At 56.1% G+C, this 230,686-nt stretch carries 200 protein-coding genes and 2 pseudogenes (2 of these 202 running past the window's edge); 94 read left to right on the top strand and 108 right to left on the bottom strand.

Annotated features, from left to right (window positions below):
* The 9 genes from FFS28_RS21910 to FFS28_RS21775 all read left to right on the top strand — a co-directional run.
* A protein-coding gene (locus tag FFS28_RS21910; protein ID WP_137848661.1) for an LLM class flavin-dependent oxidoreductase crosses the window boundary here: on the top strand, positions 1-1,309 show its 3' portion. It extends 8 nt beyond the left edge of the window; the window shows 1,309 of its 1,317 coding nt (coding positions 9-1,317); the start codon falls outside the window, past its left edge; its stop codon occupies positions 1,307-1,309.
* Between the two features lie 12 nt (positions 1,310-1,321).
* The gene (locus tag FFS28_RS21905) at positions 1,322-2,254 is read left to right on the top strand and encodes an ABC transporter substrate-binding protein (protein WP_137848660.1); all 933 of its coding nucleotides are present in this window, start codon (positions 1,322-1,324) and stop codon (positions 2,252-2,254) included.
* Positions 2,255-2,263: 9 nt separating this feature from the next.
* Positions 2,264-2,773 (top strand): GNAT family N-acetyltransferase, encoded by a 510-nt coding sequence (locus FFS28_RS02400; RefSeq protein WP_137848659.1) that lies wholly within the window; start codon positions 2,264-2,266, stop codon positions 2,771-2,773.
* 9 nt (positions 2,774-2,782) lie between these two features.
* Complete coding sequence (locus tag FFS28_RS02395) at positions 2,783-3,706, top strand: amino acid ABC transporter permease (RefSeq protein ID WP_137848658.1); 924 nt, start codon at positions 2,783-2,785, stop codon at positions 3,704-3,706.
* Positions 3,690-4,463 carry an amino acid ABC transporter ATP-binding protein gene (locus FFS28_RS02390; RefSeq protein WP_006175420.1) on the top strand — a complete coding sequence of 258 codons (774 nt, stop codon included), beginning with the start codon at positions 3,690-3,692 and terminating at the stop codon, positions 4,461-4,463. Before FFS28_RS02395 ends, FFS28_RS02390 begins: the two co-directional genes overlap by 17 nt.
* A 9-nt stretch (positions 4,464-4,472) precedes the next feature.
* Positions 4,473-5,360, top strand: coding sequence for a transporter substrate-binding domain-containing protein (locus tag FFS28_RS02385; RefSeq protein ID WP_137848657.1), 888 nt, complete (start codon positions 4,473-4,475; stop codon positions 5,358-5,360).
* 41 nt (positions 5,361-5,401) lie between these two features.
* Positions 5,402-6,019: a glutathione S-transferase family protein gene (locus FFS28_RS02380; RefSeq protein WP_137848656.1), complete on the top strand. Its 618-nt coding sequence runs from the start codon at positions 5,402-5,404 to the stop codon at positions 6,017-6,019.
* 37 nt (positions 6,020-6,056) lie between these two features.
* Entirely contained in the window at positions 6,057-6,287 is a 231-nt protein-coding gene (gene pptA / locus FFS28_RS02375) for a tautomerase PptA (protein WP_088209151.1), read from the top strand.
* A gap of 146 nt (positions 6,288-6,433) precedes the next feature.
* Positions 6,434-6,604, top strand: a complete 171-nt coding sequence (locus FFS28_RS21775) for a YnfU family zinc-binding protein (protein ID WP_306417979.1) — start codon at positions 6,434-6,436, stop codon at positions 6,602-6,604.
* A 128-nt stretch (positions 6,605-6,732) separates the two neighbouring features.
* Here the strand turns inward: FFS28_RS21775 and FFS28_RS02370 are convergent, their stop codons facing one another.
* Entirely contained in the window at positions 6,733-7,032 is a 300-nt protein-coding gene (locus tag FFS28_RS02370; protein WP_006175413.1) for an ArsR/SmtB family transcription factor, read from the bottom strand.
* Between the two features lie 160 nt (positions 7,033-7,192).
* Here FFS28_RS02370 and fusA point away from each other — a divergent pair, with 160 nt between their 5' ends.
* Positions 7,193-9,295, top strand: coding sequence for an elongation factor G (gene fusA / locus FFS28_RS02365; protein WP_137848655.1), 2,103 nt, complete (start codon positions 7,193-7,195; stop codon positions 9,293-9,295).
* A 67-nt stretch (positions 9,296-9,362) separates the two neighbouring features.
* On the opposite strand, the gene FFS28_RS02360 is transcribed toward fusA, so the two are convergent.
* A complete protein-coding gene (locus tag FFS28_RS02360) occupies positions 9,363-9,788 on the bottom strand; it encodes a DUF3828 domain-containing protein (RefSeq protein ID WP_137848654.1) in 426 nt (141 codons plus the stop codon).
* Between the two features lie 251 nt (positions 9,789-10,039).
* On the bottom strand, positions 10,040-10,612 hold the full coding sequence (locus FFS28_RS02355; RefSeq protein ID WP_101737683.1) for a flavin reductase family protein: 573 nt from the start codon (positions 10,610-10,612) through the stop codon (positions 10,040-10,042).
* A gap of 136 nt (positions 10,613-10,748) precedes the next feature.
* Here FFS28_RS02355 and FFS28_RS02350 point away from each other — a divergent pair, with 136 nt between their 5' ends.
* From FFS28_RS02350 to yidI, 5 genes are all read left to right on the top strand, one after another.
* Positions 10,749-11,441, top strand: coding sequence for an ABC transporter ATP-binding protein (locus tag FFS28_RS02350; RefSeq protein ID WP_137848653.1), 693 nt, complete (start codon positions 10,749-10,751; stop codon positions 11,439-11,441).
* A complete protein-coding gene (locus FFS28_RS02345; protein WP_137848652.1) occupies positions 11,438-12,406 on the top strand; it encodes an ABC transporter substrate-binding protein in 969 nt (322 codons plus the stop codon). The genes FFS28_RS02350 and FFS28_RS02345 overlap by 4 nt, the downstream gene beginning before the upstream one ends.
* A gap of 39 nt (positions 12,407-12,445) precedes the next feature.
* A complete protein-coding gene (locus FFS28_RS02340; protein WP_137848651.1) occupies positions 12,446-14,101 on the top strand; it encodes an ABC transporter permease in 1,656 nt (551 codons plus the stop codon).
* A gap of 72 nt (positions 14,102-14,173) precedes the next feature.
* Positions 14,174-15,019 (top strand): N-hydroxyarylamine O-acetyltransferase, encoded by an 846-nt coding sequence (nhoA, locus tag FFS28_RS02335; protein ID WP_137848650.1) that lies wholly within the window; start codon positions 14,174-14,176, stop codon positions 15,017-15,019.
* 95 nt (positions 15,020-15,114) lie between these two features.
* Positions 15,115-15,564, top strand: a complete 450-nt coding sequence (gene yidI / locus FFS28_RS02330) for an inner membrane protein YidI (RefSeq protein ID WP_137848649.1) — start codon at positions 15,115-15,117, stop codon at positions 15,562-15,564.
* Positions 15,565-15,651: 87 nt separating this feature from the next.
* Here the strand turns inward: yidI and narI are convergent, their stop codons facing one another.
* The 6 genes from narI to FFS28_RS02300 form a co-directional block, all read right to left on the bottom strand.
* A complete protein-coding gene (gene narI / locus FFS28_RS02325; protein ID WP_137848648.1) occupies positions 15,652-16,332 on the bottom strand; it encodes a respiratory nitrate reductase subunit gamma in 681 nt (226 codons plus the stop codon).
* Positions 16,329-17,024 carry a nitrate reductase molybdenum cofactor assembly chaperone gene (gene narW / locus FFS28_RS02320; RefSeq protein WP_101737686.1) on the bottom strand — a complete coding sequence of 232 codons (696 nt, stop codon included), beginning with the start codon at positions 17,022-17,024 and terminating at the stop codon, positions 16,329-16,331. Before narW ends, narI begins: the two co-directional genes overlap by 4 nt.
* Positions 17,024-18,568 carry a nitrate reductase subunit beta gene (gene narH / locus FFS28_RS02315; protein ID WP_006175398.1) on the bottom strand — a complete coding sequence of 515 codons (1,545 nt, stop codon included), beginning with the start codon at positions 18,566-18,568 and terminating at the stop codon, positions 17,024-17,026. Before narH ends, narW begins: the two co-directional genes overlap by 1 nt.
* The gene (locus FFS28_RS02310) at positions 18,565-22,305 is read right to left on the bottom strand and encodes a nitrate reductase subunit alpha (protein WP_137848647.1); all 3,741 of its coding nucleotides are present in this window, start codon (positions 22,303-22,305) and stop codon (positions 18,565-18,567) included. Before FFS28_RS02310 ends, narH begins: the two co-directional genes overlap by 4 nt.
* Before the next feature lie 68 nt (positions 22,306-22,373).
* Entirely contained in the window at positions 22,374-23,759 is a 1,386-nt protein-coding gene (locus FFS28_RS02305) for a NarK family nitrate/nitrite MFS transporter (protein ID WP_137848646.1), read from the bottom strand.
* Between the two features lie 209 nt (positions 23,760-23,968).
* Complete coding sequence (locus tag FFS28_RS02300; RefSeq protein ID WP_137848645.1) at positions 23,969-24,544, bottom strand: TetR family transcriptional regulator; 576 nt, start codon at positions 24,542-24,544, stop codon at positions 23,969-23,971.
* A gap of 117 nt (positions 24,545-24,661) precedes the next feature.
* On the opposite strand from FFS28_RS02300, the gene FFS28_RS02295 reads away from it, so the two are divergent.
* Positions 24,662-26,149, top strand: a complete 1,488-nt coding sequence (locus FFS28_RS02295) for an MFS transporter (RefSeq protein WP_137848644.1) — start codon at positions 24,662-24,664, stop codon at positions 26,147-26,149.
* A gap of 76 nt (positions 26,150-26,225) precedes the next feature.
* Here the strand turns inward: FFS28_RS02295 and FFS28_RS02290 are convergent, their stop codons facing one another.
* Genes FFS28_RS02290 through FFS28_RS02260 form a run of 7 tightly spaced genes read right to left on the bottom strand, consistent with a single transcriptional unit; the run spans position 26,226 to position 32,676 of the window.
* Positions 26,226-27,452, bottom strand: coding sequence for a Zn-dependent hydrolase (locus FFS28_RS02290; protein WP_088209139.1), 1,227 nt, complete (start codon positions 27,450-27,452; stop codon positions 26,226-26,228).
* Positions 27,449-27,931, bottom strand: a complete 483-nt coding sequence (locus tag FFS28_RS02285) for an L-2-amino-thiazoline-4-carboxylic acid hydrolase (RefSeq protein WP_088209138.1) — start codon at positions 27,929-27,931, stop codon at positions 27,449-27,451. Before FFS28_RS02285 ends, FFS28_RS02290 begins: the two co-directional genes overlap by 4 nt.
* Before the next feature lie 18 nt (positions 27,932-27,949).
* A complete protein-coding gene (locus tag FFS28_RS02280; RefSeq protein ID WP_137848643.1) occupies positions 27,950-29,107 on the bottom strand; it encodes a branched-chain amino acid ABC transporter substrate-binding protein in 1,158 nt (385 codons plus the stop codon).
* A gap of 27 nt (positions 29,108-29,134) precedes the next feature.
* On the bottom strand, positions 29,135-29,854 hold the full coding sequence (locus tag FFS28_RS02275) for an ABC transporter ATP-binding protein (protein ID WP_137273152.1): 720 nt from the start codon (positions 29,852-29,854) through the stop codon (positions 29,135-29,137).
* A complete protein-coding gene (locus FFS28_RS02270; protein ID WP_102890898.1) occupies positions 29,847-30,614 on the bottom strand; it encodes an ABC transporter ATP-binding protein in 768 nt (255 codons plus the stop codon). Before FFS28_RS02270 ends, FFS28_RS02275 begins: the two co-directional genes overlap by 8 nt.
* Positions 30,611-31,717, bottom strand: coding sequence for a branched-chain amino acid ABC transporter permease (locus FFS28_RS02265; protein ID WP_137848642.1), 1,107 nt, complete (start codon positions 31,715-31,717; stop codon positions 30,611-30,613). The genes FFS28_RS02270 and FFS28_RS02265 overlap by 4 nt, the downstream gene beginning before the upstream one ends.
* An 8-nt stretch (positions 31,718-31,725) precedes the next feature.
* Positions 31,726-32,676: a branched-chain amino acid ABC transporter permease gene (locus tag FFS28_RS02260; RefSeq protein ID WP_137848641.1), complete on the bottom strand. Its 951-nt coding sequence runs from the start codon at positions 32,674-32,676 to the stop codon at positions 31,726-31,728.
* A gap of 171 nt (positions 32,677-32,847) precedes the next feature.
* Here FFS28_RS02260 and FFS28_RS02255 point away from each other — a divergent pair, with 171 nt between their 5' ends.
* Positions 32,848-33,792, top strand: coding sequence for a LysR substrate-binding domain-containing protein (locus FFS28_RS02255; protein ID WP_137848640.1), 945 nt, complete (start codon positions 32,848-32,850; stop codon positions 33,790-33,792).
* A gap of 58 nt (positions 33,793-33,850) precedes the next feature.
* Here the strand turns inward: FFS28_RS02255 and yddG are convergent, their stop codons facing one another.
* Entirely contained in the window at positions 33,851-34,738 is an 888-nt protein-coding gene (gene yddG / locus FFS28_RS02250; RefSeq protein ID WP_137848639.1) for an aromatic amino acid DMT transporter YddG, read from the bottom strand.
* A gap of 220 nt (positions 34,739-34,958) precedes the next feature.
* Here yddG and fdnG point away from each other — a divergent pair, with 220 nt between their 5' ends.
* Genes fdnG through fdnI form a run of 3 tightly spaced genes read left to right on the top strand, consistent with a single transcriptional unit; the run spans position 34,959 to position 39,551 of the window.
* Positions 34,959-38,006 (top strand): formate dehydrogenase-N subunit alpha, encoded by a 3,048-nt coding sequence (gene fdnG, locus FFS28_RS02245; RefSeq protein ID WP_137848638.1) that lies wholly within the window; start codon positions 34,959-34,961, stop codon positions 38,004-38,006.
* Positions 38,007-38,017: 11 nt separating this feature from the next.
* Positions 38,018-38,902, top strand: a complete 885-nt coding sequence (fdxH, locus tag FFS28_RS02240) for a formate dehydrogenase subunit beta (protein WP_006175370.1) — start codon at positions 38,018-38,020, stop codon at positions 38,900-38,902.
* Positions 38,895-39,551 carry a formate dehydrogenase-N subunit gamma gene (fdnI, locus tag FFS28_RS02235; RefSeq protein ID WP_006175368.1) on the top strand — a complete coding sequence of 219 codons (657 nt, stop codon included), beginning with the start codon at positions 38,895-38,897 and terminating at the stop codon, positions 39,549-39,551. The genes fdxH and fdnI overlap by 8 nt, the downstream gene beginning before the upstream one ends.
* Before the next feature lie 50 nt (positions 39,552-39,601).
* On the opposite strand, the gene ppk2 is transcribed toward fdnI, so the two are convergent.
* Positions 39,602-40,420, bottom strand: coding sequence for a polyphosphate kinase 2 (gene ppk2 / locus FFS28_RS02230; RefSeq protein ID WP_006175363.1), 819 nt, complete (start codon positions 40,418-40,420; stop codon positions 39,602-39,604).
* Between the two features lie 143 nt (positions 40,421-40,563).
* Here ppk2 and araJ point away from each other — a divergent pair, with 143 nt between their 5' ends.
* On the top strand, positions 40,564-41,739 hold the full coding sequence (gene araJ, locus FFS28_RS02225; protein ID WP_058608758.1) for an MFS transporter AraJ: 1,176 nt from the start codon (positions 40,564-40,566) through the stop codon (positions 41,737-41,739).
* Positions 41,740-41,750: 11 nt separating this feature from the next.
* Here the strand turns inward: araJ and FFS28_RS02220 are convergent, their stop codons facing one another.
* Complete coding sequence (locus FFS28_RS02220) at positions 41,751-42,953, bottom strand: NAD(P)/FAD-dependent oxidoreductase (protein ID WP_137848637.1); 1,203 nt, start codon at positions 42,951-42,953, stop codon at positions 41,751-41,753.
* A gap of 200 nt (positions 42,954-43,153) precedes the next feature.
* Between FFS28_RS02220 and FFS28_RS02215 the strand changes: the two genes are divergently transcribed.
* Positions 43,154-43,660: an RrF2 family transcriptional regulator gene (locus tag FFS28_RS02215; protein WP_058608824.1), complete on the top strand. Its 507-nt coding sequence runs from the start codon at positions 43,154-43,156 to the stop codon at positions 43,658-43,660.
* 39 nt (positions 43,661-43,699) lie between these two features.
* On the opposite strand, the gene adhP is transcribed toward FFS28_RS02215, so the two are convergent.
* Positions 43,700-44,710: an alcohol dehydrogenase AdhP gene (gene adhP, locus FFS28_RS02210; protein WP_137848636.1), complete on the bottom strand. Its 1,011-nt coding sequence runs from the start codon at positions 44,708-44,710 to the stop codon at positions 43,700-43,702.
* 244 nt (positions 44,711-44,954) lie between these two features.
* On the opposite strand from adhP, the gene FFS28_RS02205 reads away from it, so the two are divergent.
* Complete coding sequence (locus FFS28_RS02205) at positions 44,955-45,554, top strand: inorganic diphosphatase (protein ID WP_137848635.1); 600 nt, start codon at positions 44,955-44,957, stop codon at positions 45,552-45,554.
* Between the two features lie 36 nt (positions 45,555-45,590).
* Here the strand turns inward: FFS28_RS02205 and FFS28_RS02200 are convergent, their stop codons facing one another.
* The 6 genes from FFS28_RS02200 to FFS28_RS02175 all read right to left on the bottom strand — a co-directional run bounded on the left by FFS28_RS02200 (position 45,591) and on the right by FFS28_RS02175 (position 51,595).
* Positions 45,591-47,300, bottom strand: a complete 1,710-nt coding sequence (locus FFS28_RS02200; protein WP_137848634.1) for an ABC-F family ATP-binding cassette domain-containing protein — start codon at positions 47,298-47,300, stop codon at positions 45,591-45,593.
* Positions 47,301-47,710: 410 nt separating this feature from the next.
* Positions 47,711-49,408, bottom strand: a complete 1,698-nt coding sequence (locus FFS28_RS02195; protein WP_088209124.1) for an NAD-dependent malic enzyme — start codon at positions 49,406-49,408, stop codon at positions 47,711-47,713.
* 173 nt (positions 49,409-49,581) lie between these two features.
* Positions 49,582-49,719 carry a stationary-phase-induced ribosome-associated protein gene (sra, locus tag FFS28_RS02190; RefSeq protein ID WP_006175351.1) on the bottom strand — a complete coding sequence of 46 codons (138 nt, stop codon included), beginning with the start codon at positions 49,717-49,719 and terminating at the stop codon, positions 49,582-49,584.
* Between the two features lie 95 nt (positions 49,720-49,814).
* Positions 49,815-50,030 (bottom strand): biofilm-dependent modulation protein, encoded by a 216-nt coding sequence (bdm, locus tag FFS28_RS02185; RefSeq protein WP_042319838.1) that lies wholly within the window; start codon positions 50,028-50,030, stop codon positions 49,815-49,817.
* 141 nt (positions 50,031-50,171) lie between these two features.
* Positions 50,172-50,693 (bottom strand): VOC family protein, encoded by a 522-nt coding sequence (locus FFS28_RS02180; protein WP_101737698.1) that lies wholly within the window; start codon positions 50,691-50,693, stop codon positions 50,172-50,174.
* 50 nt (positions 50,694-50,743) lie between these two features.
* A complete protein-coding gene (locus tag FFS28_RS02175; protein WP_137848895.1) occupies positions 50,744-51,595 on the bottom strand; it encodes a Vmh family MBL fold metallo-hydrolase in 852 nt (283 codons plus the stop codon).
* A 110-nt stretch (positions 51,596-51,705) separates the two neighbouring features.
* On the opposite strand from FFS28_RS02175, the gene FFS28_RS02170 reads away from it, so the two are divergent.
* The 8 genes from FFS28_RS02170 to dsbG all read left to right on the top strand — a co-directional run bounded on the left by FFS28_RS02170 (position 51,706) and on the right by dsbG (position 59,935).
* Positions 51,706-52,620 carry a LysR family transcriptional regulator gene (locus FFS28_RS02170; protein WP_233500331.1) on the top strand — a complete coding sequence of 305 codons (915 nt, stop codon included), beginning with the start codon at positions 51,706-51,708 and terminating at the stop codon, positions 52,618-52,620.
* 42 nt (positions 52,621-52,662) lie between these two features.
* Positions 52,663-53,091: an OsmC family protein gene (locus FFS28_RS02165; protein WP_006175342.1), complete on the top strand. Its 429-nt coding sequence runs from the start codon at positions 52,663-52,665 to the stop codon at positions 53,089-53,091.
* Between the two features lie 126 nt (positions 53,092-53,217).
* Complete coding sequence (locus FFS28_RS02160; protein WP_137848633.1) at positions 53,218-54,699, top strand: alpha/beta hydrolase; 1,482 nt, start codon at positions 53,218-53,220, stop codon at positions 54,697-54,699.
* Between the two features lie 95 nt (positions 54,700-54,794).
* Positions 54,795-56,006: a diguanylate phosphodiesterase gene (locus FFS28_RS02155; RefSeq protein ID WP_137848632.1), complete on the top strand. Its 1,212-nt coding sequence runs from the start codon at positions 54,795-54,797 to the stop codon at positions 56,004-56,006.
* Between the two features lie 100 nt (positions 56,007-56,106).
* Positions 56,107-56,484, top strand: a complete 378-nt coding sequence (locus tag FFS28_RS02150) for a hypothetical protein (RefSeq protein WP_137848631.1) — start codon at positions 56,107-56,109, stop codon at positions 56,482-56,484.
* Between the two features lie 46 nt (positions 56,485-56,530).
* Positions 56,531-58,555 (top strand): protein-disulfide reductase DsbD family protein, encoded by a 2,025-nt coding sequence (locus FFS28_RS02145; RefSeq protein ID WP_137848630.1) that lies wholly within the window; start codon positions 56,531-56,533, stop codon positions 58,553-58,555.
* Between the two features lie 4 nt (positions 58,556-58,559).
* Positions 58,560-59,180, top strand: coding sequence for a DsbA family protein (locus tag FFS28_RS02140; protein ID WP_137848894.1), 621 nt, complete (start codon positions 58,560-58,562; stop codon positions 59,178-59,180).
* Complete coding sequence (gene dsbG, locus FFS28_RS02135) at positions 59,177-59,935, top strand: thiol:disulfide interchange protein DsbG (RefSeq protein ID WP_137848629.1); 759 nt, start codon at positions 59,177-59,179, stop codon at positions 59,933-59,935. Before FFS28_RS02140 ends, dsbG begins: the two co-directional genes overlap by 4 nt.
* 55 nt (positions 59,936-59,990) lie before the next feature.
* Here the strand turns inward: dsbG and FFS28_RS02130 are convergent, their stop codons facing one another.
* The 3 genes from FFS28_RS02130 to FFS28_RS02120 all read right to left on the bottom strand — a co-directional run bounded on the left by FFS28_RS02130 (position 59,991) and on the right by FFS28_RS02120 (position 63,184).
* Positions 59,991-61,283 carry a glycoside hydrolase family 10-like protein gene (locus FFS28_RS02130; RefSeq protein WP_137848628.1) on the bottom strand — a complete coding sequence of 431 codons (1,293 nt, stop codon included), beginning with the start codon at positions 61,281-61,283 and terminating at the stop codon, positions 59,991-59,993.
* A gap of 7 nt (positions 61,284-61,290) precedes the next feature.
* Complete coding sequence (locus tag FFS28_RS02125) at positions 61,291-61,578, bottom strand: VF530 family protein (RefSeq protein WP_101737706.1); 288 nt, start codon at positions 61,576-61,578, stop codon at positions 61,291-61,293.
* 124 nt (positions 61,579-61,702) lie between these two features.
* On the bottom strand, positions 61,703-63,184 hold the full coding sequence (locus FFS28_RS02120; RefSeq protein ID WP_137848627.1) for a UbiD family decarboxylase: 1,482 nt from the start codon (positions 63,182-63,184) through the stop codon (positions 61,703-61,705).
* Between the two features lie 117 nt (positions 63,185-63,301).
* On the opposite strand from FFS28_RS02120, the gene FFS28_RS02115 reads away from it, so the two are divergent.
* Complete coding sequence (locus tag FFS28_RS02115; RefSeq protein WP_006175323.1) at positions 63,302-64,186, top strand: LysR substrate-binding domain-containing protein; 885 nt, start codon at positions 63,302-63,304, stop codon at positions 64,184-64,186.
* On the opposite strand, the gene FFS28_RS02110 is transcribed toward FFS28_RS02115, so the two are convergent.
* On the bottom strand, positions 64,187-65,071 hold the full coding sequence (locus FFS28_RS02110; RefSeq protein ID WP_042319827.1) for an SDR family oxidoreductase: 885 nt from the start codon (positions 65,069-65,071) through the stop codon (positions 64,187-64,189).
* A gap of 211 nt (positions 65,072-65,282) precedes the next feature.
* Between FFS28_RS02110 and treZ the strand changes: the two genes are divergently transcribed.
* The 3 genes from treZ to glgX are packed head-to-tail and all read left to right on the top strand — an operon-like array spanning position 65,283 to position 71,627.
* Positions 65,283-67,070: a malto-oligosyltrehalose trehalohydrolase gene (gene treZ / locus FFS28_RS02105; RefSeq protein ID WP_137848626.1), complete on the top strand. Its 1,788-nt coding sequence runs from the start codon at positions 65,283-65,285 to the stop codon at positions 67,068-67,070.
* Positions 67,067-69,535: a malto-oligosyltrehalose synthase gene (gene treY, locus FFS28_RS02100; protein ID WP_102890878.1), complete on the top strand. Its 2,469-nt coding sequence runs from the start codon at positions 67,067-67,069 to the stop codon at positions 69,533-69,535. Before treZ ends, treY begins: the two co-directional genes overlap by 4 nt.
* 16 nt (positions 69,536-69,551) lie before the next feature.
* A complete protein-coding gene (gene glgX / locus FFS28_RS02095) occupies positions 69,552-71,627 on the top strand; it encodes a glycogen debranching protein GlgX (RefSeq protein WP_137848625.1) in 2,076 nt (691 codons plus the stop codon).
* A 1-nt stretch (position 71,628) separates the two neighbouring features.
* Here the strand turns inward: glgX and FFS28_RS02090 are convergent, their stop codons facing one another.
* On the bottom strand, positions 71,629-72,177 hold the full coding sequence (locus FFS28_RS02090) for a winged helix DNA-binding protein (protein ID WP_006175310.1): 549 nt from the start codon (positions 72,175-72,177) through the stop codon (positions 71,629-71,631).
* Between the two features lie 244 nt (positions 72,178-72,421).
* Between FFS28_RS02090 and FFS28_RS02085 the strand changes: the two genes are divergently transcribed.
* Genes FFS28_RS02085 through FFS28_RS02075 form a run of 3 tightly spaced genes read left to right on the top strand, consistent with a single transcriptional unit; the run spans position 72,422 to position 75,132 of the window.
* Positions 72,422-73,144 (top strand): DUF969 domain-containing protein, encoded by a 723-nt coding sequence (locus FFS28_RS02085; protein WP_006175309.1) that lies wholly within the window; start codon positions 72,422-72,424, stop codon positions 73,142-73,144.
* Complete coding sequence (locus FFS28_RS02080; RefSeq protein ID WP_006175307.1) at positions 73,141-74,127, top strand: DUF979 domain-containing protein; 987 nt, start codon at positions 73,141-73,143, stop codon at positions 74,125-74,127. The genes FFS28_RS02085 and FFS28_RS02080 overlap by 4 nt, the downstream gene beginning before the upstream one ends.
* A gap of 9 nt (positions 74,128-74,136) precedes the next feature.
* On the top strand, positions 74,137-75,132 hold the full coding sequence (locus tag FFS28_RS02075; protein ID WP_137848624.1) for a DUF2891 domain-containing protein: 996 nt from the start codon (positions 74,137-74,139) through the stop codon (positions 75,130-75,132).
* Positions 75,133-75,150: 18 nt separating this feature from the next.
* On the opposite strand, the gene FFS28_RS02070 is transcribed toward FFS28_RS02075, so the two are convergent.
* Positions 75,151-76,581: an MFS transporter gene (locus FFS28_RS02070; protein ID WP_137848623.1), complete on the bottom strand. Its 1,431-nt coding sequence runs from the start codon at positions 76,579-76,581 to the stop codon at positions 75,151-75,153.
* Between the two features lie 125 nt (positions 76,582-76,706).
* On the opposite strand from FFS28_RS02070, the gene FFS28_RS02065 reads away from it, so the two are divergent.
* From FFS28_RS02065 to FFS28_RS02055, 3 genes are all read left to right on the top strand, one after another.
* A complete protein-coding gene (locus tag FFS28_RS02065; RefSeq protein ID WP_137848622.1) occupies positions 76,707-77,612 on the top strand; it encodes a LysR family transcriptional regulator in 906 nt (301 codons plus the stop codon).
* A 236-nt stretch (positions 77,613-77,848) separates the two neighbouring features.
* A complete protein-coding gene (locus FFS28_RS02060) occupies positions 77,849-78,214 on the top strand; it encodes a hypothetical protein (RefSeq protein WP_137848621.1) in 366 nt (121 codons plus the stop codon).
* A gap of 10 nt (positions 78,215-78,224) precedes the next feature.
* Positions 78,225-80,318 carry a pyrroloquinoline quinone-dependent dehydrogenase gene (locus FFS28_RS02055; RefSeq protein ID WP_102890873.1) on the top strand — a complete coding sequence of 698 codons (2,094 nt, stop codon included), beginning with the start codon at positions 78,225-78,227 and terminating at the stop codon, positions 80,316-80,318.
* A gap of 310 nt (positions 80,319-80,628) precedes the next feature.
* On the opposite strand, the gene FFS28_RS02050 is transcribed toward FFS28_RS02055, so the two are convergent.
* The 3 genes from FFS28_RS02050 to FFS28_RS02040 form a co-directional block, all read right to left on the bottom strand.
* Entirely contained in the window at positions 80,629-81,948 is a 1,320-nt protein-coding gene (locus FFS28_RS02050; protein ID WP_137848620.1) for a type II toxin-antitoxin system HipA family toxin, read from the bottom strand.
* Positions 81,948-82,205 (bottom strand): type II toxin-antitoxin system antitoxin HipB, encoded by a 258-nt coding sequence (gene hipB, locus FFS28_RS02045; protein ID WP_101737717.1) that lies wholly within the window; start codon positions 82,203-82,205, stop codon positions 81,948-81,950. Before hipB ends, FFS28_RS02050 begins: the two co-directional genes overlap by 1 nt.
* Positions 82,206-82,322: 117 nt before the next feature.
* Positions 82,323-83,081, bottom strand: a complete 759-nt coding sequence (locus FFS28_RS02040; protein ID WP_137848893.1) for a DeoR/GlpR family DNA-binding transcription regulator — start codon at positions 83,079-83,081, stop codon at positions 82,323-82,325.
* 86 nt (positions 83,082-83,167) lie between these two features.
* On the opposite strand from FFS28_RS02040, the gene FFS28_RS02035 reads away from it, so the two are divergent.
* Together FFS28_RS02035 and tam are read left to right on the top strand one after the other, a co-directional pair.
* Positions 83,168-83,752, top strand: a complete 585-nt coding sequence (locus FFS28_RS02035) for an NUDIX hydrolase (RefSeq protein ID WP_006175284.1) — start codon at positions 83,168-83,170, stop codon at positions 83,750-83,752.
* Positions 83,753-83,837: 85 nt separating this feature from the next.
* Positions 83,838-84,596, top strand: coding sequence for a trans-aconitate 2-methyltransferase (gene tam, locus FFS28_RS02030; protein WP_137848619.1), 759 nt, complete (start codon positions 83,838-83,840; stop codon positions 84,594-84,596).
* 8 nt (positions 84,597-84,604) lie between these two features.
* Here the strand turns inward: tam and FFS28_RS02025 are convergent, their stop codons facing one another.
* The 5 genes from FFS28_RS02025 to FFS28_RS02005 all read right to left on the bottom strand — a co-directional run bounded on the left by FFS28_RS02025 (position 84,605) and on the right by FFS28_RS02005 (position 89,593).
* The gene (locus FFS28_RS02025) at positions 84,605-85,795 is read right to left on the bottom strand and encodes a cytochrome c biogenesis protein/redoxin (RefSeq protein WP_137848618.1); all 1,191 of its coding nucleotides are present in this window, start codon (positions 85,793-85,795) and stop codon (positions 84,605-84,607) included.
* Positions 85,796-85,932: 137 nt separating this feature from the next.
* A complete protein-coding gene (locus FFS28_RS02020) occupies positions 85,933-87,231 on the bottom strand; it encodes an ATP-binding protein (protein ID WP_137848617.1) in 1,299 nt (432 codons plus the stop codon).
* Positions 87,228-87,968, bottom strand: a complete 741-nt coding sequence (locus tag FFS28_RS02015; protein WP_137848616.1) for a response regulator — start codon at positions 87,966-87,968, stop codon at positions 87,228-87,230. Before FFS28_RS02015 ends, FFS28_RS02020 begins: the two co-directional genes overlap by 4 nt.
* A gap of 44 nt (positions 87,969-88,012) precedes the next feature.
* Positions 88,013-89,008, bottom strand: coding sequence for an alpha/beta fold hydrolase (locus FFS28_RS02010; protein ID WP_006175273.1), 996 nt, complete (start codon positions 89,006-89,008; stop codon positions 88,013-88,015).
* Between the two features lie 144 nt (positions 89,009-89,152).
* Positions 89,153-89,593, bottom strand: a complete 441-nt coding sequence (locus FFS28_RS02005) for a GNAT family N-acetyltransferase (RefSeq protein ID WP_137848615.1) — start codon at positions 89,591-89,593, stop codon at positions 89,153-89,155.
* A gap of 114 nt (positions 89,594-89,707) precedes the next feature.
* Between FFS28_RS02005 and FFS28_RS02000 the strand changes: the two genes are divergently transcribed.
* Positions 89,708-90,256 (top strand): GNAT family N-acetyltransferase, encoded by a 549-nt coding sequence (locus FFS28_RS02000; RefSeq protein ID WP_006175269.1) that lies wholly within the window; start codon positions 89,708-89,710, stop codon positions 90,254-90,256.
* Here FFS28_RS02000 and FFS28_RS01995 read toward each other — a convergent pair.
* From FFS28_RS01995 to sad, 10 genes and pseudogenes are all read right to left on the bottom strand, one after another.
* Positions 90,244-91,158: a bestrophin family protein gene (locus FFS28_RS01995; protein ID WP_006175268.1), complete on the bottom strand. Its 915-nt coding sequence runs from the start codon at positions 91,156-91,158 to the stop codon at positions 90,244-90,246. The two genes, FFS28_RS02000 and FFS28_RS01995, sit on opposite strands and share 13 nt — an antisense overlap.
* 199 nt (positions 91,159-91,357) lie before the next feature.
* The gene (locus FFS28_RS01990) at positions 91,358-92,809 is read right to left on the bottom strand and encodes a tagaturonate reductase (RefSeq protein WP_137848614.1); all 1,452 of its coding nucleotides are present in this window, start codon (positions 92,807-92,809) and stop codon (positions 91,358-91,360) included.
* A gap of 118 nt (positions 92,810-92,927) precedes the next feature.
* On the bottom strand, positions 92,928-93,455 hold the full coding sequence (locus tag FFS28_RS01985; protein WP_137848613.1) for a GNAT family N-acetyltransferase: 528 nt from the start codon (positions 93,453-93,455) through the stop codon (positions 92,928-92,930).
* 84 nt (positions 93,456-93,539) lie between these two features.
* Entirely contained in the window at positions 93,540-94,505 is a 966-nt protein-coding gene (locus FFS28_RS01980; RefSeq protein ID WP_058608782.1) for a sensor domain-containing diguanylate cyclase, read from the bottom strand.
* A 53-nt stretch (positions 94,506-94,558) separates the two neighbouring features.
* Positions 94,559-95,551: a sensor domain-containing diguanylate cyclase gene (locus FFS28_RS01975; RefSeq protein ID WP_137848892.1), complete on the bottom strand. Its 993-nt coding sequence runs from the start codon at positions 95,549-95,551 to the stop codon at positions 94,559-94,561.
* A gap of 180 nt (positions 95,552-95,731) precedes the next feature.
* On the bottom strand, positions 95,732-97,180 hold the full coding sequence (locus tag FFS28_RS01970) for a GGDEF domain-containing protein (RefSeq protein WP_137848612.1): 1,449 nt from the start codon (positions 97,178-97,180) through the stop codon (positions 95,732-95,734).
* A 114-nt stretch (positions 97,181-97,294) separates the two neighbouring features.
* Positions 97,295-97,651 carry a DUF4186 domain-containing protein gene (locus tag FFS28_RS01965; RefSeq protein WP_137848611.1) on the bottom strand — a complete coding sequence of 119 codons (357 nt, stop codon included), beginning with the start codon at positions 97,649-97,651 and terminating at the stop codon, positions 97,295-97,297.
* Complete coding sequence (gene glsB / locus FFS28_RS01960) at positions 97,651-98,577, bottom strand: glutaminase B (protein ID WP_137848610.1); 927 nt, start codon at positions 98,575-98,577, stop codon at positions 97,651-97,653. The genes FFS28_RS01965 and glsB overlap by 1 nt, the downstream gene beginning before the upstream one ends.
* A 62-nt stretch (positions 98,578-98,639) precedes the next feature.
* Positions 98,640-100,229: pseudogene (locus FFS28_RS01955) on the bottom strand (methyl-accepting chemotaxis protein).
* A 110-nt stretch (positions 100,230-100,339) separates the two neighbouring features.
* Positions 100,340-101,728, bottom strand: coding sequence for a succinate-semialdehyde dehydrogenase (sad, locus tag FFS28_RS01950; RefSeq protein ID WP_137848609.1), 1,389 nt, complete (start codon positions 101,726-101,728; stop codon positions 100,340-100,342).
* Between the two features lie 101 nt (positions 101,729-101,829).
* On the opposite strand from sad, the gene ptrR reads away from it, so the two are divergent.
* Positions 101,830-102,708: a putrescine utilization regulator PtrR gene (gene ptrR, locus FFS28_RS01945; RefSeq protein WP_006175252.1), complete on the top strand. Its 879-nt coding sequence runs from the start codon at positions 101,830-101,832 to the stop codon at positions 102,706-102,708.
* 2 nt (positions 102,709-102,710) lie between these two features.
* On the opposite strand, the gene FFS28_RS01940 is transcribed toward ptrR, so the two are convergent.
* Complete coding sequence (locus FFS28_RS01940) at positions 102,711-103,508, bottom strand: PhzF family phenazine biosynthesis protein (RefSeq protein ID WP_137848608.1); 798 nt, start codon at positions 103,506-103,508, stop codon at positions 102,711-102,713.
* Positions 103,509-103,683: 175 nt separating this feature from the next.
* Here FFS28_RS01940 and FFS28_RS01935 point away from each other — a divergent pair, with 175 nt between their 5' ends.
* Positions 103,684-104,880: a sugar transporter gene (locus tag FFS28_RS01935; RefSeq protein WP_137848607.1), complete on the top strand. Its 1,197-nt coding sequence runs from the start codon at positions 103,684-103,686 to the stop codon at positions 104,878-104,880.
* Positions 104,881-104,950: 70 nt separating this feature from the next.
* On the opposite strand, the gene FFS28_RS01930 is transcribed toward FFS28_RS01935, so the two are convergent.
* On the bottom strand, positions 104,951-105,616 hold the full coding sequence (locus tag FFS28_RS01930) for a MarC family NAAT transporter (RefSeq protein ID WP_006175246.1): 666 nt from the start codon (positions 105,614-105,616) through the stop codon (positions 104,951-104,953).
* A gap of 255 nt (positions 105,617-105,871) precedes the next feature.
* On the opposite strand from FFS28_RS01930, the gene marR reads away from it, so the two are divergent.
* The 3 genes from marR to marB are packed head-to-tail and all read left to right on the top strand — an operon-like array spanning position 105,872 to position 106,955.
* Positions 105,872-106,306: a multiple antibiotic resistance transcriptional regulator MarR gene (gene marR / locus FFS28_RS01925; RefSeq protein ID WP_042319808.1), complete on the top strand. Its 435-nt coding sequence runs from the start codon at positions 105,872-105,874 to the stop codon at positions 106,304-106,306.
* A 20-nt stretch (positions 106,307-106,326) separates the two neighbouring features.
* Positions 106,327-106,707 (top strand): MDR efflux pump AcrAB transcriptional activator MarA, encoded by a 381-nt coding sequence (gene marA / locus FFS28_RS01920; RefSeq protein WP_001303241.1) that lies wholly within the window; start codon positions 106,327-106,329, stop codon positions 106,705-106,707.
* 32 nt (positions 106,708-106,739) lie between these two features.
* Positions 106,740-106,955, top strand: a complete 216-nt coding sequence (marB, locus tag FFS28_RS01915; RefSeq protein ID WP_058608790.1) for a multiple antibiotic resistance protein MarB — start codon at positions 106,740-106,742, stop codon at positions 106,953-106,955.
* Between the two features lie 36 nt (positions 106,956-106,991).
* Here marB and eamA read toward each other — a convergent pair whose 3' ends face one another.
* The gene (eamA, locus tag FFS28_RS01910; RefSeq protein ID WP_137848606.1) at positions 106,992-107,891 is read right to left on the bottom strand and encodes an O-acetylserine/cysteine exporter; all 900 of its coding nucleotides are present in this window, start codon (positions 107,889-107,891) and stop codon (positions 106,992-106,994) included.
* 189 nt (positions 107,892-108,080) lie between these two features.
* Between eamA and ydeE the strand changes: the two genes are divergently transcribed.
* Positions 108,081-109,274: an efflux MFS transporter YdeE gene (gene ydeE / locus FFS28_RS01905; protein WP_137848605.1), complete on the top strand. Its 1,194-nt coding sequence runs from the start codon at positions 108,081-108,083 to the stop codon at positions 109,272-109,274.
* A gap of 97 nt (positions 109,275-109,371) precedes the next feature.
* Here the strand turns inward: ydeE and zinT are convergent, their stop codons facing one another.
* The 3 genes from zinT to FFS28_RS01890 all read right to left on the bottom strand — a co-directional run bounded on the left by zinT (position 109,372) and on the right by FFS28_RS01890 (position 111,747).
* Positions 109,372-110,013 carry a metal-binding protein ZinT gene (gene zinT / locus FFS28_RS01900; RefSeq protein ID WP_058608793.1) on the bottom strand — a complete coding sequence of 214 codons (642 nt, stop codon included), beginning with the start codon at positions 110,011-110,013 and terminating at the stop codon, positions 109,372-109,374.
* 43 nt (positions 110,014-110,056) lie between these two features.
* A complete protein-coding gene (locus FFS28_RS01895; RefSeq protein ID WP_137848604.1) occupies positions 110,057-111,178 on the bottom strand; it encodes a cobalamin-independent methionine synthase II family protein in 1,122 nt (373 codons plus the stop codon).
* A gap of 155 nt (positions 111,179-111,333) precedes the next feature.
* The gene (locus tag FFS28_RS01890; RefSeq protein ID WP_137848603.1) at positions 111,334-111,747 is read right to left on the bottom strand and encodes a rhodanese-like domain-containing protein; all 414 of its coding nucleotides are present in this window, start codon (positions 111,745-111,747) and stop codon (positions 111,334-111,336) included.
* 73 nt (positions 111,748-111,820) lie between these two features.
* On the opposite strand from FFS28_RS01890, the gene ftrA reads away from it, so the two are divergent.
* Entirely contained in the window at positions 111,821-112,822 is a 1,002-nt protein-coding gene (ftrA, locus tag FFS28_RS01885) for a transcriptional regulator FtrA (protein WP_137848602.1), read from the top strand.
* A gap of 146 nt (positions 112,823-112,968) precedes the next feature.
* Here ftrA and FFS28_RS01880 read toward each other — a convergent pair whose 3' ends face one another.
* Positions 112,969-113,331, bottom strand: a complete 363-nt coding sequence (locus FFS28_RS01880) for a hypothetical protein (RefSeq protein WP_006175230.1) — start codon at positions 113,329-113,331, stop codon at positions 112,969-112,971.
* 220 nt (positions 113,332-113,551) lie between these two features.
* Here FFS28_RS01880 and FFS28_RS01875 point away from each other — a divergent pair, with 220 nt between their 5' ends.
* Positions 113,552-113,782 (top strand): DUF2554 family protein, encoded by a 231-nt coding sequence (locus tag FFS28_RS01875; RefSeq protein ID WP_042320546.1) that lies wholly within the window; start codon positions 113,552-113,554, stop codon positions 113,780-113,782.
* Here the strand turns inward: FFS28_RS01875 and FFS28_RS01870 are convergent, their stop codons facing one another.
* Complete coding sequence (locus FFS28_RS01870; protein WP_137848601.1) at positions 113,783-115,744, bottom strand: peptidase U32 family protein; 1,962 nt, start codon at positions 115,742-115,744, stop codon at positions 113,783-113,785. It lies immediately after the preceding gene.
* An 80-nt stretch (positions 115,745-115,824) separates the two neighbouring features.
* Complete coding sequence (locus tag FFS28_RS01865) at positions 115,825-116,352, bottom strand: helix-turn-helix domain-containing protein (protein ID WP_137848600.1); 528 nt, start codon at positions 116,350-116,352, stop codon at positions 115,825-115,827.
* 92 nt (positions 116,353-116,444) lie between these two features.
* On the opposite strand from FFS28_RS01865, the gene FFS28_RS01860 reads away from it, so the two are divergent.
* A complete protein-coding gene (locus tag FFS28_RS01860) occupies positions 116,445-117,611 on the top strand; it encodes a benzoate/H(+) symporter BenE family transporter (protein ID WP_137848599.1) in 1,167 nt (388 codons plus the stop codon).
* On the opposite strand, the gene FFS28_RS01855 is transcribed toward FFS28_RS01860, so the two are convergent.
* Positions 117,591-118,463, bottom strand: a complete 873-nt coding sequence (locus tag FFS28_RS01855) for an AraC family transcriptional regulator (RefSeq protein WP_006175222.1) — start codon at positions 118,461-118,463, stop codon at positions 117,591-117,593. The two genes, FFS28_RS01860 and FFS28_RS01855, sit on opposite strands and share 21 nt — an antisense overlap.
* A 173-nt stretch (positions 118,464-118,636) precedes the next feature.
* Between FFS28_RS01855 and FFS28_RS01850 the strand changes: the two genes are divergently transcribed.
* Positions 118,637-119,533, top strand: a complete 897-nt coding sequence (locus tag FFS28_RS01850) for a DMT family transporter (RefSeq protein WP_006175217.1) — start codon at positions 118,637-118,639, stop codon at positions 119,531-119,533.
* A gap of 33 nt (positions 119,534-119,566) precedes the next feature.
* Here FFS28_RS01850 and FFS28_RS01845 read toward each other — a convergent pair whose 3' ends face one another.
* Together FFS28_RS01845 and FFS28_RS01840 are read right to left on the bottom strand one after the other, a co-directional pair.
* A complete protein-coding gene (locus FFS28_RS01845; protein WP_102890852.1) occupies positions 119,567-120,241 on the bottom strand; it encodes a DUF3313 domain-containing protein in 675 nt (224 codons plus the stop codon).
* Positions 120,242-120,374: 133 nt separating this feature from the next.
* Positions 120,375-121,970 carry an ABC transporter substrate-binding protein gene (locus FFS28_RS01840; protein WP_137848598.1) on the bottom strand — a complete coding sequence of 532 codons (1,596 nt, stop codon included), beginning with the start codon at positions 121,968-121,970 and terminating at the stop codon, positions 120,375-120,377.
* A 111-nt stretch (positions 121,971-122,081) separates the two neighbouring features.
* Between FFS28_RS01840 and pepT the strand changes: the two genes are divergently transcribed.
* Positions 122,082-123,311: a peptidase T gene (gene pepT / locus FFS28_RS01835; RefSeq protein ID WP_137848597.1), complete on the top strand. Its 1,230-nt coding sequence runs from the start codon at positions 122,082-122,084 to the stop codon at positions 123,309-123,311.
* Here the strand turns inward: pepT and tehB are convergent.
* Together tehB and tehA are read right to left on the bottom strand one after the other, a co-directional pair.
* Positions 123,308-123,901 carry a tellurite resistance methyltransferase TehB gene (gene tehB / locus FFS28_RS01830; RefSeq protein ID WP_006175209.1) on the bottom strand — a complete coding sequence of 198 codons (594 nt, stop codon included), beginning with the start codon at positions 123,899-123,901 and terminating at the stop codon, positions 123,308-123,310. The genes pepT and tehB overlap by 4 nt on opposite strands.
* Complete coding sequence (gene tehA / locus FFS28_RS01825; RefSeq protein WP_006175207.1) at positions 123,898-124,902, bottom strand: dicarboxylate transporter/tellurite-resistance protein TehA; 1,005 nt, start codon at positions 124,900-124,902, stop codon at positions 123,898-123,900. The genes tehB and tehA overlap by 4 nt, the downstream gene beginning before the upstream one ends.
* Before the next feature lie 122 nt (positions 124,903-125,024).
* Here tehA and ydcK point away from each other — a divergent pair, with 122 nt between their 5' ends.
* Positions 125,025-126,005 (top strand): YdcK family protein, encoded by a 981-nt coding sequence (gene ydcK / locus FFS28_RS01820; protein ID WP_101737738.1) that lies wholly within the window; start codon positions 125,025-125,027, stop codon positions 126,003-126,005.
* Here the strand turns inward: ydcK and rimL are convergent.
* The 4 genes from rimL to FFS28_RS01800 all read right to left on the bottom strand — a co-directional run bounded on the left by rimL (position 126,000) and on the right by FFS28_RS01800 (position 130,478).
* Positions 126,000-126,539, bottom strand: coding sequence for a 50S ribosomal protein L7/L12-serine acetyltransferase (gene rimL, locus FFS28_RS01815; RefSeq protein ID WP_137848596.1), 540 nt, complete (start codon positions 126,537-126,539; stop codon positions 126,000-126,002). The two genes, ydcK and rimL, sit on opposite strands and share 6 nt — an antisense overlap.
* An 87-nt stretch (positions 126,540-126,626) precedes the next feature.
* Entirely contained in the window at positions 126,627-128,282 is a 1,656-nt protein-coding gene (locus FFS28_RS01810; protein ID WP_137848595.1) for a glucan biosynthesis protein D, read from the bottom strand.
* Between the two features lie 242 nt (positions 128,283-128,524).
* Positions 128,525-129,298: a transporter substrate-binding domain-containing protein gene (locus tag FFS28_RS01805; RefSeq protein WP_058608806.1), complete on the bottom strand. Its 774-nt coding sequence runs from the start codon at positions 129,296-129,298 to the stop codon at positions 128,525-128,527.
* A gap of 10 nt (positions 129,299-129,308) precedes the next feature.
* Positions 129,309-130,478 (bottom strand): pyridoxal phosphate-dependent aminotransferase, encoded by a 1,170-nt coding sequence (locus FFS28_RS01800; RefSeq protein ID WP_137848594.1) that lies wholly within the window; start codon positions 130,476-130,478, stop codon positions 129,309-129,311.
* A 113-nt stretch (positions 130,479-130,591) separates the two neighbouring features.
* On the opposite strand from FFS28_RS01800, the gene FFS28_RS01795 reads away from it, so the two are divergent.
* Positions 130,592-131,434, top strand: coding sequence for a LysR family transcriptional regulator (locus FFS28_RS01795; RefSeq protein WP_137848593.1), 843 nt, complete (start codon positions 130,592-130,594; stop codon positions 131,432-131,434).
* Here the strand turns inward: FFS28_RS01795 and FFS28_RS01790 are convergent.
* Together FFS28_RS01790 and hglS are read right to left on the bottom strand one after the other, a co-directional pair.
* A complete protein-coding gene (locus FFS28_RS01790) occupies positions 131,421-132,926 on the bottom strand; it encodes a carboxylesterase/lipase family protein (protein WP_137848592.1) in 1,506 nt (501 codons plus the stop codon). The genes FFS28_RS01795 and FFS28_RS01790 overlap by 14 nt on opposite strands.
* Before the next feature lie 42 nt (positions 132,927-132,968).
* The gene (gene hglS, locus FFS28_RS01785) at positions 132,969-134,312 is read right to left on the bottom strand and encodes a 2-oxoadipate dioxygenase/decarboxylase HglS (protein WP_006175195.1); all 1,344 of its coding nucleotides are present in this window, start codon (positions 134,310-134,312) and stop codon (positions 132,969-132,971) included.
* A gap of 503 nt (positions 134,313-134,815) precedes the next feature.
* On the opposite strand from hglS, the gene FFS28_RS01780 reads away from it, so the two are divergent.
* From FFS28_RS01780 to FFS28_RS01750, 7 genes are all read left to right on the top strand, one after another.
* The gene (locus FFS28_RS01780) at positions 134,816-135,001 is read left to right on the top strand and encodes a con-10 family general stress protein (protein ID WP_042319775.1); all 186 of its coding nucleotides are present in this window, start codon (positions 134,816-134,818) and stop codon (positions 134,999-135,001) included.
* A gap of 94 nt (positions 135,002-135,095) precedes the next feature.
* Positions 135,096-135,584: a YciE/YciF ferroxidase family protein gene (locus tag FFS28_RS01775; protein ID WP_137848591.1), complete on the top strand. Its 489-nt coding sequence runs from the start codon at positions 135,096-135,098 to the stop codon at positions 135,582-135,584.
* A gap of 192 nt (positions 135,585-135,776) precedes the next feature.
* Complete coding sequence (locus tag FFS28_RS01770; RefSeq protein ID WP_006175186.1) at positions 135,777-136,283, top strand: ferritin-like domain-containing protein; 507 nt, start codon at positions 135,777-135,779, stop codon at positions 136,281-136,283.
* An 87-nt stretch (positions 136,284-136,370) separates the two neighbouring features.
* Positions 136,371-137,774 (top strand): cytochrome ubiquinol oxidase subunit I, encoded by a 1,404-nt coding sequence (locus FFS28_RS01765; protein WP_137848590.1) that lies wholly within the window; start codon positions 136,371-136,373, stop codon positions 137,772-137,774.
* Positions 137,774-138,784 carry a cytochrome d ubiquinol oxidase subunit II gene (gene cydB / locus FFS28_RS01760; protein WP_137848589.1) on the top strand — a complete coding sequence of 337 codons (1,011 nt, stop codon included), beginning with the start codon at positions 137,774-137,776 and terminating at the stop codon, positions 138,782-138,784. The genes FFS28_RS01765 and cydB overlap by 1 nt, the downstream gene beginning before the upstream one ends.
* A 152-nt stretch (positions 138,785-138,936) precedes the next feature.
* The gene (locus FFS28_RS01755; RefSeq protein ID WP_137848588.1) at positions 138,937-139,860 is read left to right on the top strand and encodes a LysR substrate-binding domain-containing protein; all 924 of its coding nucleotides are present in this window, start codon (positions 138,937-138,939) and stop codon (positions 139,858-139,860) included.
* Positions 139,861-140,145: 285 nt separating this feature from the next.
* Positions 140,146-142,530, top strand: coding sequence for a glucose/quinate/shikimate family membrane-bound PQQ-dependent dehydrogenase (locus FFS28_RS01750; RefSeq protein ID WP_137848587.1), 2,385 nt, complete (start codon positions 140,146-140,148; stop codon positions 142,528-142,530).
* An 85-nt stretch (positions 142,531-142,615) separates the two neighbouring features.
* Here FFS28_RS01750 and FFS28_RS01745 read toward each other — a convergent pair whose 3' ends face one another.
* From FFS28_RS01745 to FFS28_RS01735, 3 genes are all read right to left on the bottom strand, one after another.
* Positions 142,616-144,307, bottom strand: a complete 1,692-nt coding sequence (locus FFS28_RS01745; RefSeq protein WP_137848586.1) for a methyl-accepting chemotaxis protein — start codon at positions 144,305-144,307, stop codon at positions 142,616-142,618.
* Between the two features lie 159 nt (positions 144,308-144,466).
* On the bottom strand, positions 144,467-145,585 hold the full coding sequence (locus FFS28_RS01740) for an S-(hydroxymethyl)glutathione dehydrogenase/class III alcohol dehydrogenase (RefSeq protein WP_137848585.1): 1,119 nt from the start codon (positions 145,583-145,585) through the stop codon (positions 144,467-144,469).
* A 33-nt stretch (positions 145,586-145,618) separates the two neighbouring features.
* Positions 145,619-145,894, bottom strand: a complete 276-nt coding sequence (locus FFS28_RS01735) for a metal/formaldehyde-sensitive transcriptional repressor (RefSeq protein WP_006175178.1) — start codon at positions 145,892-145,894, stop codon at positions 145,619-145,621.
* Between the two features lie 235 nt (positions 145,895-146,129).
* On the opposite strand from FFS28_RS01735, the gene FFS28_RS01730 reads away from it, so the two are divergent.
* Positions 146,130-146,612 (top strand): Hcp family type VI secretion system effector, encoded by a 483-nt coding sequence (locus tag FFS28_RS01730; RefSeq protein WP_137848584.1) that lies wholly within the window; start codon positions 146,130-146,132, stop codon positions 146,610-146,612.
* Positions 146,609-147,085 (top strand): DUF2778 domain-containing protein, encoded by a 477-nt coding sequence (locus FFS28_RS01725; protein ID WP_137848583.1) that lies wholly within the window; start codon positions 146,609-146,611, stop codon positions 147,083-147,085. The genes FFS28_RS01730 and FFS28_RS01725 overlap by 4 nt, the downstream gene beginning before the upstream one ends.
* Positions 147,086-147,380: 295 nt before the next feature.
* Here the strand turns inward: FFS28_RS01725 and FFS28_RS01720 are convergent, their stop codons facing one another.
* Complete coding sequence (locus FFS28_RS01720) at positions 147,381-147,920, bottom strand: hypothetical protein (RefSeq protein ID WP_137848582.1); 540 nt, start codon at positions 147,918-147,920, stop codon at positions 147,381-147,383.
* A gap of 231 nt (positions 147,921-148,151) precedes the next feature.
* Between FFS28_RS01720 and FFS28_RS01715 the strand changes: the two genes are divergently transcribed.
* From FFS28_RS01715 to FFS28_RS01705, 3 genes are all read left to right on the top strand, one after another.
* Positions 148,152-148,634, top strand: a complete 483-nt coding sequence (locus FFS28_RS01715) for an Hcp family type VI secretion system effector (RefSeq protein ID WP_137848581.1) — start codon at positions 148,152-148,154, stop codon at positions 148,632-148,634.
* Positions 148,631-149,110, top strand: a complete 480-nt coding sequence (locus FFS28_RS01710; RefSeq protein WP_137848580.1) for a DUF2778 domain-containing protein — start codon at positions 148,631-148,633, stop codon at positions 149,108-149,110. Before FFS28_RS01715 ends, FFS28_RS01710 begins: the two co-directional genes overlap by 4 nt.
* A gap of 379 nt (positions 149,111-149,489) precedes the next feature.
* Positions 149,490-149,762 (top strand): CsbD family protein, encoded by a 273-nt coding sequence (locus tag FFS28_RS01705; RefSeq protein WP_006175168.1) that lies wholly within the window; start codon positions 149,490-149,492, stop codon positions 149,760-149,762.
* A 41-nt stretch (positions 149,763-149,803) separates the two neighbouring features.
* Here FFS28_RS01705 and FFS28_RS01700 read toward each other — a convergent pair whose 3' ends face one another.
* On the bottom strand, positions 149,804-150,007 hold the full coding sequence (locus FFS28_RS01700) for a hypothetical protein (protein WP_137848579.1): 204 nt from the start codon (positions 150,005-150,007) through the stop codon (positions 149,804-149,806).
* A gap of 180 nt (positions 150,008-150,187) precedes the next feature.
* Between FFS28_RS01700 and ycgZ the strand changes: the two genes are divergently transcribed.
* The 3 genes from ycgZ to FFS28_RS01685 all read left to right on the top strand — a co-directional run bounded on the left by ycgZ (position 150,188) and on the right by FFS28_RS01685 (position 151,154).
* The gene (gene ycgZ / locus FFS28_RS21770) at positions 150,188-150,430 is read left to right on the top strand and encodes a regulatory protein YcgZ (RefSeq protein ID WP_006175164.1); all 243 of its coding nucleotides are present in this window, start codon (positions 150,188-150,190) and stop codon (positions 150,428-150,430) included.
* 121 nt (positions 150,431-150,551) lie between these two features.
* Positions 150,552-150,851 carry a hypothetical protein gene (locus FFS28_RS01690; RefSeq protein ID WP_006175163.1) on the top strand — a complete coding sequence of 100 codons (300 nt, stop codon included), beginning with the start codon at positions 150,552-150,554 and terminating at the stop codon, positions 150,849-150,851.
* A 24-nt stretch (positions 150,852-150,875) separates the two neighbouring features.
* Positions 150,876-151,154: a biofilm development regulator YmgB/AriR family protein gene (locus FFS28_RS01685; RefSeq protein ID WP_137848578.1), complete on the top strand. Its 279-nt coding sequence runs from the start codon at positions 150,876-150,878 to the stop codon at positions 151,152-151,154.
* Between the two features lie 81 nt (positions 151,155-151,235).
* On the opposite strand, the gene FFS28_RS01680 is transcribed toward FFS28_RS01685, so the two are convergent.
* On the bottom strand, positions 151,236-152,699 hold the full coding sequence (locus tag FFS28_RS01680; protein ID WP_137848577.1) for an EAL domain-containing protein: 1,464 nt from the start codon (positions 152,697-152,699) through the stop codon (positions 151,236-151,238).
* Positions 152,700-153,025: 326 nt separating this feature from the next.
* Between FFS28_RS01680 and FFS28_RS01675 the strand changes: the two genes are divergently transcribed.
* Entirely contained in the window at positions 153,026-153,910 is an 885-nt protein-coding gene (locus FFS28_RS01675) for a MarR family transcriptional regulator (RefSeq protein WP_137848576.1), read from the top strand.
* Positions 153,911-153,946: 36 nt separating this feature from the next.
* Here FFS28_RS01675 and FFS28_RS01670 read toward each other — a convergent pair whose 3' ends face one another.
* The 5 genes and pseudogenes from FFS28_RS01670 to FFS28_RS01655 all read right to left on the bottom strand — a co-directional run bounded on the left by FFS28_RS01670 (position 153,947) and on the right by FFS28_RS01655 (position 176,961).
* Positions 153,947-155,122 carry an HlyD family type I secretion periplasmic adaptor subunit gene (locus tag FFS28_RS01670; protein ID WP_137848575.1) on the bottom strand — a complete coding sequence of 392 codons (1,176 nt, stop codon included), beginning with the start codon at positions 155,120-155,122 and terminating at the stop codon, positions 153,947-153,949.
* A complete protein-coding gene (locus FFS28_RS01665) occupies positions 155,119-157,299 on the bottom strand; it encodes a type I secretion system permease/ATPase (RefSeq protein ID WP_137848574.1) in 2,181 nt (726 codons plus the stop codon). The genes FFS28_RS01670 and FFS28_RS01665 overlap by 4 nt, the downstream gene beginning before the upstream one ends.
* Positions 157,300-157,448: 149 nt before the next feature.
* The gene (locus FFS28_RS01660) at positions 157,449-172,907 is read right to left on the bottom strand and encodes a beta strand repeat-containing protein (RefSeq protein WP_502704961.1); all 15,459 of its coding nucleotides are present in this window, start codon (positions 172,905-172,907) and stop codon (positions 157,449-157,451) included.
* Positions 172,908-172,991: 84 nt separating this feature from the next.
* Positions 172,992-175,427: pseudogene (locus FFS28_RS21900) on the bottom strand (Ig-like domain-containing protein); the annotation flags it as partial.
* 196 nt (positions 175,428-175,623) lie between these two features.
* Complete coding sequence (locus tag FFS28_RS01655; protein WP_137848572.1) at positions 175,624-176,961, bottom strand: TolC family outer membrane protein; 1,338 nt, start codon at positions 176,959-176,961, stop codon at positions 175,624-175,626.
* Between the two features lie 763 nt (positions 176,962-177,724).
* Between FFS28_RS01655 and FFS28_RS01650 the strand changes: the two genes are divergently transcribed.
* Both FFS28_RS01650 and FFS28_RS01645 read left to right on the top strand, forming a co-directional pair.
* On the top strand, positions 177,725-178,471 hold the full coding sequence (locus FFS28_RS01650; RefSeq protein ID WP_042319757.1) for a DeoR/GlpR family DNA-binding transcription regulator: 747 nt from the start codon (positions 177,725-177,727) through the stop codon (positions 178,469-178,471).
* A 12-nt stretch (positions 178,472-178,483) separates the two neighbouring features.
* Positions 178,484-179,557 (top strand): oxidoreductase, encoded by a 1,074-nt coding sequence (locus FFS28_RS01645; protein WP_137848571.1) that lies wholly within the window; start codon positions 178,484-178,486, stop codon positions 179,555-179,557.
* Positions 179,558-179,594: 37 nt separating this feature from the next.
* Here FFS28_RS01645 and cybB read toward each other — a convergent pair whose 3' ends face one another.
* Positions 179,595-180,125, bottom strand: coding sequence for a cytochrome b561 (gene cybB, locus FFS28_RS01640; protein ID WP_137848570.1), 531 nt, complete (start codon positions 180,123-180,125; stop codon positions 179,595-179,597).
* 190 nt (positions 180,126-180,315) lie between these two features.
* Between cybB and gap the strand changes: the two genes are divergently transcribed.
* Entirely contained in the window at positions 180,316-181,317 is a 1,002-nt protein-coding gene (gap, locus tag FFS28_RS01635) for a type I glyceraldehyde-3-phosphate dehydrogenase (protein WP_006175144.1), read from the top strand.
* A gap of 37 nt (positions 181,318-181,354) precedes the next feature.
* Here gap and aldA read toward each other — a convergent pair whose 3' ends face one another.
* Together aldA and FFS28_RS01625 are read right to left on the bottom strand one after the other, a co-directional pair.
* The gene (gene aldA / locus FFS28_RS01630; RefSeq protein ID WP_101737754.1) at positions 181,355-182,794 is read right to left on the bottom strand and encodes an aldehyde dehydrogenase; all 1,440 of its coding nucleotides are present in this window, start codon (positions 182,792-182,794) and stop codon (positions 181,355-181,357) included.
* A 198-nt stretch (positions 182,795-182,992) separates the two neighbouring features.
* On the bottom strand, positions 182,993-183,787 hold the full coding sequence (locus tag FFS28_RS01625; protein WP_137848569.1) for a YdcF family protein: 795 nt from the start codon (positions 183,785-183,787) through the stop codon (positions 182,993-182,995).
* A gap of 217 nt (positions 183,788-184,004) precedes the next feature.
* Between FFS28_RS01625 and FFS28_RS01620 the strand changes: the two genes are divergently transcribed.
* The 4 genes from FFS28_RS01620 (at position 184,005) to FFS28_RS01605 (ending at position 188,873) form a co-directional block, all read left to right on the top strand.
* Positions 184,005-185,657: an MFS transporter gene (locus FFS28_RS01620; RefSeq protein WP_404599743.1), complete on the top strand. Its 1,653-nt coding sequence runs from the start codon at positions 184,005-184,007 to the stop codon at positions 185,655-185,657.
* A 33-nt stretch (positions 185,658-185,690) separates the two neighbouring features.
* Positions 185,691-186,773 carry an HlyD family secretion protein gene (locus tag FFS28_RS01615; RefSeq protein ID WP_137848568.1) on the top strand — a complete coding sequence of 361 codons (1,083 nt, stop codon included), beginning with the start codon at positions 185,691-185,693 and terminating at the stop codon, positions 186,771-186,773.
* On the top strand, positions 186,770-188,149 hold the full coding sequence (locus tag FFS28_RS01610) for an efflux transporter outer membrane subunit (RefSeq protein ID WP_137848567.1): 1,380 nt from the start codon (positions 186,770-186,772) through the stop codon (positions 188,147-188,149). Before FFS28_RS01615 ends, FFS28_RS01610 begins: the two co-directional genes overlap by 4 nt.
* A 64-nt stretch (positions 188,150-188,213) precedes the next feature.
* Complete coding sequence (locus FFS28_RS01605) at positions 188,214-188,873, top strand: O-methyltransferase (protein WP_137848566.1); 660 nt, start codon at positions 188,214-188,216, stop codon at positions 188,871-188,873.
* A gap of 145 nt (positions 188,874-189,018) precedes the next feature.
* Here the strand turns inward: FFS28_RS01605 and hrpA are convergent, their stop codons facing one another.
* A complete protein-coding gene (gene hrpA, locus FFS28_RS01600) occupies positions 189,019-192,921 on the bottom strand; it encodes an ATP-dependent RNA helicase HrpA (protein ID WP_137848565.1) in 3,903 nt (1,300 codons plus the stop codon).
* 204 nt (positions 192,922-193,125) lie between these two features.
* On the opposite strand from hrpA, the gene azoR reads away from it, so the two are divergent.
* Together azoR and FFS28_RS01590 are read left to right on the top strand one after the other, a co-directional pair.
* Positions 193,126-193,731: an FMN-dependent NADH-azoreductase gene (gene azoR / locus FFS28_RS01595; RefSeq protein WP_006175119.1), complete on the top strand. Its 606-nt coding sequence runs from the start codon at positions 193,126-193,128 to the stop codon at positions 193,729-193,731.
* Positions 193,732-193,821: 90 nt separating this feature from the next.
* Positions 193,822-194,508: an RluA family pseudouridine synthase gene (locus tag FFS28_RS01590; protein WP_137848564.1), complete on the top strand. Its 687-nt coding sequence runs from the start codon at positions 193,822-193,824 to the stop codon at positions 194,506-194,508.
* Positions 194,509-194,515: 7 nt separating this feature from the next.
* On the opposite strand, the gene FFS28_RS01585 is transcribed toward FFS28_RS01590, so the two are convergent.
* Positions 194,516-195,055, bottom strand: a complete 540-nt coding sequence (locus tag FFS28_RS01585) for a DUF2058 domain-containing protein (protein WP_137848563.1) — start codon at positions 195,053-195,055, stop codon at positions 194,516-194,518.
* A gap of 197 nt (positions 195,056-195,252) precedes the next feature.
* Here FFS28_RS01585 and FFS28_RS01580 point away from each other — a divergent pair, with 197 nt between their 5' ends.
* Together FFS28_RS01580 and FFS28_RS01575 are read left to right on the top strand one after the other, a co-directional pair.
* Positions 195,253-196,236, top strand: coding sequence for a DUF1852 domain-containing protein (locus FFS28_RS01580; RefSeq protein ID WP_137848562.1), 984 nt, complete (start codon positions 195,253-195,255; stop codon positions 196,234-196,236).
* A 26-nt stretch (positions 196,237-196,262) separates the two neighbouring features.
* Positions 196,263-197,294 carry a methionine synthase gene (locus FFS28_RS01575; RefSeq protein WP_058608840.1) on the top strand — a complete coding sequence of 344 codons (1,032 nt, stop codon included), beginning with the start codon at positions 196,263-196,265 and terminating at the stop codon, positions 197,292-197,294.
* A gap of 50 nt (positions 197,295-197,344) precedes the next feature.
* Here the strand turns inward: FFS28_RS01575 and FFS28_RS01570 are convergent, their stop codons facing one another.
* The 6 genes from FFS28_RS01570 to FFS28_RS01540 all read right to left on the bottom strand — a co-directional run bounded on the left by FFS28_RS01570 (position 197,345) and on the right by FFS28_RS01540 (position 205,738).
* Positions 197,345-198,619 (bottom strand): phosphatidylserine decarboxylase family protein, encoded by a 1,275-nt coding sequence (locus FFS28_RS01570; RefSeq protein ID WP_137848561.1) that lies wholly within the window; start codon positions 198,617-198,619, stop codon positions 197,345-197,347.
* 28 nt (positions 198,620-198,647) lie between these two features.
* On the bottom strand, positions 198,648-200,135 hold the full coding sequence (locus FFS28_RS01565) for a basic amino acid/polyamine antiporter (protein ID WP_137848560.1): 1,488 nt from the start codon (positions 200,133-200,135) through the stop codon (positions 198,648-198,650).
* Positions 200,136-200,396: 261 nt separating this feature from the next.
* The gene (locus FFS28_RS01560; protein WP_137848559.1) at positions 200,397-201,506 is read right to left on the bottom strand and encodes an SDR family oxidoreductase; all 1,110 of its coding nucleotides are present in this window, start codon (positions 201,504-201,506) and stop codon (positions 200,397-200,399) included.
* A gap of 690 nt (positions 201,507-202,196) precedes the next feature.
* On the bottom strand, positions 202,197-202,778 hold the full coding sequence (locus FFS28_RS01550; RefSeq protein ID WP_158300375.1) for a Slp family lipoprotein: 582 nt from the start codon (positions 202,776-202,778) through the stop codon (positions 202,197-202,199).
* Positions 202,779-203,021: 243 nt separating this feature from the next.
* Positions 203,022-204,575, bottom strand: coding sequence for a DHA2 family efflux MFS transporter permease subunit (locus tag FFS28_RS01545; RefSeq protein WP_137848556.1), 1,554 nt, complete (start codon positions 204,573-204,575; stop codon positions 203,022-203,024).
* The gene (locus FFS28_RS01540) at positions 204,575-205,738 is read right to left on the bottom strand and encodes an EmrA/EmrK family multidrug efflux transporter periplasmic adaptor subunit (protein WP_137848555.1); all 1,164 of its coding nucleotides are present in this window, start codon (positions 205,736-205,738) and stop codon (positions 204,575-204,577) included. Before FFS28_RS01540 ends, FFS28_RS01545 begins: the two co-directional genes overlap by 1 nt.
* 409 nt (positions 205,739-206,147) lie before the next feature.
* Between FFS28_RS01540 and evgA the strand changes: the two genes are divergently transcribed.
* Together evgA and FFS28_RS01530 are read left to right on the top strand one after the other, a co-directional pair.
* Positions 206,148-206,762, top strand: coding sequence for an acid-sensing system DNA-binding response regulator EvgA (gene evgA, locus FFS28_RS01535; protein ID WP_058608847.1), 615 nt, complete (start codon positions 206,148-206,150; stop codon positions 206,760-206,762).
* A gap of 4 nt (positions 206,763-206,766) precedes the next feature.
* Entirely contained in the window at positions 206,767-210,360 is a 3,594-nt protein-coding gene (locus FFS28_RS01530; RefSeq protein WP_137848554.1) for a response regulator, read from the top strand.
* Between the two features lie 49 nt (positions 210,361-210,409).
* Here the strand turns inward: FFS28_RS01530 and yfdE are convergent, their stop codons facing one another.
* From yfdE to FFS28_RS01505, 5 genes are all read right to left on the bottom strand, one after another.
* Positions 210,410-211,552, bottom strand: coding sequence for a CoA:oxalate CoA-transferase (gene yfdE / locus FFS28_RS01525; protein WP_137848553.1), 1,143 nt, complete (start codon positions 211,550-211,552; stop codon positions 210,410-210,412).
* Between the two features lie 69 nt (positions 211,553-211,621).
* Positions 211,622-212,566, bottom strand: coding sequence for a transporter YfdV (gene yfdV, locus FFS28_RS01520; RefSeq protein ID WP_088207324.1), 945 nt, complete (start codon positions 212,564-212,566; stop codon positions 211,622-211,624).
* A gap of 63 nt (positions 212,567-212,629) precedes the next feature.
* Complete coding sequence (gene oxc, locus FFS28_RS01515) at positions 212,630-214,324, bottom strand: oxalyl-CoA decarboxylase (protein WP_137848552.1); 1,695 nt, start codon at positions 214,322-214,324, stop codon at positions 212,630-212,632.
* 51 nt (positions 214,325-214,375) lie between these two features.
* Positions 214,376-215,626 (bottom strand): formyl-CoA transferase, encoded by a 1,251-nt coding sequence (gene frc / locus FFS28_RS01510; protein WP_137848551.1) that lies wholly within the window; start codon positions 215,624-215,626, stop codon positions 214,376-214,378.
* Between the two features lie 115 nt (positions 215,627-215,741).
* Entirely contained in the window at positions 215,742-216,371 is a 630-nt protein-coding gene (locus FFS28_RS01505; protein ID WP_137848550.1) for a YfdX family protein, read from the bottom strand.
* A 231-nt stretch (positions 216,372-216,602) separates the two neighbouring features.
* Here FFS28_RS01505 and FFS28_RS01500 point away from each other — a divergent pair, with 231 nt between their 5' ends.
* The 3 genes from FFS28_RS01500 to FFS28_RS21650 all read left to right on the top strand — a co-directional run bounded on the left by FFS28_RS01500 (position 216,603) and on the right by FFS28_RS21650 (position 217,828).
* A complete protein-coding gene (locus tag FFS28_RS01500; protein ID WP_088207328.1) occupies positions 216,603-217,199 on the top strand; it encodes a DUF308 domain-containing protein in 597 nt (198 codons plus the stop codon).
* A 44-nt stretch (positions 217,200-217,243) separates the two neighbouring features.
* Complete coding sequence (gene hdeB, locus FFS28_RS21850) at positions 217,244-217,546, top strand: acid-activated periplasmic chaperone HdeB (RefSeq protein WP_102890816.1); 303 nt, start codon at positions 217,244-217,246, stop codon at positions 217,544-217,546.
* Between the two features lie 141 nt (positions 217,547-217,687).
* Complete coding sequence (locus FFS28_RS21650; protein WP_153681594.1) at positions 217,688-217,828, top strand: hypothetical protein; 141 nt, start codon at positions 217,688-217,690, stop codon at positions 217,826-217,828.
* Positions 217,829-217,907: 79 nt separating this feature from the next.
* Here the strand turns inward: FFS28_RS21650 and FFS28_RS01490 are convergent, their stop codons facing one another.
* From FFS28_RS01490 to FFS28_RS01465, 6 genes are read right to left on the bottom strand one after another with little or no spacing between them, the layout of a single operon-like run.
* Positions 217,908-218,408: a DUF2878 domain-containing protein gene (locus FFS28_RS01490; protein WP_137848549.1), complete on the bottom strand. Its 501-nt coding sequence runs from the start codon at positions 218,406-218,408 to the stop codon at positions 217,908-217,910.
* Positions 218,405-219,625, bottom strand: a complete 1,221-nt coding sequence (locus FFS28_RS01485) for an SAM-dependent methyltransferase (RefSeq protein WP_006175092.1) — start codon at positions 219,623-219,625, stop codon at positions 218,405-218,407. Before FFS28_RS01485 ends, FFS28_RS01490 begins: the two co-directional genes overlap by 4 nt.
* Entirely contained in the window at positions 219,625-220,344 is a 720-nt protein-coding gene (locus FFS28_RS01480; protein ID WP_137848548.1) for a DUF1365 domain-containing protein, read from the bottom strand. The genes FFS28_RS01485 and FFS28_RS01480 overlap by 1 nt, the downstream gene beginning before the upstream one ends.
* Position 220,345: 1 nt before the next feature.
* On the bottom strand, positions 220,346-221,602 hold the full coding sequence (locus FFS28_RS01475; protein WP_137848547.1) for an NAD(P)/FAD-dependent oxidoreductase: 1,257 nt from the start codon (positions 221,600-221,602) through the stop codon (positions 220,346-220,348).
* Positions 221,599-222,318, bottom strand: a complete 720-nt coding sequence (locus FFS28_RS01470) for an SDR family NAD(P)-dependent oxidoreductase (protein WP_137848546.1) — start codon at positions 222,316-222,318, stop codon at positions 221,599-221,601. Before FFS28_RS01470 ends, FFS28_RS01475 begins: the two co-directional genes overlap by 4 nt.
* The gene (locus FFS28_RS01465) at positions 222,315-222,749 is read right to left on the bottom strand and encodes a nuclear transport factor 2 family protein (protein WP_137848545.1); all 435 of its coding nucleotides are present in this window, start codon (positions 222,747-222,749) and stop codon (positions 222,315-222,317) included. Before FFS28_RS01465 ends, FFS28_RS01470 begins: the two co-directional genes overlap by 4 nt.
* A gap of 258 nt (positions 222,750-223,007) precedes the next feature.
* Between FFS28_RS01465 and FFS28_RS01460 the strand changes: the two genes are divergently transcribed.
* From FFS28_RS01460 to FFS28_RS01445, 4 genes are all read left to right on the top strand, one after another.
* Positions 223,008-223,205 carry a hypothetical protein gene (locus tag FFS28_RS01460; RefSeq protein ID WP_006175081.1) on the top strand — a complete coding sequence of 66 codons (198 nt, stop codon included), beginning with the start codon at positions 223,008-223,010 and terminating at the stop codon, positions 223,203-223,205.
* 1 nt (position 223,206) lies between these two features.
* Positions 223,207-223,977: a hypothetical protein gene (locus FFS28_RS01455; RefSeq protein ID WP_137848544.1), complete on the top strand. Its 771-nt coding sequence runs from the start codon at positions 223,207-223,209 to the stop codon at positions 223,975-223,977.
* 89 nt (positions 223,978-224,066) lie between these two features.
* A complete protein-coding gene (locus FFS28_RS01450) occupies positions 224,067-224,660 on the top strand; it encodes a TetR/AcrR family transcriptional regulator (RefSeq protein ID WP_137848543.1) in 594 nt (197 codons plus the stop codon).
* A gap of 74 nt (positions 224,661-224,734) precedes the next feature.
* A complete protein-coding gene (locus tag FFS28_RS01445; protein WP_137848542.1) occupies positions 224,735-225,334 on the top strand; it encodes an NAD(P)H-dependent oxidoreductase in 600 nt (199 codons plus the stop codon).
* Between the two features lie 46 nt (positions 225,335-225,380).
* Here the strand turns inward: FFS28_RS01445 and FFS28_RS01440 are convergent, their stop codons facing one another.
* The gene (locus FFS28_RS01440; RefSeq protein ID WP_137848541.1) at positions 225,381-225,977 is read right to left on the bottom strand and encodes a TetR/AcrR family transcriptional regulator; all 597 of its coding nucleotides are present in this window, start codon (positions 225,975-225,977) and stop codon (positions 225,381-225,383) included.
* Positions 225,978-226,079: 102 nt separating this feature from the next.
* Between FFS28_RS01440 and FFS28_RS01435 the strand changes: the two genes are divergently transcribed.
* Positions 226,080-226,547, top strand: a complete 468-nt coding sequence (locus tag FFS28_RS01435) for a nuclear transport factor 2 family protein (protein WP_072208737.1) — start codon at positions 226,080-226,082, stop codon at positions 226,545-226,547.
* 66 nt (positions 226,548-226,613) lie between these two features.
* Here the strand turns inward: FFS28_RS01435 and paaY are convergent, their stop codons facing one another.
* The 4 genes from paaY to pcaF form a co-directional block, all read right to left on the bottom strand.
* Positions 226,614-227,210, bottom strand: a complete 597-nt coding sequence (paaY, locus tag FFS28_RS01430; protein WP_137848540.1) for a phenylacetic acid degradation protein PaaY — start codon at positions 227,208-227,210, stop codon at positions 226,614-226,616.
* A 9-nt stretch (positions 227,211-227,219) separates the two neighbouring features.
* The gene (gene paaX / locus FFS28_RS01425) at positions 227,220-228,155 is read right to left on the bottom strand and encodes a phenylacetic acid degradation operon negative regulatory protein PaaX (protein ID WP_137848539.1); all 936 of its coding nucleotides are present in this window, start codon (positions 228,153-228,155) and stop codon (positions 227,220-227,222) included.
* A 140-nt stretch (positions 228,156-228,295) separates the two neighbouring features.
* Complete coding sequence (gene paaK, locus FFS28_RS01420) at positions 228,296-229,612, bottom strand: phenylacetate--CoA ligase PaaK (protein WP_042319744.1); 1,317 nt, start codon at positions 229,610-229,612, stop codon at positions 228,296-228,298.
* 25 nt (positions 229,613-229,637) lie between these two features.
* Positions 229,638-230,686 carry the 3' portion of a 3-oxoadipyl-CoA thiolase gene (gene pcaF, locus FFS28_RS01415; protein WP_088207338.1) on the bottom strand. Its footprint extends 157 nt past the window's final position, so only the last 1,049 of its 1,206 coding nucleotides appear in the window; the start codon falls outside the window, past its right edge; it ends in the stop codon at positions 229,638-229,640.

Genomic DNA, 230,686 nt, shown 5'->3' with positions numbered 1-230,686 from the left:
AACTCGTCAGCTGCGGCTGGGCACTATTTTGCACGGCGCATCAGGGAATATGTCTGCATGGCGACATCCGGCGGCCGTCGCCGATGCCAGCATTAATTTTGATTTTGTTAAAAAGACGGCGCTAAAAGCGGAAGAGGGCAAACTGGATTTTCTTTTTGTCGCCGACGGACTTTATATTAACGAGAAATCCATTCCGCACTTTTTAAATCGCTTTGAACCGCTGACGGTATTATCGGCGCTGGCAAGTCTTACTTCCCGACTGGGATTAGTGGGCACCTTGTCAACCTCCTACAGTGAGCCGTTTACCGTGGCGCGCCAGTTTGCCAGCCTCGATCACCTGAGCCATGGCCGCGCGGGATGGAACGTAGTGACCTCTCCGCTGGAAGGTTCAGCCAAAAACTTCTCCCGTGAGAAACACCCGGAACACGCGCTGCGCTATCGCATCGCTGATGAATATCTCGACGTGGTGAAAGGGTTATGGGACTCCTGGGAAGGCGATGCCTTTATCCGTGATAAAGCGAGCGGACGCTTTTTTGACCCGGATAAACTGCATACTCTTGATCATCACGGTGATTTCTTTCAGGTTGCCGGACCGCTGAATATTGGCCGCACGCCGCAAGGACGCCCGATTCTATTTCAGGCGGGCGCGTCGGATGACGGTAAAAAGCTGGCAGCGAAACACGCTGATGCCATATTTACCCACCACGAAACGCTAGACGAAGCGCAAGCATTTTATCGCGACGTGAAGCAACAACTGGAAAATAACGGTCGTCGCGCGTCGGATTTACATATTTTCCAGGGCGTGAGCGTGATTGTCGGCAAAGATGCTGAAGACGTGGAAAACCAGTATCAAACCACGGCGGCGCTGGTGTCCATTACCGACGCGCTGAATTACCTCGGACGTTATTTTGAACACCACGATTTTAGCCAGTATCCCCTGGACGCGCCGTTCCCGGACGTGGGCGATTTAGGTAAAAACAGCTTTCGCAGCACCACCGATGAGATCAAGCGTAATGCCGCTGAGCGCCAGTTAACGTTGCGTCAGGTAGCGCTGGAAGCAGCATCCCCGCGCCCGCGCTTTTCCGGCACGCCGGAGCAGGTGGCGGATGGCCTTCAGGCGTGGTTCGAGGGCTATGCAGCCGACGGTTTTATCATTCAGGGCGGCACGCCGGACACCTTCCCGCGCTTTGTTGACCATGTCGTGCCGGTATTACAGGCGCGCGGCCTGTTTCGTACTGACTACCCCGGCACCACGCTGCGCGACAGTCTGGGTTTAGACGAACCCACAAATCAGTTCACACAACAATAAGAGAACGCCGCTATGCAGAAAACATCGCTTATTCTGGCGCTTGCGCTGGCCATTACTCCTGCAGTCTGGGCTGAGAATGTCACTATCAATGGCACCGGCGTAAGCCTGGAAGCCAACAAAACACCAATTAACACTGCCAAAAACAGCGCGGCGGTGGCGCAGCTGCCGAAAGACTATCACTTTGCCGTCACTGGAAAATTTACCGTCGCCGTGGCAGGGCTGAACCAGCCGCCGCTGACGGTGTTTGCCGACGATAACAAAACGCTGCTTGGCAGCGAGGTGGATATTGCTCGTCTGGTGGCGGATAGCCTGGGGCTTGAGCTGAACGTGGTGCCGACCTCCTGGGAGGACTGGCCGCTCGGCGTGGCGTCCGGGAAATATGACGCGGCTATTAGCAATATTACCGTCACCAAAGCGCGTAAAGAGAAGTTTGATTTTGCCACCTACCGCAAGGATTCCCTGGGCTTCTACGTGAAATCGACCAGCCCGATAAAAACGCTTGAGAAGGCGGAAGATATCGCCGGTCTGCGCATCATCGTTGGCTCCGGCACCAATCAGGAAGCCATCCTGCTGGCGTGGAATGCTGAAAACCTGAAAAAAGGGCTTAAGCCGTTCACCCCGGTCTACACCAAAGACGATGCTGCGCAAACCCTGGCGCTGCAATCCGGGCGCGCGGACGCCTGGTTTGGCCCAAACGTTATTGGCGCGTGGAAAGCGGCGTTGAGCGGCAAAACCGGGCTGGTCGGCAGCGTCGACGGCGGCTGGCCGAAGGCGGCACACATCGCGGTAACGCTGAAAAAAGGCAGCGGCCTGGTTGAGCCGGTGCAGACTGCGCTAAACGGCGTGATTACAAACGGTGATTACGACAAAGTCCTCAACCGTTGGGGGGAAGGCGTTGAACGTATCCCGAATTCTGAAGTTAACCCGGCAGGTCTGGGCGATTAAGGGGGGATTATGCGCGAGCAATTTCGTGATGTATCGCCGGAAGATGCCGAACTTCAGCCCATCATCAAGGGGTTATTCGGCGAATACGCTGCCCGATACGGGGACTACTTTTCGAAAGACGCCGAGGTGGAATTGACCGAATGGTATCTCGCACCGCAGGGGCTGTTTATCGTGCTGGAACGCGACGGGAAAATTATCGCTACCGGGGCCTACAAACCCTTTGATGAACGCACCGCGGAGATCAAGCGCATCTGGACCGACAAAACGCTGCGCCAGCAGGGGCTGGCGGGCCGGGTAGTGCAGGAGCTGGAGCGGCGGGCGGCACTGGCGGGCTACAGTCAGATTTACCTCACCACCGGTTTTCGCCAGCCGGAAGCGGTACGGCTTTATCTTAGCCAGGGATATCAGCCGCAGTTCGATCTTCACCGCGATCCGGAAGAGTACAGCCAGCCGCCGTTCGATGGCCGGCTGCGTTTCACCAAAACGCTGATCCGCGAAGCGCTCAGCAAATCCGCATGAGGAACGACGATGAGCAACGTTGAAACCATTAAAGTGGTCCCGGCGCGCTATCCGCTGCGCACCGTTGGCGCGGTGGCCGCGCTGTTTATCCTGGCCGTGGTGATCCAGTCCGTGGCCTTTAACCCGCGCTGGGAGTGGGCGGTCTTCGCCCGCTGGTTCTTCGATCCGGTTATTCTGGAGGGCGTCGGCCAGACGCTGCTGTTGACGCTCATTGGCACCGTGCTGAGCGTATTCCTCGGCGGGATGCTGGCGCTGGCGAGACTCTCTTCCAGCTGGCTGTTGAGCAGCATGGCGTGGGCCTACATCTGGCTGTTTCGTTCGCTGCCGCTGATCGTGGTGCTGATTATTCTCTATAACTTCTCCTATCTGTACGACACCCTTTCGCTGGGCGTGCCGTTTACCGATATTCTCTGGGGGCGCTTTGAGACCATCAACGTGCTGGGGCAGTTTTCTACCGCCGTGGTGGGGCTGACGCTGGTGCAGAGCGCCTATACCGCCGAGATCGTTCGCGGAGGCTTCCTCGGGGTCGATCACGGTCAGTATGAAGCCGCCGCCGCGCTCGGCCTGCCGGCCTGGCGGCGCACCGTGCGCATTATCCTGCCGCAGGCGCTGCGCACCATACTGCCGTCCGGCTTTAACGAGATCATCAGCCTCGCCAAAGGCACGGCAATGGTATACGTCCTGGCAATGCCGGAGTTGTTCTACACCATTCAGATGATCTACAACCGCACGCAGGAGGTCATTCCGCTGCTGATGGTCGGGGCCGTCTGGTATCTGGTGATAACCACCGTCCTGTCAGCGATCCAGCATGTCGTGGAACGCGGGCTTGCCCGCAGCGAACGCCGCTCCGCCGTAAATCATCACCGCGCATCCCGCCGTACCCGTTCCGTCAACACCCCAGTACAGGAGCCCGTCCATGCAAGCCTCTCCTGAAGGACATATTTCCATCACCGGCGTCAGCAAATTCTTTGGCCGCCATAAGGCACTGGATAACGTCTCGCTTGAGATCCCGCCCGGTTCCGTCACAGTGATCCTCGGGCCGTCCGGTTCGGGCAAATCGACGCTGCTGCGCACCATTAACCACCTGGAGCGCGTCGATGAAGGCTTTATTCAGATAGACGGGGAGTACGTTGGCTATCGTCGTCAGGGCGACAAACTCTACGAGCTGAAGGAGAACGCGATACTGAAACAGCGCGTCAACGTGGGGTATGTGTTCCAGAACTTTAATCTTTTCCCGCACCTCACGGTGCTGGAAAACCTGATTGAAGCGCCCATCGCGCACAAAAAACTCAGCCGCAAAGAGGCTATCGACAGCGCATACAGCCTGCTGGACGTGGTGGGACTGCGCGACAAGGCCGATGCCTGGTCACGCCATCTCTCCGGCGGGCAACAGCAGCGGATTGCCATCGCGCGCGCGCTGGCGTTGCGCCCTCGGGTGATGCTGTTTGATGAACCAACGTCAGCGCTCGATCCGGAGCTGGTGGGTGAGGTGCTGGACGTGATCAAAAAACTCGCGCGCTCCGGTACGACGCTGGTGGTGGTGACGCACGAGATCGGGTTTGCCCGTGAAGTGGCGGATCAGGTGGTGTTTATGGTCGACGGTAAAATTGTGGAGCAGGGCAGCAGCGACGAAGTGTTAAACCATCCGTCGCACCCGCGCACCCGCCAGTTCCTGTCAAAAGTGTTGTAAGGAGAGCGAATGAAATATGGACTTCTGCTGGGGCTGATTTTCACCACGGCGGCCGATGCCAGCATTGACTTGAACGCCAACCAGCAACCGCTGCCGGTGGCGGTTGACCCGCAGGCGGTGGCGAAGATCCCGGCAACGTATTCTTTTGTTGAACCCGGCACGCTTACCGTCGCCATTTCGGCACTTAACTCGCCACCGCTGGCGCTGCTTGCCAGCGATAACCGCACGCGCATCGGCAGCGACCCGGACATCGCCCGGCTGCTGGCGGGAAGTCTGGGGTTGAAACTCAAACTGGTGCCGACGGCATGGGAGGACTGGCCGCTCGGGATTGTCTCCGGGCGCTATGACGTGGCGCTGGTGAACATTGCGGTGACCGAGCAGCGCAAAGAGAAGTTTGATTTTGCGACCTACCGCGTCGATTCCCTGGCCTTTTCGGTGAAATCCAACAGCAGCATTCAGTCTATCAAAGGCGCAGGAGATTTGTCGGGCAAGAAAGTGATCGTTGGCTCCGGCACCAATCAGGAACGCATTCTGCTCGGCTGGAACGACGAGAACAGGCGAGCCGGACGCGCACCAGCGCTGCCGCTTTATCTGACGGATGACGCCTCGGCCAATCTCTATATTCAGTCCGGCAGGGCGGACGTTTTCTTCGGGCCGCAGTCTGTCTCGGCCTATAAAGCGGCGCTCACGGGTAAAACCCGCGTTGTAGGCCTGGGCCCCAAAAAAGCTTACGTCGCCACCACCACCAAAAAAGGCAACGGGCTGGTATATGCCCTGCAGGCCGCGCTGGATGGGGCAATTACGCGAGGGGAATATCAGAAGGTGCTGGCACGCTGGGGTGAGGAGGGCGAAGCGGTGGACCATTCACAGGTCAATCCGCCAGGGATAACCTACTGAGCATGCTCTACACTTAGGGTTTTGAACCCTGAGGGGGCAACATGATCACGCTTTATGGTGTACCCGGCTGGGGGTCGGCGATCGGTGAAATCATGCTGACGCTGGCCGACATTCCCTACCAATTGATCAACGTGGACGGATTCGATCGGCCCGGCCCACAGCGCGACCTGCTGCAAAAGCGTAACCCGCTGTGCCAGGTCCCGACGCTGGAGCTGGAAAATGGCACGATCCTGACCGAAACGGCGGCGATAGCGCTGATGGTGCTCGACAAATGCCCCGATCTTGCGCCACCCGTCGGGCACGCCGATCGCCCGCAGTTTCAGCGTCTGCTGATCTGGCTGGTCGCCAATGTCTATCCCACTTTTACCTTTGCCGATTATCCTGAACGCTGGGCGCCGGACGCCCCTGAACAGCTGAAGGACAATTGTATCGCGTACCGCAAAACGCTGTACGCGTGGCTGGATAATCACCTGAAAGCCACGCCGTATGCCTTTGGCGAGCAGCTGACCCTGATTGACGCCTATATTGTGGTGATGCGCACCTGGGGGCCGCGTCATGACTGGTTTGCAGCCAATACGCCAAAGATCACGGCCATTGCTGACGCGATGTGTCAGCGTCCTGAACTGCACAAGGTGTTAAAGGCTAATGAAATTATCTGATAACGTGGAATACTCACTCACAACAGGAAGTCAGCCCATGCCACACGTTGATATTAAATGTTTTCCCCGCGAGCTAAATGACGAGCAAAAAACCGCGCTGGCAGCGGATATTGCCGACGTGATTATTCGCCATCTGAACAGCAAAGACGGCTCTATATCGGTTGCGCTTAATCAGGTGCAGCAGGATGACTGGAAGGCGCAGGTCTGGGATACCGAGATTGGCCCGAAGCTGGATGAACTGATTAAAAAACCGGGCTACTCGATGTAATTATTTTGCCGGGCAGTGGTGGGATCCCGCCCGGCAATATTCATTAACGCTGTCGTCCGGTTTGTCCGAAACGGCAAGTCACTGGAAAATAAAAGCAAGCAACGGGTGGCGTAAACGTGTATGGTGGCAGTCCCTTAAATCAGGAGATGCCTATGTCTGGACGTAAAAACACGCTAGCTCGTCGTAATTATTTAGTTAAATGCCCATGCCCAAATTGTTCAAAAGATTCTGAACACAGCTTTAGCCGAGTACAAAAAGGTGCCCAACTTGTTTGCCCGCACTGCAGCACGTTATTTAAATCAACGCAGCGACTCTAAACGCCCGCACCTGCCAGATGATCAGCAACGACAGTAAAGCCTGACTCATTTGGCAACGTAATTTCCCCACACGGTAGTTCTGCAAAACGTCTGTTTTGGCTTTCGACATTGCTGATAAAATAATAACGTCAGTTTTTCTTCAGCAATATCGCCATCAGCCCTGGAAAACGGGCGTCAAGATCCTCTCGTCGCAGTGAAATCATATTTTCTCGTCCCTGTGCCCGCTGCCAGATAACGCCGCTATCGCGTAATACGCGCCAGTGGTGGGTCATGGTGGATTTCACCACATCCGCCGGGCGCAGCGCGTTACAGCTCAGTTCGCTGCCGTCGGCGAGGCGGCGAACGATCGCCAGGCGTAGCGGATTGCCAAGGGCGAAGAGCACATTTTCCAGCTGTATTTGTTCAGGTTCCGGGTGGTTTGGGATCATCGTTTTCCTGCATCTGATGTCAGATTGAGCTATATGAACAATAGGTGAACCGTTAAAAAATAGTTCGATAATACTCGTACAATAGGACTATTATAACAAACGAAATTACCTACGACCATCCTGGTCGTCTCATAAACGTCTTAATGACTAAGGATTTATCATGCCCCGACCCATCCCTTTCGAACGTTATCGCAACATCGGTATCTCCGCGCATATCGATGCCGGCAAAACGACCACCACCGAGCGCATCCTGTTTTACACGGGGATGAGCCACAAGCTGGGCGAAGTACACGATGGCGCGGCAACAACCGACTGGATGGCGCAGGAGCAGGAACGCGGGATAACCATTACCTCCGCAGCCGTGAGCTGCTTCTGGCCGGGTATGGACCGTGGGTTTGAACCGCACCGGATCAACATCATCGACACCCCCGGGCACGTTGACTTCACCATTGAGGTTGAGCGTTCCATGCGCGTGCTCGACGGCGCGGTGATGGTGTATGACTCGGTGGGCGGCGTGCAGCCGCAGTCGGAAACCGTCTGGCGTCAGGCCAACAAATATCACGTTCCGCGCCTGGCGTTCGTCAATAAGATGGATCGCCCGGGGGCCGATTTCTTCCGCGTGGTGCGAATGATGCAGGAGCGCCTGAAGGCCAACCCGGTGCCGATCGTTATTCCGGTGGGTGCCGAGGAGCATTTCAGCGGCGTGGTCGATCTCATCAAGATGCGTACCATCGTGTGGGACGATGCCACCCAGGGGATGGCATTTAGCTACGCGCCCGTTCCTGACGATCTACTCAACACCGCGAAGACGTGGCGGGATAACATGGTCTCTGCGGCGGCGGAAGCGAACGACGCGCTGATGGATAAGTACCTCGAAACGGGCGATCTGGACGAAGCTGACATTATCCGGGGGCTGCGTAACCGGACGATTGCCGGTGAAATCCAGCCGATGCTGTGCGGCAGCGCCTTTAAAAATAAAGGGGTGCAGCGCATGCTGGACGCGGTGATCGAACTGATGCCGTCTCCGCTGGACGTGCCCGCCATCGATGGTATTGATGAAAAAGGGCAGCACGCCGAGCGTCATCCGAGCGATGAAGAACCGTTCTCAGCGCTGGCGTTCAAGCTGATGAGTGACCCGTACGTGGGCCAGCTGACCTTTATACGCGTTTACTCCGGTGTGCTGAGAAAAGGCGACGCGGTGTATAACCCGGTTAAAGGTAAAAAAGAGCGCATCGGGCGTATTGTGCTGATGCATGCCAACGACCGTCATGAAGTGGACGAACTGCGTACCGGGGATATTGCCGCCTGCGTGGGGCTAAAAGATGTCACCACGGGTGACACTCTGACCGATCCCGATGCGGTGATCACCCTTGAGCGGATGGAGTTCCCGGACCCGGTGATTTCGCTGGCGATCGAGCCGAAGACCAAGGCCGATCAGGAAAAAATGGGGCTGGCGCTGCAGCGTCTGGCTGCGGAAGACCCCTCGTTCCGCCTGCACACGGACGAAGAGTCCGGGCAGACGATTATTTCCGGGATGGGCGAGCTGCATCTGGAGATTATCGTTGACCGCATGAAGCGCGAGTTTGGCGTAGAAGCCAACATCGGGCGTCCGCAGGTCACCTACCGTGAGACTCTGCGTAAAGCGGTGAAGGATATTGAAGGTAAGTTTGTCCGGCAGTCCGGCGGGAAAGGGCAGTATGGCCATGTTGTGCTGAGCCTTGAGCCGTCTGAACCCGGAAGTGGTTTCACCTTTGAAGATGCCACCAAGGGCGGCGTGGTGCCACGTGAGTACATCCCTTCTGTTGAAAAAGGGCTGCGTGAAGCCATGAACAGCGGCGTGCTGGCCGGTTATCCGGTTGTCGACGTGAAGGCGACCCTGACGTTTGGTTCGTATCACGACGTGGACTCCTCGGAGATGGCGTTCCGCATGGCGGCGATCCTCGGGTTCAAAGAGGGCGCACGCAGGGCGGACCCGGCTATTCTTGAGCCGGTGATGCATGTCGAGGTGGAAACGCCGGAAGAGTACGCCGGAAATATCATGGGCGATCTCTCGTCTCGTCGCGGTATGGTGCAGGGAATGGCCGAGCAGTACGGCAGCCAAATCATTCGTGCTGATGTGCCGCTGGCAGAGATGTTTGGCTACGCCACCACGCTGCGTTCGATGTCCCAGGGACGCGCGACCTATACGATGGAATTCGACCATTTCGCCGAAGCGCCGCGAAATGTAGCGGATGAAATCATTGCACGGCGTGCGAAGAGTTAGGTCATTGCATGGTAGCCTTGAGGCTACCATGCGTTTTTTCTTGCCAGGATGGGTTCGACGCATCGTATTACTTAATCAGGGTTGCCGATCGGACTTTCCATTTCCCATTTTCCTGAACGAGACAATCTGCGACAACGTGATTCTGTTTCTTGCCAAATGCGACATACACGTTTGTGCACACAGCATCAAAATCAGAATACAGGACCTTTATCTGATCCCAGTCCTCATCCCAGTCCTGCGATTTAAGGAACATATCCGCATCGGGCATGTCTTTTTCGTTACTGTCTCCTGAATACAATTCTTTAATGGCTGCAATAGTCCCGGACGCAACGTAATCATGCAGACTATCTGGATCAAGGACGGGTGGGTTATTCAGGTTCATCTGCGCGATATACCACTGATTAAATTTGAGCGCCGTCACGTCGGGTTGGTAGAGAGTCTCTGCGAAAGACAACGGGGACAACAGGATAAGAAAAAGTAAGCCTGTTTTCATTAGTCATGCCTGAAGAGTTCGTAATGGGGCTGGATGGTTCGGTAACTTTGTCCCGTAATGAGCGTGCTCTTAGATTGGGCGTGTGATTTCGCATATGAGATTGCGCCATCTTTATTCCATGACATCGATATTTCCTTATTGAGAGGCTGTTATAACAACAGCCCCGGAAATATCCTCTGTTTTAAACTCTGTCGGTAAACATAAAATGCCATAGAAAATAGTTATATTTCAGGCTGATATATTCCACGCGCTCACTCCGGTGCCTTCACCATTTTACCGCTCGCCACGAAGGTTCCGGCCCCCAGATGGTGCAGGGTATTCAGCTTATCCCCGTCAAATTGCCAGCGCCCGGCGACAAAGGCGCGTGCATCCGCTGCAGCGGATACCACCTCGCCGAACAGCGTGTCATATTTCTCGGCTGCGGCGGTGGCGGGCAATAACCGGCACTCCATCCACGCCAGGCATTTTTCTTCTATTACCGGCAGGCCCAGCACCGGGCCGTTGATGACCGGAATGCCGTAGCAGTTGAACTTGTCTTCGTCGCGTCCGCTGACGCTGCCCACGGCCCAGGTCCAGTTGGCGGCCGCCACGCCCGGAATGACGATGCCGAATGTCCCGCTGCGCTCAATCAGCTCCCGTGACCAGGCGCTTTTGTCGACAACAATCGCGATGCGGGGCGGATCAAATTCGACAGGCATCGACCAGGCGGCGGCCATAACGTTGCGGCGGTCAATGGTTTCATCGCGGCTGGTAATCAGTACGGTAGGACCGTGGTTCAGCAGGCGGCTGGCGTGTTTTAACTCGACGGGGCGAAACGGGCTCATGGGATTTCCTCTGCGCAGGCTTTCCGGCATTAAACGACTGAAAGGTGGTCGAAATCAAGCCGCAACGCCACCGTCATGCGTTCGTCATACTCGTACCCTACAGTGGCGGCCAGTAAATCCCAAAGAGGATCACACTATGCTCACCTCCATCACGCTCAACCGCGTCTCGTACGCGTTTGGTGCGCACACCGTTTTGAATCAAATCGATCTGCATATCGAGGCTGGCAGCGTCGTTGCGCTACTGGGGCCATCAGGCTGCGGAAAAAGCACGTTACTCCGGCTGCTGGCGGGATTAACCCAGCCTGCTGGCGGCGATATCCATTTTGGCGATCGTCAGGTTGCGAAAGCGGGCTGGTCGCTGCCGCCCGAGGCGCGGGATATCGGCATGGTTTTCCAGGATTATGCCCTGTGGCCGCACATGTCGGTGGCGCAGAACGTCGCGTTCCCGTTAAAAATGCGCCATGTCTCGCGTCAGGAACGTGAGGATCGCGTCGCGCAGGCGCTCTCCCGCGTCGGGTTAGCGGCCTTTGCTGACCGCAAACCTGCCGGGCTATCGGGCGGGCAGCAGCAGCGCGTGGCGCTGGCCCGGGCGATAGTCGCTGAACCTCGCGTCCTGCTCTTTGACGAGCCGCTCTCTAACCTCGACAGCGAACTGCGTGGATCGTTGTGTCAGGAGATGGCCACGCTGCTGCGCCAGCTCGGGACCACCGCCGTGTATGTCACTCACGACCGCCGGGAGGCTGAAATTCTCGCCGATCGCATCGTGCATCTATCTGCTGGCAGCGTGGCTGCCGATCGTTTGATTTCAACCTCAGGGGAGTTTGCATGAAAGCCACCATGTCTGTGAAAAAAGGAGTCCTGCTCGCAATGGCGCTATCTACTGTCACGTTTTCCAGCGCCCATGCGCTGACGGTCTACACCGCGGGGCCGGGTTCCCTCGCGAAAAATCTGGCTAACGGGTTTGAACAGAAAACCGGGGTGAAAGTCGATATCTTCCAGGCGACCACCGGAAAAGTCATGGCGCGCCTGGAGGCAGAGCAGGCCAACCCGCAGGCGGATATCCTGATCTCCGCCTCCTGGGACACGGCGGAAGACCTCCACGACCGCGGCTGGCTGCTGCCTTATCAAAGCGTCAATGCGCAACACGTTCCGGCGGATCTGAAATCGGCGGATTACGTGGCGCAGGGCGTCTCGGCGTTAGGGATTGTCTGGAATACTAAAAGCGGTACGCCGGAGCCGAAGGAGTGGCGGGATCTCACCACCGACGCCTTCAGGGACAAGGTCACCACCCCGGACCCGGCGCTCTCCGGCGCGTCGCTGGATTTGCTGATCGGGCTACAAAACGGCATGGGCGACAATGCCTGGGCGCTGTTCGATGCGCTGAAAAAGAACGGCATGGTAGTCAGCGGCCCGAACGCGCAGGCGGTAACGCCCGTGATGCAGGGGGCAAAAGCGGCGGTGTTTGGTGCGGTGGATTATGTCTCCTATGGCAACATCAGCCAGGGGGAGTCGCTTAAGGTGATCTTCCCGGCCAGCGGCACAGTGATTGCGCCGCGTCCGATGATGATCCTTAAATCGACCCGGCACGCCGACGAGGCTAAGGCTTTTGTCGATTACGTCCTCTCCCCGGAAGGCCAGGCGATGGTCGCCGATGCGTGGCTGATGCCCGCGCGCGAAGACGTCAAGGCGAAACGTCCGCTATTGAACGAGCTGACGGTGCTGCCCACGAAAAGCGAGTCCTCGGGCTCACGAAGCGACATCCTCAAGCGCTTTACGACGCTGTTCTCTCTGTAATGCAAGTGACGGGGGCAACCCCGTCTTCAGGAAGCTCCTGTGAATCAACGAATGTTATCGGCCATGACGCTGACGCTGCTGGTTGTCCTCGTGGCGTCTCCGCTGTTGTTCATCGCCTTGCAGGCGATATTTCCTCACTTCAGCGCTGGCAATTTCAGCGGCGCGTTTAGCGGTGTACAGGCGCTGCTGGCAGAGCCGCAGTTGCCCCGCATGTTGGGCGGAACGCTGCAGGTCGGGTTAGGCGTTGCGCTGGTCAGCGCGCTGATCGGCTTTCCGCTGGGCGTGGCGCGGGGGGTGTTCAACCTGCCGTGGCCGCGTCTGTGGGATCTGCTTTTCCTGATCCCGTTTTTGACGCCGCCCTATATCGCGGCTCTCTCATGGATGCTGGTGCTGCAAACCAACGGATATCTGCAACAGATGACCGGGATAAACCTCAACGATCTGCTGTTCAGCAAAACCGGGATCGTGCTGGTGATGGCGCTGAATATTTTCCCGGTGGTCTATTTTGCCGTATCGCGTAGCCTGCTGGCGAGCGGTCAGCGACTGGCGCAGGTTGCCCGGGTGCACGGCGCAAGCGCGGGCAGGGCGTTCTGGCACATCACGCTGCCAATGCTCTCCCCGTCGCTGGCGGCGGGAATGCTGCTGGCGTTTACCCTCGCAATTGAGGAGTTTGGCGTTCCGGCGGCGCTGGGGGCGCGAGCGGGCGTGCTGATGTTAACCACCGATATCGAGAAGAAGCTGGCCGACTGGCCGGTGGATCTGTCCGGGGCGGCGATGCTCTCGGTAGTGCTTGTGGTCATTGCCCTTGGTGCCTGGGCGATGCAGAAAAAACTGACCGGACAACATGACGTCACCAGCATAACCGGCAAGCCGACCGAAAACAGTGGGGCAAACGCCGGTCTCTACACGCTGCCGATGGTTGTGCTGATGATGGTGGTGAGTGCGGTCGCGGTGCTGTTACCCGGCGTATCGATGGCGCTCTCCGGCGTGCTCGGTACATTATCTGGAGGTGTGACGCTTGATAATGTGACAACGTCACATTATGCGGCACTGTTCAGCCAGCAGGGAGAGGCTTTGCCGGCGCTGGGAACCAGCCTGTCGCTGGCGCTCGGGACGGCGTGCATTACCGGGCTGCTGGGGCTGTTGGCATCGTGGCTGGTGGTAATGCAAAAGATAAAAGGGCGCGCAATGCTTGATGCGCTCTCGCTGATGCCCGCCGCGCTGCCCGGCATTGTCGTGGGCGTCGGTTTGATTCTGCTCTGGAACCGGTCCTTTTGGCCGGTCTCGCCGTATAACAGCTGGGCGATTTTGCTGCTGTCGTATTGCTGCCTGTTGCTGCCGTGGCCCGTGCGCTACGTTGGCAGCGCGCTGCGTCAATTGGGCGGGAGTCTGGAGCCTGCGGCGCGGGTTCACGGGGCCTCGGCGTTTCAGGCACTGCGCTATATCGTGATGCCGCTCGTCTCTCCCGCGCTGCTGGCGGCGATGCTGATGGTGTTTGCGATTGCCTCGCGTGAGCTGGTGACATCACTACTGCTTGCCCCGGCGGGCACACAGACGGTCTCGGTGTTTATCTGGCGGCAGTTCGAGCAAGGCTCCGTAGGGCAAGGCATGGCAATGGCGACGCTGACGCTGGTGACGGGGCTTCTCCTGATGCTCAGCGCGCTGGCTATTATGCAGCGCGCTAAGCAGCGCTAAAAAGCACATTTGCGCATATGGGGCGGGTAAAATAGTTTATAAACAAGGAATATCACATCAAGGAAGCCAACCATGCCCCCATTTCTGAGTGCTTATTTTGCCCGCACGGGCTGGCAACAGCCCGCGCAGGTTGATAACGACACCCTTCGTGCGCTGCATTTACATCACAACTGCGCGATCCCGTTTGAGAATATCGATGTGGTATTGCCGCGTGAGATCCATCTTGACGATCAAAGCCTGGTCGACAAGCTGGTCACCGCGCGCCGCGGCGGTTACTGCTTTGAGCAAAATGGCCTGTTCGAGCGCGTATTGCGCGAAGTGGGGTTTACGGTGCGTAGCGTGCTGGGGCGGGTGGTGCTGGCGAATCCGCCGCAGATGCCGCCGCGTACCCACCGTTTATTGCTGGTCGAGTTGAACGGCGAACGCTGGATAGCGGATGTCGGGTTTGGCGGACAAACGCTCACGGCACCCATGCGCTTACTCGCCAACGAGGAGCAGAGTACGCCGCACGGCCTGTACCGCCTGCTAAGCGAAGGTAACGACTGGGTGCTTCAGTTCCGCCATCATGACCACTGGCAATCGATGTACCACTTTGACCTGGCGACGCAGTACTTTAACGATTACGTGATGGGTAACTTCTGGTCCGCGCACTGGCCGCAATCGCACTTCCGTCATCATCTGTTGATGTGTCGCCATCTCCCGGACGGCGGCAAGCTGACGCTGACTAATTTTAACTTCACGCACTGGCACAACGGCCATGTGGAGGAGCAGATCCATTTGCCGGACGCGCAGGCGCTTTATCAGCTGATGCAGTCACGGTTTGGTCTCGGGGTTGACGATCCGAAGCACGGCTTTACACTAGCAGAATTGTCTGCGGTGATGGCGGGGTTTGATACGCATCCGCAGGCAGGAAAATAGCCCGGTGGCGGCTACGCCTTACCGGGCCTACAAAGGCTCGAACGTAGGTCGGGTAAGGCGTAGCCGCCACCCGACAATGTCAAAGGCGTACTGATATGGAAATCTTGATTCGGAATAAATTCAGTTCAGTGGGGATGTTGCTCGGCGTTATTGCACTGCTTCTCTCAGTAGTTCAGTTCACCCTCGGTCCGTTTTCCACGAAGTCGACAGCGCTTGAAGTTGTTGTGGCTGAAAAGGTTACGGCGGTAAAAAAAGGAATAATGGCTGGTCTAAAAGGAGAGCAGCCGACCGTTGAGACGAAAAAGAAACCGGTAGATATTGACCGGTTACTGATCGCTAGCGGAATACTGTTATCTGTCATGGCTCTTGGACTTGCTTTCATTAGTGGCCTTCGTAAAGAGAACAAATGGACCGTGAGTGGGGCACTCTTTTTTTCCGGGGCCACGATCGCTTTTCATGCGGCGTTACTGGCTTTTGGTCTCATCGTGGCGGTTTTAGTTCTGATGTTAGTTGTTTCAATCATAAGCGGAAGCACGCCGTTCTGACCTGATAGCCCGGGGGCGGCTACGCCTTACCGGGCCTACAAGGGTTCGAACGTAGGTCGGGTAAGGCGTAGCCGCCACCCGACACACTTAGCGGCGCGAGCGCACCACCTGGTAGCGACGGGTGAAATACTCGAACGGCGCGCTCCAGACGTGCACCAGACGGGTGAATGGGAAGATCAGGAAGATGGTCATGCCCAGCACGAGGTGGATGCGGAAAATGGGCGCAACGCCGCTCAGCATTTCCGACGATCCGCCTTTGAAGGTTACAATTCCCTGCGCCCATCCCACCAGTTTCATCATCTCGCTGCCGTCTGGATACTGCGCCGAGAACGGAATCGTCGTCAGCCCGAGAATGCACTGAATCAACAGGATACTCATGATAATGATATCCGGCGTGGTCGAGGTGGCGCGCACGCGCTGGTTAAACAGCCGGCGGATCAGCAGCATGGAGCCGCCGATCAGCGTCAGCACGCCGCAAATCCCCCCGGCGATCATCGCCAGCTGCTGCTTAACGGCCACCGGCAAAAACCAGGCGTACATCCAGTGCGGGGTTAACATCCCGAACAGATGCCCGAAGAAAATCCCGAGGATACCGATGTGAAACAGGTTCGACGCCCAGTTCATGCCGCGCTTGCTGAGCAACTGGCTCGACGAGGCGCGCCAGGTGTACTGTCCGTAGTCGTAGCGCAACCAGCTGCCAATGAAAAAGACGGTGGCGCAGATGTAGGGGTAAATGTCATAGAAAAACACGTTGAGGTAGTGCGTCATTTTGGGCCTCCGGCGCCGACGTCCACATACTGCGGTGCAACGTCCTGGCTAAAGCGTCGTTGATATTGCTGCATCGGCGAACTGTCGCACGATGTGGCGTTGTCCTCGATAAACTTCACCTGTTCCTCTTCCCAGACGGCGTCCAGCGCCTGGCGGGTATCATCCCTTTTTTCACCGGAAACCTGCTGCGCCACGCTGTCGCTGGAGAGACGACTGTCGGCAAAACGCAGTAGCGCATCAAACAGCTGATAATGCGCTACGCCGCGCTGCTTCAGGCGTCCGCCAATCAGCGCCAGGATCGGCGCGACGTTTTGCAACCCTTCGCGTGCCTCCGCGTCGCTGACAATGCTGAGATACTCCAGATAGAGCGGCAGATAGTCCGGCAGCTCGCGGCAGTCCAGCTCAAGCCCGGCTTTCTCATACTGGCCCATCAGATCGACCATCGCCTGCCCGCGATCGCGGGACTCGGCGTGCACATGTTCGAACAGCAGCAGCGAGGTGGCGCGACCCCGCTCAAACACCTCACACCACTCGGCCTGCTTATCCAGCAGAGTAGCCCCAAGGTGCTGCCGGGCAAACGGCAGCAGCGCGGGGGCATCCTGTTCGATAAGGGAAAGCGCCTCCTCGCGGCTTTCCCACAGCACCTCATCGGGATACTCAATCAGTAGCGCGATGATTTTCAGGATCTGCATTATTCTCCCTCCCCGTGTTCGCGCACCTCGGTGATGTTGATGGCATCAATGCGGCTGCTGTTGAAGAGGTTGAATTTGGTGTCGGAGCCGTGGCAGCCGTCGCCAAAGGTAAATCCGCAGCCGTTTTTCTCCGGGAAGGCGTCACGCGCCATTTCGCGGTGGCTGGTCGGGATCACAAAGCGGTCTTCGTAGTTGGCAATAGCCAGATAGCGGTACATCTCCTCAACCTGCGCTTCGGTCAGCCCCACCTCTTCAATGGCGCGGGTATCGGTCACGCCTTCCACGGTCTGGGAGCGTTTATAGTGACGCATTGCCATCATGCGCTTCAGGGCGCGCAGTACGGGAGCCGGGTCACCGGCGCTCAGCATGTTTGCCAGGTACTGCACCGGAATGCGCAGGCTTTCCACCGCCGGCAGAACGCCGTCGCTTTGCGGCAGACCGCCCGCATCGGCATAAGACTGAATAGGTGACAGCGGCGGAACGTACCAGACCATCGGCAGGGTACGGTATTCCGGGTGCAGCGGCAGGGCCAGCTTCCAGTCCATCGCCAGTTTGTAGACCGGCGAACGCTGCGCGGCGTCGATTGTGTTTTGAGGAATACCCTGTTTCAGCGCTTCTTCAATGATCGCCGGGTCGTGCGGGTCAAGGAAAACATCGCACTGACGCTCGTACAGATCGGTTTCGTGCTCGGTGCTGGCCGCTTCTTCAATCCGATCCGCGTCGTACAGTAGCACGCCAAGATAGCGGATTCGTCCCACGCAGGTTTCCGAACAGACCGTTGGCTGGCCGGACTCAATGCGCGGATAGCAGAAGATGCATTTCTCGGACTTACCGCTTTTCCAGTTGAAATAGATTTTCTTGTACGGGCAGCCGCTGATGCACAGACGCCAGCCGCGGCATTTGTCCTGGTCGATCAGGACAATCCCGTCTTCCTCACGTTTGTAGATCGCGCCGCTTGGGCAGGTGGCCGCACAGCTTGGGTTCAGGCAGTGCTCGCACAGGCGCGGGAGGTACATCATGAAGGTGTTTTCAAACTGGCCGTACATCTCTTTCTGGATCTTCTGGAAGTTGCGGTCGCGAGCGCGCTTCTCGAACTCGCCGCCGAGCAGTTCTTCCCAGTTTGGCCCCCAGACGATTTTATCCATTCGCTTGCCGTCGATAAGCGAGCGAGGGCGCGCAGTAGGGAGGTGATCGCCCTCCGGCGCGCGGTGCAGATCCTGATAATCAAAAGTGAACGGTTCATAATAATCATCAATCTGCGGCATGACCGGGTTCGAAAAGATTTTCGACAGGACGCCGAGCTTGCTGCCGAGGCGCGGGGTCAGCTTGCCGTGAATGCCGCGGATCCAGCCGCCTTGCCACTCGTCCTGGTCTTCCCAGTTTTTCGGGTAACCTATACCCGGTTTGGTTTCAACGTTGTTAAACCACGCATATTCCATCCCTTCGCGCCCGGTCCAGACGTTTTTGCAGGTGACCGAGCAGGTGTGACAGCCGATGCACTTATCGAGATTCAGTACCATTCCAACCTGTGAGCGTATTTTCATTTTTTCGCCTCCTGAACCTGATCCCGACCTTCGCCGTCCAGCCAGTTAATGTTTTTCATTTTGCGGATCATGATGAACTCGTCGCGGTTGGAGCCAACGGTTCCGTAATAGTTAAAGCCGTAGGCCAGCTGCGCGTATCCGCCAATCATGTGCGTCGGTTTTGGACAGATGCGCGTCACCGAGTTGTGGATCCCGCCGCGCCGCCCGGTCACTTCAGAGCCTGGAATGTTCAGGATGCGCTCCTGGGCGTGGTACATCATGGTCATGCCCGGCGGCACGCGCTGGCTGACCACCGCTCGGGCGGTTAACGCGCCGTTGGCGTTGAAGGCTTCGATCCAGTCGTTATCCTCAATGCCCAGTTCACGGGCGTCGGTTTCGCTTATCCAGACAATCGGGCCACCGCGAGACAGCGTCTGCATCAGCAGGTTTTCACTGTAGGTGGAGTGAATGCCCCATTTCTGGTGCGGCGTCAGGAAGTTCAGCGCTTTCTCCGGGAAGCCGTTCGGCGGGATTTCGCGCATGTGGGTGACGCTGCGGGTGTCTATCGGCGGGCGATAGGCCACCAGGCTTTCACCAAAGGCGCGCATCCAGACATGGTCCTGATACAGCTGTTGACGGCCAGACAGCGTGCGCCACGGGATCAGCTCGTGAACGTTGGTGTACCCGGCGTTATAGGAGACGTGTTCGCTCTCAAGCCCGGACCAGGTTGGGCTGGAGATGATTTTGCGCGGCTGAGCCTGAATATCGCGGAAGCGAATCTTCTCGTCTTCTTTGTTCAACGCCAGATGAGTGTGGTCGCGTCCGGTCATCTCCCCGAGCGCTTCCCAGGCTTTCACCGCCACCTGACCGTTAGTTTCCGGGGCGAGGGCGAGGATCACTTCCGAGGCGTCAATTGCCGTTTCAATACGTGGGCGGCCTTTGGCCGGGCCGTCGAGCTTGACGTAGTTGAGCTTGCCAAGGAATTCGACCTCCTTCTGGGTATTCCACGAGATGCCTTTCCCGCCGTTGCCGAGTTTATCCAGTAGCGGACCGAGGGCGGTAAAGCGCTCGTAGGTTTCCGGATAGTTACGTTCGACAACGGCGATGCCCGGCGCGGTTTTACCCGGGATCAGATCGCATTCACCCTTGCGCCAGTCCTGAATATCAAACGGCTGCGACAGCTCGCCGGGGGAGTCGTGCTGCAAAGGCTGCAACACCACGTCGGTTTCGGTACCCAGATGGCCGACGCAGACCTCCGAGAACACTTTGGCAATGCCTTTGTAGATCTCCCAGTCGCTGCGTGATTCCCAGGCAGGGTCAACGGCGGCGGAGAGCGGGTGAATAAACGGATGCATATCCGAGGTATTCATGTCGTCTTTTTCATACCAGGTGGCGGTCGGCAGGACGATATCGGAGAAGAGGCAGGTGCTGGACATACGGAAATCGAGCGTGACCAGCAGATCCAGCTTCCCTTCGATGGCAGCGGTTTGCCACTCCACCTCTTCCGGCTTCACATCGTCGGTCGAGCCTAAATCTTCCCCCTGAATGCCGCTTTCGGTACCCAGCAGGTACTTGAGCATGTACTCGTGGCCCTTACCGGACGAGCCGAGGAGGTTCGAGCGCCAGACGAACAGGTTACGCGGATGGTTTTTGCCGTTGTCGGGCTGTTCGCAGGCGAGGCGGACGTCGCCCGATTTCAGCCCCTGAACGGTATACTCCTGCGGCGTCATTCCGGCCGCGTCGGCGCGGGCCTTGATGTGTAGCGGGTTGAGGTTCAGCTGCGGCGACGACGGAAGCCAGCCCATGCGCTCGGCGCGGACGTTGAAGTCAATCAGGTGGCCGGTGAATTTGGTGGCGTCCGCCAGCGGCGAGAGCAACTCCTGCGCGGTCAGCTTTTCGTAACGCCACTGGCTGGCATGGTTGTAGAAGAACGAGGTGCTGTTCATCTGGCGCGGCGGGCGGTTCCAGTCCAGCGCGAAGGCGAGGGGGAGCCAGCCGGTCTGCGGCCGCAGTTTTTCCTGGCCGACATAGTGCGACCAGCCGCCGCCGCTTTGCCCGACGCAACCGCAAAAGACCAGCATGTTGATCATCCCGCGGTAGTTCATGTCCATGTGGTACCAGTGGTTCACACCGGCCCCAAGGATGATCATCGAGCGTCCGTGAGTTTTGTGCGCCGTGTCGGCAAACTCGCGGGCGATTTTTTCAATCAGCCAGGCGGGTACGCCGGTAATTTGCTCGCCCCATGCCGGGGTATAGGCTTTGATGTCGGCGTAATTTACCGCCGCGTTGCTGTCCTCCAGACCGCGATCGAGGCCGTAGTTCGCCAGCACGAGATCGTACACGCTGACGACGCGTTTCTGGCTGCCGTCAGCAAGCGTCAGGGTTTTGCTCGGCACGCGGCGCAAGAGCACCGGCTCCTGCTTCACGCTGCGAAAGTGCGGGTTTTCATTGCCGCCGAAATAGGGGAAGGCTACGTCCGCAATGCTGTCATGGCTGTCGAGCAGAGAGAGCGTCAGCTCGGTCTCCTGACCGGCAGACAGCGACTCAAGGTTCCATTTGCCTTTTTCACCCCAGCGGAAACCGATCGATCCGTTCGGTACAACCAGATCCCCGGCGGCGTCAAAGGCGATGGTTTTCCACTCGGGGTTATTGGCTTCACCCAGGCCGTCGGCCAGGTCGGAGGCGCGAAGCATTCTGCCCGGCACCACGCGGCCATCTGCCTGCTCGTCCAGCAGCACCAGCATCGGCATGTCGGTGTAGCGACGGCAGTAGTTGAGGAAGTAGTCGCTCGGGTTATCGAGGTGAAACTCTTTGAGGATCACGTGGCCCATCGCCATGGCGAGCGCGCTGTCGGTGCCCTGTTTCGGGGCCAGCCACTGATCGCTGAGCTTCGCCACCTCGGAGAAGTCCGGCGTGATGGCGACGGTTTTAGTGCCCTTGTAGCGCACTTCGGTAAAGAAGTGGGCATCCGGGGTGCGCGTCTGCGGCACGTTGGAGCCCCAGGCGATGATGTAGCTGGAGTTGTACCAGTCGGCGGATTCCGGCACGTCGGTCTGCTCGCCCCAGGTCATCGGCGAGGCGGGCGGTAAATCGCAGTACCAGTCATAAAAACTCAGGCAGGTGCCGCCCAGCAGGGAGAGGTAGCGCGTCCCCGCCGCGTAAGAGACCATCGACATCGCCGGGATCGGCGAGAAGCCCGCTACGCGATCGGGGCCGTAATTTTTGATGGTCCAGACGTTGGCGGCAGCAATCAGCTGGTTCAGCTCTTTCCAGTTCGAGCGGATAAACCCGCCGCGTCCGCGCGCCTGGCGGTAGCTCTGCGCTTTCTGCGGATCGCTCTGGATGGCATCCCAGGCGAGCACCGGGTCGATATGCTGGGCGAGCGCCTCGCGCCACAGCTCAATCAGTTTGCGGCGCACCAGCGGATACTTCAGGCGGTTAGCGCTGTAGAGATACCAGGAGTAGCTTGCGCCACGCGGGCAGCCGCGCGGCTCATGATTAGGCAGGTCGGGGCGGGTGCGGGGGTAGTCGGTTTGCTGCGTCTCCCAGGTCACCAGGCCGTTTTTCACGTAAATCTTCCAGCTACAGGAGCCGGTACAGTTCACGCCGTGGGTGGATCGCACGATTTTATCGAACTGCCAGCGCTGGCGATAGCTGTCCTCCCAGTCGCGGTTGGTGTGATACACCTGACCGTGACCATCGGCGAAACTGTCGCCTTTGGTTTTGAAGTAACGGAAGCGATCCAACAGTTTACTCATGACATTTCTCCTGCTCCGATAACATTGCCGGACAGCACTGCACCGCCCTCCGGCAAAAGACTATTTTGTTATTTTTGTGAGGATTTACGGCCATAAACCAGCCAGGTGACAAAGACACAAACGATGTAAAACACGAGGAACACTTTCATGGCGCCCACTGGCGAACCGGTCATCGCCAGCGAGGTACCGAAGGCCTTGGGAATGAAGAACCCGCCCACCGCGCCAATCGCGGAGATAAAGCCCAGCGCCGCGGCCGTTTCGGTTACCGCTTCGTGCTGCGCCTGTTCGTCCGTTCCGCCTTCCTGCTTAACGCGGTTTAGGGTGATTTGGCGGAAAATAACCGCAATCATCTGGAACGTCGAGCCGCTGCCGAGGCCTGCGGTGAGGAACAGCCCCATAAAGACCAGGTAGAACGCGATGAAGCTGCCGGACCCGCTACCGGGCAGCGTCAGGAAGATCAGCGCGCTAAACACGGCCATAAAGATAAAATTAATCAGCGTCACGCGTACGCCGCCCAGCCTGTCGGAGATCATGCCGCCCGCCGAGCGCGCCAGAGCGCCAATCAGCGGGCCAAAGAAGGCGAGGTGCAGGATATTGACGTCCGGGAACTGGGTTTTCGACAACATGGCAAAACCCGCCGAAAAACCGATAAACGAGCCGAAGGTCGCGAGATACAGCAGGCTCAGCAGCCAGAGGTGAAAACGCTTCAGAACCGGAAGCTGACTGGCAATCGAGGCCTTAGAGCTGGCGATATCGTTCATGCCGAAGAACGCGGCAATAGTGGCCAGCAGCAGTAGCGGCGCCCAAATCCAGGCGGCATTCGCCAGCCACAGGGTTGAGCCGTCTTCCTGGGGCACGCCGTGAACCCCAAGGAAAGTGAACATTGGCAGGAAGATAACCAGCGGGGCGAGTAACTGCATGACGCTCACGCCGAGATTGCCCAGCCCACCGTTGATGCCGAGCGCGCTACCCTGGCGGGATTTCGGGAAGAAGAAGCTGATGTTGCCCATGCTGGAGGCAAAGTTTGCGCCCGCAAAACCGCACAACAGGGCGATCACGATAAACACCCAGTAGGGCGTGGCGGTGTTCTGAATCGCAATGCCTAGCCACACGCAGGGAATTATCAGAATAACGGTGCTGAAGACGGTCCAGTAACGCCCGCCAAATATCGGCACCATAAAGGAATAGGGGACGCGCAATATTGCCCCGGAAAGAGAGGGTAACGCGGTTAACATAAACAGCTGATCGGTAGTGAAATTAAATCCGACTTTATTAAGATTTACCGCAATGGCGCTAAATAACATCCATACGCAAAAGGCGAGTAGCAGACAGGCCACGGAGATAATCAAATTTCGTCGCGCAATATGTTTTCCCTTATTCTCCCAAAACTGCGCATTTTCCGGTTTCCAGTTACTTAAAAGATAATGATTATTTTTCTCACTTTGTTGTGACATAGCGCCCTCTTGCTTAATTAAATGAAGAAAAAATTAAGTGAAAACAGTCAAATGCCTGAAGGGTGTTAAATATATTTTTTGGATGTTTTGGGATACTTCTGAAAGGATAGATAAAAAAGCGACCCCGGGAGAAGGAGATGGGAAAGCAGGGTCGCTTTATGTGTTACCAATTGTAACTTTTTGTGGGAATTACTACCACCGAGGGAGTATTAAAACAATTCCAGCGAAATCATTTTATCCAGATGTTTATTAAAGGCGGCGTCGTCTATTTCAGGCATATTTAAAACATAAATGCCGTCAAGACCACAGACCAGGCCGATCAAGCGCCAGGCGACGTCTTCGGCGCGGTCGGTCAGGGTAAAGTCTCCGGCGTTTGCACCTGCATTAATAATGGCGACCGTCTCCTGGTGCCACATCTCCATCGTCAGCACGTACGCGCCTTTGATATCGCTGTCGCGGCTCGCCAGAATCTGCGCTTCGCGCCACAGGCGGATATAGGGTTCAAAACCACCTTCATCGCTGCCGAGCATGGCGCGCAGCCGTTCGCGCCAGCTTGCGTCTTCACCGACCACTTCCGCGTCCAGCAGTTCGCGGATAAGCCGAACGAACGCCAGCGATTTGAGTTCGCCACCGGAGGTGAAATGGTGATGCACCTGTCCCGTGGCGACCCCGGCCTCCGCTGCAATCCTCCGTACCGTCATGGCCGCCAGTCCTTCGCTCAGCGCGACGCGCATGGCTGCCAGTAAAATCTCTTCCCGTCGCTCATCCTTGCTCAGATAACGCATTTTTTCTCACTCTCAATGGGGATGAAACAAGTGTAACAAAGCACTGGACAAGTGTTCAACTTTACGTAGGATCGCAGCCTGGACATGTGTCCAGTTTTCAAAATAAAAAGGATATTTATGTTTCGTCAGTGGTTAGCGTTAGTGATTATCGTGCTGGTGTATATCCCGGTAGCGATTGACGCGACGGTGCTGCACGTGGCGGCGCCGACATTGAGCATGACGCTGGGTGCCAGCGGCAATGAATTGCTGTGGATTATTGATATTTACTCGCTGGTGATGGCGGGGATGGTGTTGCCCATGGGCGCGCTGGGGGATCGCATCGGCTTTAAGCGACTGCTGATGATCGGCAGTACCTTGTTTGGCCTGTCATCCCTGGCGGCGGCCTTTGCGCCGACGGCAGGGTGGTTGATTGCTGCTCGTGCCTCGCTGGCCATCGGTGCGGCGATGATCATTCCGGCAACGCTTGCCGGGATCCGCACGCTGTTTACCGATGCCCGTCACCGCAACATTGCGCTTGGCGTCTGGGCGGCAGTTGGGTCCGGCGGCGCGGCTTTTGGCCCGCTGATTGGCGGCATCTTGCTTGAGCACTTCTACTGGGGTTCGGTCTTTTTGATCAACGTGCCGATCGTGCTGGTGGTGGTTTCCCTCGCCGCCCGGTTTGTGCCTGCCCAGCAGGGGCGGCCCGAGCAGCCGCTGAATATCGGCCATGCGATCATGTTGATTGTGGCGATTTTACTCCTGGTCTATAGCGCGAAAACGGCGCTGAAAGGCGATCTCTCTCCGTGGCTGGTGGCCTCTGTGCTGGTTGTCGGGGCGGTGATGCTCTTTATCTTCGTGCGTATCCAGTTGCGCGCCCGCGTGCCGATGATCGATATGCGGCTGTTCTGCCATCGCATCATCCTGAGCGGGGTAGTGATGGCGATGACCGCCATGATCGCCCTGGTCGGCTTCGAACTGCTGATGGCGCAGGAGTTGCAGTTTGTTCACGGTTTCACGCCGTTTGACGCCGGTATGTTTATGCTGCCGGTGATGGTTGCCAGCGGATTCAGCGGCCCGATTGCCGGTGTGCTGGTGGGGCGTCTGGGGCTGCGCATTGTGGCGGCTGGCGGTATGGGGCTGAGCGCGGTGAGCTTTATCGGGCTGTCGATGCTCGATTTCAGTACCCAGCAGTGGCAGGCGTGGTGCCTGATGGTGCTGTTAGGCTTTAGCGCGGCGAGCGCGCTGCTGGCCTCCACTTCGGCGATTATGGCGGCGGCACCGAAAGAGAAAGCGGCGGCGGCGGGCGCTATCGAGACCATGTCCTACGAGCTGGGCGCGGGTCTCGGGATCGCTATTTTTGGCCTGCTGTTGACCCGCAGCTTCTCGGCGTCGATTGTCCTGCCGCAGGGGCTGAACGCATCCCTGGCGGATAAAGCGTCCTCATCTATCGGCGAAGCGGTGAAGGCGGCGCAGGATCTGTCGCCTGCGTTAGCGGAGTCGGTCATCGAGGCGGCGAAGACGGCATTTATCACCTCGCACAGCGTGGCGCTCGGCAGCGCGGGGGGCATGCTGTTGCTTCTGGCGGTGGGGATTTGGTTTAGCCTGGCGAAGGTGCCGAAGGCGTAAAACAAGCCCGGTGGCGCTGCGTTTACCGGGCCTGACGTGTGGATGCAGGCCCGGTAAGGTTAAGCCGTCACCCGGCTTATTTTTCCAGCGCGGCGGCCAACACGCTGTGCAACAGCACGTTGGCCCCTTTCTCTGACCACGTCGGCAGGATCTTTTCTGCTTCGTTATGGCTGATGCCTTTCACGCACGGAATGAAGATCATGCTGGCGGGGGCCACCTTGCTGACGTAGCAGGTGTCGTGTCCGGCGCCGGAGACCATCGACTTTGACGAATAGCCCAGCGCGGCGACGGCATTTTCCGTACGGGCCAGGCAGGCTTCGTTAAAGGCGATGGGCGCATAGTCGAAGATGCGCTCGACGTTGGCCGTCACGCCGCGTGCGGCCAGGTTTTTCGTCGCCTCATACAGCCCGGCTTCCATAGAGTCGAGCGCGTCCTGTGAAGGGTGGCGAAACTCCACGCTGCACTCCACTCGTGAAGGGACAACGTTACGCGAGTTCGGCGTGACCTGCACCATGCCGATGGTGGCGCGTCCGTCCGGTGCAAATTGATACCCGATCTCCTCCACGTTCAGCGCCAGCCCGGCGAAGGCGATGACCGCATCGCGGCGGCTGTGCATCGGCGTCGTTCCCGCATGGGCGGCAAAACCGTCGAGCGTTACCGTAAACCAGCGCTGACCCATGGCCGCCCGCACCAGGCCGATGTCGATCTCTTCCTCTTCGAGAATCGGCCCCTGTTCAATATGCAGCTCATAGCAGGCGTGAACCGGAAACGCGCGGGCAGGGCGTTCGCCACGATAGCCAATCGCTTCCAGCGCCTCGCGAACGGTGACCCGCTGGTTGTCCATCCTGGCGTAAGCAAAGTCTTCCGAGAGCTGGCCTGCCCAGACGCCGGAGGCCAGCATCGCCGGGGCGAAGCGCGCGCCTTCTTCGTTGGTCCAGTTCACCAGCACGATGTCGCGCTCGGTTTCAATCGCGTTATCGTTCAGGGTGCGCAGCAGTTCCAGCCCGGCCAGCACGCCGTAAATACCGTCGTAATTGCCGCCGAGCGGCTGCGAATCCACATGCGATCCGGTCATGACCGGGGCAAGCGCCGGGTTTTTACCCGCGCGACGGATAAACATGTTGCCCATGCTGTCAACGTCACAGGTGAAGCCCGCCTCCAGCGCCCAGTCGCGCAGCAGGTTGCGCGCAATGCGATCTTCCTCGCTTAACGCCAGGCGGGTGACGCCTCCGGCGGGAGTGCCGCCGATCTGCGCCATCATCTCCAGCGTCGACCAGAGTCGTTCGGCGTTAACCCTGATCATGCGTTGTCCTTTTTGCTGCGGTAGCGGAAGTCACAGCACGAGCCGCCCTGCATGATGGTGGTGGTGCGGGTCAGTTCCACATCCGGCGCATAGCCGACGATAAACTTCTCATCGCGCGCGCAGGAGAGCAGATGACCAATCTCTCCCAGCCCCATCTCGTGATACATCTCGGCGTAACGGCAGCGGGTGACGTTATAGTTGTACTGCGTGTCGTCGGCGTCGAGGACCTTCACGTCCAGCGCGTTGTCCTTCTCCCACAGATACTGCAGGGCGATAAAGCTTTTCACATCTGCGCCGTGCGGTTCCTTGCTGGCAAATTCTTTGCCCGCGTTGATGGCGGCCTGCTCAATGGCCTCGCCAATGACGGCCTGCGCGCGGGTTTTACCAATCTCGCGCACGAGGATTTCATAAATTGGCTTAATAATTTCTGCTTCAATTTTGCGGCGGGCAAGAATGCCCAGCTCATTATTATCACTCATCACATTGCCTCACTGCGGTTATCTGGATTTCGCGCCGCCGAGCACGGTTTGCGGCTGCCATTTCCCATCGACAACTTTGTAAACGGTGAATGACGGCGAGGTCAGATTGCCTTCTTTATCAAACGCGATTTGTCCGGTTACGCCGGAATAGCTGATGGCGCGCAGGGCAGGCAGATAGTCGGCAGGATCGACCGAGTCCGCTTTTTCCATGGCGGCAACCAGCACGCGGGTGGCGTCATAGGCAAACGGCGCATGCAGTTCAATATGGGTGTGATAGCGGGACTGGTACGCCTGCTCGAAGGCTTTACCGCCCGGCATCTGCTCGACCGGCAGGCCCGGCTCCAGCGCCACAACGCCTTCACCCTCTTTTTGCGCCAGCTGCAGGAAGGTCTGGCTGACGAAGCCGCCCGCGCCCATCAGGGTGGCCTTCATGCCCAGCTGTTTGATGCGTCGCGCCAGCGGGGCGGCCTGGCTGTCCACGCCGCCGAAGAAGATCAGGTCGGCATTTTTACTGCGAATGGCGGTCAGCACGGCGCTGAAATCGACGGTTTTATCGTCGACATACTGGCGGTCAACGATCTTCACGCCCTGTGCATCCAGCGATTTAATGAATTCGTCCGCCAGACCCTGACCAAAGGCGGTACGGTCGTCGATCACCGCAATGCGTTTCGCTTTCAGGGTATTGACTGCGTATTGACCGGCAAACTGGCCGCCGTCATCGTCGTGACCCATCACGCGGAAGCTGGTGTCAAAGCCCTGTTTGGTATAGGCATGACCGGTTGCGACCGGGGCAACCTGCGCGATACCCGCGTCGTGATAGACCCGCGCTGCCGGAATGCTGGTGCCGGTATTCCAGTGGCCGACCACGCCCGCCACGCCGCTGTCGACCAGACGCTGCGCCACGGCAACGGCGGTACGCGGGTCGGACTGGTCATCTTCGGACTGCAGCTTAAAGGTCACGGCTTTGCCGCCGATGGTCGGGTGCTGTTTGTTGATATCATCAATAGCCAGCTGCGCGCCGTTTTCGAGATCTTTCCCGATACGGGCAGACGGCCCGGTTAACGGCCCCGCCAGGCCAATGACCACGGTTTCGCTGTTTGCTGCCCATCCGCCGGTAGAGGCAAAACCGCTGAGCAGAATAGCGGCGCTAAGCGCACTGATTTTTACTGTTTTCATTGTTTTCCCTGATGTTGGTTGGTGTTGTTAAACGGGCATTTCGCCCAAATAAATGTGTGCAATCTGGTCATCATTGAGCAGCGCGTGAGACTCACCGCGATGCACAATGCTGCCGCTGTCCATCACCCATGCGCTGTCCGTGACCTCAAGCGCCAGACGGGCATTCTGTTCGATAAGCAGCAGTGCAACGCCGCGTTCGCGCAGCCCGGCGATGACGGCAAAAATGTGTTCAACCATCTTCGGCGCAAGCCCCATTGACGGCTCGTCGAGGATCAGCAGCCGCGGGCGGCTGAGCAGGGCGCGGTTCAGTGCCAGCAGCTGTTGCTCCCCGCCGGAGAGCAGGCCCGCCAGCTGGTGCTGGCGTTCACCGAGACGCGGGAAACGGTCAAAAATCTCGTTCATTTCGCGCTTAACGGTGACGCTGTCACTTCTCAGCCAGGCACCCATCTGCAAATTTTCCAGTACCGTCATTCGGGCGAAGATGCCGCGCCCTTCGGGAACCATCACCAGGCCGTCGCGCAGCAGGGCTTCGGGTTTCTGTTTGCGGACATTTTTGCCATTAAAGGTGATGGTGCCGGTAAAGCGTTCCAGCCCGGTAATGGCGCGAACGGTGGAACTTTTACCGGCGCCATTTGCGCCGATAAGCGTGGCCTGCTCACCGTCGTGCAAGGTGAAGGAGACATCGCGTACTGCCTGAATGCCGCCGTAATGCACGTCGAGGCGTTCGACCTTAAGAAGTTCAGACATGGGCGTTGCCTCCAAGCCAGGCCGCAATAACTGCCGGATCGCGTCGCACGCTTTCCGGCGTACCGCTGGCGAGCGTTTTGCCATAGTCGAGGACCGTCAGGCGGTCGCAGATGCCCATGACCAGCTTGACGTCGTGTTCAATCATCAGCAGCGTTTTGCCGTCGTCGCGGATGCGGATTAACAGCTCGCCCAGAGCGACTTTTTCCGTCGCATTCATTCCGGCGGCGGGTTCATCCAGCGCCAGCAACTGCGGGTCTGTTGCCATGGCGCGTGCGATTTCGAGTCGACGCTGGTGTCCATAGGCCAGATCGCAGGCGCGGTAGTGGGCATACTTCGCAATACCGGTGTATTCCAGCCAGTGCCAGGCCTGTTCACGAGTTTGTGCTTCTTCCGCGCGGGCGCGTTTGTGACGGCTCAGCGCCGCCCATAGTCCGTTGCGGGTGCGCACATGCCGCCCGACCATCACGTTTTCAAGCACCGACATGTCGTTAAACAGGCGCACGTTCTGGAAGGTTCTGGCGATCCCTGCGGCGGTCACTTTCTCGATCTGTTTCGGGTAATAGGGTTTGTCCGCAATGAAAAATTCACCGCTGTCGGCCGGGTAAAGCCCGGTGATCAGGTTGAAGCAGGTGGTTTTTCCCGCGCCGTTAGGGCCAATCAGGCCGTAGATCTCGCCCCGGTTAATAGAGAGCGAGACGTTATCGACCGCGGTCAGACCGCCAAAACGTTTGGACATGTTGCGCACGGTTAACAGGCTCATGCTTTCACCTCCTTATGACGTACCGGCCAGATGCCGGACGGACGAACGAGCATGACCAGCACCAGCGCCAGTCCGTAAAACAGCTGGCGTAACACTTCGGGATCGATGAGTACCGTTCCGAACAGCGCCTGTTGCACGGGTGCCGCCTGGCTGCGCAGCAGCTCCGGCAGGGCGGTTAACAGTACCGCGCCGAGGATCACGCCCGGGATGTGTCCCATCCCGCCGAGCACCACCATCGCCAGCACGGCAATGGACTCCTGAAGGGTGAAGGATTCCGGTGAGACGAATCCCTGAAACGCGCCAAACAACGCGCCCGCTACGCCGCCAAACGAGGCACCCATCGCAAAGGCCAGCAGCTTGTAGTTGCGCACGTTAATGCCCATCGCCCGGGCGACGTCCTCGTCTTCACGGATGGCGTGCCAGGCGCGGCCAATGCGCGAATGCTGCAGACGCAGGCAGACGAAGATAATCCCCACGATCACCAGCATCAGCAGGTAGTACCACAGCCACAGGGCAGGCACCTTCACGCCGAACCAGTGGTATACGCCGCTAAACTTCAGGCCAAACAGGTTCAGGGTATCAACGCCGGTAATGCCCTTAGCGCCGTTGGTGATGTTCACCGGGCGGTCAAGGTTGCGCATCAGGATACGGATGATCTCCCCGAAGCCGAGGGTCACAATGGCCAGATAGTCGCCGCGCAGCTTCAGCGTCGGCGCGCCGAGAACGATGCCGCACACCGCCGCAACCAGTGCGGCGATGGGGATGATCAGCAGATAGGATGTGTGCAGTCCGTCGGGGAACCAGACGGCGAGGATCGGGAACACCTCCAGCAGATGCGGAGAAGCCAACAGCGCGGCGAGATACGCCCCGACCGCGTAAAAGGCAATAAAGCCCATATCCAGCAGGCCGGTGTAGCCGACGACGATATTCAGCCCCAGCGCCAGCATGATGTAGAGCAGCGCGAAATCGATCACGCGCACCCAGTAGTTACCGCCGAGTTGGGTGGCAACGACGGGCGCTACCAGCAGAGCAAGGCAGAACAGCGTCATGCCGGACCAGAATTTACGCGTCGCGGCGGGTGTAGGTAGTGGTATGGTTGTCATCGTTTCCCTTACGCTCTGTGCGCCACGCGCTCACCAAGTAAACCAGCCGGGCGGAAGACCAGCACCAGAATCAGCACGATGAAGGCAAACACGTCCTGATAATTACTGCCGAACACGCCGTCAGTGAGTTCACCGAGGTAGCCTGCACCCAGCGCTTCGATGACGCCGAGCAAGATCCCGCCGATCATCGCGCCGCGTATATTGCCAATCCCGCCGAGTACCGCCGCGGTAAAGGCTTTAATGCCCGGCAAAAAGCCCATCGAGAAGCTGGCGTTGCCGTAGTTGCTGGCCATCATCACGCCCGCCAGTGCGGCAAACATCCCGCCGATGGCAAAGGTCAGCGTAATAATGGCGTTCGGATTGACCCCCATCAGCGTGGCGACGCGTGGGTTTTCAGCAACCGCCCGCATGCCGCGCCCGAGCCGGGTGTATTCCACCAGCAGCCACAGCCCGATCATCACGATCAGCGCCAGCGCGACGGTGACAATCCCCGTTACGGTGATAATGGCAGGGGGATGCGCTTCGCTACCGGCGGTGATGGCAATGGGGTCCATAGGCAGGATCTGCGGGAACATCAGCGGATTACGCGTCCAGATAATCATCGCCACCGTTTGCAGTAATACGGAGACGCCAATCCCGGAGATCAGCGGCGCCAGGCGCGGCGCGTTGCGCAGGCGGCGATAGGCGAAGCGTTCTACCGCCATGGCCAGCACGGCGCAAACCGCCATGGCAATCGACAGGGCAAAGCCGAGCTGCAGCAGCTGCGGCATGTGCGGGAAGGTTGTGTTCAGGGCGTTGAGGGCGGAGAGCGTGGTAAGCGCGCCAACCATCAGAATATCGCCGTGGGCAAAGTTAATAATGCGCAAAATGCCATACACCATGGTATAGCCCAGCGCGATCAGCGCGTAGATGCTTCCCAGCATCACACCGTTGATCAGTTGTTGTATGAGTGTGTCCAACGTTCGTACCCGACAAATTGCTCTTTCAGCGGCTACCATCCAACAAATGAATAAAATTGTAAAATACAGATAAATTATTTCTTATGATAAACCGGTATTGTTTTATCTTTATGATTTGCATGACTATATTGAAAGCCCATGACGGGGTAAAAAGCCTAAAGAAATCAATATATGAATAAAACAGAACAATCGAACGCTGCGCCCGCCGATGGTGAAAGCCGTCTGGCAAACGATCCGCCGCTGCGTGCCGTTCGTGCCTTTGAAGCCATTGCCCGGCTGGGAAGCGTAACGCAGGCCGCGCAGGAGCTGGATATTTCGCCCTCCGCCGTGAGCCATCAGTTGAAGGTACTGGAAGGGTATCTCCAGATGCCCCTGACCGAGCGCCAGGGAAGGAAGCTGGTGCTGAGCCAGCAGGGACGCGATTACTACCGTTCCATCCGCGCGGCCTTTAACGTGCTGCGTCAGGCGACGGAACACCTGGTTGAACAGTCGCAAACGCGTCAGGTCACCATCAGCCTGATCCCGCTGTTCGGCATGGGCTGGTTTATTCCACGCCTGCCGGCATTTATGCGGGCGAATCCCCAAACCGAAATCAACGTGGTGTATGCCAACCATCGCAACTACCTGAGCGATGCCTCGGATATGTCGATCCGCTTCGGCAACGGGCAGTGGGCGGGCTATCAAAGTGAAAAGTTGATTTCAGGACAAATGGTCCCGGTGTGCAGCCGCGCATTTTTACGCATTCACGGGCATATCGACACCCCAGAGCAGCTTCTGCAAATGCCGTTGCTGCACGATGAGGAGCGATCCACCTGGCAGCAGTGGTTTGTTCAGCAGGGCGTAAAGCGTCCCCCACGCCGCAGCGGCCCGATGTTTGAGGATGGCTTGCTGACGCTCGCGGGTGTGCAGGCCGGGCTGGGCTGTGCGCTGATGCGCGAGCCGCTGATTGCGCCTTATCTTGAGAGCGGTGAGCTGGTGAAAATTTTCAATGCGCCGATCGACGACGGGCGAGATTACTACCTGTGTGTGCGGTCTGACACGGACATGACCGAAGACGGCAAGCTGCTGCAAAACTGGCTGCGCCGTGCCGCAGGGAGCGAACAGCCCGGGGTATAGCAGTTCAAAAAGCCAGCTTGATAAGCTGGCTTGGAGGGCAAATATCGAAACGGGTGGGTCAGACTTTTGCTTTTCGCGTGGCGTGCCAGCACAACAATGACCCGACGCACACCATCACCGCGCCCTGCCAAAAGGCGAAGGAGAGCGGTGCGCTTAACAGGGCAGCCGCCAGCGCGGAGGACAATACCGGCGTAAAATAGGAGGCGGCGGCGAGCAGGGTCACATTACCGTGCAGAATACCGACATTCCAGGCAGCGTAGCCAAAACCCAGCGCGACGCCACAGAGTAATAACTTCACCACTACCGGCACGCTGAACATCATTTCTGGCTGATCGCTGAGGGCATATTTGATCCACAAACTGAGCGCCGTCAGCAACACGAAAAGGGTAATACCGTTTTTCCCGCCGGCATATTTGCTGGTTACGGTGCAGTAAGCCGCCCAGATAAATGCCCCGGAGAAGGCCAGGGCATAACTCAGCGGGCTGGAGGTAATATTGCGGAGGATTTCATCAACCTGTAATCCCTGTTCGCCGCCTAATACCCAGCTCACGCCCAGCAGGGAGAGGGCCAGGCCGGGGATCACCCACAGAGTCGATTTTTGGCCGTTGAACAAAATCGCAAACACAATCGTCAGGCTCGGCCACAGATAATTGACCATCCCCACTTCGATGGCCTGCGAACGCGTGGCGGCGTAACCCAGCGACAGGGCCAGGCAAATTTCATAGCTGACGAACAGCACGCTCCCGGCAATAAGATAGCGCGGGGAAAAGCGTCTTACATCGGGAAAACCCACCGTGACCAGACATAACAGACCGCTCACGGTGTAAATCATTGCCGCGCCGCCCACCGGCCCCAGCGCTTCGCTTACGCTGCGAATCAGCCCGACCATGGTGCTCCATAACAGTATTGCCGCCAGTCCTGTGAGCGTCGCTCTCTTTCTGTCCATTTCTTCGCCAGTGTTCTTATATTCAAAGGGAAAAGTTATAACATCGATTCCATTCACCTTGCGAATAATGTGCGCGCAAAGTAGCCCCTAAGGAGTACATAAACTCAACGACCATGACTATTTAGGGGGCTAAATAAGGTGTACTTGATTTGACGCAAAAAAAACAGGGACTTTGCTGTTAGCTTGCGGCGCGAATTCTCAAAAGTAAACGAGGACAGCAATGGACGTCAGCCGCAGACAATTTTTCAAAATCTGCGCGGGCGGTATGGCCGGGACAACAGTCGCTGCGCTGGGATTCGCTCCCAAAATGGCACTGGCTCAGGCGCGCAACTTTAAACTGCTGCGCGCCAAAGAGATCCGCAACACCTGCACATACTGCTCCGTGGGTTGTGGGCTATTGATGTATAGCCTGGGTGATGGCGCAAAAAACGCCAAAGAAGCGATTTATCATATTGAAGGGGATCCGGATCATCCGGTGAGCCGTGGGGCACTTTGCCCGAAAGGCGCGGGGCTGCTGGACTACGTTCACAGCGAAAACCGTCTGCGCTATCCGGAGTACCGCGCGCCAGGTTCTGACAAATGGCAGCGTATCTCCTGGGATGACGCGTTCACCCGCATTGCAAAATTAATGAAAGCCGACCGCGACGCCAATTTTATTGAAAAGAACGAGCAGGGCGTCACGGTTAACCGCTGGCTTTCTACCGGGATGCTTTGTGCATCCGCGGCAAGCAATGAAACCGGCATGCTGACGCAAAAATTTGTGCGCTCCCTTGGCATGCTGGCAGTAGACAACCAGGCGCGCGTCTGACACGGACCAACGGTAGCAAGTCTTGCTCCAACATTTGGTCGCGGTGCGATGACCAACCACTGGGTTGATATCAAAAACGCCAACGTCGTCGTGGTCATGGGCGGTAACGCCGCTGAGGCCCATCCGGTGGGATTCCGCTGGGCGATGGAAGCGAAAAACAACAACGATGCGACGCTTATCGTCGTCGATCCGCGCTTTACGCGTACGGCATCGGTGGCCGATATTTATGCGCCAATCCGCTCCGGTACGGACATTACGTTCCTGTCTGGCGTGCTGTTGTACCTGATCGAAAACAACAAAATTAACGCTGAATACGTTAAGCATTACACCAACGCCGGCCTGCTGGTGCGGGAAGATTTTGCCTTCGAAGACGGCCTGTTCAGCGGCTATGACGCGGAAAAACGCCAGTACGATAAGTCTTCCTGGAACTACCAGTTCGACGAAAACGGCTATGCGAAACGCGACGACACCCTGACCGATCCGCGCTGCGTGTGGAATATGCTGAAACAGCACGTGTCCCGCTACACGCCGGATGTGGTTGAAAACATCTGCGGTACGCCAAAAGCAGATTTCCTGAAAGTGTGTGAAGTGCTGGCGTCTACCAGTGCAGCAGACAGAACCACCACGTTCCTGTATGCGCTTGGCTGGACACAGCACACCGTGGGCGCGCAGAACATCCGCACCATGGCGATGATCCAGCTGCTGCTCGGCAACATGGGGATGGCCGGTGGCGGCGTGAACGCGCTGCGTGGTCACTCCAACATTCAGGGCCTGACCGATCTTGGCCTGCTGTCGACCAGCCTGCCGGGCTATCTGACGCTGCCGTCAGAAAAACAGACTGATTTCCAGACCTGGCTCACGGCGAATACGCCAAAAGCCACGCTGCCGGATCAGGTGAACTACTGGAGTAACTATCCGAAGTTCGCCGTCAGCCTGATGAAATCCTTCTACGGCGATGCGGCGCAGAAAGAGAACGACTGGGGCTTTGAGTGGCTGCCGAAATGGGACCAGGCCTACGACGTCATCAGGTATTTCAACATGATGGATAAAGGCAACGTCACGGGCTACATCTGCCAGGGCTTTAACCCTGTTGCGTCGTTCCCGGACAAAAACAAAGTGGTTCGCAGCCTGAGCAAGCTGAAGTACATGGTGGTTATCGATCCGCTGGTGACCGAAACCTCGACCTTCTGGCAGAACCACGGGGAATCCAACGACGTCGATCCGGCCTCGATTCAGACCGAAGTGTTCCGCCTGCCGTCCACCTGCTTCGCGGAAGAGGATGGCTCTATTGCCAACTCTGGTCGCTGGTTGCAGTGGCACTGGAAAGGCCAGGATGCACCGGGTGAAGCACGTAACGACGGCGAAATTCTGGCGGGCATTTACCATCGTCTGCGCGAAATGTATCGCACGGAAGGCGGCAAAGGCGCTGAGCCGCTGCTGAAGATGAGCTGGAGCTATAAGCAGCCGGACCATCCTGAGTCAGAGGAAGTGGCCAAAGAGAACAACGGCGTTGCGCTGGCGGATCTCTATGACGCTAACGGCAACCTGCTGGCGAAGAAAGGCCAGTTGCTGAACAGCTTCGCGCTGCTACGTGATGACGGCACCACGGCCTCTTCGTGCTGGATTTATGCCGGCAGCTGGACCGAACAGGGTAACCAGATGGCTAACCGGGATAACGCCGACCCGTCAGGCCTCGGCAATACGCTGGGCTGGGCATGGGCGTGGCCGCTTAACCGTCGCGTGCTCTACAACCGTGCGTCTGCGGACATCAACGGCAAGCCGTGGGATCCAAAACGTATGCTGATCGAGTGGAACGGTTCGAAGTGGACGGGGAACGATATCCCGGACTTCAACACCGCCGCGCCGGGCAGCAAAACCGGGCCGTTCATCATGCAGCCGGAAGGGCTGGGGCGTCTGTTTGCCCTCGACAAGCTGGCTGAAGGGCCGTTCCCGGAACACTACGAGCCGATGGAAACGCCGCTGGGCACCAACCCGCTGCACCCGAACGTGGTGTCCAGCCCGGTGGTGCGTATCTACGAAGACGACGTGCTGCGTTTAGGCAAGAAGGACAAGTTCCCGTACGTGGGGACTACCTACCGCCTGACCGAGCATTTCCACACCTGGACCAAGCACGCGCGGCTTAACGCCATCGCGCAGCCGGAACAGTTTGTGGAGATCAGCGAGACGCTGGCGAAAGCGAAGGGGATTGCCAACGGCGATCGCGTGAAGGTCAGCAGCAAGCGCGGCTTTATTCGCGCCGTTGCGGTGGTGACCCGCCGTCTGCAGAGCCTGAACGTGCATGGCCAGCAGGTGGAAACCGTCGGTATTCCGCTGCACTGGGGCTTTGAAGGCGTAGCGCAGAAGGGCTATATCGCCAATACCCTGACGCCTAACGTCGGCGATTCCAACTCGCAAACGCCGGAGTACAAAGCGTTTCTGGTTAACATCGAGAAAGCGTAAGGAGCGATTAAATGGCGATGGAAACACAAGACATTATCAAACGCTCCGCGACTAACCCTATCACGCCCGCGCCTCGCGGGCGGGATTACAAGGCTGAAGTTGCCAAGCTTATCGATGTCTCCTCCTGCGTGGGCTGTAAAGCCTGCCAGGTAGCATGTTCAGAGTGGAACGACATTCGTGATGAAGTGGGTCACTGCGTTGGGGTCTACGATAACCCGGCCGATCTGAGCGCCAAATCCTGGACGGTGATGCGCTTTAGCGAAACCGAACAGAACGGCAAGCTGGAGTGGCTGATCCGTAAAGACGGCTGTATGCACTGTGAAGATCCGGGCTGCCTTAAGGCCTGCCCGTCTGCCGGTGCGATTATTCAGTACGCCAACGGCATCGTGGATTTCCAGCAGGACAACTGTATCGGCTGCGGCTACTGCATCGCGGGCTGTCCGTTTAACGTCCCGCGCCTCAATAAAGAGGATAACCGGGTCTATAAATGTACCCTGTGCGTGGATCGCGTCAGCGTCGGGCAGGAGCCTGCCTGCGTGAAGACCTGCCCGACCGGGGCCATTCACTTCGGGACCAAAACCGAGATGCTGGAAGTGGCGCAGCAGCGCGTCGATAAGTTAAAAGCACGCGGCTACGAAAACGCAGGCGTGTATAACCCGCAGGGCGTAGGCGGAACGCACGTGATGTATGTACTGCACCACAACGACCAGCCGGAGCTGTACCACAATCTGCCGAAAGATCCGGCGATCGACACCTCGATCAACCTGTGGAAAGGGGCGCTCAAGCCGCTCTCCGCGGCGGGCTTTATCGCCACCTTTGCCGGACTGATTTATCACTATATCGGCATTGGTCCGAATAAAGAGGTGGATGACGACGAGGAGGAGCATCATGAGTAAGTCAAAGATGATTGTGCGCACGAAATTTATCGACCGCGCCTGTCACTGGACGGTGGTGATCTGCTTCTTCCTGGTGGCAGTATCGGGGATTTCGTTCTTCTTCCCGACGCTGCAGTGGCTGACGGAAACCTTTGGTACACCGCAGATGGGGCGCATTCTGCACCCGTTCTTTGGCGTGCTGATTTTCGTGGTGCTGATGTTTATGTTCGTACGCTTCGTACACCACAACATCCCGGACAAGCAGGACATTCCGTGGGTGAAGGGGATTATCGAAGTTCTGAAAGGCAACGAGCATAAAGTCGCCAAAGTCGGCAAATATAACGCCGGACAAAAGATGATGTTCTGGACCATCATGAGCATGATTTTCGTGCTGCTGGTGACCGGCGTGATCATCTGGCGTCCGTACTTTGCGCCTTATTTCCCGATCCAGTGGGTTCGCTATGCGCTGCTGATCCACGCGACCTCGGCCATCATCCTGATCCACGCCATCCTGATCCATATGTATATGGCTTTCTGGGTGAAAGGGTCGATTAAGGGGATGATTGAAGGGAAGGTGAGTCGCCGCTGGGCGCAGAAACACCACCCGCGCTGGTACCGCGACGTTGAACGTCAGGAAGCGAAAGAAGAGAGCACGAAAGGGCTCAAATAGTATTAAACGCCGCCGGTTTCGACCGGCGGCGTTTTGCTTTCAGACCGCGGTTAAAATCGTTCTTCTACATACCTGAACGGGTATTTTGTCGGCTTTACCTTACCTATTTTACGCTTCGGTAAATCCAGCGTTTCGATATGCAGGTCTTTATAGGGGATCTGGGAAAGCAGATGCGAAATAATATTTAACCGCACGCGTTTTTTATCCTCCGACCGGGCGACAAACCACGGTGCCCAGGCGGTGTCGGTGGCTTTGAACATCTCGTCGCGCGCGACCGTATACTCATCCCATAGATTGAACGATTTAATGTCCATCGGCGACAGTTTCCAGGTTTTCCGTCCGTCGTTAATACGGTCGCGCAGGCGGCGCTCCTGCTCTTTTGGCGTCACTTCAAGCCAGTATTTCAGTAAGATGATCCCCGCATCAACCATCGCTTTTTCCATAACCGGCGTGCCATCAAGAAACTTTTCCACCTGTTCCGGGGTGCAAAAACCCATCACGCGCTCAACGCCCGCGCGGTTATACCAGCTGCGATCGAAGATGACGATTTCACCCGCCGAAGGCAGGTGGGAGACGTAACGCTGCAAGTAGAGCTGGCTCTTCTCCTTTTCTGTGGGAGCCGGCAGGGCGACAACCCGGAATACCCGGGGGCTAACGCGCTCGGTGATGGCCTTGATTGTTCCCCCTTTGCCTGCGCCGTCTCGCCCCTCAAACACGATACAGACTTTCAACCCTTTGCTCACCACCCACTGCTGAAGCTTCACCAGCTCTACGTGCAGACGGCGCAGCTCTTTTTCATACTCTTTCGTTTTAAGCGGTGTTTTCGTCGCGTCATCAACCACTTTGCTCGCGTTCTTTTTGCTGACCATACTTGTCATCCTCTTGCGGACCCACCTGAAGTGTAATCGACCTGAATAAATGGATTAACGTGTCAGAGATCGGTTTTGAACTGGCTCACCATACCAGTTTGGTCAATAATGCCCGTTGCCTCTCATTTATTTGCGGTTGCGGTATGAAAAAAACAATATTTTCGCTGGCACTGGGTACGTTTGGCCTGGGGATGGCCGAGTTTGGCATTATGGGCGTGCTCACCGAACTGGCGCACGACACCGGGATATCCATTCCGTCCGCCGGAAACATGATCTCGTTTTACGCCTTCGGCGTGGTGATTGGCGCACCGATTGTGGCGCTCTTTTCCAGCAAGTTTTCGCTGAAATCCACGCTGCTGTTTCTGGTGGCGATGTGTGCAATCGGCAACGCCATTTTTGCGTTCTCATCCTCCTGGTATGGTCTGGCGATGGGACGTTTGATTTCCGGTTTCCCTCATGGTGCCATCTTTGGCGTGGGGGCGATTGTGCTGTCGAAAATCGCGCCGCCGGGGAAGGTAACGGTCGCGGTCGCGGGGATGATTGCCGGGATGACCGTTGCCAACCTGGTGGGTGTACCGCTGGGAACCTGGCTCGGACATGCATTCAGCTGGCGTTATACCTTCTTCCTGATTGCCTTGTTCGATGCGCTGGTTATTCTCTCCGTGCTGCTGTGGGTGCCCACTATCCACGATAAAACCGCTGCCCGGTTGACCGAACAGTTTCATTTTTTGAAGCGCCCGGAACCCTGGCTGATTTTTGCCGCCACCATGTTTGGCAACGCCGGGGTGTTTGCCTGGTTTAGCTTCGTGAAGCCTTTTATGCTCAACGTTTCCGGTTTCTCCGAAGGGGGAATGACGGCGATTATGATGCTGATGGGGCTTGGGATGGTGCTGGGCAACCTGATGAGCGGGAAACTCTCCGGCCGCTTTAGCCCGTTACGGATTGCCGCTACAACCGATCTGGTGATAGTCGCCTCGCTGCTACTGCTCTTCGCGTTTGGCGAGCACCAGACCGCTTCGCTGACGATGGGGTTCATCTGCTGTGCCGGTTTGTTTGCGCTCTCTGCGCCACTGCAGATCCTGCTGCTGCAAAATGCGAAGGGGGGCGAACTGCTCGGGGCGGCGGGAGGCCAGATGGCGTTTAATCTGGGCAGCGCAATTGGCGCATATTTTGGCGGGATGATGATCACGCTCGGCTTTAGCTGGAGCTACGTTACGCTACCTGCGGCGCTGCTGTCGTTCTCCGCGATGGTGTCGCTGTTGCTCTACGGCTATCAGAAGGCCAAACGTACGCAGGCTAACGCGCGAGCGCTAGCCTGACGGGATACTCCCTACACAAATTTCGCCAGCGGATCGGCCGCCGCAAACGCGACGCTGCGGTCTGCCGCAGGCGGATAAATCAGCTCGTTAGTGATAGCCATTTTGATCTTCTTCGCCTCATCACGCACGGATTTTACCTCCTGCTCCCAGCCTTCGGTGTAGACCGCGCCCCAGCCCCCTAAATCAAGACAGGTCACATAGTTCACCTGACGGTAAGGCAGCGGCGGCTGATTAAGCAGGCTGGCCGCGGCGTTATGGCCCGCAAACTTGCCGAGCTGAATGGCGTGCTGGCAGGTCATCAGCGCCGTGTTGCCCACGTCGTCGGTTTTGGCATGCGCCATATCGCCCGTGGCGTAAATATCCGGGTGGGTGGGAACCTGAAGGTTTTCGTTAACGACAAGACGCCCCTGGCTGTCGCGCTCGCCGTCAATCTGCTGGCTAAGGGTGTTTGCCTCTACACCTGCCGTCCAGACAACAGTAGCAGATGCGATACGCTCGCCGTTTTTCAGCGTGACGCCACCGGCGTCGATGGCTTCAATCTCACTGTTCAAACGCCACTCAATGCCCAGCTCCTCGCTGGCGGCTTCGATGGTATTGCGCAGGGCTTCGCTGTAGCGCCCGCCGATCGCCGCGCCGCGTTCAACTACGATAACTTTAGTCGTTGTCTCGTTACCGAAACGAGCGCGAAGACGGGCAGGCAGTTCGGTTGCCAGTTCGATACCGGTAAAACCACCGCCGCAGACCACAACGGTGTTACGCTCGGGCGTCGAAGGGCGCGCAACCAGCGAATCAAGGTGCTGCTCAAAAAACTGAGCGGATTCCAGCTGGTCGATATCAAACGCATATTCAGCCAGCCCGGCAATCGGTGGACGTTTGGTCTGGCTACCCGTTGCCAGCACCAGGCGCTCATAGCTCAGGGTCATTTCCTGGCCATTCGCATCGCGCCAGACAACGCTTTTATCATTTGCATCAATACGTTCTGCGCTACTCGCAATGAATTCAATGTCCAGTTCGGCAAAGAGATCGCTCAGCGGCGCAACCAGCGTGGCGACCTTTTCTTCATAAAAGCGGGGACGAACGCGCAACTCCGCGACGGGCGCCAGAACGGCAATCGACAGAGTGTTATTCCCCGTCAGCGCGGACAGGCGAGCGGCACTGACCGCAGCCCACATACCGGAAAAACCACTACCCACAATTAAAATCTGCTTTTTCATCTTCGATCCTTTTGGTCGTCAGGCTGGGTGTCTGACATAACTGCAACTATACTTGTCGGAGTTAACTGCGACAACTTCTTTCTGAGTTAAATTTAAATGGTGCCTAAAATCAGCAGGTTAATCAGATGCGGTGACGATGGCGGTGTTTATCATGTGTAACGCCGCTATAATGACCCGGATAAATGACTTCGGAGTTAATCATGGCGTTTTACAGTTCCGGTGTGGAATACGGCATTCACAGCCTGATGTGTATGGTGGATGCGAAAGGGTGCGAGCGAGAGATGAGCGTCCGGGAGATGGCGGCCCTGCAGGGCGTTCCTTATGACTATCTCGGTAAAATCTTTACGCGCCTGTCGCGCGCCGGGCTGGTGATCAGTACGGAAGGCAAGGGCGGGGGATTTAAGCTGGCGCGGCCGGCAGAGCTGATCTCCGTCCTGGATGTGGCGCACGCCATCGATGGTGAAAAAAACATGTTTGAGTGCCGCGAAGTACGCCAGCGGCTGGCCGTGTTTGACGAAACGCCGCCCGCGTGGGTGTGCGACGGTCCTTGCGGCGTACGTTCTGTGATGGACAGCGCGCAGCAGAGGATGGAAGAGGAGTTATCGCGCCACACCATTCTGGATCTTGCGCGCAAGATGTACCGCAAAGCGCCGGACACGTTTCAGATTGAAGTGCAGGAGTGGATTTCCGACAGACGGTCTTCATAACAGGCCGGGCAGGCGAGGCCGCCGCCCGGCATCAGACGCTTACGCGCGTAAATCAATTACCATACGGCCACGGATCTGGCCTTGCTCCATCTCTTTGAAGATGGCATTGATATCTTCCAGCGGACGCATCGTCACTTTTGGCACCACTTTACCTTCTGCCGCGAACTGGAAGGCTTCAACCAGGTCCTGACGGGTGCCAACCAGCGAGCCCACGACCTGAATGCCGTCGAGCACCAGGCGAGGAATATCAAGGCTCATCGCTTCTGGCGGCAGGCCAACGGCCACCACGCGGCCACCGGCACGCACGGCGTCAACCGCAGAGTTAAACGCCGCTTTCGCGACCGCCGTCACCACCGCAGCATGTGCGCCGCCGGTTTTCTCCTGAATCACTTTTGCCGCGTCTTCGTTACGCGAGTTGATGGTCAGGTCTGCACCCATGCTGGCAGCCAGCTTCAGCTGCTCGTCATTCACATCAATGGCGATCACCTTCGCGTTGAAGACGTTTTTAGCATACTGCAGCGCAAGGTTGCCCAGACCGCCCAGGCCGTAAATCGCAATCCACTGGCCGGGTTTGATTGTCGACATTTTCACGGCTTTATAGGTAGTGACGCCCGCGCAGGTGATGCTGCTGGCCGCAGCGGAATCCAGTCCGTCCGGGACTTTGACCGCGTAATCCGCCGTGACGATGCACTCTTCTGCCATACCGCCATCAACCGAGTAACCGGCATTTTTCACGCTGCGGCACAAGGTCTCGTTGCCGGCGTTACAGTATTCGCAGTGCCCGCAGCCTTCGAAGAACCATGCCACGCTCGCGCGGTCGCCAACCTTAAGCGAGTTCACGCCCGGACCAATCTCTTTGACGATACCAATTCCTTCATGGCCGAGAATGACGCCGGTCTTATCGCCAAAATCACCGTTCTTAACGTGAAGATCGGTATGGCACACTCCACAGCATTCCATTTTCAGCAGCGCTTCGCCGTGCTTGAGAGGGCGTAAGGTTTTTTCGGTGACGTTTACCTGATGATCCTGAGTTACGACAGCAGCTTTCATCTGTTTCTCCTTGTTCATGATGTGCATCTGCATTGCAGGTGTGATACCCATTAAGGATTAAGAGTTTAGTGCGGTAATGCAAGGCGGCCGCAACAGATTGTCATACTTTCATCCGATTTCAGATTAAGAATACAGCGATCCACCCATAATCAGGGGGCCAAAAAAGTGCCAAAAAAACGTCATGGTTCTGTCATGTACCAAACGTAACGTGTTGTCTTCTTGATAACCGAAGAGTTAAAAGACAATGCATCTGGTGAAAAAACTTATCGCAATCAGCGTTCTTCTGTCTGCCTCCGTTCATGCACAAAATATTCTCGAATTTCCTCAGCCGGAAAACGCCCCCGAAGAATTCTACGCCGTGACCGAAATTCCGGCGGGCGGGATCGTTAAATATGAAACCGACGCTAAAACCGGCTTTATCGTGGCCGATCGTTTTCAGTCGATGCCTGTGGCCTATCCGGCAAACTACGGCTCGCTGACCCAGTCTCTGGCGGGGGATGGCGATCCGCTGGACGTCATTTTCTATACCCGTGCGCCAATGGCACCGGGCACGCTGATCAAGCTGCGGGCGATTGGCGTGCTGAAGATGGTGGATGGCGGAGACAAGGATGACAAAATCGTTGCGGTACCGGCGAGCAAAATTGACCCTACCTACGACGATATTCAGGCGCTAAGCGATCTGCCAAAAATCGAGGTACAGCGCCTTGAGGCCTTTTTCAGGGTCTACAAGCAATTACCGGAAGGGCGTAAAAAGGTGGAGCTGAGCGGTTTCAACGATGCCGCCACCGCGAAGCAGGAGATCAAACAGGCGTGGGATGCCTGGAAAGCGAAAAACCCGCAGTAAAAAATGGGCCCGGCGAGGCTACCGCCGGGCGCAGTCTTACAGCTGTGCTTCTATCACCTCAATTTCTTTACGCCACTGTGCCTGTAGCTGCGGCTTTTGATGCTTTGGCTTACGGGCCAGATCCTCTTCAAGCAGCGTCTCCAGCGTAACCAGCCGTTCAAACAAATCGTCTGCTGATGAAAGCGTCTGTTCCGCAGGCCGGGACGACGCCGCCTGAGGCGCGATACCCGACGCTTCACGCAGACGCGCAAACACCGCGTCGGCATCGTGCCATTCGGTCAGCATACCGTCCTCAATCAGCCAGAACCGGTTGCAGCTTTGACTGATTAACTGACGATCGTGGCTGACTAACAGCACGCCGCCTGCAAACTGTTGCAGGGTGTCGGCAAGCGCCTCTTTGCCTTCCATGTCCAGGTGGTTGGTCGGCTCATCCAGCATCAGCAGGCTATAGCGGGCAAGCGTCAGGCCAACGAACAACAGGCGAGAACGCTCGCCGCCGCTCAGCGTACTGACTTTCTGCCCGTGACGCGCCCACGGGAACCCGGCGCTGATAAGCGCCATTTTGCGGTTGTGGGGATCGGGCGCAAACGGCTCCAGCGCATCCAGCAGAGATGCCGCGTCCGGCAGCTGATGCAGCGTCTGGTCGTAGTAACCTGGCGATACGCGGGGATGAAGTTTCAGCCTCGCGTCCGTCAGTTCACCGCGAAAATGTCGCCAGATAAGCTTCATCAGCGATGATTTACCGCAGCCGTTACGTCCCACAATCGCCACCCGGTCGCCGCTTTTAAGCCTGGCCGCCTCGACGCTGAACAGCGCCGGAAGCCCCGGTGCAGGCGGTACCTCAAGGTTTTCCATCTCCAGCAGACGGTCAGCCCGCAGCGCGTCGCCGCGCAGGGTCAAGGTCCACTGGCTGCCCGCCGTGACCTCCGTCTGGCTCTCTTTCAGCCGCTCGACCTGTTTTTCCATCTGTTTCGCTTTACGGGCCAGATCCTCGTTGTCGTACACCTTGCCCCAGGTCGCCAGCCGTTTAGCGCTGGCGGCGACGCGGTCGATCTCCTTTTGTTCCGCCTTAAAACGCTGTGCATCGCTTTCGTCTTTTGTTACCAGCGCCCGACGCGCGGCGGTGCAGGGAAGCGCGAAATGGTGGAGCGTTTTATCCCGCAGGATCCAGCTGCCGTTCGTGACGGCATCCAGCAGTTGTCTGTCGTGGGAGACCAGCACAAAGCTGCCGGACCAGTTTTGCAGGAACTGTTCAAGCCACAGCATGGTGGGCAGATCGAGGTGGTTACTCGGCTCGTCCAGGAGCAGCAGGTCCGGCTCGCGTATCAACGCCCGCGCCAGCAGCAGGCGGGTATGCTGCCCGCCACTCAGCGTGGCGGATTGCAAGGCCATATCCTGCGCAGAGAAGCCCATGCTGGCCAGCAGCGTTTCGGCCCTCCAGCGCAGGCTTTCGCGCTCGCTCTGCGCAAGCTGCGCCAGAACCGCGTCCAGCATGGTCAGCGGAAACAGGCTCTCTGGAAGATGTTGCTCGATGCGCGCCACCAGGCAATGCCCGGCGAGAGAGACGCTGCCAGCGGCAGGGGAATCCGTGCCGTCGAGGATCTTCAAAAGCGTGCTTTTGCCGCAGCCGTTATCGCCCAGCAGACCAATGCGGTCGCCTTTTTTCAGCGTAAAGGAGAGTGCGTCGAAGAGCGTGCCAAACGCCGTATCAACACGTAAAGATTGTGCAGTGAGTAGTGTGCTCATTGTTGCTTACCCAGGAGTTACAGGCATGTTTATGCCTCGTCAAACATCGCTGACGATAACTCAGTAAGCCCGAGAGAAGGGATTCAGGGGGGTAGTGTCTTCGCTCAAGCCGAAGTTATCGCAGCACGATATCGATAACGCCTGAGCAAATGCGATCACCAAGAGTATGTGAAAAATTGAAAATTTCACAGTACAGCATAACAGGCCTCCTTATATATTCAGTTAGTTAATGGATGAGAGGAGTGTAGCGGGGGAACGCACGTTTGGCTAGTGGGGATCTCTGCCACAGGGGAAGGGAGAACATCTGGCCCGTAGGCCCGGTAAGCGAAGCGCCACCGGGCGATTAGGCTGCACTGCGATCGGGTGCCCTGATCCTCTCCCACAGGGAGAGGGCCAGGTCGGAGCGCAGATCAAATTGAAGTACGACGATAGCTGCGGTATTCCGGCTTCCAGTAATTATCGTCGATGGCCTGCTGCAGCGCATCGGCAGAGGTATTCACCGCCACACCCTGCTGCTGCGCCATTTTGCCTACCGCGAATGCGATGGCACGTGACACAGTCTGAATGTCCTTCAGCTCCGGCAGAACCAGACCTTCGCCGTTGTTCACCAGCGGAGAGTGCTTCGCCAGCGTTTCGCTCGCCGACATTAGCATCTCGTCGGTGATGCGCGACGCGCCAGAGGCGATAACGCCAAGGCCAATCCCCGGGAAGATATAGGAGTTGTTGCACTGGGCGATAGGGTAAAGTTTGTCTTTCCACAGCACCGGCTCGAACGGGCTGCCGGTGGCAACCAGCGCATTGCCTTCGGTCCATGCGATGATGTCCTGCGGGGTGGCCTCCACACGGGATGTCGGGTTGGACAGCGGCATGACGATAGGACGTTCGCAGTGTTTATGCATCTCGCGAATGATCTCCTCCGTGAAGAGACCCGTCTGACCGGACACGCCGATCAAAATATCCGGCTTAACGTTGCGCACCACGTCCAGCAGGGAAAGCACTTCATTGTCCGTATCCCAGTTTTTCAGCGCGTCTTTTTTCTGTACCAGTTTGGTCTGGAACGGCAGCAGGTTTGGCATGCCGTCGGTCAACAGGCCAAAGCGGTCGACCATAAAGACGCGCGAGCGGGCCAGCTCTTCGCTTAAGCCTTCGCGCTGCGTCTGGGCGATGATCTGCTCGGCGATACCACAGCCCGCAGAACCCGCGCCGAGGAAGACGATTTTTTGATAGCTCAGCTGGCTGCCTGCCGCGCGGCTGGCGGCGATCAGCGTGCCGACGGTGACCGCCGCCGTGCCCTGAATGTCGTCGTTGAACGAGCAGATTTCATCGCGGTAGCGGTTGAGCAACGGCATGGCGTTTTTCTGCGCAAAGTCTTCGAACTGCAGCAACACGTCCGGCCAGCGTTGCTTCACGGCCTGAATGAAATCGTCAACAAACTGATAATACTCATCATCCGTAATGCGCGGATGACGCCAGCCCATATACAGCGGGTCGCTCAGCAGCTGCTGGTTATTCGTGCCGACATCCAGTACGACCGGCAGGGTATACGCCGGGCTGATGCCCCCGCAGGCGGTATATAACGAAAGTTTCCCGATAGGGATCCCCATTCCGCCGATGCCCTGGTCGCCAAGGCCCAGAATACGTTCGCCGTCGGTCACCACAATCACTTTGATGTTGTGGTTCGGCACGTTCTGCAGAATGTCGTCCATATTGTGACGGTTAGGCCAGGAGATGAAGACGCCACGCGAGCGGCGGTAGATCTCGGAGAAGCGTTCACACGCCGCGCCCACCGTTGGGGTGTAGATCACCGGCATCATCTCTTCGAGATGGTTCTGTACCAGACGGTAGAAAAGGGTTTCGTTGGTGTCCTGGATATTACGCAGGTAGATATGTTTGTCGATTTCCGTTTTGAAACCCTGGTACTGGATCCAGGCGCGATCCGCCTGTTCTTCAATGGTTTCTACCACTTCCGGAAGCAGACCGAGCAGGTTAAAGCTGCTGCGCTCTTCCATGCTGAAAGCGCTGCCTTTGTTCAGCAGGGGGAATTCCAGTAAAACCGGTCCGGCATAAGGGATATATAAGGAACGATGTTTTTTCAGTTTGTTGTCCATGTCACTCACTCTTTTTTGAAGATCCGTCCCTGACACTGCTGTTTGTCATCTTTCTGGCCTGTGCTGCGGGGTGGGGTCGGGCGGTATTATAAAGGAGGTAAATGGTAATTACCGCAAACCATAAAAAAAACACCACCGGGGTGACCGATGGTGTTGTGGATCCTTAACGGGACTTACTTACCTGCGTGGCGTTTTCTGCCGGTAGCGTGGGTGACTTGCTTCTCGCTGTCGCCCTCAATCACCACTTTACGCTGGTTAGAGAGTTTGTAGTCCAGCCCCAGAATGTGGCGTGCCTGACGGTTCGATTTCATATTTACTCCTCAATCCTGTTGATAGTTTTAAGGACAAGTTTGCTTACGCAAACGAAATGTAACCCCTTAGGTTGCAGATCCAGCATAGCAGATTTTTACAACGGGGCATTACGCCCGCTGACAACATAGTTAATGGTCTGCTGGTAGATGTCACTGAGGATGTCATTGTCTGTGGCTTCCACCCACCGGGTCAGTTCCATCAAAATGTCATCTTCAGTAACAGCACCGTGCTCGGCGTGAAGACCCTGCGCGATTGCGTTGACCAGTTCGGGCTGAGCTGCTGTGGTGTGTGCCGGATAATAAGTAAACATGCTGCCTCCGTGTCGTTGTCTGTTTAATGTTACGGCTTGCAAAATCTTAATTCACAAACAGAGTGACAAATATTTTTCGCGTTGTGGCTCAGATTCGTCCTGGAAATAAAAATATCATTTTCCATAGCACAGAATTAAAATTCAGGGTTTCCAACGGCGTAATTTTGTCGTTTTTTCAAAAGGCATCGGAGAGGGCCAGGAGATCAATTCCACCACGCTTCCCCACGGGGTCTGGCCATAGCAGAAAGCATTGCCGTCGCCCTGTTCAGCCGGGAACGTGAGCGGCTTGGGTTGGGTAAACATTTCTCCCCCTGCGGCGGTGAAGGCGGAGATGGCTTTTTTAAAATCATCCACATACACGGCAAAGTGCTGGAGGCCAAAGTCGCTGGCGCGGGCGGGGTGCCCCTGTTCAGGGCCGTGCATTTCGAACAGCTCAACGCCCGGGCCGTGTGGCATAGCCAGCATACGGATGGCGCGGATTTTTGTGCCGGGAAATAACCTTAATGTTTTTTCCTGCGCATCATGGTCAATATTTTCACTGCCGGGGTCAACCGAGTGGTATAAAACCGTTGCGTCGAATGCCTGTTTAAAAAAGAGGGTGGCCTGTTCAATATCAGGAACCGTAATACCAATGTGGTCAATACCGCGAACTGACGAAGTCATCATTTCCTCCTGCTATAAAAAAATAAATATAGCAGGAGGTATTCAGTTCATTACCATTTCATCTCGCCGGTATTCACTTTGGCGCTCAGCTCAAGCGAGCTCTCTTCTGCAAGTGCGGGGTACACTTTTTTCATTGCAGCGATCGCGCCTGCGGAGTCTTTATGCTCCTCCAGGGTTTTCTCAAACTGGGCCAGATAAGCTTTGGTAAAGTCTATGGCCCCGGTACCGGCTGGCGGCGTACCGAGATAATGCCCCGGGATCACGCGCTCTGGCTGATGTGCGGCCATATTCTCCAGCGTCTGCTGCCATTGCTGACGGCTGGCTTTGGTTTGCGTATCCGCCGTCCAGACGTGAATCCCCCAGGAGACGCCGGTGCCGCCCAGAATCGTTTTGGCCGACGGGATCCACACGTACGCCGCGTAGCTTTCAGGCTCTTCGATATCGACCTTCTCGCCGTCAATCATAAAAGTGTTTGAGGCAATGACCTGTGGCACCACAAGTTTAGCGGGCGCGCCGTCTTTCATCTGGGGTCCCCAGAAGGCGAGCTTGGCCTCTTTCGTGGCGTTGATATGGTCAACGACCTGCCGCGTGGCAACCACTTTGGCATTCGGGAAAGCGCTGACCAGCGGCTGCAGGCCGAAGTAGAAATCCGGATCGCCGGAAGTGATCACAATCTTGTTGAGGGTCTTGCCGGTGCGGCGGATTTTTTCCACCAGCGCTTCACCGTCTTTCACGCTGAACTGTGCGTCAAACAGCACAGCCTCTGTCGGCCCTGAGACCAGCGTCGAGGAGACCGCGAAAATACCTTTCTCCTGCGGGTTATAAGTATCAATGGTTAACGGTGCGGCAAAAACCGCTGGGGTGAAGAGGGTGCACAGCAATGCAAGGCGAGTAAGCTTCATCATATTGTCTCGTTGTTCGGGAAAGACTCTATTGTACGGATTTCACCATTTGCCAGAATTCCTGAAACAAGACATGCTTAGTTTCATAAATCGAGCAGATGGAGCATAAGATGGATCGCGTTATTGCCGCTCAGGTCTATAACCGCATTTGCGAACTGGGGAGCCTGAGCGCGGCGGCACGTGCGCTGGGGATCTCCCGTCCGATGGTGAGCCGTTATCTGGAGCAGATGGAAAAATGGGCGGGGACACGGCTGGTTAACCGTTCAACCCGCAAACTGACGCTGACGGCGGCGGGTGAAAAAGTGCTGCAAAAAACCCGCACGCTCTCGCAAATTTCCCAGGAGATTGAGGATCAGTCTGCGAAAGATTCCCCCGCAGGAACGCTGCGGGTGGCCTGCGCGCATTTTACCGCCATGCAAATCATTTCGCCGGTGCTACCCGGGCTGCTTGCGCGTTATCCCCAGTTGCGTATTGAGCTGGACGTCAACAACCATCCGGTAAGCCTGGTGGGCGAGCGTATCGATGTGGCGATCCGCATCACCGATAATCCTGAGCCAGGCATGATTGCCCGCCGGCTGGGGGAGTGCGATTCGGTACTCTGCGCCTCTCCACGTTATCTCGCAGAGGCGGGTACGCCGCAACAGCTTGAGGAATTGATGCAGCACAACTGCCTGCACTACAGCTTTTTCGCCGGGCAGTCGTGGCGCTTTGTCAGCCCACAGGGGGAGCTGGTTTCTACAGCGGTAAGCGGCAATCTGAGTGCCAGCATTTCGTCGCTGCTGATGGAGGCGGCCATTAACCACTGCGGCATTGCGATGCTGCCGGAGCGTGAGGCGCGAGACGCCTTACAGACGGGGCAACTGGTGCCAGTGCTGAGCGCCTACACGCCCAAAGCGATCGGGATTTTCGGTATTTATCAGTCGCGTGACTACCAGCCCGCCGCGCAGCGGGTGTTCCTCGATGCGCTGGCGGCATATCTGGCACCCTTGTCAGACTCGTCTGTCTTTCCTGCAGAAAACGCGTAGCGTCCTATACTTATCTCTTTGTAAGCCAAAAGGAGAGCAAGAATGACGATTCATAAGCACGGTTCAGCACACTGGTCTGGCGACATTAAGCGCGGCAAAGGGACGGTTTCCACAGAGAGCGGCGTCCTTAACCAGCAACCTTACGGCTTTAATACCCGTTTCGAAGGGGAAAAGGGCACTAACCCGGAAGAGCTGATTGGCGCGGCACACGCGGCCTGTTTCTCCATGGCGCTGTCGCTGATGCTGGGCGAAAGCGGCTACACGGCGGATTCCATTGACACCACGGCGGACGTGTCGCTCGACAAGACCGACAGTGGTTTTGCAATCAGCAAAATCGCGCTGAAAAGCAAAGTCACGGTGCCTGGCATCGATCCTCAGCAGTTTGACGGCATCATTCAGAAAGCCAAAGCCGGCTGCCCGGTATCGCAGGTGCTGAAAGCGGAAATCACCCTTGATTACACGCTGAACTAAGTCAGAGCCGGGCGATGCCCGGCTTTTTCCTGTCTCTCATCCGCCTTTCATACACCTCATCAATACTCCAGACGTTTCGCTTTTTTGTTAAGATAGTAAAACTGTGATTATCAAAGGGATATCGGCATGGCGAATTTGCCCTGGCGTGTCAGCGTGCGTCTGATCGTTCTTGCAAAAAAAGTGGCAATGGTGCTGGGGATCGTGCTGATTGTGCTCCTCGCGGTGCGGGTTTACCTCTCGCAGCAAGGCCCGGCGCTGCATCTCTGGCATACCTGGCGCGCCGATGAGCTGTCAGCCCCTGAGATGGATAAGGCCACATTTGCGCAGTACCTCACCCGCGAAAAGGCCATTTTCGCCAGCCTGGATGCTGAGGTGACGTCGAAGACCGACGCGACAGAGCGCACGCCGCTTAACCGCTACGCCCGCCAGAGCCTTGTCTGGCCCGGGCAGTTCACCCCTGATGCCAACCGTTCCATGGTTCTGATGCCTGCCGGGAAGCCTCGCGGGGCCGTCGTGCTGTTGCACGGGCTGACGGACTCGCCCTACAGCGTCAGGCATCTGGCCATTCGCTACCAGCAGCACGGCTTTGTGGCGGTGGTGCCGCGTCTGCCCGGTCACGGCACGGCCCCCGGCGCGCTGACGAATGTGGACTGGGAGATGTGGCTGGCCGCCACCCGCCTTGCCGTGCGTGAGGCTACCCGTCTTGGTGGCGATGTTCCGCTGCATCTGGTGGGCTATTCCAACGGCGGGGCGCTGGCGATGAAATACGCCCTCGACGCGCTGGACAACCCGCAGCTTCGTAAACCCCAGCAACTGGTCCTGCTGTCGCCGATGATTGGCGTGACCGCGTTTGCCCGATTTGCCGGGTTAGCCGGGCTACCGGCAATGCTCCCCGCCTTTGCCAAGGCGGCCTGGCTTAACATTTCGCCGGAATATAATCCTTATAAATACAACTCGTTTCCGGTTAACGCCGCGCGTCAGTCCTGGCTGCTGACCCAGGCTCTGCAGCAGCAGCTGACCCGCGACAGCAAAGAGAACAGGCTTGACGCACTGCCGCCCGTGCTGGCATTTCAGTCGGTAATGGATTCCACGGTTAGCACCCGCGCCGTGGTCACCGAATTGTTCGATCGGCTTCCGGCTAACGGCAGCGAGCTGGTGATGTTTGACATCAACCAGGCCGCGAGCTTCCGTCCGTTGTTCAGACCCTCGTCCTGGACCGCCGTCTCTGAACTGCTGCCTCCGGCAGTAAGGCGTTACACTGTCACGGTTATCACGAATGACGGCCCGCACAGTTTCAATACCGTGGCGAAAACCACGCCAGCAGGCCGTACGGCTGAAACGTCCGTGGCGCTGTCGCTGCCTTACCCGCAGGACGTCTACTCGCTGTCGCACGTGGCGGTGCCGTTCCCGCCGGATGACGATCTCTATGGCCGTCAGCCTGAGGTGAAGAACCGCTATGGCATCAGCCTCGGGACCATTGCGCTGTGGGGCGAAACCTCGGTGCTGAGCGTGGGTAAAGAGGCGCTGATGCGCGTCACCTCTAATCCGTTCTACAGCTATATGCAGGAGCGCATTGATACGCTGAGCGAGCCGGTGAAAAGTCATTAAACATTTGCCTGACTTATGTATATGTATTAGTTCAGCCGCTTGCAGTATGCTGGAGCTTCGCTTTCAGCATTTCTTTACTATCGGAACCCGTTGCTGTGCTGACTACACTCATTTATCGAAGCCGGTTACATTCATCCTGTGATGCCGCTCAGCTGCGCACGCTGGTTGAGCAGGCTAAGATCCGCAATACGGGTCTGAACATCACCGGCATTTTGCTCTCCAGCGGGCATGAAATTCTGCAAATCCTCGAAGGAAAGGAAGAGAGCGTCGTTACGCTTTTCCTCAAGATTCGGGAGGACAAACGCCACTGCGATGTTGTGGAACTGATGCGTGACTATGGTCCGCGCAGACGGTTCGAGCATATCGGCATGTTGCTGTTTGATTTGCAGGTGCAATCCCCGAAGGACGTTCTCCAGTCGGTGCTGCATTACAGCAAGCTGGAAAGCTATCTCGCCTCCGGGGACCGGGTCTTTAAGTTCATCCAGTCATTTATCAACCGAAAAGGGACGGCAAATCCCGGCACGACATTTGATGCCAGCCAGTGGACGCTGTCCCGGGAGCGCGCCCCGTTTGCCACCGGCGTGGGCCTGCTGGCCGATCAGTCCTGCCAGTTTGCTCTCCAGCCTATCGTGGAGCCTGCGGAAGGTAAAATCAGCTCCCTCGAGGCCCTGATACGCGGCAACGACGGCGGCAGCCCGGAACTTTTCTTTCAGACGCTCGATCCGGAAAAAATCTACGAAGTTGACCTCCAGACAAAAGCTTATGCGTTTGCCCTGGCGGAAAAGCTGGGAATAGGCGGGCATAAAATCGCCGTGAACCTGCTGCCCATGTCACTCGTCAAAGTGCCCGGCGCGGTCGAATTTCTGGTGGATCAAATTAAGATCCACGGGCTTCAGCCGGAGCAGGTGGTGATTGAGGTGACGGAAAACGAGATCATTTCCGGTTTCAACCAGTTTAACAGCGCCATCAAACAGCTCCGGGCAGAGGGCATTGGTCTGGCAATTGACGATTTTGGCTCCGGGTATGCCGGGCTGTCACTGCTGACGAAATTCCAGCCGGATAAACTCAAGATCGACCGCGAGATTGTCAGCGATATCCACCTTAGCGGCCCGAAGCAGGCCATCGTGAAATCGATTGTCAGTTGCTGCACCGATCTGGAAATCACCCTGGTGGCGGAAGGCATCGAGAAGCTGGAAGAGTGGTGCTGGCTCGAATCGGCGGGCATTCGCCGTTTCCAGGGGTTCTTGTTTGCCCGCCCTCAGCTGAACGGCGTAGGGGACATTCACTGGCCGCATATGATGCGCTGACGCGTACATAAACGCGTCGCCAGACAAAACCTTACACGCCGGGGCTTGTAGATTCATCGCTATCGTTTATGATCCAAGCGTTCAATCATAATGGAAACTTATGCGCAACCGTCCGCTTCTCGGTAAATGGCTTTTGATAATCACCTGTCTGGCGATGGCGCTTTGCCTGGTTCAGCGGGCGGTCTATCTCAACCATTTTTTGCAGGGGCTGGAACAGCAGGCGCAAACGGTACTGATGACTGACGGGGCGGGTAACACCTCCGACTCAGAGCAGTCTGGCCCATCACCGTGTCAGCTTGGCGCACACTCACTGCTGTGCGCCCAGCCGTTGTTCTTCGACGGCGCGCTGCCCGCCATCGTGATTTTCTTCGCGTTGCTGCACTTGGTTACCCAGGCGCGCGCGTGGGTTTACCGGGAACAGCCTGTTCAGGCCCCGCCTCCCCGAATACACCTCAAAAACTGCGTCTTCCGTGAGTGAAAACATCGTTACCACACGATAATTTTCACTAATCACGGAGTAAAACATGTTTAACGTCTTCAGGGGCTTTGTCCTCCTGTTGCTGTCCTGCATCGGCATCGCCCATGCGGCAGACACAGGCTGGTTAACCTCCCCACAAAACGATCACGCCCGGGTTCGCGTCCAGGCGGAAAAGCGCCAGCACGACACAGTGGCATTACTTACCGTCGAGCTGCAGCCCGGCTGGAAAACCTACTGGCGTTCGCCGGGCGAGGGCGGCGTTGCCCCGCAAATTAACTGGCCGAAAGGCGTCCAGGACACCTGGCACTGGCCCGTTCCCTCGCGCTTTGACATCTCGGGCCTGACCACCCAGGGTTTCCACGATAAGGTCGTCATCCCGATGACCCTGACCGGCCTGAACAGCGACACGCTGGATGGCACGCTGACGCTCTCTACCTGTAGCAATGTCTGTCTGCTGACGGACTACAAGCTGCACCTGGATTTCAACGCCCCCGTTGATGCGGGGTTCCAGGACGCATTTGACGATGCCATGCGCGCCATTCCGGGGGACTCGGGCGTTTCTTCCCATCTCGAGGCCTGGCTATCCGGCGATAAACTGGTGGTGACGGGCACGACGGACGGCGAGTGGCATAATCCTGGGATCTACTTTGACCCGCTGGAGGGCGATATCCTGCCCGGCGAGCCGGTGATTAAGCACAACGGCAATCAGCTGCGCGTCACGGTGCCGGTGACCGATGAGTGGGGAGATAAGCCCGCTACGCTTGAAGGAAAAAAACTGTCGTTTGTGCTAACCAACGGCGACAAGGCTCAGGAAACCGTGATGACCGTGGGCGCGGAACCCGCCGCTCAGGGCCGTTCGACGAACCTCTTCAGCATGCTGGCCTTTGCACTGCTCGGTGGGGTGATCCTGAACCTGATGCCCTGCGTACTGCCGGTTATGGGGATGAAACTGAGCAGCGTGCTGCACGCTGGATCCGACAGGCGCAAGGTCAGGGTACGTTTCCTGGCGACGACCGCCGGTATTCTGACCTCCTTTGCCCTGCTGGCCGCGATGGTGACGGCCCTGAAGCTGACCGGCGCATCGCTCGGATGGGGCATTCAGTTCCAGAATCCCTGGTTTATCGGCCTGATGGTCGCGGTGACATTCATTTTTGCGATGAATTTATTTGGCGCGTTTGAAATGCTGCTGCCTTCTGCCGCAGCCGGTCGGCTGGCAACGGCGGGTGGTTCAGGCTTAACGGGCAGTTTTTGTGAGGGCATGTTCGCTACGCTGCTCGCCACGCCGTGCTCCGCGCCATTCCTGGGGACCGCCGTAGCCTTTGCGCTGGCGTCACCCCTGCCGACGCTGTGGCTGATCTTCCTGATGCTCGGCGTGGGGATGAGCTTGCCCTGGCTGTTTGTCGCGCTGGTCCCGAAAACCGCCATGCTGCTGCCACATCCGGGTCGCTGGATGAATACGCTCAAGATCATTCTCGGGGCGATGATGCTGGCGTCCAGTCTCTGGCTGGCGACGCTGCTCCAGCAGCATTTAGGTAACGTTATAAGCCACGTCATCATGCTTGTCATGATCGTGGTAGCGATCGTGATTTACGCCCGAATTGGGCAAAAAAACGCGCCGATCTTCTGGTTGGTGGTGATGTCGCTGGCAGTCTTTGGCGGTTACCAGCTGCGTGGGCTGGTGCTCGCGGAGCCTGCTTCCCGGAGCGAGGCCAGCAGAGCAGTGATCCCGTGGCAACCCTTAACCGAGGAGGCTATTCAGCGCGCGCTGGCGCAGGGGAAACGCGTATTTGTGGACATTTCCGCCGACTGGTGCGTGACCTGCAAGGTCAACGAACATCGGGTATTAAATCAGCCTGAGGTGATTGCCGCCCTGAGTGAGCCGGACGTGGTAGCCCTGCGCGGTGACTGGAGCAAGCCTTCGCCGCTGATTGCCGATTTCCTCGCCAGACGAAACCGCTACGCCATCCCGTTCAACGAGATTTCTGGCCCCGGCAAGCCCGACGGCGTGATCCTCTCGCCGCTGCTAGATAAACGCTCCCTGATCGCCACGCTGAATAACGCCAAAGGTTAACATGATGAAAAAATTAATGATTACACTGCTGCTGCTTTTTACCTCCGTTCAGGCGATGGCCGCAGATGCGCTTACGCCGGAGCAGGCGCAGGAGCAGCGCGCGCAGAAGATCGTCTTTGACTTCTTGTTTAACGATCCGAACTCCCCGCGCATCGGGGCTACTAAACCTCAGCTGACGCTGGTGGTGTTCACCGACTACAACTGCCCCTACTGCAAAAAATTCGATCCTTATCTGGAAAAGATTGTAGAAAAACATCCGGAGGTGGCAGTGGTGTATAAGTTTCTGCCATACCGCGCTGAGAGTTCCGTTACGGCGGCACGTGACGCCTTAACCCTCTGGCGCAGCCATCCCGGGCAATTTATGAAATTTAACGATACTCTGATGGCGAAAAAGGGTTACCACGACGACGCCAGTATTCAGGAGGCCCAGAAACGGGCGGGGGTCAACATCACGGCCCCGGATGACGAAAGCCTGATTACGATCAAACGCAGCCTGTTGATCGCGGAAAAACTCGGTATTCAGGGCACGCCCGCAACGCTCATCGGTGATGTCCTGTTGCCCGGCTGGGTTCCCTATGAACAATTCGATGAAATCGTCAGCGATGCACTCCGGAGAGGAAAATGAAAAAACGATTGTTACTTTCACTGCTGATGGCATCCGGCCTGACGCAGGCCGCTGAGGCCGTGCCGGAGGTGGTTAAGCACTTCAGCGATCAGCAAAACATTACGATCATCAAGAAAATCAATGCCCCCGGCGGGGCACCGGCCTGGCTTGGACAATATCAGGATATGGGCGTGACACTCTTTTTAACGCCCGACGGCAGGCACGTGATTTCCGGTTATCTGTATGATGAGAAGGGCAAAAACCTCAGCGAGGACTATTTCCAGAAGGAGATCTACGCTCCGCTGGGCCGGGAGATGTGGAAGAAGCTGAACGCCGCGCAGCCGTTGAAAGAGGGGGCGGATACCGCGCCGCGCAAAGTATTCGTGTTCGCCGATCCGTTCTGTCCGTACTGCAAAGCCTTCTGGTCTGCCGCGCAGCCGTGGGTGAAGGCGGACAAGGTTCAGCTGAATACGCTGCTGGTTGCGTTTCTCAACCCTCAAAGCGGGCGTAACGCGTCCCTGATCCTCAATGCCAGGGATCCGGTCAACGCCTGGAAAGAGTATGAGCTTTCCGGTGGCAAAAAATTACCGAAAAACGAGGGCAAGGCGTCGCGTGAGACCGTTGCGCTGTTACAGCAGCATCAGCAGTTAATGGACAGCCTCGGGGCGAATGCCACGCCCGCGATTTATTATCTCAACGCCGATAACGAGCTACAGCAGGTGACAGGAATGCCGGACGAGAAACAGCTGGAGGCGATGTTCGGGCCTAAACCCTAATCAACTCAGGCAGAAACAGGACGTTTCTGCCTGCTTTTTTGGCTTAATTTTTGTCTTAACGTCCCCAGCGGCCCCTGAGGTACGTCACCGCGTCCTGCGTCTGAGGCTGATTGAGATAGTCTTCGCGGAACAGAATGGTGCCGTTGACGTTAGGCAGCGAATCGTTCAAATCAAGCTGTTTTTTCAGCTCCGGCACGCCGCCATTCACCGTCCAGTCTGGCTCTTTTTTGGACGGTGCGCCCACCTTATAGAACGCAACGCCGATATACAGGCGAGTATGGGTCGGTTTTACGACGTCGGCCCACCACTTTGTCAGCACGTCATAGCGCGCCGCATCCCGCGAGAATGGCCAGTAGATTTGCGGTGCAATGTAGTCCAGCAGCCCCTGCTGCACCCACTGACGCGTGTCAGCGTAGGACTCATCATAAGCCGCCGCCCCGCGCGTGTCGGACCCTGCCGGGTCGTACGAACGGTTGCGCCACACGCCTGCCGGGCTTACGCCAAACTCAACGTCCGGCTTAAGTTGCTTAATGGCTCTGGAGACCTGAACGATAAGCTGATGGGTGTTGTGACGACGCCAGTCGGCTTTCGAACTGAATCCCTGACCATATTGCCGGTAAGTCTGCGCGTCATTCAGGGTTGAGCCGGGCGTTTCGGTATAAAAGTAATCATCAAACTGCACGCCGTCGATGGCATAGTGCGCGACCACCTCGGACACCACCTGGGTTATCCAGTCCCTGACCTCAGGAATGCCGGGGTCGAGCACGAAGCGGTCGCCGGAAACGCGTACCCACTCGGGGTGCAGCACGTAGACGCTGGAAGGGTGCAGCGATGCGGTGCGGTTGAGTTCGGCAACGGTTGACGGTTTTACGTTGGTGGATACCCGGTAGGGATTGAACCAGGCGTGAACTTTCATACCGCGCTTATGGGCTTCGTCCAGCATAAACTGCAGTGGATCGTAGCCGGGGTATTCGCCAATCTTCCCTGTCAGGGTGTCTGACCACGGCAGGATTTTGGATGACCAGAGCGCGGTGCTGTCGGGCTTCACCTGGAAAAAGACGGTGTTAATGCCGAGGGTGTGGAGCTTGTCGAGCTTATCCGTCAGCGCCCGTTTTTGCTGTGCAATACGCTGATCGGCATTGAGGGTGTTAACCGACGATACCGGCGGCCAGTCAAGTCGGGAGACCGTCGCCAGCCAGATCCCGCGCATCGGTTCATGAGTCCGGGGTGTCGGTTTATTCGCCGACGGGAGTGGGGTAACCAGTGATTTCGGTGGTTTTGAGGCGCAACTAACAAGTAAAAGTGCACAACCCACCAGCGCACCAATCCGTTTTACATGTTGTGTCATGGATGTATTAGCTCTTCGTGATCCGGCTGTTGGCCCAGGGATTAAAGGCTGGCTCAGGCTGTGGTTCAACGTCATCGTCATTGAGTGAGTCCAGATACAGCGCTTCCACTTCGGCGCGCGCCCACGGGGTACGCCTCAGGAATTTTAAGCTCGATTTGACGCTGGGGTCTTTTCTGAAACAGTTAATTTTGATTCGATTGCCTAATTCGTTCCAGCCGTAGCGCGCAACCAGCGCGGTTACCTGCATTTCCAGGGTTACGCCGTGGAGAGGGTCTTTCGAAACGTGTGCAGTCATAGCGCGTCCGGATGTCTTAAAAAGTGTGGGGGAAAGCAACGAAGAGAAGGGTACAAGAAAGGCGGGAAAGCAGCAATTTTCGCGTGCGTTTCTTCACCCCATCCGGGGTGAAGAAAGAGGGCTGTCAGGATTTAAACAGATCGGGCGCCCATGGACGCGGATCAACCTCCATAAACGGTGCACGCTCGAACCGGGATTTCAGTGCCCAGGGGACTGTGCAGTCAAATATCGTCTTGCAGGTAATGCCGTTGCCACGGATCGAGGTGCTGTAGTCGGGGGCCTGAGACGGATCCAGCTGATGTCCGCGAATGCCGGGCAGATGGGTGATGCTGACGTCGCCCTGCATCCGGGTTGTCATGGCCCACAGAATGTCATCGCTGTCGAAAATATCCACGTCCTCATCCACGAGAATAATATTTTTAAGCTCAGAGTAGGTGGCTAACGCGATCAGCGCCGCCTGACCCTGACGCCCCTCGTCCGAGGGCTGACGTTTTTTCACCTGTAAAATACCGAGGAATTTCCCGCCGCCCGCGGTGTGTGCATAGACGTTTTGCAGAAAGCCCGGAATAGCCTCTTCCACGGCGTTACGGATGCTGGCCTCGGTAGGCAGACCGGCAAGCGTGGTATGTTCCTCCCCGGGGCCGACCAGCGTTTGCAGAATGGCCTGATGGCGCATGGTCACTGCTTTAACCTTGATGACCGGCAGGGAGGGGTTCGCTTCACCGCAGTAGCCGGGGAATTCCGGCATCGCATGGCCGGTATTAGTATGCTGATCTTCCCTGACGCGCACGCCCGGCAACAGTTCGCCTTCAATGATGATCTCGGCGCGAGCAATGGCTTTTGCATTGACGGACACGCCCTGGACCAGCTCAACCGGATGTTGACGTAACGCGCCCGCCACGCCCAGCTCGTTATAGCCAAACGGCGTGGTCGGTGCCTCAAAGCACGCGCCAATATAGATAGCCGGATCCAGCCCCATATTGATGGTGACCGGCAACGGCTTACCGGCCGCTTCGGCTTTCTGACGAAAGACCTCGATGTGTCGCCCGGCGGCAAGGAACATGGAAAGTTCATCGCGCTCCTGCACGCAAAGACGGTGAATGGTCACATCGGTCAGCGAAGCGTCTTCCGGATCGCTTGCCAGCACCAACCCAAGGCAGAAAAACGGACCGGCATCAATCGGCGTGTTAGTGGGCGCAGGCAGCAGCTTGCGGAGATCGAAATCAGGATCGTCAGCGTAAAATACCTGCTCCTGACACGGCGCCTGGGCTGCCGGGACGACCACCGGGGCAATCGGTTTTTTTACCGCCTGGCCTACGTGTTTCGCCAGTTCGGAGGGTTCGCACCCTAACAGCAGCGCCGCTCTTTCCCGGCTGGCATGCATCCCCACCAGAATACGGGAATCCGGGTAACCCTTGATGCTGTTGAACATCATTGCCGGGCCAATGCGTGTAGGGCGTTTTACCGTGCCGCCTGCGCCAATGTGGCGATAGACGCCCGCCAGCTCGGCGTTGGGGTCGACCGGATGGTCGGTTTCAATATATTGCCCCTCGTGGCGTTGCAGTAATGCGATGGCGCTTCTGAGATCGTTGACTGGCTTTTCCATACTGTCCTCCCTTGAGTGAATGCCTACATTGTCAGGGGATTAATAATCTCTATCAATTGCATCATTACTGCTATTTTGATATGAAATTTATTATCGATTGGTTTACGGGGTGACTTTATGCAGTTTCGTTTGATGCGTCATTTCATTACGGTGGCTGAAGAGCTGCACATGCACCGGGCCGCAGAACGCCTGAACATGGCGCAACCGGCGCTCAGCCAGCAGATTAAGTCCCTTGAGACGCAGCTGGGCGTCACGCTCTTTAGCCGGGCGAACCGACGGCTGACGCTTACGCCAGCCGGGGAGGCCTTTCTGACCAAAGCCAGGCTGGCCATCGCCATGACAGAGCAGGCCATTCTGGATGCCAGGCAAACCGCCAGAGGCGAGCAGGGCATACTGAATCTGGGATGCGTCTCCAGCGCGATGTTCGAGGCGAAATTGCCTGCCGTGCTTCGTCATTTTCATGCACGGTGGCCTAACGTCACGCTTTCCATGACGACCGGAAATGTGCAGAACCTTTATGCCTCAATTCAGCGTAACGATCTGGACGTGGCGATTGTTCGCGCGCCGCTGCCCGCGCTTCCTGACGATTTGCAGAGCATTCATTTTGCCGGGGAAAAAAGCATTCTGGCGTTGTACAGCGAACATCCGCTGGCAACGTCCGCTGCGCTGACGCTGGCATCGCTTAAAGGGGAGAAATGGATTGCCCTGCGCGATCCGCAGGGCATGGGGCTGGAGCAGTATTTCAATGATGTCTGTGCCGGAGCAGGGATTCAACCCAGCGTGGTTCAACAGGCGAGCGATGTGCCCACCGTGGTGAGCCTTGTGTCCGCGGGATTTGGTATCGCCTTGCTTCCCGCGTCAGCCAGGACGTTACGCGTTGAAAACGTGGTCTATATCGATATCCTCGATCGCATTAAAGAGAGCGAACTGACGCTGATTTGTCACCGTTTCATTCGCTCTGAAGTGCTGAAGAAATTCTTAACCACGCTTGCTCAGGCGTAATTACGCTACGCCCGTGCCGCCGTCCGAACACCAGACCTGGCCAGAGGCATAGGAGCAGGTATCCGAGGCAAAAAGGACATACAGCGGGGCGATTTCAACAGGCTGGCCCGGTCTCCCCAGCGGCGTGTCTTTGCCGAAAGACTGAACCTTAGACTGAGGCTGGCCGCCGCTCGACTGCAGGGGCGTCCAGTACGGACCCGGCGCCACGGCGTTTACCCGAATACCGCGCGGCCCAAGCTGCTTAGCGAGAGACTTAGTAAACGCCACGTTGCAGGCTTTGGTCTGGGCATAATCCACCAGAATCTCACTCGGTTTGAAGGCCTGAACGGAAGAGGTATTGATGATAACCGCCCCCTCTTTTAGATGACGCAGCGCGGCTTTGGTGATCCAGAACGGCGCGTAAACGTTAGTCTTGAACGTCGCGTCAAAATCGGCGGTTGTGAGATCTTCAATCGATTCGCAGTACTGCTGACGGCCTGCGTTATTGACCAGAATATCCAGCCCGCCCAGCTCCGCCACGGCCTTTTCAACCAGCGTATCGCAGAACGACTCAACGCGAATATCGCCCGGAATGGCGACGGCTTTACGACCCTCTGCCTGAATCAGGGCAATCACCGACGCTGCGTCGGACTCTTCCTCAGGAAGGTAGCCAATCGCGACGTCAGCACCTTCACGCGCATAGGCGATAGCCACCGCGCGCCCGATACCAGAGTCACCGCCGGTGATGAGGGCTTTTTTCCCTTCCAGTTTGCCAGAACCGATATAGCTGGTTTCACCATGATCCGGAATAGGCTTCATTTCTGATGCCAGTCCGGGGGCCTGCTGTGGCTGTTCCACAAATGGCGGGCGAGGGTAATGCAAAGTGGGGTTAGTTCCTGTCGTCATATCGGCCTCCTTAGTGATGAATTTCAAGCGTAGCCGGAAATGCGACCTGGACGGGCAAAACGCGGAAAATCAGATAAATCTATATTCCCTCGACAAAAAGCCTAAACCCCGCAGTTTGGGCGGTTAACGCCCGCCCGCCGTAACACTCTTTCATTCCTGAACTAAGCTTGTACTTCGTTGGGCGTAAATTAGGGTCAATCGAGGACAATAAATGGAATTCAGGACATTTCACACACGCTGGGGCGCTGAGTTTATCTCCTCTGACGTCGTACGTTTTCGCGTCTGGGCTGAAGGACAACAGGATCTCACGCTGCGTCTTACGGAAACCGATATTCCCATGGTGGCGACAGGGCATGGCTGGTTCCAGGTCGACGTACCGGATGTGAAGCACGGGACAGAGTATCAGTTTGTTTTGCAGGACGGCATGGCCATTCCCGATCCCGCTTCGCGAGCCCAGAAAGGGGATGTTAACGGACCTTCCATTGTCATCGATTCGGGGCGTTATCCTCACGCTCACCCTGACTGGAAAGGACGCCCGTGGGAAGAGACGGTGATTTACGAACTTCATATCGGCACCTTCACCCCGGAGGGCACGTTCCTTGCAGCGATTGATAAGCTGCCTTACCTGGTGGAACTGGGTGTTACGCAGCTTGAAGTGATGCCCGTCTCGCAGTTTGGCGGTGCGCGCGGCTGGGGATACGACGGCGTTTTACTGTACGCGCCGAACTCGGCCTACGGCACGCCGGAAGATTTCCACGCCTTTATCGATGCCGCGCACGGGCTGGGGCTGTCGGTGGTGCTGGATATCGTCCTTAACCACTTCGGCCCCGAAGGTAACTACCTGCCTTTGCTGTCGCCTGCCTTTTTCGACCCGGAGCGCATGACGCCGTGGGGCAACGGTATTGCCTACCAGACCGAGGCGGTCAGGCGATACATTGTCGACGCGCCGCTTTACTGGCTGACAGAATATCATCTGGACGGTTTACGCTTTGATGCCATTGACCAGATCCACGACCCGTCTGAAACCCCTGTACTGGAAGAGATTGCCGACCGCATTCGGGAGGTGATTCCTGACCGGCATATTCATCTCACCACCGAAGACAGCCGCAACGTGATTTTTCTGCATCCCCGGGATGCGCAAGGCGAAACGCCACGCTTTACCGCCGAGTGGAACGATGATTTTCACAATGCCGCTCACGTTTTTGCGACCGGCGAAACGCATGCCTACTATCAGGACTTTGCGGATCGGCCTGAGGAAAAATTCGCCCGCGCGCTGGCGGAAGGGTTTGTCTACCAGGGCGAGGTATCTCTCCAGACCGGCGAACCGCGCGGCGTGGATTGCCGCAGCCAGCCGCCGCAGTTCTTCGTCGATTTTATTCAAAACCACGATCAAACCGGCAACCGCGCACAGGGAGAGCGGCTTATCACCCTGGCAGGGCCGGAAAAAACCCGCGTTCTGCTGGCCGCGCTGTTGCTTTCACCGCATATTCCGCTGCTGTTTATGGGCGAAGAGTTTGGCGAAACCCATCCGTTTTTGTTTTTCACCGACTTCCATGGAGACCTGGCGAAAGCCGTGCGGGAAGGGCGCGCCAAAGAGTTTTCTGGCCACTCGGGACATGATGAGGCCGTCCCGGATCCGAACGATCTGAACACCTTTATGCGCTCAAAAATCAACTGGAATAACGTGGCGACGGATGAGGGCAAGACGTGGCTACGCTTTACGCGCAACCTGCTTACCCTGCGCCATGCTCATATCGTGCCGTTACTTCGCCAGGGCGGTACCGTTGAGGGCACCGTGGTGCAGACGGCTCCCGGCATGGTGGCGGTAAGCTGGCGCTTCCCGTCAGGGACGCTTTCTCTGGCGCTGAATATTGCAGAGACGTCCGCTGCATTGCCCGATCTTCCCGGCGAAACGCTGTTTGCCTGGCCTGAACCGGGCGACGCGTTGCCCCCGTACAGCGCCGTTGTCCGCTTTGCTGAAGGAGAAGCGTCGTTATGATCCCTGCCGCCACGTACCGTATTCAGTTTCGCAATGGCATGACCTTCGATCGCGTTGTCGAACTGGTGCCCTATTTTAAAGACCTCGGCATTAGCCACCTGTACGCCTCACCGATATTTACGGCGACGTCCGGCTCGACGCACGGCTATGACGTGACCGATCCCAACGAGATCGATCCGGCCATTGGCGGACGAGAAGGCTTTGATCGCATGGCGGCCGCGCTGAAACAGGCGGGCATGGGGCTGATTCTTGATATCGTCCCTAACCACATGTCGACCTCGCTGGAAAACCGCTGGTGGCGAGACGTGATCGAACATGGCAGCCAGAGCCGCTATGCGCACTACTTTGATATCGACTGGTCGCGCCCGCTCACGCTGCCGTTCCTGGGCGACACCTTTGAGGCCGAACTGGAGAAGGGGGCAATCACCTTACAGCGTGACAGTGTCACCGATAAGGCATCGCTGGTGTATTACGATGCGGTATATCCGCTTAACCCCGGCACCTTCTCTGAAGATAAGAGCATTGCAGAGCTGCACGAAGCGCAGAGCTGGCGGCTGATGTCCTGGCGCGAGGCACCCAAACAGCTCTCATGGCGACGCTTCTTTGAGATAACGGGGCTGGTGGGAGTCAGGGTGGAAGATGACGCGGTGTTTGACGACACGCATCGTCTGATCCTTGAGCTGGTTCACGCCGGTATCGTTGATGGCCTGCGCATTGACCATATCGACGGTCTTGCAGACCCGCTGGGGTATCTCAACCGTCTGCGTGAGGCGACCGGGCCAGACTGCTATATCACGGTGGAGAAAATACTGGCGAAAGGTGAACAACTGCCCGCTGACTGGCCGGTATCGGGCACCACCGGGTACGAGTTTATCGCCTCGCTGGCGGAGGTGCTGGTGGATGACAATAGCCTTGAGCGGCTGGAGAAAATCCACGAAGAGACCCTGGGCACGACGGTTGATCGATACGCAGAATTGCGGGATGCCAAAGGTCTGATGACCGATCGCAATTTCGAAGGCGAATTCACCACGCTGCTTACCATCGCAACGGAGCTTGCACAGCACAACGGCGCGGAGATCCCGGTTGAGGAGATCCGCCATGCCCTGCGCGAGCTGCTAATCGCGTTTCCTGTCTACCGTACCTACGGCACCGCAGAGGGCTTAACGCCGAGCGATGTCGTGCTGCTTAATCGCGTGGTTGCCAGCGTTAACACTTCGGAACCTGCGCTGAGTCTGATTGTGCACATTCTTACCGGCGACCTCCCGGAGCGCGACCGCGATGCCGCCACGCTGTTCAGAACCCGTTTCCAGCAGCTGACCGGCCCGCTGATGGCGAAATCCGTCGAAGACACGCTGTTCTTCAGGAACAACCTGGAGCTTGCCCTGAACGAGGTGGGGGCCGATCCCACGCCTCGCGCTTTCTCGATATCGCGTTTTCATCAGGAAATGCGCATCCGTCTGGCCCGTCAGCCCGATGCGCTGCTTGGCACCTCAACCCACGATACCAAGCGGGGGGAAGATACGCGGGCGCGTCTTTACACCCTGACCGAAGCGCCGGAACAGTGGGGAGAAAACCTGGCGCGCTGGCGAAAGATGAACCAGACCCAGGTGCGTTTCCTCAATGACGGTACCGCGCCGAACGCCGCGGATACCTGGATGATCTATCAGGCGCTGGCGGGGGTGTGGCCCGCCACGCTCTCTCCGGATGACCACGACGGCCTTAAATCGCTCGAAACGCGCTTCCTGGGCTTTATCGAAAAAGCGCTGCGCGAGGCCAAACAGCGCACCGACTGGATCGACAGCAACGAGAGCTATGAGAACGTGGTGATGGATTACGTCCGGCATCTCCTCTCGCCGGATAACACTGTGTTCCTGCATGATTTCAGTGAAACCCTGCAGCCGTTTATTCGCGCAGGCCTGATGAACAGCCTGAGCCAGACGGCGATCAAACTGACCGCACCAGGCGTACCCGATATCTACCAGGGCAGCGAAGCGCTTAACTTCAGCCTTGTCGATCCGGATAACCGACGCGAGCCGGACTTCGCCACGCTTGTACAGGATCTCAGCACCCTGGATGCAAGCGTATTTGACCATGAGCAGTGCTGGCGAGATGGCCGCGTGAAGCAGTATGTCACCGCCACGCTGCTGCGCCTCAGACCGCACTATTCAGCGCTGTTCCGCTACGGCGACTGGCTGCCGCTCAAGGTGACCGGCGAGCGCGAAGAGAACCTGATTGCCTATGCCCGCGTTAAGGATGGCGAGGCGCTGATTGTTGCCGTGCCGCGTCTGGTCTTTAACGTCACCGCAAATGAAAAACTGTGGACCAACACGACGGTAGCCCTGCCAGCCGAGCTGGCCGGAAAGCGTTACCGGGATCTGTTTACCGGCGAAAGCCGCCTTCTGCAAGACACTCTGGATTTGACATCAGAAACAGGATGTTTAGTGGTACTGCTTACCTGCGAATAATCGTGGAGAAATAAAAATGCCTAAGGACAGTAAGTTTGAAATTCGGTCTGGTCACGGCCAGCAACTGGGCGCTAATTATGATGGCAGTGGGGTGAACTTCGCGCTCTTCTCCGCCCATGCGGAGCGGGTGGAACTGTGCCTGTTCGATCCTTCCGGTAAAACGGAAATCGCTCGGCTTGAGATGCCGGAGTATACCCACGAAGTCTGGCATGGCTATGTGCCCGACCTGCAGCCAGGTGCGCTTTATGGCTATCGCGTTTACGGGCCTTACGATCCGGAGAATGGTCATCGCTTTAATCCGCACAAGCTGCTTGTCGATCCTTATGCCCGCGAACTGGTCGGGAACATCGACTGGAACGACGCCCATTTTGGCTACGAGCTGGGTCACGAAGAGAAAGACCTGAGCTTTGACACCCGTGACAGCGCTCCGTTTACGCCAAAATGTAAGGTCGTCGATCCCAATGCCTTTGACTGGCAGGATAACAACCGGCCAGACATTCCGTGGCCCAATACCGTGGTCTATGAGAGCCACGTTAAGGGCTTTACGCAGCTAAACCCGGCGATTCCGCCCGAGCTGCGCGGCACCTTTGAGGGAATGGGGCATAAAGCCTCGGTTGATTACATTAAAAGTCTGGGCATCACCTCGGTGGAACTGCTGCCGGTTCACTGGTTCCCGGACGATCAGCACTTGCTTGACCGGGGGCTGAAGAACTTCTGGGGGTATAACACGCTGGGCTTTTTTGCCCCGGCGTCGCGTTATTACGGCCCGGCGGGGATTCAGGGATTCCGGGATATGGTGCGCGCGTACCACGACGCGGGCATCGAAGTGATCCTCGATGTGGTCTATAACCACACCGCAGAGGGCAATGAGCTGGGGCCAACGCTGTCGTTCAAAGGCATCGACAACTTCTGCTATTACCGCACGTTACCGGATCAGCATCGCTATTACATTAACGACACCGGCACCGGGAATACGGTAAATACATCACATCCACGCGTGCTGCAGATGGTGATGGATTCCCTGCGCTACTGGGCAGAATCAATGCATATAGACGGTTTCCGCTTTGACCTCGGTACCATTCTGGGGCGTGAACCGGAAGGATTTGATCCGCGCGGCGGCTTTTTTGATGCGATGTCGCAGGACCCCGTGTTATCCCGGCTGAAACTGATTGGCGAACCCTGGGATATCGGCCCGGGCGGCTATCAGGTGGGAGGCTTCCCGCCCGGCTGGGGCGAGTGGAACGATAAGTATCGCGATACCGTTCGCGAATACTGGAAGGGGGATAATGTCTCGACCGATTTTGCCGCGCGGCTGCTCGGCTCCGGTGACCTGTACGATCTGCGCGGGCGTCGCCCGTGGGCGAGCGTCAACTTCATCACCGCCCATGATGGCTTCACGCTAAACGATCTGGTTTCGTTTAACGAGAAACATAACGCCGATAACGGGGAAGAGAACAACGATGGCCATAACGATAACCGCTCCTGTAATTATGGCGAGGAAGGACCAACCGAAGATCCGAACATTATCGCTACCCGCGAGCGGCAGAAACGCAATTTCCTTACCACGCTGATGTTTTCTCACGGCACGCCGATGCTGCTGGCGGGCGATGAGTTCGGGCGCACCCAGAAAGGCAACAATAACGGCTACTGCCAGGACAGCGAGATCTCATGGATTGACTGGAACGGCATGTCTGAAAACGACGTTGCGCTGCGCGAATTTACCCAAAGGTTGATCGCGCTTCGGGCGGCGCAACCCCTGCTGCGCCGCGAGAGCTGGCGCGACGGGCTGGAGATCCGCTGGTTCAACGCCGGCGGCGGGCCGCAGCAGTCTGAGCAGTGGGACGAAGGGGCCACGCTGGGGATGGCGATCAGCCGGCCCGACCTTCAGCAGGAGGAGGGCATCTGGCACGATATCCTGATGCTCTTTAATCCTTTCGAGGGCGTCGTGCCGTTCCAGATCCCGCAGTTTGGTACAGGGGGTTGGGTCCTGGAATTATCAACGGCTGAAGACGTGACCACCGGGGAGGTCTTTACCACGGCCGTTGATTATGAATTGCCGGGACGCAGTATCACCCTTTTCAGACGTCCCTGAGTCACAGTGATGCCGCCGCCCGGGCGGCGGTGTCATACAACGAGGAGATCGTGCGCAGCAGCTGCGCGGTCTCCCCGATAGACGCCCCCGCAATACCGCTTTCCGCCTGAATGTTGATCAGGCAGGCTTCCCGCACATCGCGATACTTCATGCACAGCGCCTTACCTTCTTCTGTCGTCGAAAAATAAAGCTCTTTGCCGGCTTTCTCACTGGTGACATAGCCCGCTTTGACCAGCTTCTTCAGGGCATAGGTCACGACATGGGTATCTTCCACGTTCAGCACGAAGCAGATATCGGCCAGCTTCTTTTTACGGTCACGGTGATTGACGTGATGCAGAAGCGACACGTCAAAGGCCCCCATATCCGGCTCTCCGGCTGCGGTCATACAGCGCACCATCCATTTGTTAAACGCGTTGCTGGTCATGATCAGCGCGTATTCCAGCTCCGACAGCTCCGCGCAGCGCTCAGAAACCAGATGGCGGGAAGACACGATACGGCCATCGGTAATGTCATCGCTGTTCGCGGAGGTCGCACTTTTTTTTGCGGTCATAACGATCCTTATGGGCGCGTATAATCCGCCCGGAAATGTAAACTCATCGATAAAATAAGAACATTTTATTGATAAATTGTTTACATGTTTTTGCGCTTCAGATATAGCTTTTTAGTCCAGGTTCTGTGGAGCCTGACGCAAAACACAACATCGCTCGCCGCAAAGCAGCCACTTCGCCCTGATGCGAAGTATTAAAAAAATCGCCGCCGGCGCGCAACGCTCACTTTGGATAGGGTAAACGTTTATGGACGGTTCTACACTGTTGCCGCTTATCGGGATACCGGTGGTGGTTATTGGTTTTGCACTGCGCTTCAACCCGCTGCTGGTTGTCGTGGTCGCAGGGCTGGCGACGGGTTTGCTGGTCGGCATGGATCTCGGCATGCTGCTGGAGACCTTTGGCGAGAAGTTCGTTAACAGCCGTTCGCTCGCCACCTTCATTCTGATCCTGCCTGTGATTGGTCTTCTGGAGTACTACGGGCTGAAAGAGCGGGCCCAGGCCTGGGTCGCAAAAATTGCCAGCGCGACCTCGGCGCGTATTCTGATGCTCTACTTTGTGGCGCGTGAAGGTACGGCGGCCCTGGGGCTGATGTCCCTTGGCGGTCATGCACAGACCGTGCGTCCGCTGCTGGCACCCATGGCGGAAGGGGCTGCGCTTAATGAATACGGCGAACTCCCGCAGCATATTCGCGACAAAATCAAAGCCCATGCCGCCGCGTGCGACAATATTGCCGTCTTCTTCGGTGAAGATATCTTTATTGCTTTCGGGGCGGTGCTGCTGATTGACGCGTTCCTGAAAGAGAACGGCATTGAAGGGATTGAGCCGCTTCACATCGGCCTGTGGGCCATTCCCACCGCCATTGCGGCGCTGATCATTCATATGACGCGTCTGCTGCGCCTGGATGCCAGCATCCGTCGCGACGTCATGGCCTGGCGAGCAGAGCAGGGTACGCAGGAGATCGCACCATGATGACGTTAATCACCATTAACCGCGTTTACTACCTGATTGGCTTTGTCGTTATGCTGCTGGTCATTATGACCCTGCGGGATCGCGCCAACCCTAAACGCTTTACCACGGCGCTGTTCTGGTTCCTGTTCGGCGGGATTTTCCTGTTTGGCGATCTGATGGTGCAGGAGCTGGGTAAATCCCTGGCGTACCGGATCATTGGCGGCGGCGTTATCGTTATCGCCCTGCTGGCCGGCTTTGGGCTGGTTGGCAAAGGACACTATAAAATGTCGACCGATGAGGAGCGCGTTGCCTCCTCAAACCGGCTGAAAAACTGGCTGTTCCTGCCTGCGCTGATGATCCCCGTGGTGACGGTTATCGGGACGCTGTTCCTTAAAGGCGTGTCCATTGGCGGCGTTTATCTTCTCGATCAGAAACAGCTTACGCTGGCCGCGCTGTGCGTCGCGTGCGTTGCGGCGATCCTGACGGGCTGGTGGCTGACGAAGGGGACGCCGCTGCACGCTATCCGTCAGTCACGTCGCCTGGTGGATACCATCGGCTGGGCGGTGATCCTGCCGCAAATGCTGGCCATGCTGGGTGGGGTGTTTGTGGTTGCGGATACCGGGGAGTCGGTACAGAAGGTTGTCAGCCTGTTTGTCGATCCGGATAACCGCTTCATGCTGGTGGTGATCTACTGCATCGGCATGGCGTTATTCACCATGATTATGGGTAACGCGTTTGCGGCCTTCCCTGTGCTGAGCGCCGGGATCGCCTTGCCTTTCCTGATTAACGTTCATCATGGCAACCCGGCACCACTGCTGGCTATCGGGATGTACGCCGGTTACTGCGGCACCCTGATGACGCCGATGGCCGCGAACTTCAATATCGTTCCTGCCGCGCTGCTGGAGCTGAAGGACAAATATCAGGTCATTAAGATCCAGATCCCGACCGCGTTAACCCTGCTGGTGGTGAACGTGTTCTTAATGTATTTCCTCGTGTTTCGCTAAGGAGCTGTTATGGAATTAACGCAACATCAGGCGGACGCTTTTGCCCGTATGCCTTTAACCTATTTGCGCCAGGAATACCCGAACCACATTATGCACCTGCTTAATGATGACGGGGATGTATTACCGCCTCGCGTGCTGCACCCTGTATTTTACGGCTGTTTCGACTGGCATTCGGCGGTACACGGCTACTGGCTCCTGCTGCGCTGCGTTCGTCTTTATCCGGATCTGCCGTGCCGGGAGGCGATCGTCGCGCTGTTTGAAGAACACATTAAAGCTGAGAACGTGGCGCAGGAGTTGGCTTATTTCAACGCACCGTTCCGCGCCTCCTTTGAGCGCCCTTACGGCTACGGCTGGCTACTGGCGCTGGCTCAGGAACTGAAACAGTCCGCATTGCCACAGGCGCAACGCTGGTATCAAACCCTTGAGCCGTTAACTCAGGATATTCGCGACAGGCTGGTGGATTACCTCAGCAAGTTAACGTACCCGATCCGCGTCGGGACGCACTACAACACGGCATTCGCCCTGGCGCTGGCGCTGGATTATGCCCGCGCGGTGCAGGATAGCGCGCTGGAAGAGTCTATCCTGGCGGCGGCAAACCGTTTCTATGCCCGCGACACGCACTATCCGGCACATTACGAGCCGGGCGGTGATGAGTATATTTCCGGTGCGCTCACCGAAGCGCTGCTGATGAGCAAAGTGGCCGAACACTTCCCGGCCTGGTTCGACACATTCCTGCCGAACGTCGGATCGATTACGGCGCTCATGGAACCGGCACAGGTCAGCGACCGTACCGATCCGAAAATTGCTCACCTCGACGGGCTAAACCTCAGCCGCGCCTGGTGCATGAAGCATATCGCCAACGCGCTGCCGGAAAACCATGTAGCGCAACCGGCGCTAAGCAAGGCGGTTGAACAGCATCTGGCCGCCAGCGTTGAGCATGTGGTGGGGAGTCATTATAGCGGCGGGCACTGGCTTGCCAGCTTTGCTCTCCTGGCACTGGAGTAAGGTGTGAAGGGAGCAGCCTCACCGCTGCTCCTGTTCCGATGCACCCGCCCGCACGGGTTTGCGCAGCCTGCTCAGGCTAAACGCGACCGACGCTGCTGATGCCGCAACGGCAATCCACAGCGACAGATGAACCGCCTGGACATCCAGCCCTGGCCGGGAGGCGGTTGTTATCATCGTCAACACTACGCCAGCCGTGGCGGCCCCAAGACACTGCCCAAAGGTCCTGACGATGGCTAATACCCCGGACGCATAGCTGGCATATTCCCGGGCTACATTCGAGAGCATTTCCCGGTTGTTAGGACTCTGGAAACAGCCAAACCCTACACCGCACACCAGGTTACGCAGGCAGATATCCCACGTCGAGGGAGAGGCGGGCAGCATGGCCAGCAGAACTAATCCCACCACAAAAATCATCAGACCCAGGGTCGATATCACCGGCGCAGAGAAAGTATCTGCCCAGCGGCCTGCATGGGGTGCGATCAAGACGATCCCTATCGGCCATGGAGTGAACAGCAGCGCCGCGACAACGGGACTAAAGCCATAGACGTTTTGAAAGAGGAACGGCAGCGCAATAAAGGTTGCCCCCTGACTGACAAAAGAGGCCAAAGAGGTCAGGGCGGCCAACGTAAAGCGTGCGTTCTGGAAGATTACCGGCGGCAACAGCGGATCCCGTGTGCGACGGCTGTGCCGGGTAAACGCTACGGCGCTTACGAGGGCGACGCTTGCCCAACTCAAAACATCCGTGTTGAAGACCTGTAAGCCGGAAAAACTGTTGGCCGTCATCACCGTGGTACCTAAAAACATCGCCGAGAGCAGGGCACCGGGCACGTCAAACGGGGTTTTATCGACAGCTTTCTGGCGAGGCAACGCGTTGCAGGCCAGCCACAGCGCGACGGTGCCCGGAATAACGTTGATCGCGAACAGCCATTGCCAGCTCAGGGCGTGCAGTATCACACCGCCGAGCACGGGCGCGATGGCGGTACTTGAGGCGATGAGCAGGGCGTGCAGGCCGAGCACGCGCCCCAGCAGTCGTCCCGGAAAGACGGAGCGCAGGATCGCCGGGGCGATGCTTAACGTGGCGGCACCGGCAATGCCCTGTATCACCCGCATACCAATCAGCAGCTCCGCGGAACTTGCCAGCGCACAGCCTAGCGAAGCCAGCGTAAATGCTGCAAGGCCGGACAGAAACACGGGTCGAAATCCCACGCGAGTCGCGAGCGCTGCGAAAATGGCAAGCATCATCGCTGCCGCCAGCAGATAAGCGTTGGCGAACCAGACGGCGACGCTGGCGGAGACGTGCAGCGCGTTCGCCATTGAGGGCAGCGCAATGTTGATCATGGTGCCATCAAATACGCCCATTAGCGTCGTCGTCATAACGGCGGCCATCACCCGCGCGCGCTCGTGACCTGGCAGCCCCTCATCGCCGGGCTGATGTGAAAAGAGCATCATGGTGTTTACTCCTGCAGTCAGGTTTTGATGACGAAACTATAAACATGGGATATAACGGGCGGAAGGCGCAGCGTTTGCACTTAATCGTTGCATGAAACGCCTTATCACTTTCTCACGAGGCTTGTATGGCGGACCCCGATTTTAATTTGCTTGTTGCGCTTGATGTACTGCTCACCGAAGCCAGCGTGGCCGGCGCAGCACGGCGTTTAAACCTCAGTACATCGGCCATGAGCCGCACGTTGAGCAGGCTGCGTGACGTGACGGGCGATCCGATTCTGGTTCGCGCAGGCCGCAATATGGTCCTGACGCCCTGGGCTGAAGGCGCCAGAGAGCGTGCCAGAAATGCGGTGCACGAGGCGAGGGCGGTGCTTCAGCCGTCCGCCGACACGCTGAAGGTGGAAGAACTTGCGCGGCTTTTCACCATCAGAGCGAACGATGGCTTTGTGGTCGCGTTTGGACCCGCGCTGATTGCATCCGTCGCAAAAGCGGCGCCTGACGTCTGTTTGCGATTTGCGCCGAAACCGGAGAAAACCTCGCGCTATTTGCGTGAAGGCCTGGTTGATCTGGAAATCGGTGTACAAAGCAACATGGGGCCAGAGATCCGCATTCAGCGACTGTTCCAGGATCGTTTTGTCGGCGCGGTTCGCAAAGCACATCCGCTGGTTTCATTGCCAAAGATAGACGTGAATGCCTTTATTTCCTGGGGACATGTGGTTGCAGCGCCCGACGGCTCACTCAACGGTTTTGTCGACGAAGCGCTGGCGGAGTTGGGCCTTAAACGTAAAGTCGCCAGCGTTGTCCCCGGTTTTCCGACTGCATTATCGGTGGCGCTTGAATCCAGTCTCATCGCGATGGTGCCCGCACTGTATCTGCTGAACCAGCAGATGACCGACAAACTGCATATTTTCGAATTACCGTTTACTGCCCGGGTCATAACGGTTTCGCAAATGTGGCACCCTAAAATGGAAAATGATCCGGGCCACCGGTGGTTACGGGAGAAGGTGCGGGAAGTCTGTCGGGCGGTGTCGTGATGAACAGGGAAGGGGCTGGTACAACACCGCCCCGAATTGTAAGCAACACGTGCTACGTTGGCATCTGTCTCGCCCACAAAAAATATCCTCTTCTATACTCAGTTACGTTTAGTGAATTTTGCCGCTGTTCTTCACATCGCATTGATTTCTTGGCCTTCGCCTGCGCGAATAACAGTCGCACATGCTCACAAAACACGTTGAGTTGATGATTCATTTTTTTAAGGGGATTTCCTGGTATGTTGCATTCTCACTCTTCCCGGGTCGGGAGCATATTGCTGCTACTGGCTGCGGTAATCAGTTTCGCGGTGGCGTTATACGCCTGGTTAACGCCGCTTACGGGCGTCACCGGTACCATCGGGGCACTGGGCGTCGTCATCGCCAGCGCCGTACTGGCGATACTGACCTTACTGTTACGTGCCGCCACCCGTCGCGGTGCACGCATTTTCCTGATCATTGTCACTCTTGTGATGCTGTTTGGTATTGGTTTCGCCGCCGCGCTACTGCACCAGTACATCATCACCGCAGCCATGGTGGTCGGCCTGATTGGTCTGATTGCGCTTTGCAGCAATTCCGCCCGTCACAATCAACGCGTCAGCGCCTGAGGAGCCACCCGTGCATAACAATAAACACTACCCGTTATTAAAAGTCAGCATGACAACACTCGCATTGCTGGTCACACCGCTAACACAGGCGCAGGATAAAGCCGCTGAGGCCTCACAGGGGACTCAGGAAGAGCTCAACGTCGACGCCGCCGATCAGCAAAAACAGGGAACCACCAAAACCACGAATGAGGCTTCTACCGGCAAAAGCGTGGGGCAGAATGTCGCTTCAGCCAGCCAACCGGCCACGCCGCTGGTACCTTCTGAGGCCATCTGGGATAGCTTTCACGGGCAACTCAACGCGCAGAAATACAGCCCGTTGAAACAGATCACGGCGGAGAACGTTAACAAATTAACCAAGGTGTGGGAGTTTCATACCGGTGACGTGTCGGATGGGAAAGGGGAGACGCCTGCTACCGTCTGGTCAGCGACGCCAATTTTTGCCAATCAGACCATTTACATTGGTACCCCTTTCGATCGCCTGATAGCGCTGGATCCGGGGACGGGCAAAGAGAAGTGGCATTATGACACGAAATCTTCTCGAAAAGCGCTCACTCAGCCGGTACTGAAAAACCGCGGTGTCTCTTACTGGCAGGCAAAGCAGCCGGTCGCCGGAGAAGCCTGTCAGAAAATCGTTTATATGGGCACCGTTGATGGCAAGCTCTTTGCGCTGGATGCCGATTCAGGCAAACCATGCAGCGGCTTTGCGGACAATGGCGTGCTGGATATCAATCAGTGGAACACGGAGAACGCCAAATATCCGCTGTCCATTCTTCAGCCACCAACGGTGGTCGGTAATCATCTGCTTGTAGGCTGGGCCGGCAAGGACTGGGCGTATGCTGAAGCACCTCCAGGCACCGTATTTTCATTCAACGCTCAGACCGGCAAGCGGGAATGGTCTTTCGAAGCGATCCCCGCTGACATCCGCAAACGCACCGGAACGGCCAACGTCTGGACACATATGTCTGCCGACGAGGCGAACGGGCTGGTCTACCTTCCGGTCTCATCTCCATCACCTAACTACTGGGGCGGTAATCGTGTCGACGCTATTCCCCTCGGCACGTCGACCACCGCGCTGGACATCAATACAGGCAAAGTGGTCTGGTCGCGTCAATGGGTGCACCACGATGTGTGGGATTACGATATTAACTCTGCGCCAACGCTGATGGATATCACCGTCAACGGCAAACAGATCCCGGCACTGGTTCAGGCAACCAAGCAGGGCTTTTTGTTTGTGGTTAACCGTCTGACGGGGGAAGACGTCTGGCCTATCGAAGAACGCCCGGTACCGCAGGGTGATGGTTCGGTGAAGGGGGAAGTTCTTTCGCCTACGCAGCCGTTCCCCACCAAACCTGCGCCGCTGCTGGACCAGTCGAAAAAACCAGCCATCTGGAAACTGGCAGATGTTGTCGGTGCCGGGCAATGTAGCCGCCTTTGGGATAACTTGACCTATGAAGGTATGTACACGCCGCCAACAACGAAAGGCGAGGGCGCACTGACCTATCCGGACAGTGCGGGTGGTGTTCAATGGGGTGGCGTGGCGTTTGACCCGCATAAACAAATTGCTATCGTTAACACCTCCCATATTGTTCAGTATGTGAAGCTGTATAGCCGCGAAGACTACGACAAAGCGGATAAAAGCGCCGGCAATGAGAGTGGTTTTGCACCACAGGAAGGGGCACCTTACGGCCTGCGCCTGATGGTCGCGAACAACTGGCTGGGCATGCCATGCTGGCAGCCACCGTTTGGTGAAATCGTGGCGCTGGATATGCATACGGGGGATGTTAAATGGCGTCGTCCGATAGGTGCATCGCAGCAGTATGGCTTCTTTATGCCGGAAAGTTGGGGTTCTCCTACCATCGGTGGCCCGGCTGTGACCGCGGGCGGCGTAATTTTCATTGGCGCCTCAATGGACGCCAAAGTGCGCGCCTACTCGGTAGAGACCGGCGAAGAGTTGTGGTCCGATCAGGTCGAGGCACCAGCGGTTGCCAACCCGTCGGTGTATGAGTATAAGGGTCGGCAGTATGTGGCTTTCGTTGCCGGCGGCAATACCATTCTGAAGGATCAGGTTGGCGACCAGGTGGTGGTTTACGCACTGCCTGAATAATTTGATAAGTCGTTCACCGTAAACAGCGTGGGGCCCCTGAGGCCCCATTTTTATGCGTGGACAGAGATTCACTGAAAATGCCAAAGGCAGTTATCTCTAAGCTTTCAGGCATCGCAAATCCAGGGGCAGGTGTTGTCCTCAAACTTCCATAGCGGTTTATATGGAGAGACAGGGCATCCAGTCATTAGCTGGGGTCGCTACTAATTATACAATTTAACATAATATACATTATGCGCACTAACATACCATCACATCAAAACCAGTAATTCTACAACGTCATTGCCCACCTTCATCGCATCACCCAGACCGCTCACTTTCCAACCTCTTTACATAAACGCGCATGCAACCGGCGCACGTTGGATGTTATCGACGTCGCCACCTTGTCGGAAAAACCCTCCGGCAGCGAATCCATAACCTCGTTAAGCGCCAGCGGGACGTGATCTGCGAACGACTGCATAATCTCTCTCATCCGATCCTCCGGGAACTTCACCGCTTTTGCAGTTGCCATAAAATGGCGCGGATGAATTTTATCGATGGCATTTTTTCGGCCCCTGGATGCCGTCAGGCCCATTGCCAGTTTCAAATCGCTGATGTGAATACCGGCGCCACCGAGTACCGGGAATGCCGAGATGATGTCATAGAATGGCGTCAGCCGATAACTTCCGCCCGCCTGTATAAATACCGAGAAATTTTTAGCATGGCCGTCGGTTGCGCCCAACAGCCACTGAAACACCTGGAACTTCATAAAGTTGTGGCGATCTTTCAGTGCAGCGCTAGAGCCGAGTAAAAATGACATGATTTGCGCAATGCCGGGGCCACCGTCGGATTCGTACTTTAACGAGGAAGGCAGTCCGAATGTCTGACACATATCTTCCTGAGGCAGCCGCAGTAACACGGTGCGGTCTGCATTCCAGCGCCTGTCGAAGCGTTCCACGGCAAGCGCGCGCACCCTGCCCGCGTTGATGATTTCCGCTTTCGGCACCTTAAAACCCAGTGCGTTTGCGAACTTGAGGCAGAAATATTCGTTATCGACGCTGTCGCGTAAATCCAGCGTAGCGTTAGGCTGCCTGATTTCGCCGATCGGCAACTTAATGATATGGGTCGTTGGCATCGTGCCTTTCGGGATGCACCAGTCATCTCCCTTTTTTAATAACGCCGTCTTTTCCTGGGCGCCGGCGACGGAAATGCGAAAATCATTTTCGTCATCAATCATCCCCAGTGGAATATCGGATTTATAGGCCGAGAGTATTGCTTCCAGCTTCTGCTCGCTGAGCGTTTCCCAGGCCATGACCGGATTCAGGCTCGCTTCTTCTGGCGGCAGTAACGTCACGGCGCCCACGCTGTCGCGACCTATTTCTGCCAGTAAATCAAAAGGTTGTTTAGATTTCGCCTGATAGCGTTTCACGATGCGATCCCTGACGACAGGACTGTCCGGCAGGAGGTTATCAAAGAAGTTAAAAACGGCATCAGAGGTGATATTACCGGTTTGCAGCGGCAGAGATAACGACAAAGGCCGGGCGTACGGGCTAGATAGCCACCTTTTGTCATACCTGTACGTATGTGCACCGGTTGGCAATTTCGTCAGTTCACCGACGCGTTCGTTATTCATCCATGTCACTAATGTCGGCATTACCAGTCCAGCTCCTGTGGATTATCGGCAACCGCATGGTCTGCTTCGTGCAAAGACACGCTCATCTCAAGCGACTGGAGTATCTTAAAAAACGTCGCTAGCGTGGTATTGTCCGGGGCATTTTCAAAATTGGAAATCGTCGCCTGCTTAATGCCTATCTTTTTTGCCAGCTCACTCTGGGTCCAGTTGTTTTTTTGGCGAACCAGCCTCATGGCGTTCGCCAGCTGCGTCGGGCTGTATATCATGGGTGCTTTCATCGTGTCTCGCTCTCACCGTGAGTTTATCCCCTATGGGGGATAAGCACAGTATTATCCCCTATAGGGGATAAATCAAATGATATCCCTTCTAAGGGATAACGAAACCTGGTTTAGCGGTCACGCGGCCTTAACGGCTGAAACGCCCTTTTCTTCGATGGCATTTATCCACGCGCGATCGGTATTCGCTTCAACCACAACCGTATTGGCGAGCGACAGGCCGCCGATAACAAAAGATGATGCCGCGTTGATTTTTTCCGGCGAAGCGAGCACGACCGTCTCTGCTGCTCTGCCTGAGAAAGCGCGTTTGATAGAGGCTTCTTCATAATCACCGGTTGTCAGCCCGGCTTCCGGATGGATGCCCGTGACGCCCATAAAGAACAGGTCGGCCTGGATCTTTTCAATGCCCTCCACTGCCGCCGCGCCGACCGTCACAATGGAGTGTTTGTAGAGCCGACCTCCAATCAAAATCACCTCGATGTATGGATGATTGATAAGGCCCAGCGCAATGCCCGGGCTGTGCGTCACAACGGTAATGTTCAAATCCTGCGGCAGAAAGGTGATCAGCTCGGACGTCGTGGTTCCTCCGTCGATAATCACAACCTGACCTGGCGAAATCAGCTGCGCGCCGCAGCGGGCTACGTTTTTCTTGGCATCCACCTTTAAAGTCTGGCGTTCGGCAAAAGGTGCCGTCGCGGATGATGCCGGCAGCGCCCCGCCGTGAACGCGCTGCAAACGCCCTTCTGCCGCAAGCTCACGTAAATCGCGGCGGATGGTATCCTCCGAAACGCCAAAATGAAGGCTTAACGCCTTCGATTGCACCTGTCCGTCGGCGTGGAGTATGTCGATAATGAATTGCTTTCGCTGGCTGGTCAGCATAATCAGATCCTGAAGTTGCATGTTTTATCTTGATAACGCACGTTATTGCTGCTTATTATAGCTTCTCATCCTAAGGAGAAGCAAACATGCCCTTGCAACGTGCAGATATACGCATTATTGCGGACGAAATATTGTCCAATAACTGGTACAGCCTGAAAAAATACACGTTCGACCGCCAGCGCCACGATGGGGAGTGGCAGCGTCAGACACGTGAGGTTTACGACCGGGGAAACGGGGCGACGATTTTGCTCTACAACCGCGACAAAAAGACGGTCATCTTGACGCGCCAGTTCCGATTTCCGGTATTTATCAATGGTCACGCGGGCGATCTCATTGAGGCCGCTGCCGGGCTTCTCGATAACCTGGATCCTGAAAGTCGTATTAAGGCGGAAGCCGAGGAAGAGACCGGTTTTCGGGTATCGCGCGTGGAAAAAGTGTTCGAGGCCTACATGAGCCCTGGCTCGGTCACGGAAAAACTCTATTTCTTCCTCGCGGAATATCACCCCCAGGATCGGGCCAGCGCCGGAGGCGGGATCAAGGCTGAAGGCGAAGATATCGAGGTGCTGGAGCTTACGCTCGACGAGGCGTTAAAGGGCATTGAAAAGGGTCTGATCGTCGACGGTAAAACCATCATGCTGCTGTATCACGTTGCGCTGAAAGGCATTTTATAGGCTTGTGTCTTAACAGCTGCCTGCCGCCGTGCAGGTGGCTGCCTGTGCTATTCTTGCTGAACCATGCATGACGGAGATGTAAAAAATGGCCGACTGGAATCCCTCTCTTTACCTGCAATATGGTGAAGAACGCACACGACCCGCCGCAGAACTGCTCGCCCGCGTTCAGCTTGATGATGTCGCCTCGATTGTCGATTTGGGTTGCGGCCCCGGAAACAGTACCGCGTTGCTTCGCCAGCGCTGGCCTGATGCCGACATTACCGGGGTGGATAATTCTCCGGCGATGCTGGAGGAAGCACGATCTGCCCTGCCCGACTGCCGCTTCGTAGAGGCGGATATCCGCCAGTACAGGCCGCAGGAACCGCTTAGCCTGATTTACGCCAACGCCTCGCTGCAGTGGATACCCAACCATTACGATTTGCTGCCGCATCTGGTTTCCCTGCTGCGCTTAAACGGTGTGCTGGCGATCCAGATGCCGGATAACTGGCTCGAACCAACCCACGTCGCCATGCGTGACGTGGCCAGCGAACAAGGCTACCCGGACCGTGGTCGGGAACCGCTGCCGGGCGTTCACGCCTATTACGATATTCTGACGGAGGCAGGCTGCGAGGTGGATATCTGGCGGACCACCTATTTCCACAAAATGGGTTCACATCAGGCGATTATTGACTGGGTCAGTGCTACGGGTTTACGCCCGTGGTTGCAGGATCTCAACGAGAGTGAGCAGAAAAACTACCTCAAACGCTACCATCAGATGCTGGAAGCGCAGTATCCTCTCCAGGAAAACGGGCAGATACTGCTGGCCTTTCCACGACTGTTTATTGTCGCCAAACGCGTACCCTGAGGCGACGATCAGGAGCGGGCTTCTTTCAGCAGCTGCTGAATAACCTGCTCCTGTTTTTCATAATCCCCCTCGCCAAAAACGGTGTAACGCAGCTGGCCTTTCGCATCGAAGTAATAGTGAGCGGGCCAGTACTGATTGCCGAACGCGGTCCAGATTTTATAGTTATTATCCGCCACTACCCGGTACGGCAATTGCCATTTATTCACCGCGTTTTTAACGGATGAAAGCGGTTTTTCCCACGGGTATTCTGGCGTATGGACACCGATGACGACCAGGCCCTGCGACTGGTATTTATTCGCCCAGTCACGCACATGCGGCAGCGTATGCTGACAGTTAATGCAGTCCCAGGTCCAGAAATCGATCAGGACCACCTTGCCTCGTAGTGATCCAGAAGTGACAGGGTCACCATTTACCCAACCGGTTCCGCCGTCCAGAGACGGTAACTGGCTGGTCGTCGTCGTTTGCACTACAGGCTGCAGTTTCACCCCGGTGCTGGCGGGTTTAACCAGCGTTAAGAGCGTATTCTCGAGCCGATCGGCAAGCCCGTTAGCCCCTTGCAACGCTGAGGTCATTCCGGTGGCGTTGAATACCACGGCGACCAGCATCATGACGCCCGCCCCATGACGCAGCCGCTCCATAAGGGCCGATTTTGCCCGTAAAGGCGCCATCAGCCGGCGTCCGCCCACGGCAAGCAGGCCCAGCATCACGGCACAACCGCTGCCGTATGTGGCGAGCAGCGCGCCGGTTGCGATAGCCGAATGGCCAGCAATGTTGATGCTAAAAATCGCGCCAAGGATCGGTCCGGCACAGGGTGACCAGAGCAGCCCTACCGCCAGCCCGCCGAGGAAAGCGGAAAGCACGCCGCGCGTCTGTCCACTGCGGGCGTTTAATACATTTCCTGCGGCAACCGCAGGCCCGGCAATGCGTTGAGCAAACTGCGGAAAGATCAGCGCCAGGGCCGCCACCGCAAGAATAACGAGAGCAACCCCGCGCCCTATCACGGTTGCCTGCGCAATGCTGTCGCTGGCAACCGTGACGACCATCGCCACCAGGGTAAACATCACGATCATACCGGAGAGGAGCGCCAGGATCTGACGGCGCTGTCCCTGGAATCCCGCAAACAGCAGCGGAATAACCGGGAGCGTACAGGGGCTGAGCAGGCTAATCATCCCGCCCAAAAAAGCGATTATCAGAAACATAATGACCTCACATATCAGAGTGGCTGCGTAACTGCAGTGGGGTCATTTGAACGTACTGATGTATTCAGGTTATGTGCAAAACGGCGAATTTTGTCTTTCAGCGTATCGCGGTGGCAATGCGATACAAAGCCGTACAATTACCGGCGTGGCAGCGTGACGCTCACGTCCAGCCCGCCTTCTGCCCGGTTGGCGAGATGCAGTTTGCCGTTGAGTTGGACGGTAAGTTGGGTGGCGATTGCCAGCCCTAGCCCGGTTCCGCCGGTCTCGCGGTTACGCGACGTCTCGACCCGGTAAAATGGCTGCAGTACCGCCTCGATCTCCGCCTCCGGGATCCCCGGGCCGTTATCCAGAATATGAATAACAACCTCTTCTTCACTGATATTATCAATTCTGATGATGGCCTCTCCGCCAAACTTCAGGGCATTATCGAGCAGGTTGGTCATCACCCTGCGCAGCGCCTGCGGACGCGTGACGATGGGCAATCGCGCCTCGTTTGCATGAAACTGCACGTTTTTACCAATGTCCTGATAGTCGCTGGCAATACTGTTGATCCACGCGTTAAGTTCCATCTTTAGCGTGGTCTCTTCGAGGGTTTCTGATGACCGGGCATACGCAATGCCTTCACGTACCAGGCGCGACATATTGTCCAGGTCATTCAGCAGCTTGTCGCGAAGTTCTGGCTGTTCGGCCATCTCCACGCGCAGCTTCATGCGGGTTATGGGGGTCTGAAGATCGTGCGAAATCGAGGCCAGGATTTGCGCCCGCTCCCGCAGGTAGGACTGAATGCGCGACTGCATCGCATTAAACGCGTGTGCCGCCCGACGGACTTCCATCGGCCCTTTTTCCGTCATGGGCATGTTAGCGGCGGGATCAAGCGTGTCCACCGCGCGCGTGAACTGGGAAAATGGCCGCACCACCTGACGCACGGCAATCCATGAGCAAAGCGCAACCAGCAGCAGCTGCAAAACCAGCACCACGGGAAGCCAGCTGGCGACCGGCGGCATGCGGGGGATCAGATCGATGGTTAACGGCGCGCCGTCGCTCAGTGTCAGATGCGCCTGAATGTGCGAGATCGGCCCGGGAACGGCGGTAAAGTACAACGGGTAGCTGTCTGCCAGCGTCTCTTTTAAGGTGCGAATGGCGTCGCGCGAGCGTTTATCCTGGGGAGGAGAACCCGGCTCTCCCGGCCCGAGCAGATAACGATAGTTACCCCGGTCAAGGCGATCCAGCCACTGCGGACGTTCGTTCGCCGGCAGCCTGTCCAGGATGGCCACGCTGGTCGCCACATCATATTCCAGGTTGCCGAGCATCACCGTGCGTGCGCTGCGCATTCGCTCGTAAAGCACCAGAGTCAGGCTGAGAGAGTTAGCCAGCAACAGTCCGAGAAGCACGATAATCAGCAGCCGGGCCAGTAGCGAACGGGGCCAAAGGGTCATTCATTTGCCTCGATAATGGTCACGGGCATGGTGAAAACATAACCTTCGCTGCGCACGGTTTTGATATAGGCAGGTGTGCGGGCATCCTCATTGAGACGCTGGCGAACGCGGCTCACCAGAAGGTCGATCGAACGTTCGAATAGCTCGGCATCTCGCCCCTGCGTCAGGTTCAGCAGTTGGTCGCGCGTCAGCACACGCTGTGGATGGTCGACGAACACGCGCAGAAGCCGGTATTCCGCCCCGCTCAACGCTACCACCATACCTTCATTGTCGATGAGATGGCGGGCAACGGTATCCAGCTGCCATTCGCCAAACACAACTAAACGACCGGCCTCGGTAACCTGCAGATTGGGCGGCATGGTGCGGAAGCGGCGCAGGATGGCTTTGATCCGCGCCAGCAGTTCGCGAGCGACAAAGGGTTTCACAACGTAATCATCGGCCCCCATTTCCAGGCCGAGGATCCGGTCGGTCTCTTCGTTTCGTGCGGTAAGCATCAGGATCGGCAAATCTTTAAATTTGCTGCTGCGTAGCTGTCGACAGAGGGTTAGCCCGTCATCACCAGGCATCATGACGTCCAGCACCACCAGGTCGATATGCTGTTTATCAAGCACCACGCGCATCTCTTTGCCGTTGGCTGCGCCGGAGGCGAGATAGCCTGATTTATTAAGGTAATCGACGATTAAGTCACGAATATCCCTGTCGTCATCGACGACAAGGATATGATCAATATGCTCCACCGCAGGCTCCTGACAGAAGGGTAACCAATTGAAAATAGCACATATCAGAGCTTGTCCGCGTCGATAACCGCCTTAGCAAAATCCTGCGGATCTTCCTGCGGTGGATTGTGACCAACGGTTGCCCCAAAGGTGCGGTGTTCATACTTACCGGTAAATTTGCCCGCATAGGCCTCAGGTGCAGGATGTGGGGCGCCATTGTTACCGCCTTCGATAGTGATCGTCGGTACGGTGATGTTCGGCAGCGCAGCAAGTTTTTGCTCGTAGGCATCATATTTGCGCTCGCCTTTTTCCAGCCCTAAACGCCAGCGGTAGTTGCTGAGGGTGACGGCGACGTGGTCCGGGTTATCGAGCGAGGCGGCGCTGGCGTTAAAGGTCGCGTCGGTAAATTTCCAGTCCGGCGATGCCTGGGACCAGATCAGGCGGGCAAAGTCATGCGTATTTTTGGCGTAGCCTTCTGCCCCGCGTGCGGTAGCGAAATAGAATTGATACCACCACTGCACTTCCGCTTTGGGTGGCAGCGGTTTTTCGCCGATCGCCTGGCTACTGATGAGATATCCGCTGACCGATACCAGGGATTTCACCCGCTCCGGCCAGAGCGCGGCGACGATATCCGCCGTACGGGCACCCCAGTCATAGCCCGCGAAGACCGCTTGCTTGATATTCAGGGCATCCATCAGGTTAACGATGTCTTTCGCCATTGCCGACGGCTGGCCGTTACGCGGCGTTTTGTCCGAGATAAACCGCGTGGTGCCGTAGCCACGAAGAGAAGGCACGATTACGCGATACCCCTTCGCCGCCAGCAGCGGCGCAACGTCCGCGTAACTGTGAATGTCATACGGCCAGCCGTGCAGCAATATGACGGGCTGCCCATCTTTCGGGCCGATATCGACATAGCCAACGTTAAGATCGCCGGCGTTGATTTGGTGGACCTGATTAAAGGCGTTTTTATAATCAGCTCCGGTAACTTCAGCCTGGCAGGACATGACGGTGCCGAGAGAAACGGTTAACGCGAGTGTGGAATAAGCGAGTTTGCTAAACATGATGTTATCTCCAAGTGAGTACAGTTGACGGGGATATAACACCACTGTTTTGTATAGCGGATATGTGTGAAAGGCTCTTTATTGCATGCCTGTGTATGTATCTCCGGCACAGATACACTGTGATACAAACCCAGGCATAAAGGCTTAGAGCGAGATACGATAACGAACGTAATCGTCCGCTTCGCCAAATTTGTCGTACAGCTTGCGCGCCGGATTATTTTGTCGGGTGACCCAGTAAAGTTTTGACCACCCTTCGCGCTTGCCCTCTTCCATCAGCGCATCGATTAACGCCTTCCCGGCCCCCGCCCCCCTGACCTCAGCGTCGACAAACAGATCCTCAAGATAGCAAATCGGCGCCGTTGACCATGTGCCGTCATGCAACACGCACAGGGCGAAACCCACCACCTTGCCCTCGATTTCAGCAACGCGGCACAACAGAGCAGAATCCGGGTTTAGCGCGCGTTGCCAGGTGGATGCCGTAACGGATTCATCCAGTTCACAGTCATAAAAATGGGTATATCCATCCCACAGCGCGCGCCACCGGGGGTAATCATCTTCACGTAAAGCACGTACTGTTACGGCCATGTCTTCCTCACTCATTAATGTTCAGGAACGAGAGATTCTCAGTCTGGATTGTGGTAATGATGAAAATACCAGAAGGTGCGCAAATGCATAACGCTAAAAAAAGGAGAACAGCGGATGACGATACCTACCCTGACGACGCCTCGTTTACTACTTAAGCCCCTGGTTGCTGAAGATGCGCCACAGATCCAACAGCGATACCCGCGCTGGGAGATCGTTCGTTATATGGTTTCATCTGTTCCGTGGCCCTATCCCGATGATGGTGCGGAATATTATGTCAATAACGTCGCTCTGCCTGACATGGACAAAGGGATTGCGTGGTTCTGGAGCATCCGCCGACGCGAAGCCCCGGACGAGCTGATGGGGATCATCTGCTTATACGATGTGGAAGACAATAACCGTGGTTTTTGGCTGGCGCCGGAATTTCAGGGTCAGGGGTACATGCGGGAAGCCAGCATTGCGGCGACGGATTACTGGTTTAATACGCTGAACAAACCGGTGCTCCGTGCGCCGAAAGCGGCCGCCAATAGCCGCTCGCAGCGTATTTCAGCCAGTAGCGGCATGCGGCTTATCCGAACTGAAAAGAAAGCCTACGTCAGCGGCCTGCTGGACTCCGAACTGTGGGAAATCACCCGCGACGAATGGAATGCCCGTTACGTCAGCTGATAGTGTTTGTCCGGCATCAGTCGCGCTGGAATGTTCTCTTCATCGTTCATCTGCAACAGGTCGCGTTCCATCATGTTGCAGATGGCGTCCAGCGGCAGATCGTTATCCTCGGTACCGAACGGATCTTCAAGCTCCTCTGCAAGGGTGTCCAGCGAGATAAAAGTGTATGAAATCAGCGCCGAGACGAAGGGTGTCATGTAGTGCAGATCCACCACCAGGGCGAACGGCAGCATGATGCAGAAGAGATAAACCGTGCGGTGCAAAATCAGCGTATAGGCAAACGGCACGGGCGTGGTGGCAATGCGCTCGCAGCCGGCAAGCACCACGGACATATCGTTAAGTCGATTGTTGAGGCTGTGGAACAAAATGTCTGAGAGCTGCCCTTCCCGACGCCTGACGGCAAGCCATTCCCCCATGATCAGCAAAATGCGGTTTGCCGGAGAGTTTGAGGCCATCACCTTATGCAGATGTTCAGCGGATAAATAGGCTGAAAGCCGATCGGCCTGAGGCTGGCGGCGAAGCGTCATTCTCAGGCAGTGGGCAAACGCAATTTGCAGGCGCACGAATTCCCCGAGATGGGCATCGTCAGGCAGGGTATTTTTTACCTCGCGAAACAGCGACCGGGCCGCTATCATCAACTGCCCCCAAAGCTGGCGAGCTTCGACGTAGCGCGAATAACAGGCGTTATTTCTGAAACCCAGAAAGATCGCGATAGCCACGCCAAGAATGCTGAACGGTGCCACGGTAAACCTGACGCCCAGCGAGGTATACCAGGGCAGCATCGCGATCACAGTAATCGAAAGCAGGAAATTAAGCAGCAGGCGGGTATAGATTTTGGGTAAAACGGAACCGTGCCAGACGAAAATGAGTTGTAACCAGTGCTGTTGAGGGCGAACAATCATAGTGAGCTTCAGGAAAGGAAAATGCGCCGCTATTAAACGTGATCCCCGTCACGGTTGCAAGTCTGTTAATAGAACATTGCATTTTCTCTCCTGATAAGCGTAAAGCGCACGGTGCTGATGTTCTTTTTTAAGAAAAGGGGCAAATAGTATGTTGTAACTAATATTATAAATTATCCCGGCCGAAGCCGGGACGAGAAGATTAGCAGAGCGGCTTAACGGCAGCGCGCATACCCTGCTGAAGAATGGCATCCAGATCGGTGGCAACCTGCTCTACCAGTCGCGGGATCTGGGTGAGATCGCTTTCCCAGTGTTCGCTGACGCTCAAAACCGCCGTCACCAGCGCACGGGTATCGATTTGCTTATCTGTGTGCTGTGCCCAGAGCTGCTGATAACGCGTCAGCCAGTGAGCATCATCCTGCACCGGATAAACGTCACCGTTACGCTCCGCCCGATAAAACGCCATCAGTGCCGCCAGCGCAAAGGTCAGACGAGCCGGCAGTTTACCGGTGGCCTTCTGCCCCGCCAGCAGCTGCGGCAGAATACGCGTGCGGTATTTGGTCATCCCGTTCAGGGCAATCGACAGCAGCTGATGCTTGATGTACGGATTGCGAAAACGCCCGGTGACGGCGCGGGCAAAGGATTCCAGCTCGTCGCGCGGCAGGTCCAGCACCGGGATAATTTCCTCGTAAATGGCCTTTTCCACAAACGCGCAGACGTCCGTGTCGTTCATCGCCTCGCCTACCGTATCCAGCCCCGCCAGGAATGCCACAGGCACCAGTGCGGTGTGCGCTCCGTTGAGGATCGCCACTTTACGCTCTTTATACGGCTTAATGTCCTCTACAATCCGTACGTTAAGCGGGAGCTGGTCAAGACGCAGCTCCCGGGCGAGGGATTCAGGCCCTTGAATAACAAACAGATAGAAATGTTCGGCGGTATCGAGAAACGCATCGTGATACCCCAGCCCGGCCTCCAGTTCTGCAGCTTCATCACGCGGATAGCCGGTTACGATACGGTCGACCAGCGTGGAGCAGAAGGTGTTGGCTTCGTTTAGCCACTGGATAAAGGCCGCAGGCAGCGCCCACTCCTGGGCATAACGCAGCACTAAATCTCGTAACGCATCGCCGTTGTAATCAATCAGCTCGCACGGAATGATGACCCAGCCTTTATCCGCCGCCCCGTTAAAGTGGCTGAAACGCTCGTAGAGCAGACGCGTCAGTTTAGCCGGATAGCTAACCGCAGGCGCATCGTCGAACGCATCCCCGGCGTGATAGCTGATCCCCGCTTCGGTGGTGTTCGAGAAAACAAAGCGCATGTACGGATTGAGGGCAAGTTTCAGGAACTGGTCGTACTGGCTGTAGACGCTAATTTCACGGTTAACCGAACGGATAAGGCGTGCATCGCTCACGGCTTCGCCCTGCTCGTTCAGCCCGCGAATGATCGTGGTGTAGAGACCATCCTGGGTGCTCAGCGACGGCGGGAAATCGCTCTGAATCGGGCGAACAATCACGATCCCGGAGTTAAGGTCGGTATGTTCATTGAGCAGATCGATTTGCCAGTCGATAAACGCGCGCAGGAAATTACCTTCGCCAAACTGGATGATACGCTCCGGGTAAAGCTCGCCAGGGAAATCACGACGGTTGAGTGTGCTCACGACAGGGTTCCTTTTATGATTAGTCATACAGCCTGATAGGATTGGTCTAATAACTTACCAAAACTTAACGACCATAAACCCTGTTTTGATCAAGGGAGCGAGTGGTTGTAAAAAATAATTACAGGAATTTATAGAACAGTGTGGTGCCAGTCAGTTCACCGTCCGGCATAAGCGCATAGCGTGGGATCTCACCGACTTTTTGCCATCCAGCCCGCAGGTAAAAGTGTTCGGCACCGCTCCCGGTTGCCGTGTCCAGCACCAGAACCGAAATCCCTTTGTCCCGCGCCACCTGTTCAAGCGCGTTCATGAGCGCCAGCGCAGCGCCTTTGCGTCGCGCCTTTTCGTGAACCAACAGTTTTGCTACGTCGGCACGGTGGGGTTGGTTTTCAGGCTGATCGGTGATGAGCTGAACCGTCCCGATAAGCTGGCGCTGCTCGTCAAAACAGGCCAGCACGGTACGCTCGCCTCGTGCCACGCTCGCAGCGATATTCAGCCAAAACGCGCGGGCTTTCTCATGGCTAAAGGGCAGCATAAAACTTACCGATGCCCCGCCGTTCACGCAGTTTTCAAGGATGTCGGCCAGCGCATCGAGGTGGGTAAGAAGGGTGTCTCGTGACAAGATCTGGAGCTGAAGCGGTGCGTTCATGGATTTTCCCTGTGTTGAGTACCGCTTCACTTTGCGGATCACCTTTGGGCAACGCAACCCCTTCAGCCATAGGCTTTTGTTATGTTATCCCTTCTGGTGACGCTGGCGTTTCATGGCGTACATCTTCTCGTCGGCATTTTTCAGCCACTGCTGCATATCGTTGCCGTGATGATCGAATTCGCTCACGCCCCAGGAAAAATGGAGCGACCATGGGTGCAGCTGACGCGCGTTGTAGTGTTCAACCTGTTCGACAAGATAGTGCATGGCGATCCAGGCCCCCTGTTCGTCGGTATCGGCAAACAGCACCGCAAATTCGTCTCCGCCAAAGCGGACCAGCAGGTCAGCCTCGCGAAAAGAACTTTGCATCAGACGAGCCATCGCCTTAAGAGCCTTATCTCCTTCATCATGCCCAAAGCGATCGTTGATATCCTTAAAGTGGTCTAAATCCATCCAGCCCAGGGTCAGTGGCTCTGCCCGCCGTCTGGCGACGGAGAGCGCAAATTCGACAATCTGGTTAAAGCCGCGGCGATTAAACAGCCCCGTCAGTTCATCCGTGGTTGCCGCGCTGACCGCCGCAAACTCATCTTCCGCCAGCGCGCTTAAATCGCTCAGCACGGCGAGATCCGCCGCGTTAAATTCCCGGGGCGCATAGTCGATAAGACACAGCGAGCCGACGCTTGCCCCGTTACGCAGGCGCAGCGGAAATCCGGCATAGAAGCGTACATTGGGTTCGCCTGCCACCAGCGGATTATCCGCGAAGCGGGGATCCTGAAGCATATCCCCCACCACCAGCGGTTTTTCACCGAGGATAGTATGACCGCAGAAAGAGATGTGGCGCGGTACCACGTCAGGCGCTTTGCCGTCGGCCGACTTGACGATAAGCGAATGCTCATCAATCAGATTAACCATCGCCAGCGGTACCTGGAAAAAGCGCTTCGCCAGCCGCGTCAGGCGATCAAAAGCCGGAGAACGGTCAATATCAAGCAAGCCCGATTCGCGCAGTGCGGCCAGGCGTTCATTTTCATCTGTAGGGGTAGCAGGGGCTTTCATGACATCTCCTTGTGCCTTGCGTTATTAACAGCGTAGCTTAAACCGGCACTTTGTCAGTGCGAGAAGATCCGGTTCTTACCTTCGCGTTTCGCATGATAGAGGGCGCTATCGGCCGCCTGCAGCCAGTCGGTCACGCTTTCCATGTCGCGGGTGGCACAGGCAATGCCGATACTGAGCGTGCAAGGAACTGCTTCCTGAGCCACATCTTTCATCACGGCCGTGGCGTCCATAATGCGCGTGGCGACAACCTGCGCCTCGTCGACGGTGGTATTCGGCAGCAGAATGACAAACTCATCGCCGCCCAGCCGTGCAGGGGTATCCGTCGGGCGCGTGGCCAGATGCAGAATTTCCGACACAGTAGCCAGCATCGCGTCCCCGACTTTGTGGCCGTAGCGATCGTTAACGTCCTTGAAATTATCGATATCAATAAACATCAGCGCAGAATCACGGCATGCCTGGCGAAGTTTACTCAGCTCATGCTCAATACGCTTTTCAAGCAGTCGCCGGTTAGCAATATCCAGTAGCGGATCCATCATTGCGATCCGTTCCAGCTCGCGACTTTTGATCCGCAGGCGCAAGGCGATCCCGTCCGTCAGAACGCTCAGGGCGATGATATAGATGGCGATCAGCGGCAAGGTAGCGTAAAGGGTCCGCGAAGAAACCTCCGGATTGATGACCATTCCCTGACTCAGCCAGCTCACCAGAAAAACCGCCAGCATCAGTGCGGCCGCTTTTTTCAGCAGTGTGTAGCTGCCCGCAGAGAGCCGATCGGCTAGCAGAATAGTAGCAATTACCACAGAGGGCAGCGGATTTACCGCCATCATGGCAATCCAGAATCCGCCTGCTCCAGCGTCAAGGACCAGATTTTGATGTTCAGTCGCCAGGGGAGTCGTTGATTGTCGTGCACGATACCAGGCCACCGTCGGCCAGATAAAGGCGTTAGCCCCAAGCAGGCCAATAAGCCACGGGGAGCGCTGCTGCTCAAGCAATACCGACAGAATGGGGAAAAAGCAGAGAAGCGTACCAAGCATACGCATCAGATACATACGTTTGACAAACCGACGTCCCGGTAAGCGAGGCTTCATGCTGAGAGGGTCGGTTGCATTCATGCTAAGATTTTTCCGATATGTTTCTTGCGGTATCTTATTGAGCTTGAAAATACGTAGCAAGCAATTTATCGGATATTCATTCGCTTTAATACCGCGCGCTACCTAAGGTGGTGACGGTTACACCTCTTCCGCATCCCGTTCAGCGTCGGCCACAATCGTGTCGTCCTGCATACGCGCACTGGTACGATTTCGCCCTGCTTTTTTCGAACGATAGAGGTAGTCATCCGCTTCGGTCAGCAGCGTGTTGAAAACCTCGGTCAATACCCGTGGGTCGGCTTTCCCGCTTCCCAGCCCGATACTGACCGTCAAAAACAACGTCTGCTGACGCCAGGTAAAGGGATGATTGGCGATCGTCAGCCTGATGCGCTCGGCCAGCTCAAAGCCACGTTGCGCATCACCGGTATTGGCCACCACCGCAAACTCCTCTCCGCCCATCCGGGCCACCAGCCCGTCCTCACCAACAACCTGCTGCACCTTCTGCGCAAACGCGGTCAGGATTTTATCGCCGCACTCGTGACCGTAGTTATCATTGATGCTTTTGAAATAATCGATATCCAGCAGCATCACCGTGAGAAAGCGGGAGTGCTTGTGCGTCTCTTCCTGTTTCAGCGCTTCATACAACCCGGAACGGGAATAGACGTGGGTCAGGAAATCATAATCCGCCCGCAATGACACCTGGCGGATCAGCGAGTTAATAGCCGCCACGCTCACGGAGACCATCACCGGACAAATCGCCATTGTCGCAATGCCCAGACGGGCGGAAAACATCATTGGCGTTGAGAGCGGCGCGGCAACGGCAATGTTGATGACGGAGTTCGCCACCAGCACAACTTCTACCGCGCCGGTGATAAAGGTCAGCAGACAGGTGGCCGGAAGCGAGTACCGCACCGCACACCAGATAAGTGCAGGCAGCGGAAAAGCCAGACTCCCTGCTCCGCCAATCACCACGGACGCCGCCACGGAGACCATCAGCGCCAGCACCGGTAACAGTGCCTCCGGCGTCAGGCGCGGGAGGCGCGCCGGCATTGTCACCGTCAGCATACAGGGCACAATTAACACGCCCGTTGAAAACTGCTCGCTAAACCAGTCGGCAAACAGCGGCCAGAAGGTATGACTGTCGATCCCGACCGAGCCTAATGCGCCCAGCAGCGCGCACAGCAAGGCGGCGATCAGACAATAGTTGAACAGCCGCAGCGCGTTGAGCGGATCGGGCGTTTTCTTCATCAGCCGTTTATCCCGCAGCACCAGCACCGCGACGGTGATAATAAACACCATATTCGACAGATTGATAACCAGAGACGCCACGCCCCAGTTGGTCGTCACCGCGTCATATAACAACATCGCGACGTACGACACCGCGTAATAATGCAGCCGGTTAAGGTAAGCATAACGCGCAAAGACCCCCGCCATCACACCGTTGAGCGGCCAGAAAAGGGATAAGGCTTCCACCAGACGCAGCTCAGCACCAATAAAATAGAACAAGGTGGTAAGAGCAAATATCCCTGCCGCGTTACGCAGAGGGCTGTCTGGTGAAAATAGCTTGAAGGACGAGAGTTCAGAACGCATTAAACAGGGATCCATATAATGACGTATGGCAATTATTTGCGGTCATCTTCATGAAGGGAAATAAGTGAATAAGTATCTATAGCACAGATACAACAGGATCATAACTCGTCAAATTTAGGCGTTCATCTCTTTTACCAGCCAGTGATGAATCACGCTCACCACGTACTGCTGCTGTTGCGCAGTCAGTTCCTGCCCCTGCGGTATCGCATGCCACTTTGCCAGACAGCCACGACAGCAGGTGGCCGTCGCATGCTGAGCGATAAACACCGGGTGCCCGCGCATCGGCGTTTGTTTTCCGTCATTCGTTGGCTGGGCAGGCGCCAGGCGCTGCGCGATAAAATCAGCCGCATGCCGATCGATGGTGTCCGGGCCTTTATCCCAGCAGTATTGCCGCTCTTTCGCGCCTAAATGAAAACGCGAGCGGAAGGTTGACTGCGCAAGGCGGGTAAAAAGAGGATCTAACGTCGACATCAGTAAACAGAACGTCCCAGCCGGTGCGTCAGCTTTTCAAGTACCGCCACACCTGCAAGTGAATTCCCCGTCTCATCCAGTTCCGGGCTCCAGACGGCAATCGCCATCTCATGCGGCACAATCGCCACCACCCCGCCGCCCACGCCGGACTTGGCGGGTAACCCCACGCGCCAGGCAAATTCGCCGGCGTTTTGATACATACCGCTGGTCGCCATCAGGGCGTTTATCTGCCGGGCCTGCATAGGTGACACCACCTCCTGAGCGAGGTGCGGCGCGTGGCCCTGATGGGCGAGGAATAAAAAGGTCTGCGCCAGCTCAACGCAGCTCATTTTCAGGGCGCAGTAGTGGAAGTAGTTTTGCAGAACGGTGGCAACGTCGTTATGAAAATTGCCGAAGGATTTCATCAGCCAGGCAATGGCGGCGTTACGGGCCGAATGCTCAAACTCAGAGCGGGCCACCACCGGATCGTAGGTAATGTCCTGCACGCCGGAAAGCTGGCGGACAATTTCGAGCATCCGCTGACGCGGTGCGCTGAGACGGCTTTGCAGCATATCGCACACCACCAGCGCCCCGGCGTTGATGAACGGGTTGCGCGGTTTACCCTGCTCTATCTCAAGCTGCAAAAGCGAGTTGAACGGCTGGCCGGAAGGATCTTTGCCAACGCGCTGCCAGATCTCCTCTTCGTCATACTGGCGCATGGCCGCCACCAGGCTCAGCACTTTTGAGATCGACTGAATCGAGAAACGCTCTTCCGCGTCCCCGGCCTGAAAACGTTGCCCGTCTACGGTGCAGATGGCAACCCCCAGCTTATTACCGTCAACGGACGCCAGCGCCGGGATATAGTCGGCAACGTTACCCTGCCCAATTAACGGGCGAACCTGCGCCAGAATCTCGTCCAGCATCTCATTATGGATGACCGTAGCCACTCTTTGCTCCTTGCCCTCAGGCTAAAACGGGCTGCGAGTATACCAGAGGCTGCTCTGTTGCGTCAGGCCGGGAGACGAAAACGCGAAACCGCCGCGAGCAGCTGGCCCGACTCCTGATGCAGCCGCGCAGAAGCCTGCGACGCATCGCTGACCAGCAGGTCCGTTTGACGCGAAACGCGATTCAGCGCCTGCAGCTGCCGCGTCATCAGGTGAATACTTTCTCCCTGGCTCAGCGTGGCCGAGGAGATATCGCTCAGCAGGCTGCTCAGCGTCGCCACCAGCCCGGTGACCTGCTGAAGGTTATCTTCCAGACGGCTAACGGCCTTTGAACCATCCTCGATGCCCTGCAGCGAGTGATTGATCAGCTCCTGGATGGTTTGCGTGGAATGGCTGCTCTTTCTGGCGAGTAACCCGACCTCTCTCGCCACCACCGCAAACCCGCGTCCCTGGTTGCCCGCGTGCGCGGCTTCGATGGCGGCATTCAGCGCGAGAATATTGGTCTGAAATGCCACGTTATCGATCATGGCGACGATCCCCCGCATCTCGGCGGATCGGTCGACGATCGCCTGCATGGAGGCATTCACGGTCGACATCATACGATCGCCCCCCGCAGCCGCCTGACGTGCTTCGTCCGCGCGCGAGCTGGCAAGTTTCGCATAGCCTGTATTGCCTTCGACGTGGGTTTCAAGCGTGGCGATATGAGCAGTTACCTCTTCCAGCTCTTTTGCCTGACGCGCTGACTGGTGATACAGCGCCTTGTTGCCCTGTGCAAGCGCGCCAATGTTTTCGACCATAGACGACGTGGCATCGCTGACCTGCGTCACCAGTGCCTGCAAGCCACGCTGCATGGTACGGATGCTGTCGCTCAGTTGCCCTATCTCCCGGTTAAAGCGCACCACATCCGGCGGCATACCGGACAAATCGCCCGCCGCGAGACGATCGATATGCGCAATTAACCGACGAAGCGGCGTGATGACCCATTTTGCCATCCCAAACCACACGGCAACGGCAATCACCAGCAGTACCAGCGGCGCAAACAGAAACGCCGTTTGTAGACCGGAGAGCTGCGCCATTAAGGTTTGCCGCCCCTGCATGGCCTGCTTCTCGCTTGCCTGCTGATAACGGGCGTAGTTATCGTTGAAATCAGTTTGAAATGCCTGAGCAGGCACGGCAAAAAAAGCGTCGATAGAATGAGTGTCGACCAGCCCGTCGGCCTGCTCTTTGATAGCGCCGTAAAACAGTTGATAGCTGTTCACCAGCGCCTCATCTTTCGGCGGGTTCAGTGAAAGCCACGCCTGCCAGGCCTGCTGCGACACCGCCAGCGCTTTTTGCGCTTCGTCCATCAGGCTGTGCCAGCTACCCTCAGAGCCTGTCTCTTTGTCCTGAATAAATTAGACGCCGGAACGGTTAAGCAGATCGCTTGCCGCCAGCAGGGAGACGCGGGCTAAATCCAGCTTGCCCTGCTGCTGATAGGCCAGTTGGTTATGCCGTTCGTTGCGCTGAGCGTCTTTTAGCGATGCGCCAAGGAGAATCGAGGAGGAAAGTTGTAATGCCGAGAAGAGTCCAATAATACAAAAAATACCGGCCAGCAGACCAAACTGACGCGGAAAAAGACGCGGCGCAATACGGCGAAAAATTTGCGTTAGGTTCATAATTTTCTTCTGTAACAAAGCGTTAGACGCGTGGGAGTCTACGAGAGGAAAATGACAGAACCATTGCAGAAACATGACAAAGGCCTTCACGCGGAAGGCCTTGAGGGTGGTTAAACGCGATCCTTCCAGACCGTCTGTACATTGCAGAACTCGTGCAAACCGAAGTGGGACAGCTCGCGGCCAAATCCGCTCTTCTTCACGCCGCCGAACGCCACGCGGGCATCGCTGGCGCTATAGCCATTGATGAACACCCCGCCGCACTCCAGCCCTTGAGAGAATTTCTCGGCCTGCTCTGCGTTTGCGGTAAACACCGTGGCGGATAGACCAAAGTCGCTGTCGTTGGCAAGTGCGAGGGCATGTTCCGCATCTTTTGCCACCGTAATGGCGGCCACCGGGCCAAACAGTTCCTGGCGGAAAGCCGTCATTTCAGGCGTCACGTTACCCAGTACGGTTGGCGCATAGTAGTTCCCCTTCCCGGCAACCTTCTCACCACCCAGCAGCAGGGTTGCCCCTTCGGCTAACGTCGTCTGCACCTGCTGATGCAGTTCATCACGCAGGTCATAGCGGGCCATCGGGCCAAGGTAGTTTTCTTCGTGATCCGGCGCGCCCATTTTCAGCGCCGCGGTAGCCTGCACGAAACGTTCGGTAAAGCGATCGGCAATGCCCTCTTCGACGATAAAACGCTTCGCCGCCGCACATACCTGCCCGGTGTTCTGGTAACGTCCGGCCACCGCCGCCTTCACCGCCAGATCCAGATCCGCGTCGTTTAATACAATGAAAGGATCGGAACCGCCGAGTTCAAGCACGCATTTTTTCAGCGCGGCCCCCGCCTGAGCACCAATAGCCGCCCCCGCACGCACGCTGCCGGTCACGGTGATAGCCGCAATGCGGCGATCGTTTATCGCCTGGCTTACGCCCTCGTTGGTGGCATTAACCCAGCCAAACACCCCTTCAGGGAAATCGGCCTCGGCGAAGATCTGCGCAATCAGCTGCGCCGAGCCGAGCACGTTGGGTGCGTGCTTGAGCAGATAACTGTTGCCCGCCAGCAGGACAGGCACCGCGCCGCGTAGCACCTGCCAGAGCGGGAAGTTCCAGGGCATGACCGCCAGAATCGGCCCCAGCGGACGGTACTCAATCACCGCGTTGTTATTTTCGACCTGAGTGGCTTCCGTACGCAGCATCGCCGGGCCGTGTTCGGCGTACCAGTCACAGAGGCCGGCAGACTTGGCCACCTCAGCACGTGCCTGCAGGATGGGTTTGCCCATCTCACGGGACATCATCTGCGCCATCTCTTCCGCACGGTTACGCAGCGTCGCACCGAGGTCGCGCAGTTTTTGCGCGCGGTGCGCCACGCTTTCGTTGCGCCACTGACGAAAACCGCTATCGGCCAGCGCAATAGCGTGCTGGACCTCGTCGGACGTTGCCCACGGATAAGCGGCCAGGGTTTCGCCTGTCGCCGGGTTTACAGAGAGTGCGTGTGTTGCAGGGGAATGCGTCATGATGTTCTCCACGTATTATAAGAGTTGATTCAGTGTGGCCCGATCTGCTATTTCTTAAAAATGAATAATATTGACCACCTTATTCACGAATCGAGAATGCTATGGACCTGACCCAGCTTGAAATGTTTAACGCCGTCGCGCAGACCGGCAGCATCACCCAGGCGGCGCAAAAAGTGCATCGCGTTCCCTCAAACCTGACGACCCGCATTCGTCAGCTTGAGGCCGATCTTGGCGTTGAGCTGTTTATCCGTGAAAACCAGCGTCTGCGTTTATCCCCCGCCGGGCACAACTTTCTGCGCTACAGCAAGCAGATCCTCGCGCTGGTTGACGAGGCGCGCATGGTTGTCGCCGGGGATGAACCGCAGGGATTGTTTGCCCTTGGCGCGCTGGAAAGCACCGCCGCCGTTCGCATTCCGGAAAGCCTGGCGCAGTTTAACCAGCGCTATCCTCGCATACAGTTTGCCCTCTCGACCGGCCCGTCCGGGACCATGATCGACGGCGTGCTGGAAGGGACGCTGAGCGCCGCGTTTGTCGACGGCCCGCTCTCCCATCCTGAACTGGAAGGGATGCCGGTGTACCGGGAAGAGATGATGCTGGTGACGCCCGCCGGACACGATGTCGTCTCCCGCGCCGCGCAGGTAAACGGCAGCGACGTCTACGCCTTTCGCGCCAACTGCTCGTATCGCCGACATCTGGAAAGCTGGTTTCATGCAGACCGGGCGATGCCAGGGCGCATCCACGAGATGGAGTCTTATCACGGAATGCTGGCCTGCGTGATTGCGGGCGCAGGCATTGCGCTGATGCCCCGCTCGATGCTGCAGAGCATGCCGGGGCATCATCAGGTGGAGGCGTGGCCGCTGGCGGAAAACTGGCGCTGGCTGACAACGTGGCTGGTGTGGCGGCGCGGCGCAATGACGCGCCAGCTTGAAGCCTTTATCGCCCTGCTAAATGAGCGCGAGTTGCCCGCGCCCGCAGGCTGATATCAAGACTGGCGGAGGAAAATTTTCCCTTTGAGATACAGCGTGGCCTGGCCGCTAATCAGTACGCGATCGCCGATCAGTTCACAGCGCAGATCCCCGCCACGTGCTGAAACCTGGCGAGCATTAAGCCGGGTTTTCGCCAGTTTTTCGCTCCAGTAGGGAATCAACATACTGTGGGTGGACCCGGTCACCGGATCTTCCGGCACCCCTTCCCCCGGGCAGAAAAAGCGGCTGACGAAATCATACTGCTCACCGGGCGCGGTGACGCAAACCATCTTATCCAGCGGGAGCATCGCCGGTATGTCGGGTGTAAGCTCTTCCACCTGCTGCTGGCTGTCGAGTACCACCAGATAATCCCGCCCCAGGCGAACCTCTTTCGCCCCGCTGATGCCCAGCGCGCTGAACAGTGCTGCCGGTGGCTGTGCAACGGCCTCAGTGGACCACGCCGGGAAATTGAGCGTCAGCCAGTCGCCGTTGCGTTTGACCGTCAGGTTGCCGACAAAGCGGGTTGCAAAGGTAATTTCCGTCTGTGGGTAGTCCAGGTATTCAAAAATGACGTGGGACGCCGCCAGCGTGGCATGGCCGCAAAGGTTGATTTCATACTGCGTGGTGAACCAGCGCAGCTCGAAGCCCTCGTCGGTGCGCACGAAAAACGCCGTTTCGGACTGGTTATGCTGTTGCGCCATTTTGAGCAGCGTCTCGTCCGCGAGCCACTCTTCCAGTGGACACACCGCTGCCGCGTTGCCGCCAAACGCCGTGTCGCTAAAGGCATCTACCAGATAAAAATCAATTTCCTGCATTGTCTTACCGCCTGTTATCGCTGTGCTGACCTTTATCTTCAGGGAAAACAGTGCGCTCCGCTACCGCTCTCTGCCGGAAAATAGTGCGATCTGCGTCACATAATGGTTGAGTTTTCGCCGCTGAACGCTTTAAGATCGTCTCCTCTCTTCTTCGCAACCAATCCCAGACGCTTCTATGACAACGAACACTGTTTCCCGCAAGGTCGCGTGGCTACGTGTGGTCACGCTCGCTATTGCCGCATTCATCTTTAACACCACTGAATTTGTCCCCGTGGGGCTGCTCTCTGACATTGCCCAAAGTTTCCGGATGGAAACGGCGCAGGTGGGGATTATGCTCACTATCTACGCGTGGGTGGTGGCCCTGATGTCATTGCCCTTTATGCTGCTGACCAGCCAGATGGAGCGGCGCAAGCTGTTAATCGGCCTGTTTGTGGTGTTCATCGCCAGCCATGTGCTGTCGTTTATGGCATGGAACTTCACGGTGCTGGTGATAAGCCGCGTCGGGATTGCGTTTGCGCATGCGGTGTTCTGGTCAATTACCGCCTCGCTGGCCATTCGCCTCGCCCCTGCGGGTAAACGCGCTCAGGCGTTGAGCCTGATTGCTACCGGCACCGCGCTGGCGATGGTGCTCGGGCTGCCTATCGGGCGCATCGTGGGGCAATATTTCGGCTGGCGCACGACGTTTTTCGCTATCGGCATGGGCGCGCTGATCACCCTAATCTGCCTCGTCAAGCTGCTGCCAAAACTGCCCAGCGAGCATTCCGGCTCGCTGAAAAGCCTGCCGCTGCTGATCCGCCGCCCGGCGCTGATGAGTATTTATCTGTTAACCGTGATTGTAGTGACGGCCCATTACACGGCCTACAGTTACATTGAGCCGTTTGTACAGGTCGTGGCAGGCTTTAGCGCGAACTTTGCCACCATCCTGCTGCTGATCCTGGGCGGCGCGGGCATCATCGGCAGTATTCTGTTCGGGAAGCTCGGTAATCAGCATGCGTCGACCCTGGTGAGCAGTGCAATCGGGCTGTTGCTGGCCTGTCTGCTGCTGCTCATGCCTGCGGCAGCAAGTGAAACCCACCTCGCGATCCTCAGCCTGTTCTGGGGCGTTGCCATCATGATTATCGGGCTGGGTATGCAGGTTAAGGTGCTCGCGCTGGCACCGGATGCCACCGACGTGGCGATGTCGCTGTTCTCGGGCATCTTCAACCTGGGGATCGGCGCGGGTGCGCTGGTGGGAAATCAGATCAGCCTGCACGTTTCGATGTCGGCCATCGGCTATTTGGGCGCGATCCCGGCAGCGATAGCGCTGGTGTGGTCGGTGCTTATCTTCCGCAAATGGCCGGTGGCGCTGGAGGAACAGGTGAATAACGGCTGAAGCGTTTGCCGGGTGGCGCTGCGCTTACCCGGCCTACAATCCCGTTTGCGCAGCGCCGTCGGGCATGACGCTAATGGTAGGTTTTAATAATTTCCAGCACGCCGTTAATAATAAACTGCACGCCCATACACACCAGCAGGAAGCCCATCAGCCGCGAGATGGCTTCTATCCCGCCCTTGCCAACCCAGCGCATAATCGCCCCTGAACTGCGCAAAGAGGCCCACACGATAATGCCGATCAGCGCAAAGATCAGCGGTGGTGCAACGGTAATCACCCAGTCCGGAAAAGTGGACCCGTCGCGCACCGTTGAGGCGGAGCTGATGATCATCGCAATGGTCCCCGGGCCCGCCGTGCTCGGCATGGCTAAGGGAACGAAGGCGATGTTGGTCGACGATTCGTTTTCCATCTCTTCGGATTTACTTTTAGCTTCCGGTGACTCGTGCGCTTTCTGCGCCGGGAACAGCATCCTGAAGCCGATAAACGCCACAATCAGCCCACCCGCAATCCGCAGACCGGGAATGGAGATCCCGAAGGTGTTCATCACCAGTTGCCCGGCATAATAGGCCACCATCATGATGGCAAACACGTACACCGAGGCCATCATCGACTGACGATTGCGCTCGGCGCTGTTCATGTTCCCTGCCAACCCCAAAAAGAGCGCAACCGTGGTCAGTGGGTTAGCCAGCGGCAGCAAAACCACCAGCCCAAGACCAATTGCTTTAATCAAATCCACCATAATGCGTCGCTGTCCTTATCCATTTTCAACACCGCAAGTATAGGGTGAAACCCACTCATGGAGCCATGGTTACAACGTAAGGATTATTTGCGTACAGAAAAATAACCCTGCGTTATGTAACTGATATAAAAGCGTTCGAAAAAAGTTCATGAAACGTTTTAGCAATTCGTGGCATCGGCTGATTCATTCAGTTGACTTATACTTGCCTGAGCAATAATATCTGCCGTGACTAAACTACTTGCCAGGGCAACCATTGTGAAAAGCACCAGTGATCTCTTTAACGACATAATTCCACTGGGTCGTCTTATTCACATGGTGAATCAGAAGAAAGATCGCCTGCTCAATGACTATCTCTCTCCGCTGGATATCACCGCAACACAGTTCAAAGTGCTGTGTTCCATTCGCTGCGAAGTGTGTATCACGCCGGTTGAGCTGAAGAAGGTGCTCTCTGTCGATCTCGGTGCATTAACCCGCATGCTGGATCGCCTGGTCTGCAAGGGGTGGATAGAACGTAGCCCTAACCCGAATGACAAACGTGGCGTACTGGTGAAGCTCACCAGCGACGGCGCGGAGATGTGTGAGCAATGTCATCAATTAGTAGGACTAACACTGCACCAGGAACTAACAAAAAACTTAACGGCAGATGAAGTGGCAACACTTGAGCTTTTGCTTAAGAAAATACTGCCGTAATACAGAAAAGAGGTATGACGATGTCCAGACGCAATACTGACGCTATCACCATTCATAGCATTTTGGACTGGATCGAAGATAACCTGGAATCGCCGCTCTCCCTTGAAAAGGTGTCAGAGCGTTCAGGTTACTCAAAATGGCACCTGCAACGGATGTTCAAAAAAGAGACCGGTCATTCATTAGGCCAATACATTCGTAGCCGCAAGCTGACGGAAATTGCCCAAAAGCTAAAAGAAAGCAATGAACCGATCCTATATCTGGCGGAGCGTTACGGCTTTGAGTCACAGCAAACCCTGACGCGGACGTTTAAGAACTATTTCGACGTGCCGCCTCATAAGTATCGTATTACCAGTATGCCGGGTGAATCCCGTTATCTGTATCCACTTAAACATTGCAGTTAATCATCGCCTGTAAAGACGTAACCGAGGAAATCATGAAATTCACCGCCTCCGCCGCCCTCGCCCTGCTGGCGCTTGTTTCCAGCCAGGCCTTCGCGGAGCAAACACACTGTGCAACGCAGCAAAACAGTTGTAACACGATAGTTTTGCCGTCAGCACATGACCAGTCTCCCTATGATTTTAACCATATGGGCGCTGGCAGCGACAAATCCGACGAATTAGGCGTGCCGTACTACAACCACGACCTCTGATTCGTTTTTGCCCCGCAGATGCGGGGCTTTTTTTGCTTATCCCCTTGCCCGCCTCATTCGCATGACGCGCAATCCAAAGACGTTGATATACAGACCTGCCATAATCAGCACCGCGCCAAACAGCTGCAATGCGCTCAGTTCTTCATCCAGCAGGATGGCCGCGCTGGCAAGCCCGACCACCGGCACGAGCAAGGATAACGGCGCCACGCGCCACGTTTCGTAGCGGCCCAGCAGCGATCCCCAGATGCCATACCCGACAATGGTCGCGATAAACGCCAGATAGATAAGCGACAAAATAGTGATGAGATCAATCTCAACCAGGCTGTTAAGCATCAGCTGCGGCCCGTCCAGAACAAACGACGCGGCCATGAAAGGTATAATGGGAATTAAGGCGCTCCAGACCACCAGCGACATCACCGGCGGACGCGCATCATGCTGCATGATCAGCTTGTTAAAGATGTTTCCGCACGCCCAGCTTAGCCCCGCCGCCAGCGTCAGCATAAAGCCCAGCAGCGCAACGTGCTGGTCGTTGAGGCTGGCTTCAATCAGCATCAGCACGCCAAACACCGCGAGGGTAATCCCCGCCAGCTGCTTCCCCTGCAAACGTTCGCCAAAGACAAACGCCCCGAGAATGATGGTAAAGAACGCCTGCGCCTGCAGCACCAGCGAGGCCAGCCCGGCTGGCATACCGAATTTAATGGCGCAAAACAAAAAGGCAAACTGACCAAAGCTAATCGTCAGGCCATAGCCGAGCAGCAGTCTGAAGGGGATTTTTGGGCGGGCGACAAAAAAGAGCGCCGGAAACGCCACCAGCAGAAAACGCAACCCTGCCAACATTAGCGGGGGCATGTTATGCAGGCCCATTTTGATGACCACAAAATTGAGGCCCCACACCACAACCACCAGCAACGCCAGCAGTCCGTCTTTACGCGTCATACCCTGCCCCTGATTATTAAATTTTTGTAAACACTTCAAGGTAGCGAAAAAACAGCGGGAGGAAAAGATCATTAATTCTGGCAGTCAGACGCGGCACTTACGGATAAATCAGACGCTATACAATCCCCCGCATGTCGTGATACTCCTGAATGCACACAACAATAAGATTAAGCAATGTCGGGCAGGCATATGAAATCCTCACTCAGGCGCTCCACCGCAGCGTTACTGGCATCGTCACTGTTATTAACCATCGGTCGTGGGGCAACCTTGCCGTTTATGACCATCTATCTCACGCGCGTCTACAGCATGAGCGTGGAGAATATTGGCTATGCATTGACGGTGGCGCTGACCATTGGCGTGGTGTTCAGCCTCGGGTTTGGCATTCTGGCCGATAAGTTTGACAAGAAACGCTACATGCTTATCTCCATCGCGGCGTTTATCGCAGGTTTTGTGGCGATCCCGCTGGTGGATAACGTCACGCTGGTGGTACTGTTCTTCGCCCTCATCAACTGCGCCTACTCGGTTTTCTCCACGGTGCTAAAGGCCTGGTTCGCCGATGTGCTGACCTCCAGCGAAAAAGCGCGCGTTTTCTCACTGAACTACAGCTTTCTGAATATCGGCTGGACCATCGGGCCACCGATCGGCACGCTACTGGTCATGTACAGCCTGCAACTGCCGTTCTGGCTGGCGGCGTTCTGCGCCGCGCTGCCACTGGGCTTTATCCATTTCTGGGTGCAGAAAAGCGTCGCCCTGGATACGGCGCAGGAGACCACGCCCTGGCAGCCTTCCGTGCTGCTCAAAGACCGCGCCCTTTTCTGGTTCACGCTCTCCGGCCTGCTCGCCTCGTACGTGGGTGGCTCCTTTGCCAGCTGCATTTCACAATATGTTCTGGCGGCGAATGACGACAGCGATTTCGCCCAGAAGGTTGTCGCCGTGGTGCTACCGGTTAACGCCGCCGTGGTGGTGACGCTGCAGTATGCGCTCGGGCGCAAAATCACTGCCCGCAACATTCGGCCATTGATGACCGTTGCGACGCTGTTCTTCATTCTGGGGCTGGGTGGGTTTATGTTCTCCGGCGAGAATCTGGTTTACTGGGGTATCGCCGCGGCGATCTTTACCCTGGGGGAGATTATTTATGCGCCTGGTGAATACATGTTGATCGACAACATCGCCCCGCCAGGGATGAAAGCGAGCTATTTCTCCGCGCAGGCGCTCGGCTGGCTGGGCGCGGCGGCAAACCCGATGATCACCGGGATCATCCTCACCCATTTACCGCACTGGTCGCTGTTTGCGATTATGATGGCGGCCATTGTCGTGGCGTGGCTGATGATATTGCGCGGGATGCGCGTGAAGGCGTGGTGTGAAATGCCAAACGTGGCATGAGAAGTTTAACTGCCGGGTGGCGGCTTCGCGAACCCGGCCTACATTCACGTCGTTGTAGGCCGGGTTCGCGAAGCCGCCACCCGGCAAAATCAACAGCTTAGTGGTGCAACATCTCTTCTACAACCTGCTCTTTGTACATCTCGTTAGGATAGTAGGTCGGCCAGTTATCCATCTCTTTCAGCAGCGCGTCGTGTGAGGTATTGCCCATAAAGATATGGAAGTGCGCAGAGGCTTTCGGCGCGATGGTGTGGTCGCTGAACTGCACGAATTTCGGTGCCTTACTGCTGGCGTCCTTACACTCGAACAGATAACGCACCCCTTTTTTGCCTGAGGTGTAGGTCAAAATTTTGTAGCCACTGTAGTCATAATGGCAACGGCTGACCTCTTTGCCCTTATGGAATTCCATCACGTTATCTTCGATGCCGATGGTGTCGACGTCGGTCGCATAGCCGGTGCGGTAGTAGGCTTTCACTTCATCAAAGGATTTGCTTTTGTCTTTTTCCGCTTTCTTTTTGAAAACCGGATCCAGCGAGCCGTCGAGTAAGAAAGGATAGACCGACTGCCAGACGCCGTCCCAGTCGGACAGTTTTCTGTCCTTAACGTCTTTGTCTTCAAAAACGCCGTTTGCCGCTTTCTGCTCCGCTTCCGTCATCTGGTGACCGTGCGAATGCGCAAACAGCTGGCCGCTGACCAGCAGGGCCCCCAGAGTCATTGCAAATTTTCCAATATGTGCAGCCACAACAAAACCCTCACTCCGTGTTATAAGAGTGAGGCATGTTATATTATAACATTTCAGATAACAACCAGACTTCGCTGGCGATTTGCGTGACCAGCCGTACTTTGTCCCACTGCTGATCTTCACTCAGGCTGTTGCCCTCTTCCGTGGAGGCAAAACCGCACTGCGGGCTGAGGCAAATTTGCGCTTTGGCGACGTACTGCGACGCCTCTTCCAGACGCGCTTTAACGCCCTCCGGGTTTTCCAGCTCGCCGTTTTTAGTGGTAATAAGCCCCAGCACCACCTGCTGTTTGCCCGGACGCACAAATCGTAATGGCGCGAAATCACCGCTGCGATCGTTATCATATTCCAGGAAGAAGGCATCGACGTTGACGGTGCCGAACAGGGTTTCTGCCACCGGTTCGTAGCCCCCTTCGGAGATCCACGTCGAGCGGAAGTTACCGCGACAGACATGCAGACCAATGGTCAGATCCTCCGGCTTGCCTTCCAGCGCCTTGTTCAGCACGCGCGCATAGATACGCGCCAGTTCGTCGGGATCATCCCCGCGCTCGCGGATCTGCCGGCGCTGGTCGTCTGAACAGAGATACGCCCAGACGGTGTCATCCAGCTGCAGATAGCGACATCCCGCCTCATAAAACGCGTGGATCGCATCGCGCCAGGTGGTCGCCAGGTCGTCAAAATAGACGTCAAGATCCGGATAAACCGTCGCATCGATATCTTTGCGACCGCCCCTGAAGTGCAGCACGCTCGGGCTTGGGATAGTCATCTTCGGCTGCGCGTTGCCGCTGATGCTTTTCAGATAACGGAAATCTTCCAGCATAGGATGGTCGCCAAAGCCGAGCTTGCCGGTCACGCGAACCCCGTGAGCTTTGGTCTGCACACCGTTAAACTGAATGCCCTGCTGCGAATCGTAGCGTTCGACGCCCTGCAAACCGTCGAAGAAATCGAAGTGCCACCAGGCCCGACGAAATTCGCCGTCGGTGACAACATGCAGGCCGCAGGCGCACTGTTGTTCGACAACATGACGGATGGCCTCATCTTCCACGGCCCGCAGCTGCCCGGCATCAATTTCACCCCGGGCGAACTGCACGCGAGCCTGCTTAATGGCATCCGGGCGTAAAAAACTGCCGACTACGTCGGCGCGGTATGGGGCGTGTTGTCGCTGCATAGCAATCTCCTTTGGCTGTCGGTAATAGTTGCCGACAGTGATAATTCAGCATTTGAATTTTAGACTTCTGGATGTCTAAATGTCCAAAAAAGATGACATACCTGCCGCCTGGCGACAACTGAGAAAATTTCACGGGTGTTGAAATAAATTCATCATCACGGCGCGACAGGGGAATGTTGCGCCGCAAATTCGAACTGTTCGTCCTCCCAGCCAGTGATGCCACCGATCATGATTTTGACCGGCCGACCCAGGCGCGCCAGCTGCAGCGCCGCTCTGTCCGCCCCGTTACAGTGCGGGCCAACGCAGTAAACCACGAACAGCGTTCCGGCCGGCCAGTGCGCCATGCGATCTTCGGTCATCTGCCGCCAGGGCAAGTGCAGCGCACCGGGTATGTGACGGCGGGCAAACTGCTCATTACTGCCGACGACGTGCAGCAGCACAAAGTCCTGCTCAGGGTTGTTTAGCGCATGATGGACGTCCGCGCAGTCCGTCTCGACGCTCAGCCGGCGCAGAAAGTGTGCCGCAGCGTCCTGCGCCCCGGCAGCCGGAAATTCAGTAACATAGCTCATGATCCTTCCTCATTGTTGGCGTTTGTGTTACCACTACTTTATTGAATAATTCAGCCAGTGAATGCCCCCGTTTATGCCAGAAAACAGCCAAAAGATGACAACCTTACGTCAGCAAACCGGCCCCCGCGTCGTCGTCCTGGCCTACGACGGTTTATGCACCTTTGAGTTCGGCGTGGCGGTGGAGATTTTTGGCCTCCCGCGCCCGGAAATGGGCGAGTCCTGGTATCGGTTTGCCGTTGCGGGCGTTGACGAGGGTGAACTGCGGGCCACGGGCGGGATACGGATCGTGACGGATGGCAATCTGAGCCTGCTTGATGACGCCGACCTGGTCATCATTCCCGGGTGGCGTGGCGTGGATGAGCCGGTTCCACCGGCGCTGTGTCAGGCACTGCGCGTGGCGAACGCCCGCGGCTGCCAGCTGCTTACCATCTGCTCCGGCGTCTTTGTTCTGGCGGCAACCGGCCTGCTCGACGGGCGAAAAGCCACCACCCACTGGCGCTACATCGACACGCTGAAAACGCGCTTTCCGGCGATTAACGTGGTTGAAGATGTGCTGTATCAGGATGAGGGGGATATGTTGACCTCCGCGGGCAGCGCGGCAGGTATTGATTTATGTCTGCATGTGGTGCGCCGGGATTACGGCCTCGAGGCGGCCAACCGGGTGGCGCGCCGGTTGGTCATTCCACCGCACCGGGACGGTTCGCAGACGCAGCAGCCCAACCACCCGGTCGCGCAGCTGCGTGAGAGCAAACGCCTTGGTCAGCTGTTTGATTATCTCCATCAGCACCTGAGTTCACCGCACACGGTTGACGCGCTGGCGCAGCGGGTTGGCATGAGCCAGCGAACATTCCTGCGGCGCTTCCAGGATGCCACCGGCACGACGCCCACGCGCTGGCTGCTGAATGCGCGCCTGATGCAGGCGAAGGCCTTTCTGGAACACAGCCGCTTAAGCGTCGAGAGCATTGCAGAGCAGACGGGATTCGGCCAGGCAAGCACGCTTCGTTACCACTTCCGCCTGCAGTTTTCGCAAACACCGGCCCAGTACCGTAAAGCCTGTGCGCTAAAAGCCCGGTAAAGCGGCAAAAAAAAACCGCCATAATCTGGCGGTAAATGCTTGCATGGATAGATTTGTATTTTGGTCTCTACGTCCCGACACATCAGGCCGGGCTGCGGAACACCCAAACTCTACCATCCAGTGATTCAACAGAGACTAAACAACATTTAGCCTGGCTGCGTATTAATTTGCAGATAACGCATCAGCCCTACCGTTGCACTCTGTTTTGCCTCATCATTGATAGCTTCGAGATAAAACGGACGTGAAACCCCGTACGGTGCACGGTCGGCTGGATACACGGCAAACTGGAATGTTTTACCACTAGCCTGGGTGGTGCAACCTAATTCCCAGTATTGATCGTTCTTTTTTGTACTATTGCAGGCGACCCGGCCCACGTCGCTGGTCAAATAGGAACTTACGCGTGTTTCTGCAGACTGAATATATTCGGGTTTGTCGTCCCAGGAATAGCTCACACAGGCTGTAACGCCCAGTGCAATGACAAGTAGCGCAACACCTAATACCTTACCCATTAAATCGTACCCATTCCTTAGTCAGAAGATTCTTATTATATATCAAAAACTGATAAATCTAAGTGATGATTGCACACCATAAATGGCAGTGACATTTTGCCCATTACATGCTCTGACCAGACATAAATTGACGTTTGCTTTGCGCTTATTTGAATAATCGAATAATAACCTGAGGGAATTATCGGCATGATAGCGGCAAATGTTATTTGGTGGTGAAGATATGTTGAAGCAAGGGTTATCTATTGTAATGCTTGTGTGCGCACTGTTTTCAGGCCAGTTGATGGCTGGACATAAAGGGCATGAATATTTGTGGGTCAGGACGGTCGATCACCAGCTTCGCCATGAGGCGGACAGTGATGAGCTTAGAGCGGTTGCGGAGGAGTCAGCGGAAGGTCTGCGCGAACACCATTCCTGGCAGAAGTCGCGCAAACCGGAGACCTATTTTCGCTAATTAGCTTTTACGTTTTGGCAGGGTTTTCAGCAGCTCGTCAGGGCTGACGGAGGCCACGATGCTGCCCGGCTGCGGCATTTTGAAGATGTGATTTTTCATTTTGCCAATGACGTGCATTTCACACGGGCGGCAGTCAAATTTCAGGGTTAACACCTCGTCCCCGTTGACCAGCTGCATCGGCGTGGCTTTCCAGCTTTTGATATTGCCTTTTGCCTGTTTCGGGCAGAGGTTAAAGGCGAAGCGCAGACAATGTTTGGTGATCATCACCGGGACATCGCCCTTCTCTTCATGCGCCTCGTACGCCGCGTCGATCAACTGCACACCGTGGCGGTGGTAAAACGCCCGTGCTTTGTGGTTGTAGACGTTCGCCAGGAAGGATAATTGGGTGTCAGGGTAAACGGGCGCAGGCACGGTTTCTGCTTTACGGCTGCCGCGCGGATACTGGGCCAGGCGCGCCGCGTCCAGCATGTCTGCCGTTTCACGGCGGAACTGGTTTAACAGGCTGTTCGGGACAAACAGCGCGTCCGCCAGTTTCACGTCGATGTTGCGGGCGTAGTACAGCGTCTGCCCCAATTTCGCCACGCCATCCTTCAGGTTGTTCAGCGCTTTTTCCGGATTGGTCGCGACGTCAAACATGCCGTCGAGGGTATGCGTAACGCTAATACCGTCCTCACAGGTCATGGTCAGGATCAGCTGCTCTTCCCAGCCCCCCAGCTCAATATCGACCGCAATACGGCGCTCGCTGGAGGTTTTCAGCAGCGCCTGCTGCCAGTTGTGATCGAGGTTACGGTTGAGCGCAGCATGGGGACGCGCTTTGAAGAGATCGGCAGGCATTTCGTTGGGCCAGACGCGATAGCGGTTTTCCCCGGTCTTCTCCACCGTGTTGGCGCGGAATCCCACCACGTCACGTTTGATCATTACGTTCAGGCCATCGCCGTTTGCCAGCGGCTCGGTCGCTTCTACATCCAGATAGTCTTTCGCGACTTTCAGCACTTCGCCAACCTGCAGACCGACAAACTTCGGTGAATCGAACGCGCCGATATCCCCTTTACGCGCGTTCACGAAGTAGTCCGTGCTGCCGCGGTGGAAAGTTTTATCCGTGGACGGGATAAAGAAATGCTCTGTCCGCCCCGCCGACGCGCGCGCCAGATCCCCGCGATCGTCGATGATCGCATCCAGCATCTGGCGGTAATGCGCGGTGATGTTCTTCACGTAGCTCATGTCTTTGTAGCGACCTTCAATCTTGAAGGAGCGCACGCCAGCGTCGATCAGCGCGCCAAGATTGGCCGTCTGATCGTTGTCTTTCATCGACAGGAGGTGTTTTTCGAACGCGACGACGCGGCCCTGATCGTCTTTCAGGGTATACGGCAGACGGCAGGCCTGCGAGCAGTCTCCGCGGTTAGCGCTACGCCCGGTCTGGGCGTGAGAAATGTTGCACTGACCGGAGTAGGCAACGCACAGCGCGCCGTGAATGAAGAACTCAATCGTCGCATCCGTTGCCTGGTGAATATCGCGGATCTGGTTCAGGTTCAGCTCTCGCGCCAGAACGATTTGCGAAAAACCGACGTCAGAGAGGAACTTCGCTTTTTCCACGGTACGGATATCGCACTGGGTGCTGGCATGAAGCTCAATCGGTGGGATGTCCAGCTCCAGTACGCCCATGTCCTGAACGATCAGGGCATCTACGCCCGTTTCGTACAGGTCGGTGATCAGACGCTGCGCAGGCTCCAGCTCATCATCATGAAGAATGGTGTTCAGGGTCACAAACACCTTTGCGCCGTAGCGGTGGGCGAACGGCACCAGACCGGCAATATCGCTCAGGCTGTTGCTGGCGTTATGGCGGGCACCAAAGCCCGGGCCGCCAATGTAGACGGCATCGGCACCGTGAAGGATCGCTTCACGGGCGATGGCGGCGTCGCGGGCCGGGCTTAACAGTTCAAGATGATGGGAGTGCAGGCGCATACTTCGTCGTTATCCGTTATGGTCAAAATGGCGGCTATTGTAGTCAGAAGTCTGCGCCAACGGAACCATTTTGCGTACCCTCAGCGGGGATAATGGATCAGCGAATGAAAATGCACGGTGCGGGTGCCGCTGTTGCGGTAGGCGTGCGGTTTGTCGCCCGCAAAACGGACCCCGGAATCGGCGGCGATCGTGCGCCAGACACCGTCGATATTCATCTCCAGTTCGCCGCTTATCACCACCACATGTTCAATCACCCCGGCCTCGTGGGGCGTGGATTCGCTCAGGGCACCCGGCGCCAGCGTTATGGAGAAATGGTCAAACTTTAATGCCTCATCCCAGGGAAACAGCGGTTTAACCACCATCGCCTGATGCTGAGGGTCGTAAACCGCCGGGGATTCAGCCTCTGGCGTAATGAATGCCGAAAACGGCACGTTCAGGCCGGTGGCAATCTTCCAGAGCGTCGAGACCGTCGGGCTGGATTCGTTGCGTTCAATCTGGCCCAGCATCGCTTTTGAGACGCCGGTCTTTTCCGCCAGCATCGATAAACTCCATCCGCGCGCCTGGCGTAGCGCCTTCAACGTGGATGCAAGGTGTTGTGTCATGTCCATAGTCCCTCCGTTACCGGATAGCATACCACTTGTGCGCTATAACGCACAGTGATACCGTATATCGGACGTTATAACGCACAACGGAGTTTTTTATGCGCAGTCCCTCTCCTCTATTCCCAGCCATGCTGGCCGGGTTCGTTGCCGTACTGGTCGGGTACGCCAGCTCGGCGGCCATCATCTGGCAGGCTGCCGCTGCTGCGGGTGCGAGCGCGCAGCAGATTGCCGGCTGGATGACTGCCCTCGGGATTGGCATGGGGATCAGCACCCTCGCGTTGTCGTGGTGGTACAAAGCGCCGGTGCTGACGGCCTGGTCAACGCCCGGCGCGGCGCTGCTGGCCACCAGCCTGCACGGCATCACGCTTTCGGAAACCATCGGCGTTTTTATCTTTGCCAATGCGCTGATCCTGTTGTGCGGCGCGACCGGGCTGTTTGCGCGCCTGATGCAGCTGATCCCCCATTCACTCGCCGCGGCGATGCTGGCCGGGGTGTTACTGCATTTTGGCCTGCAGGCTTTCAGCCACCTTGACGGTCATCTTCTGCTCTGCGGCAGTATGCTGCTCGCCTGGCTGCTGGCGAAAGCCCTTGCGCCGCGTTATGCCATCGTCGCAACTTTACTCACTGGCATCGCAGCGGCATGGGCCGGAGGTGACATTGTCACAAATAAGATTGTTCTCTCTTTCGTCATGCCTGAGTTTGTGGCGCCGACCTTCTCTTTCAGCAGCGTAATGAGCATCGGGTTACCCTTCTTCCTCGTCACCATGGCCTCACAAAATGCCCCCGGTTTTGCCACCATGAAGGCGTCCGGGTATCCGCTGGCGGTATCGCCGCTGATGATCTTTACCGGCGGGCTGGCCCTGCTGCTTTCGCCCTTCGGCGTGTTTTCGATCTGTATTGCCGCCATTACCGCGGCCATCTGCCAAAGCCCGGATGCACACCCGGACGCCGGTAAACGCTGGATAGCGGCCGCCGCCGCAGGGGTGTTTTACCTGCTGGCCGGTCTGTTTGGCGGCTCCATCACCGGGTTGATGGCTGCCCTGCCGTTGAGCTGGATCCAGACGCTGGCCGGGCTGGCGCTGCTCAGCACTATCAGCGGCAGCCTTTACCAGGCGTTGCACAACGAAACGGAGCGAGACGCAGCCATTATCACCTTTCTGGTGACCGCCAGCGGCGTAACGATGATGGGGATTGGTTCAGCGTTCTGGGGGCTTATTCTGGGCGGACTCTGCTACGGCGTGTTTTCACACCTTCGTCGCGCGTAACTGTGACGGGGTGACGCCCAGCACGCTGCGAAAGCGGTTGCTGAAATGGCTGGCGGAGTTAAATCCGCAGGCCATCGCGATATCGGTGAGCGGCATGGCGGTGTGCTGGATCAGCGCTTTGGCCTTTTCCATCCGCCGGTGCATGACGTACTGGTGCGGGGCTTGCCCCATAGACTGGCGGAACATCCTGGCGAAATGATATTCGCTCAGCGCCGCCTGGCTTGCCAGATCCGCCAGAGTCAGCGGCTGCGCGAGGTTTTCCTCGATAAACGCCACCACGTTGCGCAGTACAAACGGCGATAGCCCGCCGGTCACCACCGGCAGTTTCCACTGCACGTTGGCGTAATTCTGCAAAAGATGGGTCAGCAGCAGCGTTGATGCCGTGCTCAGGGTGAGCTGATTGGCTTTTTGCTGCCAGTCGCAGCCGAGCAAAAACTGCCGGTACAGGGCGGTAATTTTTGGGTCGCTGCCGAAGATTTTTTCGTCCAGCGTGAGCGACAGAGGCCGTTTGTCCCAGATCTTCTCCCCGACGTCCCGTAAATGTTCGTCGGTACAGTAGAGATGCACAAACGACAGGTCATCGCGGATATCCCAGGTCGATTCGCTCTCTTTGGGCATCAGGCAAAAACGATCGGGGCCGCCGCCGTTCTTCCAGCCGCCCGGCGTTTTTTGGTAACTCTCGTAACCGTCCGCCACGTACAGGCTCAGCGTATGGTGGTTACTTTTAACGGTGATCGTATCGTGCTTGTTGTACCACGCCGCCAGCTGAATGCCGGAGTTGAGCGCCACGGTTTCCCGAAGCACCGCGTTCTGCTGGCGTAGCGTTTCAAAGGTGTCGTAAGCGTGAGACATGGCCGTTAACAGGTGATTAATCAGAGTGTCAGTCTAAGAAGTGTTGCAGCCACTTGCCAGATCCCGGCGGATAAAAAAGCGCAAGAATTTGCAAGTCCTGCGCAAACCGTTGAAAGCCAGCCCGGGAAGAACGCGCCACACTCTCCTTTTCGCCGTGACGTAAGAGAGGAACAATGAACGCACTACTGTACGGGCTGGTGGTTATCATCTGGGGAACCACCTGGATCGCCATTTTTCTGCAACAGGGGCCGGTTGCGGCGCCCGTGTCGATTTTCTGGCGCTTCGCCGTCGCCAGCGCCACGATGATGATCGTGTTGATTGCCCTGCGTCGCTTGCGCAGGCTGGCGGTACGGGATCACCTCTTCTGCGTACTTCAGGGATGTTGCGTCTTCTGTTTCAACTTCTGGTGTTTTTACACCGCGGCGGCGCATATCAACACCGGACTGGAGTCAGTTATCTTCTCGATGGCGGTGCTGTATAACGCCATTAACAGCTTCATCTTCTTCGGGCAGCGCCCGCCGGCACGATTCTGGACGGCAGCCGCGCTGGGCCTGACGGGAATTGTCACCCTCTTCTGGGACGATCTGCTGGCGAGCGGCTGGAGCGCCTCGCTGCTGACCGGGATTGGCCTTTCAGCGCTTGGTACCTATGGGTTCTCGCTGGGCAATATGATCAGTATGCGTCATCAGCGCAACGGGCTGGAAACCATGACGACCAACGCCTGGGCGATGCTTTACGGAACGGTAATCATGGGCGTCATTGCGTTGTTCCGCGGCGATAGCTTTGTGCCGGAGTGGACGGTGACCTACCTGGGCGCTCTGCTGTATCTTGCCCTGTTCGGATCGGTGATTGCGTTTGGTGCGTACTTTACGCTGGTGGGACGCATCGGCCCCGGCAAAGCGGCTTACAGTACGCTGCTGTTTCCACTGGTGGCGTTGACTATCTCAACATTTTACGAGGGGTATGTCTGGCACATGAATGGGATCGTGGGGTTAGTGCTGATCCTGGGCGGGAATATGGTGATGTTTACCAAACCGGAGACCTGGTTCAGACGTCTGCGGATGGCGTGAAAAATAAGGCCTGCACATTGCAGGCCTTATCCATTATTTCGCAGTCTTATTCACATCAAACATGGTGGCGTCCGTCGCCATGTCATCAACCACCTGCTTCAGCGTCTGGAAGGTCAGCGGCGTATTTTCATTCGCCAGCTCTTTCCCTTCTCCTTTACGAACCACCTTCACCACCGGTTTGTTGGTGGCGGCATCAATCAGCTCACCTTCAAAGAACAGATGCGTGTCCATGGTGCGATGCCCGGTTGCCATCTGCGTGCCGGCCACGACCAGCGCAACAGGAACCACTTCGTAGAACTGCAGCCCCTCTTTCTGCGAGCTGACGCCGGTAATTGCGCCACGGAAGATCAGGCTGTGTTTACCTGGGGTGGTGACAATCTGTTTACGCTGGGCAACGGCCGCTTTCAGCTTGTCATTGGTGTAATTGCGCAACTCATCAAGCGTGCGTTTACCAATCTGCGTAGTGGGTTTGGGTTCCGGATAATAGGTAATTGGCGTCCAGATAATGCTGTCGTAATTATCGGGGTTATACGACGGATCTACCCAACGCAGCGTGGGTTTCCCCGTCGCAGACGTTGTTTGTTGCAAGCCAGAGTAGTCTTTTAAAAAACCAGAAAACTGGTCAGGTGCTGCGACTTTAGAGGCACAGCCCGCCATTGCCAAAAGGCCGGAGAGCACCGCGACCTTAAACAGGGAATGAGTACGCATGATGGGATTCCAGGTTATCTGCAAGTATGCAATTGAAGTTATAGCAAAAAAGGGGGGCGTCTGTTGTGGCAAAAAATGACGATGGCAGCACAAAATGCGAAAAGATTGCCCGGCGCGCCGGGCAATTCAGATATTACTTATTCATATCCACCTGCCAGAACAGATGTTTGCCAAACGGGTCAATTTCGTAGCCTGTCACCTCTTTTCGCACCGGCTCGAAAATGGTGGAATGCGCAATCATCACGGCGGGCATCTGGTCATGCATCATCTGCTGTGCCTCTTTATACAGCGCGATACGTTTATCGCGATTGGTTATCGATTTTGCTTCGGCGATAATCTTGTCGAACGGCTTATAGCACCACCTGGCCGAGTTCGACCCGCCATTCGCCGAGGTACAGGTAAAGAGCGGCCCGAAGAAGTTGTCCGGATCCCCCGTCGCGGTGGTCCAGCCCATCAACGCCGCCTGATGTTCACCGCCCTTCACGCGCTTGAGATATTCCCCCCACTCATACGTCACGATTTTGGTCTGCACGCCGATCTTCGCCCAGTCCGCCTGAATCATCTCTGCCATGCGTTTGGCATTGGGGTTGTACGGACGTTGCACCGGCATCGCCCACAGATCGATGCTTACCCCATTAGCGAATCCGGCCTCTTTTAAGAGCGCTTTTGCCTTCTCAGGATCCCAGGCGTAATCCTTGAGCTTATCGTCCGCGCTCCAGACGCCCGGCGGCAGCAGATTTTTTGCCTCCGTACCGGTGCCGTGGAACACCGCATCAATGATCGCCGGTTTGTTAATCGCCATTGCCAGCGCCTGGCGAACTTTTACGTTATCCAGCGGCGGCTTCTGGGTGTTGAAAGCGAGAAAACCGGTGTTGAGCCCGGCCTTGCTCATCAGGTTGATGTCCTTGTTCGCCTTCATGCGCGGCAGATCTGCCGGGTTCGGGAACGGCATCACCTGACACTCGTTCTTCTCGATTTTGGCAAACCGCACCGAGGCATCCGGCGTGATGGTGAACACCAGACGATCGAGCTTTGATTTGCCCTGCCAGTATTCCGGGAACGCCGTGAACAGGATGCGGGAATCCTTCTGGTATTGCGCCAGCTTAAACGGCCCGGTGCCAATCGGATCCATGTCCACCTTCTCTGGCGTGCCCGCTTTAAGCATCGCGTCAGCATATTCCGCTGACAGGATCGAGGCGAAATACCAGGCCAGGTCAGCCACGAACGGCGCTTCCGGATGGGCCAGCGTGAAGCGTACGGTATGGTCATCGACCTTATCGATAGCGACGATCAGGCTGCCGAACTCCAGGCTCTCGAAGTTGGAATAGCTGCCATTAGAGACGTTATGGTAAGGATGATTAACGTCTTTCTGGCGCATGAACGAAAAGATCACGTCGTCGGCGTTGAAGTCGCGCGTGGGCGTAAACGCTTTGTTGCTCTGGAATTTAACGCCTTTACGCAGGTGGAAGGTATACACCTTGCCGTCCTCGCTCACCTCCCAGCGCTCTGCGAGGCTGGGTACCAGCTCCGTGGTGCCCGGTTTAAAATCCACCAGCCGGTTATAGACCGGTACAGCGCTGGCATCCACGCTGGTGCCGGAGGTATACAGTTGAGGGTTGAAGTTTTCTGGCGATCCTTCGGAGCAATACACCAGCGTTTTTGCCGCGACGGTGGAACTGACCGTCAGCGCAGCAAGTGCCAGAGTTAACGTTGTAAGTTTGCAATTCATTGGCTGATCCTGTCTTTTTAATTCGACGGCTAATTAATTCTTTTGCCATTTCATAAATAACATTAAAGTGAGATTGCAAACACCTGATAAAACAAAAAAGAAGGAATCACTATGGCTTCCCCCCTCTCCAGACAATTAACCCAACGCTTTTTCCGCTATCTCGCCATTACCAGCCAGAGCGATCCGAAAGCGAAAACCCTGCCCTCCACGCCGGGCCAGCATAACATGGCGCGTGAGCTGGCTAACGAGTTGAAAGAGCTGGGTTTAAGCGACATAGCAATCGATGAATTCGCCACCGTCACCGCGGTAAAAAAAGGAAATGTTGAGGGCGCACCACGAATTGGATTTATCACCCATATCGATACCGTTGATGTCGGATTATCACCGGATATTCATCCACAAATATTAACCTTTCGCGGTGAAGACCTCTGTTTGAATAAAGAGAAAGACATCTGGCTTCGCGTAAAAGAGCACCCTGAAATTCTGGCTTACCCTGATGAAGAGATTATTTTTAGCGACGGAACCAGCGTATTAGGCGCAGATAATAAATCCGCCGTTACCGTGGTCATGACCTTGCTTGAAAACCTGACGGCAGAACATCGCCATGGCGACATTGTCGTGGCGTTTGTGCCCGACGAAGAGATTGGATTGTGTGGTGCCAAAGCGCTGGACCTGGCACGTTTCGACGTGGACTTTGCCTGGACCATCGACTGCTGTGAACTGGGCGAGATTGTGTATGAGAACTTCAACGCCGCAGCGGCGGAGATCCGTTTCACCGGCGTCACGGCGCACCCGATGTCAGCCAAAGGCGTGCTGGTGAACCCGCTGCTGATGGCCGCTGATTTCATCAGCCATTTCGATCGCCAGCAAACCCCGGAATGCACCGAGGGGCGTGAAGGTTATATCTGGTTCAACGGCATTCAGGCCGGGCAAAGTGAGGCGGTGCTCAAGGCAAACATTCGTGATTTCGATACCGCAGGCTTTGTCGCACGTAAGCAGCAGATCGCAAGCGTGGCAGAGAAGATAGCCGCGCAGCACCCAACGGCCAGGGTCGCATTTCACATTGAGGATACGTACAGCAACATCAGCAACGCGATTGGGGAAGACAGGCGCGCCATCGACCTGATGTTTGAGGCCATGACGTCGCTTGGCATTACGCCAAAACCGACGCCCATGCGCGGCGGTACGGACGGCGCAGCGCTGTCAGCCAAAGGGCTGCTGACCCCGAACTTCTTTACCGGTGCCCATAACTTCCATTCGAAGTTTGAGTTTCTCCCGCTCAGTTCGTTCGAGGCCTCTTACCACACCGCCCTTCAGCTCTGTCTGCTGGCCGCGCGTTAAGCTGGCTTGCGCGCCAGAAGCGTGGCGAAGCGCAGTTTAATGCGGTTGCCGTTCTCGTCGGTGCGGTGTAACTCACCAACCTCTTCGTTGTACTTGAGCAACTCCCAGCCTTCATAGTAGTTGCTCAGTTCGCCCGTTTTGAACGCGAACGGGAAGCCCACGGTGCAAGGGTAATCCTCCGTGTCCATCGCGGCGACAATCAGGTTATACCCGCCCGGTTTGGTGCACTGCTGCATATTGGCAATCAGGCCGGGAATGGTCTTCGCTTCCAGGAACATCATCACCACGGTGGAGAGGATAAAATCGTACTCGCCGTCAAAGCTGAGGGTGTTCAGGTCTTTGATCGCCGTCTGCAGATGGCTAATCCCTTCTGCCGCTTTGATGCGCTCGATGTTATCAATGCTCATGGGATTTTTATCCCAGGCGGTCACATCATAGCCGTTGGCCGCCAGATACAGGCTGTTGCGCCCGTTACCGCAGCCCAGATCAAGAGTTTTACCCGGCTTGACGATCCCGGCGCTGTACAGCACCTCAGAGTGCGTACGGGTGAGGCCATATTTTTCGGTGAAGTAGTTCTCATCAACAGTCATTTCTTTTCCTCAGATTGCATAAGCCGTGCTTTGTCAGCGCGCACCAGAAGTTTGCCCTGCATCAGCAAGATAAACGTACGAACCAGCAGCATCGCAATGATGATGTTGGTAAAAATAAACAGCGGAATGGCGATGGCGTGAAAGAAGCCCGACGGGCTGCTATGCCCTAAGTGCAGGCCGGTGGTTGCCAGCGCGGAGACGCCGAACGAGAAACTCCAGAACGACGCGTTAAAGGGTTGAGACAGATACCACGGCATCAGGCGCAGCATAAACAGCAGCTGCAATAAACCATAGCCGAACAGCATTTTGGCAAAGGTATCGGCATCGCCCCCGTTTACGCTCAGCCAGGCGCTGCAGGCGACCAGCGCGGGCGCAAGCTGTATACCGAGCGAGGTACGAAGGGCTGACGGCAATTCTCCGGCACTGCGCAGGCGTTGTAAGATCACCGGCTCGAGGCTAAGCCACGAAAACACCCCCGCCCCGAGAAACACCAGGCCCGCATCGTTAAACCCGAGCGCCCCGCAGGCCATCGCGCTAATAAAGTTATTGGCCACGGTAGGCAGATACAAACCGGGCGTGGTCGCCTCTTCCGGATGTTTCCCACGCCACAGCCCTGCACTTTGCCAGGCCGCATAGCCGAGCTGTATCACCACGCCAGCGACGAATAACACCAGCGACAGCGGACGATACCAGGGGACAAAACCGATCGCCACCAGCATGGTTGTGGCCGGAAAGAGGCTGACGAAGCTGCTCATCACCGGATGGCGCATCTCTGCCAGCACGCTGTGCGGAAACCGGATTGCGCGGCTGATAAACGCCAGTGTCAGTAAAAACCAGATTGCCACCGCCAGCGCGACCAGTATATCGCCAGGCCAGTGCGACACCGGCCAGAGTGTGCTGGCATAGCGCCACGCAAAGCCCATCCCAATGGTTCCCAGCACCATGCCGAAATAGCCTGCGGGCAAGTTAAGAGCTTGTTGGGAAGTGTTATTTTTATGCATTTATTTGATATTTTAAAATGTATTTGAAATGCCATTTTAAGGGGTTTCCGCACGGGACGCCAGCACTTCGAAACGCGGAAAATTTGCTACGTTTAGTAAAGACGCTTTTCAGAGAAAACAGAATGAAAAAATACCGGCTTAGCGACGAGACGCGGATCTGGCACAGCCAAAACGACGAGCCCCGCTCCCCGATTATCTTACGGCAGCTTATCGCCACAATGGATTTCAACGATGTCGCCAGCGGCACCAAAGGCGGCTGGGTTGAAGACGAGAGTGCCCTCGCGCACGAAGGGCACTGCTGGATATACGATGAAAACAGCGTAGTGTTTGCCGGCGCACGCGTTTGCGACAACGCCCGGATCACCCAACCCTGCGTGATAAGCCATCGCGCGCAGGTAGGCGGCAACAGCTGGCTGGATGCGGCGCAGGTCAGCCATGGCGCGATAATAAGTGACAACGTCACCATCCAGCAGGCAATTGTGCGTGGCGAATGTCATATTTACGGTAACGCCCGCGTGCTTCACCACAGCCAGGTTATCGCAGCCAAAGGGTTAACCCCTGACCATGAGCAGATCCTGAAGATTTACGGCAATGCGACGGTGAGCGAATCGCGCATCGTTCATCAGGCGCAAATATACGGTGAAGCAATGGTGAGCAATGCCTTTGTTGAACACCGTGCGGAGGTGTTCGACCACGCCATTCTTGAGGGTAACGAACTTAATAACGTCTGGGTTTGCGACTGCGCAAAGGTCTACGGTCACGCCCGACTGATAGCGGGAAAAGAAGAGGACGCCATACCGACCCTGCGCTACAGCTCGCAGGTTGCAGAGAACGCCGTGGTCGAGGGGAACTGCGTGATCAAACATCATGTGCTGATCGGCGGTCAGGCGTGGTTACGCGGCGGGCCGATTCTGATAGACGACCGCGTGGTGATCCAGGGCCGGGCGCGCATCACCGGCGATGTGCTGATCGAGCATCGTATTGAGATAACAGACGATGCCGTTATAGAGGCGTTTGCAGGCGAGAGCATTCACCTGCGCGGCGAGAAGGTTATCAACGGCAGGCAGCGGATCACCCGCACGCCCCTGCTGGGTGCGCTATAGCGCGACGATTTTCGCGTACTGGTTAACGTCGTCAAAACGACCATTAAGGAACTCGGCCTGGCGCAGACAGCCTTCGAGCGTAAAACCGTTACGCTGTGCGACGCGGTTACTGTTGTGGTTAGCAACCCGACATTTGATGACGAAGCGACGAATTTCCCCGCGCCCGGCGTAGTAACGTATAAAGGCCTGCAGTGCCTGAGACACAATCCCCTGCCCCTGATGCCCTTCATCCAGCCAGTAGCCGATGTATCCCGTTTTGTTTGCCGGTTCGATTGCGTTAAATGACAACACGCCCGTTAACTGATCATCGAGAAAAATCAGGAACATTTTGGCGTAACCACGCTGATGCAGCATCTGATTGCTCTGCACGTTACGCCGGGTGTCGTCTTCACTGCCGACGTGTTGCGCCCAGTCGAAGGCGGTTTGTAGCCAGGCTTTGTTTTTGACAACTAAATGATGCAGTTCGGAGGTATAGCGCTCGTCGACGGCGCGAAGTTCAATATTCGGGGTGACGGGTATGATTTCTGAAGACATGTTCCCTCTCAATGGCCAGGTGGCGGACGCTGAAGGCACTGTCAGTGCCGGGTAAGCGTTAGCCCACCCGGCACCATGCCATAAGGACTAACGCATTACCCTGTCGTCAACGTAGTTGCGTTTATCCGGCGCGGGCGGGAAATACTGATACAGCCAGGTTTCGCTGATGGCGTCGCCCTGACAGCGCAGGAACATCCGCATATCCACCGGCTCCGTGGAATCCGAGGTGGGGTACCAGTCAAACAGAATGCGATACCCGTCGAACGGCTCAACGTAGAGGATCTCAACCTGTCTGGCTTCACCGCTGGAGAGTGTAATTACCGGCTCAATACCTTTCGGTGCAGCGGCTTTCAGATCGCCCCCGACAAAATCAATGGCGAAGCGACGCGCCCACACTTTCGGGTAGTGTTCGCCCGGAGCCCAACCTTCCGGGAAGCCGCCCATGCCGGTGCGGGTGGCATAGACGTTTGCCAGCGGAGAACGTACCGGCGGCTGTGCGCTCCAGTAGAGGCGATACTTGAAATCCAGCTCGTCCCCCGCCTTAATCGCTTTCTCCGGCTGCCAGAAGCAGACCACGTTATCCAGCGTTTCGCCCGTGGTAGGGATCTCCATCAGCCCGACCGCCCCCTTGCCCCAGTTATTACGCGGCTCAACCCACAGGCTCGGGCGTTTGTTGTACCAGCCCATGATGTCCTGATAGTGGGAAAAATCACGGTCAAGCTGTAGCAGACCAAAGCCCTTCGGGTTTTTGTCCATGTAAGCGTTGAACTGCAGTTTCTGCGGATTGTTCAGCGGGCGGCAGATCCACTCGCCGTTGCCGCGCCACATGGCCAGACGGTCAGAGTCGTGAATTTGCGGGTGAATGGTGTCGCACATGCGGCGTTCGTTATTGCCGCAGCTAAACATACTGGTCATCGGTGCGATACCGAGCTGTTTGATGTCTTTACGCGCGTAGAGGTGGTTCTCTACGTCCATGATCACCTGGCTCTTTTCGCAGTGGATCACGAACTTGTAGGCGCCGGTGATGCTTGGGCTGTCCAGAAGCGTGTAGACGGTAAAGGTAGTATCACCAGGTTTAACGGTTTCAAACCAGAATGCGGTGAAGTCCGGGAACTCTTCCGGCGTATCGGTAAAGGTATCGATAGCCAGCCCGCGCGCCGACAGACCGTACTGGTAGGTGTCATCCACCGCGCGGAAGTAGCTTGCGCCGAGGAATGAGACGATATCGCGACGCGCCAGCTCGGGTGCTTTAAAGGCGCGGAAGCCCGCAAAGCCCAGGTCGCTTTGCCCTTCCAGCTGTCTGGTGTCGACCCCCGTGTCGCCGTAGCTAAACAGCTCCGGACGGAAATGGATCTCACGCGCCTGGGAGGTGCTTTGATCCAGGGAGAACATCCGTACGCGACGGCGGAAGCCCATGCCCATATGGAAGAACTGCACGTCCAGCTGGCGGCCTTCGATGTTATTCCACAGTGACTGCTTCTCATCATAGCGAATAGCGTTGTAGGCCTGCGGGGTCATGGTCGCCAGCGTTTCCGGCAGCGGACGCGGCGCACCGCCCCACGGGGTTTTCGCCAGGTCGTGCGCCATGGATTGCAGAACAGAGAAGTCGAAACGACGGCTCTGGCCGTCAGCTATGTCAGAGTCTGCAGCATATGCTGCCTGAGAAAACAGGGAAGCCAGGCCAGAGGTACCGCTCAGGGCGGCCATAGCCAGTGAGCCTTTTAAAAAACGTCTGCGATTCATGCCTGAGAAAACGTCCTTATGGTCGTGTGAATGTATTTCGCACAGGGCGAAACGACGGCAAGAAAGAACGCACAGCCTAAACAAAAACGGTTAGAAATCCAATTGTTGGCCGGTGATTATCTGAACAAAGTATGAAATATTTTCTGTCGACCAGAACGGCCTGAAAGTGGTGTAAAGAACAGTATAGCGTCATGTAAAAAAGTACCCGGCTGGACATCGACAGCCGGGACAAAGCGAGGCGGTTATTTCACGCTGACATCGATACCCGGGAAGTACTTATCAGCGAGTTTAGCGATCGTGCCATCGGCACGTACTTTATCGATAGCGGCATCAAGCTGCTTTTTGGTGGCCTCATCCCCTTTACGCAGCCCAAAGCCGATCCCACTGCCGAGGATGGTGTCGTCCGACACCGGTTTGCCAATAAAGCCAAACCCTTTACCCTGCGGCTTGCTCAGGAAGCCTGCCTGCCCGGCCGCGGACATCACCAGCGAGGCGTCGATGCGGCCATTCAGCAAATCTCCCCACGCCATATTCTGATCTTTATAAGACACCACGGTGACACCCTGCTTTTCCCAGTGCTCTTTTGCGTAGGTTTCCTGAATAGAGCCTTGCAGAACGCCGATGGTTTTACCCTTCAGTCCTTCTGGCGTCGCGTCTATCGCACTGCCGGCTTTGCCGACCAGTTGCGACGGAATACGGTAAATCGGCTGGGTGAAATCGATGCTTTTCTCGCGCTGCGCGGTGATGTTCATCGCTGAGTTAATCGCGTCAAATTTCTTCGCCACCAGCCCCGGAATGAGCGCATCAAACGAGGTTTCCACCCAGCTGCATTTCAGCGCCGCCGCTTTGCAGATGGCATTACCCAATTCCACGTCGAACCCTTCGAGTTCACCCGAGGCATTGCGACTTTCAAACGGCGGATATTCTGCTTCCAGCCCGTAACGCAGTTCGGTGGCCGCAAACGACGAGAACGAACACAGCAGTCCCATGCCGACAACTAACGCGCGTAATTTCATCTCAAACTCCTTAGCGTGGTTTAACCCGACACAGGGCCTGGGCACCTGCCCGTAACGTCGCCTCGTCTTTAGCAAAAGAGAGGCGGATCAACTTATTGTCCGTGCCGTCGGCATAAAACGCCGACAGCGGAATGGTGGCAACGCCGCACTCGGTGATCAGCCGTTTCACCAGTTCGCTGTCGCGCTCATCACTGAACGAACGGTAGTCTGCCAGCAGGAAGAACGATCCCGCACTCGGCAGCAGCCTGAACGGTGACTCTGCCAACAAACTTTGCAGCAGGTCGCGCTTACGCTGATAAAACGCCGCCAGCGACAGCCAGGTTTGCGGATCGGTCATGTGCTCGGCAAAGGCGTGCTGCATAGGGGTATCGGCAGAAAACATCAAAAATTGATGGACCTTGCAGATCTCCTCCATCAGCTCCGCGGGCGCAACGCAGTACCCCACTCGCCAGCCGGTGACGTGATAGGTTTTCCCAAACGAGGAGACAATCACGCTGCGCTCGGCGAGCTGCGGGTGCGTCGCCATGCCGTGGTGCGGCTGGCCGTCGAACACCACATGTTCGTACACTTCATCAGACAAAATAATGATGTCGGTATTGCGCGTGAGGGCTGAAAGCTGCTGCAGGTCGTCTACCGAGAAGACCTGCCCGCTCGGGTTATGCGGCGTATTGACGATGATCATCCGGGTTTTCGGGGTGATGGCCGCGCGAACCTCGTCCCAGTCGACGGCAAAATCTGGCACGGTCAGCTTGATGGCGACGGGCGTGGCACCCTGCAAACGCACAATCGGGGCGTAGCTGTCGAACGAGGGTTCGAAGTAAATCACCTCATCGCCCGGATGCACCAGGCCGCCAATCGCCGAGTAAAGGCCTTCGCTGGCGCTGGCGGTCACCAGCACCTCCGTGCCGGGATCGTATTGCGTGCCGTACAGCGTACCGATTTTCTCTGCGATCCGCTCCTTCAACAACTGCAGGCCGGTCATCGAGGCGTACTGGTTATGCCCGGCTTCCATGGCGCGGGTCACGCCAGCGACCAGGCCCGGATCGCAGGAAAAATTCGGCGCGCCCTGAGACAGGTTGATGGCGTTATGCTGAGCGGACAGCTGGCCGATAACGGTAAAAATGGTGGTCCCCACGTCAGGCAATTTTGAGCGAGTTTGCACCGGGGTTCGTATAGTCATCCTCTGTCCTTCTCATGGTGAGTGCATAACTATTCAAACAACAACTGAGCTGTTGGAACAATCGAATTGTTGTCATAATAGCCATGATAAAAATGCATAGCTGAGGAGTTTTTATGTCGCGCCGCTCGTTCCCGCTCAACGCCGCTGATGCATTTCTGGTCACCGCGCGGCATCTTAATCTTACCCACGCCGCCAAAGAACTCTGTCTGACGCAGGGCGCGGTAAGCCGTAAAATTGCGGCGCTGGAGACGTGGTTCGGCTTTCCGCTGTTTGAGCGCCACGCCCGCGGGCTGCGGCTCTCATCCCAGGGAAGCGCCCTGCTTCCGGAATTGCAATCTGCCTTTGAGCATCTGCTGACGGTGGCCGATCGCGCGCGAACGCACCAGACCGTGATCCGCCTGAAAGCGCCCACCTGCGCCATGCGCTGGCTGGTGCCGCGTCTGCTTCAGGTTGAACGTGATCAGCCGGATCTGCAGATCGCGCTCACCACCACGACCGATCATAACGTCAATTTCAAAACCGAGTCCTACGATGCGGCAATCGTCTTTGGCACCCACATGAGCGCGGGCGACCTGCTGTTTGAAGAGGCCTTAACCCCGGTAGTAAGCCCCCAGCGCGCGGACGTCGCGCCTGAGTCCTTAACCTTTCTGCACCCGACCCGCGACAGAACGGACTGGTCGTTATGGCTGGCACATCAGGCGCACCCGGTCGCAGCCATGCTCAAAAATCAACACTTCGATACCATGGATCTCGCTATTACCGCGGCTATTCAGGGGCTGGGGATGGCGATTGCCGACGAATCGCTGGTGGAGGAGGATATCCGCGCCGGACGGCTGACGCGGCCTTATGACACCAGTATTAAAACCGGGGCGAGTTACCGCCTGGTATGGCGCGACTCGCCCGGTCAGGAGGACGGACTGGCGGCGTTTCGCGCCTGCCTGCTCAGTCGAGGCTGACGTGGTGTTTCATCACCCGTTTGAAGAGGCTCATGCGCGCGCGCATAAAGCGGTTTTCCAGCCTGAAACCTGCATATTTATTCACGCCAATTCGTAGCAGCACATCCCGACCTTTTCGACATGCGGGCCAGCGGACCGGCCCCGGCAGGCTGTCGCGGCTGCCTGCATCATGGGCGAAGCTCACCCAGTAATCCGCCACTTGGGCTGCAAAGTGTAGGTCGCGCTCATTCACATAGTGACGAGACGGCTCAACCTGCCCGAGCGTATCAAACACGTAGGGAACTTCATTGCCGTGCCAGGCACCGTTGACGTAGGTGGCATGTTCCGCTTCTGCCACATAATCAAACCAGTAGCGCCAGCAGAGCGCTCCGGCGCGCTGCTGCGCCTGCATGACCACGTACCCCATGGTGGTAAACGCCATGTCGCGGCACACCTGCCTGCCCAGCTCTTCATCCCCCTTCACGCCGGGATAGAGCAGCTTGATCAGCCCCAGTCCAAAACGTCTTTCGCGCCGCAGTTTCTGGATCTGCCCGGCGAGATCGATACCAAAGACCGCCATGACGCTGGCCTCGTCGCTGTTCGAGCCAATCATGATCGGCATCGGATGTTGACGGGCGGCAAAGAAGACATCCAGCATCGCTTCCGGCAACACGCAATCACCAACGATGGGCGCAGGGGCGATATTCAGCGGAGCCGTTAGCGGCCAGAAGGCCTCAGGCGGAATGGCGCGCAGCTCATCGGCCGTGGCGTTCTCAAGGCCAAAGTGGTGGGCCAGCGCTTGCCCTTTCTTCAAAGCCTGTTCGCGCGGCGTGTCCGGCAAGGTGTAGCCACTTTGCACAATCGCCTTATGGAAAAGCCCTTTCGCCAGCGGAGACGCCAGCAGCGATAACACGCTGCGTGCACCGGCGGATTCACCAAACAGGGTGATGGCGTTCGGGTCGCCGCCAAAGGCAGCAATGTTATCCCGTACCCATTTCAGCGCGGCGATTTGGTCGAGCAGCGCAAAGTTATGCACCACGCGCTCCTCCTCCCCCTCCAGCGCGGGATGCGCGAAAAAGCCAAGATGCCCAAGCCGATAGTTGAGGGTTACGACTACCACGTCGCGCCGGGCCAGCGCTTTCCCCTGATAGGGAGGCAACCCACCCGCACCGAGAGTAAAGCCCCCGCCGTGAAGCCATACCATCACCGGGCGCGGCGAGGTACGTGCAGCGGGTGACCACACGTTAAGGTAGAGGCAATCTTCCGAAAACATGCCGGGATCGCCGCCGCCGAGCTGCTGACAATATTCGCTGCTTTGCCAGCTCGACGGGGAAAACGCCGTGGCCTGGCGAACGCCCTCCCAGCGCTCAGGCGCGCGCGGTGAGCGCCAGCGCCATTCACCGACAGGCGGTGCGGCATAAGGGATACCGCACCAGACGTGAACATCCTCATCTGTAAAACCAAGCAGCGCGCCCTGGCGCGTTTCAACCACAGGGGCGGAGGGATTATGCATACTCACCTTCTTTTTCCATCACACCCTTGCAGAGTAACGATTTTAGAGCAAACCGCAACGCTGTTTACTGCGCGCTTCCGCCTCCTCGTACAGCGTAAATTCGTCCAGCACCGGGCAGCCCAGCGCCTGCTCGAATGCCTCCCGGCTGGCATGACCGTGGCTGCGCGCCTGCGTTTCATTGCCGAGGTTGGACTGGAAAATACCGGCAGCGCTCACGGGCAGAAAATCTTCATAGGTGATCGGCTGCGCCACCACCCAGCCACGCTCGATAAGCGGCTGCGGATCGTCGCCGGGACGAAACGCATGGCGGTGCGCCTCGCCTGAAGGCGTCAGGCGGTAGCGGAAATAGGCCAGCCCCTGACGGCGCAAAAACATTTCGCTGTCCGGGAAGGCGCTAAACGTCTCGCGCAAATGCAGCTGGTGCGTCAGGTTGTCTTTGCCCGTCCCCGCCTGGCTCAGCAGGCTGTCGTACAGCGCGCGTCCTTTCGGGGTGAGCGCCACGCCGCGCTGTTCTATTTCACCAAAGCGGGCGGTATGCGTTCCTTTATCTTCCCCGGCAAAGAGCACCGGCTCTTCAAGCGCTTTAAAGCTGGTCTGGCGCAGCAGGATCGGCACCTCGCGGCGCGGCGGCCCCTCCACCAGAACTTTGGGTTCAATACCGTATTTCGGCATCAGCTCTTGTACGCGGTCGATATCCAGCGTGCGCGGCGTGAGATGGTTGATATGGCATCCGGGGAAGCAGACGACGTCGGCAATCAGGCGATGCGCATTGCTCAGCGCCAGGTAAGTTTCCCGGTCTACCGTCGCGTGACGGTGCCAGCGGAACGTCTCCAGCGCTTCCTGAACAAACTCGCTCGCCTGTGCATCGGTAAAGCCCTCTTCTGACTCATACAGGTCAAGAAGTGCCAGACAGCGCGGCGTAAAGATGTTCCGCCGCGAGAGGATCTCAGCCGCGCGTTCGCGCAGCGCGGCGTCTTCAATCAGTTCCAGACGCAGCAGCGAGGTAAAAATACGAAACGGATTGCGGCACAGTGCTGCATCGTCAACCGGACGAAACGCCGTGGAATGAACGGGCACCCCCGCCTGTGAGAGATCGTAATAGCTGACCGGAAACATGCCCATAATGGCGAAGATCCGGCGCAGGGTAGAGAGTTCCCGCGCGGTCCCCACGCGAATCGCGCCGTGACGCTCAACGTTGAGGCGCGCCAGTTCATCTGCATTCGCAAGCTGTTCATGTAATAAAGGATTATTTTCCAGAACTCCAAGGTTCACATCTGCCACCAGCTCAAGCAATGTGCCGTACTGCGGAACTTCCTGCTGGTACATCGCCGACATAGCCTGCGAAAAGTGCTCCCGAATCTCATCAGCCGTGATGGTGTTCGCCATGATGTCTTGCCTCCAGTGAATATTACCTGGAGTGTAGAAAAGGCCGTTCCTTCCGGGGGGAAGAATTTACAAATTGTGATCTTAAGACGCGTGTGGTCAACACGTGCGCTGACGCACCTTGTAACAAATGAGGCCTAAAATAGTCTCCTGTAAATATTTTCTACCGCTATGTCTCGCTATGATGAAATATCACCAGGAATAATCTGCAAACGGCATCTACCCTCATTTTTTTGGGCCAATAACTTTTGCCATAAATATCATTTAGCGCGCACGGAATCTGAATACCCCCAGCAAACACAACGACTTACCCGCCCTCCTGGAAGAATATATTTATAGCAAGCGAAGCGTTAATTGCCACATTATTTTGCGATAAATTAAATAGGACCATTAATTAAATTTGACGAACCTCCACCAGCGACTACAGTTATTAATCGAACGACGAGTGATACGGAATATATTCGTATCTTACTGACATGACCAATATATGAAATATGAGGTTTAATATGGCAGAGCATCGTGGTGGTTCCGGTAATTTCGCTGAAGATCGTGATAAAGCATCTGACGCAGGACGTAAAGGTGGACAGCAGAGCGGTGGGAATTTCAAAAACGACCCGCAACGCGCCTCTGAAGCAGGTAAGAAAGGGGGCCAGAATAGTCATGGCGGAGGCCGTGGTTCTGACAAATCCTGATCTTAATTACGTCTCTTTAAATACCTAAAGAGCTTGCTGCGGGCCAGACGGCTCGCAGTACCCTTCACATATTTAATCGGATCGTAAATATGAAATGAAAAGCATCGAAGACGTCTTTATTCACCTTCTCTCCGACACCTACAGCGCGGAAAAGCAGCTGACCCGTGCGCTGAGCAAACTTGCCCGCGCCGCCTCCAGCGAACAGCTTAGCGCAGCCTTCACTGCTCACCTTGAGGAAACACAGGGTCAGATCGAGCGTATCGATCAGATTATTGAGCAGGAAAATGGCCTCAAGATTAAGCGTATGAAGTGCGTTGCAATGGAAGGCCTGATTGAAGAGGCAAATGAAGTCATTGAGAGCACTGAAAAAAATGAAGTCCGTGATGCCGCATTAATTGCCGCTGCGCAAAAAGTAGAGCATTACGAAATTGCCAGTTACGGTACCCTGGCGACCTTAGCGGAACAGTTAGGCTATACTAAAGCCGTTAAGTTACTGGCGGAAACGCTTGAAGAAGAAAAAGAAACCGATCTTAAACTCACCGATCTTGCCGTAGGTAATATCAATAAAAAAGCGAAGAAATAACGATTTAACACAGATATTTTAAATAAGCATTTGTCTGGCGATCGTTAAAGGATGCTTTTTAGCGGCAGCACTGCTGTGGTTAATTCTCGTTATTCCTTCTGTTTTTATAATGAATGAGTAGTGTACTGCAGGTGCAGTTCGAATTGCAGAGAGTAACAATAAATTGACCATCTAATAATTGAGGACACGATTATGAATCACGTAGAACACTATCATGACTGGCTACGCGATGCCCATGCGATGGAAAAGCAAGCGGAATCAATGCTGGAATCCATGGCCAGCCGCATCGATAATTACCCTGACATCCGCTCCCGAATTGAACAACATATTAGCGAGACAAAACGTCAAATCAGTTTGCTGGAAGAGATCCTCGACCGCAATGATATTTCTCGTTCCGTCCTCAAAGACTCCATGAGCAAGATGGCCGCGCTCGGCCAGTCCATTGGCGGTATGTTCCCGTCCGATGAAATCGTGAAAGGGTCCATCAGCGGCTATGTTTTCGAGCAATTTGAGATTGCCTGCTATACCTCCCTGCTGGCGGCAGCCAAACGCGCAGGCGATACCGCCTCCGTGCCGGCCATTGAATCTATCCTTGCCGAAGAAAAAGCGATGGCTGAGTGGCTGATCACCCATATTCCGCAGACGACGGAACAGTTCTTACAACGCTCAGAGACCTCCGGGGTCGAAGCGAAAAAATAGTCAGAAGCATGCCAGACAGTTGAACGCTGTCTGGCAGCGCCAGTGCACCATCCGTTCCAGAGGCCATTCGTTCCAGAGGTAGGAACCATGTTCGAACTCGACGCCTTTCATCTGGCCAGGATTCAGTTCGCTTTTACCGTCTCCTTTCATATTCTCTTTCCGGCGATCACCATTGGGCTTGCCAGCTATCTCGTGGTACTTGAAGGCATGTGGCTGCGTACCAAAAACGACGTCTGGCGATCGCTGTACCATTTCTGGCTCAAAATATTCGCGGTTAACTTCGGCATGGGCGTCGTCTCCGGGCTGGTCATGGCATACCAGTTCGGCACCAACTGGAGCGGCTTCTCGCAGTTCGCCGGGAGTATCACCGGTCCGTTACTGACCTACGAAGTGCTTACCGCCTTCTTCCTGGAGGCCGGTTTCCTTGGCGTGATGCTGTTTGGGTGGAACAAAGTCGGCCCCGGCCTGCACTTCTTTGCCACCTGCATGGTGGCGCTGGGTACATTGATGTCCACCTTCTGGATCCTTGCGTCTAACAGCTGGATGCACACCCCGCAGGGGTTCACCATCGAAAATGGCCAGGTGATCCCGCAGGACTGGTTGGCTATCATTTTTAACCCCTCTTTCCCGTATCGTCTTATCCACATGTCGATTGCCGCGTTCTTGTGCAGCGCATTGTTTGTCGGCGCTTCCGGGGCCTGGCATCTGCTGCGCGGAAACGATACGCCCGCCATACGTAAAATGTTCTCCATGGCGATGTGGATGGCGCTGCTGGTTGCGCCCATTCAGGCCGTGGTCGGGGATATGCATGGTCTGAACACGCTGGAACATCAGCCCGCGAAAATTGCTGCTATCGAAGGCCACTGGGAGAACCGCCCGGGTGAAGCGACCCCGCTGCTGCTGTTCGGCGTGCCGGATATGGATGAGGAGCGCACCAAATACGGGCTGGAAATTCCTGCCCTGGGCAGTTTGATCCTGACGCACAGCCTCGATAAACAGGTTCCCGCCCTGAAAGAGTTCCCCAAAGACGAGCGTCCAAACTCGCTTATCGTCTTCTGGTCATTCCGCATTATGGTTGGCATGGGGCTGCTGATGATTGCGCTTGGGGCGATCAGCGTCTGGCTACGCTATCGCAACCGGCTTTACCACTCCCGTCTGTTTCACTGGTTCGCCCTCTTTATGGGGCCTGCCGGGCTGGTCGCGCTGCTGGCGGGCTGGGTCACCACCGAGGTGGGCCGTCAGCCGTGGGTGGTCTATGGTTATCTGCGCACCATTGACGCGGTATCGCTGCATAGCACGCTGCAAATGAGCATCAGTCTGTTGGCCTTTATCCTGGTCTACTGTTCGGTCTTTGGCGTGGGCTATGTCTATCTCGTCAGGCTGATCAAGAAAGGCCCGCAACCTGCCAGCACGCTGACATCGAATACCTCGGGCACCCCTGCCCGTCCGCTGTCTGCCGCCGAGTCGGTTTCTGAACAGGAGAGACCCTGATGGGCGTTGATATCTCTGTCATCTGGATCGCGATCATCGTTTTTGCCACGCTGATGTACATCATCATGGACGGTTTCGACCTGGGCATTGGCCTGCTGTTTAATTTTGTCGGCGACGCCAAAGAACGCGATGTGATGGTTAACAGCGTAGCCCCGGTGTGGGATGGAAATGAAACCTGGCTGGTGCTGGGCGGCGCGGGGCTGTTCGGCGCCTTTCCGCTGGCCTATGCGGTCATCATCGATGCCCTGACCATTCCCCTGACCGCTATGCTGATTGGCCTGATTTTTCGCGGGGTGGCGTTCGAATTTCGCTTTAAGGCCACGCCGTCGCACCGCAAATTCTGGGACTATGCCTTTGCTGGCGGCTCGCTGCTTGCCACCTTCAGCCAGGGGATTGTCGTGGGGGCGATGATCAACGGCTTCGACGTAGAAGGCCGACGTTTCGCTGGCTCCGCGCTCGACTGGTTCACCCCGTTCAACCTGTTCTGCGGCCTGGGTCTTATGGTCGCTTACACCCTGCTCGCCACCACCTGGCTTATTATGAAAAGCGAAGGTGAACTGCAGACCCGCATGCGCTATCTTACCCGCCGGGTATTGCTGGCACTGATTGCGGTGATTGCCGTGGTAAGTATCTGGACGCCGCTTGGCTGGCAGTACGTGGCCGAGCGCTGGTTCACGCTGCCAAACTTTTTCTGGTTCCTCCCGGTTCCGCTGCTGGTTGGCGTGCTGAGCCTGTGGATCTGGCGGATGACTCACAACCCGCACAGCCACGCCCGCCCGTTTCTGCTGACCCTTGGGCTGATCTTCCTCGGGTTCAGCGGGCTGGGCATCAGCCTGTGGCCGCATATCATTCCTCCGCGCATTACCCTGTGGGAAGCCGCAGCCCCGCCTTCCAGCCAGCTGTTTATGCTGGTCGGCACGCTGTTAATCATTCCGGTGATCCTTGTGTACACCGCCTGGAGCTACTACGTTTTCCGCGGCAAAGTGTCTGATACCGAAGGTTACCACTGATAAATCCAGGGTCAGGGCGGCGCGCCAGCCCGCCCGGACCAAAAAGCGCTTGTAACTCAAACAGATCGAATGTTAATAATATTTTGCTATGAAGTTATCAAAATTAAACAACATCGCTTGTCAGCGGCATCGCTCTGTTTTAAACATCGCCTATGGAAAAAAATGGTCTGTTCAGTCAGCGCATACGCTTGCGCCATTTACATACATTTGTGGCCGTCGCTCAACAGGGAACGCTGGGGCGTGCGGCTGAAACCCTTAATCTCAGTCAACCTGCACTCTCAAAAACGCTGAACGAACTCGAGCAGCTCACCGGAACGCGCCTGTTCGATCGCGGCCGTCTCGGGGCGCAGCTGACGATCGTGGGCGAGCAGTTTCTCACGCACGCCGTGAAAGTGCTTGATGCCCTTAACACCGCAGGCCAGGCGCTAAACCGCAAAGATGAACAAGCCACCGAGGTCGTGCGTATAGGCGCGCTGCCCACGGCGGCGCTGGGAATTTTGCCGCCGGTTATTGGTCAGTTTCACCGGCAGCAACGGCACACCACGCTTCAGGTCGCCACTATGAACAACACCATGCTGCTCGCGGGGCTGAAATCCGGCGAACTGGATCTGGGTATCGGCAGAATGTCCGACCCCGAGCTGATGAGCGGCCTGAACTATGAGCTGCTGTTTCTCGAATCCCTCAAGCTGGTGGTGCGGCCAAATCATCCACTCTTGCAGGACACCGTCACCCTGAGCCGGGTTATGGAGTGGCCGGTGGTGGTGTCGCCGCAGGGCACGGTCCCGCGTCAGAATGCCGAAACCATGTTGCAGATGCAGGGCTGCTCGCTGCCCTCGGGCTGCATCGAAACGCTGTCGGCCTCCCTTTCGCGCCAACTTACCGTCGATTACGACTATGTCTGGTTTGTCCCGTCAGGGGCGGTCAAAGACGATTTACGCCGCGGCACGCTGATTGCGCTGCCGGTCACCTCTCCCGGCGCGGGCGAACCTATCGGCATTCTGACCCGCGTGGACGTTCCGCTCTCTGCGGGCGCGCAAACCCTGCTGAGCGCAATTCGTAAATCCATGCCGGTGTAATTACCCCTTTTTCTCCCGCCTGCATAACCCGTCGTGATGACGGGTTGCTTCTCTGCGCTAATCAATAAATGCGAAATTATTCATTAACAATTGCGTAAAACAATTTAACAGATTTATCATAGCCACGAATTCACCAAATGGTTCACATATCATTTATAAAAGGTGTATTCAGCCGCTTATAGCCCCGCTATAAACGTTAAAACCTGCTTAACCTCAATATTAATTACCCATTTGGTACAGACACCATGCAGGCCTGACAGGACGGGTGTATTTAAGGAGACAGAAATGGCATTTGGCAACGCGCCACGCGGAGTACCTCGTATTCTGCAGTGGCTTCTTGCCGGACTGATGGTGCTCATCGGTCTGGCTGTCGGCGGGCTGGGCTTAAAGCTCGCCACCGTGGGCGGAAGTTGGTACTTCCTGATCATGGGCATCGTGATGGTGATTGCTGCCATCCTGATATTCACCAATCGCACCATCGGGATCGTGCTCTACGGCCTGGCGTTTATTGCGTCGCTGTTCTGGGCAGTGAGCGATGCAGGCTGGGATTTCTGGCCGCTGTTTTCACGCCTGTTCACCTTTGCGGTGCTGGCGTTTCTCTGTGCCATCGTCTGGCCTTATCTGCGCGCAGCACAGCACGGCACGCCGGTGAACAAAGCGCCTGCCTTTGGCGTTGCGGCGGTGCTGGCTGTTGTTATGCTGGTAAGCCTCGGCTGGATGTTTAAACCGCAAACGCTGGTCGCGGCCAACGAACCGGTACCGGTAAAACCGGTGGCACCCGGCGAGCAGCAGACGAACTGGGAACACTGGGGAAACACCACCCACGGTGACCGTTTTGCCGCACTCGACCAGATCAATAAGCAAAACATCAACGAGCTGAAAGTGGCCTGGGTGGCCCATACCGGCGACATCCCTCAAAGCAACGGCTCAGGTGCAGAAGATCAGAACACCCCGCTGCAGGTAGGCGACACGCTGTACGTGTGTACGCCGTACAGCAAAGTGCTGGCGCTGGATGTTGACTCCGGCAAAGAGAAATGGCGTTACGACTCAAAAGCGACGGCCCCGAACTGGCAGCGCTGCCGCGGGCTGGGCTATTTTGAAGATCGCTCAAGCGTGACAACGTCACAAGCAGAAACTCAGCCTGCGGCCTGCCCGCGTCGCCTGTTCCTGCCTACCACCGATGCCCGTCTGATTGCCATCAACGCCGACAACGGCAAGGTTTGTGACGACTTTGGCGACCATGGCACTGTCGACCTGAGCGTCGGCATGGGTGAAATTAAACCCGGCTATTACCAGCAAACCTCGACGCCTTTGGTCGCGGGTAACGTGGTCGTGGTCGGCGGACGCGTGGCGGATAACTTCTCCACGGGTGAACCGCCGGGCGTGGTACGTGCCTACGACGTTCATACCGGTAAACTGGCGTGGGCCTGGGATCCGGGCAACCCTGCATTGACCGGTGAGCCGCCAGAAGGCCAGACCTACACGCGCGGTACCCCGAACGTCTGGTCTGCCATGTCCTACGACGCCAGACTGAACCTGATTTATCTGCCGACGGGTAACGCAACGCCAGATTTCTGGGCGGGTGAACGTACCGCGCTGGATGACAAGTACAGTTCGTCGATTGTCGCCGTGGACGCCACCACCGGCCAGGTTCGCTGGCATTTCCAGACCACGCACCACGACCTGTGGGATTTCGACCTGCCTTCCCAGCCGCTGCTGTACGATCTGCCGGATGGTAAAGGCGGCACCACGCCGGTACTGGTCCAGACCAGCAAGCAGGGCATGATCTTTATGCTCAACCGCGAAACCGGCAAGCCGGTGGCGAAAGTTGAAGAACGCCCTGTGCCTGCGGGTAACGTTGAGGGTGAGCGCTATTCGCCTACTCAGCCCTATTCCGTTGGCATGCCGATGATCGGCAACCAGACGCTGACCGAATCCGACATGTGGGGCGCAACACCGGTTGACCTGCTGCTGTGCCGTATTCAGTTTAAAGAGATGCGCCACCAGGGCGTCTTTACTCCGCCGGGTCTGGACCGCTCTCTGCAATTCCCTGGCTCTCTTGGCGGGATGAACTGGGGCAGCGTGTCGGTTGACCCGAACAATGGCCTGATGTTCGTTAACGACATGCGTCTGGGGCTGGCGAACTACATGGTTCCTCGCGCTAACGTGGCGAAAGACGCCAGCGGTATCGAAATGGGGATTGTCCCGATGGACGGCACGCCGTTCGGCGCAATGCGCGAACGTTTCCTGTCGCCGCTGGGCATTCCGTGTCAGAAACCGCCGTTTGGCACCATGTCAGCCGTTGACCTGAAATCCGGCAAGCTGGTGTGGCAGGTTCCGGTCGGTACGGTCGAAGACACCGGTCCGCTGGGGATCCGCATGCATATGCCTATCCCGATCGGTATGCCTACGCTTGGGGCATCACTCTCCACGCAGTCCGGCCTGCTGTTCTTTGCCGGTACCCAGGACTTCTACCTGCGCGCGTTTGATACCGCAACCGGGAAAGAGATCTGGAAAGACCGTCTGCCGGTGGGCAGTCAGTCCGGCCCGATGACCTACGTTTCGCCGAAAACCGGTAAACAGTACATCATCATCAACGCAGGCGGCGCGCGCCAGTCACCGGATCGCGGTGATTACGTTATCGCCTATGCGTTACCGGATAAGAAGTAAACAATGAAAAAGGGACCGAAAGGTCCCTTTTTTTGTAGGTCAGATGTTGTAGGTAAGCGAAGCGCCACCCGACACACTCCGCGACTCAGAACGTCTCCCAGTTATCCCCGGAAATCGTTGCCGCCTGGCGCAACGGTACGTTCTGCGCCACCGGTGCAGCCGTCACCGCGCGGCCCTGCTTCGCGCCGCTCAAACGAAATGCCCCTACTGCCTCGGTCAGACGCGCGCCCTGTTCTTCCAGAGATGCCGCCGCCGCTGAGGCTTCTTCCACCAGCGAGGCGTTCTGCTGGGTCACTTTGTCCATTTCAGAGATAGCCTGGCTTACCTGAACGATACCGCGACTCTGTTCATCCGACGCGGCAGCAATTTCAAGCATGATATCGGTGACGCGTTTCACCGCTTCAACAATCTCATTCATGGTGTTACCCGCTGCTACCACCTCGCCAGAGCCCTGGTCAATCAGTGAAACGGACTCGTTGATCAGGCTTTCAATCTCTTTCGCGGCGTTGGCACTGCGGCTCGCCAGGGTACGTACTTCGCTTGCCACCACTGCAAATCCACGCCCTTGTTCCCCGGCACGCGCCGCCTCTACTGCGGCGTTGAGCGCAAGGATATTGGTCTGGAATGCAATGCTGTTGATGACGGCAGTGATTTCAGAAATTTTCTTCGAACTGGTGGAGATGTTGCCCATCGTTTTCACCACCCCGGAGACCATCTGTCCACCCCGGCTGGCTTTACCGGACGCATCCTCCGCCAGCTTGCTGGCATGGTGAGCGTTATCGGCGTTTTGCTTCACGGTTGCCGTCAGCTGCTCCATGCTGGCCGCGGTCTGCTCAATGGCGGCGGCCTGCTGTTCGGTACGCGATGACAGATCGGTATTACCGGCGGAAATCTCACTCGTGCCGCGGTAGATCTCCTCCGCTCCCTGGCGCACGGTCCCTACCGTGGTCACCAGCGAATGTTGCATTGTCTGCAGGTCCCGCGTCAGACGGCCAATCTCGCTGCGGCCCGTCGCCTCGTCCGGCATCGTCAAATCGCCCTTCGCGATATTCTCGATGCGCGTAGCCGCGCGCTGGAGCGGGTTGATCACGGTACGGCGCAGCACCACAAAAGTCATCACCGTGAGCACCAGGGCTAATGCAAAAGCCCCGACCATAAACATCAGCCCCAGCTGGGTGCGGGTATGCGCCTGCGTGGAGAGGGCGTTAGCGCGATCGGTACGGATCTTGATCGCCTTTAACAGCACGTCGTTATAGGCATCATCCAGCGGACGGGCACTCTCATTTTCGTGATTGATGATGGCTTCAAACATGCCGTTTTTGGCATATTTGAGCATCGGCTGAAGACCAGCGATATAGGCATCGAAGCGGGTTTTCAGATCGCTGTCCAGGGCTTCATCCGCAGGGGTACGGACCGGACGGTTCATATAGGCGGTGAACCCCTCCTGCGACTGCTTAATGCGTTTTTCCGCCTCGGCGATGTTCTCTTTCATCGCGTCCATTTCCGCGATACGGCTCGCCGCACCGGCGTGGATCATATTGATACGGGCGGTACGCAGATGGTTCGAGCTGTTCGACAGCCCCATACGTACCTGAATTTCGGATGTAACATCCTGCTGATCGGTATCGGCTTTTAGCAGGAAATACCCTGCCAGCCCTGCGCTCAGGGCGAACAGAAGAATAATGCCACCGAGAATGGAGGAAAACAGCGGAACCAGCCGGATATGATGCAAGAAGCCCAGCCGCTGCTGCGCCTGCATCGATGTTGTGTTGTCCATGACCGTCGACTCTCTTATAGGTAAGATGCGTATAAACACGCCTGTAAAATAGTCATCGGCACGGCGGGGAATTTGCTTATGGCTAAAAGCGCCAGCCAGGTCACACTTTAGAGAAGAATATGCAGGAAAGGCCAGCGGCAAAAACCGCTGGCAGAATAATTAGTTGTCGCCGAAATGTATGACGGTACGAATGGACTTACCCTGATGCATCAGATCGAACGCTTCGTTGATCTGATCCAGCGGTAAACGGTGGGTAATGAACGGATCGAGCTGGATTTTGCCAGCCATCGCATCTTCTACCATGCCCGGCAGCTGAGTACGGCCTTTCACACCACCGAACGCCGATCCGCGCCATACGCGGCCCGTGACCAGCTGGAACGGACGGGTTTTGATCTCCTGCCCCGCACCCGCGACGCCGATGATGATGCTTTCGCCCCAGCCTTTGTGGCAGCATTCAAGCGCAGCACGCATCACGTTGACGTTGCCGATACACTCGAAGCTGAAGTCAACGCCACCGTCGGTCAGCTCAACAATCACCTCCTGAACCGGCCTTGCGTCATCATTCGGGTTCACGAAATCAGTCGCGCCCATCTCGCCCGCGAGTTTGAATTTCTCCGGGTTGGTGTCTACCGCGATGATACGCCCGGCTTTCGCCTGAACCGCGCCCTGGATAACCGCAAGGCCAATTCCGCCCAGACCGAATACCGCAACGGTATCGCCCTCTTTCACTTTCGCAGTGTTGTGTACCGCGCCGATACCGGTCGTCACGCCGCAGCCCAGCAGACACACTTTATCCAGCGGTGCCTGCGGGTTAACCTTGGCCAGCGAGATCTCCGCGCACACGGTGTATTCGCTGAAGGTGCTGGTGCCCATGTAGTGGTAGATAGGCTCGCCGTTGTACGAGAAGCGGGTGGTGCCGTCCGGCATCAGGCCTTTGCCCTGGGTCGCACGAACGGCCTGGCACAGGTTGGTTTTGCCGGATTTACAGAACTTACACTCGCCGCACTCGGCGGTGTACAGCGGAATAACGTGGTCGCCGGGTTTCAGGCTGGTTACGCCCTCGCCTACTTCAACCACCACGCCGCCGCCTTCGTGGCCGAGCACCGCCGGGAACACGCCCTCCGGATCCTCACCCGACAGGGTAAAGGCGTCGGTATGACACACGCCGGTGTGGGTAATTTTGATCAGCACTTCGCCTTTTTTCGGCGGCGCGACATCAATTTCAACGATTTTCAACGGCTGGCCTGGACCGAATGCAACAGCTGCGCGAGATTTCATAGTGTCTCTTCCCTTGTAGTGAGGTCTGTGGGTTTATTTTAGATAAGAGCGCAGCAAATGGCCGACTTCGGCCATCCGAACTGCCCGCTGGTCCGGGGTTGTCTCACCCGTGACCAGCTCATCTTTGAGGTGAATTTCGACCATTTCGCCCATCAGGCCATTCGCCGCACCGCGCACGGCGGCAATTTGCTGCAGAATGGCCAGACAGGGTTCGCCGGACTCAAGCGCACGCTCGAGGGCATCGACCTGGCCCCGGATGCGGCGTACGCGAGTAAGGATACGTTTTTTGTCAGCAGGTGAATGCGGCATACGCCCTCCTATATACTATAGGGGGGTATAGTAACTCGCTTATGGACTTCATGTAAACATCCCTGTTTTGAGGCTTTTGGGGCAACTGTCATGAGGTCCTTCAAAAAAGTCATTCGCCACAACCCTAATAACATTCTTATTTATCAATATTTTACATGACATTTTTTGTCTAACTGCATTGGGGAAAGAGGTATTTATTAGATATCCGAAATGTCTACTTAAAAGGAGTTTAGCAATGGCAATACCAGCATACCTGTGGTTGAAGGACGACGGTGGCGCGGATATTAAAGGCTCGGTAGATGTAAGGTACCGAGAAGGTTCTATCGAGGTTGTAGGGTTTGGTCATGGTATGCACCTGCCAACCGATAGCATGACGGGAAAAATCACGGGTACTCGCGTGCATAGCGCACTGGTATTCGAAAAGGAGTTCGACAGCGCCAGCCCATACTTGTACAAAGCGGTAGCCACCGGGCAGACGCTAAAATCTGCGGAATTTAAGTGGTACAAGATCAACGATGCAGGCCAGGAGGTGGAATACTTCAATATGCTGCTTGAGAACGTCAAAGTCGTCTCGATATGCCCGCTGATGCATGACGTTAAAAATCCGGCAATGGAAAAGCATAACCATCTTGAAAGCATCGCGCTGCGCTACGAGAAGATCACCTGGAAACATTGCGACGGCAACATCATTTTTTCTGACGAGTGGAAAGACAGATGATTCGCTGCACTTTTCATCTGAATGGCGGCCAGTTATCGAATCTGAGCTGCCCAGGTATAGGGTTTTTCCCGGCTTATTCAGGCAATGCAGGACAACACAGGAATAATCCAGATTCAGTCGCTGTGAAGAACATCGGGCCGGTACCACCAGGTAAATATTACATTGTGGACAGACCGCGAAGCATTGGTACCCACGTTAAAGATTATTTCGCCACAAAATATACGTTGTCAGATCATTCCACCTGGTTCGCGCTGTACCGCGACGATAAGAGTATTGATGACGTCACATTTATTGATGAGGTTGCGAGGGGGAACTTTCGGCTTCACCCAGCAGGTTGGGCCGGAATCAGCAACGGTTGTATTACTCTACCATCGCCCGCACACTTTCACATCCTAAGAGACGCGCTATTGAGTATGCCCAAAATGCTCGTAACTGCTTCTTTGTTTGCCTATGGCACGATACAGGTGTACTGATGATGACGCCCGCGAAACAGGCAGGATTATGGCTGATTCAGTTCATATCGTTTCTGACTATCTTCTCTGTAATTTACATCGCCTTCCCCTTTGAATATTTGTTTGATGTCTACAGCGACAAAGTGGGGTTCATAACGGAAACGAACTGGAGTGACATAGTGCTGTTCGGTATTCTCGCTGTGTCAGTGCTGATAAACACTTTGCTGATATTTTTCGTAGCTTCTGCTAAGAGGAAATATTGACATCTCCACAACCCGCCTCGGCGGGTTTTTTGTCAGAATTAAGATCGTTAGCGTTAATCGCTACCTGAAACAGGATCAGAGAACTCGGTAACAGTCCCGTAGAAACCTGATAGCGCATTACTGAAAATATCTTTCCCCCATTCCGTGTTATCAGATGCACATACTGTAAATGGTCGCCACCTACCCCCCATGAAAACCTCACAGTCAATCATGGATTCGTCTGGTGCTGAATAGGTGCAGTTTCTGACCCCCGTTCTCAAGCCTCTAAGCTTCTTGACAGGCTGCGGCGGGAGTGTATCTACACGTTGAAATGGCATTACTGCTTTCCCTACTGACTGGCCCTGATAGCCCGCAAAGCCCAGACAACGCCACGTACCGCCTGCATGATGAGTTGATGACTGAATCATAAACGCGGCGGGATCATTGATAGCGCTATATGAAAGTTGGCTCGCTGCAACTTCATCGCCAGGGTTAAATCGAATTGAAGATGAATTTGTATAGACAGAAAAAAATCCGATAAAACCGGGCGCCTCAAATTCAGGGATCAATGATGCCGCTGCAGCTTTTTTTGTCTCTTCGAGTATTACTTCCATCTCCTCCATGATGCCAGGTTGAGCCTGATCAGTTTTAAATGCCGTTAGATATACACTCTTGTTTTGAGGCTGTCGGGGCAGCAGTCATGAGGTCCTTCAAAAAAATCATTCGCCACAACTCTAACAACATACTTATTTATCAATATCTTAAATGACATTTTTTGTCTAACTGCATTGGGGAAAGAGGTATTTATTAGATATTCGAAATGTCTACTTAAAAGGAGTTTAGCAATGGCAATACCAGCATACCTGTGGTTGAAGGACGACGGCGGCGCGCACATAAAAGGCGCGGTGGATGTGAAAGATCGTGAAGGGAGTATTGAAGTGCTCGGTTTTGGGCATGGTTTGCACCTGCCAACGGACAATAATACCGGCAAAATTACTGGTACCCGAGTGCACAGTGCACTTGTCTTTGAAAAGGAATTCGATAGTTCCAGCCCCTACCTCTACAAGGCTGTCGCGACAGGACAGACACTCAAAGCTGCCGAGTTTAAATGGTACAAGATCAACGATGCAGGCCAGGAGGTAGAATACTTCAATATGTTGCTGGAAAACGTCAAGGTCGTGTCGATTTGTCCGTTGATGCACGACGTTAAAAATCCGGTAACGGAAAAGCACAATCATCTTGAAAGCATCGCGCTACGATACGAAAAGATCACCTGGAAACACTGCGACGGTAACATCTTTTTTTCTGACGAGTGGAAAGACAGATGATTCGCTGCACATTTCATTTAAACGGCGGTCAACTTTCAACATTAAGTTGCCCGGGGATAGGTTTTTTCCCAGCTTATTCAGGTAATGCCGGGGAGAACAGAAATAACCCTGCAGCTGTTGCAACACCGGAGGTGGGACCCTTACCGCCGGGGCTGTATCATATCGTCACTCGACCCCGTGGAGGCATCAAGTCACACTGTAAAGATTTAGTGAAGGAGCTAGAAAGCGGTTCAAATCGTGATTACTGGTTTGCTCTGTATCGTGATGATGAACATATTGATGACATAACCTTTATAGATAAAGTTAAGCGAGGTTCATTTCGACTGCATCCTGCGGGACAATCGGGAATCAGTAATGGATGCATAACGTTACCGAATCACGCTCACTATATGCTTCTAATGCATGCATTACTTTCTTCAGGAGCAATGATGGTCACACCACAATTAAAAGCTCTGGGCACGATACAGGTATACTGATGAGCGCAAAAAAACATGCCCTGAGGTGGATTGCCGAAACAATGATGTTGTTCGTGATATATACACTTCTTTGCTACTTCCTTCCTGACGTGCTTCTTTATCACCTGTACACCAGAAATTTCGGCTTTGTCACAGAGCTGGACTGGAACGACAATTACACCACTATTTTATTCATTTTATCCTTTTTCATCAATGCGTTACTGATTTACCTCCGTGCATTATATAAACAAAAATAATTTAACAGTTGTCAGCCGCACCCAGGCTACCCAACAGGGAGACATATCCTAAAAAGGCCTCCAAACGCATCACTTTTAAGGTTAAAGCACATAAATTCTGAAACTGGGTCTATCCTTAAACTATCTACAAAAGGAGGGAAACAATGTCTGATTTTAATGCTGATAAGAATGCCGACTACGCGGGTGACAAAGCGAAAAACAAACTTGATGAACTGGCAGGCTCTGCGCAGGAGCAGTTTGGCGATTTCGTTGATTCACCAAAGCACCAGGTCAAAGGTGCTGCGAAGAAGTATGCTGCACAGGCCAGCGATGCCGTTTCGGATGTGACGGAAGCGGTCAGAAATAACCCACTGTCAGGCTTAATCGCCGCGGGTGCAGTAGGTGTGGTGCTTGGCCTTCTGCTGGGCCGTAAATAATATCAGGCCCCACGGGGCCTTTTCTTTTGCTGCGTTAGCGTTCAATAAATATCTGCTCCTGGCCCCCCAAGAAGTTCTGACAAAACAACGGCCTCCGCCGAAGAACACACTTCTATATCCTCTCCCATTAAGTGCCAGACGCCCCTCGTCTGCTCGCCCTTCTCCACATCCGTGGCAGGAATGTCAGAGTAGCGGGCTTTCTGCACGATGCCCCTGAACTTTATCCAGTAGTAACCGTCTTGCATGGAATACCCTCCTTTTTGGTATGGAAAAAGTATTGCAGAGAATCTGAAAATATGTGCTTAAGCAGGAGAATATATTCTTCGCAAAAATGAAAAAGTTGTACATTTTCTCTGTACAGATTTATCAGGATGGTATAGATTCAATCACATCGATGTTACGAAAATGTTTGATAACGGTGGAAAATGATGCGTCGCAACTCAGTGCCTTCGACAACAGAACACGCTATCACGTTGTATTTTAACAAAAACAACATACCAACCAAGCAGGAGACGCTCGGGTTGATCGTCAGTGAAATTATCAAAGAAAACGTACAACTGAGCAGAATGACAATTTGTACAAAGCTTCTGCGACGCATTGAAGAGTCATCCTGTGAGCACGAAAAGGCACATTACAACGGTCTCATCGCCCTCTTCTTTGAGCGCTAACCTGAATTTTGATTGTGAAGTGACTACGTTGGTTACGCTGAGACAGAGATTGTATTTATCAGTACGCGATAACTAACCCAATGTTACGGCGTCAAGGCCGTAGCAGAGTGAGATAGACGTTATGCATAGAACTAAATTTGAACGACTTAAAGATGATTTAATTGGCGAGGCCGTGTTAACCATCCTCAAGGAAAACGGGCCTATCACCTTTGCATCTCTCGCTAATCGGCTCCTTGCGATGGCGAATGTTGAGTCAAATGATGAACGCAAAAATGCATTGATTGCCGCTGAAGATGAAGTGCGTCAGCGCATAACTGGCGTTTCGAAAGATCGTGGAAGAGTGATCGGGGATTATGACGTTGGTCGAATTCGTTCACTTTTTAAAAAAGACACGCTTCTTGCGCCCGACAAAAAACACTAATTTACGACCAACACGGTGACTACCATGAGCAAAGCAATTATACAGCAAGCCTATAATTTCGAAGCACTGCATGATAAAGGACTGGCCGAGCATTTTCTTAACGCGGGAAAGCATCTTTCTGATGAGGCTGAAGTGTTAGGATCGGCCATTCGGTGCATTATGCTTTGCGGGGATAACCTTTCAAATAAAGAGATTATCTTACAGCTGGTTCACGCCCTGGAAATTACGAAAGAGCCTGAAGCCTGCGATGTAATCCGTAATACGCTGGAAATTGTGGTAGGTTTCACGCGAGACGATATTTAACGCCTGATGTAAAAACTCTGAATTTGTGCGGGTGGGCAGCGAGGGAAAATTGCGCCCTGCTGCCCGCCAGCCACTTTTGCCTTAGCTAAATAATCTCACCATACGATCTAATTCATCCTCTTTCACCGCCCGCGAGAGATAATATCCCTGGAAGCTTTTCAGTCCTAACGCGACAAGTTTTTCAAATTTCTCCTCGCTGTCCACGCCTTCTGCAACACATTCGCTTCCGGTTATATCGCTGTAAAACTGAATGGTTTTGATCAGATTATAGTCATTATCATTGGCGACAAACTGCTCGACGATATCGCGATCCAGTTTCAACCCGTCAAAATGCACCTGGCGAACCGGAAACATCACATGGTGATCCGAAAAACAATCGTCGAGGAATAATCTGCAGCCGGTATTGCGTATACGCTGCATGGTTTCCGGGATTGCTTTATCTTTTGTGACATCAATGGTTTCAGCAAACTCAAACACGAGTTTTGACGCCCACTGCGGTTGTAACAGCATTCCCGTCGCTTTTTTTGCCATGCCCGGCAAGGCATTACCTGAAGCCAGTTGCGGCGGAATATTCACCGAAAAATAGAATTTACCATTGTATTTATTGATACCGGAGACAGCCGCGTGGATCACCAGCGCGGTGATTTTTAGCCATATTTCCACGCTGGAAATGTCTGTCATAAACTCGGTTGGCTTTAAGACTTTACCGTTATTGTTCCAGCGTAACAAAATTTCAAAGCCCACCCCTTTTTTAAAGCGATCGGTGATAATTTGATACACCGGGAATATTTCCCGTCTCAGTAACGCATTGAAGATTTCCACTTCGCGCGATGAAAGCCCCTCTCCCTGCATATCCTTGTGGGTACTCTCTTCCATTCTGAACAAATTACGGTCGCTTAACCAGGGTTTTATCAGGTGTAATTTCCTTACCCCTTCCTTTCGGTGAGTGTAAAGCGTTTTGTTCGACAGCCCCAAATTCTCACACTGGACTTTTATGGAAATTCCGCGGTAGAAATTCAGTAACACGTCAAGCTCGCGCCGGGTTAATCCTTTCATTGTGCCTTTATATTCACAGTAAAACGATTTTTTACTTAATAATTGCGAACGCGTCTGGCGCAGGCCATCACTTGTTTTAACAGAGTTGATCACATCAATGAGCGTAGCCACGCGCACCATAGAGAGCGTATTTTTATTATCAACCATATTTTCCAGTGTCCGATACAGCCAGCTATCGGGTATCTGGCCGTAGAGCGTCACCGTGCGGATCACCGGCAGCGAATTGAGGAGCGTGGCCAATTTCTTGAGCGTATCCAGTAAGTTAACCACATCATGATCAAGAAAGACCGATATCTCAGCACACTGATTTATAACGATATTCTTAATATCACTCTGGGCAATTGTTTCCCCATTAAATCGTATTTGCGAAGCCATAATCCCCTGCTCTTTTAGAAACAGGCTATATCCTTGATAGGTGAAACTGCAGGCTGAGATAACGAATTTTTGCTCAAGGCTGGCAGAAACGTCGAACGTATTTTGATGGGCCATGGTTGCTCCTGAAGACAAAAAGGCGATCCTTTCTGACAGAAGACGATTCTGAGAGAAATACGGAACTGAGGATAGAAAATAACAACAATGATTTAACCTGGTGCATATATTTATCTTACAGCACGCGCGATGGTTAATATACTGTTATCCTGCGATCTGGCCTGAACATCTTTGGGTTAATCATCTTCCGTATCCATAAGCGCAATAAATATATCTTTCTTTTCAAATAACGACGGTAAATATTCTTATGTCGGGGTATAATAAAATTCCGAAAAGAAGACTGGATCCTTCATTTAATCGGTTCGTTCAAATAAAGAGAAAATGCTATGGATAATCATATCTCATCCAGGGCCTTGCTACATCGAAGGGATGTCATCAAGAATAACCCCCGATTTAGCGAGGCAATACGCGAGCACTACACCATCAACGATGCCATCTATAAAAAGCAACCCTTGTTTTACAAAACCATGCTTCAGGAATCCCGATTCAATATTATTCTCTCGATGTGTTGTTTCATCTTTGGCAATCAGGCCGAGTCGGTTTCAGAGATAAAAGAGTTATGTTCCCGTTATAAAATTGCCAGTCCTAACAGCGTTATTGCGATAATCACTCTGCTTCGAACGACCGGGCGAATCAAAACCTGGCGCTGCACCGAAGATCGACGCAAAACCAATATTGCCCCCACGCAAAAAGGACTGGAGGAACTCAAACGTTATATGTCCGGCGCATTTGTGCCCGTCAGTATTCTGTACCCAGCGTTTAACATTGATGTCAACTTACTGGATCATGACGTTTCGCGGAATAATTTCTTCCGCCGGGCGGCGGAATATCTTTTTCGGGGTTTAACCTTCAGGAAGATCTTGCCTGAAGTCGGACTGTTTATTGATAAAGACGGCGGACGCATGATTATGCTGTATCTGTATTTACAGGCCGTCAAAAACAAAACCGCACACGGCGCAATCATTGAGTATTCACCTGCAACGCTTGCAAAAGAGTTTTTTGTATCACGTATTCATGTGACCCGCATTATCAAGGCAGCGCAAGAAATGGGATATTTGAAAGATCGGGGTGACGGGCGGATGGCGATATACCCGGCATTTATTGAACTGGTCGAAAATTATGCCGCGTTATATTTTGCCTATGTCACACACTACATTAATATTGTCCCAAAAGAACGACGTACTGCACACATCATAACAACAACCGTATAAACTGACTGGCGTCCGGTCTCCCGAACGCCAGCATTTTTATCTTTCCCGCAACGCCTCTTTCGCTTTGTTCAACGGTTTCAGCAGATAATCCATAATCGTTTTGCTTCCCGTTTTGATATCGACGGTGGCGATCATGCCGGGGAAAACCGGAAATGCCTTGCCCTGTTTGTTGGTCAGATGATTACTGTCGGTGCGGATATAAACGCGGTAGTAATACACATCCCTTTTCACTTCATCCTGCAGCGTGTCCGGCGAAATCATCGTCACCTCACCTTCCAGCCCGCCATAGATGGAGTAGTCATAGGCGGTAATTTTTACCAGCGCCTTCTGTCCCGGATGGATAAACGCCACGTCGCGCGGAGAGATTTTCGCCTCAATCACCATCTGGTCGTCAAGCGGCACCAGGCTCATCAGTTTACCGTTGGGTGGAATGACGCCGCCCACCGTGGTCACGTCGATATCTTTAACAATCCCCCGGACCGGCGCGTTAAAGGTCAGGCGCGTCAGAGAATCCTCGCGCCCTTTCATCACCGAACGTTGCGCTTCTATTTCCGCGTTAGCCTTTGAAAGCTCCTCGCGGGCGCGGACGTAATACTGGTTTTTCATCTCGGTGATTTTGCTCTCAAGCTCATTCTTCTGACGCTCAAGACGCAACACTTCTACCTTACTGGCTGCGCCCTGGGTCACCAGCGGGCGGGTTAAGGCCAGTTCGCGCTGCACAAGCTCAGCCCCCTGACGCAGGCCGGCTAACCCTTTATCCAGGCTCTCTCGGCGCGACTGATACAGTGCCGTTTCCTGTTTTACCAGTTCAACGTCATCGTCCAGCTCATCCGGGAACACCAGCGCCGTGTTGTTTACCTCGGCATTAAGACGCGCGGCGGTGGCCAGCGCGGCATTCAGCCGGGATTCACTTTCCAGCACGCTGGATTCGGTTTTGGTGCGGTCCAGCTGCGCCAGCTGCTGACCGCGCTCGACGATATCACCCTCGCGCACCAGCAGGCTATGGATAATCCCCCCCTCGAGCGACTGAATCACCTGCTCGTGGGAGGACGGGATCACTTTGCCGCTACCGGTGGTCACTTCATCCAGCTGGAACAGACTCGCCCAGATGATGAACGCCGCCAGCAGCGCAAACAGCGACCATGCCACCAGCGTTGAGCGCGGCAGGCGCGGCTCTTTCAGACGGCTGTTATAACGCGTTAAATCATTCATGCTACGCCCTCCTCAGCCACCGGTGCGGGTTTCAGGGCGACGGTACGCTGCGGCGTTTTTTGCGCCGCCATTCCATGCTGACGCAGGATGGCATCGCGAGGGCCGTCCATCACAATCTTGCCGTTTTCCAGCACGATAATACGGTCCACCAGCTCCAGAATCGGCAGTCGGTGGGTAGCCACCACCAGCGTACGACGTTTGCCCAGCCACTGATGAAGATGCTGGATAACGTGCTTCTCGCTCATCTCATCCAGCCAGGCGGTAGGTTCATCCAGCAGCAAAATATTCGGCGAGGTAATGAGCGCGCGCGCCAGCAGCAGTGCCTGACGCTGACCGCCCGATAAGCCAGCGCCCCCCTCGTTGATGATGTAGTTCAGCCCCATCTTCTGCTTGCGGACAAACTCCAGCGCGCCGCTGTTCACCAGCGCCTGATGGATCTCATCATCGGTCGCCAGCGGGTTGCCCATCACAATGTTGTCGCGTATGGAGCCAAAGAACAGCCGCGCCTGCTGGCTCAGCAGCTGCATATCCCGGCGCACGTCGGCCGGATCAAGGTGGTTTAGCGCAATGTCATCCAGCAGGATGCTGCCCTGCTGAGGCTCCTGCATCCCCGCCAGCACCTGCAGCAGCGTGCTCTTGCCCGAACCGTTACGCCCCAGCACCGCGATGCGCTCCCCGGCGCGGATCGTCAATTTGCTGATGCTCAGCACCGTAAGTTTCTCTTCGTCGTCGTACCAGAACCCGACATCGTTGAGCGCATAGTCGCCGCGCAGATGCGCCTTGTGCACCTTTTTGCCCTGCTGCGGGTCGTCAATCGGGCGCTGCATCAGTTCATCCAGCCCCTTGCGCGCCACTTTTGCCGACTGCCAGCGTGACAGCACACCTGAGATCTGCGATAACGGCGCAATGGTGCGCGAGGCCAGAATAGAGGTCCCCACCAGCGCACCGGTGGTCATGTCGCCCGCGATCACCAGATAACAGCCCACCAGCAGAACCACGGCATAGACGATGGACTGCACTTCCTGGGTCCAGGTCAGCAGTAGGCCCGTCAGCCAGCGCTGCTTCATGCCGACGCTTGCCGCGACGTCGTTGGTGTTATTCCACTGATTCTGGAAACGCTGTTCCGCCCGCATCAGCTTGATGTCTTCGATGCCCTGCACCGCTTCAACCAGCGTTGCGTTGCGGATAGCGGATTCACGCATCCCCTCGCTGGAGAGTTTCCCCAGCGGACGCTGTACCAGCAGGCCGGGGATCAGCAGCAGCGGCACGGCGAGCAGCACCACCAGCACCAGCGGGCCGCCAATCATCCACAGAATGAAAACAAACAGCAGGAAGAACGGCAGATCGGAGATCGCCGCAATGGTGGTTGAGGTAATCAGCTCACGCACCGACTCCAGCTCGCGGATCTGCGCGATAAACGAGCCGGTGGATTTTGAGCGCGCGCCGTTTTTGATCCGCAACGCATGGGCAAACACGCGCTCGGAGATGCGCAGGTCGGCGCGCTTACCGATGACATCGGAAATGTGGACCCGCAGCATGCGCATGATGAACTCGAACAGAATGGCCACCATCACGCCGCCAAACAGCACCCACAGCGTCGCTTCCGACTGCGACGGCACCACGCGGTCATACACCTGCATCGAGAAAATCATCCCGGACAGCGCCAGCACGTTAGCCACCAGCGCGACCAGCATGATATCGCTGTAGCGCCGCCAGTCTTTCAGCGCCAGCTGCCAGAACCAGTTTTTCTCGTAGGGTTTAATGTAATCATCGACGCGGGCATCCGGGGTGGACTCCAGTGGGCGCAACACCAGGAGCGCTTTTAAACGCGTTCCCAGCGCGTCACGCGTCAGCGTGGTCTCCAGACCACCGTCGCCGCTAAACTGCAGGCTCACGTTCCCTTCGCTGTCCATACGGTTAATGACCGCAATCTGTCCGCCTGTGAACTCGGCCAGCATCGGCAGACGCCACGGATCGAGTGACGCCGTCTCTGCCGCCACTATACGCATCCCCAGCCCGAGCTGACGCGCCATCTCTTCCAGCACCAGTTGGCGTGGAGAGTGGCTCTCATGGTTAATCGTGACCCGAACATGCTCCGCCGAGAAATCAAGCCGATAGTGTTTCGCGATGATAAGCATGCCCTGCAACCAGGGTTCGTACTGCGGATGAGTCTTCATAATGCTACGTCCTGTCCAGTGCGGTGATTTCGCACCGAAATGATACCTTTACGGAATGATTAAAATTCGAACACTTGTTAAACGAGCCGGCAAAATAATCGGTTTAACTGCACGCAACGCGCGGCGGGGATCGCTCCCCGCCGCATCGTTTAGGCAATTAACAGCTGATGGTTCGCCAGCAATGTCGCCAGGTCGGTTTGCACCCCGTTCAACGTCACAAGCGTCGTGGGCGAGAAATTGCCGCCGCTACCGTCCAGGTCAACCTGGATCTCGGTATTGCTGCCGTTTTGCACCACACGGATGTAGTCGGTGATGTTGCCCGCGCTGCTGTCCAGCGTCGCCACGCCGTTCACATAGCTCGCCGAGCCGGTGCCGGTATAGCCGCTACCGGAAAGCAGATCGCGCAGATCGATACGATCCGTGTCCGCTGTCCCCTCCCAGGTCCCTACGGTGAAGCCGTTCACCACGTCGCTGCCGTTACCGCCCGTGGCGTCCGACGCGTTGATCAGCTTGTAGAGCAAGGTGTCGTGGCCGCCGCTACCGATGTTGAAGGTGTCGTTGCCGCCGCGTCCTTCGAACTGGTTATCACCGCTGTTACCGGTGAACACGTCGTCGTGGTTCGAGCCTGCAACCCCTTCAATATTCACCAGCGTCGCGGTGTTGAAGCCGGTGTTTTGCGCCGTCGTCAGCCCCAGATTCACGTTTACTCCCGTGGTGGCGTTGATGTAATCCACCACGTCCATACCGCCGGTGCTGCTCCAGGTATCGTGATCGGACGTCGTCGACCAGCCGCCGGAGCCGTTGTAGGTATAGGTACCCGCTTCGGCGATGAAGGTGTCGTTATAACCCGTCCCGACAATCGTCCCGCTGTGGCCTCCGGTGGCGGCTTCTGCGGTCAGCACGTAGCCTTCCTTGCCGTTGCCCGCTTCCAGCCCGTCCCAGGTGACGTTACTGGAGACGCCGTTGGTCGCCCGCACCAGCACCGCGTGGTAGGTCTCATTGGCGTCCAGGCCGTAGAAGCTGATCAGCGACGAGGAGTCGTTAATCCCCATCCCTGACTGCGCGTTCAGGATCTGGCTGGCGACCAGATGGCCCGCAGAGTTGTACAGCTGAACGGTGTTGCCAAAGAAGGCGTTGATCCCTTCGCTGTCGACAATCTTCAGATGCATGGCCGTACCCGGCGCAACGGTGTTGGTGTTGCGCTCCAGGATCACGCTGCCGTTCTGGCGGAAGATCAGCAGATCCTGCGCGCCGTCCCAGTCGTAGTCGAGCCGCGCCGCGCCGGACACCTGCGTGGAGGTGGCAGTGCTGAACTTCGACGCCGTGAAGCTTGCCGAGCCCGGCATGCCATCGTTGGTGTAAAGCCATGACTGCCCGCTGTTGGCCAGCTTGATGATGTCCATCTTGCCGTCCATGTTCCAGTCCACCGCCACGCTGACGTTACCGACGAATTTGTCCGTGGTCGCGGTGCCCACCGCGGTGCCCGCCAGCAGATTGCCGGTGCCGTCGTTCAGCATCAGCACGCCGCCAGTGTTGGTGCCGCTGGAGGTGCGGTACATGCTCATGTACAGATCCATGTAGCCGTCACCGTTGAAGTCACCCCAGGTCATGCTGACGGCGTTGGTCGCCGCGCCGGAGCCGGTAGCGCTGTACATGGTGTTGATGAAGTTCTGCCCCCAGGTAAACGAGCCGTCCCCTTGGTTGAACATCGTCGACAGCGCGTAGTTGTTACTGCCGTTAGTGGTGTGCTGGGCGATATCCACCTTACCGTCGTTGTCTAAGTCGACGCCGGAGACTTCAATCAGGCTGTTGTAGTTACCCACCTTCGAGCCGGACACAAAGGTGCCGTAGGTTCCGGCCTTCGAGCTACCGACCAGCGTCCCATTGTTGTTCAGCATAAAGGTGCTGGAGTCCGGGCCACCCGCATCGCCGACCACAAAGTCCGTGTAACCGTCACCCTGAATATCAATCGCCACCACCGCGCCATACCAGACCAGCGCCCCAAAGCCGCTGAGCGAAGTCGAGGTGTAGGTGCCGTCGCCATTGTTAATCAACTGCTGCATGTAGCTGTAGTTGGTGCTTTCGGCCAGGATGTCGTTCAGGCCGTCACGGTTGATATCCGCGTACGTGCCGGAGGTGTAGGTCCCGGTCATCGTAAAGTTGCTTCCCACCGTCCACGAGTTGCGGCTGTCGGCATTCGCCGACGCGATTTGCTGGTTTGCCGTGACCGTCCACAGGCCGTCCGAATCCAGCATGTAGCTCGCGGCGTTCGACGAGCCTGAACTGGTCGTCGTGAAGCCCAGCGTGATCGCCTCATCATTACCAATCACGAGGCTTCCCGTGGTGGTGCCGGTCGAGTTGCCGTTGCCCGCGCTGCTCTTCACCTGCGCCGTCACGTCATAGCTCTTCACGGTCAGCGCATCGCTGTCCGGGATTTGCAGATACCAGGTGTTATTGTCCGGGTCGACCACCACCGCACCGCCCGCTTCGGAGGTGTAGGTTTTACCGTTGACGGTAACGACCAGATATTCCCCGTTGGTCAGCACCGCCGACACGGTGCCGTTCAGAATCGGCGTCGTGTCCGGCGTCGTCTGGGCGGCAATGGTCGCCGTGGTAGTCGGAATGCTGGTATCGACCTTCAGCACAAAATCATTCGAGTCGGTGTAGTTCCCCGCCACGTCGGTAATACGCAGAACGTAGTTATGGTTACCGTCGCGCAGGCCGCTGTCCTGGAAGTACCAGCTGGTCGCGCCGTTCATGGTGACCTGGCCCAACAGGACCCCGTCGCGATACAGTTGCGCAATTTCACCGGCCGCCAGCCCCTGGTTCAGGGTGCCGCTGATGAGCGGCGTGGTGTCATCCGTCGAGACATTTTCACCAAAGACCCCGGTACGCTCGCCGTCGGTATCGGTATAGCTGACGATCGTGCCCTTCGTCACCGGCGGCGTGGTGTCTACCGTCACCACCTGCTGTGCGGTTGAGCCGACGTTGCCTGCCTGATCAATGATGCGCACCTGGTAGGTGTAATCATTGTCGGTCAGCGTGCGCGTATCGGTGTAGCTCCACTGGGTATGGTTCACCGTAACGTCGATCCAGGTTGCCCCGCCGTCCAGGCTGATCTGCACCCGTTCATCGCTGCGCAGCTCGCTGCCAAGCGTGCCGCTCACCGTCAGCGAGGTATCGTTGGTGATGAAATCGCTGCCGGACTGCCCGGTATCGTCGCTGATGGCGTCAATGGTGATGCCGTACTGCGGCGCTTTGGTGTCCACGGTCACCACCTGCGAGGTGGTTGCTCCGACGTTGCCTGCCTGATCCACCACGCGAACCTGATAGTCGTGATCGCCATCGGCGAGGGTGCGCGTATCGGTATAGCTCCAGCTCGTGCCGTTAACCTTCGCGTAAACCCAGGTCGTGCCGCCGTCGAGGCTAACCTGTACGTACTCATTGTTGCCCAGCGCCGCGCCGAGCGTGCCGTTCAGGGTGTACGACGTTTGGCTGGTCAGGAAGTCGTTATCATCAAAACCGGTATCGACGGTGATGTTATCCACGGTCACGGTGATCGCCGCGTCTGGCGCAATGGTATCCACCGTCACCTGCTGGTGCGCAGACTCGCCCACGTTGCCGGCCGCATCAATCACGCGTACCCAGTAGTCATAGGTCTGGTTACCCAGCGTGCGGCCATCGACATAGTACCAGGTCTTGCCGACCACGATGACGTTCTGCCAGGTGTTGCCGCCGTCGAGGCTGATCTGCACGCCTTCACCGTCGGCCAGCGTCGCGCCGAGCGAGCCGTGCAGCGTCAGCGAGGTGTCATTGGTCACGAAGTCGCTGTTGCTCAGGCCCGTATCATCACTGATGCTGTCGATAGAGACGGTTTTGCTGGCGTCCGGCGCCACGGTATCAATGGTCACCACCTGACTGGTGGTGGCGCTGATATTGCCCGCGTCGTCGATCACCCGCAGCTGGTAGTTGTAGTCGCCGTCGGCCAGGGTGCGACCATCGACGTAGGTCCAGGTCAGCCCGCTGACGTTCACATCAATCCATGTCGTTCCGCCGTCAATGCTGATCTGCGCGTGCTCGCCGCGGCCCAGCGCCGCACCGAGCGTCCCGTTCAGCGTGATTTGATTATCGCTGGTGATAAAGTCGCTGTCGGACAACCCGGTATCCTGCGTCACGGCATCCACGGTGATGGTGGTTGCCGCCGGCGCGGTGAGATCGACCACCACATCCTGGCTGTCGGTTGCGCCGACGTTGCCCGCGTTATCGATAACCCGTACCTGATACTGATAAGTGCCGTCGGTCAGGTTGCGGCCATCGGCGTAGCGCCAGGTCGTGCCGGTGACGGTCAGGTCTATCCAGGTGACGCCGCCGTCGAGGCTGATCTGCGCCTTCTCGTTGTTGCCGAGTTGCGCGGTCAGCGAGCCGTTAACCACCACGTTTTTGTCGTTGGTGATGAAATCACTCGCGCTCAGGCCAGTGTCGTTTTGCAGCGAGTCGATGCTGATGCCCATCGACGGCGGGGTCAAATCGATCGTGACCGTGTGGTCCGCGCTCGCGCCGTTGCCGATCGCGTTGCTGACCTGAGCGTTAATCACGTAAGCGCCGCCGTCCGCCAGCGCCGTCACGTCCGCGCTGCCAACCGTGTAGCTCCAGCTGCCGTCGCTCTGTACGGTCGTGGTGTAGGTTTTGCCGTTCAGCGTAATGGTCACCGTCTGGCCCGCTGGCGCGCTGGTCGTACCGCTGACGACCAGCGGCGTGCCGTGCTCCGCGGCATTCACGATGTCGTCCTGCGCAAAGGTATTGATAGCAATCGTCGGCACGTCGCCGCTCAGCGTGACGTCGTGCGTCGCGCTGCCCGGGTTGCCTGCCTTATCGGTTACCGATGCGGTAAGGGTGTATTTACCGTCGGCGAGGCCCACCAAATCGTGCCCTTCCACGAAGACCGACCACGTGCCGTCCGCGCCAACGGTGGCCTGGTAGCTGTGGCCGTTAAAGGTCACGGTCACCGTTTGCCCCTGCTCGGCGGTAGTGGTCCCGCTGACGGTTTGTCCCGCCTGCTGTTCCGCGTTGTTGACGATATTGTCGTCCGCCACCGTATTGATGGTGACGGTTGGCGCGACGGTATCTACCGTCAGGGTATGCGAAGCATCGCCGCTGTTGCCTGCCTTATCGTTGACCGAGGCGGTCACGGTGAGCGCGCCCTGGCTCAGGGAGGCAAGATCGGCCGCCGGAACGTCCAGCGTCCAGGTGCCGTCGGCCTTCACCAGCGCGGTGTAGGTTTTGCCGCCGAGCGTAACGGTGACCGTCTGCCCGGCCTCCGCGCTGCTCGAGCCGTGAACGGTCAGCGGCTGCTGCGCTTCCGCCGCGTTGAGCATATCGTCGCCGGAGATCGCCGCGATGCTCACTACCGGCGGGGTGATGTCCACGCTCACGCCGTGCGTCGCCGACGCACTATTACCCGCGCTATCCTGCGCCGATGCGGTGACCTGATAGCTCGAACCGTCCGCCAGGGCGCCCACGTCCGCTGCCGGAACCGTCGTGCTCCAGGAACCGTCGCTCTGTACCGTCGCCGTGTAGGACTTGCCGTTCAGCATCACCGTCACCTTCGTGCCACTGGCGAACTGGGCGCTGGAACCGCTGATGACCAGCGAGCTGCCCGCTTCGGCGGCGTTAATCACGTCGTCACCGCTAATGGTGTTGACGGTCAGCGCAACCGCGGCGGTATTGACCATCACGTCGTGGGTCTGGGTGCTGCTGTTGCCCGCGCCGTCGGTGATGGTCGCGCTGATGGTCACTTTACCATCCGCCAGGGCCGAGATGACGCTGGCCGGAACGCCCACGCTCCAGCTGCCGTTGGCGTCAACGGTAGTGGTGTACTGCTTGCCGTCAATCGTAACGACCAGCTTATCGCCCGCGGACGCGCCGGTGGCGGTGCCGCTCACGATCTGCGCCTGCCCGTGCTCAACGCCGTTGATCACGTCGTCGCCCGCTACGGCGTTGAAGCTGATGGTCGGCGGCATGGTGTCGAGGGTGATGGCCTTGTCCGCGCTGCCCGGGTTGCCCGCCGCGTCGCTGACGCTCACCTGCACGGTGTAGCCGCTGTCGGCAAGCGCCGCCAGGTCGTTCGCAGGAACGTCAACGCGCCACGCGCCGCCCTGCCCGACCTGCGCGGTATAAGATTTGCCGCCCAGCGTCACGGTGACCGTCTGGCCCACTTCCGCGGTAGTGGTGCCGGTAATCGCTACGCCCGCCGCCGCTTCGCTGCCGTTGATCACGTTGTCGGCCGCAACGGTGTCAATCGTGACCGTTGGTGCAGTCGCATCCACGCTGTATTCGCGGCCCGCCGAGGCGCCGTTGCCGTTCACGTTGCTCACGCTTACCTGAACGCTGGCGTCGCCATCCTTCAGGCCCGCCAGATCCGTCGACGGCACGGTAGTGGTCCACTTGCCGTCCGCATCCACCTTCGCGGTGTAGGTTTTCCCGCCGAAGGTGATGGTCACGGTCTGGTTTGCTTCCACGTTGGTGGTCAGACCGGACAGCACCAGGTCCGCGCCTTTCTCCGCGGCGTTGATCACGTCGTCGGTGGCGATGGCATTAATGCTGATGGCAACTGCCGCCAGATCCACCGTCACGTCGTGGCTGATGGTGACCGGGTTGCCCGCGGTGCTCTGGCCCGCCACGGTAATCGTCACGCTGCCCGCCGCCAGCGCGCCCACGTCCGCAGACGGAACCGCCGCGCTCCAGGTGCCGTCCGCCAGCACGGTCGCCGGGTAGGTTTTGCCGTTGACGGTGACGGTCAGGGCGGTGCCCACCGTAAGGCCGTCGCTGCTGCCGGTAATGATCAGGTTCTGGCCGTGCTCGATGCTGTTGATCACGTCGTCGCCTGCCACCGTGTCCACGCGCAGGCCCGGCAGGTTGGCGTCGATGGTGATGTCGCGCTCGCCGCTGCCGGTGTTGCCGTGGCCGTTAGTCACGCTCGCGGTCACGGTCAGATCGCCGTTGCCGAGCGCCTTCAGCACGTCAGCCGAGACGTTCACGGTCCAGGTCAGATCGCTCTGCACAACGGCGGTGTAGGTGTTGCCGCCGATCTTCACGGTCACGGTGTTGCCCGCTTCCGCGTGGGCAACCCTGCCGCTGATGCTTTGATCCACCGCCACCTCGGCAGCGTTGATGATGTTATCCGTGGCGATGGCATTGATCGTCACGGTCGGCAGGGCGGTGTCCACCTGCAGGTGCGCGGTATTGCTGATGCCGTTGCCGACGCCGTTGGTCGCCGCCGCGCTCAGGGTGTAGTTCGCCTCGCCCAGCGCCGCCAGATCCGCCGCCGGCACCGTCAGGCTCCAGCTGCCGTCTGCCGCCGTAGTCGCTGTGTACTGCTTGCCGTTCAGGGTCACGGTGACCGTGGTGCCCGCGCTCAGGTTGGCGCTGGTGCCGCTCACGCTCAGATCCTGGCCTTTTTCCACCGCGTTCAGCACGTTATCGCCGGAAATCGCGTCGAAGTTCAGCGACGGCAGGCCGGTCTCCACGGTTACGTCGTGGGTGCCGCTGCCGGTGTTGCCCGCCGCGTCGGTCACGCTGACGCTGACCGTCACCTTGCCGTCGGAGAGCGCGGAAATCACGCTCGCCGGCACGCCGACGCTCCAGTTCCCCGCCGCGTCCAGCACGGTGGTGTAGTCCTTGCCGCCAATGCTCACGGTGACCTTATCACCCGCCGCCGCGCCGGTCGCCGAGCCGCTGATAATCTGCGCCTGGCCGTGCTCGGTGGCGTTGATCACGTCGTCGCCCGCGATGGTGTTGATGGTCACCACCGGAACGGTCGCGTCCACCGTGACGTTGTGGTTAGCCGAGGCCGGGTTGCCCGCCTTGTCAGAAACGGAGGCGGTGATCGTCGCCGTGCCGTCCGCCAGCGCGCCGACGTCCGCCGCCGGAACGTCCAGCGTCCAGCTGCCGTCCGCACCCACGTTCGCGGTATAGGTTTTGCCGTTCAGGCTGACGGTCACCGTCTGGCCCGCTTCGGCCGTGCTGGTGCCGCTGACGGTCAGCGCGGATTTCGCTTCCGCCGCGTTGAGCACGTCGTCCCCGGCGATCGTGTTAATGGTGACCGACGGCGCGGTCGCGTCCACGCTGTACTCGCGTCCTGCGGAGGCGCCGTTGCCGTTCACGTTGCTCACGCTTACCTGCACGCTGGCGTCGCCGTCCTTCAGCCCCGCCAGATCCGCCGACGGCACGGTGGTGGTCCACTTGCCGTCCACGTCCACCTTCGCGGTGTAAAGCTTGCCGCCGATGCTCACGGTCACGGTCTGGCCCGCCTCGACGTTAAGCGTCGTGCCGGACAGCACCAGGTCCGCACCCTTCTCCGCCGCGTTGATCACGTCGTCGGAAGCGATGGCATCGATGCTGATGGCGACCGTTGCCAGATCTACCGTCACGTCGTGGCTGATGGAAATCGGGTTACCCGCCGCGCTGTCGCCGGAGACGGTGATTTTTACCGTGCCTTCAGCCCAGGCGCCCACGTCCGCAGACGGAACCGCCGCGCTCCAGGTGCCGTCCGCCAGCACGGTCGCCGGGTAGGTTTTGCCGTTGACGGTGACGGTCAGCGCCGTGCCCGCCGTCAGGCCGTCGCTGCTGCCGGTAATGATCAGGTTCTGGCCGTGCTCGATGCTGTTGATCACGTCGTCGCCTGCCACCGTGTCTACGCGCAGGCCCGGCAGGTTGGCGTCGATGGTGATGTCGCGCTCGCCGCTGCCGGTGTTGCCGTGGCCGTTGGTGACCGTCGCAACGATCGACAGGCTGCCGTTGCCCAGCGCCTTAAGATCGTCCGCAGAGACGTCAACCTTCCAGGTCAGATCGCTCTGCACGGTGGTGGTGTAGGTGTTGCCGCCGATCTTCACGGTCACGGTGTTGCCCGCTTCCGCGTGGACGACCTTGCCGCTGATGCTCTGATCCACCGCCACCTCGGCGGCGTTGATCACGTTGTCGCCCGCCACGGTGCTGATGGTCACGGTCGGCAGGGCGGTGTCCACCTGCAGGTTTGCGGTGTTGCTGATGCCGTTGCCGACGCCGTTGGTCGCCGCCGCGCTCAGGGTGTAGTTCGCCTCGCCCAGCGCCGCCAGATCCGCCGCCGGAACCGTCAGGCTCCAGCTGCCGTCCGCCGCCGTGGTGGCGGTGTACTGCTTGCCGTTCAGGGTCACGGTAACCGTGGTGCCCGCGCTCAGGTTGGCGCTGGTGCCGCTCACGCTCAGATCCTGGCCTTTTTCCACCGCGTTCAGCACGTTATCGCCGGAAATCGCGTCGAAGTTCAGCGACGGCAGGCCGGTCTCGACGGTCACGTCGTGGGTGCCGCTGCCGGTGTTGCCCGCCGCGTCGGTCACGCTGACGCTTACCGTCACCTTGCCGTCGGAGAGTGCGGAAATCACGCTCGCCGGCACGCCGACGCTCCAGTTGCCCGCCGCGTCCAGCACGGTGGTATAGTCCTTGCCGCCGATGCTCACGATGACCTTATCGCCCGCTGCCGCGCCGGTCGCCGAGCCGCTGATAATCTGCGCCTGGCCGTGCTCGGTGGCGTTGATCACGTCGTCGCCCGCGATGGTGTTGATGGTCACCACCGGAACGGTCGCGTCCACCGTGACGTTGTGGTTAGCCGAGGCCGGGTTGCCCGCCTTGTCGCTCACGGAGGCTGTCATCGTCGCCGTGCCGTCCGCCAGCGCGCCGACGTCCGCCGCCGGAACGTCCAGCGTCCAGCTGCCGTCCGCACCCACGTTCGCGGTATAGGTTTTGCCGTTCAGGCTGACGGTCACCGTCTGGCCCGCTTCGGCCGTGCTGGTGCCGCTGATGGTCAGATCCGCTTTCGCTTCCGCCGCGTTGAGCACGTCGTCTCCGGCAATCGTGCCGATGGTGACGGACGGCGCGGTGGCATCCACGCTGTACTCGCGGCCCGCGGAGGCGCTGTTGCCGTTCACGTTGCTCACGCTTACCTGCACGCTGGCGTCGCCGTCCTTCAGGCCTGCCAGATCTGCCGACGGTACGGTGACCGTCCACTTATCGTTCGCGTCGACCTTCGCGGTGTAGGTTTTCCCGCCAAAGACGATCGTGACGGTCTGGTTCTCTTCCACCTGCGCGGTGGTGCCGGAGAGCACCAGATCGGTTCCTTTCTCCGCGGCGTTGATCACGTCGTCAGAGGTGATGGCGTCGATGCTGATGGCGACCGCCGCCAGATCCACGGTGACGTTATGGCTGATGGTGACCGGGTTGCCCGCGGTGCTCTGGCCCGCCACGGTAATCGTCACGCTGCCCGCTGCCAGCGCGCCCACGTCCGCAGACGGAACCGCCGCGCTCCAGGTGCCGTCCGCCAGCACGGTCGCCGGGTAGGTTTTGCCGTTGACGGTGACGGTCAGGGCGGTGCCCACCGTCAGGCCGTCGCTGCTGCCGGTGATAATCAGGTTCTGCCCGTGCTCGATGCTGTTGATCACGTCGTCGCCCGCGACGGTATCCACGCGCAGGCCCGGCAGGTTGGCGTCAATGGTGATATCACGATCCGCCGAGCCGGTGTTGTTCACGCTGTTGGTGACACTCGCGGTGACGGTCAGATCGCCGTTGCCCAGCGCCTTGAGGTCGTCCGCGGAGACGTCCACTTTCCAGGTCAGATCGCTCTGCACCGTGGTGGTGTAAGTTTTGCCGCCCACGGTCACCGTTACGGTGTTGCCCGCTTCGGCGTTGATGACTTTCCCGCTGATGGACTGACCCGCGTTGACTTCGCCCGCGTTGATCACATCATCCGTTGCGATGGCATTGATGCTCACGCCAGGCAGCACGGACTCAACGGTCACGGTATGCGACGCGCTGCCGCTGTTGCCCACAGCGTCCGTCGCCGACGCGGTAACGGTGTACAGGGCTTCACCCAGCGCACCGACCTGTTCAGCCGGAACGGTGGTTGACCACTTGCCGTTCGCGTCTACCGTCGCGCTGTAGGCTTTGCCGTTCAGCATCACCGTGACGACGGCGCCCGACGCAAGGCCGGTCGCGGTGCCGCTAATCACCAGATCCTGCGTCTTCTCAACGCTGTTGATCACGTTGTCGTCGGAGACGGTGTCGATGGTCAGCACCGGGGCGGTCAGGTTCACCTTAACGTTGTGCGTTTCGCTGTCGCTGTTCCCCGCCCTGTCGGTGACGGAGGCGGTAATGGTGTAATCCCCGGCGACCAGCGCGCCAACGTCGGCAGCCGGGACCCCGATGGTCCACTTGCCCGCCGCGTCCAGCGTCGCGGTGTAGGATTTATTGTTGATGGTCACGGTCACCACGTCGCCCGCCGCCGCGCCGGTGGCGCTGCCGCTCACGGTCAGCGCCTGGCCGTGCTCCACGCTGTTGATCACGTCATCGCCGGAGACGGCGTTGATGGTGAGTTGCGGCACGGTGGTATCCACCAGCACGTCGCGCGTGGTGGAGGCCGGGTTGCCCGCCTTGTCTGCCACCGAGGCCCCGATGGTGTAGTTGCCGTCAGCCAGCGCGCCGACATCCGCCGCTGGGACATCCAGCGTCCAGGTGCCGTCCGCGCCCACGGTGGTGGTCCAGGACTTGCCGCCAAGGGTAACGGTCACCGTCTGGCCCGCTTCGGCATTGCTGGTGCCGTGAACGGTCAGGGCAGACTGCGCCTCTGCCGCATTGATGATGTTGTTATCGCTGACGATATCAATCGCCACCGACGGCGCGGTGGCGTCCACGCTGTACTCGCGGCCCGCCGTCGCGCTGTTGCCGTTTACGTTCGTTACGCTCACCTGCACGCTGGCGTCGCCGTCCTTCAGGCCGGTCAGATCCGCCGACGGCACGGTGGTGGTCCACTTGCCGTCCGCATCCACCTTCGCGGTGTAGGTTTTACCGCCGAAGGTGATGGTGACGGTCTGGTTTTCTTCCACGTTGGTGGTGAGGCCGGACAGCACCAGGTCCGCGCCCTTCTCCGCGGCGTTGATCACGTCGTCGGTGGCGATGGCGTTCACGCTGATGGCAACGTCGGCCAAATCGACGGTGACGCCGTGGCCGATAGAGACCGGATTTCCGGCGCTGCTCTGGCCTTCAACGGTGATGGTCAGCTTGCCCGCCGCCAGCGCGCTCACGTCCGCAGAAGGAACCGCCGCGCTCCAGGTGCCGTCCGCCAGCACCACGGCCGGGTAGGTTTTGCCATTGACGGTGACGGTAAGCGCCGTGCCCGCCGTCAGGCCGTCGCTGCTGCCGGTGATAATCAGGTTCTGGCCGTGCTCAATGCTGTTAATTACGTCGTCGCCTGCCACCGTGTCCACCCGCAGGCCCGGCAGGTTAGCGTCGATGGTGATATCGCGATCGCCGCTGCCGGCGTTGCCGTGGCCGTTGGTGACGCTCGCGGTGACGGTCAGATCGCCGTTACCCAGCGCTTTCAGGTCGTCCGCGGTGACGTCTACTTTCCAGGTCAGATCGCTCTGCACCGTGGTGGTGTAGGTGTTGCCGCCAATGGTGACCGTCACGGTGTTGCCCGCTTCGGCGTTTGCTACCTTGCCGCTGATGGTCTGGCCTGCCGCCAGCTCCTGGGCGTTAATCACGTCGTCGGTAGCAATGGCGTTGATGGTGACGACCGGCAGGGCGCTGTCCACCTGCACGCTATGGGCGGCGCTGGTGGCGTTGCCTGCGGCGTCGGTCACGGAGGCGCTTACCGTGTAATTTGCTTCGCCGAGGCCGCTGACGGCGGAGGCCGGCACGGTGACCTTCCAGCTGCCGTCCGCCGCCGTGGTAGCGGTGTAGTTAATGCCGTTCAGGGTTACCGTCACGGTGGTGCCCTGCGGCTGGTTGCTGGTGCCGGAAAGCACCAGGTCGGCCCCTTTTTCCAGGGCGTTAATTACGTCATCACCGGCGATGGTGTTGATGGCAAGCGTCGGCGCGGTCAGGGCGACGCCGAGATCGTGCTGTGCGCTGCCGCTGTTGCCCGCCTTGTCCGTCACCGTCGCGGTCAGGGTGTAGTCGGTGTTGGCCAGCGCCCCGACGTCTGCAGCCGGAACGCCCACGCTCCAGCTGCCCGCCGCGTCGAGAATGGCGGTATAGTCTTTACCGTTCAGGTTGACGGTCACGACGTCGCCCGCCTGCGCGCCCGTCACCTTCCCGGAGACGATCAGCGCCTGGCCGTGCTCGGCAAGGTTAATCACGTCGTCGTCCGCGAGGGTGTCGAAGGTGATTTTCGGCACGGTAGTGTCCACCAGCACCGAGGTATTGGCGCTGGCCGGGTTGCCCGCCTTGTCGGAAACGGAGGCGGTAATGGCCGCATTGCCGTCGGCGATGCCCGCCATATCCGCCGCCGGAACGTTCAGCGACCAGGTGCCATCCGCCTGTACCTGCGCGGTGTACTGCTTGCCGTTAAAGGCAACGGTGACGGTTTGTCCCGCCTGCGCGCTGGAGGTGCCGCTCAGGGTCAGATCGGCCCCGGCCTCCGCGGCGTTCAGCATGTTGTCGCCGCTGACGGTATCAATGGTAACCGTTGGCGCGGTCGCGTCCACGCTGTACTCACGGCCCGCCGTAGCGCCGTTGCCGTTCACGTTGGTGACGCTCACCTGCACGCTGGCGTCGCCGTCCTTCAGCCCCGCCAGATCCGCCGACGGCACGGTGGTGCTCCACTTGCCGTCCGCGTCCACCTTCGCGGTGTAGGTTTTCCCGCCGAAGGTGATGGTCACGGTCTGGTTTTCATCCACGTTCGCCGTGGTGCCGGACAGCACCAGATTCTGGCCTTTTTCCGCCGCGTTGATCACGTCGTCGGTGGCGATGGCGTCAATGCTAATCGCGACCGGCGCCAGATCGACGTCGACGATCGTACCGATGTTCACCGGGTTCTGTGCGCTGTCCTGCGCGCTGGCGGTAATCGTCAGTTGGCCGTCGGCCCACTGGCCCACGTCCGCCGCCGGAATTGCCGCCTGCCAGGTGCCGTCCGCCAGCACGGTGGCCGGGTAGTCTTTGCCGTTCACGTTGACGGTGACGATGCTGCCCGCCGCCAGATCGGTGCTGGAGCCGGAGATAATCAGGTTCTGGCCGTGCTCGATGATGTTGATCACGTCATCGCCCGCCACGGTGTCGAAGCGCAGGCCCGGCAGCTGGGCGTCGATGGTGATATCCAGCGTGGAAGAGCCGGTGTTGCCGTGGGCGTTGGTGACGCTCGCCGTCACGGTCAGGTCGCCGTTGCCGAGCGCGGTAAGCTGCGCGTCGGTCAGCGGCAGGCTCCAGGTGAGATCGTCCTGCACCACAGCGGTGTAGGTTTTGCCGCCGAGCGTCACGGTGACCGTATCGCCCGCCGCCGCGTTGCTAACCTTCCCGGTCAGCGACTGGCCCGCGGCCACTTCCGCCGCATTGACCACGTTGTCGCCCGCCAGGGTGTTAATGGTCACTACCGGCAGGGAGCTGTCCACCAGCACGTCGTGGCTGGCAGAGGCGGTATTGCCGACGCTGTCCGTGACGCTGGCGGTAACGGTATAGTTCGCTTCGCCCAGCGCGCCCACGGCGGAGGCCGGCACGTTGACGCTCCAGCTGCCGTCCGCCGCCGTCGTGGCGGTGTAGTGGATGCCGTTCAGGGTGAGCGTAATGGTCGTGCCCTGCGGCTGGTTGCTGGTGCCGGAGAGGCGCAGGTCGGCCCCTTTTTCGCTGGCGTTAATCACGTCATCCGCGGCCAGCGTGTCGATAGCAATGACTGGCGTAGAGGTGTTCACCACCACGTCCAGCGAGCCGCTGCCGGTGTTGCCCGATTTATCGGTCACGGTGACGCTGACCGGCCAGGTGCCGTCCGCCAGCCCCTGCACGACGGACGCAGGCAGGCCCAGGCTCCAGCGGCCCGCCGCGTCGACCACCGTGGTGTAGTCCACGTTATTGATGGTAATCGTGACGCGATCGCCCGCGTCCGCGCCGGTGACGGAGCCGCTCAGGATCTGCGCCTGCGAATGGGCGGTGTGGTTGATGGTGTTGGTGCTGGTGACGAAATCATCGATCGTCACCTGCGGCACGGTGGCGTCCACCAGCCCGATGCGGTCGACGCTGCTGCCGTTGCCCGCCACGTCGCTGACGCTGGCGGTCACGGTCACCTTGCCATCGGCCAGCGCGCCCACGTCGGCCGCCGGCACGTCCAGCTGCCAGGTTCCGCCGCTTTGCACCGTCGTCGTGTACTGCTTGCCGTTGAGGGTCACGGTGACGGTCTGGCCCACTTCGGCTGTGGTGGTTCCGCTCACGGTGAGCGATTGCTGCGCTTCGGCGGCGTTAATGATGTTGTCGGACGTCAGGTTGTCGAGGGTAATGGCCGGCGGCTGGGTATCTACCACAACCACGCGCGAGGCGTCGGCGCTGTTGCCGCTGACGTTGGTGACGCTCACGCTAATCTGCGCGCGGCCGTCGCTCAGGCCGTCCATCGCGGTTGCGGGAACGGTCAGGCTCCAGCTTCCGTCCTGCTGGACCTGCGCGGTGAAGGTCTGATCGGCGAATTTCACCACCACGGTCTGGCCCGCTTCCACGCCCTGCGTTTTGCCGGAGAGCGTCAGGTCGGCCCCCTTCTCGGCGGCATTGATCATGTCGTCCGCGCTGACCGTGTCCACGGTCACCGCAACGGCGTTGAGATCCAGCGCGATGTGGTGGTCAGCAGAGGCTTCGTTGCCCCACGTGTCTTTGGCGTAAATTTTTACGTCGATATCGCCCGCCGCCCAGTTCTGCAGATCCGCTGCCGGAACGCCGATCTGCCAGCTGCCGTTGGCCGTAATCACCGCCGGGTAGTCAATGCCGTTGATGGTGACGGTGACCTGCGCGCCTGCGGCCAAATGGCTGCTGGTGCCGGTGACGGTTAAATCCTGCTGCTGTTCGATGGCGTTGATCACGTCATCGCCGGAAATGGTGTTCACCCGCAGGCCCGGCTGGTTGGCGTTGATGTTGATATCGCGCTCGCCGCTGCCGGTGTTGCCGTGGCCGTTGGTGACCGAGGCCGTGAAGGTGAGATCGCCGTCGCCGAACTGGGTCAGATCCGCGGACGGAACGGTGACGCTCCACGTCAGATCGCTGCCGACCTTCGCGGAGTAGGTTTTCCCGCCCGCGCTGATGGTGACGGTATCGCCCGCCGCCGCGCCGGTCACGCGCCCGCTCAGGACCTGGTCGACGTTCACTTCGCTGGTGTTGACCAGGTTATCGCCCGCGAAGGTGTTAATAATCACCTGGGGGAGCGCGGTATCGACCAGCAGGTTCGCCTCAGCGGAGCCGGTATTGCCGACGCTGTCGGTGCCGCTGACGCTCACGGTGTACAGGGTATTCGCCAGGTTCAGCACGTCCGTCACCGGGACCTGCACCGACCAGACGCCGTTAGTCACGCTGGTCTGATAGTCAACGCCGTTAAGCGTTACGGTGATGGCGCTGCCGTTCGGCAGATTGCTGGTGCCACTCAGGCTCAGCGGCTGCATCGCCTCCTGGGCATTCAGCACATTGTCCTGGCTGATGGCATCAAGGGTGAATTCTGGCGGGTTGCCGCTCAGCGTAATGCCGTGCGTCGCGCTGCCGGTATTGCCTGCGGCATCGGTAACGGAAACCGACACGCTGTGTTTCCCTTCACCAAGCGCACCGATAACCGATGCCGGTACGCCCACGCTCCAGCTGCCGTCGGCCTGAACCACGCCGGTAAAGGTCTGGCCGCCTACGGTTACCGTGACGACGTCGCCCGCCGCCGCGCCGTTTGCATGGCCGGAGACGATCTGTGCCTGTGCCTGCTCGCTGGTATTCAGAACGTCGTCGCCCGCCACGGTATTGATTGTCACCACGGGAGCTGCGGTATCCACGCTGAAATCAGCGGTGGTGGAGGTGCCGTTCCCGGCTTTATCGCTGACGTTGACCGTCAGGGTGTGGTCACCATTGCCAAGCGCCTTAACGTCACTGGCAGGCAGGGTAACGGACCATGTGCCGTCGCTTCCTACCGTAGCGGTATGGTTTTTGCCGTTTAGCGTGACCGTCACAATCTGGCCCGCTTCCGCACTGGTTTTTCCGGTCAGCGTCAGCGCCTGATTGTGCTCAGCCGCATTGATGATGTTGTCATGCGCGAGGGTATCGACGGAAAGCGTCGGCGCGGCAGTATCTACGCCAATCGTCTGGCTGCCGGTCACGGTATTCCCCGCCGCGTCTTTGCCGCTGACGCTCACCGTCCAGGTGCCGTCGCCCAGCGCCTTTGCGTCTGCCGCAGGCACTTTTACGCTCCATGCGCCATTGGCTCCAACCTCGGTGGAATAAGTTTTGCCGTTCAGTGTCACCGTCAGGCTGGTGCCCTGCGCCAGATTTTTGCTGGCACCGGACAGGGTAAAGCCCGCCGCCTGTTCACTGGCGTTGATCACGTTATCACCCGCCGTGGTCGCCAGGGTCAGGCTCGCGTCTGCGGTGGAGACGGTCACGGTGATGCTGCCCGCAGAGGTCGTTTTACTGCCATCGATCTGCACGACGGACCAGGTGTGTTCCCCGTCGGTCTGCGCAGGCAGTTTTACCGTCCAGGTACCGTCTTTCGCCACCATCGCGCTGGCAATGGTGCTTCCGCTACTGTCTTTGATCTGAATGGTTGCGCCAGGCTGGCCGGTGCCGCTGAAGGTTGGGGTGTTATCATCCGTGACCTCTTTTGCACTCAGCACACCCTGCTTGTCACCCGCTTTGTCCGTCACCATAAAGGTCGGCGTTGCGCTCTCCACCTCTTTGGTGTTGTCGATGACGCGGGTTTTGGTTTCACCGTCCCCGCCATGCGCCAGCAGGGCACCTAATGCCCCCCCGCCGAGCGCCGCGCCCGCAATCCAGCCCCACGGCGCATCGCCGAGCACGCCGCCCTGCTCCATGAAAGGTTCAATGCTGCTAATCGGTGCCGCCTGCGCGGTCAGCTCGGCTGTCGCGACGCCGGTCACTTCTCCGGTGTCGGCAAAAGAAATATGGGTTAATTCCTGATTATCGTTAAACACCAGTTCAGAATGGTGGTGCGTCTCAGGATCTTCAGCGAAATAGTTATTGCAGCGGATCACGCTGCCATCTTTCATATAAATGAGCAGGTCTTTACCCTGGCGAACATAGCGCGCCACGTCCTGTGCAGAGCCCTGAATTTCAATCACGGCGGGCGATGAGATCGAGACCGACATATTTCCCTCGCCGGTTAATTTCGCCTTCTCCGCCGTTTTACGAATGATGACATCAACAACTTTTACGCTACTCATATTCTTCTCCTTGCAGGTGTACGGTGTCCTGTGAAAATGTCCACCCGATAGCTGTAACTAGCCCTGGGGATTACGCCCCATTCTTTTTTGACTTATTCCACGCTGAAAATCGCGTCTTCCGTTAACTCAAATCCGGTAATTTCGCCGCGGTATTTGTCTCTATTCCGACCAGCGGCATGAGATTATCCACCGCAGAGGCGTAATTAATTGCGGCGCTCCAGCCATCATATTCCGCCATTATTTTCGCGGAAATGGCTTGCCAGACATCCTGTTCTACGCTGAGCAAATCGTTAATGCTGCGCTTGCTCAGGGTGTATTCATTTTTGTAGACATCCCGGGCGCGGAGCGCGCTCTCAAGCTGCCGTTTGCCCGCCTCTCTTCTGCCGAGCGCGCCGGTCCAGTCCGCCTGCGCCACAGAGGCTTTTTGCAGCACGTCAAAACGCGCCTGATCTACCTGCGAAGCGGCCATTGAGCGTGCGCCTTCCGCCTGGCGTACCCGGGCCGATACCGCGCCGCCCTGATAAAGCGGGGCATCAACATTCAGCTGGATCTGATCGTCCCAGTATGAGCGGTTATCTGACTCATAGCGCGTGCGGCCTGCTTTCAGGCTCAGCGTTGGCCAGTGCTGCGACTTTGCGGTTTCGATCCCGTACTGCGCGGCCTTTTCCATGTTCTGCGCGGCCATGACCGCCGGGATCGAGGCGTAATCAATGCGGTTAACGGAATCCTGTTCAATGGCCAGTATGGGGGGAACCGGTGAGTACCGTTCGGCCTGCATCCCCGTCAATACCGCAAGCCTGGCGCGGGCGCTGTTTAACGCAGCGGTGTACTGCTCGACGGTGGCCTGCATCCCGGCAATACGCGTGCGGGTCTGAAGTTCATCCGAGGTCGAACTCACCCCCGCATCCGCACGCAGGGTTGCCAGTTTCTCAACGTTTTTAAGCGCCTGGACGTTTTCTCTGGCGGCCTGCAGGAGGTCGGCATAGCGTTTCACTTCGACATAGCTCAGCGCCGTTTTTTCGGCCACATCAGATAACGTTCTCATCAACTGAAAGCGATAGCTGTCCCGCTGGGATGAGGCCTGGCTGATGCTGTTATTCGTTTTGCCGAAATCGTAGATCAGCTGCGTCAGGCTTAATCCCCAGGCGGCAGAATTGCGCAGCGATCCGCTGGAGTCGGTGGTTTGGCTATGGCCGGTGCTGCCATTCAGGGATATTTGCGGCATCCAGCCGCTACGCGCTTCATCTATTTGCGCCTGACCAATGCCCAGCTGCGCGGCCTGCTGGCTAACGGACGGATCGCGGTCGATAGCAAAAAGGATACTTTCTTTTAAGGTAGTTGCCGCGACGGGAGCAAATGCTGCCTGGCCGTTATTCGCCACTGCCGGATTAATCGCCAGCGAAATTAACGCCAGTCCGGCGGATATTTTAAATAATAAGTTTGTTGGCAATATAGACATGTTATCTCCTGTCGCTGAATGTCGCACAATTAGATACCCAATAAGAGGTAAAAATAATTTGGCGATTATTCATCATCCTCCTCAAGAATTTTCGGCAAAGGAAACCCATACCCATCCACGCTGGAGATAAGGCCTGACCAAGGACTAATTTAAATTAGGAATTTACTTATTTCTTTAACGTGGCGGCAGCATAACAAAATGTCTTATATCCCACTACAGCCACAATGTTAATGTGGTGTTACAAATAAGAAAAATCTTCACGTTTCTGGACAAATCTCATTAAAGGACCTTTCAGATGAAACATATAAACCTGTTGTTTCTTAAGTAAAATTTCCAAACGCGACGCTGTACATTTTTGCGTTTATTTCATATCGGGTCAGACACAAAGATTTTCAAAGAAGTGTCAATTTGAGTAACCTTTCACATCTTAAAATTATCAAACACTCAAACAATTAATTTTTATAGAATATAAAACCAGATCAAAACACAAAAGCAGAGCTTTACGTTGATGATTGCCTATCTATTAGTTCCTTTAACCAATTTAACCGCAAAACATTGTTTTAACACCTATCAAACATTTCTAAAAATGATTAACCACACTTAATCAATGGGTTGTTAATGATTACCTACGTGAACAATTTTTCGCAACACAACCGCCCTGGATGATGCGCCCTGACGGATTACGGCAGCAAGTCGCATTCCTTTTCCGGGAAAATGCTGTAATATGCAATTTATTGCGATATTTTGCAGGATTTGGAAAAACATGCATAAAACGGCCAGACAAAAGTATCTGCTTGATATCCTGAGCGAACAGGGCCAGGCCAGCATCGTCGACCTTGCTGAAAAGCTGCAGGTTTCTGCCGACACGGTTCGCCGCGATCTGACGGACCTCGAAAAACAGGGGCTGGCGCAGAAGAATCACGGCGGTGCTATTGCGCTTAATTTGTCAGCCATGAATCGTCAGGGGCGGAATACCTTGCTGCCGAAGATCAAGCAGCAGTTGGGTAAACGGGTCGCGCAAAGCGTGCCAACGGGGTCGACGCTGTTCCTTGATGCCGGCAGCACGATGCTGGCGGTGGCGAACGTCCTTAAGGGGCCGCTAACGGTTATCACCCCTTCTCTTGATATCGCCCAGTGCTTTAGCGAGCGGGAGGATATCGAGCTTATCCTGCTTGGCGGAAAATGGGATCACCAGCAGCGCCTGTTTGCCGGTAGCGCCACACTCGCTCTGCTGTCGCGCTATCGGGCAGACATTGCCATCCTCGGTGCCTGCGCCATTCATGCGCAGCTTGGCTTAAGCGCCAGCACGGAGGCTGATGCCGAGGTCAAACGCGCCATGCTGGCTGCGAGCCATGAGCACTGGATCGTGGCGGACCATATGAAGCTCAACCGCTGCGAACCCTATCTGGTTTCCGGGCTATCCGGCATTCATCAACTGTTTTTAGATCGTCCCTGGCCCGAGCTTGGGGACGGTGGCGCCATGCAAGTGACCCTTGCAGAGGCACAATAACGTGGAGAACACATGAATAAGGTTAACGGTAAGACAATCAACATTGCGCTGATCGGGTATGGCTTTGTCGGCAAAACCTTCCATGCGCCGCTGATCCAGTCCATCGACGGGCTGAAGCTGGCGGTCGTCTCCTCCCGGGATGCCGAAAAGGTGAAACGCGATATTGCAGACATCATCGTGGTGGCGACGCCTGAAGAGGCCATTCAGCACCCCGATGTCGACCTGGTAGTAATCGCCTCTCCGAATGCGACGCATGCCCCGCTGGCAACGCTGGCCCTGAATGCAGGCAAACATGTTGTGGTCGATAAACCCTTTACCCTCGACATGCAGGAAGCCCGCGATCTGATTGCGCTGGCGGAAGAAAAACAGCGCCTGCTCTCCGTTTTCCACAATCGCCGCTGGGACAGCGACTTCCTCGGCATCAAGCAGGTCATTGAGCAAGGCAGCCTGGGCAACGTGAAGCACTTCGAGTCGCACATCGACCGCTTCCGCCCGGAGGTTCGCGCACGCTGGAGAGAGCAAAATGTCCCCGGCAGCGGGCTGTGGTTCGATCTGGGGCCACATCTGATCGACCAGACGCTGCAGCTTTTCGGCCTTCCGCAGTCCGTGCAGGGCAACATCGCCACGCTGCGTGACGGGGCGGAGATTAACGACTGGGCGCATGTGGTGCTCAACTACCCGTCGCATAAGGTTATTTTGCATTGCAGCATGCTGGTCGCAGGCGGCGCGACGCGCTTTGCCGTTCACGGTGACAAGGCCAGCGTGCTGAAAGCCAGAATCGACCAGCAGGAAGCCCATCTGCTGGCAGGTATTGTGCCGGGCAGCGCGACGTGGGGCGAAGACGATGACGATATGGTGCTGTTCGATGCCAGCGGTGAGCCGCACCCGGTAAAAACCCCGAAAGGCGATCAGCGCCAGTATTACATTAACGTGCGTGATGCGTTGTTCGGCAAAATGGATAATCCGGTGCACCCCGTTGAGGCGCTGGCGGTGATGGCCGTGCTGGAAGCGGCAGTGAAATCGTCTGAGACAGGGTCAACCGAGACGCTGGAGCTGACGGCAGATGAAGTTGCCCGTCTGAACTAAAAAGAAGGGCCTGCATCGCGCAGGCCCTTTTTCGATGTTACTGACGCTTTTTCGGCATCATGCGCAGGAGCGTGTTGTCCTTCCAGTAGTAGTGGTGCAGCAGCGCCGCAAAGGCGTGCAGGCCAATAACGAAATAGCCCAGGTTTGCGAGCGTGACGTGCCACGATTTCAGCATGTCCACGATGTCAAAATTGCCCTCTGCCGCATGCGGCATCACCAGGCCAAATGCAAACCAGTCATTGCCGCGGTTATACATCATGACAATGCCAATCAACGGTAGCGCGATAAACAGCAGATAAATAACCAGGTGCCCAAGATGCGACAGGCCGGTGACCATCGCTTTCGGCTTCGGCTGAATGGGCGGTGCCGGGAATTTGAGGCGGATTAGCAGGCGCGCCACCATCAGCACCAGAATGGAGATGCCACAGGAGACGTGGACCATGTTGATCAGCGGGCGATCGCTGCGCGGGAAATAGCCCCGAAACTCCATGGCGCAATAGGCCACGATAACCAACAAAAACACCAGCCAGTGAATACCTATTTGCAGGCCCGTATATTTAGTGCGCATGTCTTTTCCCGATAAAGAACTGATATTGCGTCAACATAACCAGCTTTCCTTAAAAATTCATTAACTTTTCTGTATGGTTTTTCAATTACTTCGCAGGCAATGAAACATCTTCAATTGCCGCCCTGCCCGTCATGGTCTAAGCCTGGATAAGTTCAAACTGTCGTACCGACACGTTTTCCAGGAGATAACCATGAGTAAAATTGGCATTAATGGATTTGGACGCATTGGACGCCTTGTACTTCGTCGCCTTCTTGAAACCCAGGACAGCAACACCGTGGTCGCCATTAACGACCTGACCTCACCGAAAGTGCTGGCCTACCTGCTCAAGCACGACTCCAACTACGGCGGCTTCCCGTGGAGCGTCGATTTCACCGAAGATTCGCTGATCGTCGATGGCAAAACCATTTCGGTTTACGCCGAAAAAGAGGCGAAGCATATTCCGTGGAAAGCCGCAGGCGTTGATATCGTGGTCGAATGCACCGGTTTTTACACCTCGGAAGAGAAATCCCGCGCGCACCTGGATGCAGGGGCTAAAAAAGTGCTGATCTCCGCCCCGGCGGGCGAGATGAAAACCATCGTGTTTAACGTTAACGACGATACCCTCGACGCGAACGACACGATTGTTTCCGTGGCCTCGTGCACCACCAACTGTCTGGCCCCGCTGGCGAAAGCGCTTCACGATGCCTTTGGTATTAAGGTGGGCACCATGACCACCATTCACGCCTATACCGGGACGCAGGCGCTGGTGGATGGCCCACGCGGGAAAGATCTGCGGGCCTCCCGCGCGGCGGCGGAGAATATCATTCCGCACACCACCGGTGCGGCGAAAGCCATCGGGCTGGTGATCCCGGCGCTGAGCGGAAAACTGAAAGGTCACGCGCAGCGTGTCCCGGTTAAAACCGGTTCCGTGACCGAACTGGTGGCGATCCTCGAGAAAAAGGTGACGGTGGAGGATATTCATGCCGCGCTGAAAAAAGCGACGCAGGGCAACAAATCATTCGGTTATACCGATGAAGAGATTGTCTCCTCGGATGTGATTGGCTCGCACTTTGGCTCGGTGTTTGACGCCACCCAGACGGAAGTCAGCGAGGCGGGCGACGTTCAGCTGGTGAAAGCCGTCGCCTGGTATGACAACGAATACGGGTTTGTTACGCAGCTGGTGCGTACCCTGGACAAATTCGCTTCACTGTAAAACTCTGCCCCCTCCGCAACCGGAGGGGGAATCACGGTTACGACTGCAAATAGACCACCTGGGTCTGGAGGTATTCGTTCAGGCCGTGTTTTCCATCCGCCCCGCCAATACCGGACTTACGCCACCCCGCATGGAACCCCTGCATCGCTTCAAAGTTTTCGCGGTTAATATAGGTCTCGCCAAACTTCAGCCCCTTGATGGCTTTCATCGCGACGTTCAAATCACGGGTATAGATCGACGAGGTTAATCCGTAGTCGCTGTCGTTCGCCATGGCCAGCGCCTCCTCCAGCGTGTCGAAAGCCACTACGGGGAGCACCGGGCCAAAGGTCTCTTCATGCATAATCGCCATGTCCTGACGCACGTCCAACAGCAGGGTTGGCGGATAAAAGTACCCTTTGCCCTCGACGGTTTTACCGCCAAGCACCACCTTCGCCCCCTCCTGCACCGCGCGCGCCACCTTCTGCTCGACACGCTCACGCGCGGCCGCGTTGATCAGCGGCCCCATCGCAATGTCCGTGCGCTCTGCCGGATTGCCAAACTGGACTGCCTTCATCGCTTCACCCAGACGGTTCACAAAGCGGTCGTAAATGCCTTTTTGCACGTACACGCGCTCAGCGCAGTTGCACACCTGCCCGGTGTTGATGACGCGGGAGTCAACGATGGCTTTCACCGCCAGCTCCAGATCCGCATCGTCCATCACGATGGCCGGCGCTTTGCCGCCGAGTTCCAGTCCGACTTTGGTAATGTTTTTTGCCGCCGCGGCCATGATTTTCTCGCCCGCGCCGACGCTTCCGGTCATGCTGACCATCGCCACTTTCGGATTGCCTGCCAGCTCCTGACCGACGGTTTCGCCACGGCCCAGCACCAGGTTAAAGACCCCTTTTGGCAGGCCGATATCATCGACAATTTTGGCAAAGGCAATGGCGTTGTTGGGGGTAAACTCGCTCGGTTTAATGACGATGGTGTTGCCGGTCAACAGCGCGGGCGCGAGCTTGCGTGCAATCAGGAAGAACGGGAAGTTCCACGGCAAGATCCCGGTGGTCACCCCCAGGGCGCGTTTGAAGACGAGGATGTTCTCGCCCGGACGATCGCTCTGAATGATTTCTCCTTCGTAGCGGCGCGCCCATTCGGCCATATAGTCGATGTAGTCCGCCGTGAAGTTGACTTCCACTTCCGCCAGCTGCTGGATCTTTCCCCCTTCGGCGACAATCAGGGCGCTGATTTCGCTGACGCGCTCGCGGATCCCGGCGGAAATTTTGCGTAGCCAGTTTGCACGCTCAATCGCAGGCAGCGCCTCCCAGCCCGCCTGCGCGCGTTCGGCGGCGTCAATGGCTTTTCGGGCATCGTCGGCGCTGCCATCGGGAATACGGGAAATGACTTCTTCGGTTGCCGGGTTGATGACGTCAATCCAGGCGTCACCCTGCCAGGCCACAAACTGTCCATCGATATACATAGGATGTTGCACGGGTACTGTCATAACCTGCTCCTGTAATTACACTGTTTTTAACAAGTAAATTTATTGTTAAAAATTACAATCACCGGGGCGCTTGCCTACTCTATCAGGCTGTTTTTGTGAGGTATCTCATAGAAGAATCGGGTCAGCAGAACATTCGAGTTACAAAGTCGCAAAACAAAATGCCCGTTTGCGAAAAAGACGCCGCAAACGGGCAGAAGGTTAGATAAGGGAACGGCTTTTAAGCGCCTCGGTAAGGATCGCATCCTCACGCAGGATGCGCCATGCGGCTTGAACCTCGGCAGGAAAATCCACGTGGGCGATAAAGCCACGCCCCGCCGGCCCATAGCCGTTGATGTCGTCCCACAAGCGCGGAAGCTCGCCCAGCAGCAGCGAAACATAGCGTTCGACCGGCCAAAGCCCCTCGTGTCCGCCGCTGAACGTCAGGCCGTTATCACTGTTCTGCAGAACGGGCGTCAGGCCGGGGTGGCTGATGAATAGCGGGGCCGCCGGTTCGTCCCGACATACATGGGCAAAGGTCGCCATGGTGCGGCGCTGCATGGTGGGGTCCTGTACCACCAGCACACGTTCAGGCGTCAGTCCCGTCTGTTTGATCCGCTCCCAGCTGAAGCGGGCATTCTCTCCGCAATTGGTAGACTGGTCTTCCACCAGGATGCGCTCGGACGGTATGGACCAGACCTCCCGGGCGATGTCAGCCAGGATTGCCGCCTCCGCGCGCCCGGTGGTGGGGATGCGGTTATAGCGCGGGTGGCGCGCAATGGCAGCATATAAAAAGGTGGTGGAGTGCCCGATACCACCGCTTATCAGCAGCGGGACACCCTGCTCCGACGCCACCCTGCACGCCGCATCGATAGTCGGGATCACCGCGTTGCCCGCGAGAATAACCAAATCGACGGGCGCATTGGGTTGCAGGTCATCCTGCGCCAGCCAGCGTCCTGCGACGTTAGCGGCATTCAGGGTTGCCTCGGGTAAACAAGGAAAAAGTGCCAGTGTCATCGTTACCTCCTCACAGCAGTTAGGTTCAGCGTACCGTACTCGTCAGTCCTGAAAAGGAGATCACTCCGAATCCCGGCGTGTCCGTACCCTTTCATTTTGTCACCTTTCAACCCAACCTAAAATGTCTGATAATCATATTCACTTGAATTATGATTTACGGCAGACGTAGAATCATTAGCCCACTAACTATTCAACAATTTCAAAGGTAAACGACGCTATGCGCCTGCCCCAGCGCGACCCTTATGCTCCTCGCGAGTGGCAGCCACACGAAAAACCCGCCCTGCTGGGTTCCCCTTCAACGCCGGAACACAGCACACCGAAACGGATCGCCTATGGCGTGGTGGGGTTGCTGGTCTGCCTGACGGGCGCACTCGGCAACGCGGTCGTTACCGCCAACCTGCAAAATTTACAGGGCACGTTTGGCGCCTGGTCAACCGAAATTGCCTGGCTGCCTGCCGTGTACGTCATGACCAACGTCTCCATTAACCTGCTGCTGGTGAAATTCCGCCAGCAGTACGGTTTGCGGGCCTTCACCGAAGGGTTTCTGGTGCTGTATGTGCTGGTGACCTTTTTCCACCTCTTCGTTAACGATCTTAGCTCCGCACTGATGGTCCGTGCCGCGCACGGGATGGTGGCAGCGGCGCTGAGTTCGCTCGGCATCTATTACCAGATCCAGGCCTGGCCCGCGAAACATCGCCTGAAAGCACTCACCATCGGCATCACCGGATCGTCACTGGCCATTCCCCTAGCGCGGTTGTTTTCCACCGAACTGTTGCAGCTTGATGAGTGGCGCGGGCTGTACTTTTTCGAGCTTGGCCTGGCGCTGATCTCGCTGGCCTGCGTGATGGCGCTGAAACTCCCGCCGGGAGATCGGCGCAAGGTGTTTGAAAAGAAAGATTTCCTCACCTTCTTTCTGCTGGCGCCGGGCATGGCGTTGCTGTGCGCGGTACTCTCGCTGGGCCGCCTGTACTGGTGGTTTGAAGCGCCGTGGATCGGCTGGTCACTGGCGTTGTCGCTGGTGCTGGTGGTCTCGGCAATCGTGTTTGAGCATAACCGCAGCAACCCTCTGCTTAACACCCGCTGGCTTTCGAGCGGCAGTATTTTACGCCTCGGGCTGATCATGCTGCTGATCCGCATCGTGCTGGCGGAGCAGAACACCGGCGTCATCGGCTGGCTGCAGTACGTCGGGTTACAGAACGAACAGATGACTCACCTGGCGTGGGCCATTTTTGCCGGTATCGTCTGCGGCATCGTCACCAGTTGCCTGACGATTAAACCCACGAAGCTGGCCTGGCCGATCGTCACGTCGCTGGTGTTAATGATTATCGCCTCGCTGCTGGACAGCCAGTCGAACAACCTGACCCGACCGGATCAACTCATGTTCAGCCAGTTCCTGCTGGGTTTTGGCAGCGCCTTCTTCCTTGCCCCGGCCATGCTGGCGGGCATCGGCGGGGTTATCGCCGACCCGCGCAACCTTGTGAGCTTCTCGGTGCTGTTTGGTATGAGCCAGAACGTCGGCGGCCTGCTGGGTTCAGCCATACTCGGCACCTTCCAGACCTGGCGCGAAAAGTATCACTCCAGCCTGCTGGCCGATCAGCTCACCACCCTCAATCCGCTGGTCAACGAGCGCATTCAGGCCTATACCCAACTGTATAAAAGCCTGATCGGTGACAGCGCGCTGCTGAGCACGCAGGCCATTACCCAGCTCCAGACGGTGACCGCGCTTGAGGCGAATATTCTGGCTTACAATGATACCTACCTGCTGACGGCAAGCATCGCGGCCGCCACGCTGGTGTGGATTTTATGGCGCTTGCTGCGTCTGCGCATCACTGCCCAAATGGCGTTAAAAAATGCCACCGGCAACAAATAATGGATACGAGTCAATGACGTTTTGGGAGTTGTTATGAGTCAGCAGGATGCCGCTAAAGAGCAGGCCAATACCCGCAAAAATGTGCGCATAGTGTCTGTTTTCACCGCTGCGGCAATCGGTATTGTCGGGGTGCTGGTGATCCTTTATGCGTGGCAGCTTCCGCCGTTTACGCGCCATGCCCAGTTTACCGACAACGCTTACGTCCGGGGGCAGACCACCTTTATCAGCCCGCAGGTCAATGGCTATATCACGGACGTGAGAGTTAAGGATTTCGATAAGGTCAAAAAGGGTGACCTGCTGCTGCAAATCGATGACCGTATCTATCGCCAGCGCGTCCATCAGGCCGAAGCGCAGCTGGCAATGAAGATAGCCGCGCTGAACAACAACCTGCAACAGCGCAAAAGCGCGGAAGCGGTGATCGCCAAAAACGATGCGGCCCTGAAAAATGCCCGCGCGCAAAACCTGAAAAATCAGGCGGATTTAAAACGCGTAAAAGATCTGACGGCAGACGGGTCGCTCTCTGTTCGCGAGCGCGACGCGGCGCTGGCGAGTGCTGCTCAGGGCAGCGCTGACATCGAACAGGCGAAAGCCACGCTTGAGATGTCGCGTCAGGATCTGCAGACGGTCATCGTGAATCGCGGCTCGCTGGAAGCCGATGTCGATAACGCTAAAGCCGCGCTGGAGCTGGCGCAGATTGACCTGCAAAACACCCGTATCGTGGCCCCGCGCGACGGCCAGCTCGGCCAGATCGCCGTCCGTCTGGGGGCATATGTCACCGCAGGCACCCACCTCACCACGCTGGTCCCGCCGCAGCACTGGGTGATCGCGAATATAAAAGAGACGCAGTTGGCCAATCTGCGCGTCGGACAGCCGGTCACGTTCACCGTGGATGCGCTGAACGATAAGGCCTATCAGGGCCGCGTTGAGAATATCTCTCCGGCGACGGGGGTGGAGTTCAGCGCCATCACGCCGGACAACGCCACGGGTAACTTCGTCAAAATCGCCCAGCGTATTCCGGTGCGCATTGAGGTGCTGGGTGACCCGGAAGCGTCTGCGCTGCTGCGCCCCGGCATGTCGGTGCAGGTCACGATTGATACCCGGGAGGCGAAGCCATGATCCTTCGCCCGCTGGTCGGTTTACTCATAGCCGCCCTGCTTGGCGGCTGCCAGTCCGTCGACGTTAAGCCCGCGCAATCGACCCTGCACATTCCCGCGCAATGGCGCGCGGCGACCGGCCCGGGCAGTGCGACAGAACAGCTGTGGTGGCGAAATTTTCACGACAGCTACCTGAACCGCTACGTCGATCTGGCGCTGGAAAACAACAGCGACGTGCTGATTGCCCGCGAGCGGATTAACGAATATCAGGCGCGGGTGTATGCCGCCGACGGTAGCCTGTTTCCCTCCCTGGATGCGGGCGTGACGGGCACCCGCGCCCGCTCCCAGTCTGCTGCTACCGGGCTTCCGGTATACGGCTCCCTGTATAAAGGCAGCCTGACCGCCAGCTACGATGTGGATATCTGGGGGGTGAACCGCAGCACCGCCAACGCCGCAGAGGCATCGCTGGAGGCGCAAAAAGCCGCCGCCGCCGCCGCAGACCTGACCGTCGCCTCATCGGTGGCCTCCGGCTATGTCACCCTGCTCTCTCTGGATGCACAGCTTCAGGTGACGCAGTCGACGCTTAAATCCCGCGAAGAGGCGTTCAACCTCGCACGACGTCAATTTGAAACCGGCTACAGTTCCCGGCTGGAGCTGATGCAATCCGATTCCGAACTGCGCGCCACGCGCGCGCAGGTGCCGTTGATTAAGCACCAGATTGCACAGCAGGAGAACGCGTTGAGCGTGCTGCTCGGCACGCAGCCCGGCGAGGTGGCGCGCAGCGAGAGTTTCGATGTCCTTACGCCACTGAAGTTGCCATCACAGCTCCCTTCCACGCTCCTCAACCGTCGCCCGGATATCGTCCAGGCAGAGCGGGCGCTGGTTGCTTCAGATGCCACGCTCGCGGCCTCCCGCGCCAGCCTGCTGCCGTCGATCAACCTGACGGCAACCGGATCGGTACAGGATCGCACGCTGTCGGGGCTGCTGGACAATCCGCTCCAGCTCTGGAGCGCTGGCGGGAGCATTCTTGCGCCGCTGCTGAACCGCCAGGCGCTGAATGCGCAGGTGGACATTTCACAATCCCAGCGCAATCAGGCGCTGTACACCTATGAAAAGACCGTACGTAACGCGTTCGTGGAGGTTAACGATAGCCTCGACGCCATTACGCGCTATCAGGAACAACTGACGGAACTGCTGGCCCAGAAGGGGGTTTCCCAGGAGACGCTGCGCATCGCGCAAAATCGCTATCGCAACGGCTACTCCTCTTATTTGGACGTCCTCGACGCACAGCGCACGCTCTATTCGGTGCAAACTAACGTGGTGCAGGTGAAAAATAACCTGCTGCTGGCGCAGATTGATCTGTATAAGGCGCTCGGCGGAGGATGGCGCAGTCAGTGACGACGTGCCGGGTGGCGGCTGCGCCTTACCCGGCCTACGGGCTTTATTAACCTGAGGTGTCATTATGCAAAAACAGTGGTCTGCGGTTGATCGTTACATGATTTCTTCGCTTATTCCCCAGGATGACGTGCTCCGGCAGGTGCTGGATAACAACATTCGCGCCGGTTTACCCGAACACGACGTAGCGGCCAATCAGGGGCAGTTGCTGGCGCTGTTTGTCCGCATGACGCAGGCGCAGCGCATCCTTGAAATCGGCACGCTCGGTGCATACAGCGCCATCTGGATGGCACGCGCCCTGCCGCCGGATGGAAAGTTGATTACGCTTGAGGCCGATCCCACACACGCCCGCGTGGCACGCCAGAATATTCAGCTTGCAGGGCTTGAGGATCGCATAGAGCTGATTGAAGGCCCGGCGCTCCGTTCCCTGGAAAACCTGGGCGATATTCCCCCTTTCGATCTGATCTTTATCGACGCCGATAAACCCAATAACCCTGGCTATCTTGAGTGGGCGCTGCACTATGCCCGTCCGGGGACGCTGATTGTGGGTGATAACGTGGTGCGCGACGGCGAGGTCATCAATGGGCAGAGCGATGACGCCCGCGTGCAAGGGGTACGGCGGTTTATTGAGATGATTGGCGACAACCCACGCCTTACCGCTACTGCGTTGCAAACCGTCGGGGTGAAAGGCTGGGATGGGTTTACGCTGGCTATGGTGAATGGGTGAGCGTTATGCGGGATGATGCCCTCACCCTGGAGGAAGAGGCTCAAAAGCGGAAATCCGCGCGATTGGCTCCCTCTCCCTATGGGAGAGGGTTGGGGTGAGGGGAAACATACGGCTCCGGAGCCCGACGCCCCCAAACCGCTAATGTTTACGCCGAAATCTGCTCCATGGCCTGCAAAATACGCTTGTCCGAGATCGGATACGGTGTCCCCAGCTGTTGCGCGAAGAAGCTGACGCGCAGCTCCTCGATCATCCAGCGGATCTCCTGCACGTCCTCATCATTCCGGCGTGCCGGGGGCAGTTTATTCAGCCACTGCTGCCACGCCTGCTGGACGCTTTCCACTTTCAGCATCTGGGCACGATCGCGGTGCGGGTCGACGGCCATTTTCTCCAGGCGCTTTTCAATCGCATTGAGGTAACGCAGCGTGTCCCCGAGGCGCCTGAAGCCGTTGCCGGTCACAAAACCACGGTACACCAGCCCCGCCATCTGTGCCTTCACGTCCGACAGCCCCAGCGCCATGGTCATGTCCACCCGCCCCTTCAGACGCTTGTTGATGTTAAACACCGCCGTCAGGATCTGTTCGACCTGTTTAGCAATCTCTACCACGGTATCGTTCAGCTCGGCGCGCACTTTTTCGTACAGTCGGGCAAACGCCTCTTCCGTCCAGACCGGGCCGCCCGCCTCGTTGATCAGCTTGTCCACACCACAGGAGATGCAGTCGTCAATCAAATCCAGCACCTTGCCGTACGGGTTAAAGTACAGCCCCAGCTTGGCCTTGTTCGGCAACTTCTCGTGCAGGTACTTGACAGGCGACGGGATGTTCAGCAGCAGCAGGCGGCGCAGACCGCGCCACATCATCTGCTGCTGTTCCTGCGGATTATCAAACAGCTTGATGGCAACGCTGTCACGTTCATCCACCAGCGCCGGCCAGGCCTTCACCTTGTAGTTACCACGCTTCTGCTCGTAGCTTTCCGGAAGCTGACCAAAGCTCCAGATATGCAGCCCGCTCTGCTCGATACCGTCGTCGGCAACCGCCGAGAGCGTCTCCTGAACTTTGCCTTTTAGCGCCTCTTTCAGCGCCGTCAGAGAGCGACCTTCCTGCAGTTTTCGGTTTTTCTCATCCACGACACGGAAGCTGACTTTCAGGTGATCGGGCACCTGATCCCAGTTCCAGTCTTCCCGGTCGATGGTGGTGCCGGTCATGCGCCGGAATTCGCGCTCCAGGGAATCCAGCAGCGGCAGTTCCAGCGGCGTGACGCGGCCTAAAAACGCCTCGGCGTAGTTTGGCGCAGGCACAAAATTGCGTCGCACCGGTTTCGGCAGTGATTTGATCAGCGCAATCACCAGCTCGCGGCGCAGCCCGGGGATTTGCCACTCAAAACCGCTCTCTTCTACCTGGTTTAGCAGCGGCAGCGGGATGTGAACGGTGACGCCATCCGCATCCGTGCCCGGCTCAAACTGGTAGGTTAAGCGCAGCTTCAGGTTACCCTGATGCCAGAAGTTCGGGTAATCGAGCTTGCTGACCGATTCCGCCCCCTCTTTGATGAGCATGCTCTTTTCAAAGTTGAGCAGGTCCGGCGTCTCTTTACTCGCCTTTTTCCACCAGCTGTCGAAGTGGCGGGCAGAAATCACGTCGTGGCTGATACGCTGATCGTAAAACTCAAACAGCGCCTCGTCGTCCACCAGAATGTCGCGGCGACGCGATTTATGCTCCAGTTCTTCCACTTCGGCGCGCAGTTTCAGGTTTTCGCGGAAGAACGCATGGCGCGTCTGCCAGTCGCCTTCCACCAGCGCATGACGGATAAACAGCTCACGGCTCAGGACCGGGTCGATTTGGCTGTAGTTCACCTTACGCGCCGCCACAATCGGCAGCCCGTAAACCGTCACTTTTTCCGTCGCCATCACCGCGCCCTGCGCCCGCTCCCAGTGGGGTTCACTGTATGAGCGTTTCAGCAGATGCTGAGCCAGGGGTTCAACCCATTCCGGATCGATGCGCGCGGCAATACGTCCCCACAGACGGCTGGTTTCAACCAGTTCCGCCACCATGGTCCATTTCGGCGGTTTCTTGAATAAACCGGAACCCGGGAAGATGGAGAAGCGCGCATTGCGTGCGCCGGTAAATTCCTGTTTATCCGCATCCTTCATCCCGATGTGGGACAACAGGCCGGTCAGCAGCGCGATATGAATTTCGCGGTACTCCGCCGGTTCACTGTTAACCGGGATGCCTAACTCTTTCACCACCTGACGCAGTTGGGTGTAGATATCCTGCCACTCGCGTACCCGCAGATAGTTCAGGAAATCCACGCGGCACTGGCGGCGAAACTGGTTCGATGAGAGCGCTTTTTGCTGCTCACCCAGGTAGTTCCACAGGTTCACGAAGGCGAGGAAATCGGACTCTTTATCGTGGAAGCGGCGATGTTTCTCGTCGGACGCCTGCTGTTTGTCCATCGGACGCTCGCGCGGATCCTGAATAGAGAGCGCCGACGTAATGATCATCGCCTCGCGCACGCAGCCGTGCTTCTGCGCCTCCAGCACCATACGCGCCAGACGCGGGTCGACCGGCAGCTGGCTCAGCTGACGCCCCAGCGGGGTCAGTTTGTATGCGGTGGCCTGTTCATCGGTGGTGATCGCCCCTAGCTCTTCAAGCAGGCGCACGCCGTCCTGAATGTTGCGTTTATCCGGCGCCTCAACAAACGGAAACGCAGCGATATCGCCCAGCCCCAGTGCCGTCATCTGGAGGATAACGGAGGCCAGGTTGGTACGCAGAATTTCCGGATCGGTAAATTCCGGACGCGACAGGAAATCGTCTTCGGAGTAGAGACGAATACAGATCCCCTCGGAGACGCGGCCGCAGCGCCCTTTACGCTGGTTGGCGGAGGCCTGTGAAATTGGCTCAATCGGCAGACGCTGGACCTTGGTGCGATAGCTGTAGCGGCTGATACGCGCCGTGCCCGGATCGATAACGTACTTGATGCCCGGTACGGTGAGCGAGGTTTCCGCCACGTTGGTTGCCAGCACAATGCGACGCCCGCTATGCGCCTGGAACACACGGTTTTGCTCGCTGTTCGACAGACGGGCATACAGCGGCAGGATCTCGGTATGGCGCAGATCGCGCTTGCTCAGCGCATCGGCGGTATCGCGGATTTCGCGCTCGCCGCTCATAAAGATCAGGATATCGCCCGCGCTTTCATTACCCAGCTCGTCAACGGCGTCGAAAATCGCCTGCAGCTGGTCGCGTTCGGTATCGTCTGCCTCTTCTACAATCGGGCGATAACGCACTTCAACCGGGTACGTCCGACCCGACACTTCAATAATTGGCGCATTGCTGAAGTGCTTCGAGAAGCGCTCCGGATCGATGGTCGCGGAGGTGATGATAATTTTCAGGTCCGGGCGACGCGGCAGCAGCTCTTTCAGGTAGCCGAGCAGGAAGTCGATGTTAAGACTGCGCTCGTGCGCTTCGTCAATGATGATAGTGTCATACTGCATCAGCAGCCGGTCCTGCTGGATCTCGGCCAGCAGGATACCGTCGGTCATCAGCTTCACCATGGTGTTGTCGCTGACGTGATCGCTGAATCGCACCTTGTAGCCGATGCAGCCACCCGGCTCGGTCTGTAACTCCTCGGCAATACGGTTCGCTACGGTCCGTGCCGCCAGACGGCGCGGCTGGGTGTGGCCGATCAGCCCTTTAACCCCGCGACCCAGCTCCATACAAATTTTCGGCAACTGGGTGGTTTTACCGGAGCCGGTTTCGCCCGCCACAATCACCACCTGGTGATCGCGCACGGCCTCAAGGATGTCCTGTTTTTTCTGGCTGACGGGCAGGTTTTCCGGGTAGGTGATTGCCGGGCGTGCGGCTTTGCGCAGCACAACTTTCCCTGCCGCCTGGTCAATCTCTTTAGCCATCTCCTGGTAAATGGCCTGTTGTGCATCAGGATTTTTAACCTTCTTGACCCCGTGCAGACGGCGGGCAAAACGCTGCTTATCGCGCAGCATGAGTGAATCAAGCTGTTGCAGGAGCATCGGGAAGGTTAATTTTTGTTGTTCTGTCATAGCGTTAACGGGCAGTGCACTGCCGGATAAAATCTCTTTTTAATGATTGATATAGAGTACCACATCAGCGCTTTTCGCGCCTTATTCAAAAATTTCGAACATAGACTTCGATATATTGCGCTATCCATGTGGCAGGATTGTGAATAAAGTGTCAACAAGCAACGGGGCAACCCCCTTCAATCAAATACAAAACAGGAATCACCCATGAGCAAAGTATTAGTGTTGAAATCCAGTATTCTGGCAGGGTACTCACAGTCTGGTCAGCTTTCCGACTACTTCGTTGAACAATGGCGTGAGCAGCACTCCGCCGACGAAATCACCGTTCGCGACCTGGCCGCTAACCCTGTTCCTGTCCTCGACGGTGAGCTGGTTGGCGCACTGCGCCCAAGCGATGCCCCGCTGACGCCACGTCAGCAGGAAGCCCTGGCGCTGTCCGATGAACTGATTGCTGAACTGCAGGCGCACGACGTTATCGTCATCAACGCCCCAATGTACAACTTCAACATTCCAACCCAGCTGAAGAACTACTTCGACCTGGTGGCGCGTGCGGGCGTAACCTTCCGTTACACCGAAAATGGTCCAGAAGGCCTGGTGAAAGGCAAGCGTGCCATCGTGCTCTCCAGCCGTGGCGGCATCCACAAAGATACCCCAACTGACCTGGTTGCACCGTATCTGACCCTGTTCCTCGGCTTCATCGGCATCACCGACGTGAACTTCGTGTTCGCTGAAGGTATCGCGTACGGTCCGGAAGTGGCGACCAAAGCGCAGTCGGATGCGAAAGCCGCTATCGACAGCCTGGTAACAGCCTAAGTATTCCCCCTCTCACCGCCCGGTGGGAGGGTTTTTCTTTTTCCCCGCATTTCGTTATCATCCGCTCCCACTCTTAAGCCGGGCAGCCTGATGTCTGTAATTATCGATACCTTTATTGCCCCACCGTGTACGCAAGACATTGAGATCCTCTGGCAGGACGACGATCTTATTGTGATCAACAAGCCCAGCGGGCTGCTGAGCCTGTCGGGGAAGAACCCGCAGAATCTCGACTCGGTGCATTACCGTCTGGTCCAGACGTTCCCCGGCTGCACGCTGGTGCATCGCCTGGATTTCGGCACATCCGGCATTATGGTGATTGCGCGAAACAAAGCGATCAACGCGGCGCTGTGCCATCAGTTCAGCCAGCGCGCCGTAAGCAAAGCGTACACCGCCCTGCTCTGCGGACACGTTAAGGACGACGAAGGGATAATCGATGCCCCAATTGCCAAAGACCCGGCCCTGTTCCCGTTAATGTCTATTTGCGCCATCAGCGGCAAACCGGCCCGCTCACGCTTTCGGATAGTGGAGCGTATTGATAAGGGTAAGGAACTGCCGTTAACGCGCGTCGAACTGATTCCGGAAACCGGGCGAACCCACCAGCTACGCATTCACTGCCAGCAGCTGGGGCACCCTATTCTGGGCTGCGATTTATACGGTGGGCTTGAAATGCCGGGGGCTGAAGGGACGCCGCGTTTGATGTTGCACGCCAGCGGGCTGGATTTCGTGCATCCGGTGAGCGGAGAGGCGATCAACGCCCGTCACGCTGCACCGTTTTGACAGGTATTTACCACATCAAATCATCAGGAATTTTAAAGTCAGCATACGGATCGTTTTCATCCTGCTCTTCCTGACTCAGCGCGCTGTTTAACACAATGCTCTCGGCATCGCGCTGGGCGATTTTGTCCGCCACCACCGCCGGGATAATTGCATATTCGCAGTCACCGTTGGCATTGATGACCAGACGCGCAATCGCCAGTCGACCGTTAATAAGCTGGGCCTGGGTTTGCTTATCCACCTCAATCTTTTTAATCAGATTGCCGTCGGTGAAGTTGAAGGTGATGTTGCCCTTTGACACGGTGATGCGGTTCATCTCGATCAGCTGCTTCACCTGCGCCTTAAACTCTTTTGCCAGCACAGCCTGTTTCTGCTGTTCGCTAAGCTGCTTGTCACGCTCAAGCTGCGCCTTTTTGTTCTCTTCCACTGCTTCTCTGGCCTCACGAGCCTGTACGCGTGACTTCTTCGCCGTACGCTGAACCTTAGCCATCTTCTTGCTTGATACCAGACCCGCTTTCAGCATCTGCTCTTGTAGGGTGAGTTTTGTCATTTTCGTTTCTAAACCGGTTGTAAATTTTGGTGATTATATCTGGAATCCGCCGGGCTGTGCCAGCGACACGGTTTGGCGTGAATGAAGAACCCTCATGTTGCAGTGAAATTAAGTCACTTCCCCTCGTCCCGTCGCTCAGGCATAAATTATGCATTGTTAACGAATCAGCAACATGAACACTCAGGATACGAACCACGATGAGCCAGGCTTTTACCTTTACGCTTAAGCGCAGTTGCTTTGATGAAAATTATAACCCTTCAGAAAACACGCGCACGACGACCAACTTTGCCAATCTGGCACGCGGGGAGAAACGTCAGGAAAATTTGCGTAATACTCTCGTGATGATTAACAACCGTTTCAACGCCTTAGCCCACTGGGATAACCCCAACGCGGATCGCTACGCCGTGGAACTTGAGATCATTTCAGCCGACCTGAACATCGCTGCTGAAGGTAGCCACGCCACCTTCCCGGCCATTGAAATCCTGAAAACCTATATCGTTGATAAAAAAACCAACGAACGCCTCGACGGAATCGCCGGAAACAACTTCTCTTCCTACGTGCGGGACTATGATTTCAGCGTCGTGCTGCCCGAGCACAATGCAAACCGGGCGGCGTTCAGCCTTCCCGAGAACTTTGGCGTGCTGCACGGGAATCTGTTTAAAAGCTTCGTCAATTCAAGCGTCTATAAACAGAATTTCAAAAAAGCGCCGGTGATTTGCTTAAGTGTTTCCAGCAAAGACACCTATCAACGTACCGGAAATCAGCATCCGGTACTGGGGATAGAGTATCGCCCGAACGGCACCTCGCTGACCGAGCAATACTTCGGGAAAATGGGGTTACAGGTGCGTTATTTCATGCCTGAAAACAGCGTCGCGCCGTTTGCCTTCTATTTCTCCGGCGATTTGCTCCGTGATTACACCGACCTGGAACTGATCGGCACCATCAGCACGATGGAAACCTTCCAGAAAATTTATCGCCCGGAGATATACAACGCCAACTCGGCGGCGGGGCAATGCTATCAGCCCGATCTGAACCAGCAGGATCACTCCTTGACCAAAATTGTTTACGACCGGGAAGAACGCAGTCATTTAGCGGTTGAACAGGGTAAGTTCACGCAAGAGCACTTTATTAAGCCTTACAAACACATACTCGAGCAGTGGTCTGATTGCTACGCGCTTTAATACATCGTCACCAAAGGTCTTTTATTATGAAAACATTGCTCCCGACGTCCACGGCAGGCAGCTTACCTAAACCGTCATGGCTTGCCCAACCCGAGACGCTGTGGTCCCCCTGGAAATTGCAGGATGAAGAATTAATTGCCGGTAAACGCGATGCGCTGCGTTTATCCCTCGACGATCAGATCCGCGCGGGCATTGATATTGTCAGCGACGGCGAACAGACCCGTCAGCACTTTGTCACCACGTTTATTGAGCATCTCAGCGGCGTTGATTTTGAAAACCGTCAGACGGTACGCATTCGTAACCGTTACGATGCCAGCGTACCCACCGTGGTTGATGCCGTCGCGCGTCAGAAACCGGTGTTCGTAGACGACGCGAAGTACCTGCGCCAGCTGACGGACAAACCGATTAAATGGGCGCTGCCTGGCCCGATGACGATGATCGACACGCTCTATGACGCACATTACAAAAGCCGTGAAAAGCTGGCGTGGGAATTCGCCAAAATCCTCAATCAGGAAGCGAGGGAGCTGGAGGCCGCGGGCGTCGATATCATCCAGTTTGACGAGCCAGCCTTTAACGTCTTCTTTGATGAGGTCAACGACTGGGGTATCGCCGCGCTGGAACGCGCCATTGAAGGGCTTAAGTGCGAAACCGCGGTACACATTTGCTACGGTTATGGCATCAAGGCCAACACCGACTGGAAGAAAACGCTGGGTTCAGAGTGGCGGCAATATGAAGAAGCCTTCCCGAAGCTGCAAACGTCTAACATCGACATCATCTCCCTCGAGTGCCATAACTCGCGCGTGCCGATGGATCTGCTGGAGCTCATCCGCGGTAAAAAGGTGATGGTCGGGGCAATTGACGTGGCGACAAATCACGTCGAAACGCCGGAGGAAGTAGCCGATACGCTGCGCAAAGCGCTGCAGTTTGTCGATGCCGATAAGCTCTACCCGTCGACCAACTGCGGCATGGCGCCGTTGCCCCACAAGGTCGCACAAGGTAAATTGCAGGCATTGAGCGCTGGGGCGGAAATCATCCGCCAGGAAATTCTGAAAAAATAGCCTGAACGACTTAATAGCGATAGGCCAGATCACGTCTGGCCTTCTGATCCTCAACAACAATCTTTAGGTTTCACCGTCGCTATTTTGGCATTAACCGGAATGTTATGACTTTCCAGGCCAGGCACTTGTCCCTGGAGATCAAAATCGAGCACGACATCTTTGGCAAAGAAAAGACAATGCGTCGAGCCACCGAAATGGAACATACCCAGCTCATCGCCTTTATGCACGTACTGCCCTTCGTAAACCCGGATATCACAGGTGGACACTTCCGCCATGCCAACAGCCATAAAACAGAGTAGACCGATATCTTTATTATCTGCCTCGATAAAAATTAATCCACGGGTAGCCACCTCGGTAATATAACCCTGTGACGCATTCGGACCCGCATCGTCCCGTCCCTGAGATAACGCTTCGGAATAATACGTGCCATCTATAATTTTCGTTTTGACAATGCGTCCGGATACTGGCGCATGCCAGCGGTGATAGCTAAGGGCACTCAGGAACGCCTGATAGATTGTTCCACCGACAAAATGCTCGGCCAGTTCGTCATGATCCAGCATGTAATTCAACGCATAGGGTTGTGCTTTAAGCCAGAATTTGTCCACCGGTTGGACATCTGTGGCCAGACGGTAAGGCGCGGATTCACAGGCATTGATGATGACGTTGTCATCTTCTGGGGAAGCTACGGGACGAACCCCTTCCCTGAAACGACGCGTGAAAAAGTCATCCCATGATGTAAAACCATAGTGTGGTCTGGTTGGGTCGCATTGAAAATCTTCAATGAAAGTGGGCATGGCTTTGCGGGCACGCTCGCCAAACCAGCCAGTTTCAGGATCATCATTCAGGACCCGCACACTTTCAGCTGACTGCAGGAACACGGCCCATTCATTGAGGATTTTTTTCAGGTGCGCGTTAATTTTTTCATTCAGGAATGCGCTCCAGCCATTTTCAGTAGCCATAGACCAGTTAAAAATGGCGTTAAAAGGGAATCCAACTAACCCGCTCTCATCGAATTCCGGAGCGTGTGTCATGATAATGTTCATTAATCGAAGCATATGTTCATAATCCCTAACCTGCGGTACGTTCATCGGTGAATGGGTCAGACGATGAGGAACCTCTTCGAACATTTCATTGAAATGCATGAAAATAACAGGATCGCTTTCGATAAAATCTTTAAATTCCTGAATAACCGGTAGTAAAGGTCGTTCAGTCACCGCTTCTTCTTTCATGATTTTATTGAGCCAGAATGCCAATGTATTTTCATCAGACGGCATCCACTTGCCCGTAATATATGTGTTCTTCGCTGGTAAAATATGTGCTTTCATACGATCCTCAACTTGATATATAGATAAATTAAAACGAATAAATTTCCGGAAGCATGCCATCGAATAGCATAACCAGAGAGATAATGGCGATAGCGACCATGATCAGGCTGATATAAAGTTCATGACGTGTAAATGCGGGTTCATCGGGGGATTCTTCTTTCCTGGCTTTATAGAAAACCAGCAAACCGATGGTGTAAATAACGCAACCCACCAGGATGTACGATAGCCCCGCAGCATAAATAAGCCAAAAACCATAGACAGTTGCGAAAATACTCGTCAGAAGTGCCGTCGTCGCCCCGTACGCTGCTTCTGCAGGATATTTCTTTGTGTAGATCAAACGCCATAAATATGCCGAAGAACAAATATAAGCGGGAAGTAAAATCACGCCGGTGATTGACAGCATGACGTTCCATGCATTATTTGAGAAATAAACTAGCAGCATTGCTAACTGCATAACCACAGTGGACGTCCACAATGATACATTCGCTACGCCAGCATCATTGGTTCTGGCAAAAACCTTCGGAAAAGCCCCGTCTTTAGCGCACGCCCAGGGAAGTTCCGCGACAAGCATTGTCCACACCAGCCAGGATGAAAGTAAAGCAACGATCACACCGAAATTAATCATAACTGCCCCCCAATGCCCGACCATTTTAGACAATATTGCGGCGGTTGAAGGCGGAGCCATAGCGGCCAGTTCCCCCTGGGAGAAATAGCCATAGGGCAGTACCGAAACGGCAACGTAGAGTACCGTTGTAATGATAAAACCTAATATCGTTGCTTTACCGACGGTCTTACTATCAGCCTTATCAGAGAGCACCACAGCACCTTCGATACCGATATACATCCACAGCGTAACCAGCATCGTGCTCTTTATTTGGTCGAAAATACTTCCCAGTGGCTTATCGCTGAGTATATTCGACTTCATGTTCCCCCAGAAATCTATAGAAAAACGATGATATTGAACGGCGTAAAACAGCGCGATAGCAATAAAAATGATGACAGGAACAAATTTTGCGATTGTGCCGATATTATTCAATAGCGTAGCGGCCTTTACGCCACGAATCACCAGGAAACTCATCCCCCAAATACAGATCGAGGCCAATGCAACAGCCTGCCATGTGTTTCCGCCTTTAAACCAGGGCGGGAAGAAATAGTTAAGTGCATCCATTAAGAGAACCGCATAGCCTACATTACCAAATGCGGTAGACATCCAATATCCCCAGGCTATGAGAAAACCAACAAGTTTTCCAAAGCCCGCTCTGGAGTACATATAAATTCCTGATTTCATCTCAGGTTTTACATTGGAGAGTATTTGAAACGTTTTCGCCAGAAAGAAAATACCCAGAGCTGTCACTATCCAGGCGATAATAATCGCACCAAGCGCGGCAGACTGGGACATATTTTGAGGGATATTGAATATACCGCCGCCAAACATGGCGCTGACGACCAACAGCGTCATCGCCAGAACACCCAACTGATGACCTGCCGATGAGGCTTTAGGTTTATTATTGTCCATAACTGTTCCACTTCAATAGGAAAGAGAATTTGTCCTGTACCTTTCACTTCTTAAATAATACAGTTATTAATGATCGTAACAGGCTCTATTAAATAAAACATAGGACACGAACACTCTGTTTGTATTATTATTCCTACTTAAGTCGGAAAAGGATATCTCTAGCACTTATATCTATTGCGTAGAAAGTTATGTGGGGATGGAGCATCTCTGCCTGAGTCATACCTCCCCTACAACCTGTGAGGGAGGTATTGGCTGTAAAGGTTATTTAAAATCGACAATCATTTGTTGAGGAATGGGCAACTCTCGGGTTGTCTGAACACAGCGAGAGAGGTAATCGGTAAATTTGGGTGGTTTTACCATGCCCAGTCTTAGCAATTTTTCATTGTTAAAACGCACATTCATCATCGCAAATGCGCCATACAAGCGCATCGCTTTCAACATCAGCCGTTCGTTACAAGGACCAAAGATTTTTTTAAGTTGATGACGCATTTTCACAAGCGCTTCATAATCCACCTGCCTGTAGCGATCGCCGACAGGCTGCGCTTTAAGAGCCTGTGCCATTGCCCAGTCGATATCAGAAAACTTTACGCTATTCTCTTCCCCGGCAGAAATGTGGACAATTTCGCCGTTTTCCAGCTCGCTTTCAAGAAGCATCAGTAACGCATTAGCACAATAGTCTACGGGTATAACATCAATTTTGTCGTCCAGCGAACACATAAATTTCTGTAGCATCAACCCCATCCGAAAGACCCAAAAAATACTGCTTGAAGGCTGACACCCATACAGCGTATGACCGACAACAATAGAAGGTCTGGCGATAACCAGTGGCAATTCTGGAAAATTTTCGCGTATTAAGCGCTCAATGGTAGATTTTGAACGCGTGTATTCAACCAGGTGTTCTGCATCCTGTGGGAAACTCGCATTTTCTGAGACCAATGAATCGGGTTCTGGGGTGCATGACATGGCCGTGCCCACATGTAGAAAACGTTTCAGATTTTTGTTTTCATTCATCCGTTTAGCGAATTCAAAAGTCCCCGTTATATTCACCTTTTCGATCAGCGGATTATTGCCAAAAGAGGCCACTGCTGCGCAGTTAATAACATGAGTGACATCCTGAAGTTCAGTAGCGTTAAGAAACGTTGCGGGAGCCGCTAAATCTCCCAGTAAAATGTGGGATTTATTCAAACGCTGCAGACATCCTTCATCGACATTGAACTTGCGCATGTTATTTTTGACCCGTTCAAGTGCAGCATCATGATCGACCGCCCTGACAAGTAATAATAAATTCAACTCTTCATTTTGATTGATAATCTTTTCCAGAACCGCACCACCAATGAACCCGGTTACGCCGGTAATCATTAACTTATCCATTTACTTAAACCTCACCATTTATTATTTCCGGAAGTGTAAGGCCATCTTCATAAACGCCGATTAAATGGATAAGGAACACATGTAACATCTCTTTTGTTATAAATTGTGATAATTAAACAAAAAATGTGTCCACCGTTCTTCCTCGAAATCATCATCAGGATGACATGCGAAAGAATTCGCTTTCTGGCCCATACATTCTTTCTGATTTATGAATGATAGTGTTCATGCCAGACTAACGGGATGATAAGTCTCCAAAAGTGATGAAGAAAATGACAAACAAGTTAACAAATAGTAAAGAATACGCTGAATTTGAAACAGGGGTTTCAAAGGAAAGCGTCTCCCATTTAATCTGGTGTGCACTTATATCACTCTATTTGCATAAGCAGCAGAGAGGTGAAATGACCTCGAATAGTGAAAATTTTCACCTTTTACGCTGGTATGCACGAGCAATGAAAAACAGAACATTTGCTGAAAAGTATTCGCAGACACTACGGTTTTTGCTGCATAACTGGCAAGAATCGGGGTTGTCTAACCAGCTCCACCAGTATCTTCTGCATATGTGGATTGCCTACGTTTAATTCGTCGCAACACCGTCGCTAGACCCAAGCCTTAGAGCAAGTATTTCAATGTTAAAAAGCGTCACGATGTAAATCCTGACGCTTTCAACGTGATAAGATAATGCCTCCTGGATCAAGGTTCCAGATACGAGTTTTCATTTACCGTTTCTGGCGCACTATAAAAGTATCCTGGCGGAGGGGCAATACCCCATTCAGGGGACCATGCATAAACCCAACCATCATTTGGCATGAAAGTATTTTCGAGCTGCCACGTCTGATAACTGATTAGGCCAACATTCAGGAAACGGTAAGGTCGCTTGCCAATAAGTCGATTCTCGGTTCCGTCCATTTTTCCAAGAACGGTAATATATCGATTGCGGAAATTATCAGGATCAAGGAATTTATCTGAATAGATCAACACACGGCCCTGGAAAGATTGTTGGATTTTAGGTTGCGCATAGCTATTGAGAGGCAGCACCGCTAATTCAATAATTGTACGGTTTGGAAGGTTAATGACATTCAGAACCTTCCCGCCCAGTCGAACCTCCTGCCCCTTATACATATCAGGCATCAATGAAAGTTGTTCATAGGTTGCGGGACTCACTGCAACCTCCCCGCCCTTCAAACTATCAGGTATCATGGAACACCCTGAGAGCAATAGGGTTGAAAAAAGGGTAAAGCTAATGATTGTTTTCTTAACACTTTTCGTCGTCACTCGAATATCCTTGGTGAAATACAGCGAAATAGATTACGTTCAACGTAACGCGTCTTGATTCGATTCGAATTACGCCCCGAATGGAATCAATGCAACACTTGAACGATTTTAATGACTAACACATCAGCAAAGAATGAGATTACAGATCACGCTTTGTCATCTCCGTCTTACTGTTGTCATCCTGAGGGAAATTACGGGAGAAATTAACATCCACAACCCAGGCGGATTACTTTATGGATTCCTTTAGCGATCTGTAACGCTCCCCTTTCTTCCCTCGCTAAAAGGAGGACGGGCGAACCAAACCAGTACAGTGAGCAGGATAAATGCAATAGCAGAAAGGCGAAATATTTCATTTGCAGAAATCACCATTCCTTGCTGTGTTATCAATTGATTAATTTCACCTAGCGACTGAGAAAATGACAACCCAATATGTCCTGTTTGTTCAAGGAAGGCATGTAAAACGGGGTTAAAAAAATTAATTGGACCGGTCAGTAACGTATGCTGGTCGGATTCCCAGCGACTCCAGAGGGTCATGGTCAGTGAGGTGCCTATTGACCCCGACAACGTGCGGAAAAAGTTACTCATACTTGAGGCATTAGCAAATTTATTATCCGACAGGCCTGAAAGGGTTATCGTGGTCAGTGGAAGGAAAAAGCACGCCACCGCGCAGCCTTGCAGAATCTGAGGGCTAATGATATTGAGAAAATTTATCTCAGCCGTAAATGTCACTGACCGCCAGTAATAGCAGATAGCATAAATTATGAAACTGAAGGTCACAAGAATGCGCATATCAATCTTGTTGCCATAAAAGCCGATGACAGGTGATAGAATTAAAGGCATGAGTCCGATTGGAGCATAGGCCAGCCCCGCCCAGATTGCATTATACCCCATTGTTTCCTGCAATAGCTGCGGCATTAGTACAATCGCACCTGAATAAAATAGAAAAGCACAGGAAGTGCAGACGATTCCAATGCTAAAATTCCTCGATTTAAATAAACTCAGGTCAAGAATGGGGTTATCGTCCGTTGATTCCCAGATAATCAATGATATAAGTGAGATAACCGATATTATTGCGAGTGCTATAATCGTGGTAGAATTAAACCAGTCCAAATCTTTGCCTTTATCAAGCATGATTTGTAAGGCCCCCACCCCCAGAACCAGCAGGGTTAACCCAAAGTAATTCATTTTCACTGATTGCGTTTCAGTTTCACGTCCTTTTAACAGTGTGGCGGTGAGTGAAACAGCGATGACGCCCATGGGCACATTAATTAAAAATATCCAGCCCCAGCTGTAATTATCGCAAATATATCCCCCCAAAATGGGGCCGCAAATAGGCGCAATAATCACCGTCATTGACCACATGGCCAGTGCAAAGGTCCTTTTTTCTGGCGGATAATTTCGCAGCAGCAGGCTCTGTGACAGCGGGACAAGCGGGCCCGCCATCGCCCCCTGCACTACGCGAAAGAAAATCAGCATATCAAGGCTCGTCGAGCAGCCGCATGCCAGCGACGCGAGTGAAAAACAGGTTACTGAAGATAAAAAAAGGCGTAATTCGCCGAAGCGCTGGGCGAGGCGACCCGTTAAAGGAATCGCGATCGCATTTGCGACCCCAAAGGAGGTGATTACCCACGTCCCTTCATCCGTGGAGGCGCCCAGAAAGCCTGAAATGGTCGGGATTGCGACATTGGAAATCGTGGAGTCCAGCATCTGCATAAAGGTCGCCAGCGAAAGCGCGAACGTCATGCAGATCAGCGTCGCACCGCGCAATGGCTCCGGCAAAGATTTGAGGATATTCATTAGCGTTGACCATTGATTTTGATGATTTTGTGAATTTCATCGTCTACTGGCCCGGTATCAATTACGAGGGCATCGCTGGCGTACGCAGGAACAACTGAGGTAACGTATGAATTCACCGGCATCGGGGCGCTGGTGGTTCCGTCAGTATCGATTGTTGCATTCATCGACAAGCCAATTCGCAGGGGGTATCGTCCTATTTCGCCTTTATCCAGTTCTATTTCAACAGGCACGCGCTGAACAACTTTGATCCAATTACCGGATGCATTTTGCGATGGAAGCAGCGAAAACGCATTGCCCGTTCCCATATTGATGCCCTTAACCTGACCGTGAAAGATGACCTTATCTCCATAGAGATCGCTGGTAAGCGTAACCCTTTGGCCGATTTTGACGTTCGTTAATTGTGTCTCTTTGAAATTGGCATTTACCCACATTTGCTGGGCTGGCACCACGGCCAGCAGCGGCTGGGCAGAAGCGATCGTCTCGCCAACCTGGACATTACGCTGCGCCACATAGCCCGTAACAGGGCTGCGTATATCCGTTCGCTGCAGCGCAAGCCAGGCCTGTTTCATCTGTTCCGCGGCCTGGAGCACCTGAGGCTGTTTCTCCAGGGTGGTATCCATAATTAAAGCCCTGTTAGCGTTATAGGCCTGAATAGCCGCTTCCAGTGCCGCTTTGCTGCTGATCGCATTATCTTTTGAATGTTCCAAATCTTCACGGGCGATAAGTCCACTTCCCGCAAGACGTTGCCTCCTGAGATAATCCTCTGAAGCCTGTTTTGATTGAATTTGCGCAGCGGCAACATTGGCCTGATATTGAGATGCGAGTAGATAAAGTTTACGCATTTCGCGTACCGTATTAGCAAGATTGTTTTTTGCCTGATTGAAGGCAATCAGCGTATCCGTTTTATCCAAACTGACAAGGATATCCCCCTGATGCACATATTCCGTATTGGTATAATTTACGCTCGTCACGCTGCCGCTTATTTGTGATGAGATGGAATTCATGTTACCCGTCACATAAGCATCATCCGTACTAACCTGATGCCTGAGAATAATATCCCAGTAAGAAAATAGGCTAATCGCTGCCAACAGTAACACGACTAAAAATACAGCAAAATATATTTTCCTGGTCTTCTTTTTTTCTAATGTTTTGTCCTGTTCCACTTTTCAGTCTCTTGTTAAGATCATGTATTGATAACTCACATAAGATTTAACAAACAGTAAACACCTCTGTTTGTGAGAAATGCACAATATGTCCATTGCGAATGAGAACAGGATAGAAAGACTTCATAAATATAAAAGCAGATTTCCCTGATATATTTGCCTCAAAATTCCTACAACTGTCATCCCACACTCAAAAATATAAACGTAAGAACATGATTTTCAACAACTAATAACTCCAATTGCATTCATTCATGTTTCGTTTAATTTGTTGGCTTTACCATGACTCTTGTTTTATACCTCTCTTTCCTCCAGGTCAGTTTTGACATGGAACTATTATCGTTTGAATCTTCAATCTCTGTGACACGTTGAGTTCGCAGCGAAAACAATTTTAATTGGATAAGATATTTAAATGAAAGCGATTATCATTGACGATCACCCTCTTGCTATTACGGCTATACGTAATTTACTGCGTAAGCACGCCATGGAAATTTTGGCCGAACTCGGCGATGGCAGTAAGGCAGTTCATTACATGGAAACGCTTAAACCTGACATCATGATCATTGACGTAGATATTCCAGGTTACAATGGCATTCAAGTTTTAGAGAAGCTGAGAAAACGCCATTACACCGGCATAGTCATTATCGTTTCGGCCAAAAATGATTATTTTTATGGTCGCTATAGTGCGGAAGCAGGAGCAAACGGATTTGTTAGTAAAAAGGAGGGTGTCAATAATATCATTGCGGCCATTGAAGCGGCGAAAAATGGTTATTGTTACTTTCCCTTCGCCCTCGAACGTTTTACCGGACGTCTTACTTCTGACCAGCAGAAATTAGATTCGCTGTCCCGGCAGGAGATCGCCGTACTGCGCTACATACTCGATGGGTGTGATAACAATACCATCGCCGAGAAAATGTTTATCAGCAATAAAACCGTTAGTACCTATAAGAGTCGACTGATGGAAAAACTTGAGTGCAAATCACTTATGAACCTTTTCACGTTTGCGCAGAACACTAAGATCTGGTAACCGAATGCATCTGATCAACGTTTTTGTCATCCCCTTTTTTCTCTTTTTCCATGTACATGTCTTTGCCCTACCAACTTACACGGATGTCAATATTCAGTACACCAATGGCAGCGTCGAACTGGACGATTTGCGTTTAACTGATGACGAGCTTCGCTGGCTCAACAGCAAGAAGCAATTTTTTATTGCCATCGACCGCACCATGCATTCGACGCTGCTGCAAACCGTTCCTGATCAAAAAGCGAAAGGGATCAACGTCGATTATCTGGGATTACTGCAGCAAAACCTCAAGGTTAATATCGTGCTGCGGATCTATCCTCAAGCGAGTGATGCCGCTAACGCGCTAAAGAATGGTGATGTCGACGTCATGCTGACGGACCTGCTTAACACACGTCCGAAAGATGTCTCCTTTAACGTCTCCCGACCCCTTATCACCACCTATCCGGTGCTGGTAACCACGATTGAAAACACCATGAGCCCTATCGGTACTCACCAGCCCGTGAGCATTGCTCGGGTGAAAGGCTATCCAACGAACTCGGACATTTATCGTTCATTCCCCAATGCCACCATTATCGATTATGACGATTACTACGAGGCGCTTGCCTCCGTTTCTTCCGGCGATAATCTGTATTTTATCGGCAGCAATATCGTGACCAGTACGTTAATCTCCCGCTACTTCACACACTCTCTCAATACTATCAAATATTATGATTGCCCCTGTAAAAGCAGCTTCTTTTTCACCCGTAAAGAGATGCCCGTACTGCCCGAGATCCTGAACAGGTTTGTCAAAAGTCTGACGAATGAGGTCAGACGGGATGTTGCGCAAAATTGGCTTAATGTCGGCAATCTGGATTTTATTAACCAGCCTCTGGCGCTAACGAAGCAGGAAAGGAAATGGATAAAAAAGCACCCTACGGTCAATGTGCTGGTAACGTCCTTCCACCCTCCTTTTCTCATCACCGATAAAGAAGGAACCCCTCGCGGCATGATGGGCGATCTGCTTAATATCATCGAGCTGCAAACGGGAATGAAATTTGTGCCTGTCTCTTCCCCCGTGACACCCTCGGGCGAAGCCCTTCATCCTGAAGGAAACTGGGATATTTTTCCTGGCGCAATCTATACAGAGCAACGTGAACATCAGGTCGCTTTCACCAATGCACTCATGATGTCACCCTATGTCTATGTCATAAAAAAAGATCGGATGAAAATCCACAAAATTCTGCCGGGTATGAAGGTCGGATTACCCCTTTATTACGGGTTGGGAGAAACGCTGAAAGCGCAGCATCCTGATGTGGAATGGGTGGCTGTTGACAATGCGAGTGCAGCATTTCATCAGGTTCAGGAAGGTAAGCTTGATGCGCTAGTTACCTTACAGCCCACGGCGCAATATATGCTCGACCATTACTATCCGGATTCGCAGATTTTCTTTCGCATTCAGGATATTCCTCGTGCGGCAATTACCTTTGCCCTGCCCCGCGGTGAACCTGAGTTGAAAAGTATTATTGATAAAGCCCTGAATAATTTACCGCCGAGCGAATTGCTGCGCTTAACCGAAAAATGGACAAAGATGCCCAATGTCACAATCGATACATGGGATCTTTATAGCCAGCAGTTTTACATTGTCACAGCTCTTGCGGTGTCACTGATAGTCAGTAGCCTGCTTTGGGGCTTTTATCTGCTACGCGAAGTGAATCGTCGTAAAGCGATACAGGGCGATCTGGAAAATCAAATCTCCTTTCGCAAAGCCTTGTCAGATTCTTTACCCAACCCAAGCTATGTGGTTGAACCCTCAGGTCTTATTGCCAGTCATAACAGCGCATTTGCCCAGTATTTCACCCCGGAATACTACGCGACAGCATCGTTGCCCTTAACGCATCCGCATTCGCCATTCTTAACCATCATGGCTGAATTTTCGGGCTTGCAACTCGACGAGGACGGCTATCGTCCCATCATTACGTGCGAGTTTGAAATCAGTAATGGCCTGGCGACGCGTTATATCAAACACTGGGTGACCTTTTGCGACATGCCTGCCAGCGCAGACAGGGTGTTCATTTGTGGCTGGGAAGACATCACTGAAACGCATTCTCTCATTCATGCACTCGAGGTTGAAAAAAACAAAGCCATTGACGCGACGGTAGCCAAGAGTCAATTCCTGGCCACGATGAGTCACGAGATTAGAACACCGGTAAGCTCCATTATGGGTTTTCTGGAACTGCTCGCCAGTCAAACACAGTCCGCTGAACAACAGGCGGAAGCCATGAAACTCGCGTATTCAACAGGACAATCTCTGCTTGGCCTGATTGGTGAAATCCTGGACGTCGACAAAATAGAGTCCGGCAAGTATCAGTTGCAGCCCGAATGGGTTGGCCTGGCAGACCACCTCATGATGATTTACCGTGCCTACCACACGCTCGCCGCCAGAAAAAACATTGCCTTAACGATCGACAGTTCTATCGCTCAAAATAGCCTGGTCATGATTGATCCTCAGGCAATCAAGCAGGTCCTTAACAACCTGTTAAGCAATGCGTTGAAATTTACAGAGGCAGGTGGCGTAACGCTTCATGCTTCGCTGACTCAGGGAGATAACGACACGGCAAGACTGGTTATCCACGTCAAAGACTCCGGCTGCGGGTTAAGCGAAGAGGAACAAAAAGTGCTCTTCAAGCCTTACAGCCAGACACGATGTGGGCGTCAGCAAACGGGCTCAGGGCTTGGATTGCTTATTTGCAAACAGCTTGTCGCCAAAATGCAGGGTGAGATTAGCGTAAAAAGTTGTCCTGGCGTTGGGTCGACTTTCAGCATTTCTATCCCCGTTGCCATAATGTCACGCAAGAGCATGGTGGCCGATAACCATCAGAATTCCTGTCAGCTCTCAGCCCGTTTAAAGATCCTTATTGCGGACGATCACCCGACCAATCGTCTCCTTCTTAAAAGACAGCTGAATACGCTTGGCTATGCCGTGACAGAGGCTTGCGATGGCCAGGATGCGCTTATCAAGGCCAGTGAGCAGCATGTTGATTTGTTAATCACTGATATCAACATGCCGAAACTCGACGGGTTCGAGTTGACGCAGGCGCTACGTCAGAAAAATCACCCGCTAACGATATGGGGACTCACTGCCAATGCGCAAACGCACGAACGTGAGCGCGCGCTGAGCCATGGCATGGATCTGTGTCTGTTTAAACCCCTAACCCTGGATAGGCTAAAAATCCACCTGAGCCAACTGAATGTCGTCACGGCACCTTCTACCGCGTATCAACATCTTGATATCGAAAGGCTTCAGGCCGATACCGAAAATGATCCGGAGCTCATACGCGAAATCCTGATGACCTTCATCGACGCTCTCCATGAAGATTTATCCCTGGCGAAACTGGCGTGGCAGGAGGAGGACTGGCCGGCGTTCAAAAAACGTATCCATCGTATTCATGGCTCCGCCGGCATACTCAATCTGATAGATTTGCGCAAAATATGCCACCAGCTCGAGTCCCTGATCACTCCACCTGACGCTAAAATAATTACAAAGCAAATGGAAAAACTGGAAGCCTGCTCGGGCGAAATTGAACAGGAGATTGCACACTATCTTACCAACGCTGACGCCTGACCTGCCCTTTCCCGGAAGCGCTGTCATCCTTCTTTCGGGAAAGGATTTCTTAGGTAAATTCCCTACGGACTGCCTCGCCATGCTGGTTAAGCGTGGCCGCTCCCGTGCGGTAATGCGGATCCTGATAGCCGCTGAGCTTAATTGGGTTACCGGGCATCCGTACGCCACCGGCTTCAATCATCATATTTCTGGCCTGCGTCTGCGGGAGTTCTACCGCTTCTGCCACGGTCAGAATGGGGGCTACGGGCACACCTGCGTCGTCCAGGCGCGCCAGCCAGACGGCGGAGGGTTGTCTGGATACTATCGCCTCAATTTCTGCCTTAAGCTCCGCCTGATTTGCCACGCGCTGCAGGTTCGTGGCGAAACGCGGGTCGACGGTCAACTCCGCTCGCCCAAGGGCGCAACACAATGCTTCGAACAACTTGTCGTTCCCACAACAAATGCTGATGGGTTTATCCGCTGTGCTGAATACGTCAAAGGGCGCCATATAGGGATGGCGGTTGCCAAGACGTGGTGGCGTGTGGCGTGTGGCGATGTAGCTCATCATTCCATGTTCAAGAAACGTGAGCGTCGAATCAAACATCGCGATATCCACCTGTACGCCGCGCCCCGTTTTTTCCCGTCCGTATAGAGCGCTGGCAATACCACTAAACAAATACAGCCCCGCACACAGATCGGAAATAGAGGTGCCCACCCTAACGGGAGGCCCGTCTGGAAAACCGGTCTCCATCATCAGGCCGCTCATGCCCTGAATCACGGTGTCATACGCAGGGGCATCCTTCAGTGGCCCGGTGTGACCAAACCCTGACGACGATGCGTAGATAAGCCGGGGATTAATCGTCTGTAAGGTCTTCCACGAGTATCCTAGTTTTTCCAGCGTCCCTGGGCGAAAATTTTCTGCCAGCACATCGGCTTTTTTCAGCATATTGACGAAGACTGCCCGGTCCGTGTCGGTCTTAAGATCGAGCACCACGCTCTCTTTGCCCCGATTAACGAAGCTGTAATATAAAGACTGACCGTTAAGAAACGGGCCGTACATCCGGGTATCATCTCCGTGGCCGGGCGGCTCGATTTTAATCACGCGTGCGCCCAGGTCGCATAAAATTTGCGTACCGAACGGGCCATTCAGTACATGTGTCATATCAATCACCAGAAGGCCGCTAAAAGGCCCTGGTACGTTCGTTTCATACATGACGTTAAGCTCAGTGTGGGTTGCGAAAAACCATCAAGGCTTCTCGCAACCAAAATGCGAAAGTGCGACTTAAGAAAAGAGGCGGCTGATGTATATCCACATCGGTGCAGTGATCATAAAACCCACGACGCTGACAGCCAGGGAGGCGGTACCGGAACGTGTATAGGTATTAAACCGACTGGCGATGATAATGCCGGAGAAGGCTGGAGGCAGTGCGCCAACCAAAACGGTCATCTGGAGCTGCTCCGCATTGAGGTGGAATAGCACGCCTACGATCAGCAAAATCAACGGCATAAGTATCAGCTTAAGGAAGGTGTTATAAACAATCTCCAGACTGAGTTCGAACTTATGGGCCGCCAGCGTAAGCCCGGCTGCGAATACCGCTACACCCGAGTTAGTTTTGGCGATGAGATTGAAGCACGGATCCCAGGAAGCCGGAATTTTTATACCAAGCAGTACCAAAATCGTGGCCAGCAGCGGCACCCAGACTACGGGTTCTTTAGCTGCAGATATAAGCGCATCAAATTTGCCTCCTTTCATGCCCTCTTTACCCTCAGCAGGGTTGAGTAAATACAACCCGAGAGGAATCGTAATCGCGTTCACAATAATCGAGATGATGGCGACCACCAGCCCGGTTGAAACCGAGGCACCGTAGATGGGGTCAAGCACGGCAAACCCAAGAAAACCTACCGTGGGTGAACCCGCTATCAGCGCGCAGACTGCTGCTTCCGCCCGGGTTCGTTTGAAGAATTTGTAACAGCTGAACCAGGAAAACAGAAAACAGCCCACGATGACAACCAGCGAAATCAGCGTCAGCCGGGAGTCGGCAAAGATCATGTCGCGATTCGCTCGGGCAATCGACACAAAGAGTGCCGCAGGGAGCGCATAATTTAGCACCAGCTTGTTAAGCGCCCTTGCCTGCTCCTCATCAAAAGCCTGGCGCTTACCGCTGACATACCCCAGCAGCATAACGACGATGATGGGCAACAAATCGCCGGTAAAAAAAGTAAACATAACGATATCCTTACGGTCTCCCCTCTGCGCTACACCAGAGGGGAAGTTAATGCGGGGAGTGTCTTAATGACTGGCCAGATGTTTAGGATTCAGCCTTGTAATATGACCGCTCTCTGTGCCCACCTCTGGATCAATCACCACATTAATGATTGAAGGCTTTCTGGATTCAATGCTGGCCGTGAGCGCGTGACGGATCTCTTCTTCGTTTGTCGCGTTAAAGCCCAGCCCACCAAAGGCATCCATGAGTTTGTCATAGCGCGCGTGGCGTAGCAGATCTGTCGGTGAGGGGTCGCCCTTGCCGCTGAGATCTTTCCCATCACCGCGATAGATCCCGTTGTTATTGAAGATGATGACGGTCACAGGCAGGCCGTACCGACAGACGGTTTCGATGTCCATGCCGCTAAATCCGAACGCACTGTCGCCTTGAATCGTCACCACCGGGTTGCCGGTTGTGGTGCTGGCTCCGATGGCATAGCCCATCCCTATTCCCATAACACCCCAGGTCCCACAATCCAGGCGGCGGCGAGGTTTATACATTTCGATAATGTTTCTCGCATTATCCAGCGTATTGGCCCCTTCATTGACGAGGTAAATATCGGGGTAGTCGGCGAGCACATCGCGGATCGTTCCAAGCGCGTTGAAATAGTTCAGCGGAGCGGTGACAGTGTTCACTTTCGCCTGCATTTTATCGGTATTGACCTGTTTATGGACGTTCAGGATATCGCGCCACGCCAGGGGTACGCTGAACGGATTTTGGGTCAATACAGACACCATTTTCTCCATTCCTGAGCTGATATCGCCCACAACCGGTGCAGCAATTTTTCGGTTGCTGTCGATTTCCTGAGGTTCAATATCCAGTTGAATAAACTGCACATCCTCTGACCACCCTTTTTTACCGTGACCGAGCAGCCAGTTGAGACGGGCCCCCACAAGCATCACGACATCGGCATTCTCCAGTGCAAACGAACGCGCCGCCGCCGCCGAGAGCGGATGCGTGTCTTCCAGCAGTCCCTTGGCCATGGACATAGGAAGAAAGGGGATCTGAATACCCTCAATAAAGTCGCGGATCGCTTCATCAGCCTGAGAATACGCCGCTCCTTTTCCAAGGATGACCAGCGGACGTTCAGCCTTTTCCAGCAGCGATATCGCACGAAGGATCGAAACGTCATCCGGCTGCTGCCTGAAGGCCAGTTGGTCAAGCTTAACAATACTTTTTTGGGCCTCGGTGACGCTCAGCGTAGCGGACAAAACGCCTGCCGTCAGATCGAGATACACCCCTCCCGGCCGCCCGGACGTCGCTGCACGCATAGCGCGTGCCAGCGCAATACCAAGATCTTCTGGCTTGTTGACACGATAAGAGGCTTTAGCATAGGGTTTAGCCGCATTCATCTGGTCCAACTCTTCGTAATCGCCTTGCTGAAGGTCGACGATGGCACGGTCGCTGGAGCCACTGATCATAATCATCGGAAAACCGTTTACCGTGGCATTGGCAAGGGCTGCCAGCCCGTTCATAAAGCCTGGCGCGGAAACGGTCAGACAAACTCCCGGCGTTTGGGTGAGATATCCGCGGATGGCCGCAGCATGACCTGCTGATTGCTCGTGACGAAAACCGATATAGCGAATGCCTTCCTCCTGTGCATGTCGCGCCATATCCGTAATGGGAATACCCGCGACCCCATAAATACAGTCAATATTGTTTTGCTTAAGTGCCTCGACGATAATATGCATACCGTCAGTCAGTTCTTGTTCTTCCGACATTATGAATTGCCTCTGAAGTCTTTAAAAAGAGGAGCCAACGCTCCTCTAAAATTAAATGGCGTTGCTATTTTTGAGCGCCGTAATCTCGTCATCGCTATAATTGAGCTCCTTCAGGATCTCAACCGTGTGCTCGCCCAACAGAGGGGCTGATTTAATTTCAGGCGTAAACCCTGAGAATTTCATTGGGCATCCCACCGTCAGATATTTTCCACGCAAAGGTTGCTCAACTTCGACGACGCTGCCGCTCTCTCTTAATGAGGGATCATGCGCGATTTCTTTCATGCTGAGTACCGGGGCACAGGGAATATCAAATGAGGAGAGATAAGCCACGGCTTCATGCTTATCCAGAGTCAATGTATATTTTTCGATAACATCAAAAATCTCGAAAATTTTTGGCTGCCGCGCCTTCGCGGTGTTGTAAGCGTTATCGTCAATCCATTCCGGTTTGCCGATAGCGTTACACGTATTGGCCCAGTTCTGCTCCTGAATGGTAAAATAAATATACGCGTTAGGATCGGTTTCCCATCCTTTGCATTTCAGGATCCATCCAGGCTGACCGCCACCGCCAGCATTCCCTCCGCGAGGAACAGCATCGCCGAACGTTCCATCAGGATATTGCGGATACTCTTCCAGATAGCCCACTTTTTCCAGACGCTGCTGATCGCGCAGTTTTACGCGACAAAGATTAAGAACCGCATCCTGCATCGACATGGTGACGCGCTGGCCGCGGCCCGTTTTTTCCCTGTGCAAAAGCGCGGCAAGCAGCCCAATCAACAGATGCATACCCGTATTACTGTCTCCTAAGGCCGCAGCGCTCACCAGCGGCGGACCATCCCAGAAGCCAGTTGTAGACGCTGCTCCGCCTGCTGCCTGGGCGACATTTTCGTATGCCTTCACATTGACGTAAGGAGAGCATGCGTTGAATCCTTTAATCGAGCCGAAAATAAGTCGTGGGTTAATTTCCTGAATATGTTCCCAGGTGAATCCCATGTGATCGATAGCACCAGGGTGAAAATTTTCGACCAACACATCGGCTTCGCGGATCAATTTTTCCATCACTGCTTTTCCTTCAGCAGTTTTGGTATTTAATTCGAGCGAACGCTTATTACTGTTCAACATCGTAAAATAGAGCGCGTCAATATCCGGGATATCTCGCAGCTGGCGGCGTGTCACATCGCCCACGCCTGGTCGTTCAATTTTAATGACGTCTGCACCAAACCACGCCAGCATTTGCGTACAGGATGGACCAGACTGCACACCGGTAAAATCCAGAATTTTAATACCCTGAAGAGGAGTAGACATGATGATACCTTTACTCAAAAGATGCTATGCGCAGAGACACCGTCCACAGGGTGAGTGCCTCTGCGAGGGAAATAACGTCGGTATTTAGCTCTTCTCCGACATCAAAAAAGATTGGCTAGTCGGCGACAAGCGCAGTGCTGTCCATCACAATGCCGTCCTCTGCCCCTTTCAGCGCCAGGTTGGCTTCATAATACTTATGTTCGGTCAGCAGCTTTTTAGCCTTTACAACAGCACTGCGGGTTTGCTTCAGCGGCATCAGGCAGACGTTCTCCATTACGCTAATACCGGCCAGACGTAGTTCTTCGAACGCGCCTTTTTTGTCACCACTTTCTAGTTTTTTATTGGCTCGCTTGATAGCCTCTTGTTTTTCTGGTGACGCGACGAAATCCTCAGAAATACCCATCGCGGCATCAACGGCCACATAGTTGTCATCTTTTAGGCCTGCTTTTTTATTGGTACGGAAGTATTTTGACCAGTCCGTACTGTCATCGGCCAACAGCGCTGCGGCACGATTTGTCAGTGTTTCAGCTTTATCCGGGTGTCCCTGAAATAAGGCCACGCGGGCTAATTGAATATCGTGAAGTGCGTTCTTTCCCTGAGCGGCAATTTGATCGGCGGCGCGGACCTGCTGTGCAGTTACATTCGTAGCGGAATCAGAAGTTGTCGATTCTGTCGCTGCTGACGCTAGCGCGGGGGCCGCTGCAATCATGGCTGCAACCAGGGTGACCAATGCAAAACGTTTCATAATTGAATTTTCCTTTGATTTAAATATTAAGTGAAACCGAAGTCATATTAGCCTTTGCAAACACGGGTTAATATCAGAGCGACGAGGCCGTTTTGAGCGATGTGGATGACACGTGTAAGAACCAGACGAGGGTGTGTTGCACATTTTCTGATGGGCAACTCACTATGGCATCAATAAAATAACCCTTAACAGTCGCCCTATTAAATTCCATCTCAAAACAAAGGTGTAGTAATGTTGCTTATTGATCGTAATACCCTGAACGGGCTCAATGAAAAGATTCTTGAGAAATATAAAAAAACCGCCTTTAGCCTTGCCTTGCTGCTGCTGGTTTGCGGTATATTATGTTTGTTTTTCCCCTTTTATGCCGGGGTTGCACTCAGTTACTTAACCGGTGTATTACTCGTCGCCTGCGGTATTTTTTCCCTGACCAGCATCTACACCTTCAGAAAAAGTGGAAAACTGGCTATCTTTTGTTTGATTATCTTCGGTCTGATCTATTCAGTTATGGGCGTCGCGGTATTTCTGAGCCCACTCGTCGGAATGAATATACTCTCGGCAACAATATGCTTTGTATTTTTGCTGGCCGGTATATGTCGTCTCTCTGCGGCCTTTAAAAACGCCATCATGGTCGGCCGTTACTGGTGTATGCTGATCGGTTTTTTGGATTTGGTTATTGCTTTCATTTGGCTGGGCGCCAACGAAGACACAACTTTTGTGCTGACATCGGTGTTTATTGGTCTGGAAATGATATCCAGTTCATTTACCTATTTCATTCTTTATAACAAATTTTGGCACCTGCTAAAAAGATCAGCAATTCATTACGCTTAACATGACTTCTATCTTATTGACTATCTAACATCAGGACAAACGCGATGAAAAATATTTGTAAATCATTTCTTGTTATTGCCACGTTCACGACATCGATCGGCATGGCTCATGCAGAGAAACTCAACGAGAATATCCCGCAGGATATGACCTGCAAAGAATTTGTTGATATGAACCCAAAAGCGATGACGCCAGTGGCTTTCTGGATCATTAACAAAGACACACAGTTTAAAGGGGGTGATTACGTTGACTGGCATGAAGTCGATACCACATCCGTGCCCTTGCTGATTAAAATCTGCAAATCTAAACCTGAGTCTAAACTTCAACAATGGATTAATGACATCCGCTAAATTCCGCAGGCCTCATGCGTCATATCGCTGGGGCCTGAAAAGTCATTCGTGGTTCAAACCCTACAAAAATGGCCCCCTCTCTCCACGATACTTTTACAGCATTTGAGTAAAGTAACACTTTACTGTAGCAGGAATAACGAAATGAAAATAATCACTGCCGCCGTGCTCTTTCCGGCTTTTTTTTGCCTTCTGGATCATCTGTGCGCCCCATCAATTGTTCCGGCAAAACTGGCCTATCACTTTGTAAAAACATTATCCGAAATCATCATTCAGCAATGTTAAATTCACATGTGCTGGTTTTATTAAATAGATGATTGCCGTACTGAGAGCATTGCCCGCCGCCTGACCGGATACAACGCCTTCAGATAACAAATTTCTCATTGTTGTCTCCCATCAGCAGGTGGAAAAACAGCATCAGTACCAGCCAGCCGGGGATCATCCAGCTGATGACGATAAAGGTCGGCTCCTGAAACGTGATAGCCCCCAGACGCTCACCGATGAGATGGGCCACCGGCCCGCCCAGGGTCGCCAGCGCGGTCAGCAGCCAGCCCGGCAAGGTGGTGGTGCGGGTGAGTTGCGTCCAGACGCAGGCAAACATCAGCCACAGGGCCATCATCCATAGCGGCATCAGCGATGCACCGGTGAAGGTGATGAGCCCGGTCAGCGCCCAGAGGGTATCAAGCAGCCCGCCCGTGACGGCCAGCACCAGGGCATACCCCCGGTATGATGGCGGCAGCATCAGCCAGGCCAGCACCGCCAGCGCAAACCAGATGACAAGCCCCTGCTCGCGAAACAGCACCACCAGCGTCCAGTAGAGATCAAACCCGATAGCCAGCAGGAACACCTGCCCGTACCGTTTCATACGCGTTCCGCAGTCAGTTGCACCACGCTGATGGTGCGGGCGTTAAACCCGGCTTCACAGTAGCCAAAATAGTACAGCCACATCCGGCGGAAACGTTCATCAAACCCCAGCTTTTCAATCTCCTGCCAGGCGTGAACGAAACGCTGCCGCCAGTGGGCCAGCGTCCGGGCGTAATCGGGGCCCATATCGAAGAGGTTACGTACCACAAAATCGGTATGGCGCGTCATCAGCGCGTTCATGGCGGTAATGCTGGGTAAAAAGCCGCCGGGGAAGATGTAACGCTGAATAAAATCAACGCTTTTGCTGTAGGCGTGATAGCGCTGGTCCTGGATGGTGATGGCCTGAATAGCCATGCGCCCACCCGGGCGCAGACGCGACTGGCAGGTCCGGAAAAAGGTCGGCAGGTACTGCTGTCCGACGGCCTCAATCATCTCAATCGACACCAGCTTATCGTAGACCCCGGTCAGATCGCGGTAATCGCAAAGCAACACCTCGACGCGATCCTGCAACCCCGCCCGGGCGATCCGTTCCGTCGCCCAGTGGTACTGCTCCTGCGACAGGGTGGTGGTGGTCACCCGGCAGCCGTAATGTCGGGCGGCGTATTCCGCCATCGCCCCCCAGCCGGTGCCAATCTCCAGCAGGTGATCGTTCTCACTGAGCGCCAGCTGGTCGCAGAGCCTCGCCATCTTGGCCTGCTGGGCCGCAGTGAGATCCTGCGTATCAGCAGTAAACAGCGCGCTGGAGTACAGCAGCTGCTCATCAAGAAAATGGGCGTAAAAGGAATTGCCGAGATCGTAATGGGCGGCAATATTGTCACGCGCCTGAGCACGCGAGTTGCGCCGCATCCAGTGGCGGAGCCGTTCCACGGGCTTACCGAACAGGCGAAATCCTTTTTCCAGTTGGCCGAGGATCTGGCTGTTAAGGGCGATCAACTCCAGCAGCGGCGTGAGCTGTGACGTCTCCCATTCGCCATCCATCCAGGCTTCCGCCGCGGCGAGGCTGCCACCGGTTAAGATGCGCCAGTACACGCCCGGGGAGAGAACCTGCACCTGGGCGTGGAGCGCGGCAGAAGTATCACCAAACTGGAACGTCTGCGCGCCATCACGCAGCGTCAGCGAGCCGCCGCGTAAGCCCTTCAACAGGCGAAAGAGTAACCAGCGCGCGACGCGAACATTGCGCGGGATATCGGGTTCAAGCACAAAGACGGGATCGCTCATTAGCGTTCACTCCTGCTGAGGGGATGGTTATGCAGCGGCACGCGTTTCAGCCACAACCTGAGCGCCTGCCAGTAAATCGCAAAAACGGTTTTAAGGGTCATCAACGGAATACGCACCAGCAGCGATCGCAACGCCCCGCGCGTTAGCGGCTCCTGGCGCAGCGTCAACGTGGCATCAAACACCCTGGACGCCTGATGGTTTTCAATATGCATGTGCAGCGTCTTGTCCGGGCTGTTGAAGCGCCAGTGGTAGACCATGTCCATCGGGTTGAACGGCGAAACATGAAACGCTTTCACCGTGGGCTGCGCGTCCTGCCCCTCCACCGCGTAGTAATGACGTTCATTCCACGGCGTGTTGCGTACCTCGGCGAGCACCCAACGCAGGGTGTCCTGGGCGTCATAGCAGTAGTAGAAATTGACCGGATTAAAATGGAAGCCGAAATAACGCAGCTGCGTCAGGAGCATGACCCTTCCTGCCGGGCGTTCGCCGGTCAGGCTTTCCAGCCGCAGCAGGACCTGCTCTTTAAGCGGCGTGCCCAGCGGGTAATCCGCATCATAAAACGCCGCTGGCGCAAAGCGGTTTCGCCGCACGCCTACGCTGGGCAGCGCGTCCAGCTCATCCAGATCGAGCCAGGCCATAAAGACGCGGTAGGTAAAGCGATGCGCTGTCGGCTGCAGGCGGCGATGCCGCAATGCGCCGTGGTAAAGGCAGCTGTTCATCTCAGTTCCCCTCGCCCGCAATCGCGTTGACCACGTCCAGCGCGCTGCGCACGCCATCTTCGTGAAAACCGTTGTACCAGTACGCCCCGCAGAACCAGCTTTTCTGCTGCCCGTTTATTTCTCCGCGTCGCGCCTGGGCGCGCCAGCTTTTCGGGTTAAACAGCGGATGCTCATAGACAAAACGGCGCAGGACAAAGCGGTCTTCTACGGGCGTTTCCGGGTTGAGGGTGACGCAAAACAGCGGGCTGCCTGCGGGCAGGCCCTGCAAAATGTTCATGTTGTACGTCACGCAGGCGCTGGCCTGATCCTGTTCGCTCAGGCGATAGTTCCAGCTGGCCCACGCACGCTTACGCACCGGTAGCCAGCGTGGATCGCTGTGAAGCACGACCTCATTACGCTGCCAGCCGATATCCCCCAGCACTTCGCGTTCTGCCTGGGTTGGATCGGCGAGCATCGCCAGCGCCTGGGCGGAGTGACAGGCAAAGATCACCTGATCGAAGGTGTGACTTTCGCCCTCTACCGCAATCTCGACCCCCTGCGGGTGGCGGATAACCTGCTGCACGGGCGCGCTGAGGTGCAGCATCAGGCGGTCTCCCAGTTTCTCCATCATGGCTCGGATGTACTCTCGGGAGCCGCCCGGCACCACGTACCACTGCGGACGATGCGTGACGTCCAGCAGGCCGTGGTGTTCAAAAAAGCGCAAAAAGAGCGGCAGCGGGAAGCGCTTCATCTCCTGCAACGACGAAGACCAGATAGCCGCCCCCATAGGCAGGATGTAGTGACGCGCAAAGAACGGCGTGAAGCCGTGCTGTTGCAGGAAGGTTTGCAGCGTGGCGCGCTCGTCAATCTCCGCCTTAAGCGTCTGTTTTGCCAGCCGGTTAAAGCGTACGATCTCTTTCAGCAGCGTCCAGAACGCAGGGTTAACCAGATTACGGCGCTGGGCAAACAGCGACGTCAAGGTGTGACCGTTGTACTCCAGCCCACTCTGCGGGTTGTGCACCGAAAAACTCATCTGCGTTTTTTGCCCGCTGATGCCCAGTTCACTGAGCAGCCCCATAAAGCGCGAATAGGTGCGGTCGTTGTAGACGATAAAGCCGGTATCGATGGCATACGTGCCCTGGGGCGTGTCGATATCCACCGTCGCGGTATGACCACCAGGTGTGGGCTGCGCTTCAAACAATGTCACCTGATGGTGCCCGGCGAGCCGCCAGGCGCAGGTTAACCCGGCAATGCCGCTGCCGATAATCGCGATGTTCATGGTCGCACCATCCTGCGCAACAGCACGCGTTGAAGAATGTCCGGCAGGCCGGAGAGCAGGCGCAGCACCAGGCTAAAGCCGGCGGGAAACGCGATATGATCCTTCTCTTTTTCCAGCCCGTGGCGGATGGCTTTTACCGCCGCGTCCACGTTTACCCGCCCCGGCATTGAGAAATCGTTTTTACGGGTCAGCGGCGTATCGACAAAACCAGGCGAAACAACCGTGACGGCAATGCCTTTGGGTTCCCAGTCGAGACGCAGCGTATTGGCAAACCAGGTCAATGCGGCTTTGGAAGCGCCATAGGCTTCGGCGCGCGGGAAGTGCAGCCAGTGCGCCATGGAGCTGACCAGCACCACGCGGTTGCCGGAGACCAGCTGCGTTTGCAGCGCAGCCAGGCAGTTCACCGGCCCCATGAAATTGGTGGTCATCACCCGCTCGACCAGCGCGGCATCCACCACGCCATTATCAAGATATTCGCAGGTACCGGCGCAGAGGATCATCGTATCGGCAGCGCAGCCCTGCAGCGCCTGGAGACAGGCTTCCCTGTCGGTCATGTCGAACAGGCGAATCGTGATATTGGGGCTGTGCTGTTGCAACGACGCCAGACGCGCTGGATCGCGCCCGCAGGCAATCACCCGGTAGCCGTCATCGGCGTAGGATGTCGCAAGCCCAGCCCCAATGCCCGAACTTGCGCCGGTAATCAGGACCGTTTTCATGATTTCACTCTCCGCTTAACGCCGCGTACGGCCCAGCCGAGTACGGGCAGATGCTCATAAATCATCTCTCCCGCATCGTAGTAATCGCGCTGGCGAATAATGCGATCGTTGTGCATGTTCACCACGGAACACCCCGGCAGATGACGCAACGCCCCACCCGCAATGCGCGGGTGCGACCAGTGCATAACCCAGGTGACCACAAAGCGGTCGCCCTGCTGTAACGGCGCATCGACGGTAAATCGGCACTCCTGAACGTTGGCCAGCAGATGGGTGAAGTAGCGCTGAAGCGCCAACAGCCCGTGGTGTTCGCCAAAGGGATCGACGAGCGTGGCATCGGAATGATAAATCTCCGCCAGCGCCGACGGTGGCTGGATATCCAGCGCGACGTAATAGTTAACGAAGCGACTGATAACGGTTGGCAACGTGCTCATGGGACACATCCTGGGTATTAATAACGTAGCGTAATCACATAATTTAAACTTACACAATTAACGTTATTTGTCCAAGTTTGTGCACAACTATTTATTTTACCTTTTTCTTTTCAACAAGATAAAAGCATCCCTCAAGTTCAGGTTTTCAGCCAAAATTAGACGGCATCGTCACGCCCATATTTTTTTAGGGATAACCTTAAGGAAAATATCCCTTTTCTCTTCCAGACTTATCCTTTTAATTCATAAGGATGTCATGCGATGAAAAGGTTACTGATGGCGCTCTTTGCCAGCCCGGAATCCCTTCTGCAGGTAATTAGTCACCAGGAGATTATCGAAGCCGTAGAGGATGGCGACCGCATCATCATCGATCAGGACGGAAACGCCTCGGTGAACTACAAAAGTAACGAGGTACGGCAGGACTTTCTGCGCCATGTCAACGCGCTGAAGAGGGCCTGAAATGGGAACGGCAATATTCATGGTGTTGATGGTCTGTGGGTACTGGTACACCAGTCGCGATCTCTCAACGCGTTTCAAAATTAAGCGTTCGTTCGGCTGGGATGTCTATTTTCTCGTTGCGCTGTATGGCTGTATTTTCGTTCTTCAGGGGGTGATTGCCACCGGCCTGCTCTGGCTGATACTGCTGGCCCTCTCGGCCGCAGACAACAAGTTCCACTTCACTGCGGATAAATATTCCGACTGGCAAATTGATTTTATGAACTGGAGTTTCCTGGGGATCCAGGCTCCGGTGGTGGTGATGCTGGCATTCGCCATACTGTTCTGTCTGTACCGTTCTAACTGGGCGGGCAGCGCCAGGCTGGACGGTGACGGCAGGAAAAAACTCTACAAGCGCCTGGCGCAGTCCAGCGGCATCGAACAGGTACTGTATCAGTGCATGGAGCAAGGGGAACTGGCGCAGGTGGCGCTGAGATCGCGGCGGATTTATATCGGCATGATCCACACCGCCACGCTGGAGTATGAAAAGACGGCCAATATCGTACTCATCCCGATGCTGAGCGGCTACCGCGACGAAAAAACGATGAACCTGCGCATCGAAAATAACTACAGCAGATGGTACGACGAGCACGGCATTACGCTTGATTCCGATCCGCGCAGCGCCATGGACTTCCGCAAGGTGATTATGCTCAACCAGATTGAGAGCATTTCGTTATTTGACCCCGCCAGTGCCAGCGCGCTGGAGATGGCTCAGGAGGAGAACGCCGACCGCTAGCCGCCCCCGTAGCGGCGCCCAACGTTTTACATACTGTCGCAAGGACAAAGCGTGTAAACTACGTTTAGTAGATAAATTCAGGGGGGAATATGGTTGTTAAGCGCTTAAGAAAAGAAGATCGACGCGTTCAGTTACTGGAGGTTGCACGCGGCATTGTTCGTCAGCAAGGCACCGAAGCGCTCACGCTGGGCTATCTGGCCGAGCGGGCGAACGTCACCAAACCGATTCCCTACGATCACTTTGGCGATCGTGAGGGATTGTTGATGGCGCTTTACCAGGATTTCAGCGATCGACAGCTCAAAAAATTCCGCGAGACGCTGGACAGGGACAATAAAACGCTCGCTGACACCCTTCGTTTTTTCAGTGCGGCCTATATCGACTGCGCCATCAGCGCCGGGCCGGAAACTGGCCCAATAGCGGCTGCCCTGTCCGGGTCCCGCGCGCTGCAAGATTTTCGCGAAGCCTGCGTTGCCGACTGTGCAGACTGCCTGCGAACCGCGCTTGCGCCGTTCATCACCTTAAAGGGAGTACGGGGCGAAGCAGCGCTGACGGCGATTATCGGTGCGGCGGACGCGCTCAGCACCGCAGCCGGTAACGGGGTTCTGGCGCGTAACGTCGCCGAAGAGATGCTCAACGGCGCGATGTCTGGTGTACTGGATACCTACGTCGATAGCACAAAATGAGCGGATGGGCAGATTGACAACTAAGTTACCAATAGTAAGATAAAACCTCACTCACTCCCCCTTGTGAGGTGGCTATGTCTGCTACAACCGCAATAAATACTGCGCTGATCGTTACGGCTCACCCGGTCAAAAACGCCCTAAACCATTCCCTCTCGGCGCGTATTGCCGCGACCCTGCGTGAGCAAGGTGTGCAGGTAGAGATAGCCGATCTTCATGCGGAAGGCTTTTCTCCGGTGATGTCCGGTGCCGATCTTGACCTGTATCACGGCGACGCCAATGCGCTTCCCGCAGAGATCCTGCGTGAACAGCAGCGGGTTGATCGGGCAGACATGCTGGTCTTCGTCTTCCCCATCTACTGGTGGTCCGTTCCCGGTATCCTGAAAGGCTGGTTTGATCGGGTACTTACCCTGAACTGGGCGTACAAAGTGGCAGCGGATAGCCGGATCCAGGGCAATTTACGCGACGTGCCGGTTCGCCTTATTGCTACCGCCGGTAGCGACCTTGCCGGGTTCGATAAACACGGTTACACCAACGCGATGCAGGCCCAGATCGTTGACGGCGTTTTCGGCTTCTGCGGCCTTAAAAACGTGAAGCTTGATATTCTTTATCAGGCCGATACCGCAACGCCGCAGCAGGTTGAGGATTTCCTGCAAACGCTCGGTCATATTCATTAAGCATCACACTTTACCAGTGGCGTAATCGGCACACGTTATGCGTCAATTACGCCCCGCTCAACGCAGCGTGATCGGTTATTTTTTCCAGGCCGCTTTTCAGTTGTTCGATAACCTCCTCCACCTCCATACCCATTTGCGCATGAATAATGGCCCCGTCGATGAGTATCATAATTTCATTAAGCATTTGCGCATCGGTAATATGGGTTAACGCGGCAATATTGGCTTTTGTTTCTTGTTTATGGCTGCGGCATATTTCTTTTATCTCGCGTTCAATCTCTTCTGATTTCGCCTCTGCGCTGGCGTTGATAAACGCACAGCCGTGGAAGTCGGGCGACATAAACCAGGCCTGAAGCGTTGCGGATAAGGCCTGCGTTGGTGTTTGACCCTCCGCCAGATGCCGACGTAACGCGGTGACGAAGTCGTTCATCCATAATTCATGGCGGTAATTCAGATAGGCCAGAATAAGTAAACTTTTACTCGGAAAATGGCGATAAAACGTCACTTTAGTGACGTGTGCCTGCTTAATGATGGTATCCACGCCCGTTGCTTTAAACCCTGTGGAATAAAACAGGTCATGCGCGGTAAGCACTATTTTATCCCTGACGCTCATTTTCTCGTCTTTATTTTTGATGGATGTTTTCATCCAATTCCGTCCTCAAATGATGTATTGACAGCATTATTTTTCAGGCATAGATTAACGGAAGTAGACAGACCTGTCTACCTAATATCAACCTGAGGTATGACTATGAATACGCGCCCACCGTTACCGCCATTTACCCGTGAAACGGCCATTGAAAAAGTGAGGCTGGCAGAGGATGGCTGGAACAGCCGCGACCCGGCAAAAGTCGCCCTTGCCTACTCGCTGGATACGAAATGGCGAAACCGCGCAGAATTCGCCACCAACCGTGAAGAAGCGCAGGCTTTTCTGGACCGCAAATGGAAGAAGGAGCTGGATTATCGGCTGATCAAAGAGCTGTGGGCATTTACGGATAACCGGATTGCCGTGCGCTATGCCTATGAATGGCATGATGATTCAGGCAACTGGTTCCGTTCTTATGGCAATGAGAACTGGGAGTTTGATAAGGATGGTCTGATGACGCGCCGTTTCGCCTGCGTTAATGACATGCCCATCAAAGAATCGGAGCGGCTGTACCACTGGCCGCTGGGCAGACGCCCTGACGACCATCCCTCTTTAAGCGATCTTGGGTTATAGGAAATCGGGTGTTACCTGAAGGTGTGGCCCTTAATCAAAGTCCCACTCAGGTAACACAATTAACCCCTATGAAGCCGACTTGGGCCGCAGGTTTTCGTCAAACACCAGCCGCTTGCGCCCCTCTTCCACTTCACGCAGCGGCTCTACCTGATGCATCGTGTGTTTGCAGCGCTCCACCAGAACCTGATATTCACGGGTGCCCTGCTTTTTCCATGCCATTTCCTGCTCGCTGAGCTGGCGTATCGCTTTGGCCGGGCTGCCAATAATCAGATAATTGGCAGGCATGTCGGCTTTGGCTTTCACAAACGCCGCCGCGCCAACGATGCTGTTTTCACCGATGATCGCGCCGTCCATCACCACGGCATTCATCCCCACCAGCGCGTTTCGGCGGATCACGCAGCCGTGCAGGATCGCGCTGTGGCCGATATGCCCGTCCTCCTCAACAACCGTGTCCTGTTCCGGGAACCCGTGCATCACGCAGTTATCCTGAATGTTCGCACCCTCTTTAATGACGATACGACCAAAATCCCCGCGCAGGCTGGCGTTAGGGCCAACGTATACGCCTTTGCCGAGGATCACGTCACCAATCAGCACCGCCGTCGGGTGAACGTAGCTCTCTTCGGGCACGACCGGCGTCAGGCCGTCAATTTGATAAACAGGCATACTGTCTCCTTAAACGCTATGCAGACCACCAAAGCGCTGGTAATAGAGCGTGCCGGGCACGGGCAGTTCACCCACGGACGTTTCGCCCTTGTCGGTGACGAACGCCTGCGCTCCCGGCGCGACGCGCTGGTAGATGTTGATACAGAGCTGTCGCGCGTTTTGCCCCGCCCAGTGCGCCGGAAGTAACTCCTCGGGCAGCAGCGGATCTTTAAGCACGACGCGACGGTAGAAATGGATAAGTAGCAGCTGGATCTGGAAGCAGCGCTCGGGAGTGAGATCTTCCGGCGCGGCCTCTTTCAACAGCGGCAGCAGCGGACGAAACGAGTCGATAAACGTCTCGTACATCGCGTTTTGTTCAGTAAGCTGCCAGCACTCCTCAACCCGCGCACGCAGCGCGGCACGGGAGAGCGCCAGCGGGGAGTGGGCCTCAAAGAAGATGACGTTTTCCGCCACGCCCGCGTCGTGCAGAAGCGACTGCACGTCCGCCAGATGCTGTGACGGCGACGCCATCAGGCTGGGAGCCAGGGTGCCAAACCCCTGCCAGATGAGCTGCTTTTTGACGTCGGCGAGCGTGGTTTTATCCAGCCCTTCCGACAGCAGCAGCAGCCATTTGCCATCCCAGGCGGGCAGTTCGGCGCGGTAGATTTTATTCTCCGCGCGGCGCGTCAGACGCAGCCCTTTGTCGCTCAGGCGGTAAAAGCTGCGACGGCCAATGCGCGAAACGTCCAGCCAGCCCTCTTTATTGAGGCGGAACAGCGCGGTGCGCACAAAACGTTCGCCAAACCCCATCCCCTCCAGCAGGGCTGCCAGGCTTCCGAGCCAGATTTCGCCGCCGCGATGGGACAGCGCATCGCCGTATAACGAAGAGATAAGCGATGTCCCGCTGATGGGTACTGAGCTGACGGCGTGCTGGATAAAGGCATCAAGTTTATTCATGTGATTCATTCTGGTGAGGTTTTTTTTATGGATGAATCATAGCATACGAATGAGGGGGTGTACCCTCACCCTAACCCTATCCCAAAGGGAGAGGGTACGTAAGACTCCCTCTCCCTTTGGGAGAGGGCTGGGGTAAGGGGGAATAAATCTCAACCGTTCGCCGCCACCTTACGCAAATCAAACACCCGGCACGCCTTGCCTTCCGAGCGTGGGATGCTGCCGCAGTTAACAATCGTCACGTCGGTCGAGATCCCCACCATCGATTTGATGCGGTGGCGCAGCTGGTGGCACACCTGGCAGCGCTGTTCGTGGGTCAGGGTTAAGCTGCTCTCTTTTAGCTCCACCTTCACAGAAAGTGAATCAAGATGCCCGCGGCGGTTCACCTCCAGCTGGTAATGCGGAGAGAGATGTTCGAACTTAACGATCTCCTCTTCCAGCTGAGACGGGAAGACGTTCACGCCGCGGATGATCAGCATGTCGTCGCTGCGCCCGCTGATGCGATCCATGCGGCGCATGGTGCGCGCGGTGCCGGGCAGCAGACGCGTCAGATCGCGGGTGCGGTAGCGGATCACCGGCAGCGCCTCTTTGGTCAGCGTGGTGAACAGCAGTTCGCCCTGCTGGCCGTCGGCGAGCGGCGTCCCGTCATTCGGGTTGACGATTTCCGGATAGAAATGATCTTCCCAGATGGTCGGGCCATCGGCCGTTTCCAGACATTCCATCGCCACGCCCGGCCCCATGACTTCGGACAAACCGTAGATATCCAGCGCGGTGATACCCAGACGTTTTTCGATCTCGCGGCGCATCGCCTGGGTCCAGGGCTCTGCACCAAACACGCCGACACGCAGGGAGCAGCGGCTGGCGTCCCCGCCCATCTGGCGCTCCAGCTCTTCGATCAGATTCAGGCAATAGGAAGGCGTCACCATGATCATATCCGGCTGAAAATCGCGGATCAGCTGCGCCTGTTTCTCGGTCTGGCCGCCGGACATCGGGATCACCGTCGCCCCCAGGCGCTCAGCGCCGTAATGCGCGCCCAGCCCGCCGGTAAACAGGCCATAGCCATACGCCACGTGAATCTTGTCTTTCGCACTGCCCCCGGCGGCACGCAGAGAGCGGGCCACGATATTGGCCCAGTTATCGATGTCGTTCTGGGTATAGCCCACTACGGTTGGCTTGCCGGTGGTGCCGGACGAGGCGTGAATACGCACCACCTGCTCCATCGGCACGGCAAAGGTGTCGAACGGATAGTTATCGCGCAGATCCTGCTTGGTGGTGCACGGGAATTTGCAGATATCCGCCAGTTCGTTGAAATCGTCAGGGTGAACGCCCGCCGCGTCAAACTTGCGTTTGTACATCGGGACGTTGCTGTAGGCGTGATGCAGCGTCCACTTCAGGCGCTCGGTTTGCAGGGCCTGCAGCTCGTCGAGGGAGGCGGTTTCGATCGGATCAAGCATTGTTGTATTTGTCATTGTAGGGTACTCACAGTGTGATTGCTCAAACACGCTCAAGGATCATGGCAATGCCCTGACCCACACCGATACACATCGTGCACAGGGCATAGCGCCCGCCGCGTCGGTGTAATTCATTGCTGGCTGCCAGCGCCAGTCGCGCGCCGCTCATGCCCAGCGGATGGCCTAAGGCAATCGCCCCGCCGTTCGGGTTGACGTGCGCGGCATCGTCCGGCAAACCGAGCTGGCGCAATACGCCCAGCGCCTGCGACGCAAAGGCTTCGTTAAGCTCGATCACGTCCATATCGGTAATACTGAGACCGGCGCGCTCCAGCACTTTACGCGTGGCGGGTACCGGACCCAGCCCCATCAGACGCGGCTCAACGCCTGCGCTCGCCATCGCCACGATTCGCGTACGCGGCACCAGCCCCTGGGCAAGCGCCATAGGTTCGCTGGCGATAATCAGCGCCGCCGCCCCGTCGTTCACGCCGGAGGCATTCCCCGCCGTGACCACGCCGTTTTTGCGAAACGGGGTTTTCAGGGCCGCAAGCTGTTCTGCGGTGGTGTCTGCCCGCGGATGCTCGTCGACCGAAACGTCTGTCACCGCGCCCTTTTTACCGGCAACCGTGACCGGCACAATCTCCTGCGCCAGAACGCCGTTTTCCTGGGCCCGCGCGGTACGCTGCTGGCTGCGCAGTGCAAAAGCGTCCTGATCGGCACGGCTGATATTTAACAATTCAGCTACATTCTCTGCCGTTTCCGGCATGCTGTCAGTACCAAATTGCTGATGCATGAGCGGGTTCACAAACCGCCAGCCAATCGTGGTATCGAACATTTCTGCCTGGCGCTGAAAGGCGGAGGTCGCCTTGCCCATCACAAACGGCGCACGCGACATGGACTCCACGCCGCCGGCCAGGAGCAGATCGCCATCACCGGCTTTAATGGCCCGCGCCGCAAAGCCAATCGCGTCCAGCCCTGAGCCGCACAGGCGGTTGATGGTGGTGCCGGATACCGTCTGCGGCAGGCCCGCCAGCAGCGCCGCCATGCGCGCCACGTTGCGGTTATCTTCCCCCGCCTGGTTGGCGCAGCCGAAAA

Source organism: Enterobacter sp. 2VL (genome assembly GCF_005503595.1).
GTDB classification, from domain to species: domain Bacteria; phylum Pseudomonadota; class Gammaproteobacteria; order Enterobacterales; family Enterobacteriaceae; genus Enterobacter; species Enterobacter cancerogenus.
The sequence above is the reverse complement of the archived record's forward strand: the minus strand, read 5'-3'. Positions and strand labels throughout refer to the sequence as shown.

Excerpts from the sequence above, each read along its gene's own strand:
- FFS28_RS02300 (WP_137848645.1), bottom strand. The coding sequence starts at position 24,544 with ATGCGTTATCTGAGCAAGGATGAGCGACGGGAAGAGATTTTACTGGCA.
- FFS28_RS02280 (WP_137848643.1), bottom strand. The coding sequence starts at position 29,107 with ATGAAAACAGTAAAAATCAGTGCGCTTAGCGCCGCTATTCTGCTCAGC.
- glgX (WP_137848625.1), top strand. The coding sequence starts at position 69,552 with ATGCCTAAGGACAGTAAGTTTGAAATTCGGTCTGGTCACGGCCAGCAA.
- FFS28_RS01715 (WP_137848581.1), top strand. The coding sequence starts at position 148,152 with ATGGCAATACCAGCATACCTGTGGTTGAAGGACGACGGCGGCGCGCAC.
- FFS28_RS01675 (WP_137848576.1), top strand. The coding sequence starts at position 153,026 with ATGGATAATCATATCTCATCCAGGGCCTTGCTACATCGAAGGGATGTC.
- azoR (WP_006175119.1), top strand. The coding sequence starts at position 193,126 with ATGAGCAAAGTATTAGTGTTGAAATCCAGTATTCTGGCAGGGTACTCA.
- FFS28_RS01985 (WP_137848613.1), bottom strand. The coding sequence starts at position 93,455 with ATGAACGCACCGCTTCAGCTCCAGATCTTGTCACGAGACACCCTTCTT.
- FFS28_RS01890 (WP_137848603.1), bottom strand. The coding sequence starts at position 111,747 with ATGAGCTATGTTACTGAATTTCCGGCTGCCGGGGCGCAGGACGCTGCG.
- FFS28_RS02275 (WP_137273152.1), bottom strand. The coding sequence starts at position 29,854 with ATGTCTGAACTTCTTAAGGTCGAACGCCTCGACGTGCATTACGGCGGC.
- FFS28_RS01845 (WP_102890852.1), bottom strand. The coding sequence starts at position 120,241 with ATGCGTACTCATTCCCTGTTTAAGGTCGCGGTGCTCTCCGGCCTTTTG.
- FFS28_RS21650 (WP_153681594.1), top strand. The coding sequence starts at position 217,688 with ATGAAAATAATCACTGCCGCCGTGCTCTTTCCGGCTTTTTTTTGCCTT.
- FFS28_RS02130 (WP_137848628.1), bottom strand. The coding sequence starts at position 61,283 with ATGACACAACATGTAAAACGGATTGGTGCGCTGGTGGGTTGTGCACTT.
- FFS28_RS01710 (WP_137848580.1), top strand. The coding sequence starts at position 148,631 with ATGATTCGCTGCACATTTCATTTAAACGGCGGTCAACTTTCAACATTA.
- araJ (WP_058608758.1), top strand. The coding sequence starts at position 40,564 with ATGAAAAAAACAATATTTTCGCTGGCACTGGGTACGTTTGGCCTGGGG.
- ppk2 (WP_006175363.1), bottom strand. The coding sequence starts at position 40,420 with ATGGTCAGCAAAAAGAACGCGAGCAAAGTGGTTGATGACGCGACGAAA.
- FFS28_RS01445 (WP_137848542.1), top strand. The coding sequence starts at position 224,735 with ATGTCTGCTACAACCGCAATAAATACTGCGCTGATCGTTACGGCTCAC.
- FFS28_RS02305 (WP_137848646.1), bottom strand. The coding sequence starts at position 23,759 with ATGTCACAACAAAGTGAGAAAAATAATCATTATCTTTTAAGTAACTGG.
- FFS28_RS01780 (WP_042319775.1), top strand. The coding sequence starts at position 134,816 with ATGGCAGAGCATCGTGGTGGTTCCGGTAATTTCGCTGAAGATCGTGAT.
- FFS28_RS01585 (WP_137848563.1), bottom strand. The coding sequence starts at position 195,055 with ATGACAAAACTCACCCTACAAGAGCAGATGCTGAAAGCGGGTCTGGTA.
- FFS28_RS21775 (WP_306417979.1), top strand. The coding sequence starts at position 6,434 with ATGCCTATGTCTGGACGTAAAAACACGCTAGCTCGTCGTAATTATTTA.
- pepT (WP_137848597.1), top strand. The coding sequence starts at position 122,082 with ATGGCTTCCCCCCTCTCCAGACAATTAACCCAACGCTTTTTCCGCTAT.
- FFS28_RS01620 (WP_404599743.1), top strand. The coding sequence starts at position 184,005 with ATGCGCCTGCCCCAGCGCGACCCTTATGCTCCTCGCGAGTGGCAGCCA.
- FFS28_RS02075 (WP_137848624.1), top strand. The coding sequence starts at position 74,137 with ATGGAATTAACGCAACATCAGGCGGACGCTTTTGCCCGTATGCCTTTA.
- FFS28_RS02215 (WP_058608824.1), top strand. The coding sequence starts at position 43,154 with ATGGCGTTTTACAGTTCCGGTGTGGAATACGGCATTCACAGCCTGATG.
- pptA (WP_088209151.1), top strand. The coding sequence starts at position 6,057 with ATGCCACACGTTGATATTAAATGTTTTCCCCGCGAGCTAAATGACGAG.
- FFS28_RS02170 (WP_233500331.1), top strand. The coding sequence starts at position 51,706 with ATGGATCGCGTTATTGCCGCTCAGGTCTATAACCGCATTTGCGAACTG.
- FFS28_RS01970 (WP_137848612.1), bottom strand. The coding sequence starts at position 97,180 with ATGCGTTCTGAACTCTCGTCCTTCAAGCTATTTTCACCAGACAGCCCT.
- FFS28_RS01770 (WP_006175186.1), top strand. The coding sequence starts at position 135,777 with ATGAATCACGTAGAACACTATCATGACTGGCTACGCGATGCCCATGCG.
- yfdV (WP_088207324.1), bottom strand. The coding sequence starts at position 212,566 with ATGTTTACTTTTTTTACCGGCGATTTGTTGCCCATCATCGTCGTTATG.
- FFS28_RS01870 (WP_137848601.1), bottom strand. The coding sequence starts at position 115,744 with ATGCGCCTGCACTCCCATCATCTTGAACTGTTAAGCCCGGCCCGCGAC.
- FFS28_RS02380 (WP_137848656.1), top strand. The coding sequence starts at position 5,402 with ATGATCACGCTTTATGGTGTACCCGGCTGGGGGTCGGCGATCGGTGAA.
- FFS28_RS01750 (WP_137848587.1), top strand. The coding sequence starts at position 140,146 with ATGGCATTTGGCAACGCGCCACGCGGAGTACCTCGTATTCTGCAGTGG.
- FFS28_RS01995 (WP_006175268.1), bottom strand. The coding sequence starts at position 91,158 with ATGATTGTTCGCCCTCAACAGCACTGGTTACAACTCATTTTCGTCTGG.
- FFS28_RS02145 (WP_137848630.1), top strand. The coding sequence starts at position 56,531 with ATGTTTAACGTCTTCAGGGGCTTTGTCCTCCTGTTGCTGTCCTGCATC.
- dsbG (WP_137848629.1), top strand. The coding sequence starts at position 59,177 with ATGAAAAAACGATTGTTACTTTCACTGCTGATGGCATCCGGCCTGACG.
- bdm (WP_042319838.1), bottom strand. The coding sequence starts at position 50,030 with ATGTTTACTTATTATCCGGCACACACCACAGCAGCTCAGCCCGAACTG.
- FFS28_RS02020 (WP_137848617.1), bottom strand. The coding sequence starts at position 87,231 with ATGACCCTTTGGCCCCGTTCGCTACTGGCCCGGCTGCTGATTATCGTG.
- FFS28_RS02090 (WP_006175310.1), bottom strand. The coding sequence starts at position 72,177 with ATGACCGCAAAAAAAAGTGCGACCTCCGCGAACAGCGATGACATTACC.
- FFS28_RS02115 (WP_006175323.1), top strand. The coding sequence starts at position 63,302 with ATGCAGTTTCGTTTGATGCGTCATTTCATTACGGTGGCTGAAGAGCTG.
- fdxH (WP_006175370.1), top strand. The coding sequence starts at position 38,018 with ATGGCGATGGAAACACAAGACATTATCAAACGCTCCGCGACTAACCCT.
- FFS28_RS02285 (WP_088209138.1), bottom strand. The coding sequence starts at position 27,931 with ATGAGTGATAATAATGAGCTGGGCATTCTTGCCCGCCGCAAAATTGAA.
- FFS28_RS01855 (WP_006175222.1), bottom strand. The coding sequence starts at position 118,463 with ATGTCTCACGCTTACGACACCTTTGAAACGCTACGCCAGCAGAACGCG.
- FFS28_RS01490 (WP_137848549.1), bottom strand. The coding sequence starts at position 218,408 with ATGAAACGGTACGGGCAGGTGTTCCTGCTGGCTATCGGGTTTGATCTC.
- FFS28_RS01590 (WP_137848564.1), top strand. The coding sequence starts at position 193,822 with ATGTCTGTAATTATCGATACCTTTATTGCCCCACCGTGTACGCAAGAC.
- fdnI (WP_006175368.1), top strand. The coding sequence starts at position 38,895 with ATGAGTAAGTCAAAGATGATTGTGCGCACGAAATTTATCGACCGCGCC.
- FFS28_RS01455 (WP_137848544.1), top strand. The coding sequence starts at position 223,207 with ATGGGAACGGCAATATTCATGGTGTTGATGGTCTGTGGGTACTGGTAC.
- FFS28_RS01560 (WP_137848559.1), bottom strand. The coding sequence starts at position 201,506 with ATGGATAAGTTAATGATTACCGGCGTAACCGGGTTCATTGGTGGTGCG.
- FFS28_RS01685 (WP_137848578.1), top strand. The coding sequence starts at position 150,876 with ATGAGCAAAGCAATTATACAGCAAGCCTATAATTTCGAAGCACTGCAT.
- tehA (WP_006175207.1), bottom strand. The coding sequence starts at position 124,902 with ATGCATAAAAATAACACTTCCCAACAAGCTCTTAACTTGCCCGCAGGC.
- FFS28_RS02390 (WP_006175420.1), top strand. The coding sequence starts at position 3,690 with ATGCAAGCCTCTCCTGAAGGACATATTTCCATCACCGGCGTCAGCAAA.
- FFS28_RS02065 (WP_137848622.1), top strand. The coding sequence starts at position 76,707 with ATGGCGGACCCCGATTTTAATTTGCTTGTTGCGCTTGATGTACTGCTC.
- FFS28_RS02010 (WP_006175273.1), bottom strand. The coding sequence starts at position 89,008 with ATGTTTAGCAAACTCGCTTATTCCACACTCGCGTTAACCGTTTCTCTC.
- FFS28_RS02120 (WP_137848627.1), bottom strand. The coding sequence starts at position 63,184 with ATGGAAAAGCCAGTCAACGATCTCAGAAGCGCCATCGCATTACTGCAA.
- FFS28_RS01700 (WP_137848579.1), bottom strand. The coding sequence starts at position 150,007 with ATGCAAGACGGTTACTACTGGATAAAGTTCAGGGGCATCGTGCAGAAA.
- FFS28_RS01745 (WP_137848586.1), bottom strand. The coding sequence starts at position 144,307 with ATGGACAACACAACATCGATGCAGGCGCAGCAGCGGCTGGGCTTCTTG.
- ptrR (WP_006175252.1), top strand. The coding sequence starts at position 101,830 with ATGGACCTGACCCAGCTTGAAATGTTTAACGCCGTCGCGCAGACCGGC.
- FFS28_RS01860 (WP_137848599.1), top strand. The coding sequence starts at position 116,445 with ATGCGCAGTCCCTCTCCTCTATTCCCAGCCATGCTGGCCGGGTTCGTT.
- FFS28_RS01840 (WP_137848598.1), bottom strand. The coding sequence starts at position 121,970 with ATGAATTGCAAACTTACAACGTTAACTCTGGCACTTGCTGCGCTGACG.
- FFS28_RS01505 (WP_137848550.1), bottom strand. The coding sequence starts at position 216,371 with ATGAAACGTTTTGCATTGGTCACCCTGGTTGCAGCCATGATTGCAGCG.
- FFS28_RS02265 (WP_137848642.1), bottom strand. The coding sequence starts at position 31,717 with ATGACAACCATACCACTACCTACACCCGCCGCGACGCGTAAATTCTGG.
- FFS28_RS02400 (WP_137848659.1), top strand. The coding sequence starts at position 2,264 with ATGCGCGAGCAATTTCGTGATGTATCGCCGGAAGATGCCGAACTTCAG.
- FFS28_RS01615 (WP_137848568.1), top strand. The coding sequence starts at position 185,691 with ATGAGTCAGCAGGATGCCGCTAAAGAGCAGGCCAATACCCGCAAAAAT.
- FFS28_RS02180 (WP_101737698.1), bottom strand. The coding sequence starts at position 50,693 with ATGACTTCGTCAGTTCGCGGTATTGACCACATTGGTATTACGGTTCCT.
- FFS28_RS01850 (WP_006175217.1), top strand. The coding sequence starts at position 118,637 with ATGAACGCACTACTGTACGGGCTGGTGGTTATCATCTGGGGAACCACC.
- FFS28_RS01655 (WP_137848572.1), bottom strand. The coding sequence starts at position 176,961 with ATGTCTATATTGCCAACAAACTTATTATTTAAAATATCCGCCGGACTG.
- marA (WP_001303241.1), top strand. The coding sequence starts at position 106,327 with ATGTCCAGACGCAATACTGACGCTATCACCATTCATAGCATTTTGGAC.
- FFS28_RS02345 (WP_137848652.1), top strand. The coding sequence starts at position 11,438 with ATGAAAGCCACCATGTCTGTGAAAAAAGGAGTCCTGCTCGCAATGGCG.
- FFS28_RS01465 (WP_137848545.1), bottom strand. The coding sequence starts at position 222,749 with ATGAGCACGTTGCCAACCGTTATCAGTCGCTTCGTTAACTATTACGTC.
- FFS28_RS02200 (WP_137848634.1), bottom strand. The coding sequence starts at position 47,300 with ATGAGCACACTACTCACTGCACAATCTTTACGTGTTGATACGGCGTTT.
- hglS (WP_006175195.1), bottom strand. The coding sequence starts at position 134,312 with ATGGCGAACACCATCACGGCTGATGAGATTCGGGAGCACTTTTCGCAG.
- FFS28_RS01810 (WP_137848595.1), bottom strand. The coding sequence starts at position 128,282 with ATGAATCGCAGACGTTTTTTAAAAGGCTCACTGGCTATGGCCGCCCTG.
- FFS28_RS01705 (WP_006175168.1), top strand. The coding sequence starts at position 149,490 with ATGTCTGATTTTAATGCTGATAAGAATGCCGACTACGCGGGTGACAAA.
- FFS28_RS01795 (WP_137848593.1), top strand. The coding sequence starts at position 130,592 with ATGTCGCGCCGCTCGTTCCCGCTCAACGCCGCTGATGCATTTCTGGTC.
- FFS28_RS01470 (WP_137848546.1), bottom strand. The coding sequence starts at position 222,318 with ATGAAAACGGTCCTGATTACCGGCGCAAGTTCGGGCATTGGGGCTGGG.
- FFS28_RS01500 (WP_088207328.1), top strand. The coding sequence starts at position 216,603 with ATGTTGCTTATTGATCGTAATACCCTGAACGGGCTCAATGAAAAGATT.
- marB (WP_058608790.1), top strand. The coding sequence starts at position 106,740 with ATGAAATTCACCGCCTCCGCCGCCCTCGCCCTGCTGGCGCTTGTTTCC.
- aldA (WP_101737754.1), bottom strand. The coding sequence starts at position 182,794 with ATGACAGTACCCGTGCAACATCCTATGTATATCGATGGACAGTTTGTG.
- FFS28_RS01875 (WP_042320546.1), top strand. The coding sequence starts at position 113,552 with ATGTTGAAGCAAGGGTTATCTATTGTAATGCTTGTGTGCGCACTGTTT.
- FFS28_RS02070 (WP_137848623.1), bottom strand. The coding sequence starts at position 76,581 with ATGATGCTCTTTTCACATCAGCCCGGCGATGAGGGGCTGCCAGGTCAC.
- FFS28_RS02295 (WP_137848644.1), top strand. The coding sequence starts at position 24,662 with ATGTTTCGTCAGTGGTTAGCGTTAGTGATTATCGTGCTGGTGTATATC.
- narI (WP_137848648.1), bottom strand. The coding sequence starts at position 16,332 with ATGACGCACTACCTCAACGTGTTTTTCTATGACATTTACCCCTACATC.
- FFS28_RS01775 (WP_137848591.1), top strand. The coding sequence starts at position 135,096 with ATGAAAAGCATCGAAGACGTCTTTATTCACCTTCTCTCCGACACCTAC.
- FFS28_RS02360 (WP_137848654.1), bottom strand. The coding sequence starts at position 9,788 with ATGAAAACAGGCTTACTTTTTCTTATCCTGTTGTCCCCGTTGTCTTTC.
- fusA (WP_137848655.1), top strand. The coding sequence starts at position 7,193 with ATGCCCCGACCCATCCCTTTCGAACGTTATCGCAACATCGGTATCTCC.
- FFS28_RS01935 (WP_137848607.1), top strand. The coding sequence starts at position 103,684 with ATGACAACGAACACTGTTTCCCGCAAGGTCGCGTGGCTACGTGTGGTC.
- FFS28_RS01650 (WP_042319757.1), top strand. The coding sequence starts at position 177,725 with ATGCATAAAACGGCCAGACAAAAGTATCTGCTTGATATCCTGAGCGAA.
- FFS28_RS01435 (WP_072208737.1), top strand. The coding sequence starts at position 226,080 with ATGAATACGCGCCCACCGTTACCGCCATTTACCCGTGAAACGGCCATT.
- FFS28_RS02395 (WP_137848658.1), top strand. The coding sequence starts at position 2,783 with ATGAGCAACGTTGAAACCATTAAAGTGGTCCCGGCGCGCTATCCGCTG.
- FFS28_RS02000 (WP_006175269.1), top strand. The coding sequence starts at position 89,708 with ATGACGATACCTACCCTGACGACGCCTCGTTTACTACTTAAGCCCCTG.
- FFS28_RS01720 (WP_137848582.1), bottom strand. The coding sequence starts at position 147,920 with ATGGAAGTAATACTCGAAGAGACAAAAAAAGCTGCAGCGGCATCATTG.
- FFS28_RS02035 (WP_006175284.1), top strand. The coding sequence starts at position 83,168 with ATGCCCTTGCAACGTGCAGATATACGCATTATTGCGGACGAAATATTG.
- FFS28_RS02290 (WP_088209139.1), bottom strand. The coding sequence starts at position 27,452 with ATGATCAGGGTTAACGCCGAACGACTCTGGTCGACGCTGGAGATGATG.
- FFS28_RS01880 (WP_006175230.1), bottom strand. The coding sequence starts at position 113,331 with ATGGGTAAGGTATTAGGTGTTGCGCTACTTGTCATTGCACTGGGCGTT.
- FFS28_RS02370 (WP_006175413.1), bottom strand. The coding sequence starts at position 7,032 with ATGATCCCAAACCACCCGGAACCTGAACAAATACAGCTGGAAAATGTG.
- FFS28_RS01570 (WP_137848561.1), bottom strand. The coding sequence starts at position 198,619 with ATGAAAGCACATATTTTACCAGCGAAGAACACATATATTACGGGCAAG.
- FFS28_RS01440 (WP_137848541.1), bottom strand. The coding sequence starts at position 225,977 with ATGAAAACATCCATCAAAAATAAAGACGAGAAAATGAGCGTCAGGGAT.
- cydB (WP_137848589.1), top strand. The coding sequence starts at position 137,774 with ATGGGCGTTGATATCTCTGTCATCTGGATCGCGATCATCGTTTTTGCC.
- FFS28_RS01665 (WP_137848574.1), bottom strand. The coding sequence starts at position 157,299 with ATGAAGACTCATCCGCAGTACGAACCCTGGTTGCAGGGCATGCTTATC.
- treY (WP_102890878.1), top strand. The coding sequence starts at position 67,067 with ATGATCCCTGCCGCCACGTACCGTATTCAGTTTCGCAATGGCATGACC.
- FFS28_RS01530 (WP_137848554.1), top strand. The coding sequence starts at position 206,767 with ATGCATCTGATCAACGTTTTTGTCATCCCCTTTTTTCTCTTTTTCCAT.
- FFS28_RS02220 (WP_137848637.1), bottom strand. The coding sequence starts at position 42,953 with ATGAAAAAGCAGATTTTAATTGTGGGTAGTGGTTTTTCCGGTATGTGG.
- FFS28_RS01580 (WP_137848562.1), top strand. The coding sequence starts at position 195,253 with ATGAGCCAGGCTTTTACCTTTACGCTTAAGCGCAGTTGCTTTGATGAA.
- paaY (WP_137848540.1), bottom strand. The coding sequence starts at position 227,210 with ATGCCTGTTTATCAAATTGACGGCCTGACGCCGGTCGTGCCCGAAGAG.
- ycgZ (WP_006175164.1), top strand. The coding sequence starts at position 150,188 with ATGATGCGTCGCAACTCAGTGCCTTCGACAACAGAACACGCTATCACG.
- FFS28_RS01460 (WP_006175081.1), top strand. The coding sequence starts at position 223,008 with ATGAAAAGGTTACTGATGGCGCTCTTTGCCAGCCCGGAATCCCTTCTG.
- FFS28_RS01625 (WP_137848569.1), bottom strand. The coding sequence starts at position 183,787 with ATGACACTGGCACTTTTTCCTTGTTTACCCGAGGCAACCCTGAATGCC.
- FFS28_RS01765 (WP_137848590.1), top strand. The coding sequence starts at position 136,371 with ATGTTCGAACTCGACGCCTTTCATCTGGCCAGGATTCAGTTCGCTTTT.
- FFS28_RS01940 (WP_137848608.1), bottom strand. The coding sequence starts at position 103,508 with ATGCAGGAAATTGATTTTTATCTGGTAGATGCCTTTAGCGACACGGCG.
- FFS28_RS02080 (WP_006175307.1), top strand. The coding sequence starts at position 73,141 with ATGATGACGTTAATCACCATTAACCGCGTTTACTACCTGATTGGCTTT.
- FFS28_RS02085 (WP_006175309.1), top strand. The coding sequence starts at position 72,422 with ATGGACGGTTCTACACTGTTGCCGCTTATCGGGATACCGGTGGTGGTT.
- FFS28_RS02125 (WP_101737706.1), bottom strand. The coding sequence starts at position 61,578 with ATGACTGCACACGTTTCGAAAGACCCTCTCCACGGCGTAACCCTGGAA.
- FFS28_RS21905 (WP_137848660.1), top strand. The coding sequence starts at position 1,322 with ATGCAGAAAACATCGCTTATTCTGGCGCTTGCGCTGGCCATTACTCCT.
- tam (WP_137848619.1), top strand. The coding sequence starts at position 83,838 with ATGGCCGACTGGAATCCCTCTCTTTACCTGCAATATGGTGAAGAACGC.
- FFS28_RS01475 (WP_137848547.1), bottom strand. The coding sequence starts at position 221,602 with ATGAACATCGCGATTATCGGCAGCGGCATTGCCGGGTTAACCTGCGCC.
- yfdE (WP_137848553.1), bottom strand. The coding sequence starts at position 211,552 with ATGTATGAAACGAACGTACCAGGGCCTTTTAGCGGCCTTCTGGTGATT.
- FFS28_RS02195 (WP_088209124.1), bottom strand. The coding sequence starts at position 49,408 with ATGGACAACAAACTGAAAAAACATCGTTCCTTATATATCCCTTATGCC.
- FFS28_RS01610 (WP_137848567.1), top strand. The coding sequence starts at position 186,770 with ATGATCCTTCGCCCGCTGGTCGGTTTACTCATAGCCGCCCTGCTTGGC.
- ftrA (WP_137848602.1), top strand. The coding sequence starts at position 111,821 with ATGCCAGAAAACAGCCAAAAGATGACAACCTTACGTCAGCAAACCGGC.
- FFS28_RS02165 (WP_006175342.1), top strand. The coding sequence starts at position 52,663 with ATGACGATTCATAAGCACGGTTCAGCACACTGGTCTGGCGACATTAAG.
- hdeB (WP_102890816.1), top strand. The coding sequence starts at position 217,244 with ATGAAAAATATTTGTAAATCATTTCTTGTTATTGCCACGTTCACGACA.
- FFS28_RS02270 (WP_102890898.1), bottom strand. The coding sequence starts at position 30,614 with ATGAGCCTGTTAACCGTGCGCAACATGTCCAAACGTTTTGGCGGTCTG.
- FFS28_RS02310 (WP_137848647.1), bottom strand. The coding sequence starts at position 22,305 with ATGAGTAAACTGTTGGATCGCTTCCGTTACTTCAAAACCAAAGGCGAC.
- narH (WP_006175398.1), bottom strand. The coding sequence starts at position 18,568 with ATGAAAATACGCTCACAGGTTGGAATGGTACTGAATCTCGATAAGTGC.
- sra (WP_006175351.1), bottom strand. The coding sequence starts at position 49,719 with ATGAAATCGAACCGTCAGGCACGCCACATTCTGGGGCTGGACTACAAA.
- narW (WP_101737686.1), bottom strand. The coding sequence starts at position 17,024 with ATGCAGATCCTGAAAATCATCGCGCTACTGATTGAGTATCCCGATGAG.
- oxc (WP_137848552.1), bottom strand. The coding sequence starts at position 214,324 with ATGTCGGAAGAACAAGAACTGACTGACGGTATGCATATTATCGTCGAG.
- FFS28_RS02050 (WP_137848620.1), bottom strand. The coding sequence starts at position 81,948 with ATGCCGACATTAGTGACATGGATGAATAACGAACGCGTCGGTGAACTG.
- FFS28_RS01805 (WP_058608806.1), bottom strand. The coding sequence starts at position 129,298 with ATGAAATTACGCGCGTTAGTTGTCGGCATGGGACTGCTGTGTTCGTTC.
- FFS28_RS01930 (WP_006175246.1), bottom strand. The coding sequence starts at position 105,616 with ATGGTGGATTTGATTAAAGCAATTGGTCTTGGGCTGGTGGTTTTGCTG.
- FFS28_RS02150 (WP_137848631.1), top strand. The coding sequence starts at position 56,107 with ATGCGCAACCGTCCGCTTCTCGGTAAATGGCTTTTGATAATCACCTGT.
- FFS28_RS01565 (WP_137848560.1), bottom strand. The coding sequence starts at position 200,135 with ATGGACAATAATAAACCTAAAGCCTCATCGGCAGGTCATCAGTTGGGT.
- evgA (WP_058608847.1), top strand. The coding sequence starts at position 206,148 with ATGAAAGCGATTATCATTGACGATCACCCTCTTGCTATTACGGCTATA.
- yddG (WP_137848639.1), bottom strand. The coding sequence starts at position 34,738 with ATGGACAGAAAGAGAGCGACGCTCACAGGACTGGCGGCAATACTGTTA.
- adhP (WP_137848636.1), bottom strand. The coding sequence starts at position 44,710 with ATGAAAGCTGCTGTCGTAACTCAGGATCATCAGGTAAACGTCACCGAA.
- FFS28_RS02140 (WP_137848894.1), top strand. The coding sequence starts at position 58,560 with ATGAAAAAATTAATGATTACACTGCTGCTGCTTTTTACCTCCGTTCAG.
- hipB (WP_101737717.1), bottom strand. The coding sequence starts at position 82,205 with ATGAAAGCACCCATGATATACAGCCCGACGCAGCTGGCGAACGCCATG.
- ydeE (WP_137848605.1), top strand. The coding sequence starts at position 108,081 with ATGAAATCCTCACTCAGGCGCTCCACCGCAGCGTTACTGGCATCGTCA.
- frc (WP_137848551.1), bottom strand. The coding sequence starts at position 215,626 with ATGTCTACTCCTCTTCAGGGTATTAAAATTCTGGATTTTACCGGTGTG.
- FFS28_RS02350 (WP_137848653.1), top strand. The coding sequence starts at position 10,749 with ATGCTCACCTCCATCACGCTCAACCGCGTCTCGTACGCGTTTGGTGCG.
- FFS28_RS01575 (WP_058608840.1), top strand. The coding sequence starts at position 196,263 with ATGAAAACATTGCTCCCGACGTCCACGGCAGGCAGCTTACCTAAACCG.
- cybB (WP_137848570.1), bottom strand. The coding sequence starts at position 180,125 with ATGCGCACTAAATATACGGGCCTGCAAATAGGTATTCACTGGCTGGTG.
- FFS28_RS02110 (WP_042319827.1), bottom strand. The coding sequence starts at position 65,071 with ATGACGACAGGAACTAACCCCACTTTGCATTACCCTCGCCCGCCATTT.
- FFS28_RS01480 (WP_137848548.1), bottom strand. The coding sequence starts at position 220,344 with ATGAACAGCTGCCTTTACCACGGCGCATTGCGGCATCGCCGCCTGCAG.
- treZ (WP_137848626.1), top strand. The coding sequence starts at position 65,283 with ATGGAATTCAGGACATTTCACACACGCTGGGGCGCTGAGTTTATCTCC.
- FFS28_RS02355 (WP_101737683.1), bottom strand. The coding sequence starts at position 10,612 with ATGAGCCCGTTTCGCCCCGTCGAGTTAAAACACGCCAGCCGCCTGCTG.
- FFS28_RS01895 (WP_137848604.1), bottom strand. The coding sequence starts at position 111,178 with ATGCAGCGACAACACGCCCCATACCGCGCCGACGTAGTCGGCAGTTTT.
- FFS28_RS01670 (WP_137848575.1), bottom strand. The coding sequence starts at position 155,122 with ATGAATGATTTAACGCGTTATAACAGCCGTCTGAAAGAGCCGCGCCTG.
- FFS28_RS01645 (WP_137848571.1), top strand. The coding sequence starts at position 178,484 with ATGAATAAGGTTAACGGTAAGACAATCAACATTGCGCTGATCGGGTAT.
- FFS28_RS01965 (WP_137848611.1), bottom strand. The coding sequence starts at position 97,651 with ATGTCGACGTTAGATCCTCTTTTTACCCGCCTTGCGCAGTCAACCTTC.
- FFS28_RS02385 (WP_137848657.1), top strand. The coding sequence starts at position 4,473 with ATGAAATATGGACTTCTGCTGGGGCTGATTTTCACCACGGCGGCCGAT.
- FFS28_RS01680 (WP_137848577.1), bottom strand. The coding sequence starts at position 152,699 with ATGGCCCATCAAAATACGTTCGACGTTTCTGCCAGCCTTGAGCAAAAA.
- FFS28_RS02025 (WP_137848618.1), bottom strand. The coding sequence starts at position 85,795 with ATGTTTCTGATAATCGCTTTTTTGGGCGGGATGATTAGCCTGCTCAGC.
- tehB (WP_006175209.1), bottom strand. The coding sequence starts at position 123,901 with ATGACTGTTGATGAGAACTACTTCACCGAAAAATATGGCCTCACCCGT.
- FFS28_RS01980 (WP_058608782.1), bottom strand. The coding sequence starts at position 94,505 with ATGAAAGCCCCTGCTACCCCTACAGATGAAAATGAACGCCTGGCCGCA.
- FFS28_RS02175 (WP_137848895.1), bottom strand. The coding sequence starts at position 51,595 with ATGAAGCTTACTCGCCTTGCATTGCTGTGCACCCTCTTCACCCCAGCG.
- FFS28_RS02060 (WP_137848621.1), top strand. The coding sequence starts at position 77,849 with ATGTTGCATTCTCACTCTTCCCGGGTCGGGAGCATATTGCTGCTACTG.
- FFS28_RS01800 (WP_137848594.1), bottom strand. The coding sequence starts at position 130,478 with ATGACTATACGAACCCCGGTGCAAACTCGCTCAAAATTGCCTGACGTG.
- FFS28_RS01485 (WP_006175092.1), bottom strand. The coding sequence starts at position 219,625 with ATGAGCGATCCCGTCTTTGTGCTTGAACCCGATATCCCGCGCAATGTT.
- FFS28_RS01725 (WP_137848583.1), top strand. The coding sequence starts at position 146,609 with ATGATTCGCTGCACTTTTCATCTGAATGGCGGCCAGTTATCGAATCTG.
- FFS28_RS01740 (WP_137848585.1), bottom strand. The coding sequence starts at position 145,585 with ATGAAATCTCGCGCAGCTGTTGCATTCGGTCCAGGCCAGCCGTTGAAA.
- yidI (WP_137848649.1), top strand. The coding sequence starts at position 15,115 with ATGGAAATCTTGATTCGGAATAAATTCAGTTCAGTGGGGATGTTGCTC.
- FFS28_RS02160 (WP_137848633.1), top strand. The coding sequence starts at position 53,218 with ATGGCGAATTTGCCCTGGCGTGTCAGCGTGCGTCTGATCGTTCTTGCA.
- nhoA (WP_137848650.1), top strand. The coding sequence starts at position 14,174 with ATGCCCCCATTTCTGAGTGCTTATTTTGCCCGCACGGGCTGGCAACAG.
- FFS28_RS01690 (WP_006175163.1), top strand. The coding sequence starts at position 150,552 with ATGCATAGAACTAAATTTGAACGACTTAAAGATGATTTAATTGGCGAG.
- paaK (WP_042319744.1), bottom strand. The coding sequence starts at position 229,612 with ATGACAAATACAACAATGCTTGATCCGATCGAAACCGCCTCCCTCGAC.
- FFS28_RS01790 (WP_137848592.1), bottom strand. The coding sequence starts at position 132,926 with ATGCATAATCCCTCCGCCCCTGTGGTTGAAACGCGCCAGGGCGCGCTG.
- FFS28_RS02255 (WP_137848640.1), top strand. The coding sequence starts at position 32,848 with ATGAATAAAACAGAACAATCGAACGCTGCGCCCGCCGATGGTGAAAGC.
- FFS28_RS01975 (WP_137848892.1), bottom strand. The coding sequence starts at position 95,551 with ATGTATCTGATGCGTATGCTTGGTACGCTTCTCTGCTTTTTCCCCATT.
- sad (WP_137848609.1), bottom strand. The coding sequence starts at position 101,728 with ATGACGCATTCCCCTGCAACACACGCACTCTCTGTAAACCCGGCGACA.
- FFS28_RS01865 (WP_137848600.1), bottom strand. The coding sequence starts at position 116,352 with ATGGACATGACACAACACCTTGCATCCACGTTGAAGGCGCTACGCCAG.
- FFS28_RS01450 (WP_137848543.1), top strand. The coding sequence starts at position 224,067 with ATGGTTGTTAAGCGCTTAAGAAAAGAAGATCGACGCGTTCAGTTACTG.
- eamA (WP_137848606.1), bottom strand. The coding sequence starts at position 107,891 with ATGACGCGTAAAGACGGACTGCTGGCGTTGCTGGTGGTTGTGGTGTGG.
- FFS28_RS01755 (WP_137848588.1), top strand. The coding sequence starts at position 138,937 with ATGGAAAAAAATGGTCTGTTCAGTCAGCGCATACGCTTGCGCCATTTA.
- FFS28_RS01605 (WP_137848566.1), top strand. The coding sequence starts at position 188,214 with ATGCAAAAACAGTGGTCTGCGGTTGATCGTTACATGATTTCTTCGCTT.
- gap (WP_006175144.1), top strand. The coding sequence starts at position 180,316 with ATGAGTAAAATTGGCATTAATGGATTTGGACGCATTGGACGCCTTGTA.
- FFS28_RS01730 (WP_137848584.1), top strand. The coding sequence starts at position 146,130 with ATGGCAATACCAGCATACCTGTGGTTGAAGGACGACGGTGGCGCGGAT.
- FFS28_RS02005 (WP_137848615.1), bottom strand. The coding sequence starts at position 89,593 with ATGGCCGTAACAGTACGTGCTTTACGTGAAGATGATTACCCCCGGTGG.
- FFS28_RS02205 (WP_137848635.1), top strand. The coding sequence starts at position 44,955 with ATGCATCTGGTGAAAAAACTTATCGCAATCAGCGTTCTTCTGTCTGCC.
- rimL (WP_137848596.1), bottom strand. The coding sequence starts at position 126,539 with ATGTCTTCAGAAATCATACCCGTCACCCCGAATATTGAACTTCGCGCC.
- paaX (WP_137848539.1), bottom strand. The coding sequence starts at position 228,155 with ATGAATCACATGAATAAACTTGATGCCTTTATCCAGCACGCCGTCAGC.
- ydcK (WP_101737738.1), top strand. The coding sequence starts at position 125,025 with ATGAAAAAATACCGGCTTAGCGACGAGACGCGGATCTGGCACAGCCAA.
- FFS28_RS01545 (WP_137848556.1), bottom strand. The coding sequence starts at position 204,575 with ATGAATATCCTCAAATCTTTGCCGGAGCCATTGCGCGGTGCGACGCTG.
- hrpA (WP_137848565.1), bottom strand. The coding sequence starts at position 192,921 with ATGACAGAACAACAAAAATTAACCTTCCCGATGCTCCTGCAACAGCTT.
- FFS28_RS01735 (WP_006175178.1), bottom strand. The coding sequence starts at position 145,894 with ATGCCGCATTCACCTGCTGACAAAAAACGTATCCTTACTCGCGTACGC.
- FFS28_RS02040 (WP_137848893.1), bottom strand. The coding sequence starts at position 83,081 with ATGCTGACCAGCCAGCGAAAGCAATTCATTATCGACATACTCCACGCC.